The organism is Quisquiliibacterium transsilvanicum (assembly GCF_014202215.1).
In the GTDB taxonomy this organism is placed as follows: Bacteria; Pseudomonadota; Gammaproteobacteria; order Burkholderiales; family Burkholderiaceae_E; genus Quisquiliibacterium; species Quisquiliibacterium transsilvanicum.
In genome coordinates this window covers 167,155-392,407 of sequence record NZ_JACHGB010000003.1, presented here as the reverse complement: position 1 = coordinate 392,407, position 225,253 = coordinate 167,155, and the positions used below count along the sequence as shown (strand labels likewise).

Genomic DNA, 225,253 nt, shown 5'->3' with positions numbered 1-225,253 from the left:
CTGCTGACGCTGCTGCAGCTCGGCGTGGTGCCGATCATCAACGAGAACGACACGGTGGTCACCGACGAGATCAAGTTCGGCGACAACGACACGCTCGGCGCGCTGGTCACCAACCTGATCGACGCGGACTGCCTGGTCATCCTCACCGACCAGCAGGGGCTGTTCACCGCCGACCCGCGCCACGATACGCAGGCGAAGCTGCTGTCACAGGTGGCGGCCGGCGATCCCGCGCTCGAGTCGATGGCCGGGGGCGCCGGCAGCTCGATCGGCAAGGGCGGAATGATCACCAAGGTGCTCGCTGCGCGGCGGGCCGCCTCCGGCGGCGCGCACACGGTCGTCGCCTCCGGGCGCGAGCCGGGAGTGCTGGTGCGGCTGGCCGAGGGCGAGGACATCGGCACGCAGTTCGTCGCGCAGACGCCGCGGCTGGCTGCGCGCAAGAAGTGGATGGCCGACCACCTGCAGCTGCGCGGCTCGGTGCGCGTCGACGCCGGCGCGGTGCGGGCGGTGCAGCGCGAGGGCAAGAGCCTGCTGCCGATCGGCGTCATCGACGTCATCGGCGACTTCGAGCGCGGCGAGGTCGTGGCCTGCCTGGATCCCGAGGGCAGGGAGATTGCGCGCGGCCTCATCAACTACTCCAGCTCCGAGGCGCGGCGCATCATGCGCCGGCCGAGCGCGGAGATCGAGGGCATCCTGGGCTTCGTCGAGGAGTCCGAACTCATCCATCGCGACAACCTCGTGCTGAGGTAGGGCGGGTGCAAACCCTCCGGCCGAGGCGTAGTCCGCCTGCCGGATGGTGCGCCCGGGTCGCGCCCCTTAGCCTGCTTTCGCAGGGAGGGGGCGATGGTGACGAAATCGAACGCACATCAGGCCGGCCGCGGCTGGCCCGGGGCAGGCCTTGCGAGGCCGCTGCGGACAGCGCTGTTCGCGCTGGTCCTGGCGCTGCAGTGCAGCGCGGCGAACGCCGTGCTCATGTGCGCCGCGGGGGTGGGCGCGGGCCTGCATGGCGGGGGACTGGTCGCCTCACTGGTGGGTGGCCTGCTCGGTGCAGCTGCCGGGGTGCGCGACGCGCTCGCGGGGCTGGTTGGCGCCGGCAAGCAGGCGGTGGACTGCATGCCCGCAGAGCAGGCGAGCGCCCCTGCGCCGGGCCTTCCCCGGGTGGCCGGCAATCCGGTGGACCTTGTCACCGGCGCGAAGCTGGACCGGGCCGTGGACGTCCACGTGCCGGCCGGCGCGGGCGCGGGCGCGCCTGCGCTGCGGCCGGGGCCGCCGCCCGAGCTCCTCTTTTCGCGCATGTACTCGAGCATGGGCACAGGCTCCGACGCCCTGGGGCCGGGCTGGCGCCACGGTTTCGAGACGCGCCTGCATGCCGGCCAGGACGCCCGGGGACGCGCGCAGCTGCAGGTGCTGCAGGCGGACGGGCGGCTGGTGCGCTTCGGAGCGGGTCGGCGCACGCTCGCGGGCCCGCTTCGGCACGAGGGGCTGCATCGCGACGACGGGGTGCTCGAGCGGCTGCCGCACAGGGCGGGCACTGCGGCGCGGGCGACCGCGGCGACCGGGGCTACGGCCCAGGCGGCCACGTGGATCTGGCGCTGGCGCGACGGACGCAGGCTGGAGTTCGCGGCGGATGGACGGCTGCTTGCGGTGACCGACGGCGGGGCGGCCCGGCTGTCAATGGAATACGAGAAGGGGGGCGGCAGGCTGGTCGCGGTGCAGGACTCGGCGGGAAATGCCTTGCGCTTCGTCTATGGGGATCGGGGCGAGGCGGGCGTCGGGGCCCTCGAGTCGCGTGCCGGAACGCAGGGAGGGCAGCAAGCCGCTCCCGCGCAGCGCCTGGCCGTGCTGCGGCTGCCGAATGGCTCGCAGGTCCGCTACGGCTATGACGCACGGGGGCGCCTGGAGTCGGTGCGCCATCCCGGCGGCGACGAGGTCCGCTACCGCTACGAAGCGCAGGGCGCCGCCCGGCTAGTCGGGGTGACGCTGCCGGATGGGCGCAGCAGCGCGTATCGGTACGACGCGCAGGGCCGGGTGGTCTGGTCGCGGGCCGCTGGGGCGCAGGAGCGGCAGGCGCTGCAGTTCGATTACGTCGGCAGCGGCAGCGGCAGCGGCAGCGACGGCGACGGCGACGGCGACGGCGAAACCCGGGTCTCGCGCGAGGACCGGCTGCTCGGCTCCTATCGGTGGCGAACGCTCGAGGACGGCGAGACCCGGGTGGTGGTGGAGGCGAGGGGCAGCGGTTGCGACGAATGCCCGCCCACCGGCCTTGCCTATCGCTACCGCCAGGGTCAGCTGACGGGGCTCGAGGCCGGCGATCGGAGCTGGCAGCTGCTGCACGATGCGCGCGGACGCCTGGTGGCGGTGCGGGGCGCCGATGCCGGTTCCGGGGGCGCCGTCGTTGAGCTGATGTCGGTGCAGTGGGACGAGGATTCGGCGGTCGATCGTCCGCTGCTGGTGCGCCGGTCGAGCGTCGTGCCGGGCAGGGCTCACGTGCTGAGCCTGAGGTATTCGCCCGCAGGTGCGCTGCGCTCGGTGCTGGAGTCGGGGTTCGCGCCGGTGGTCGATGCCGGGCCGGACGGCGGCGTACGCATCTCGGGGGCCGCTCCCATCCAGCGTGCGCATCCTGCCGATCGCGCAGGCGGCACATCCGTGGCAGCGGAGGCTGGCGGCCCGATGCAGTTGCCGGCGGCGGCACGGCACGAGGGCTTCGGCCGCTGGATGGTACGGGCGCCCAACGGCGCCGAGACGCGCTGGTGGCTGGACGACTTTGGCCGCGCGGTCGCGATGCTCTCGGCGGACACCGGAGTGACGCGCTGGGTGCGCGACGACGCAGGCCGCCTCGTGGAGGAGCACGCGGCCGACGGCACCGTTGCGAACCTGCGGCGGGACGTCCGCGGGCGGCTTCTCGAGCACACAGTGCGGCGCGGCACCGAAGCGCCGGTGGTCGCGCGCTTCCGTCATCGTGACGGGCGGACCGCAGGTGTCAGTCATCCCGGGCAGGACGAATCCTATGCCTACGACGGGCAGGGCCGGCTGGTGCGCCGCACGGTGCGTCTGAAGCTGGTGTCCGGGCGCATCGCCGAGTACCACACCCGATATCGCTATCAGTACCAGGATCGGCGGCCCAGCGCCTGGTCGCTGCCGGACGGAAGCTGGGTGCTGCAGGTCTACGACCGAGAGGGCCGGGCGCGCGCGCTGGAGCGGGTCACGGTCGACGGTGCGCATCGGATGCCGCTGGTGAGGGCGGCCGCGTGGGGGCCTCGCGGCCTGCTCGGCGCCGACTATGGCAACGGTGCGCGCATGCGCATCGACACCGGACCCGGCGGGCGCCCGGCGCGCATCTGCCACGGTAGCGGACGGGCCGGCGCGGCGCAGTGCGACCTGGTCGATCATCGTCTCTTCTTCGATGCCTCCGGCAGCCTGCTCGAGTGGGTGCGCGAAGACGTGCGCGCCTTCCATGTCCACGATTCCGCGGGGCGGCTGCTGCAGGCGCTGGAACGGGGGCAGGAGGCGGAGGTGGCCTGGCGTTATGCCTACGACCGCAATGGCAATCGCCTTCCGGCCGGTGTCTTTGCAGGTGCCGCTCTTGTGGGAGGCGCGTTCAACCGGAGCGTGGTCCGCGATGAGGCTCAGCTTGCCAAGGCAGAGGCAGAGGCAGAGGCCGGAGTCGGACCTGGAGCCGGACCTGGAGCAGGACCTGGAGCAGGACCTGGAGCCGGAGCAGCGGGGGCTGGCGCCGCCCCTTCGGGTGCCCCTTCCGCCAGCGGCGCGGCGCCGAGGTGGGATCGCGCCGGGCGGCTCATCGACGATGGCCTGCGCCGCTATCGCTGGACGCCGATGGGGCTGCTGGCCGAGGTCTCCGGGCCTGCCGGGGCCCTGGCGGAGTATCGCTACGATCATCGCGGCCAGCGCATCGCGGCCCGCTCGGGCGGTCGCTGGCGCCACTTTCTGTTCGACGAGCGCAGGCGGCCTCTTGCGGAACTCGACGAGGAGGGGCGGCTGCTGCGGCAGTACCTGCACTTCGCGGATCGGCCCCTCGCCGTGATCGAACACGCGGAGGGCGCCGAGCGGACGGTCTTCCTGCACCTGGACCACCGCGGCGCGCCGGTGCTGGCCAGCGACGCCTCCGCGGCGCCCGTGTGGCGCGCGCGCCATGCGCCATTCGGTCGCCTCGTCGGGCTGCAGGCGCAGGCCGGCTTCACGCTCGCACTGCGGCTCCCCGGCCAGCACGAGGACGAAATCACCGGCCTGCACTACAACGACCACCGCTGGTACGACCCCGACACCGGGCGTTACCTCAGCCCCGACCCCCTCGGACTTCGCGGCGGCCCGAATCCCTATGCGTATGCGGGCAACGATCCGCTCACGCGCGTCGACCCCAGCGGGCTGCTGCTCTTCGCCTTCGACGGCACCGGCAACAGCGATCCTCCCCCCGGGCAGGACGACTGGTCCAACGTCTACAAGCTGTCCAGGTCCTACGCCGACGGCCGCGTCTGGTACATGGCGGGCGTGGGCCGGCAGGATCCAGGCAGCGGCATCCTCGGCGGCAGGAGCGACCTCGCCGATGCTCAGAGCGCGCGGGCCCGGGTCGACTACATGCTGGCCGAACTCACCCGGGAGGCGTCGCTCCCCGCGTCCGCGTCGCGCTGGCTGAACGTGGATGTCATCGGCTTTTCGAGGGGCGCGTCGATGGCGCGCGACTTCGCCAACGAGGTGGCGGACCGGGCCACGTCGGGGATTTGGGCGCGGCTCGGCACCTGCGTGCGGCTGCGCTTCCTGGGGCTGTGGGATACGGTGGCGCAGTTCGGATCGGGAGGCACGCAGGACCTTTCCTGGCGGCTGTCGGTGCCCGCGGGCGTCGAATACGCGGCCCATGCGGTCGCGCTCAACGAGCACCGCACGCTGTTCCCCGTGGAGTCGATCGAGGGCGCGCCTGCCGGCGGCACACGCATCGAGCGCGGTTTCATCGGAGCGCACAGCGACATCGGGGGCAGCTACGCCGAAGGCGACCTCTCCGACGTCGCGCTTGGCTGGATGCATGCGCAGGCCCGCAACGCAGGCGTGCGCATGACGGCGCTGACCAGCGAGTTCGCGCGGGTCACCTCGCCGCTGCTACACGACTCGAACACCGACGGTTGGGGAGATCGCGAGTTCCGCCTGCGCAATGCGATGGGGCTCATCACCAGGAGCCTGGTCCAGCGGGTGGCGCCAGTTGCGGGAATGCAGTGGCGGGACACCGGTGGCTTCATTCAGAGATACGAGGAGCCGCGCTGGGATGCCTACGGCGCGCCGACGCTGGTCGGGACGGTGGGCATGGAAGACTACGCGCGCTGGCTTCGCGACAACTACGGTCTCCGGGTGGGCTGGGCGCCATGAGGCGGCAGCCAGCATCGGCGCCCACGTCCACGTTGGCACGAGCTCCAGCAGCTAACATGCGGGGACCATGCCAGATCATTCCCCGGAAGGCCGCCCAAGCGCGGTCGCCTCGCGCAGCGCGCTCTCGGTGCTGCGTTCGCTGCTTCCCTTCCTGGCGCCATACAAGGGCCGGCTCGCGGTGGCGGCGCTTGCGCTGGTGGTGGCGGCGGGGGCGGCGCTGGCGGTTCCGGTGGCGTTCCGGCAACTGATCGACCTCGGTTTCTCGGATGCCGGCAGCGCCCAGGTCAACCGCTGGTTCATCGGCCTGTTCGCGGTGGCGGTGGTCCTGGCGCTGGGCACCGCGGTGCGCTTCTACTTCGTCTCGTGGCTCGGCGAGCGGGTCACTGCCGACCTGCGCGCAGCCATCTACCGCCATGTGCTGCGGCAGGATCCCGGCTTCTTCGAGACGCTGAAGTCGGGCGAGGTGCTGTCGCGGCTCACCACCGACACCACGCTGATCCAGACCCTGGTGGGCACCAGCATCTCGATGGGCCTGCGCAACGCGCTGCTCTTTGTCGGCAGCCTGGTGATGATGCTGGTGACCAGTCCGAGACTGGCCGGGCTCATCGTCGGCCTCATCGCCCTGGTGGTGCTGCCGATCCTGGTGATGGGCAGACGCGTTCGACGGCTATCCCGCGACAGCCAGGACCGCGTCGCCGACACCAGCGCGCTCGCCGGGGAGCGGCTGAACGCGATCCAGACGGTGCAGGCCTTCGCGCGCGAAGCCTTCGAGTCGCAGCGCTTCTCCGACGCCACCGAGCGTGCCTTCCGAGCGGCGGTCCGTCGCACCCGCGCGCGCTCGATGCTGACCGCGCTGGCGATCACCCTGGTGTTCGGCGCGATCGTGTTCGTGCTCTGGCTGGGCGCGCATGCGGTGATCGAAGGGCGGATGACCGCCGGCCTGCTCACGCAGTTCATCCTCTACGCGGCCCTGGTCGCGGGCGCAACTGGCGCGCTCTCCGAGGTGCTCGGAGACGTGCAGCGGGCCGCCGGCGCGACCGAACGGCTGCTCGAGCTGCTCGACGCGCAGCCGGGCATCCGCAGGCAGCCGATGACGGAGGCCCAGGCAAGCAGCGATCCGGGTGCGCGCAGCGCTCCGGGCGCGCGCAGCGACTCGGAAGCGGGCGCATCGGCCCTGTCGCCCCCCAGCCGGACGTGCGACGTCGACCTGCAGGCCGGGTCCATCGGATCCGGCGCCCGTCTGCTGCAGCCTGCCGCAGGCGCCCGTCTCGACGTCGAGCACCTCAGCTTCAGTTATCCGACCAGGCCTGGCGAGCGCGCCCTGGACGACGTGAGCCTGCATGTGCGCGCCGGCGAGAGCGTGGCCATCGTGGGGCCCTCGGGCTCCGGCAAGACGACGCTATTCCAGCTGCTGCTGCGCTTCCACGATCCGCAGCAGGGCCGCATCCTGCTCGACGGACGCGACATCCGCGGCTTCGAGCCCACCGAGCTGCGCCTGGGTATCGGCATCGTCGCGCAGGACAACGTGGTCTTCTCGGCCGACGCGATGGAGAACATCCGCTACGGCCGGCTCGAGGCGAGCGACGAGGAGGTGATCGAGGCGGCGCGGGCCGCGCATGCGCACGAGTTCATCGAGCGCCTGCCGCAGGGCTACCGGACCGACCTGGGCGAGCGCGGGGTGCGCCTGTCCGGCGGCCAGCGCCAGCGCGTCGCGATCGCGCGGGCGCTGCTGAAGAACCCTCCGCTGCTGCTGCTGGACGAGGCGACCAGCGCGCTCGACGCGGAGAGCGAACGGCTGGTGCAGGACGCTCTGGAGCAGGCGATGCAGGGCAGGACGACGCTGGTGATCGCGCACCGGCTGGCCACGGTGGTGCGCGCGGACCGCATCGTCGTGCTGGAGGCGGGTCGTATCGTCGAGTCCGGCACGCATGCGCAGCTCAGCGCGCGTGGCGGGCTCTACGCGCGGCTGGCGCGGATGCAGTTCACGAACTTCGACGGAGAGAGGGGGAGCGCATGAAGCTGGTGAGGTATGGCAGGCCCGGCAAGGAGAAGCCTGGCATGGTGGACGCGGACGGTGTGCTGCGCGACCTGTCCGGCGTGGTGGCGGACATCGGCCCGGAGCAGCTCTCGCCCAGGGGGCTGGCGCGGCTCGCGAAGCTCAAGGCGGACCGGCTCCCCGCGGTGCGGGGGCGCCCGCGGATGGGAGTCCCCTTCAGTGGCGCGACCAAGTTCGTCGCCATCGGGCTCAACTACTCGGACCACGCGGCGGAGACCGGCAATCCGGTGCCCAAGGAGCCGGTGGTCTTCCACAAGACGCTGTCGTCGATGCAGGGCGCAACCGACGAGATCATGCTGCCCAAGGGCTCGGTCAAGACCGACTGGGAGGTGGAGCTGGGCATCGTGATCGGCACGCGCGCGCGCCACGTGACGCGCAAGGCGGCGCTGGACCACGTCGCCGGCTACGTCGTCGTGAACGACGTCTCCGAGCGCGAGTGGCAGATGGAGCACGGCCCAACCTGGGACAAGGGCAAGGGCTTCGACACCTTCGGCCCGGTCGGTCCGTGGCTGGTGACGCGCGACGAGGTGCCCAACCCGCAGCGGCTCTCGATGTGGCTCGACGTCAACGGCGAGCCGCGCCAGCGAGGCAGCACCAGGACGATGGTGTTCGACTGCGCGACGCTGATCGCCTGCGTGAGCCGGCTGATGACGCTGAACCCGGGCGACATCATCACCACGGGCACGCCGCCCGGCGTGGGAACCGGAATGAAGCCGCCGCAGTTCCTGAAACCCGGCGACGTGGTGTCGCTGGGCATCGAAGGGCTGGGAGAGCAGCGCAGCCCGGTGGTGAAGTTCAGGCTCTGAGGCGCCGCCCGTCAGCGCCGCCCGGGCTCGTTCGCAGAGCCCGCCGGCGCCGAACGGGCAAGCCCGTCAGCTCAGCTCAGCGCCCGCGGCGCGGTGCGTTGGTGCCACGGAAGCCCAGCCCCGCGCTGCGCGGCGCCGACGCCGGGCCGGTTCCTGCGCCGCCGCCGGAGCGTGCGGGGGCGGGGGCCGCTGCCTGGTGGCCTTGCGCGCCCTGCGCCGCACGCGGTGCCTGGCCATGCGGTGCACGCTGTCCCTGGCCGTGACCGGCACGGGGACCCTGCGAGACGCCTGCCTGGCCCGGGCCGGCGTGGCCCTGCGGTCCGGCCTGGCCGGTGCGCGAGCCCTGGCCGGGGCGACCGCCCTGGGAGGGGCGCTGGCCACCGCGTCCGCCGCGTCCGCCCGCGGGCATCGGCGGGCGGTTGGATTCGCCCAGGCCGTCGTCGTACTGCTGGCCGCGCGCGCCTCGGCCCATCGGAATGGGCACCGGCTTGACGCTCAGGTCCGGCTCGAAGCCGGGGACCTCGATGCGCGGCAGCTGGCGCTTGAGCATCCGCTCGATGTCCATCAGGAATTTGTGCTCGTCGACGCAGACCAGCGACAGTGCCTCGCCGCTCAGGCCGGCACGGCCGGTGCGGCCGATCCGGTGCACGTAGTCTTCGGCGACGTTGGGCAGCTCGAAGTTCACCACGTGCGGCAGCTCGTTGATGTCGATGCCGCGCGCCGCGATGTCGGTGGCCACCAGCACCTGCAGCGAGGCGTCCTTGAACTCGGCCAGCGCCCGCGTGCGCGCGCCCTGGCTCTTGTTGCCGTGGATGGCCAGCGCGCTGATGCCGTCCTTGTTCAGCAGCTCGGCCAGGCGGTTGGCGCCATGCTTGGTGCGGGTGAACACCAGCACCTGGAACCAGTTGTTGTCCTGGATGAGCTTGGAGAGCAGCTGGCGCTTGCGGTTCTTGTCGACCAGCACGACCTTCTGGTCCACCAGCTCGGCCGGCGCGTTGCGGCGCGCCACTTCGATCATCGCGGGGCGGTTGAGCAGGTCGTCGGCGAGCGTCTTGATCTCGTCCGAGAAGGTGGCCGAGAACAGCAGGTTCTGGCGCTTCCTGGGCAGCAGCGCGAGGATCTTGCGGATGTCCCGGATGAAGCCCATGTCGAGCATCCGGTCGGCCTCGTCGAGCACGAGGATCTCGACCCCTGACAGGTCGACGGTGCGCTGGCCGATGTGGTCGAGCAGGCGGCCGGGCGTGGCGACGAGAATGTCGACGCCGGCCTGCAGATGCCGGATCTGCGGATTGATGTTCACGCCCCCGAACACCGTCATCGACGTGAGCTTCAGGTGGCGCGAGTACTGGGTCACGCTCTCCTCGATCTGCGCGGCGAGCTCCCGGGTGGGGGCGAGCATCAGCGCGCGGATCGTGCGGCGGGCGCCGATCGGCGTCTTGAGCGGCGGATTGGTGCTCAGCAGTTGGAGGATGGGGAGCGTGAAGCCGGCGGTCTTGCCGGTGCCGGTCTGGGCGCCGGCAAGCAGGTCGCCACCCGAGAGCACGACCGGGATGGCCTGGGTCTGGATGGGCGTGGGTTGCGTATAGCCGAGCTCGGTGACGGCGCGGACAATGGGCTCGGACAGGCCGAGCGATGCGAACGACATAGGACCCCTGACGGGAAGTACCGCGTCGACCTGTCGCGCTGCGGCTTGTTGCCGTGGCGACACCAGTCGGGAAGACGAAGAGGGATGAACGAAAGGTCTGATAGACAGCGGCGCGCAGACTGGTGATCAATGCCGCTGCGGCGCAGTATAACTGCTGCCGGCGGATCGCGCCGGGCATCGGATGCCTCGCGGGGCGACCTCCGCGGCGATTCCGCGGCGGCGGGGCGATTTCAGTGACCCCCGCCGCCGCTGTCCGCTCCGCTCAGCGCCCCTTGAACACCGGCTTGCGCTTCTCCAGGAAGGCCTTGCGCCCCTCCTGGAAGTCCTCGGTGCCGAACAGCACCGCCTGGGCGTCGGTCTCGGCGGCCATCAGGTCCTCGAGCGGCATCGGCCCGCGGGCGAGCACCGACTTCACCATGCCGTTGGACAGCGGCGCGGCCTGGGCCACTTCCTGCGCCAGCGCCAGTGCGGTCTCCAGCGCGCGGCCGGGCGCGCACAGTTCCTCGGCCATGCCCTGGGCCTGGGCGGTGGCGGCGTCCATCACGCGACCGCTCATGATCCACAGCTTGGCACGCCCCATTCCCATGCGGTTGGGAATCGACCACATGCCGGCCAGGTCGGGAAACAGGCCGATGCGGTTGAATGTGCAGGAGAACTTGGCCTCGGTCGATGCGACCACGATGTCGCAGGCGGCCGCCAGGCACATGCCGGCGCCGGCCGCGTGACCCTCGACGGCGGCGATCACCGGCTTCTCGCCGCGGATCAGCAGCCGCATGATGCGGTGCACGAACTGCATGCGCGTGCGTCCCTTGGCCGGCGTCACTCCCTCGAAGCTGGTGATGTCCCCGCCCGAGCAGAAGTGCGCCCCGGCGCCGGTGAGCACCAGCACGCGGCACTCCGGGTCCTCGAGCGCCGCCTCGAGCTCGGTCAGCAGCCGTGCGCGCAGCGCGAGCGCGAGCGCGTTGCGGCGCTCGGGATAGGACAGCGTCAGGACGGTGACCGGGCCGTGCCGGTCAACTTTGACGTCGCAGGCGCTGCGCGCGTCGGGGGTGGCGCTCATGGTGTGTTCCTCCGGTGGTCGTGTTGCTTTGAGGAGGGCGAATGCCGGGGCCCGGCGCGGAAGGGGCGGGTCAGGCTCAGGCCTTGGCGGGCGCGCCGGAAGCGCCCAGGGGGCCGGTCGCGTTGGCGGAGCCGCCGCCGGCATCCGTGCCGGCGCCGGCATCGCCCTCGCGGCGCGGCCTGCGCACGCGGCTGCGCAGGTAGCGCGGCGCCTCGGGCTGCTCCTTGAACAGATGGCGGGAGAGCTCGTCGAGCGCCATCCGGTAGACCTCGCGCTTGAACTCGATCACCGAGTCGAGCGGAATCCAGTAGTCGTTCCAGCGCCAGGCATCGAATTCCGGGTGCTCGGTGGCGCGCAGCTGCACGTCGCAGTCGCGCCCGACCATCCGCAGCAGGAACCAGATCTGCTTCTGGCCGCGGTAGTGGCCGCGCCAGTCGCGGCGCACCCAGTTGGTGGGCACGTCATAGCGCAGCCAGTCGCGCGTGCGCGCGATGATCCGGACGTGCTCAGGCAGCAGCCCGACCTCCTCGTGCAACTCGCGGTACATCGCCTGCTCCGGCGACTCACCGCGATTGATCCCGCCTTGCGGAAATTGCCAGGAATGTTCCCTGATCCGCTTGCCCCAGAAGACCTCGTTCCTGCTGTTGACCAGGATGATGCCGACGTTGGGGCGGTAGCCGTCCCGGTCCAGCATGGCGACACCCCCTGATACTTTAGAATTCGCTCGATTATATCGGCGCAATCCGTGCGCCCGGCCATTCCCGAGAAGACCCCCATGAAAGCATCGCGTTTCCTCGTTTCCACGCTGAAGGAGGCGCCCTCCGACGCCGAAATCACCAGCCATCGGCTGATGACCCGCGCGGGGATGATCAAGCGGCTGGCCGGGGGGATCTACAACTACATGCCGATGGGGCTGCGGGTGATCCGGCGCATCGAGAACATCATCCGCGAGGAGATGAACCGCGCCGGCGCGATCGAGCTGCTGATGCCGGTGGTGCAGCCGGCCGAGCTGTGGGTGGAATCGGGCCGTTGGGAGCAGTACGGGCCGGAGCTGCTGCGCATCAAGGACCGCCATGGCCGCGACTTCATCCTGCAGCCGACCTCGGAGGAAGTGATCACCGACATCGCCCGTCAGGAGATCCGCAGCTACCGGCAGATGCCGAAGAATTTCTATCACATCCAGACCAAGTTCCGCGACGAGCGCCGGCCGCGCTTCGGCGTGATGCGCGGGCGCGAGTTCACGATGAAGGACGCCTACTCCTTCGACCGCGACCGCGAGTCAGCGCTGCGCAGCTATCAGGCGATGTTCGACGCCTATTGCCGCGTGTTCGACCGCATGGGCCTGGTCTACCGGCCGGTGGCCGCCGACACCGGCGCCATCGGCGGTTCGGCCAGCCACGAATTCCAGGTCATCGCCGACACCGGCGAGGACGCCATCGCCTGGTGCCCCGACTCCGGCTATGCCGCCAACGTGGAACTGGCCGAGGCGCTGCCGCTGATCGAGTCGCGCGCCGCCGCCGCCCAGCCGCTGGAGAAAGTGGCCACGCCGGGCAAGGAGCGCTGCGAGGACGTGGCCGAACTGCTGGGCCTGCCGCTGGATCGCACCGTGAAGTCCATCGTGCTGGCGGTGGACCGCCACGAGCCGGTGAAGGATGGCAAGGAGGACCTGGGAGGCAAGCCCCGCATCGTCGCCACCGAGATCTGGCTGCTGCTGGTGCGCGGCGACCACGATCTCAACGAAGTGAAGGCCGGCAAGGTCGAGGGCCTGGCCGGTTTTCGCTTCGCCACCGCGGCCGAGATCGCCGAACACTTCGGCTGCGAGCCCGGCTACCTGGGGCCGATCGGCACCGCGAAGCCGGTGCGCCTGGTGGCGGACCGGACCGTGGCCAACATGAGCGATTTCGTCTGCGGCGCCAACGATGTCGGATTTCATTACACCGGCGCGAACTGGGATCGGGACCTCCTGCCCGCGCTGGCCGAGCGAGGCGAGCAGCTGCTGGTGGCCGACATCCGCAACGTGGTCGAGGGCGATCCGTCGCCGGACGGCAAGGGCCGGCTGGTCATCCAGCGCGGCATCGAGGTGGGCCACGTCTTCTACCTGGGCACCAAGTACTCCAGCGCCCTGAACGCCGCCTTCATCGACGACGACGGCAAGAGCAAGCTCATGGAGATGGGCTGCTACGGCATCGGTGTCACCCGCCTGCTGGGCGCCGCCATCGAGCAGAACCACGACGAGCGCGGCATCGTCTGGCCGCGCGGAATCGCCCCCTTCGAGGTGGTGATCTGCCCGCTGGGGTATGCCAAGTCGGCCGCGGTACGCGAGGCTGCCGATGCGCTCTACGCCGAACTGCTCGAGGCCGGGGTCGACGTGCTGCTGGACGACCGGGACGAGCGGCCGGGGGTGATGTTTGCCGACTGGGAGCTGATCGGGGTGCCGGTGCGGGTCACGGTCGGCGAGCGGGGGCTGAAGGAAGGGCAGGTGGAGGTGCTGCGGCGCAGGGGGATGGAGATGGAGGCGGTGGCGGTTGGCGAGGCCGGTGCCGCGGTGCGGGGGGTGTTGGCGGGGTGCTGAGTGCCCGCTGAATAGTCGCGCCCGCTCCCGCGGAGTGTTGCAGGGGCGCCGAGTGGAACTATGTCACATCGGCGCTTCTTACGTTCGCAGCGGGATGATGACGGGGCGCCTGTCGATCACTCGTCAAGTAATTGATTCATTTAAGGAAATCGTTTCTTCTTCGGCCTGGCACGGATAGTGCTTAATCGATTCCGTCGCGTCGCAGCGCGCAAGGCTTGTCGCCGGGGTGCTGCGGCGTCTTGTTTGAACGGGAGAAGAAGAATGGTTTCCAGGAAGACGGGCAGGTCGGGGTTGGCGGCGCTGGCGGTCGGCGCGGCGGTGCTCAGTGGCGGTGTGCAGGCTGCGCCGGTTTGTGATGGCACCGCAGCGTCCGACGTTTCGCTGACGATTGCGCCGAATACCTATTACGCGACGCAGTGCGGCCTTGTCGGCTCCAAGCCGAACGGCCCGGCGGCCGAAGCCACCCAACTGCAGTCCCTGCTGGGCACCGGCGCGCTCACGCTGCTGGACAAGTCCGACGATGCCGGGTCGCCGCACCCGGGCATCGGGGGCATCAGCTTCGAGGTTACTGCGAACGCAGCGAACAACACGTGGCAAGTCTCCTGGACCGACGTGTCCGGGTTGCCGAACCTGCCGGTCATCATCGACTTCGTCGTCGGCATCGCGGCGGGTGCGGCTGACTATGCGGGCTACCTGCTCGACGACGTGCTGTTGCCGATCAACCCGACGAGCGGCACGGGGACCTTCGAGGTGGCGTTCCGCAACAACGGCGGCCAGATCCCGAACCTGTCTCATCTGAGTCTGTTTTCAGCTGGTTACCGGATTCCCGACAACGGCGGAGGCGGCGGTGGCAGCGTTCCGGAGCCGGCGCCTATTGCGCTGATGGGCTTGGCGTTTGCCGGGATGGTCTTGCTTCGTCGTCGTAGCAGGGCTAAGACGGTCGCCTGAGTCTGGTGAATGCGTCCGCGGCAGGGCGGGGCAGCAGGAGAAGCGGCAGCCCTCGAACTGCCGTTCTTTTTTGCAGTGGCCGTTACCGCGGGTTGGCGGTGGAACTGATGCCTGCCTCAACCATGCCTGACCTGAAGTCGTCGCGGAGTGTCGGTGCGTTTTACGCTCCGTGCTGGCTTCGGGGTCACCGGTGCATCTCAAGTCTCGGCGCGTCAAAGTCTTCCGGATCGGGGGTGCTTCCATCAATGGGGCTGATGGCGGACGTTGCGTCTGGGCGCTCGTGGTCTGCCGGTGGGCTTCCCGACCCTGGTCGAAGTTGTCTGCGAGCAGTTTAGGCGGACGCCGTTGTCGATTATTCTTACATACTGCCCAGGGGTACAGGGAAGAGTGTCGTTGGGCCGTTCTCAAGTGCCTGATTGAAAGCGGTTTTTTCTCGCGCCAATCGGTTGGCACGAAGTGTGCTTCTCAGTTGTTCATCAAGCCGCGGCGCCTCAGTTCGCGCAACGGCTGGAGGGCTTTGACGTCTTGTCATGAATCGGGAGCACGCTATGTATAAGCTCAACGCAGGAAAAATCGGTTTGGCAGCGCTCGCCGTTGGCGCGGCTCTCTCGAGCGGCGCGGTGCATGCGGCTCCGGTGTGTGACGGCACGTCGGCTTCCGACGTCTCGCTGACGGTTGCCCCGACGACCTATTACGCGACGCAGTGTGGTCTCGTCGGCTCCAAACCCAACAACCCGACCAACGAGGGGATTGCGCTGCAGTCGCTCCTCTCGACTGGTCCGCTGACGTACTTGGACAAATCCGATGACGCCACAACGCCGACCGGGATTGCTGGGATCACGTTCCAGGTTTCGGCCAACGTGAATGGGACCTGGTCGGTGACTTGGACGGACGTATCGGGCTTGCCGAACCTCCCGATCATCATCGATTTCGTCGTCGGCATCGCAGCGGGCGCCGAGGACTATGCAGGGTATCTTCTGGATGACGTGCTGCTGCCGATCACTCCGACAAGTGGTACTGGCACCTTTGAGGTCGCCTTCCTCAACAATGGCGGTCAGGTGCCCGGCCTGTCTCACCTGAGCCTCTTCTCCGCTGGTTACCGGACGCCCAATGGTGGTGGCGGTGGTGGCAGTGTCCCCGAACCAGCTCCCATCGCACTGATGGGCTTGGCCTTCGCGGGCATGGCCCTGCTGCGTCGCCGTAACAAGGCTGCGAAGTCCGCCTGAAGCTTCGGCCCCGCGTAGCGCCTGCATCTCCGCGGGCGCGAAAGAAAAAACGGCTGCTTAGGCAGCCGTTTTTTCATCGTGCGGCAATTACCGCGGAGCATGGGCGCCCCGTTACTTGGTTACCGTCACCGAGGTCGCAGCAGTATTCCCCGCCTTGTCACTCGCCGTCAGCGTGATCGTGTGCGTCCCGGTGCGCTCCCTCCGCGTGTTCCACTTGTAGTTCAGCGACCCCGTGGTGGTGCTCGACACCACGGTGCCGTCGATCGCAAGTTGCATCCAGGCCACCCCGCCGGCGTCGTTGGCGCTTGCCGAGATCGTCACGTTGCCATTCACCTTGAGGCCGCTCGACGGACTCAGGATGGCCACGGTCGGCGGGGTGGCGTCCGGCGCGGCCAGGGTGGCCACCGCGTTCGACACCTTCAGTGACACCGGCGACGACAGCCCGCTGTTGCCGCGATCGTCGTAGGCCACGGCCGACAGCGTCACCGAACCGTCCGCGACCTTCGTCGTGTCCCAGCCGAAGCTGTAGGGGGCCGTATCGTCCGACCCGATCGACTTGCCGTTGACGAGGAGTTCCACCCGGGCGACGCCGGCGTTGTCACGGGCGTCGACATTCACCGTGACGGTGCCGGTAGCGCTTCCACTGGTGGGCGAGGTGATCGCGGCGGTGGGCGGGGTGGTGTCGGTGCTAACGGTGCCCGCCGCGGCGAGCGCAGCAGCGGCGTCCACGCGGCCGTAGCCGTAGATCGAGTCCTTGCCAGCAGTTCCCAAGTCCACTGCACCCGCGTATAGCGCGGATTCTATCTGCGCCGGCGTGAAGTCGGGGCGCATGGCCTTGATCATCGCGGCGGTGCCTGCGACCACTGGGCTGGCGAGGGAGGTTCCGGACCAAGCCCTGTAGCTGCCGCCGACGTGCGTCGTATAGATGCTGTCGCCGGGAGCGGCCAGGTCGACGAAGGTCCCGTAGCTCGACCAGGAAGTTCTCGAGTCGCCCGAGTTGGTCGCCGAGACCACGATCATCGAGTCGTTCGCGGCGATGCCCTCGTCCTTGCCGTTGTTGCCCGCGCAGACCACGACCACGCCGCCTTTGCTGCGTAGGTAGTTGGCGGCGCTCTGCACGGTGGAACTGGCAGCCACTCCCACGTAGCTGATGTTGGCGATGCGGGCGCCGTTGTCCGCGGCCCAGGTGAGGCCCTGGGCCACGGTGCTCCAGTAGGCATAGGCGTTGGCGTCCGCGATCCGCACCGGCATCAGCTTCGCACCCCAGGCGACCGACGCCACGCCCGTTGCGTTGTTCCCGGCTGCGGCGGCCGCGCCGGCGACAGCGGTGCCGTGGCCGTTGGGGTCGGAGGTGTCGCTGTTGTTACCGTAGAAATTCCAGCCCGGCACCAGTTGGCCGGCGAGGTCCGGGTGCGAGGGGTCGATGCCGGTGTCCAGGATCGCGACGATCGTTCCCCCGCCTACCGAAGCACCCCAGGCGGTAAGTGCATTGATCTTGGGCAGGTGCCACTGGCTGGAGAGCATCGGATCGTTGGTCGTCGATCCCGGGGGCGCGAGCCGGTCGAGTTCGGCGAACTCGATGTGCGGATGGCGCGCAAGACGCTCGGCCAGCTTCTCCTCGGACTGGCCGGGAGGGACGTTGACCATGTGGGCGCGCATGCCGCGGAGCCGGCCCAGCGAGCGCCCGCCGTGGGAGGCGAGAGTGGCTTCGAACTGAGCGTCCGAGACGCCGGCCTTGGCTGCGACCAGGATGCGTCCCGGCGCGAAGGCGGGCGGCGCCACGGTCTGGGCCGTGCTCGTCGCGCTTGCTGCAGCGCCGCGCGCTCCGCGGCCGTTTTCCTGGGCTGCCGCGGGTTGCGCCAGCGCAGACGCCGCGATGATGGCAGCCACTACAGCGGGAATCGGGGAGCGCCGGGGCAGGCGACGCGTCACGCGTGTGCCGCGGCTCTCGGAGGAGGCTGTGTGCTGGATAGTCGTGCGGACCTTGGAGTCGCGGTTCATTCTGATCTGCTCCTGCGTGACCCGGTGAGATGGGCCGTCCTCGAAGCAGAACCACCAGGGGCTTCGATGGGCGCGCACCGACCCATCGATCAGCCGTGGGGCGCGAAGTTTACTCGCCCCGAACGTCCGGCGGTCCCGCTGTCGTAGGACTGCCGTCCCTTAGACCGGTGACTTTGCGTCCCCGGCTTTCGCCGGGTTTGCCCTTTTCGGACCTCCAGGAGCGGTGCCGCCCGCGTTGCCCGTGTGAACGATGTCACGGGGCGGAAACGGACGTGAACCGCGCCATTCGATCCACGGGTCGCAGTATGCAAACCGTGCCGCAGGCCTGTCGATGGCCGTACGTCGACGGCTCGACGCCGACGAACGGTGTTGGTGGACAGGCTGCCCGCGTCGTCCCGATGGCTGCCCGACGACAGGCCGTCCGGGTCGGAAGGACGGTCGAAGTTCCGTCATCGGGCGCCGATAGAATCGAGCGACCCCATCTCTCGTGGCGCCTGCCGTCTTTCATCGCATGCCTGCCTTCGCCGTTCGTGCCAGCCGTCGCATCCTTGCCGCCCTGTCGGGGGCCGCGCTGTGCATGGCGCTCGGGGCGCCGGCTCAGGCGGGGCCGCAGCAGTACGAGCCCATGTCGGCCTCGGTGCGCTCCGCGCTGGCCGCCGCCGTGGCCGACGATCGCTCCGCGCCGGAGCCCCGCTTCGTATCCGTGCAGGAGAAGGTCGACTGGCTGGCGGCCCTGTCCGAGCGGCTGCCGCGTAAGTGGAAGCCGGATCCCCAGCAGCGGGTCGAATTCCTGAAGTCGGTGCGCTACGAGGCCCAGCGGGCGGGGCTGGACCCCCACCTGGTGTTGGGGCTGATCGAGGTCGAGAGCTACTTCCGGCGCTACGCGGTGTCTCACGTGGGCGCGCGCGGCTACATGCAGGTGATGCCCTTCTGGACCCGGGTGATCGGCAACGGCGATTCCTCGGCCCTCTTCGACATGCGCACCAACCTGCGCTACGGCTGCGCCATCCTGCGCCACTACATCGACATCGAGCGCGGCGACCTGTTCCGCGCGCTCGGCCGCTACAACGGCAGCCTGGGCCGGGCGGAGTACCCCAACCTGGTGCTGCGGGCCTGGAAGAAGTGGGAGCATGCCGCTGCGGCGCCGCCGCCGGCGCGTCCCGCGGTGCAGGCGGCAGCGGGCGCGGTTCCCGGGGGCTGAAGGCCGCGCAGCAGCGTGCCTGCGCCGGCCGGCCGGCCGCCGGCGGCCCCGCTGCGCAGCCCCGCTCAGCTCCGCTTGTCCGGCACGATCGCCATCGTGATGCGCGACGCGCAGACCATCCGCCCCTCACCGTCGCGGATGTCGATCTGCCAGACGTGGGTGGTGCGGCCTACGTGCACCGGCCGGCATTCGCCGTACACCCAGCCTTCGCGCATCGCGCGGATGTGGTTGGCGTTGATGTCCAGGCCCACGCCGGTGAAACCGGGCTCCAGGCACATCCAGGCCGACATGCTGCCCAGAGTCTCGGCCAGCGCCACCGATGCGCCGCCGTGCAGGATGCCGGCCGGCTGCTTCGTGCGTTCGTCCACCGGCATGCGTCCGCGCAGGAAGTCCGGCCCGATCTCGGTGATCTCGATGCCCAGGCGCTCGCAGGCGGTGTTCTGGTGCATGCGGTTGAGGTCCTCCACTGCGAGGCTCCTGCGGAAGAGGCGGGGGGTGTCGGTGGCAGTGTTCATTCGGGTGGCGGTTCGGTCCAGGGATGACGCCGATCTTAGCCGAGCCCCGGGCCAGGGGGCCGGCGCGGCGGCGGCGAAAAGGGCCGGCGGCTGCGCGATCGTCCCGTCGCCGGCCGGACGGCCGGCCCGGTCCGATGGCGCGGTTCCTGCGCCTTGCCGTTTCGGGTATCGTCGTCCGCTTGGGGCGCGCTCGCGTCGAAGAGCGGCCTGACACAACGAGAGGGACTGGAGAAACGATGAGCGAGACCCCTGAAGGCCTGAACGATTCGCGTCGCAATTTCGGCAAGGCCGTCGCCGGCGTCGCCGCTGGCACCGCGCTGTCGCCGGCGATCGTCCGAGCGCAGACAAGCAAGGTGAAGGTGGGCGTGCTGCTGCCCAAGTCGGGCTACCTGGCGCAGCTCGGCCAATCCTGCCAGCGGGGCGCGGACGTCGCCCCCGAGGTGCTGCGCGAGATGTACGGGGTCGACATCGAGCTGATGAACGCGGACTTCGAGTCCAACGTGGACCAGGCGCGCGCGCGGGCCGAGAAGCTCATCAACGACGGCGCCCAGGTGCTGGTCGGTCCCTTCGAGAGCGGCGCCGCCGCGGCGATCGCCCAGGTGGCGGAGCAGCGCAAGGTTCCTTTCGTGGTCAACATCGCGGCCGCGCCGCAGATCACTGAGCAGGGTTACAAGTACACCTTCCGCAATTTCCCGACGTCCGTCGAACTGATCCGAAACGGGCTCGGGCTGTTCCGCGACATCTTCCAGGCCACGCAGACCGCGCCGCGCACCTGCATCCTGATGCACGCGAACGATACGTTCGGCCTGGCCAACAGGCGTGCCATCGACGCCATCTTCCCGACGCTGAACTACCTGCCCTTCAAGATCGTCGACTCCATCAGCTATGACCCGGCGGCGCGCGACCTCTCCGTCGAGGTGGCCAAGGCGAAGGCCAGCGGCGCCGAGATCGTGATGATGGTGTGTCGGCTCAATGACGCCATCCTGCTGGTACGCGAGATGGTCAAGCAGCGCTGGTCGCCACAGGGGCTCATGAGCCCGGGATCGCCCGGCATGTACGAGGAGCCCTTCTACAAGGCCCTGGGCAAGTACTCCGAGTACGCCATCTCCAACGTGCCCTGGTACAACCCGAAGGCGAAGCTCACGGGCATCGTGGAGAAGGCCTTCGACAAGCGCTTCCCGAAGGACAAGATGATGTTCCACGCGCTGAACGTGGGCTTCACCTTCGAGGCGATGATGGTCGTGGCCGATGCGGTCAAGCGCAGCAGGAGCACTGACGGAACGGCGCTGGCCGAGGCCATCCGGCAGACCAACATCAGCGAGCGCATGATGCTCGGCGGGCCCATCCGCTTCAACGCCAAGGGCCAGAACACCGAGATCGCCTCGGCGGCGGTGCAGAACCGGAACCTGCGGCCCACCGTCGTGCTGCCGAAGGACACGGCCGAGCTCGCTCCGGTGTTTCCGGTGCCGGACTGGAGCAGGCGCGGATAAGGTGCGTGCAGTCGCCGCGCCGCGAATATGCGGTTTTCATTGTCGGGATTTCTGACGATCCAGTTCGAAGCAATTTGGTTTCCTTCGTGAAATCAATCACCTGGCGTCATGGCAAGGATATTGCATGATGCCTGTAAAGAAGGGGAACGCCATGCAACGGACACAAATGAAAACCATGCCTTTCGCAATGGTCGCTGCGGCGGCCGCTGTGGCGGGGTTCATGCTCGTCGACGCCAGCCACGCGGACGTCCGGGAGCGGCGTACCCGTACCACGGCGCCCGCCCAGCAGGTCGCGCCCGCAGCACCGGCACCGGCACCGGCGCCGACACCCGCCGCGGGGCCCGCGGGGTCGATCTGCTACGTCACCGAGGTGCTGCCTGCAGCACCGGTTTCCGTCCCGGTCATCTCTGCCCCGCCGCCTCCCGTGCCTGCCGGCACCGACGGCCGCCAGCGCCGCAGCCGCACCGTGCAGGCTGTCGCCGAGGTCGCGCCGGCCCCGGCGCCCCAGCCGATCGTCATCACCAGGGCAGTGCCCTGCCCGGAGGCGCCGTCCGCCGAGGCGCCCGGCAGTGGGTCGTACACGCCCGGCCTGCTGAGTCCCCCGCTGCTCGCGGGCGAGCCTACCCCGGGCATCGATCCTTTGCTCCCCGGCGAGTCCACAGGGATCACGCAGGTGCCTGAGCCCTCCGTTCTCGCGCTCTTCGGCGTGGGGGCCCTGGGACTTGCCATCGCCCGTCGCCGCCGGCGGGGTTGAAGCCGCGGCGTTCGCAGCGGCTTCAACCGCTGCGAACGGTGTCGCAGTCACTGCGCTGTTCCGCCCGCTCGGGCTTGCTCCGAGTGTGCAGCCGCGCGTAGTGTGCGGATGGTTTTAGCGGTCTACTCTCCGGTTTCATGCTTCACAGTCCCGGCCCGCAGGGATGCCCGCGTTGGTGAGCCCGCAGATTTGCAGTATCTTCGCCCGCTTGCCCTTCGCCACGCGCATTGAACCTGGATGCCCCTCGAAACCATTCTCAACGTCGTCACCGGCGGCCTGCTGACCGGCCTGGTGTACGGACTGATGGCGCTGGGCCTGTCCGTCATCTATGGCGTGGTGCGCATCGTCAACTTCGCGCACGGCGAGATGATGGCGCTTGCCATGTACGTCGCGGTCGTTGCGTTCGCGGCCTTCGGGGCCGATCCCCTGTGGATGCTGGCGCCGGTGGCGCTGGTCTTCTTCGCTTTCGGCTACCTGCTGCAGCGCGGGCTCGTCAACCGCTTCATCGACCGTCCCGAGCATTCGCAGTTCATGCTGCTGCTGGCGGTGGCGCTGATCATGGTCAACGGGCTGCTGATCGCCTTCGGGCCGGACGCGCGCAACGTGCAGGTTGACTACGCGCTCGATTCCTACGAGATCGGGCCGCTGCTGGTGGACAAGGTGCGGGTGATCTGCGCGGTGGTGGCACTGCTGTGCTGCGCGGGCCTGTTCGCCATCTTCCGTTTCACCGGCTTCGGCAAGGCGATCCGCGCCTGCGCGGACAACCTGCTCGGCGCGCAGGTGGTGGGGCTCAACGTCAAGCATCTCTACGGGCTCACCTTCGGCCTGGGCGCCGCCTGCGTCGGCATCGCGGGCTGCCTGCTCTCGCTGCTGGTCGACGTCACGCCGGCCTCCGGGCCTGCCTTCACGCTGCTGGCCTTCGTCATCGTGATCATCGGCGGGCTCGGCTCGATGGTGGGCGCGCTGGCCGGCGGCGTGCTGATCGGGGTCTCGGAGTCGATCGCGGGGCTGCTGATCGCGCCCTCGATGAAGAGCATGGTTTCCTTCGCGCTGCTCATCCTGGTCCTCGCCTTCAGGCCGCAGGGCCTGTTCTCTCGCCGATGAAGGATCTCGTCGCCGTCTTCACCCAGTCGCCGCTGCGTTCGCGGCTGGCGCTGTTCGCGCTGCTGGCGGTGCTGCTGGCCGCGCCGCAGTTCATCACCGATCGCTACCTGCTGTCTGCGCTGATCCTGGTGATGTACTTCGCCTTCGTGGGGCAGGCCTGGAACGTGATGATGGGTTTCGCGGGGCAGCTGTCGCTGGGGCACTCGCTGTACGTGGGGCTCGGCGCCTACACGGCGGCGGCGCTGTTCCAGCACTTCGCGGTCTCGCCCTGGCTGGGTATGCTGGCGGCGGTGGCGATCTGCGTGCTGGCGGCCACCGCGATCGGCTGGCTGGCGTTCCGCTTCGGCATCTCGGGCACCTACTTCGCGCTGCTGACGATCGCCTTCGCGGAGTTCACGCGCATCGGCTTCGATCACATCGACTGGATCGGCGGCTCGGGCGGCTTCTTCCTGAAAGTGCAGCAGGCCGGCCAGGCCGACCTCTGGAACATGCGCGGCGGGCCGGTGATGTTCTACTACCTTGCGCTGGGCCTGGCGGCGGGGGCCTTCGTGCTGTCGGCCGGGCTGCTGCGCAGCCGGCTCGGCTACTACTTCCGGGCGATCCGCGACAACGAGGAGGCGGCGTGCGCCGCCGGCGTCGACGCCTTCCGCGTGAAGATGATCGCCATCCAGATCTCCGCGGGCCTCACCGCGCTGGCCGGGGTGTTCTTCGCCTTCTACTACAACAACCTCTTCCCCGGCGAGATCTTCAACATGGGCCGGTCGATCGAGATCATCCTCGCGCCGATCATCGGCGGCGTCGGCACCCTGTTCGGGCCGGTGCTGGGGGCGGCGCTGCTGACGCTGCTCTCCGAGGGGCTGAACGAGATGCTCGCGGTCTTCGGCTGGGAGATCCCGGGCATCAAGCAGGTGCTCTACGGCGTGGCGCTGGGCCTGTCGATCATGTTCATGCCGCACGGGATGTGGCCGGGCATCGCGCGGCGCCTCGGCTTCACGAGGGGGCGCTGAGGATGGGGCCGCATTCCGCAGGCGCCGGCACTGCGCAGTCCGTGGCAGGCAGCGGCCACCCGCAGTTCGAGGCAGCCAGCGGTGGTCCGTACGCAGCTGCAGGCCGTGAGCATCCCCTGCTCTCGGTCCAGTCGGCGTCGAAGAGTTTCCGCGGCCTGCGGGCGGTGGCCGAGGCGTCGCTGGAGGTCCGCGAGGGCGAGATCGTGGCGCTGATCGGGCCCAACGGCGCCGGCAAGACCACGCTCTTCAACCTGATCGCCGGCGCGCTGGTGCCCGACACCGGCTCGATCCGCTTCATGGGCCGGGACATCGCCGGCCTGCGTCCCGACCAGGTCTGCGCGGCGGGCGTCGGGCGCACCTTCCAGATCGTGCGGCCGTTCGCCGACATGACGGTCATCGAGAACGCGATGGTGGGCGGCTTCCTGGGCACGCGCGACACCGGGGTGGCGCATGACCGAGCCGAGCTCGCGCTGAGCTCGCTCAACATGTGGGACCTGCGCGACCGCCCGGCCTCCAGCCTCACGCTGCCCGACCGCAAGCGGCTCGAGGTGGCGCGCGCGCTGGCCACGCAGCCGAAGCTGCTGCTGCTCGACGAGGTGATGGCCGGGCTGCGCCCCACCGAGACCGACGAGATGGTGGCGGCGTTCCGGCGCCTCAACGCCGAGTCCGGCATCACCATCCTGCTGATCGAGCACGTGATGCGGGCGGTGATGGCGCTGGCGCAGCGGGTCTACGTGCTGCACCACGGCGAGATTATTTCCAACGGCACGCCGGCCGAGGTCACGCGCGACCCCAAGGTGCTGCACAGCTACCTGGGCGCCGAGGAGGTCTGATCGATGCTCGAGGTGCGCGACCTGTCGGTCTTCTACGGCGACGCCCAGGCGCTGGACCGGGTTTCGCTGAGCGTTGGCGAGAACGAGATCGTGGTGATCGTCGGCGCCAACGGAGCGGGCAAGACCTCGCTGATCCGCGCGATCGGCGGGGTGCTGCGCCCGCGCGGCGGCTCGATCCGCTTCGCGGATCGGGAGATTGCGGGGCTCGACAGCCATGTGGTCTGCAATCTTGGCATCGGCCAGGTCGCCGAGGGCCGGCAGATCTTCCCTTCGATGAGCGTGCTGGAGAACCTCGAGGTCGGCGCGATGCTGCCGCGCGCGAAGGCGCATGCGAAGGCGCAGCTCGAGAAGGTGTTCGAGATGTTCCCGCGCCTGCGCGAGCGCACCGGCCAGCTGGCGGGCACGCTGTCCGGGGGCGAGCAGCAGATGCTGGCGATCGGGCGCTGCCTGATGGGCCAGCCGCGGCTGATCATGTTCGACGAGCCCTCGCTGGGGCTTGCGCCCTCGGTGGTGCAGGAGGTGTTCGCGGCGATCCGTTCGCTGCATGCGGAGGGCATGACCGTGCTGCTGGTCGAGCAGAACGTCGCCGCCTCGCTGAAGCTGGCCAACCGTGCCTACGTGCTGGAGAACGGCGCGGTGGCCCTGGAAGGGCGCGGCGCGGATCTGCTGGACGACCCGCGGGTGCGCGAGGCCTACCTGGGGCTTTGACGGGCGGCCTGGCCGTTTCCGGCGTGCAAAGCCTGGTCTGCGATGCAGCGCCTTCGGGCGTACCGTGAGGTGCCGCGCCGCGAGGTGTACTCCACAAGGTGCGGCCAGTCAGGTGTGCGCAAGCCGCGTCCCGCAACGTGCGCCCGCGAGGTGCGCCAAGCAATCTGCGTCTGACGAGGTGCATTCCATGAGCCGCTTCTTCCATCGTTTCGAGTCCAGGGACAATCCCAGCGGCGCGCCGGGAATCGGCGAGCTGATCGAATCGCACGCGCGGCGCGAGCTCCTGCAGCGTGCCGGCTCGGCGGTTGGCGCGGCAGCGCTGAGGCGCGCCGCCGGGGCGGGCGCGTTGCTGGGGCTGGGAGGCTGCGCCGCGGGCGGCGGTACGGACCGACGCGGCGGGGGCGATGGCGGCAGCGGGGACGCTAGTGCCGGCAGCGCTGGGTCCGGTGCCGCCGTTCGCAGCGGGCGCCTCGGCTTTTCTTCCGTGCCGGTGTCCACCGAGGACGCGGTGCGTGTCCCGGAGGGCTATTCCGCCCAGCTGCTGATCCGCTGGGGCGACCCCATCGGTCATCCGGAGGGCCAGCCCGCGTTCAGGCACGACGCATCCAATACCGCAGACGAGCAGGCGCTGCAGTCGGGCACGCACCATGACGGCATGGCCTTCTTCCCGCTCCCGCGGGCGGGAATGCAGGGCGTGGCGGTGCGCCCCGCGCCGGGCGCGTCCTCATCGCACGGTCTGCTGGCGACCAACCACGAGTATCCCGACTACGGCACGCTGTTCGGCGACCACATGGCCGGCTGGTCGTTGGAGAAGGTGCGCAAGGCGCAGCACTCGCTGGGGATCTCGGTGGTCGAGGTGCGTGGCAAGGGCGGCGTGTGGAAAGTGGTTTCCCCGTCCGCCCACGCGCGCCGCATCCACGCCGGCACGCCGATGCGAATAGCCGGGCCGGCGGCCGGGCACCCGTCGATGCGCACCGCCGCCAGCCCGGACGGGCGCAGCGCGCGCGGCACCTTCGCCAACTGCGCGAACGGGTGGACGCCCTGGGGCACCTTCCTCTCCTGCGAGGAGAACTTCAACTACTACTTCCGGGGCCGCGCGCAGCCGACCCCCGACGAGGCGCGCTACGGTCTCTCGGCGCGCAACGACATCACGCGCTGGGCCCGGTTCGACCCCCGCTTCGACCTGGAACTCCATCCCAACGCGGCCAACCACTTCGGCTGGGTGGTGGAGATCGACCCCTACGACCCCGGCTCGACGCCGGTCAAGCGCACCGCGCTCGGCCGCAAGAAGCAGGAGGGCGCCGCGCCCGCGATCTGCCGCGATGGGCGCGTGGCCTTCTACATGGGCGATGACCAGGCCTTCGAATATGTCTACAAGTTCGTCACCGCGAAGCCCTGGAATCCGCTCGATCGGGCAGCCAACCGCGACCTGCTCGACGAAGGCACTCTGTACGCCGCGCGCTTCGACGCGGATGGCGGCGGCCGCTGGCTGCCACTGGTGCACGGCAGCGGCGGCCTGGTCGCCGCCAACGGCTTCGCGTCACAGGCGGACGTGGTGGTGCGCGCGCGGCAGGCCGCCGACCTGCTGGGCGCCACGCCGATGGACCGGCCCGAGTGGACCTCGGTCGACCCGGTGAGCGGCGCGGTCTACGTGACGCTCACCGGCAACGCGACCCGCGGCCGGGCCGGGCAGCCCGGCGCTGACGCCGCCAACCCGCGCGCGCCCAACCCGCATGGCCATGTGCTGCGCTGGTTCGAGGAGGACGGCGACCATGCGGCCGGCAGCTTCCGCTGGGAGGTGGTGTCTCTCGGCGGCGCACGGGCGCAGGGCGCGGGCGGCGCAGAGGGCCGTTCGATGGGCGGTGCGGCCGCGCGTCCGCACGCGGCGCTCCCAGGCCGGCCGCTCCCGGCGGCGACACCAGCGGCGACACCAGCGGCGACACCAGCGGCGCGCGCCTGGGGCGACGCCTACGCGAATCCCGACGGCCTCACCGTGGACGCGCGTGGCGTGGTCTGGATCCTCACCGACATGCCGCCCACCGCGGCCGCGGAGGATCGCGCGGCCTTCGGCAACAACCAGCTGCTGGCGATGGACCCGCTCACCGGCGAGACGCGCCGCTTCCTGACCGGGCCGCGCGGCGCCGAGATCACCGGCGTCTGCATGACCCCGGACGGACGCACGATGTTCGTCAACGTCCAGCATCCGGGCGAGGCGGACGGCGCGGGTGTCGATCCGCGCGACCCGCGCCGGGTCTCCAACTGGCCCGATTTCCGCCCCGATGGCCGGCCGCGCTCGGCGACGCTGGCGGTGCGCCGGACCGACGGTGGGCCGATCGGGGCCTGAGCCTCAGGGGTAGAGCCCCCGGTCCACCCGGGCCTGCAGCACCCGCGTGCAGGCGACGACGAAGGCCGCGGTGCGAAGCGGCAGCCGCAGCTGCTCGTGCATCTCCCAGACGTGGCGGAAGGCGCCGGTGAGGATGCGGTCGAGCCGGTCGTTGATCTCGTCCTCGGTCCAGAAGAAGCTTGAGAAGTCCTGCACCCACTCGAAGTAGGAGACGGTGACGCCGCCGGCGTTGGCGATCACGTCAGGGATGACGGTCACGCCGCGTTCGGCGAGGATGCGGTCCGCGTCGGGAGTGGTCGGGCCGTTGGCGGCTTCGAGCACGATGCGCGCATGCACTTGCGTGGCGCGCTGCGCGTGCAGCTGGCCCTCAAGCGCGGCGGGCACCAGGAACTCGCAGGGGGTCGACCAGAACTCGTCGACGCCCAGCGCCTCGCCGCCGGCGAAGCCGGCCACGGTCCCGGTGTGCGCAACATGGGCCGTGAGCGCAGCGACGTCGAGGCCGTCGCCACGGAACACGGTGCCGCCGTGATCCTGAACCGCGACGATCTTCGCGCCGGCGGCGCAGAAGGTCTCGGCGGCGGCCGAGCCGACGTTGCCGAAGCCCTGCAGCGCGACCCGCGCGCCGCGCACCTCGATGCCCAGCAGCCGCGCGGCCTCGCGCCCGACGATGAACACGCCGCGCCCGGTAGCCTTCACTCTGCCCAGCGATCCGCCCAGCGGCACGGGCTTGCCGGTGACCACGCCGGTGGCGGTGGCGCCGACGTTCGCGGAGTAGGTGTCCATCATCCACGCCATGACCTGGGCGTTGGTGTTGACGTCCGGCGCGGGGATGTCGCGACCCGGGCCGATCACGATGCCGATCTCGCTGGTGTAGCGCCGCGTGAGGCGTTCGAGCTCCTTGATCGACAGCGCCTTCGGGTCGACGCGCACGCCGCCCTTGGCGCCGCCGAAGGGCAGGTTCACCGCGGCGTTCTTGATCGTCATCCAGCCGGCCAGCGCCATCACTTCTTCGAGGTTGACGTCCGGGTGGTAGCGCAGGCCGCCCTTGCCCGGACCCCGCGACAGGTTGTGCTGCACCCGGTAGCCCTCGAAGTGGGCAACGCGCCCGTCGTCGAGTTCGATGGGCACGTCGACGATCAGGCAGCGCTTGGGGCGGCGCAGTGTCTCCACCCAGCGTGCCAGCCCGCCGAGATAGGGCTCCACAGCTTCGATCTGGGCGAGGTAGGTGCCCCAGGGGCTGCTGGCGGTGGGCGTGACGTAGGAGAGGGCGGACATCGTCCGGACTCAGGCCGGCAGGACCTTGCCCGGATTCATGATTCCCTGCGGGTCCAGCGCGGCCTTGATGCTGCGCATCAGGCCGATCTCGAGCGGCGACTTGTAGTGCACGTTCTCGTCCGGCTTGAGCTGGCCCAGACCGTGCTCGGCGGAGATCGAGCCGCGGTGGGCTGCGACCGCCTCGTAGGTGATGTGGTTGATCGCGGACTCGTGGGCGAGGAAGGCCTCGGGCGAGACGCCCGGCGCCGGCGACACGTTGTAGTGCAGGTTGCCGTCGCCCAGGTGGCCGAACACCACCAGGCGCACGCCGGGGAAGTCGCGCTCGATCGCGGCGTTGGTCTCGTCGATGAAGCGGCCGATCGAGGAGATCGGCACCGAGATGTCGTGCTTGATGTTGCGGCCTTCGAGCGCCTGCGCCTCGGGGATGCCCTCGCGGATCGCCCAGAAGGCGCGCGACTGGGCGATCGAACCGGCGATGGCGGCGTCGGTGACCTCGCCCGACTCCATCGCTTCGCCCAGCAGCGCCTCGAAGCGCTCGCGCGCATGGGCCTCGCTCTCGAAGTCGGAGGACTCGAGCAGCACGTAGTAGGGCGATGCCTCGGCCAGCGGACGGCGGTTGGCGGGCAGGTGCCGCTCGACCAGGCCCATGCAGTAGTCGCTGATCAGCTCGAAGGCGGTGAGCGAGGCGGCAAGGCGCTGCTGCGCCAGCATCAGCAGGCGCAGCGCCGCATGCGGATCGGGAACCGCGGCCAGCGCGGTCACCTGGGCCGCCGGCAGCGGGTAGAGCTTCATCGTCGCCGCGGTGATGACCCCCAGCGTGCCTTCGGCGCCGATGAACAGGTCCTTCAGGTCGTAGCCGGTGTTGTCTTTGCGCAGTCCGCGCAGCCCGTTCCAGACCTCGCCCGCGGGCGTGACCACCTCCAGACCCAGGCAGAGCTCGCGAGTGTTGCCGTAGCGCAGCACCTGGACGCCGCCGGCGTTGGTGGACAGGTTGCCGCCCACCGTGCAGGAGCCCTCCGCGGCCAGCGACAGCGGGAAGAGCCGCCCGGCGTCGCGCGCCGCCTGCTGCAGGTTGGCGAGGATGACGCCGGCCTCGACGGTGGCGGTGTTGTTGACGGTGTCGATGTCGCGGATGCGGTTCATCCTGGCCAGCGACAGCACCAGCGCGCTGCCGGACGCGTCGGGCGTGGCGCCGCCGACCATGCCGGTGTTGCCGCCCTGCGGGACCAGCGGCACGCGGTGCTCGGCGCACCAGCGCACGATGGCGGCGACGTCCGCAGCGGTGTCGGGCTGGGCCACGGCCAGCGCGCGGCCGGTGTAGCGCTTGCGCCAGTCGGTGAGGAAGGGCGCGGTGTCGACGTCTTCGGTCAGCAGCCGGCCGGAGAAGCGCTGGCGCAGGCCGTCGAGAGGGGCGGGGGGCAGGGGGGCGGTGGGCGCGTTCATGCGCACCAGTTTACCGCCCGCTGCGTTACCAGGCGCGCACGCGCCCCGTGTCCAGGTGGACGAAGTCGGAGCGAGCGTAGTAGCCCACCCCGCCGGCCTCCATCGACATCGCCGCACGACGCACGTCGACGAGATCGCGCCCGGGCAGCCGGATGTCGATCGCCTGGCCGGACATGTGCATGCTGCGCTTGGCGACGCCGCCGCTGGCCGCCGCCAGCTTTGCATTGGTCGCGGGCGAGCGATAGCCGGAGATGACGTGGAAGGGCTGCTTCGCGTCGAGCAGCCGGCCCAGCCGGTGGAGCTGGTCGAGCAGCGCCGGATCCATCGACAGGACCTCGCCGGTGCGATGGTCGCGCAGCAGCCGGTCGATCTCGGACATCGCTTCGGTGATGTACTGGCTGCCCTCGCGGTAGACCAGCGACAGGCGCTCGCCGGTGTGCGTGTTGTAGAACGACAGCTTTGCGGGACCGGCGGAAAATTCGGTGCCGTCGCCCAGCGAGGCGGCGGCGAGGCGGGGCGACAGGATGGAGGCCGTGGCGAGGCCTCCGGCCACGAGCAGGCGGCGGCGGCCGGTCGACGAGGGCTTGCGCAAGTCGGTCATTGGGCGAGGGCTCCTGTGGGGTTGGCGGTGGGCGTCGAAAGCGGTGTCGCTGCCGGAAGCGCTTCGGGGAGCGTGACTTCGCGTGCCACGCCATCGCGCGCCGCGACGATCTCCGCCACGCGCAGCCAGTCGACCCGCGACTCGATCCCGCGCTCGGCGGCCAGTGCGCGCAGCGCGTCGATCGGCTTGCCGGATCGACGGTACGCGTCGAGGTGGACTTCCACGAAGACCCTGCCGTCCGGAAGGCCGGCCAGAAGCGCCGGATGGTACACGATGCGTCCAGCGTCGCCGACCCGGACCCGCTCGAAGAGATCGGCGACGTCGTCCGGGTGCATGCGCACGCAGCCATGCGAGCGCAGCGCGTAGATGCTCGTCGGCGCGTTGGTTCCATGGATGCCGATCGCCGGCATCGACAGGCCGATCCAGTGGCGGCCCAGCGGGTTGTCCGGGCCGGGTTCGACCCGCGTGAGCACCGGCTTGCCCTGCTGGCGCATCTCTTCCTGGATCGATTTCGGCACGAACCAGGGCTTGTCCGTCTGGCGGTTGACCACCGTGAAGGGGCCGAGCGGGGTCTGCCAGTCGGGGCGCCCGGCGGTCACCGGGTAGGCGGTGCGCAGCGCGCCGCCCTCGAAGTGGAAGAGCATCCGCTGCGGCACGTTGATCGTGATGCCATCGCCGTTGGACTGCGGCACGATGTGCCGGGTCTCGAGCATCAGCTGCTGGCCGGGCTTGAGCCCCTGGCGCGGGCCAATGGCGTTGTCGCGCGCGATCAGCGCCGCGCCGGTGCCGTGGCGGGCGGCGATTCCGCCGAGCGAGTCGCCGCGGCGCACCTCGTAGACGAAACGTTCGCCAACCAGGCTTTCGCCCCACGCTGCGCCGCCCGAGGAGCCGTTGGCCGCGGCCGGCGCCGCCGCCAGCACCAGGCATGCCGCCAGCAGCACGCGCGCCGTGCCCAGGGCACGGACGCCCCGCAATGCCGGGGCGACGCAGTGAGCGCCCCGCAACGCGCGCGCGCCACGCACCACCTGCGTGCAGCGCGCGATTGCGCCGGCCCCGCCTGCGGCCCCGCCGGTCAACGCCCGCCGGGCATCATGCCCTTCATCCCGCGCATCATTTTCGCGAGGCCGCCCTTCTGCATCTTCTTCATCATCGACTGCATCTGGTCGAACTGGGCCAGCAGGCGGTTCACGTCCTGCACCTGAACCCCCGCGCCGGTGGCGATCCGGCGCTTGCGGCTCGCCTTGATCTGGTCGGGCTTGGCGCGCTCGGCCCTGGTCATCGAATGGATGATGCCCTGCATCCGCTTGAGCTCCTTCTCGGCCTTGCCCATGTCGGCCTGGCCCGCCGCGGCCTGGAACTGGGCCGGCAGCTTGTCGACCAGCGAGGACAGCCCGCCCATCCGTTTCATCTGCCCGAGCTGCTGGAGGAAGTCGTTCAGGTCGAAGCGGCTGCCCGACTTGAGCTTGTCGGCCAGTGCCTTGGCGGATTTCTCGTCGACCGCCTTCTGGGCTTCCTCGACCAGCGAGACGATGTCGCCCATGCCGAGGATTCGGTTGGCCATCCGCTCCGGGTGGAAGCTCTCGAGCCCGGTGAGCTTCTCGCCCACGCCGACGAACTTGATCGGCTTGCCGGTGATCGCCTTGACCGAGAGCGCCGCGCCGCCGCGCGAGTCGCCGTCGAGCTTGGTGAGCACCACGCCGGTCAGCGGCAGCGTCTCGTTGAAGGCGCGCGCGGTGTTCACCGCGTCCTGGCCCTGCATCGCGTCGACCACGAACAGGGTCTCGATCGGCTTGAGCTGCGCGTGCAGCTGGGCGATCTCCGCCATCATCTGTTCGTCGATGGCCAGCCGGCCGGCGGTGTCGACCAGCAGCACGTCGTGATAGTGGGTCTTGGCCCACTGGAGCGCGTCGCGCGCGATGTCGGCGGGCTTCTGCTGCGGCGTCGACGGGAAGAAGTCGGCGCCCGCCTGCTCGGTGACCGTGCGCAGCTGCTCGATGGCGGCCGGCCGGTAGACGTCGCAGGAGACGGTCAGCACTTTCTTCTTGAGGTTCTCGCGCAGCCACTTGGCGAGCTTGCCGACGGTGGTGGTCTTGCCCGCGCCCTGCAGGCCGGCCATCAGGATGATCGCGGGCGGCTGGGTGGCGAAGCTGAGCTCGGCGGCCTTGCCGCCCATCAGCTCGGCGAGCTCGCGGTTGACGATGCCGACCAGCGCCTGGCCGGGCGTGAGGCTCTGCAGCACGTCCTGGCCGAGCGCCTTCTCGCGGACCTTCGCGACGAAGTCGCGCACCACGGGCAGGGCCACGTCGGCCTCCAGCAGCGCGATGCGGATCTCGCGCAGCATCTCCTGCGTGTTGGCCTCGGTGAGGCGCGCCTCGCCCTTGATGGTCTTGACCACCCGGGCGAGCCGCTGGGAGAGATTGTCGAGCATGGGCTTGGAGTAAACTGGGATCGTGTCGATTCTACTGGTTATCGCCCCGGCACTCGCGGCGCTGCTCTACCTGCTGGCGTGGCGCCGCTCGCTGCGTGCGATGGGCGCTGCGGGCTGGGACGCGGGCGCCGATCCTGCCCCTCCCGGACGTCCCGGCGTACGCGAACTCGGCTCGGCGCTGATGCTCGCCGGCCTCGCTGCGCACGGCTTCGCGCTGCACGCGGGCATGCGGGTCGATGGCGGCTTCCACTTCGGTTTCGCGCTCGCGCTGTCGGCCACTCTCTGGGTCGGGGTGCTGCTGCTCTGGTTCGAGGGCCTGTCGGTGCGCATCGAGGCGCTGCGGGTCGGCGTGCTGCCGGTCGCGGCGGTGGCCGCGCTGCTGCCGCTGGTCTTCCCGGGCATCGTCATGACCGTCGAGCGCAGCCAGCCGCTCTTCCTGCCGCATCTCGTCGTGGGAACGCTGGCCTACGGGGTGCTGCTGCTCGCGGCGGTGCACGCGCTGCTGATGATCGCCGCGTCGCGCGCGCTGCATCGGCTGTCGCGCGAATCCTCGCCGCTGGCGCGCTGGATCGAGCAGTTGCCCGCGCTGATGGTGCTCGAGCGGGTGCTCTTCCGGCTGATCGCGCTGGGCTTCGGGCTGCTCACCCTCACTGCGCTGAGCGGCATCGTCTTCTCCGAAGAGGTGTTCGGCCGCGCGCTGCGGCTGGATCACAAGACCGTCTTCGCGCTGATCGCCTGGGCGCTGTTCGGCGCGCTGCTGGTGGGTCGCCGGCTCTGGGGCTGGCGAGGGCGCACCGCGCTGCGCCTGACGCTGGCCGGCTTCGGCGTGCTGCTGCTCGCCTACGTGGGCAGCCGCTTCGTGCTCGAAGTCATCCTCAGGCGCGTCTGATCCCATGGGCAAGATCCTCTCCTGGGTGGTGATGGCGCTGGTCGGCTACCTGGCCTGGCGCCTGGTCGGCGTGCTCCAGCGCAAGGCCGAGGCTGCGCGCCGCGCCCGGCAGGGCGACGAAGGCGCTGCCGGGGCCGGGCAGGGCGGCCGCAAGGCGATCCGCGACGAGCGCATCGTCCCCTGCGCGCACTGCGGCGTGCACTTCCCCGCCTCCGAGGCGGTCGAAGAGGGCGGCCGCTTCTACTGCAGCCCTGCCCACCGGGATGCCGACCGCGCCGCTGACCGCGCCGCCTGAGGCGCGGGCGGCGCCGCGCGCGTCCTTCTGGACCTCGCTGCGCCTGCTCTCGCTGGCGCGGGTGGTGCTGGCCACCGTGCTGGTGCTGCCTGCGATCGTCGGCGGGCGGGTGCCCTGGGCCGATGTCGTCGTCCATGATCGGCTCTATGCCGCGGTCTCGTTCGCCTGGCTGGCCCTGTCCTTCCTGTTTCTGGCGGTGGCGGGGCGGTGGAAGCGGCACTTCATGCTGCAGCTTGTCGCGCAGGCGCTCACCGACCTGGCCTGCCTGGTGCTGCTGATGCATGCGGCGGGCGGGCCGCGCAGCGGCCTGGGCGTGCTCACGGTGGCCGCGGTGGCCGGTGCTGCGGTGCTGGCTCCGCCGCGTCTGTCGGCCTTCTTCGCTGCTGCTGCCACGCTGATGCTGCTCGCGGAGTCGAGCCTGCGGCAGCTTGCCGCGCCCAGCTTCGAGCCCACTGCCTTCTTTGCCGCCGGGGTGATCGGCGCCGCCTGCTTCGTCACCGCCGCGCTCGTCGGCTGGCTGGCGAGCCGGCTGTCGGCGCAGGAGGCGCTGGCCCAGGAGCGCGGCGCCGACCTGCGCAGCCAGCTCGCAGTGACGCAGCTGGTGGTGGCGCAGCTGGGCCAGGGCGTCGTTGTGTTCGACCGCGCGGGCGGGGTGCGGACCATGAATCCGTCGGCGCGTGCGCTGTTCGCGGCCGGCGGCGGTGCGGGCGCGCTGGCGCGCGTGCGCAGCGCGGCGCATTCGCTGGAGGCAGCTGGCCACGAAGGCCTGGAGCTCGCGCTCGACGAGCCGGGCGTGGCGGAGCGTCACCGGGTGCGGGTGCGCGCGCTGCGGCCCGAGAGCGGCGCGCTCGGCGACACCGTGGTGGTGATCGACGACCTGCGCGAGCTCGAGGAGCGCGCGCAGCAGCTCAAGCTCGCCTCGATGGGCAGGCTGTCCGCGTCGATCGCCCACGAGATCCGCAATCCGCTGGCGGCGATCCGCCATGCCAACGGCCTGCTCGCCGAGCAGCTGGGCGAGCCGCGCCTGCAGCGCCTGGCGCGCATCGTCGAGACCAACACGGTGCGGATCGATCGCGTCGTCGAGGACGTGCTCGCGATCGCGCGCCGCGAGCGTCCTTCGGTCGAGCCCCTGGAGCTGGCGCGCTTCCTGGAGGTGCTGATCCCGGAGATCGTCGTGATGACGGGCACGGATCGGCGCCGGATCGAGGTGGCGCTGTCCGCGAACGCGCCGATCCTCTTCGATCCCGGGCAGCTGCGGCAGGTGCTCGTGAACCTGATCGGCAACGCGCTGCGCTACGCGTCGGACGCGCCCGGTGCGGTGCGGATCCAGTGGCGGCGCGACCCGGCTGATCGCTTAGAATTGCGCGTCTCCGACGACGGTCCGGGCCTGGCTCCCGGCATGATCGAGCACGTGTTCGAACCTTTCTTCACCACCGAGAGCAGGGGCACCGGCCTCGGCCTGTACCTCGCACGCGAGTTCTGCGCCGCCAACGGCGCAGCCTTGCGTTACGAGGTGTCCACGGCGCCGGGCGGGCATCGTACTGCCTTCGTGATCGCCGCCGCGCAGCCGGAGGGCGGATGAGCGATCCGCAGCGCACTGCGGGCGTGCCCCGGGTGCTGGTCGTCGACGATGAAGCCGACCTGCGCGAGCTGCTCGAGCTCACCCTCGTCGGCATGGGGCTGGACGTCGACTGCGCCGGCGACCTGGCGCAGGCGCGCGCGCTGCTCGCGCGCCACGCCTACGCGCTGTGCCTCACCGACATGCGCCTGCCGGACGGCGAGGGCCTCGAGCTCGTCGCGAAGATCACCGAGCTGCATCCGAACACCCCGGTGGCGGTGATCACCGCCTACGGCAGCGCGGAGAACGCAGTGGCGGCCCTCAAGGCGGGCGCCTTCGATTACCTGGCCAAGCCGGTGGCGCTCGACTCGTTGCGCAACCTGGTGCGCGCAGCCGTGCAGACCGCGCCGCTGGCCGCGGAAGCGCCAGCGCAGCAGAGCTCGGCGGCCGATCCTGCGCGAGATCTGCTTGGCGATTCCGCCGTCATGCGCGAGGTGCGCGCCTCCATCCTCAGGCTTGCGCGCAGCATGGCGCCGGTGGCGATCACCGGCGAGTCGGGCTCGGGCAAGGAGCTCGCCGCCCGGCTGCTGCACCGCTCGGGCTTGCGCGCCGGGCAGCCCTTCGTCGCGGTCAACTGCGGCGCGATTCCCGAGGCGCTGATGGAGTCGGAGTTCTTCGGTCATCGCAAGGGTGCCTTCACCGGCGCCGACCAGGAGCGCGAAGGCTTCTTCCAGGCGGCCAGCGGCGGGACGCTGTTCCTCGACGAGGTCGCCGACCTGCCCCTGCCGATGCAGGTGAAGCTGCTGCGCGCGATCCAGGAGAAGCGCGTGCGCAAGGTCGGCGCCACGATCGAGGAGCCGGTGGACGTTCGCATCGTCAGCGCCACCCACCAGGACCTCGCGCAGTGCGTGACTGCCGGCAGGTTCCGGCAGGATCTCTACTACCGGCTCAACGTCATCGAGCTGCGCCTGCCGCCGCTGCGCGAGCGTCAGGACGACATCCCCGCGCTGGCGGAGGCCATCCTCGCGCGCCTCTCGAAGCGCGCCGGGCTTGCGCAGGCGCCGAGGCTCGCGTCGGTGACCGTGCGCTACCTGTGCAGCTATTCCTTCCCCGGCAACGTGCGCGAGCTGGAGAACATCCTCGAGCGCGCGCTGGCCTTCTCCAACGGCGAGGTGATCAACGTCGAGGACCTCGGCCTGCGGCCGGCGGTCAGCGACGCGCAGGCCGACGAGCGCGCGCCGCTGCCCGAGGGCGCGGCCGCCGCGCCCGCCGCGGGCCGTCCGGTGCGCGTGGGCGAGGACGGCATTCCCGACGCGCTGCCCGACTACCTCGACAAGCTCGAGCGCGAGGCGATCCTGCGCGCGCTCGAGAAGACGCGCCACAACCGCACCGCGGCGGCGAAGCTCCTGGGCATCACGTTCAGGGCGCTGCGCTACCGGATGCAGCGTCTCGACATCCACTGACGCGATGGCGCGCGCATGAGCCGCCGCGCGCTCGGCTGGGCCGATTCCGGTGACGGCGGCTGGCTCGCGGGCGCGCGCGCCGCTCGCTCGCCGCACCGGGATGCGCGGCCGGCAGGCGCGGTCGTCGACCTGCTCGTCGTCCACCACATCAGCCTGCCGCCGGGCCGCTTCAGCGGCGATGCGATCGAGCGGCTGTTCACCGGTCGCCTCGATCCGGATGCGCATCCGTACTTCGAACAGCTGCGCGGAATGCGCGTCTCCGCCCACTTCCTGATCCGGCGGCGCGGCGAGCTGCTGCAGTTCGTCGGCTGCGACGAACGCGCCTGGCACGCGGGCGCCTCCGCATTCCTCGGGCGCGAGCGCTGCAACGATTTCTCCATCGGCGTGGAGCTCGAGGGCGACGGACGCACCCGCTTCACCGAGGCGCAGTACCGGCGGCTCGCGGCGCTGACCGCGCTGCTGTGCGCGCGTCATCGCTTGCGATGGGTGGCCGGGCACAGCGACATCGCTCCGGGGCGCAAGGTCGACCCGGGACCGTTCTTCGACTGGCCGCGCTACCTTGGCAGCGTGAGTTCGACCGGCCTGCAGCGCCCGTTCGCGGACTGATGGCGGACTGACCGCGGACTCATCGGCGCGCACCTTTCGCGGCGTCGCACGCTTTGCTGTTGCGAGAACGCCGAAGGCCTGCGCCGAATGTCAAGTCGTGCGGTTTCCGGCGTTGCCCGGGTGATACCACCGTCGTAAGATCGGCGGTGTGAACAAGAGGGAAATCTCGCGTCAAGTCAATGACTCAAACGTCTGCATTGAAGCGAGACCTCGGATGCCTTCCGGGAACGAGCACGTTCCGGTGACTTCCTTCGGGGAGTTGCATTGCCGCGCAGGCCGCGGCATGCGATGCGCGGCCGCATCGCCATCCTCTCCTCCGCTGTGCTTGCGTCGCATCCGGGCTCGCCCGATGCGCCCGACCGGCTGGACGCATGTCGTTGCCGCGTCCCCGTGTCCTTCAAGGGAAGCGCCCGGCCGGATCGGCCGGAGCTTTCCGCGTGCCGGATTCATTAGCGTAGGGATGCGGCGAAATGCCGCGGACGTTCCTGCGCCGATGAATGGCCCGTGCAGCGCCGCTGACGCTCTGCAACGGGTTTCCATGATAGCGATGCCAACCTAAGGAGAGTCCAGATGGCGAGCGCCAAGAAACCCGCGGCCAAGAAGGCGGCGGCGAAGAAGCCTGCAGTGAAGAAGGCCGTCGCGGCGAAGCCCGCGGCGAAGAAGGCCGTGGCAGCCAGGCCGGCGGCTGGGAAGGCGGTCGCGGCGAAGAAGCCGGCGGCCAAGAAGGTCGTCGCTGCGAAGAAGGTTGCGGCGACGAAAGTGACCGCTGCCAAGAAGGGTGCGGCCAGCAGGGTCACGGCTGCGAAGAAAGCGGTGGCCACGAAGGTGAGCGCCGTCAGGAAGGCGGTGGCCAGCAAGGTGACGGCTGCGAAGAAGGCCGTTGCGAAGCAGGCAGCAGTGGCGAAGAAGGCAGTGGCCAAGAAGGCAGTGGCCAAGAAGGTTGCCGTGGCGAACAAGCCGGCCGCGAAGAAGGCCGCTGCGAAGCCCGTGGCGGCGAAGGCCGTAGCCAGGCCCGCCGCGAAGAAGGCTGCGCCGGCGAAGGCCGTGCCGAAGAAGGCGGTGGCGGCGAAGAAGGCCGTTGCGCGCAAGGGGGTGGCGAAGCCGGTGAACCCGGCAACGGCCTGGCCGTTTCCGACCGGTCCCAAGCCCTGAGGATTCCGCGCCCGGCCGCCTGCGGGCGGCCGCGGATGCGCTCCGGCACCCGCCTCGGGCAGCACCGGGGCGGGTTTTTTTTGTGCGACAATCGGCCGCACTTTCCGAACGACGGGCCCTCGCGCCTGCCCGCCGCATGTCCCGTGCACTCTGGTTCCTGATCGAGACCCTGGGCAGCCTGCTCGCCACCGCGTGCCTGCTGCGGGCGGCGGCAATGCGCTTCCAGCTGCCGCCCCGCAACCCCGTCAGCCAGTTCGTCATTGCGATCACCGACTGGCTGGTGCGCCCGCTGCGCAAGGTGCTTGCGCCGTCGCGCGGCAACGACTGGGCGAGCCTGGCCGCCGCAGTGCTGATCGCACTTGCGCTCGGCCTGGTCTGGGCGGTGATGTTCGCGCGCGGCTCCGATCCGAAATTCATCGCGGTCATCCCGCTGGCGGTGTTCTGGCTGGTCAAGTGGGCCATCTACCTCGTGATGGGCCTGGTGCTGCTGCACGCAGTGCTGTCCTGGGTCAATCCGCAGGCGCCGGTGGCGCCCACCATCGAGCAGCTCACGCGGCCCTTCCTTGCGCCGCTGCGGCGCGTCGTGCCGCTGATCGGCGGCGTCGATCTCTCGCCGCTGATCCTGATCGTGATCGCGCAGGTGCTCCTGACGCTCTTCGAGTCCCTGTTCTTCTCGCTTGTCGCAGCGGCCTGAACCGCAGTCGTCGAGCGACGACGGCTGGCTCGAGCCGGTCGCCGGCGGCTGGTCGCTTCTGCTGTGGGTGCAGCCAGGCGCGCGCCGCACCGAGGTGCAGGGCATCGCCGACGGGCGCCTGAAGCTTCGGCTGGCTGCGCCGCCGGTGGATGGCAAGGCCAACGAGGCCCTGCAGCGTTGGCTGGCGGATCGCCTGGGCCTCAGGCTGCGCGAGGTGGAGCTGGTCTCGGGGCAGACGGGCAGGCGCAAGCGAGTGCGTCTGGAGTGCGGGCTGCCGGAGGGAGAAGTCAGGCAGCTGCTGCTCGGCAGCGCCTAGTCCGGCGCAGCCGATTTGCCGGACTTGCCGGTCTCGCCGGTGCAGCAGGGCCGGCCGCCGTCGCCGCGATTGGGTTGGCGGGCGGCCATGCTGCCCGGCAGCGAGCTACCAGGGCCGCGCGCCGTACGCAGCCGCGTGCCGCGCCGCGACCTCGTCCAGCACGATCGGATGGTTCTGCGCGCCCTGGTGTTCGATCTTCAGCGCGCCCATCGTGCTGCCGAGACGGGCCGAAGCCACCCAGTCCCAGCCCAGCGAGCGGCCATGCAGCAGGCCGCCGCGGAAGGCGTCGCCGCAGCCGGTCGGGTCGACCGTAGCCGTCACCTGGCAGGCGGGGATCGCGGTGCGGGTGCCGCCGGTCCAGACCTGTGCGCCGTCGGCGCCAAGGGTGACGATCAGCGCCTCGACGCGCGCGGCGATCTGCTCCTCGCTCCATCCTGTGCGTTCGGACAGCACGCTGCTTTCGTAGTCGTTGACCGCCACCGCGGTCGCGGCGTCGATCAGCGCGCGCAGCTCTTCGCCGTCGAACATCGGCAGGCCCTGTCCGGGGTCGAAGACGAAGGGCACTCCTGCTTCCCGGAACTGGCGCGCATGCGTGAGCATGGCCTCCTTGCCGTTGGGCGCCACGATGCCGAAGGCGGCCGGCAGCGCATCGTGCACCGACACCGTGTGCGCCTGTGACATGGCGCCCGGATGGAAGGCGTTGATCTGGTTGTCGGAGAGGTCGGTGGTGATGAAGGCCTGCGCGGTGTAGTGGTCGTCGAGCGTCTTCACCTGGGCGGTGTCGATGCCCTGCGCGCGCAGGCGCGCCAGGTAGTCGCCGGCGTCGCGCCCCACGGTGGCGAGCACCATCGGGCTGCCGCCGAGGCCTTTCAGGTTGTAGGCGATGTTCGCCGCGCAGCCGCCGAACTCACGATTCATCCGCGGCGCGAGGAAGGACACGTTGAGCATGTGGACCCGGTCGGGAAGGATGTGGTCCTTGAAGTGCCCTTCGAACACCATGATGGTGTCGTAGGCGACCGAGCCGCTGATCAGCACGCGTTGCGTCATCTGGGATCCTTGGGGAGAGAGGCGGTTCAGGGGGCGACGAGCCGGACGCGGTAGCCGGTGGGCGCGGCCTCGCGCACCTCGATCGCCGCGCGCAGCGGCTGCTCGGCGCGCGGGCCCACGCCCACGCGCATTGCCGCGGCAGCGTCCTGCAGATAGTCCGGCGGCCGGAGCACCCTGCGCACCACCACCTCGCCTGCATCGTCGAGCAGCGACAGCTCGAGCGCAGGCCATTGCACGACGTGGCCGGTGCGGTTGCGCAGCAGCGCGCTGACCGCGTAGAGGGTGTCCTCCGCCGCAGGCTGAAGCTCGAAGGATTCGATGGTGAGCGAACCGATCTCCAGCGGCGGCGTCACCCGGAGCCCCAGCGGGGCCAGCGTCGCCGCCAGCACGGGGCCGATCGAGGGCATCCGCGACGCCAGCCAGTCGCGTCCGCCGATCGTCAGTTGCAGCAGCAGCAGCGCGGCAAGCGCCACCGACACCACCGAAGCGAAGGCGGCGCCGCGGCTCGAGAAGCCCCGCGCGCTGCGCTCGTCGGCGAAGAAGTCGACCGCGTCCGCCTCGTCGTCGTCGCGCGGCTGGGCAAGCGCAGCGGCCGGCGCCCTGACGCGCGGCTGCCCAGGCTCACGCTCGACAGGCTCACGCTCGACAGGCTCACGCTCGACAGGCTCAGGCTCGGCAGGCTCAGGCTCGACAGGCTCAGGCTCGACAGGCTCAGGCTCGACAGGCTCAGGCTCGACAGGCTCAGGCTCGACAGGCTCAGGCTCGGCAGGCTCAGGCTCGGCAGGCTCAGGCTCGACAGGCTCAGGCTCGATCCGCTCCGCCGAGGCGGTCTCGCGCCGCAGCGACGGGGGCAGGATGGCCGCGCTCGCCGCCACCGGCTGGCCGGTGAGGTCCTCGACGTAGCGCAGCGAATCGATGCCCGAGAAGACGTGGTGGCAGACGCCGCAGCGCACCAGTCCGCGACGCAGCTTCAGCTGGTCGGGCACCACCTTGAAGCTGGTCTTGCACTGCGGGCAGGTCGTTGCGAGGGCCATCGACCGGGGATCATCGACGCTTCGCGCCGGCCAGACAAGCCCAGCCCTCGCGTTCGGCGTAGACGGTGAGGTCGATCAACGGGTAGGCGGCCGCGACTTCGGCTGCCTGCCGGTCGAGCAGTCCGGCCAGCACCAGGCGGCCGCCGGGCGCCACCAGCGCCGAAAGCATCGGCGCAAGCACCTTCAGGGGGTTCGACAGGATGTTGGCGACGACTACGTCGGCCGGCACGGGAGGGGCTTCGGTGCTGAGACGGACGTCGATCTCTACGCCGTTGACCAGTGCGTTGGCCCGGGTGCTGGAAACCGCCTGAGGGTCGATGTCGACGCCGACAACCGCGCCCGCGCCAAGGCGCGCGGCGGCGATGGCGAGGATGCCCGAGCCGCAGCCGTAGTCGATCACGCGCTCGCCGGGTCGCAGGTGCTCGCCCAGCCACTGCAGGCACATGTGGGTGGTGGGGTGGCTGCCGGTGCCGAAGGCCAGGCCGGGGTCCAGGACGATGGTGATCCGGTCGTCCGCATTGCCATCAGCCTGGCGGGCGAGTTCGTCCATGTGCCAGGACGGCGTGATCAGCAGACGGTCGCCGACCGGGATCGGCGTGAACTGCGCCTGCGAGGCGCCCACCCAGTCGCGGTCGGCGAGCTCATGCACTTCGAACGCTTCCGGGGCGTGCAGTCCGGCTTCCGTCGCGGCGCGGGCGAGCACCGCGGCCGGGTCGTCGTCCTCGGCGATCAGCACGGTCAGTCGGGTGCGGTCCCAGCCGGCCCGGACCGCGGGGATTCCCGGCTCGCCGTAGATCGCCTGCTCGTCGGGGGAGTCGGCGTCGGCGTCCTCGGCCTGCACCGACAGGGCGCCGGCCTCGAGCAGGGCGTCGGACCAGTGGTCGACCTCGTCGGCGCCGGCCAGGAAAATGAGCTCGCGAAGGGACATGGGGCGGACTCCGGCGGCGCTATTCGCCGGCCCCCGTGCCCTTGCGCTGGGCGAGGCGCTGCTCGAGGTAGTGGATCGAGGTGCCTCCGGTGACGAAGTTGGCGTCGGTGAGCAGCTCGCGGTGCAGCGGGATGTTGGTGAAGATGCCGTCGACCGCCATCTCGGACAGCGCGATCCGCATGCGCCGCAGCGCCTGCTCGCGGGTGTCGCCGTAGGCAAGCACCTTGCCGATCATCGAATCGTAGTTCGGCGGCACGAAGTAGTTTGTGTAGGCATGCGAATCGACACGGATGCCAGGCCCGCCGGGAGGGTGCCAGGCGGTGATACGCCCGGGCGACGGCGTGAAGCGGTAAGGGTGCTCGGCGTTGATCCGGCACTCGATCGCGTGGCCCTTGATCTGCACGTCGCGCTGGCGATGCGAGAGCTTTTCGCCGGCGGCGATCAGGATCTGCTGCTGGACGATGTCGATGCCGGTGACGAGCTCGGTGACCGGATGCTCCACCTGGACGCGGGTGTTCATCTCGATGAAGTAGAACTCGCCGTTCTCGTACAGGAATTCGAAGGTGCCGGCGCCGCGGTAGGCGATCTTCCTGCAGGCGTCAGCGCAGCGCGCGCCGATCCGGTCGATCAGCCGGCGGGCGATGCCGGGGGCCGGTGCCTCTTCGATGATCTTCTGGTGGCGCCGCTGCATCGAGCAGTCCCGCTCGCCGAGGTAGATCGCGTTACGGTACTCGTCGGCGAGCACCTGGATCTCGATGTGCCGCGGGTTCTCGAGGAATTTCTCCATGTAGACCGCTGGATTGCCGAAGGCGGCGCCGGCCTCCGAGCGGGTCATGGTCACGGCGTTGAGCAGCGCTGCTTCGGTGTGGACGACGCGCATGCCACGGCCGCCGCCGCCGCCGGCCGCCTTGATGATCACCGGATAGCCGACTGCGCGCGCGATCCGGACGATTTCCTTCGGGTCCTCCGGCAGCGCGCCTTCCGAGCCGGGCACCACCGGCACGCCGGCCTTCCTCATCGCGTCCTTGGCCGAAACCTTGTCGCCCATCAGGCGGATGGAGTCCGGGCGGGGGCCGATGAACACGAAGCCGCTCATCTCGACCCGCTCGGCGAAGTCGGCGTTCTCGGACAGGAAGCCGTAGCCGGGGTGGATGGCTTCGGAGTCGGTGACCTCGGCGGCGCTGATGATCGCCGGAATGTTCAGGTAGCTGTCACGCGAGGGCGCGGGCCCGATGCAGACCGACTCGTCGGCCAGCTTCACGTACTTGGCTTCGGTGTCGGCCTCGGAGTGCACGACCACGGTCTTGATGCCGAGTTCGCGACAGGCGCGTTGGATCCGCAGCGCAATCTCGCCGCGGTTGGCAATGAGGATCTTCTCGAACATCGGTGGCCTGTCCGGTCACTCGATCACGAACAGCGGCTGACCGTATTCCACCGGCTGCCCGTTCTCGACGAGGATTGCCTTGATGACGCCGGCCTTGTCCGCTTCGATCTCGTTGAGCAGCTTCATCGCCTCGATCAGGCAGACCGTGTCGCCGACCTTGACCGTCGCTCCAACCTTGGTGAACGCCTCGGCGCCGGGCTGCGGCGCGCGGTAGAACGTGCCCACCATCGGCGACTTGACGATGTGGCCGGCAGGAAGCGCAGGCGCCGAATCGACGGGTGCCGCGGCTGCGGCCGCGGGCGGAGCCGGCGGCGCGGCCGGCACGGGCGCCGGCGGCGCCATCATCTGCACCGACGCGACGGGCGGGGGGTTCTTGACGATCCGCACCTTGCCTTCGCCTTCGGTGATCTCCAGTTCGGAGATCCCTGACTCGGAAACGAGGTCGATCAGGGTCTTGAGTTTGCGCAAATCCATCGAGATTGCTCCGGTGGCCATGTCGGCCTATCGCTTGAGGGTTTCGATGCCGTGCTGCAGCGCCATGCGGTATCCGCCTGCGCCGAGCCCGGCGATCACGCCCACCGCCAGGTCGGACAGGAACGACCGATGGCGGAAGGGCTCTCGCTTGTGCACGTTCGAGAGGTGCACTTCGATGAAAGGAACGGCAACCGCCGCCAGCGCATCGCGGATCGCGACGCTGGTATGCGTGTATGCCGCAGGATTGATGACGATGAACCCGACCTCCGCTGCCGGAGCGTGCTGGATGTGGTCGACCAGCGCGCCCTCGTGATTGGACTGGAAGGTCTCCACGCGCACGCCATCGGCCTCGCCAAGCGCGATGAGTTCACGATCGATGTCGGCAAGGGTGGCCGCGCCATAGATCGAGGGCTCGCGGCTGCCGAGCAGGTTCAGGTTGGGGCCGTGAATCACCCAGATCAGCATCGATTGGTCCGGTTTCCAGGATGCACGCGCAGGAGCGAAAGCCCCGTCGCCGGAAAGAAGGCGCGATTTTGCGCGCGGTTACCGGATCTTGTCCAGTGTTTCCAGGAGATTCGAAGCATTTTGGGTGCCGGGAATGCGGCAGGGGAGCCGGCGGCGGTGGCTGCGGCCCTCAGCTGCCGGCCCTGGCGATGGTGGCGAGCACGGTGGCTCTCAACTGTTCCAGCTTGATCCGGCCGAGCTTGCGGTCGATCACGCGGCCATCTGCGTCGATCACGACAGTATACGGCAAGGCGCCGCTGACATTGCCAAGCTGGCGCGCGAGCTCGGTGCCGCCCATGCCTGCGACGACGAGCGGGTAGGGATAGTGGTCTTTCTCCGCAAAAGCCTTGATGTTCGATGCCGAATCTATCCCGATGCCGACGACCAGCGCGTTGCGCCCGGAGATTTCACGGTGCAGGCCGGCGAGCTCAGGCATCTCCTCCACGCAGGGCGGACACCAGGTGGCCCAGAAATTGAGCACCACGGTCTTGCCCCGAAGCGAGGCGAGATCGAGGCTGCCGCCGGCCGAATCCGGCAGGGTCTGGCCATAGAGCAGCCGGGTGGCGGCCTCCGAAGCCGGCTGCGGCGCATACCGGCGCCAGGCGAACCATCCGCCCAGCGAGGCGAAGCCGGCGGCGACGCCGCCATAGAGCAGGGCTCGGCGCGCGGGGGTCATCGGGCGGCCTCCAGCCGGGCGACCAGCGCAGCGCGGTCGCCGCGATCCGGCTGTCGGCCGGTGCCTGCGCGCAGCGCGCCGCGCAGATCGTCGGAGCGGTAGATCGAAAGCATCACCGGTTCGCCTTGCCAGTCGAAGCCGACGGCTTCCACTTCACCGTGGCCGCGGAAGTGCGGCACCGAATCGGAGTCGAAGTCGACCTTGTGGTCGAGCAGCCAGAACTGGACTTCCTTGCCGTTGTCATGGAAGAGCTGGAGGTGGATGGGGGCATGTTCGGCGACGATGCCCTTCCAGACACCGCCGGTGACCAGTGGGTGGAAGGCAGCGAGCTGCTCCATCAGCGCCGCGGCAGTGCGGCGCATCCGGTCGACCCGCTGCGCGTGGCCTTCGTCGAAGAGCTCGAGGTGCTCGCGCAGAGCCTCGTCGATCTCGTCGTTGTCCGGCAGCGATCCTTTCGGGGCCCGCCCGCCGCAGAGCTCCCGCGCGGCCCTGAACTTCGCGTTGCCATAGTCCAGGCCGCCGTCGGCGATCAGCCTGGCCGCGGCGGCAGCGATCTCGCGCCGCAGGCCATCGTGTCCGGAATCCATGGGCGGCAGTCTACCGGAGCCCGGCCGGGCCGGCGAAAGGCCTACGGTAGAATCCCGGGCTTCCGCCGCGCGCTCCGGGCGCCCACCCGACAGTCTCGATGCACATCCACGTCCTCGGCATCTGCGGTACCTTCATGGGCGGGGTCGCCGCGCTGGCGCGCGAGGCGGGCCACCGCGTCACCGGCTGCGACGCCAACGTCTATCCGCCGATGAGCGACCAGCTGAGCGCGCTGGGAATCGATCTCATCGAAGGCTACGAGCCCGCGCAGCTTGCGCTGCAGCCTGATCTCTGGGTGGTGGGCAACGTGGTGACCCGCGGCAACCCCCTGATGGAGGCCATCCTGGACGCCGGGCTGCCCTTCACATCGGGGCCGCAGTGGCTCGCGGAGCAGGTGCTGCACGGACGCCGCGTGCTCGCGGTGGCCGGCACCCACGGCAAGACCACCACTGCTTCGATGCTTGCCTGGCTGCTCGAGGACGCCGGGCTGGCGCCGGGATTCCTGATCGGCGGCATGCCGTCCAACTTCGGGGTGTCGGCGCGGCTGGGCGGCAGCGACCTGTTCGTGATCGAGGCGGACGAGTACGACACCGCCTTCTTCGACAAGCGCTCGAAGTTCGTTCACTACCGGCCCCGGGTGGCGGTCCTGAACAACCTCGAGTTCGATCACGCCGACATCTTCCCCGATCTCGCCGCCATCGAGACACAGTTCCACCATCTGGTGCGGATCGTTCCGCGCATCGGCACGCTGGTGGTCAACGGCGCCGACGAGGCGCTCGCCCGCGTGCTGGCGCGCGGAGCCTGGAGCGCCCGGGAGGATTTCGACACGCCCGCCGGCTGGCATGTCGGCGAAGTGGAGGAGTCGGCCGAGGCCAGCGAGTTCGACGTGCTGCGCGGCGAGCTCCGGGTCGGCTGCGCGCGTCTGCCGATGCCCGGCACGCACAGCCGTTCCAATGCGCTGGCGGCGCTGGCGGCGGCGGCCTGCGTGGGGGTCCCGGCCGAGTCCGCAGTGCAGTCGCTGGAGGGCTTCGCGGGCGTCGCGCGCAGGATGCAGGTGCGCGGCGTCGAAGCCGGGGTCACCGTGATTGACGACTTCGCCCATCACCCCACTGCGATCGAAACCACCATCGCCGGCCTGCGGGCGCGGCTCGCGCCCGGCGAGCGCATCCTCGCGGTGCTCGAGCCGCGCTCGAACACGATGAAGCTCGGCACGATGAAATCGCGGCTTGCCGCAAGCCTGGCGGGCGCCGATTTCGTTTATTGCTACTCCGGCGGCATCGGCTGGGACGTCGGGCAAGCGATGGCGCCGCTGGGCGCCCGGGTCATGGTCCGCGACGGGCTCGACGCGCTGGTCGCGGCGATCGCTGGCGAGGCCCGGCCCGGCGACCGGGTGCTGGTCATGAGCAATGGCGGCTTCGGCGGCATCCACCGCCTGCTGCTCGACGCGCTCGCGGCGCGCGCTGTCGCGGCCGGCGGCCGAGCCGAAGGCCCGCAATGCAATCCCGGCTGATCTACCTGCACGGGTTCCGCTCGTCGCCGCAGTCGTTCAAGGCCCGGCTGCTGGCGCGGCGGATGGACGAACTCGGCATGGCCGGACGCTTGGTCTGCCCCCAGCTACCGGCGTCGCCGAAGGCTGCGATCGAACTCATCTGCGGCCAGATCGCCCCGACCGCGGCCGACACCCTGGTGGGCAGCTCGCTGGGCGGCTATTACGCCACCTGGCTGGCCGAGCGCTTCGGTTGCCGGGCCGTGCTGCTGAACCCCGCGATCGACCCCGCCGACGGGCTTGGCGCCCATGTCGGCGTGCAGACCACGTATCACAGCGACGAGCCCTTCGAGTTCCGCGCGGAGTACGTCGACGAACTTCGGCCGCTGCGCATCGGTGCGCTGAGCGAGCCCGGGCGCTGCTTCCTCGTCGCCGCCAAGGGCGACGAACTGCTCGACTGGCGGGACATGGTCGGGCGCTATCCCGGCGCCCGGCGGCTGGTGCTCGAGGGCAGCGATCACGGGCTGTCGGACTTCGCCGACTATATGGACGAGGTGCTCGCGTTCGCGGGCTTCATTCAACCCAGGAAGGACGACTGATGAAACTGGAAGGCAGGGTGGCGATCGTCACCGGAGGCGCGGCCGGAATCGGGCTGAGCACGGTGCGCAGGTTCCTGCGCGAGGGCGCGCGGGTGGCGATCGTCGACATCGGCGCCGAGCGGGTCGAGGCCGCGTGCACGCAGCTTGCGGGCGAGGGCGGTGAAGTGGCCGGCTACGCGGTCGACGTGACCCAGCGGGCGCAGGTCGACGCGATGGTCGAGGCCGTCAAGGCGCGCTGGGGCCGCATCGACGTCCTGCTCAACAACGCCGGCATCACCAAGGACGCGCGGCTGGTGAAGATGACCGAGGCGCAGTTCGACCAGGTGATCGGCGTGAACCTGAAGGGCGTGTTCGAGTGCACGCAGGCCGTCGCCCCGACGATGATCGCGCAGGGCTCGGGGGTGGTCATCAACGCCTCGTCGGTGGTCGGCCTGTACGGCAACTTCGGGCAGACCAACTACGCGGCCTCGAAGGCCGGCGTCATCGGCTTCACCAAGACCTGGGCCCGCGAGCTCGGTCCCAAGGGAGTGCGCGCGGTGGCGGTGTGCCCGGGCTTCATCGAGACGCAGATCCTCGCGACCATCCCCGAGGAAGTGATGAAGAACATGGTGGATCGCGTGCCCCTGGGCCGGCTGGGCAAGCCCGACGAGATCGCCAGCGTCTATGCCTTCCTGGCCTCCGACGACGCCAGCTACATCAACGGCGCCGTCATCGAGGTTTCGGGCGGGATCATGATGTAAGCGCTGGCGCTCCCGGCAGCGCCCGGGCCGCGAGGCGCGAGGCGCGCCCCGTGCCGGGGGCTTGTTCCGGCCCCCCGTCCGCACGTCGGGCGGCAGCGGCGGCAGGCCTGGCCCCGCCCGTATAATCCCTCCGGCCATGACCCATGTCCTATTCGAGGAAGACGGCGGCTTCAAGGCCGGCACCATCCTGTCCGAGGCTCCCGCCAGCCTGCAGGTCGAACACGCCAGCGGCAAGCGCAGCAAGGTGAAGAGCGGGCACGTCGTGCTCCGCTTCGAGACCCCATCGCCAACCGAACTGCTGCCGGCCGCCCAGCGGGTGGCCGACGAGCTCGACATCGACTTCCTCTGGGAGTGTGCGCCGCGCGACGAGTTCGGTTTCACCGACCTGGCCGGCGAGTACTTCGGCGGCCGTCCCGACGCGGTGCAGGCCGCGGGTGTGCTGCTCAGGCTGCAGGGCGCCCCCATCCACTTCCAGCGCAAGGGCAAGGGCCGCTACCGCCCGGCGCCCGAGGAAACGCTGCGTCTTGCGCTTGCCGCGGTGGAGCGGCGTCGCCAGCAGGACCAGATGCTCGAGGACTACGCGCAGGCGATGGTCGAGGGCCGTCTGCCGCCGGCAATCGCCGAGCGCGCCGCGATGCTGCTGGTGAGGCCGGACAAGCAGGCCATCGAGCATCGCGCGCTGGAGCGCGCCTGCGAGCGCACCCGCAAGGCGCCGGAGCGCCTGCTGCTGGAACTCGGCGCCTTCGCCTCCGCGCACGATCTCCACTTCGCGCGCTTCGCCTTCGAGCACTTTCCGCACGGCACCGGCTTTCCGGAACTGCCGGTCGCGCCGATGCCGGAACTGGCGCTCGAGCTGTCGCCGGTCGAGGCCTTTTCGATCGACGATTCCACCACCACCGAGATCGACGACGCGCTTTCGGTGCAGACCCTGCCGGACGGCCGGCTTCGCATCGGCGTCCACATCGCGGCGCCCGCCCTGGCCATTGTCCGGGACGGCGCGCTGGATGCGCTGGCGCGCGAGCGGATGTCCACCGTCTACATGCCCGGCGGCAAGATCACCATGCTTCCCGAGGAAGCGATCCGGCCCTACTCGCTCGACGAGGGGACCGAGCGGCCGGTGCTTTCGCTGTATGCGGACCTCGACGCGGGCGGCACCGCGATTGAGCGCTGCTTCTCCACGGTGGACCGGATCCGCATCGCGGCCAACCTGCGGCATGACGCCTTCGACGACGAGGTCACCGAGGCCGTGCTGGAGGATCCGGCCGCGCCGCTGCGCTTCGGCGAGCAGCTGCGCGTCCTTTGGAAGCTCACGCTTGCGCTGTGCGCGGGACGCGAGAAGGTGCGCGGCAAGCCCGAGCCCCGCGGGCGGGCCGACTTCAGCTTCTACGTCGAGGACGGCCGGGTGCGCATCGTCCAGCGCCGCCGGGATGCGCCGCTGGACCGCATCGTGGCCGAGATGGCCATTCTCGCCAACAGCGAATGGGGCCGCCTGCTGGCCGAGCGCCAGGTGGCCGGCATCTACCGCTCGCAGCAGATGGGGCGGGTGAAGATGGGCACGCACGCGCTGCCGCACCAGGGGCTGGGGGTGGCGCAGTACGCCTGGTCCACCTCGCCGCTGCGCCGCTACATCGATCTCACCAACCAGCGCCAGCTGATCGCCGCGCTGCGCGACGAAAAACCGGCCTTCGCTGCCAACGATTCCGACCTGTTCTCTATCGTGTCGGCGTTCGATGCGCGCTATTCCGCCTACGGCGATTTCCAGTCCAACCTGGAGCGCTACTGGTGCCTGCGCTGGCTCGCGCAGGAAGGCATCACGCGCACCCAGGCGGCAGTCGTGCGCGAGGACCTCGTCCGGCTGGCCGACGCGCCGCTCTACTTCCGGCTCGCCGATCTGCCTTCGCTGCCCCCGGGGCGTCGCATCGTCGTCGACATCCTCGCCACCGACGAGATCGACCTCTCGGTGCAGGCACGTTTCGTCGAGCTCGCGCCGACCGTACCCGAGCCCCCCAGCGGCGGACTCACCGACGACGAGGCCGAGGAGGCCGAGTTCACGGAGGAGGGCTGAGCTCCCGTGAACGGATCCGGCCCGGGTTCTGAACGATGAGTGCGCTGGCCCTGCCGCGGCTGCCGCTGCGCCCCGAGGCGCTGCGCGATCCGCTGTTCGTCGGCATCGCGGTGTCGGTTCTGCTGCACCTGCTGCTCGCGGTGCTGAAGTTCGCGCCGCCCGAGCCGCTGCGGCTGGCGCCGACCGATTCGCGGATCGAGGTGGTGCTGCTCAACGCCCGCACCGAGCGCGCGCCGGTGAAGGCGGAGGTCGCCGCCCAGGTCGACATGGAGGGCGGCGGCGACCGTGACGCCGGGCGGGCGAAGTCTCCGCTGCCTGCCGAGCAGGCGGTGGCCGACGGCACCGGGCTGCGCGAGCAGCGGCGCCGGGTGCAGGAGCTCGAGGAGCAGCAGCGCCGGCTGCTGGCGCTGGCGCGCGGCCCGCAGGCCTTCGTCGAATCCGAACGCCGGCAGGCGGGCGCGCAGCCCAGCCCCAAGGCCGCCGACGCGGACGAGGTGGAGCAGGCGATCACCAGGCTGCAGGCGCAGATCGACCGCCAGATCTCCGACTACAACAAGCGCCCCAAGCGCCTCACCTACGGCATCAACGCGATCGGCGTGTCCTATGCGCGCTACGTCGAGGACTGGGCCGCGAAGATCGAGCGCATCGGCACGTCCCGCTATCCGCCCGCCGCGCGCGGCAGGCTCTACGACACGATGATCATCACGGTGGAGATCGACCGGCACGGCAACGTCGTCGACGTGATCCTCGACCGTCCCTCGAAGCATGAGGTGCTCAACCGCGCAGTGCGCGAGATCGTGCATGCGGGCGCCCCCTACGAGCGCTTCCCGCCGGAGATGGCCCGCGAGGGCGACATCCTGCAGATCGTGCGCAGCTGGACCTTCACCAACGACGCGCTGTCCACCGACTCGGTGAAGACGCCCTGACCGCCGCCGCATGAACCCGAATCCGCCCTCCCGCAGGTGCCCCAGGTGTCCCCGGTGACCGACCGCTACGCAGTGATCGGCAATCCGGTCGCGCACAGCCGTTCGCCGGCGATCCACGCGCGCTTTGCGCGGCAGACGGCGCAGGACATCGCCTACGATCGCCTGCCGGCGCCGCTCGACGGCTTCGTCGCCACCGTCGAGGCCTTCCGCGCGGCCGGCGGCAAGGGCCTGAACGTCACCGTGCCCTTCAAGGTCGAGGCCTTCGACTACTGCACGCATCGCTCCGCGCGCGCCGCGGCTGCCGGTGCGGTGAACACGCTCGCCTTTCGGGACGACGGCGTCCACGGCGACAACACCGACGGCGTGGGGCTGGTGCGCGACATCGGGCAGCGGCTGGGCTTTCGGTTCGAGGGCGCGCGCGTGCTGATGCTGGGCGCGGGCGGCGCGGCGCGCGGCGTGCTGCTGCCGCTGCTGGACGCCGGGGTGGCGCGGCTCACCATCGCCAACCGGACGGCGTCGCGCGCGCACGAGCTCGCCGCGCTGGCCGGGGATGCCCGCGCGGCAGGCTGCGGCTTCGACGCGCTGGGCAGCGCCGCGAGCGGCGAGGGCTTCGACCTGGTGGTCAACGCCACCTCCGCCGGCCTGGACGACGCCGCGCCCGCGGTGGACGAGGCGGTCTACGACGGCGTGCGGCTCGCCTACGACATGGTCTACGGCGCCCGCCCCACGGCGTTCATGCGCCAGGCGGGCGCGCGCGGCTGCCCGGCCGTGTCCGACGGACTGGGGATGCTGGTCGAGCAGGCCGCCGAATCCTTCTTCATCTGGCGCGGCGTGCGGCCGCTGACCGCGCCGGTCTACCGGGATCTGCGCGCAGAACTCGCCGCCCGCTCCTGACCGCATCGACCTTGGCACGCGCACCCAGGCGGAACTCCCGGCGGGCCTCGAAGGCGCCGCTGCTGGTGCGCATCCTCGGTGGGCTCGGCGCGTTGCCGGGCCGCGTCCTGCGACTGGCCGCCTGGCTGCTTGCCGGGCTGGTGGCGATCGTCGTGGCGGTGCAGCTCTGGTACCTGGCGCAGGTCGTGTGGCTCAAGTGGTTCGACCCGGGGACCACCAGCTTCATGAGCGAGCAGCTCGACCGCCTGCGCGAGCAGGACCCCGAAGCGCAGCTGCGCCATCGCTGGGTGCCCTACGAGGAGATCTCCCCGAGCCTGAAGCGCGCGGTGATCGCCGCCGAGGATGCCAATTTCACCGAGCACGACGGCATCGACTGGGACGCGATCGAGCGCGCCTACGAATCCAACCTGAAGAAGGGCAAGGTGGTGCGCGGCGGCTCGACGATCACGATGCAGCTGGCCAAGAACCTGTTCCTGTCCGGCCAGCGCAGCTACCTGCGCAAGGGCCAGGAGCTGGTGATCGCCTACATGCTCGAGACCGTGCTGACCAAGCGCAGGATCCTCGAGATCTACCTGAACGTCGCCGAGTGGGGCATCGGCGTGTTCGGCTGCGAGGCGGGCGCGATGCATCACATGCGCACCTCCTGCGCCAGGCTCACCCCGGCGCAGGCGGCGCGGATGGCAGCGATGCTGCCGCGGCCCCGCTTCTACGACCGCAACCGCGGCTCGGCGGCGCTGGCGCGCCGGGCCGGGATCGTGCAGCGCTGGATGTGGGACGCGGTGCCGCCGCGCTGAGGCCCGGGCCCGCCCGGTGCCCGGTGCGCCCCGGTCCCGCGCCAGGCCAGGCTCCCGGCGTCCTCTGGCTCCGGGCTCAGTCCTCGCCGACCAGCAGGATCTTGCCGTCCCGGCCGCCCTGGGCCGAATGCGCCAGCGCCTCGGCGATCCGCTCGAAGCGGTAGGTGGCGGCGATCGGCGCGGAGATCGTGCCGCTGCGCATCAGCTCGGCGAGTTCGTCGTACATCGTGCGGATGCGCTGCGCCCCGGCGCCCCGGAACCAGCTCGACAGCCAGAAGCCTTCCAGGCGTACCCCGCGGAACACCAGTTCGTGCGGGCGGATCGAGCAGTCCTCGCCGCTGAGCAGGCCATAGTTGATGACCACGCCGCCGTCGTGCAGGCAGCGCGCCAGCCGCGCGGTGGCGCGTCCGCCGATCGCGTCGAGCGCGCCGCGGATCCGCGGCTGGCCGCCGGGCGCGGGCGGCTCGCCCGCGGCGGTCTCGAAGGCGCCCACCGCCTCGGCGACCGCCGCCTGCAGCGCGTCGTCGCGGCCGCGCTCATGGTCGTCCACCACCGCCAGCGTGGCGCCACTGGCCTTCGCCGCGGCAAGCGCCTCTGCGCGCCGGACCACCGCGATCGTGCGCACGCCGCGGCGCGCAGCCAGCCGGTGCACGAAGCCCGCGACCGCCGAATTGCCTGCGTTCTGGATCACCCAGTCGCCGGCGGCCAGCGCCGGGATCGCATCGAGCATCGCCCAGGCCGAGCCCGGGTTCGCGCGCAGCATCGCCGCCTGCAGAGGATCGGTGTCCGGCGGCAGTCTGGTGACGCCCGCGGCCTTGCAGACGATGCGCTCGCACCAGGTTCCAAACACGCCGGGCAGCACCAGGTCGCCCACCGCCAGTCCCTGCACGTCCGGCCCCACCGCCTCGATGCGGCCGGCGCCTTCGTGGCCGGGCGTGTAGGGCAAGGGCGGGCGCACGCCGTAGCGCCCTTCGATCTGCAGCAGGTCCGCCGGGTTGATCGGCGCGGCCAGGATGCGGACGCTGACCTCGCCCGCGCCGGGCGCGGCGGGGTCAGCGGCATCCACGCAGCGGGCCTGCTTCTCGGGCGAGCCGAGCGCTTCGATGACGATCTTCTTCATTGCGGTGTCCTCCTGCCTGCGGGGCCCGGTGCCCGCGCTTCATGGCGGCGATCATGCCAGAGGCCTGGGCGGCCGGACTGAGGCTGGCCCCTGCCGCCGGCGGGGCATTCCGTTTCGCGCCGCGCGCGCCGCGCAGCGGTGGGCCGGACGGATCCGGATGGTTATGCTGTTCCGTCGCGATCCGGACCGGCAGCCGCCGCTGCCCGGGCCGGCAAGCCACGAACGCACCGCAGAGGAGAGCACCGATGACCCAGGCCCCACAGGAGCAGAGCTTCGCGGACGGCCGCGCCACGCTGCAGCGTCGCGCGGACGGCATCGCCGTGCTGCGGCTGTCGAACCCGCCCCAGGGCTTCATGGACGATGCCAGCGAGGCGGGGATCGAGGCGGCGATGGATGCGATCGACGCCGACGAGCGCCTGCGCGTGGTGGTCATCACCGGCGCGCAGCCAGGCGTCTTCGTCAGGCACTTCGACGTCGGCGTTCTCGAGCAGCGCGCGCGGGCGCTCGCTGCGCGCGGCCTGCGCTTCGACCCCGCGCGGCCGGTGCCGGAGGCGCCGATCCACCGGATCACGCGCCGCATCGAGGCCAGCGGCCGCATCTTCGTGGCGGCGATCAACGGCTTCGCGATGGGCGGCGGCTTCGAGCTCGCGCTGGCCTGCGACCTGCGCATCGCCGAAGAGGGCGACTACCGGATCGGCCTGCCGGAGACCAACATCGGCCTGCTGCCCGGCGGCGGCGGCACCCAGCGGCTGACCCGCCTGGTCGGCCCGGGGCGGGCGCTCGAGTGGATCCTGCTGGGCAAGACCTTCGCGCCGCGCGAGGCCGCCGCGCTCGGCCTGGTCAATGCCTGCCATGCCGGGCCGGTGCTCGAGCAGGCGCTGGAGATCGCTGCCGCACTGGTGCGACGCCATCCGTTGGCGCTCACGCACGTCAAGCGCCTGGTGCGCGGCGCTGCCGCAGCCGTCGGCGAGGCCGGCCTCGCCGAGGAGCGCACGCTGTTCTGCGATCTCTTCACCACGGCCCAGAGCATCGAGCTGATGACCGAGTTCAACGGCTCGGGCCGGTCGATCGTCGAAGCTCCCTGAGGCCCCCTGCAGCCCCTGTCGCACGCGCGTCACGCCCGCAGGGCGATGATGGGCCGCGCGTGCCAGCGCTCTATCGCATCGTGCCTCGCGCGCCTACAATGCGCGCTTCCCGGACCACGCCGACAGACGTGAACACCGTTTCCGACAGCCCCAGACACTTCGCGCGCAGCGCCAGCGGCTGATCCCCGCCCGGCCATGCGCGCCTCGAGACCATGGCCGAGCACGACCAAGAATCCCAGGACAGCGGGTCCGATGCCGCCCTGTCGACCGCGCAGCCGCGCGACGCCGAGGAGGCTTCGCGCGCCCTGCACGAGGTCCAGGAGATGCTGCGCCGCCACCGGCTGGCGGTCGAGGTGGCGCACCGGCAGCACTACGGCGAGGGCGAGGGCCGTCATGTGCTGGTCGAGCACCTGGTCGAGCGCCAGGGGCTGAACGAGCTGCGGGCGCGGCTCGACCGTCTCCACCCCGCCGACGTCGCCTACATCCTCGAAGGCCTGCCGCTCGAGGACCGCCTGGTCGCCTGGGACCTGGTCAAGGCCGAGCGCGACGGCGAGATCCTGCTGGAGGTTTCCGACGCGGTCCGCGAGACGCTGATCGACTCGATGGACCGGCACGAGCTGGTCGACGCGATCGAGTCGATGGAGGCCGACGAAATCGCCGACCTCGCGCCCGACCTGCCGCGCGACGTCGTCGAAGAGGTGCGGCGTCAGCTCAACCAGCAGGAGCGCGAGCAGCTGCGCGCCGCGATGTCCTACCCCGAGGACTCGGTCGGCGGCCGCATGTACTTCGACTTCGTCAAGGTGCGCGAGGACGTCACCCTCGAGGCCGTGCTGCGCTACCTGCGCCAGCTCGAGGAACTGCCGGAGCACACCGACCAGGTCTTCGTCGTCGATAGCCACGACCAGCTGTGCGGCGCGCTGCCGATCGACCGGCTGCTGGTCAACGAGCCCGAGGTGATGGTGGCCGACGCCATGCTGCGCGACGTGCTCACCCTGCAGGCGATGGACGACGTCGACGATGCCGCGCAGGCCTTCGAGCGCTACGACCTCGTCTCGGCCCCGGTGATCGATCCGCATGGGCGGCTGGTCGGCCGCCTCACCGTCGCCGAAGTGGTCGACGTGATCCGCGAGCAGGGCGACTACGGCCGGCTGTCGCAGGCCGGCCTGCGCGAGGAGGAAGACATCTTCGCCAGCGTCTGGGACTCGGCGAAGAACCGCTGGCTGTGGCTGGCGCTGAACCTGTGCACCGCCTTCTTCGCTTCGCGCGTGATCGGCGCCTTCGAGGGGACGATCGAGCGGGTGGCCGCGCTGGCCGCGCTGATGCCCATCGTCGCGGGCATCGCCGGCAACTCGGGCAACCAGACGATGACGCTGGTGGTGCGTTCGCTCGCCTTCGGACAGGTCACCATGGCCAACGCCTGGCGGCTGATGCTCAAGGAGTTCGCGGTCGCAGGCCTGAACGGCGTGGTCTGGGGCGGGGTGGCCGGGCTGGTCGCCTGGGCGCTCTACCGCGACACCGTCGAGGGCCCGCTGCTCGGGCTGACGATGTCGCTGGCGATGATGCTCAACCTGCTGCTGGGCGCACTGATCGCGATGGCGGTGCCGCTGGGGCTGCATCGGATGGGCCGCGATCCGGCGATCGGCTCGTCGGTGCTGCTCACCTTCAGCACCGACAGCATGGGCTTCTTCATCTTCCTGGGGCTGGCGACGCTGTTCTTCACCTAGCCACGGCCGCGCGTCGAGCGGCCGGGCGCCGGAGGCGGCGCCCGGAGAGTCCGTCAGGCGTCGCCAGAGGCGTTCGCGCGCGAGGATTTGTAGCGCAGGTCCACGCCCTCGACGATGTGGACGACGTATTCAGCGATGTTCTTGGCATGGTCGCCGATGCGCTCGATCGACTGCACCATGAAGATCATGGTCAGCGCCGGCGCCACAGGCACGAGGTGGTCGCTCAGCCGCTGCGTCAGCCCGGCAGTGAGCTCGTCGCGCAGCAGGTCGACCTCCTTGTCGCTGGCGACCACCGCCTTGGCGGCCTCGCTGTCCTGGCGAACGAAGGAGTCGATCGCGCGGCGCAGCATCTCGATCACCATCTCCGACATCAGGCGCACCCGGTCATGGGGGACCTGCGCCGTGGTGTCCAGGATGTTGCGGACCTTCTTCGCGATCTTCTTGGCCTCGTCGCCGATGCGCTCCAGGTCATTGATCATGTGGATCACCGCGATCACCTCGCGCAGGTCGATCGCGATCGGCTGGCGCCTGGCGATGATCTGGTTGCAGCGCAGGTCGGTCTCGAGGTGAAGCTGGTTCACCGACGCCTCGTCGGTGAGCACCCTGGTCACCAGCTCGAGGTCGCGCTCGAGCGCCGCGCTGACCGCGCGCTCGATCTGCCGCTCCACCAGGCCGCCCATCACGGTGACCGCGCTGCGCAGCCGCTCGATGTCGGTGTCGAAGGGCCTGTAGGTGTGTTCGTTTGACATCGCGTTCGTCTCCTCGCGCAGGCCGGGGTCAGCCGAAGCGCCCGGTGATGTAGTCCTCGGTCGCCTGCTTCTTCGGCTTGATGAAGATCTGCTCGGTCTCGCCGAACTCCACCAGCTCGCCCAGGTACATGTAGGCGGTGTAGTCGGAGATGCGCGCCGCCTGCTGCATGTTGTGGGTGACGATCGCGATCGTGTAGTCGGACTTCAGCTCGTTGAGCAGCTCCTCGACCTTGGCCGTGGAGATCGGGTCCAGCGCGCTGGTGGGCTCGTCGAGCAGCAGCACCTCGGGCTTGACCGCCACCATCCGGGCGATGCACAGGCGCTGCTGCTGGCCGCCTGACAGGCTCAGGCCGCTCTGGTTGAGCTTCTCCTTGACCTCGTCCCAGAGGGCCGCCTTGCGCAGCGCCCATTCGACGCGGTTGGCCATCTCGCTCGAGGACATCTTTTCGTAGAGGCGCACGCCGAAGGCGATGTTCTCGTAGATCGTCATCGGGAAGGGCGTGGGCTTCTGGAAGACCATGCCGACCTTGGCGCGCAGCAGGTTCACGTCCTGCTCCGGCGCCAGGATGTTGCGGCCGTTGAACATGATCTGCCCCTCGGCGTGCTGGCCGGGGTAGAGGTCGAACATCCGGTTGAAGGTGCGCAGCAGCGTGGACTTGCCGCAACCGGACGGGCCGATGAAGGCGGTCACCTGGTTGCGGGCGATGTCCAGCGAGACGCTCTTCAGGCCCTTGAACTTGCCGTAATAGAAGGAAAGATCGCGGACCTGCATCGCGCTGGCGACGGAGGCGGGAAGAAGGGTGGTGTCGGTCATGGCGGCTCGTGGATCCCGGTCGTCAGGCCTGGACTTTTTCGCGGAACAGGACGCGGGCGGCGATGTTGATCGCCAGGACGATCAGCGCGATCAGCGCGGCGCCGCCCCAGGCGAGGTCCTGCCAGTTTTCGTAGGGGCTCATCGCGAAGTTGTAGATGACGACCGGCAGGTTGGCCATCGGCTTGGACATGTCGGCGTTGAAGAACTGGTTGTTCAGCGCGGTGAACAGCAGCGGCGCGGTCTCGCCGATGATGCGCGCCACCGCGAGCAGCACGCCGGTGATCACGCCGCCGCGGACCGCGCGCAGCGTCACCGACAGGCTCACCTTCCAGCGCGGCGCGCCCAGCGCGAAGGCAGCCTCGCGCAGGCTGCCGGGCACCAGGTTCAGCATGTTTTCCGTGGTGCGCACGATCACCGGCACCGCGATCAGGCCGAGCGCGATCGATCCGGCCCATCCCGAGAAGTGCTTCACCGTGGCGACCGCCACCGCGTAGACGAACAGGCCGATCACGATCGACGGCGCCGACAGCATGATGTCGGTGACGAAGCGGGTGATCGCGCCGAAGCGCGAGCGCTTGCCGAATTCGGCGAGGTAGATGCCGGCGAGGATGCCGATCGGCGTGGCGATGATCGTGGTGATGCCGACCATCATCAGGCTGCCGACGATGGCGTTGGCCAGCCCGCCGCCTTCGGTGCCCGGTGCGGGGGTGGATTTCAGGAAGAAGTCCGCGCTGAACGCGCCCAGGCCCTTGTAGAACAGGGTCCAGAGGATCCAGGTCAGCGCCGCCAGGCCCAGCACCATCGACAGGCCGGACAGGCCCATGCCCATGGCGTTCACGACCTTGCGGCGGCTGTAGATGCCCTTGTCCATTGGGGTCGTCCTCAGTTGCCGGCGCGCATCGCGCTGCGCTCGGTGAGCCACTTGGCAAGTCCGAGCACCACGAAGGTGATGAGGAAGAGCAGCAGCCCGAGCGCGAACAGCGACGGGATGTGCAGCGCCGGGTCGGCCTCCGCGAATTCGTTGGCCAGCGTGGACGCGATCGAGTTGCCGGGCGCGAACAGGCTGCTGGCCATCCGGTTGGCGTTGCCGATCACGAAGGTGACCGCCATCGTCTCGCCGAGCGCCCGGCCCAGGCCGAGCATGATGCCGCCGATGACGCCGATGCGCGTGTACGGAAGCACGATGTTGCGCACCACCTCCCAGGTGGTGCAGCCAATGCCGTAGGCGGACTCCTTGAGCACCGGAGGCACCGTCTCGAAGACGTCGCGCATCACCGAGGCGACGAACGGGATGACCATCAGCGAGAGCACCAGGCCGGCGGTGAACACGCCGATGCCCAGCGGCGGTCCGGCGAACAGCGGCAGCCCGGTGGCGATGAACAGCGGCTGCACGTACTCCTGGAACAGCGGAGCAAGCACGAACAGGCCCCAGAAGCCGTAGATGATCGAAGGCACGCCAGCGAGCAGCTCGATGGCCGTGCCCAGAGGGCGGCGCAGCTTCAGCGGGCAGGTCTCGGTGAGGAATACCGCGATGCCGAAGCTGATCGGCACCGCGATCAGCAGGGCGATGGCGGAGGTGACCAGGGTGCCGTAGATGGCGATGACCGCGCCGTAGACGTCGTCGGCGGGGCTCCACTTGGTGCCGATCACGAAGGTGGGGCCGTATTCGCGCAGCGCGGGCCAGGCCTCGATGACCAGGGACACCATGATCCCCATCAGCACCACGAGCACCAGCGCAGCGAAGCTGAAGGTGATCCCCAGGAAGATGCGGTCCTGCCTGGCGAAGGTGCGGATCCGTGCGGCGATGGCGTCCTGGTTCATGGAACTCTTCGCATGTTCGATTTCGCGCGCAGGTGCCAGCGCGTTGGTGGATGCGTCCGCCAGATGGTTCATCGGGGATCGTTCCCTGGAATTTTATTGGAAACGAAGCGGCGGAGCCGTTTGCTGGCTCCGCCGCGAGACGGGTTCCGGCGGGCGCCGGACCGCTCAATTGCCCAGAACAGGCTTGCCGGAAGCGTCCTTGATCCCCGCCCAGGTGGCTTCGACCTGCTTGACCAGGCTGGCGGGCAGCGGCACGTAGTCGAGATCGAGCGCAAGCTTCTGGCCGCTGTTCAATGCCCAGCGGAAGAACTTCAGCGCCTCGGCGGACTGCGCCGGCTTGTCGGCAACCTTGTGCATCAGGATGTAGGTCGCGGACGTGATCGGCCAGGCCTTCTCGTTCGCCTGGTTGTTCAGGCTGATCCCGAAGCCCGGGGCCTTGGACCAGTCGGCGCCGTCGGCAGCCGCGGCGAAGGCGGTGTCGTCGGGCTGCACGGTCTTGCCGGCCTTGTTGATCATCGCCACGTGCGTCATCTTGTTCTGCTTGGCGTACGCGTATTCCACGTAGCCCACCGAACCGGCGATCTTGGTCACGTTGGCGGCGACGCCCGCGTTGCCCTTGCCGCCCACGCCGCTCGCCCAGTTCACGGTCTTGCCTGCGCCAACAGCCTTCTTGAACTCGGGATCCACCTCATCGAGGTAGTAGGTGAAGCCCGCGGTCGTGCCCGAGGAGTCGGAACGGTAGACCAGGGTGATCGGATCCGACGGCAGCTTGACGCCGGCGTTCAGGGCGGCGATCGCCGGGTCGTTCCACTTGGTGATGGCGCCGCGGAAGATCGCGGCCAGCACCTTGCCGTCGAGCTTCATCTGACCTGGGGCGATGCCGGGCAGGTTCACCACCGGCACGATGCCGCCGATGACCGCCGGGAACTGCAGCAGGTTGTTCTTGGCGAGGTCCTCGCCCTTGGTGGGGTCGTCGCTGGCGCCGAAATCGACCGTCTTCGACAGGATCTGCTTGACGCCGCCGCCCGAGCCGATGGCCTGGTAGTTCAGGCTGTTGTTCGTTGCCGCCTTGTAGGCTTCGGCCCATTTGGCGTAGACCGGGGCGGGGAAGGTGGCGCCGGCGCCGGTGATGTCGGCCGCCTGGGCGGAGAGGACGGCCGACAGCGAGAGGACGCTGCCAGCGAGAAGTCGGGTGATCGTGCTCATGCGTTCTTTCCCTTTCGAGGAGTTGAGCGCGCAGGCTAAGCGTCGCGTGTGACGGCTTTATGACAGAGGGAAGAGGGAAGAGGGAAGAGGGAAGAGGGAAGAGGGAAGAGGGAAGAGGGAAGAGGGAAGGGAGAGCGCGGGTGTCATCGTCTTGTCATCGTGTGACGACGACGCACTTGCCGGGGCGGCGAAGGAGTGTCGGCAGCGTCCGGCCCCGCGCTGCGGCGCGGGGCCGGGCGGGCCATCAGGCCGCGAAACGAGCCAGGTAGTAGTCGGCGTCGCCGAAGCTCTGGCCGATCATGGTCAGGCGCTTGAAGGCGTGGCTCACCTTCATCTCCAGGGTCATGCCCATGCCGCCGTGCAGCTGGATCGCCTCCTGGCCCACCAGGCGGGCGTTGTCGGCGATCTTCACGCGGGCCGCGGCAACGGTGCGCCGGCGCTCCGCTGCGTCGCCGGTGTCCAGCCTGGCGCAGGCCAGGAAGGTGATCGAGCGGGCCTGCTCGGTGGCCACGTTCATGTCCACCAGCCGGTGCTGCAGCGCCTGGAAGGAGCCCAGCGTGACGCCGAACTGCTTGCGGGTCTTCAGGTAGTCCAGCGTGGTCTCGCAGGCGAACTTCATCGCGCCCACGGCCTCGGCGCAGAGCATCGCCGAGGCGAAGTCAAGCGCCTCGTCCAGGGGCTCGAAGCCGCCGCCCTCGGCGCCCACCAGCGCGTCGGCACCGACCTTCACGCCCTTGAGCGTGACGTCAGCGGCGCGCATGCTGTCCTGGGTCCGATAGGATTTCATGCTCACGCCGGCAGCCTTGGCGTCGACCACGAAGAGGCTCAGGCCGGCGGTGTCGCCCGGCTTGCCGGAAGTGCGCGCGGAGACCACCAGCTTGTCCGCCATCGGGGCGCCCAGCACCACCACCTTTTCGCCGTCGAGCACCCAGCCGGCGCCATCGCGCTTGGCGGAGGTAGCCACGGCCAGCTCGAAGCTGGAGCCGCGCTCCTGGTGAGCCAGCGCGAGGCGGATCTTTCCCTCGACGGCGCCGGCCAGCACCGCCTGCTTCTGCGCCTCGCTGCCGGCGCGGTCAAGCACGCGGCCCGCCAGGCAGGTGCTCGCCAGGAAGGGCTCCACCACCAGCGCCTCGCCGAGCGCCTCCATCACGCCGACCATCTCCGCGGCCGGGCTGCCGAAACCGCCGGCCTCCTCGGACAGCGGCAGGCCCAGCAGGCCCAGCTCGGCGAAGGTGTTCCACAGCGCCGGGCTGTAGCCCTCGGCGGACGCCACGATCTTCTTGCGCGACTCGAAGTCGTACTGGCTGTCGAGCAGGCGCTTGAGGCTGTCGGTGAGCTGCTGCTGTTCGTCGTTCAGTTGGAAGTTCATCGTTCTTGTCTCCCGGCTCACAGGCCCAGAACGGCCTTGGAGTAGATGTTGCGCTGGATCTCGTTGGAGCCGGCGTAGATCGAGGTCTTGCGGTAGTTGAAGTAGCGCGCCGCCAGCGAGGCGGTGAAGGCGTCGAAGCCGTCGTAGTCGACCGGTTTGAAGGCCTGCGCCATCGGGCCAGCCGCCTGCATCGTCAGCTCGGTGAGCGCCTGCTGGATCTCGGTGCCCTTGATCTTGAGCATCGCCACTTCGGGGCCGATGTTGCCGGTGCGCATCATCTCGTCGAGGAAGCGCAGGTTGGTCACCTCCAGCGCCATCAGCTCGATCTCGACGCGGGCCAGGCGGTCGGCGAAGCGGGTGTCCTCGGCGAGCGGACGGCCATTGCGCATGGCCTTGGCGGCCATCGCCTTGAGCTTGGCCAGCTCGCGCTTGGAGCCGCCGATGCGACCGGTGTTCAGGCGCTCATGGCCCAGCAGGTACTTGGCGACGGTCCAGCCCTTGTTCTCTTCGTAGACCAGGTTCTCGGCGGGAACCTTGACGTTCTCGAAGAACACCTCGTTGACCTCGTGGCCCTCGTCGAGGAGGATCAGCGGGCGCACCGTGATGCCGGGGGCGTTCATGTCGATCAGCAGGAAGCTGATGCCTTCCTGCTTCTTCGCATTGGGGTCGGTGCGGACCAGGCAGAAGATCCAGTCGCCGAAGTGGCCGAGCGTGGTCCAGATCTTCTGGCCGTTGACGATGTAGTGATCGCCCTGGCGCTCGGCGCGGGTCTTGAGCGATGCCAGGTCCGAGCCGGAGCCGGGCTCGGAGTAGCCCTGGCACCAGAACACCTCGCCGTTGTAGATGCCGGGCAGGTGACGCTTCTTCTGCTCGTCCGAGCCGAAGCGGATCAGCACCGGGCCGCACATCGTCATGCCGAATGCGACGATGGGCGGGGCGCCCGCGGCTGCGCACTCTTCCTCGAAGATGTAGCGCTGAACGGCGTTCCAGCCGGTGCCGCCGTGCTCCACCGGCCAGGCGGGCGCGACCCAGCCCTTCCTGGCCAGGATGCCGTGCCAGCGCAGCAGGTCTTCCTTGCCCAGCTCTTCGTAGTTGAGCACCTTCTCGCGAAGGTCGGCGGGGATGTTCGCGTCGAGCCAACCGCGTACTTCGTCGCGGAAGGCGAGATCTTCTGCAGAGTAATTCAGGTCCATTTCGGTGGTCTCTCTGTCTCGCTTCGGTGAGGCCATGAGCATATATCATCCGATTGAGCTGCCAGAATCGGGAGAGTCGCCATGCCCAACGGCCCCAGCGCCGTCCTTAGCCCCCGCGCACGGTGACCTGGACCGGGCTCGCCGAGTGGTTCCCGCTGCACGGGCTGCTGTCGGCGATCGGGCTGCTGGTCTACACGGTGGGCTCGCACGCCCTGCACCAGCGCAGGCACCCGTCCGCAGCGGTGGGCTGGGTGCTGGCGCTGCTGCTGGTCCCGGAGGCGGGGCTGCCGCTCTACCTGCTGTTCGGCACCCGCAAGCTGCCCAAGGCCCAGGTGCGCCATCCCGCGCGCCGGGCGGAGGCGGACGGCGCGATCGCGCCGCGCTGGGCGCAGCAGCTCACCGCCTCGATGGGGCTGGCGCCGCCTGCCGGATATCGAGCGCTTCGCGTGCACCGGGACGGGGCCGAGGCGGCGCAGGCGCTGTTCGAGGTGATCGGGGCGGCGCGCGAGCGCCTGGATGTCTGCACCTTCATCCTGGGTCGTGACCGCTTCGCCTCAGAGCTGGTCGATCGGCTGGGTCAGCGCGCCCGGGAGGGCGTGCAGGTGCGGCTGATCGTCGACGGGGTGGGGGCGCTGATGGGCGGGCGGCGCGACTTCTCGGAGGTGCAGGCGCAGGGGGTGCAGGTGGTCCGCTTCGTGCCGCCGTTCCGCTCGCCGCTTAAGTGGCCGCTGCGCGGGCGGACCAACCTGCGCAATCACCGCAAGCTGGTGGTTGCCGACGGGCGCTGGCTCTGGAGCGGCGGGCGCAACCTTGCCGGCGAGTACTTCATGGGGGAGTCCGGCCGGCCCGCCTGGGTCGACCTCAGCTTCGACCTGCAGGGCGACGTCGCCGCGGAGGCGGCAGCGGTCTTCGACGCCGACTGGCGCTTCGCGCTCGATCCGCGCCAGGCCGCGATGGGGCCCGCGGGCGCCGGTCCCGACGGCTGGCCTGCGGCGGCGACCGTGCCGCCCGCGGCGCAGCTGCTGCCCAGCGGCCCGGACTACGCGGACGACACGGTGCACACGCTGCTGGTCACGTCCTTCCACCGCGCGCGCGATCGCATCGTCGCGGTCACCCCCTACCTGGTGCCGGACGAGAGCCTGCTGTCGGCGCTGGTGATGGCCGCGCGCCGCGGCGTCACGGTCGACCTCGTCATGCCGGCGCGTTCCAACCACCGGCTCGCCGACATCGCCCGCAACCGCCCGATGCGCGACCTGGCCCGCGCCGGCGCGCGGCTGTGGCTGTCGCCGCAGATGATCCACGCCAAGGCCGTGGTGATCGACGAGCACATGGCGCTGGCGGGGTCGGTGAACCTCGACAGCCGAAGCCTGTTCCTGAATTACGAGCTGATGACCGTCTTCTACGCGCCGGAAGACATCGTGCGCTTCTCGGGCTGGATCGACGCGCTGGCCGCCGGCGCCGCGCGCTACGAGGCGCGGCCCGCCGGGCTGGCCCGCCACGTGGGCGAGGGCCTGGTGCTCTGGCTGGCGTTCCAGCTTTAGCGGGACGCGCGCTTCCGCGTGTCGTTCCGTGTGTCGTTTCCCGCGTCGCTCCGGGCGTTGCTCCGGGCGGGCGTGCTCCGGCCGCAGCCGTCAGCCGTCAGCCGTCAGCCGGCGGCCCGCAGTGCAGCCGCGTCGCGCGGCTCCTGGCGAGCGTCCGACACGATGGCCCCGTCGCGAAAGCTCAGCACCCGCCCAGCGAAGGCTGCGATGTCGGCCTCGTGCGTGACGAGCACGACGGTGATGCCGTCGCGGTTGAGCGACTGCAGCAGCGCCATCACCTCCACGCTGGTGCGGGAGTCCAGCGCGCCGGTGGGCTCGTCGGCGAGCACCAGCACCGGGTCGTTGACCAGCGCGCGGGCGATCGCCACCCGCTGCTGCTGACCGCCGGAGAGCTGGCGCGGATGGTGGTCGACGCGGTCGCCAAGCCCCACCTGGTCCAGCCGGCGCCGCGCGCGCTCCAGTCGCTCCCTGCGGGCAAGGCCGCCGTAGAGCAGCGGCAGTTCCACGTTCTCCAGCGCCGAGGTGCGCGCCAGCAGGTTGAACTGCTGGAAGACGAAACCGATGCGGCGGTTGCGGATCGCGGCGAGACGGTCCTCGTCCAGCCCCTCCACCGCTTCTCCGGCCAGCTCGTAGCGGCCGGAGTCCGGCCGGTCGAGGCAGCCGACCAGGTTCATGAAGGTGGACTTGCCCGAGCCGCTGGGCCCCATCACCGCGACGAACTCGCCCGCGGCGATGTCGACCGAGACCTCGCGCAGCGCATGGACGACGGTGTCGCCCATGGCGTAATGCTTGCTGAGGGAGCGCGTGCGGATGATGTGGGTCATTCGGGATCCGTCGTCCGGATTGCGCCGGACGACGGGCGCTCCCTCGGAATGACATAGCTGCCCACGACATGGGCGACCGGCTCGTCCATGCCCTCGGAGAACAGCGAGACCTCGCCCACGGCGAGCGTGCGGCCCACCCTCAGCAGCCGGCACTCGGCCACCAGCGCCCGGTCCGCCGGCGGGCGCCGCAGGAAATTGATGTTCATGTTCGAGGTGACCGCGTGCGGCGTGATCCCCAGCGTTGCGTGGATGGCCACGTAGAGCGCGGTGTCGGCCAGCGCCATCAGGGTCGGGCCCGACACCGTGTCGCCGGGGCGCAGGTCGTCCTGGGTGACCGGGCGGCGGATGGTGGCGCGCTTGCTGCCGGCCTCGACGATCGTGAAGCTGCTCGCGGGGAAGGCGTGCGACATGAAGGCGGAGATTTCTTCTTTCGTCGACATGGGTCTCTTACGTGCGATCGGTCGTCGGGGGTACGAATCGCGGCTCGACGCGCTTGCGGATCTCGTCGCGGGTCGGCAGGGTCTTGAGGTCGAATGCCGCCTGCAAACCCATCCAGGACTCCGCATCGCCCCCGAAGTATCGGGCGAGACGTTCGGCAGTGTCGGCCGTGATCGACCGCCGCTCCTTGGCGATCTCGTGGATGCGCGTTGCGGGCACTCCCAGGGCAAGCGCCAGCGCATTGACGCTCATCTCGAGCGGCACGAGAAAATCCTCACGCAGGATCTCACCCGGGTGCACCGGGCGCATGCGATTGATCGGTCGGTTCATCTTGAGCTCCTCAGCGGTAATCGACGATCTCGACCTCATCCGGCCCCGCCTCGGTCCAGACGAAGCACAGCCGGAACTGATCGTTGACGCGGATGCTGTACCGGCCTTTCCTGTCGCCACGCAGGGCTTCGAGCTGGTTGCCGGGAGGCGACCGCAAGAACTCCAAGGTTTTCGCGGAATCCAGCTGGGTCAGCTTGCGCACTGCAACGTCCTTGAACGCACGGAAGCGACGCGGGGAGCCGCCTTCGAACAGAGCCTGCGTCTGCTTGCATTTGAAGGAAAGGATCACGGCAATGATATTACGTGTGCCGTAATACGTAAAACGGGATATTCCTGCAAGAGCGCAGCGGAAAGGCCCGGATCGTGGACGTCTCGAGTGCGCTTCCGGCCGAATGCCGCCACCATCCCGAAACATCGACGGTGTGCGAACGACGGTCAAGTCGGCCATGAGGAGGGGGCGCGAGGCGGCCCGCGCGTCAAGCCTGCCCCGCAATGACGGCCGGCTGTGTCCGGGGTGTTTAGAGCGCTCGCCGGATCGGCGTCGGAAGGCGTTTTGCCACTTTTGTGGTAATTTCGCCTCCGTCAGGAAATCACGCTCATTCGGAGACCGTCGTGGCCGCCTCGACCTCCATCCGCATCGATCAGACGCTCTACGAGCAGGCGCGCAGCGAAGCGCAGGCAGAGCACCGCACCATCGCCGGGCAGATCGAGTACTGGGCCAAGGTCGGGCGCGCTGCGCTGGACAACCCCGACCTGCCGGTGAGCTTCATCGCCGAGTCCCTGGCCTCGATGGCCGAGCCGCGCGAAGATGCAACGCCCTTCGTGCCCCGTTCGCGGCTCCCGTGAGCTGGGCACTGAAACAGACGCGCCGCTTTGCGCGCGCCTACAAGAAGCTCGACGACAACGTCGCCAGGGACGTCGATGCAGCCACCGGAGTCGTGGCGGCCGATCCGACGGTCGGTGAGCGCAAGAAGGGCGACCTGGCGGATCTGTTCGTCTACAAGTTCCGCAGCCGCCATCAGCTCTACCTGCTCGGGTACACCGTCGACAACGACGTGAGGCTCGTCTACCTGGAAGCGATCGGTCCGCACGAGAACTTCTATCGCGATCTCAAGCGGGGGTAGCGCTCGCTGCTCTCACCGAGGATCCGGTGTCCCCTGGGCCCTTCGCCGCTACGTCAACGCGACCCGCTGGGAGGCGCAATGTGCAACCGATACGTAAGCCCCGGGCAGGCCGACATCGAGCGGTTCTTCGAGATCGGCCGGCGCAACCCGCCGATGCCCTGGCCGCGCGAGATCTTCCCGCGCGCGCCGGGCCCGTTCGTCCGCGCCGACCGCGACGGCCACCGCGAACTCGTCGTGGGCCGCTGGGGTCTGATCCCGCACTTCGCCAGGTCGCCGGACGTCCGCTACTCGACGAACAATGCCCGCGGCGAGGAGCTCGCCCAGAAACCGACGTACCGCACGGCCTGGGCGCGCGGCCAGCGCTGCATCATCCCGGCCGTCAGCTTCGACGAGCCGAACTGGGAGACCGGCCGCAACGTCTGGTGGCGCTTCCGGCGCGCCGACGGCGAGCCCTGGGGCTTGGCCGGGCTCTGGAATGCCTGGATCGACCGGGCGACCGGCGAGATCCACGAGAGCTACACGATGCTCACGATCAACGCGGACGGCCACCCGCTGATGGGCCGCATGCACAAGCCCGACCCCGCACTGACCCCTGACCAGCAGGACAAACGCAGCGTGATCCCGATCGAGCGGGCGGACATGGAGCAGTGGCTGATGGGGTCTTCCGAGGATGCGCGGGCACTGATGCGGGCGCCGGAGGTGGAGTTGTTCGACGCCGGGCCGGTCGCGCCAGCAGCGCGCTCAGGCTAGCCGCCCAGGCTCATCCGCTGCGCCCGGCCGCTGCCATTCTCTGCGAATGGCCAGCTTCCAGCCCCACACCGATCCGCGTCCCTGCCGCTACTGCCACTGGCTGTTGGCGCTGGAGGAGCATGCCGGCACGGCCCTGTGCGGTCGCGGCGGCCGCGTCACCCGCCATTGGCCGCCGGCGGGCGGCTGCACCTTCTGGGAACGGGAGCCGGGCAGCGACGATGATCTGCAAGCCCCGCGCGCTTGCGAATCAGCGCACTACGTCCCCGCCACGAAACTCCCCGATTTCCCCCCGTGCTTCTCCAGCACCCGCACCTCCTCGATCACCATGCCGCGGTCGGCAGCCTTCAGCATGTCGTAGACGGTCAGGAGGCCGACCTGCACCGCAGTAAGCGCCTCCATCTCCACGCCGGTGCGGCCCTCGCATTCCACGCGCGCGGTGCAGGTCACCGTGGACGCGGCGGCGTCCGTGTCGAACTCCACCGCGACGCGGGTCAGCGGGATGGGGTGGCACAGCGGGATCAGGTCGGCGGTGCGCTTGGCGCCCTGGATCGCGGCGATGCGGGCGATGCCCAGCACGTCGCCCTTGCGCGCGGAGCCCGAGCGGATCAGCTCGAGCGTCGCCGGCTTCATGCGGATGCGGCCGCTGGCTACGGCCACGCGGCGGGTGACGGCCTTGTCGCCGACATCCACCATGTGGGCCTGGCCGGCGGCGTCGAAATGGGTGAGGGGAGTGCTCATCGCAGGGGGCTCGCGGACGGGCGGCTATCATAGCAACCGACGGTGACCGGTCCGGCGCGTCCGTGCCTGCCGGTGTCAGGGAGCGCGGCTGCGCTCCACTCAGAGGGACATGCAGATCTTCATCGAACCGAAGCGGCCGGCGCGCCGGCGGCAACGCGCGCTGTGCGTTGCGCTGGCCCTGCTGCTGGGGCTGGCGCCGCCCGCGGCGCTGGCGCAGGCGGACAACCTGCCACGGCTGGGCGACGCGGGCGCCGAAGACCTCTCGCCGGCGGCCGAGCGTCGCCTGGGCGAGCGCATCATGCGCGATCTGCGCCGCGACGCGGCGGTGTCCGGCGACGTCGAGATCGGCGACTACCTGAACCGCCTGGCGGCGACGCTGACGGCGTCGGCGCAGGGGCATTCCTTCGAGCTCTTCCTGGTCAGCGATCCGTCGCTGAACGCGTTCGCGCTGCCCGGCGGCTACATCGGCGTGCACACCGGCCTGATCGTGGCCGCCGAGACCGAATCCGAGCTCGCCTCGGTGGTCGCCCACGAGATCGGCCACGTCACGCAGCGGCACATCGCGCGCATGCTCTCCGGGCAGCGGCAGACCACGCTGGGCACGCTGGCGGCGGTGGTGCTGGCGGCGCTGGCGGCGCGCTCCAATCCGCAGGCGGCGGCCGGCATCGTGACGATGGCGGCGGGCGCGCAGAAGCAGCAGATGCTCGCGTTCTCGCGCGACGCCGAGCGCGAGGCTGACCGGGTCGGGCTGGACACGCTGCGCGGCGCGGGCTTCGACCCCAACGGAATGGTTTCGTTCTTCGGCAGGCTGCAGCAGGCCACGCGCACCTACGAGAGCTCGGCGCCGGCCTACATGCGCAGCCACCCGATGACCGTCGAGCGGATCGCCGACATGCAGACGCGGGTCCACGAGGGCCGCTACCGGCAGCATCCGGACTCGCTGGAGTTCCGCCTGGCGCGCGCGCGGCTGCGCGCGCAGGGCGACGGCAGCGTGGACGCGCTGCGCACCGAGCGCGCCCGCTTCGAGCGGCAGCTGCGCGACCGCACCACGCATGACGAGACAGCTGCCTGGTTCGGCGTGGCAGTCGGGGCGCTGGCGCAGCGCGACTACCCCGCGGCCGAGCGTGCCATCCAGGAGACCCGTCGCCGCCTTCCCGAGGGGCATCCCTTCGTGGAGCGGCTGGCGGCGCAGGCCCGGCTGCAGGCGGGCGACGCCGCGGGTGCGCTGGCGATGGCGAAGGCTGCCGCCGCGCGCTTCCCCGCGGCGCGGGCGCTGGTGCACCTGCAGGCCGAGGCGATGATCGCGGTGCGCGACCATCGCGGCGCGGTGGCCTTCCTCGAAGAGCGGCTCGCGGTGACCCGCGCCGACGCGGCGCTCTGGCGGCTGATGGCCCGCGCGCGCAGCGGCCTGGGCGAGACGGCGCTGGCGCACCGCGCCTCGGCGGAAGCCTATGCGCTGGATGGGGCCTGGCTGGCGGCCGTCCAGCAGCTGGAGCTCGCGCGCAGGGCCGGCGGACTGGACTTCTACGCGGCCTCGCAGCTGGACGCGCGCATCAAGGTGCTGCAGGCGGAGTTCACGCGGGAGCAGGAGGACGCGAAGGCCGGCCTTCGCTGAGGGTGCTCATGCAGGCCTCGGTCGGCGATCGAAGCGCGGCGCCCGTCCATCGTCCCAGGCCTGCACCGGCAGCCTGCGGCCGAGGATGTTCAGGCTCAGGCCGGGGCTTCCCTCGACCGCGCCCTCGACTTCCGCCAGTTCCAGCGCCGCGAGATCCAGGTCATGGATCGCCCCGGGACCCAGGTCGGTGTCCAGGATCAGCTCGCCTTCCGGAGAGCTCCAGGCGGCATCCACCCGGCCCACGGAATCGCCTGTGTGCGCCACCAGCCGAGCCTCGCCGCCCGCGCCCAGCACCCGGAGGACCAGCGGCGCGACGTCCAGGTCGACGAACACCCGCTGCGGGCCGTTCTGCCAGAACCAGCGGCCTTGCTCGTCGCTGGTGTAGTTGCGGCAGATGAAGTCGACGATCTGCGGGCTGGTGATCTCGCTGCCCAGCCCGTGCAGGGCCTCGTCGAAGCCGGGCTGGCCGCGGTCCACCAGCATCCAGTGGCCGCGGCGGTCGAGCCGCAGCCAGCCGTGCACCGCTGGCACGTCGGGCCAGCGGGTCATGGCCTGCAGGACGAGATCATCCATGGGCGTGCGCTCCTGTGGGCGTTTCGGGGTCGGCGCGCGCCGTTCCGCCGGGTTGGTCGCGGCCCGCCGGCCCGGTCGCCGTGGGCAGGTGCGCAGCGAGGAAGCCGAGGACCCGTTGCGGCAACCAGTCGAAGCGGCCGGGAAAGCCGCCGCCGAGGAAGCCGACGTGTCCCCCTTCGCCGGGGTAGTCGAGCTGCACGAAGCGCGAGACCTCGGTGGCGGCGGCCAGCGCCCCGGCGGGAAGGAAGGGGTCGTTCAGCGCGTTGATGACGAGGGTGGGCACGCGCACCCCGCCGAGGAACTGGCGGCACGAGCTGCGCGCCCAGTAGTCGTGACAGCTTGCGAAGCCGTGCATCGGCGCGGTGACCGCGTCGTCGAAGCCGAAGAAGTCGCGCGAGGCGAGCATGCGCTCGCGGTCGAAGAGCCCGGGATGCTGGGCCAGCTTGGCCAGGCTCTTGCGCTTGAGCGTGCGCAGGAAGTTGTCCATGTAGACGCGGTTGAAGCCGCGTGACAGCGCTTGCGCGCCCGCGGCGAGGTCCTGCGGCGGCGAGATGCCGACCGCCGCCGAAACGAAGCTGGCGGCGTCCCCTCGCTCGCCCAGCCACTTGAGCAGCGCGTTGGCGCCCAGCGACACGCCGGCGGCAAGCAGCGGCGCTGCGGGCGGGCGGGTCGCAGCGAAGCGCCGCAGGATCCAGTCGATCTCGTCGGAGTCGCCGGAGTGGTAGGCGCGCGGCGCGCGGTTCAGCTCGCCGCTGCAGCCGCGGAAGTGCGGCACCGCGCCGTGCCAGCCGCGCTGGACTGCCGCTGCCATCAGCACCCTGGCGTAGTGGCTGCCCGAGCCGCCTTCCAGTCCGTGAAAGAGCACCAGCAGCGGCGCGTCCTCGCGCGGCTGCTCGGGCTTCGCGAAATCGACGTCGATGAAGTCGCCGTCCGGCGTGGTCCAGCGCTCGCGGCGCATCGCCACGCGCGGTGCGGGCGCCGCGACGGCGGGCCAGATGGTCTGGGCGTGGGGTCCGCGCAGCCAGGCGGGCGGGCGGTATCGGTCGTGGCCGGACACGGTGCGACTCGCGGGACTGCGCCGTCAGTGCAGCACGGCAGGGGGGTCCATGGGCGCCGGAGCGGCGCCTTCGGATACCGCGGCCGCATGGTGCAGCAGGACGCGCCAGCCGGCAGGGGTCTTGGCGTACACGTTGGTGGCGACGCACTCGACGATCCGCGTGCCGCCCGGGCCAGACACCAGCACCTTCTCGACCAGGTTGTGCACGGCCAGCGTGGCGCCCAGCTGGCTGCGGACGTCGCTCGGCCGGACGTCGACACCGCCGTGCGCGAACATCGCAGTGAAGCCGTCGCGGATGGCGGCGATGCCGACCAGGCGCGCGCCGTTGGGATGCACGCAGACCGCGTCCTCGTCGTCCAGCCACAAGGCCATCATCGCGGCGAGGTCGCCGCGCTGCATGGCGTCGTAGAAGGCCTCCTCGGCGGCTTCGACCGAGGCGGTGGCGATTGAGGTCGGGCGTTGCATGACGGGGTTCCTCGGGAAGCGGAGTTTATGCGATCAGCCGTCGCCGTGCGCCTTGCGGATGGCGGCGCGGTCGGGGGCGCCGCCCGCGGCGCGCGGCAGGGCTTCGACGAAAATCACCCGCTTGGGCTTCTTGAAGCGCGCGATGCGCGTCCCGACGAACTCGATCACCAGCCGCTCGTCGGGAGGCGCGGCGCCGGGCCGGCAGGCGCACACCGCGCGCACTGCCTCGCCCCATTCGGCGTCGGCCACGCCGAACACCACGGCCTCGGCGATCGCCGGGTGCTCGAGCAGCACGCGCTCCACCTCGGCGGGGTAGACGTTCTCGCCGCCCGGCTTGATCAGCTCCTTGGCGGGCGTGCGGCCCTCGAACCAGAGGTAACCGTCCTGGTCGAAACGGCCCAGGTCTCCGGTGTGATGCCAGCCGTTGCGGAAGGCCTCGCGGGTGTCGGCCTCGAGATTCCAGTAGCCGAGGAAGACGGTGGGACCCCGCACCACGATCTCGCCGCTGTGCCCGGCGGGCAGTGGGCGGTCCAGCTCATCGACCACCGCCACCTCGGTGAGCAGCGCCGGCCGGCCGGCCGCGCCCGGGCGATCGCGGAAGCGCGCCAGCGTCGCCATTCCGGAGACCTCGGACTGGCCGTAGCCGGACCAGAAGTCCGCCTGCGGGCAGGCGGCATGGAAGCGGGCGATGGTGTCCGGCGTGTCCAGGCCGCTGATCGCGCGCAGGCTGGAGAGATCGGCGCCTTCGTCGGCGGCCGCGTCGAGGATGGCGCCGAGCATCGGCGCGAACTCGGAGAAGACGGTGACCTTGTGCTCCGCGATCTGGCGCGCCGCGGCCTTCGGGTCGAAGCGCGCCGAGACCAGCGTCCTGCCGCCGGCCTGCAGCATCGCCAGGAACTGCCCCAGCCCGGAGACGTGGAACAGCGGCAGCATGCCGAGCCCGACGTCGTCCGGTCCCAGCCGCCAGCGGTTGATCAGCTGCATCCCGGCGGCCAGCAGGCCCGCATGCGAGAGCAGGGCGCCGCGCGGCAGCCCGCCCACGGCCGCGGTGTGGATGATCACGAAGCCGTCGCCGGCCTCGGCGTGGGGCGCGTCGCAGTCGTCGCCCGCGTCCAGCAGCGTCTCGTAGGGCTCGAAGCCCTCTTCGGCGCGGCCGTAGCCATGCAGGGCGGCCAGTCCGGGGCAGCGTTCGCGCAGCGTGGCGAGCGCGGGCTGGTACTCGGGATCGGCCAGCAGCAGCCTGGGCGTGGTGTCGGTCACCGCGTGCGCCATCTCCTCCGCGCTCAGGCGCCAGTTCACCGGGACCACGATCGCGCCCAGCCGCGCGGCGGCAGCGTACAGATCCAGGTACTCGGGGCGGTTCTGCGCCACCACCGCCACCCGGTCGCCGCGCGCCACCCCTGCGCGCGCCAGGCCGGCGGCCAGCCGGCGCGCGCGCGCGGCGTACTGCGCGTGGCTGTGCGCCGTGCCGTCGAACACGAAGGCAGTGCCGGCGCCGGACCAGCGCGCATTGCGCTCGATGACGCTCCAGAGGGTGAAGTCGCGGATGCCCATGGTCTGTCTTCCTGTCGTGTGGTTCCGTGCGGTCCGATCGCCGCGGCCCGGCTTGCGAGCCGGAGAGGATAGCCCCAAGGCATCAGCGCGGCTCGACTGCCTCGCTGCGCGCGCCGCCGCTCATCCACCCGCCCAGCGCCTGCACCAGCGCATAGGCCCCGTAGACGACCGAGCCGGTGACCGCCACCGCGGCAGGGGTGCCGAGCGCGCCCAGCGTGATTGCCGCGGCCGCCTCGCGGGTGCCCCAGCCGCCGAAGCTCACCGGCAGCGTCGCCATCAGGAAGATGGGCACCGCCGCGACTGCCACCGCCCAGGCGGGAAGGTCGGCGCCGAGCGCGCGCAGCGCGCACAGCAGCGCGCCCGCGGAGAGCAGCTGCACCGCGGCGGAGAGGAGCGCCTGCAGCGCGTAGGGGCCGGACAAGCCGCGCCGGGCGAGCGCCGCGCGCAGCCGCCCGAGGCGACCCGCGCCATCGCGCACTGGCGCGCGCAGCGCCAGGCTCAGCGCCAGCCAGGGCAGGACGAGCATCGAGATTGCCGCCAGCAGGGCGGCGGGCGCCGGGCCGATCGGCATCGCCGCCGGCCAGGCGCCGGCGATCGCCGCCGCTGCGGGCGTGCCGGCCTCCCTGAGGCCCTGCGCGAGCGCCAGTGCGCCGAGCACGATCAGCATCCACAGGCCGCTGATCCGGTCGAGCAGTACCGAGAGTCCCGCTTCGAGGCCGGGATGGCCTAGCGCGCGCAGGCGCCAGGCGCGCAGCACGTCGCCGCCCACCACTGCGCCGGGCAGCAGCGCGTTGACCGCCACTCCCTGGAAATAGACCCTCACCGCCCATCCCGCGGGGGCCCGCATTCCCAGCCAGTCGCACAGCGCGCGCCAGCGCAGCGCCGAGACCAGGTTCGCCGCGATGGCGCAGGCCAGCCCCGCCAGCAGCCAGCGGGGGTCGGCGCCGGACAGCGCGTCCCAGACCCGGCGCGGTCCGGCCAGCGCGATCGCCGCGGCCAGCAGCAGTGCAGCGGCCGGGAGCCGCAGCAAGCGCAGCGCCCGCTTCATCACAGCGCCTGCTTCATCACGGCGCCCCTTTTCATCGGCGCGGCCGCTTCATCGGCGCGGCCGCTTCATCGGCGCGGCCGCTTCATCGGCGCGCGCGATTCATCGACGAGTCCCGTTCATCGTCTCGTCACCCTCAACGCGCAGGCGGCAGGGACCGCGGCGGCGCCGCCGGGCGCACGTGGTACTGCGGTCGCAGCCCGCCCGCGTGGTACAGGCGGATCAGCAGCTCGCCGGTCAGCCCCGCGACGATCAGCTGCATCCCTGCGAGAACGAGGATCACCCCGGCCAGCAGCATCGGCCGCTGGCCGATGTCCTCGCCGGCCAGCTTGAGCACCAGCAGCCAGCCGAGCATGCCGAGCCCAGGCGTCAGCATCCACAGGCCCAGCCCGCCGAAGGCGTGCAGCGGCCGCTGCCGAAAGCGCAGGAAGAAGACGATCAGGATCAGGTCGAGGATGACCCGGAAGGTGCGGTCGATGCCGTACTTGGACTTGCCGCGGGTGCGCGCATGGTGGCGCACCGGGACCTCGACGATGCGTGCACCGGCTTCCTTGGCCAGCGAGGGGATGAAGCGGTGCAGTTCGCCGTAGAGGCTGATGCGCTCGATGATGTGCCGACGGTAGGCCTTGAGCGCGCAGCCGTAGTCGTGCAGGTGGACGCCGGTGAGGCGGGAGATCAGCCGGTTGGCGATCGCCGACGGCAGCCGACGAGACAGCGCCTTGTCCTGGCGCTGCTCGCGCCAGCCCGAGATCATGTCCACGTCCGGATCGGACTCGAGACGGTCCACCAGCGCGGGGATGTCGGCGGGGTCGTTCTGAAGGTCGCCGTCCAGGGTCACGATGTAGCGGCCGCGGGCGCGCTCGAAGCCCGCCTGCAGCGCGGTGGACTGCCCGTAGTTGCGGGCCAGCACCACCGGCGCCAGCCACGGGCGCGTGCCGGCCAGGTCCAGCAGCAGCCGGTCGGTGCCGTCGGTGGAGCCGTCGTCGACACAGACCAGCTCGAAGGAGTGGTGCGTGGCGGACATCGCCTCCCGGACGCGTTCGACCAGGTCGGCCAGGTTCTCCACCTCGTCATAAAGCGGGATGACGATGGAGACGTCGGGGTCGGGGTCGGCGTCGTCGGCGTGCGGAATCATGGGGACAGGGGCTCTCGCGTTCAGTCAGAATACGCGCCGCGCTTCCGCGGCGCGCTCGGGGTCCGCGGCGATCATACAGAACGGGACTGCGGGCCGGCCGGAGCGGCGCCCGCTTCGAGGAATCGGATGGCCGAGGGTCGAGCATGGAGCCTCTCCTGGGGGCTGGCGTCGTGGAGCGGGCTGGCGGTTCTCTACCTGCTGTTCAACGTGGCCACGCAGCTGGCGGCCTCGCCGACCGCCAATTTCGACCAGGCGGAGATGCTGGTCCTGGCTCAGGAGCTGCGCCTGGGCTATACCGCGCAGCCGCCGCTATACGTCTGGCTGAACTGGCTGCCGGACGCGCTCGCCGGGCCCAGCCTGGCGCTGAACCTGGCGCTCAAGTGCCTGCTGATGGGGGCCAGCGTAGCGTTGAGCCTGGCCGCGCTGCGCGACGCCGGCGCAGCCCGCCGGCAGGCCCCGCTGGTGCTGGCAGGCTTCGCGCTGATCCCGGTGGTGATCTGGGAAGCGCAGCGGGTGCTCACCCACTCCGCGCTGGCAGTGGCTCTGGTGCTGGCGACGCTCTGGCTGGCGCAGCGGCTGCGCGCATCGCCGACCCGGTTGGGCTACCTGGCCTGGGGCCTGCTTGGCGGCGCGGCGCTGATCGCGAAGTACAACACGGCGATCGCGCTTGCCGCCCTGGTGGGCGCGCTGCTGCTGGCGCCCGGCTGGCGCGTCGTGCTGCTGACACCCCGGCTGGCCTGGGCGGCGCTGGGCGCGGCGCTGGCGGTGCTGCCGCACCTCGCCTGGCTCGCGGGCAACCGGTCGGCGGTCGGCTCCACGATGCGCAAGCTGGAGCGATCGGCCGATCCCTTCGGCTCCGTCGCCGGGCTCGCCGAGCTGTCCGGGGCGCTGGCAGCCTGCGTCGGCCTGATGGCGATCGTGTGGATCTCGGTGCGCGCGCTGCGGTGGCTGCGCCGCGCCGCGCCTGGCCCCGCCGCGCGCGGCCGCGCCGATCTCGAGCGCGGCGATGCTCGCATCCTGGGCGCCGGGGGCGCCGCGCACGCAGTGGCGCCCGCCGTCCCCGCCCCGCGCGCCGCGGCGCTGCTGCGCCTGGTTTCCCTCCAGCTCGTGCTCGGCGTGGCGCTCACCGCGGTCTTCGTCGTGGTTTCCGGCAGCCGCCATTTCGAGGAGCGCTGGTTGCTACCGGTTCTCGCGCCGCTGCCGCTGTGGCTGGCGCTGGTCGTGCGCCGCGCCGATCTGCGCATTGGAATGCTGGCGGTGGGTGCCGCGATGGCGCTGGCCGCCGCGCTGATGCTGCCGGGCCGCGTGTTCTTCGCCGAGCAGCTTGCGCGCGGCCGGCCGGCCGTGGTGAGCCTGCCCTACGTCGCGCTGGCGGCGGACATGCGCGCAGCGCACGGGGAACCGGTGGCGATCCTCGCCGACACCCAGACCCTGGGCGGGAATCTCCGGCTCGTCTTCCCCCGCGCGCGCATCCTGGTGCCGGGCGTCACCCGGCATGAAGCGCCGGCCGAGGGGGCGCTGTGGGCGGTCTTCGAGGACAGCGACTGCGAGGGTCGGCCGCTGACGGAGCGAGTGGGCGATCAGGGCCTGCTGCCCTTGCCGGGCGTGCCCTGCACGGTGCACGAGGCGACGCTGCTGCACCACCGGGCGCGCACGCATCGCTTGCACCTGCAGGTGTTGAGGGCGCGCTGAGCGTGCGGCCACGCCAAGCGCGGTCACGCCGAGCGCGACTGGCGGCGACAATACCGGGGCCGCAGGCCGGGACTCCGTTCTAGCTAGCGCCCGATGAAGCGCGGCTTGCGCTTCTCCTCGAAGGCGGCCAGGCCCTCGCGCATGTCGTGGCTGTGCGAATGCACCTCGCTGGCCAGCAATTCCAGGCGCAGCGCGGTCTCCGACGGCTGTTCGAGGCCGTCGTCGACCAGCGCCTTCATCCTGCGCAGCACGAGCGTGCTCTTCGCCGCCAGCTTCGCCACCAGGCGCTCGGTGGCGGCAGCCAGGTCGGCATCATCGACGACCTCGTTGACGAGGCCGGCTTCGACCAGCTGTTCGGCCGGCACGAACTCCGCGGTGAACAGCAGGTACTTGGCGCGCGTCGGGCCGATCTTGCGCGGCAGCCGCACCGAGCTTCCGCCGCCGGGCAGCAGGCCGTAGTTCGCGTGGGCGTCGCCAATTCTGGCCGAGCGGGCGGCGATCACGAGGTCGCAGCACAGTACAAGCTCCAGGCCGCCGGCGAGCGCGAGTCCGTTGATCGCCGCGATGACCGGCTTCGGGAACTTCTCGATGCGTCCCATGATGGCCAGTACGGTCTGCAGGAAGGCCGCGGTGGCAGCTTCGTCGCCGCCGACACTTTCCCGGACGTACTTGAGGTCGGCGCCCGCGCAGAAGGCGCGCCCGGAACCCGTCAGCACCACGGCGCGCACCGAATCGTCGGTCAGCGCCCGGTCGAGCGCTGAATCGATGCCGCGCACGATCTCCGGAGTGATCGAGTTCATCGCCGCGGGGCGATTCAGGGTGATCCACATCGCGCCTGCCCGCGCCTGCGTCAGGACAACCGGTTCGCTCATGTCTGCTCTCCTCTGGTTCGGCCTGAATTCCAGGCCATCAGGTTGAATTGACCAACGAGTAACTTATCTGTTTCAATGGTAGAACACACTTCGGAATATGGTATTCCCGGCCTGGCGCCTTGCGTGCGCTGAGTGGCGGAAACGACCCGCAGGCGGCGGCGTACGCACCCCGCTTGAGGGCGCGCCGCCGGGCCGCGAGCCGGGACGCATCGAGGAGCAGGAATGGAAAACGTCTATGTGGTCGGCGTCGGGATGACGCCGTTCGGCCGGCTGGTCGACCTCAGCATCAAGCAGATGACCCGTCACGCGGTCGAGGCGGCGTTGGCGGATGCCGGCATCGGCGCCGGCGAGCTGCAGGCGGCCTACTTCGGCAACGCGTCGCAGGGCCACATGGAAGGCCAGCAGATGATCCGCGGGCAGGTTGCGCTGCGCGCGATGGGCATCCAGTCGATCCCGGTGGCCAACGTCGAGAACGCCTGCGCCAGCGGCAGCACGGCGCTGCATCTCGCGGTGAGCTTCCTGCGCGCGGGTGAGGGCGACGTCGCGCTCGCGGTCGGCGCCGAGAAGATGTTCTCGCGCGACCGCGATCTGATGTTCTCGGTGTTCGACAGCGCCTGGGACGTCTCCGACGCCCAGGCGATCCGCGACCGGCTGCTGAAGCTCGGCGAGGGCGTCGAGGTTCCGCCCGGCACCACTTCGTCGAAGCCGTACAGCGTGTTCATGGACGTGTATGCGGCGTTCGCGCGACATCACATGCGCCGCTGGGGCACCACGCAGCGCCAGCTCGCCGCGGTCGCCGCGAAGAACCATCGCCACTCGCAGCACAACCCGCTGTCCCAGTATCGCGACGTCTACACGATCGACGAGGTGCTGGCGGCGCCGCCGATCACCTGGCCGCTGACGCTGCCGATGTGCTCGCCGATCTCCGACGGCGCGGCCGCCGCCGTGGTGTGCACCGAGTCCGGGCTGCGCCGGCTCGGCGTCGACCGCAGCCGCGCGGTACGCATTCTCGCGTGCGTGCTGCAGACCGGCAGCGACCGCGATCCCGACGACGCGGCCAACCACTGCACCGCGGTGGCGGCGCGGCGCGCGTACGAGCGAGCAGGCGTGGGGCCCTCGGACGTGTCGGTGGCGGAGGTGCACGACGCGACCGCGATGGGCGAGATCATCCAGGTCGAGAACCTGGGCTTCTGCGCGTTCGGCGACGGCGGCCGGATGGCCGAGCGGGGCGACACCGCGATCGGCGGGCGCATCCCGGTGAATCCGTCCGGCGGACTGGAGTCGAAGGGGCATCCGGTCGGCGCGACCGGGATCGGCCAGGTCCACGAGCTCGTCACACAGTTGCGGGGCGAAGCCGGCCCGCGCCAGGTCGATGGCGCGCGCATCGCGCTGGCGGAGAACGGTGGCGGGCTGCAGGGAATCGAGGAAGCTGTCGCCTGCGTGACCATCCTGGGGCGCTGACCCGTTCGGGGGCGAAGGCGCGGGGTGTCCGCGCGGGGCCGCCCGGCTCGCTGGAGGAGAGAAGACATGAAACTGGAAGGGAAGGTCGCGATCGTCACCGGCGCGGCGTCCGGGCTGGGCTTCGCGAGCGCCTGCGGGCTCGCGGCGGCGGGTGCGTCCATCGTGGCGCTCGACCTCGACGAAGCGCGCATGGCGCGGCTGCGCGAGCAGATCGAGCCGTCCCGCCTGCTGCTGTGCGCGGGCAGCGTCGCCGAGGAGGCCCATGTGGCCGCGGCGGTGGACGCGGCGGTCGCGCGCTTCGGCGCGCTGCACATCGCGGTCAACTGCGCCGGCGTGGCGGATGCGGCCAAGACGGTGTCCAAGGGCGAGCCGTTTCCACTCGCCACCTGGAACAAGGTCATCGCGATCAACCTCACCGGCACCTTCAACGTGATCCGCCTCGCAGCCGCGAAGATGCTCGGCAACGACCCCGGCGACGATGGGGAGCGGGGCGTGATCGTCAACACCGCGTCGGGGGCTGCATGGCAGGGCCAGGTCGGGCAGGCCGCCTACAGCGCGAGCAAGGCCGGCGTGATCGGGCTGACGTTGCCCGTTGCGCGCGACCTGGCGCCGCACGGCGTGCGCGTCGTCAGCATCGCCCCGGGGCTCTTCGATACCGCCATGGTGGCGGGCATGCCCGAACAGGTGTCGAAATCGATCATCGAGCGCATGGTGCTGTTCCCCGCGCGCATGGGTCGCGCCGAGGAGTTCGCCGCGCTGGTGCGCACCATCGTCGAGAACGCCTATTTCAACGCCACCACCATCAGCCTCGACGCCGGCGCGCGGATGAGCGCGCGCTGAGCGCGGCTTCGCCCGCAACCTGGCAGCGCGCGCGCCGCGCCGCTCGCGGCCAGCGCAGGGCGGCCGACAGGCGAACTACCGAATCGATCCGACGCAGGAGACAGGATGGCCCCGAGCCCGCAGCAATCGACGGCGACGACAGACACCGCCGACACCTTCCTCTCCGAGGAGGAGCGCATGGTCCGCGACGCGGCCCGCCGCGTCGCCCGGGAAGTCGTTGCGAAGACCGCGGCCGAGCGGGACCGCCGGCAGCAGTGGCCGCGCGACGAGCTGAAGGCGCTCGCGGATATCGGTTTCATGGGAATGCTGGCGCCCGAGGCCTGGGGCGGCGGCGGGCTGAGCTTCCTGCAGTACTGCCTGGCGATCGAGGAGATCTCGGCTGCGGACTGCGGGGTCGGCACCATCGTCCACGTCCACAACACCACGCTCAAGATGCTGTGCGACTTCGGCACCGACGCTCAGAAGCGTCGCTACCTGCCCGACGCGGTGCGCGGCGCCCGGATCGGCGCCAGCCTGCTGACCGAGCCGCAGGCCGGCTCCGACACCGCGGCATTCCGCACCTCTGCCCGCAGGGAGGGCGACGCGTGGGTGCTCGAGGGCACCAAGCAGTTCATCTCGAATGGCAGCGAGGCAGGCGTGGCCGTGGTCATCGCGGTCACCGATCCCACCGCCGGCAAGCACGGGTTCACGTTCTTCCTGCTCGACCCCGCCGACCCCGGCTACCGCGTGCTGCGGGTCGAGGACAAGCTCGGCCAGCAGACTGCGCACACCGCGCAGATCCAGCTCGACCGGATGCGGCTGGACGACGACGCGGTGCTCGGCGAGGTGGGCGGCGGCTACCGGCTCGTGATGTCGGCGCTGTCCGACGGGCGCATCGCGATCGCGGCCCAGGCCGTGGGCGTGGCGCGGGCCGCCCTCGACGCAGCAGTGCGCTACGCCAACGAGCGCGAAGCCTATGGGGCGCCGATCATCCGGCTGCAGGCGGTGGCGTTCAAGCTTGCCGAGATGGCGACCAGGGTCGAGGCGGCGAGCCTGCTCTACCGGAACGCGGCGCGGCTGGTGATGGCGGGCCGCCCGTGCGCGAAGGAGGCGGCGATGGCCAAGCTGTTCGCCTCCGAGATCGCTGAGCGCGTATGCTCCGACGCCCTGCAGGTGCACGGCGGCTACGGCTACCTGCGCGATTTCCCCGTCGAGCGCTACTGCCGGGACGTGCGAGTCTGCAAGATCTACGAGGGCACCAGTGACATCCAGAAGCTCATCATCTCCCGCAACCTCTGACGCGCCGGCCACGGCGCCCCGGCGCGGTCGGCGCCCGGCCGCGTGGCAGAACGTGGTCGTCAGCCGCGACGAGCAGTTCCAGCTCAAGCGCAACGCGCTGCTGCGCGAGGCCGCAGGGGCGTTCGCTGCGCGCGGCTACCACGGCACCTCGCTGGACGACGTCGCCGCCGCCCTGGGGGTGACCAAGGCCGCGCTCTATCACTACGTGCGCGGCAAGCAGGAGATCCTGTTCGAATGCCACATGCGCTCGATGGACCTCGGCGACGAGGCGCTCGCCTATGCGCGCACGCACGGCCGTAACGGCCTCGATCGCGTGACGATGCTCGCGCGTCGCTACATCGAGCTGATCACCGGCGAGCTGGGCCGGATGGCGGTGCTCTCCGAGTACGACGCGCTCGACGACCGGAGCAAGGAGATCATCGGCAACCGGCGCGACCGCTGGGACCGCGCGATGCGCGAGATGATTTCCGAGGGGGTGGCGGACGGCAGCATCCGCGCCGTCGATCCCAAGCTCGCGGTCTTCTACTTCATGGGCGCCGTCAACTGGATGACGCGCTGGTACCGGCCCGACGGCGACGCGACCGGCGCCGACGTCGCAGCGACGTTCTCCGACCTGTTCGGCGCGGGAATCCGGTCCAGGAGCTGATCCGCTGCGCCGCATCTGCCCGGCCGCCGCGACCGCTGAGGGGAATCCCTCCCCGCTTGCCGCTTGACGGGTTCTACCGGCGGGTTACTATTCCCACCGAGTAATCAAATTCATCTCGCACGCAGTCGGGGGCTCGTGGAAGCGCGGCGTCCCCCGGCGCGGATCGCCGGGGGAGACAGACTCGTGGACCGACGTTCTCAGTACGTCCCGGAGGCGCGCAGGTGACGGCCGGACGCGTCGTTGATTCCATCGATGCCGCGGCGTCCCCCGCAGCGCCTTCCCGGCCGGTGATCCTGGCGGCGCGCGGCATCCGCATGGCGTTCGGCGGGGTGGTCGCGCTCGACGACGTCACCGTCGAGGTCCGCGACGACGAACTGCTGGCGGTCATCGGCCCCAACGGCGCAGGCAAGACCTCGCTGCTGAACTGCCTGAGCGGGTTCTACCGTCCGCAGCGCGGCGGCATCGAGTTCCTCGGCAAGGACGTCAGCGGGCGTGCCACGCACGAGCTCGCGCGGGCGGGCGTTGCGCGCACCTTCCAGGGCACGCACATCTTCTCCGGCATGACCGTCATCGAGAACATCCTGGTGGGGCGTCATCTGCACATGCGCTCGTCGGTGCCCTCCGCGTTCCTCTACTTCCCCTGGACGCGCCGCGAGGAGACGAGGCACCGCGAGGTCGTCGAGGAGATCATCGAGTTCCTCGAGATCGAGACGATCCGCCATCAGCCGGTGGGCAGCCTTGGCTACGGGCTGCGCAAGCGCGTCGACCTCGGGCGAGCGCTCGCCCAGGAGCCGCGCGTGCTGCTGATGGACGAGCCGATGGCCGGCATGAACAACGAGGAGAAGGAAGACCTTGCCCGCTTCATCCTCGACGTGCGCGAGGCGCGCCGGCTGCCGGTCGTGCTGGTCGAGCATGACATGGGGGTCGTGATGGACCTCGCCGATCGCGTCGTCGTCCTCGACTTCGGCCGGCGCATCGCCGAGGGCACGCCTGCCCAGGTGCAGCGCGACCCGGCCGTGCTGCAGGCCTACCTCGGCGGAGGCGAACGCTGATGCTGGCGATGAAGACGCTGCCGCAGCACCTGCTCGCCCGCGGCGAGGCCGAGCCTGCGCGCGTGGCCCAGCGGCACAAGCATCGCGGCATCTGGCGCGAGTACACCTTTGGCGACGTGCTCGCCAACGTGCGGGACTTCGCCCTCGGCCTGTACGAGCTGGGGCTGCGGCCGGGCGAGACGGTCGCAGTGATCGGCGAGAACGAGCCGGAGCACTTCTGGACCGAATACGCAGCGCAGGCGGTGGGCGCAAAGGTGGTTTCGCTCTATCCGGACCTGACCGCAGACGAGGCCCACTACCTGGTCGACGACAGCGAGGCGGTGTACCTGGTCGCGCAGGACCAGGAACAGGTCGACAAGGCGCTCGCGGTCATGGAGCGGGCGCCGGCATTGCGGGCGATCGTCTACTGGGACGACACCGGCATGTGGTCTTACCGGCAGCCGGCGCTGCGCAAGTTCATCGAAGTGCAGGCGCTGGGGCGCGCGCGCCATGAGCGCGAGCCGGCGCTGTTCGGCGCGCTGGTGGCAGCCGGCGCGCCCGACGACATCGCGGTGCTGTCCTACACGTCCGGCACCACCGGCAAGCCCAAGGGCGTGATCCTCACGCATCGCTACCTGATCGACAACGCGCAGCGGCTCGCAGCCGGCAGCCGGGCGCGGCCTGGGCTCGAGTACCTGTCGTACATCGCGCCCGCCTGGGCCACCGAGCAGCTGTTCGGCCTGAGCATGGGGCTGCTGGTGCCCTTCGTGGTGAACTTCCCCGAGGGGCCGGAGCAGGTGCTGGACAACATCCGCGAGCTGGCGGTCGGCGCGATGGTGTTCGCGCCGCGTCAATGGGAAAGCCTGGCCGCGACGATCCAGGCCCGCATGCTCGACGCGGGCCGGTGGCGCCGGCGGATCTTCGACTGGGGGGTCGAGGTCGGCCGCCAGGTGCACGTGGCCCGGCTCGACGGAAAGCCGGTGCCGGCAGCGGCGCAAATGATGCTGCCGCTGGCCGAGGCGCTGGTGCTGCGGCCGCTTCGCGACCAGCTGGGGCTCACCCGCATCGAGGTGGCCGTGTGCGGCGGCTCCACGATGGCGCCCGACGTGTTCCGGCTGTTCCACGCGATCGGCGTGCCGCTGCGCAATGTCTACGGGTCCACCGAGATCGGCATCCTGACGATGCACCAGGGTGAGCGCTACGACCTCGAGACCGTCGGGCACTGGCTGGTCGCGCACCCGGAAGCCGGCCTTGCGCTCGAGTGGAAGGTGTCCGACAGCGACGAGCTGCTGGTGCGAGGCGGTTCGTTCTTCGGCGGCTACTGGCGGCGCGAGGACAAGACCGCCGAGCGGATCAGCGACGGCTGGTACCTGACCGGCGACGCGGTCTCGGTGACGGAATCGGGCGAGCTGGTGTTCCTCGAGCGCGTGGACGACCTTCGCCGGCTGCGCAGCGGCGAGCGTTTCCCGCCGCAGTTCATCGAGACGCGGCTGCGCTTCAGCCCGTTCATCAAGGACATCATGATCCTCGGCGACGAGCGGCGCGACTACATCGCCGCGCTGATCAACATCGACTTCAGCGTGGTGTCGCGCTGGGCAGAGGATCGCAACATCGGCTTCTCCACCTTCGCCGATCTGTCGCAGAAGGAGGACGTTGCGCAGCTGATTCGCGCCGAGATCGAGCGGGTCAACCAGTTCCTGCCGGAGCATTCCCGCGTGCGGCGCTTCGCGAACTTCCCCAAGGAGCTCGACCCGGACGAGGGCGAGCTCACGCGCACGCGCAAGCTGCGCCGGGAGTTCCTGGAGGAGCGTTACGCGGCCCTGGTCGACGGCCTCTACGACGGCCGCAGCGAAGTGCACCTCGAGATCCCGGTCACCTACCAGGACGGCCGCAAGGGAACGCTCGCCGCCACGGTCCGCCTGCACGACGCAGGCGGCGCCGGACAACCCCCGCAGCGAGGCTGAGCATGCTGATCGACTTCGTCAACTACGTGATCAATGGCGCGCTGATCGGCCTGCTGTACGCGCTGATCGCGATGGGCTTCGCGGTGATCTACCGCGCCTCGAAGGTGTTCAACTTCGCGCAGGGCGAGCTGGTGGTGTTCGGCGGTTTCGTGGTCTGGTGGCTGGTGGTCAACCTCGGGCTGCCGCTGTACGTGGGGCTGCCGCTCGCGTTCGTGATCGCCGCGGCCTTCGGACTGCTGATCGAGCGGATGTTCTTCTCGCGGCTGGTCGGCGAGTCGGTGTTCGCGATGGTGATGGTCACGATCGGCCTGCTGATCCTGATTCGCGGCGTGGTCCTGCTGCTCTTCGGGCCTCAGGTGCGGCCCTTCCCCATCGTGTTCGACCTCGCGCCGATCATCTTCGGCGAGATCTTCATCCCGCGTTCTCTGCTCTACGGCGGCATCATCACCGTCGCGGCCGGGCTCGGACTGTCCTGGTTTTTCGACCGCACCCGCCTCGGCCTCAAGATGACCGCGGTCGCCGAGGATCACCAGGTCGCGCTCTCGCTGGGCATCTCGGTGCGTGCGTCGATCGCGTTCGCGTGGATCCTCGGCTCGGTGCTGTCGACGCTCGGCGCGGTGATCTACCTGAGCGGGAAGTCGCTGAACTTCCTGGCGTCCGACATCGGGTTGACCGCCCTGCCGGTTGCGCTGCTCGCGGGCCTCGAGTCGGTGTCCGGGCTGCTGATCGCCGGCATCATCGTCGGCATCGTGCAGGGGCTCGCGGTTGCGTACCTAGATCCGTGGGTGGGCGGAGCGGTCGGATCGATCCTGCCCTTCGTGATCATGCTCGGCATCCTGTTCGTCCGGCCGACCGGCATGTTCGGCTGGAAGACGATCGAGAGGGTTTGACGATGGATCCGGCCGGCGTATTCGCAACCAGCTACCCGCGCGACCAGGCGCTGATCCGCACGCGCAAGCAGGCGGTCGCGCTGCTCGTCTTCCTGGCGCTGCTGCTGCTGCTGCCGCAGCTGCTGGGGCCGCGGCTGGTCGCGATGGGCAGCATGATGCTGATCTCGGCGATCGTCGTCGTCGGGCTGCAGATCAACACCGGGTACGCGGGGCAGGTGAACCTCGGCCAGGCCGCGTTCATGGGGGTCGGCGCCTACGTCGCCGCGGTGTGTGCAACGAAAGCCGGCCTGCCGTTCTGGCTGTCGATCCCGTTGGGCGGGGTGGCGGCCGCGCTCTTCGGTTTCATCTTCGGTTTGTCGGCAGTGCGGATCAAGGGCTTCTACCTTGCGCTGACCACGATCGCCGCGCAGTTCCTCTTCCACTTCCTGGTGCTGAACCTGCCGATGAGCTGGCTCGGCGGCTCCAATGGCCTGAGCATCGAGCCGGCGACCTTCTTCGGCATCCGGCTGGCCAGCGACAGCGCCGTCTACTACCTGTGCCTGGCGTTCGCCATGATCATGGTCTTCGGCGCCTACGGCATCGCGCGCAGCCGCCATGGCCGTGCGTTCATCGCGGTGCGCGACGACGACGTCGCGTCCGGGATGATGGGAATCGACGTGGTGCGCACCAAGGCGACCGCGTTCCTGGTCGGTGCGTTCTACGCGGGCATCGGCGGCGGGCTGTGGGCGTACTACGTGCGCTTCGTCGCGGTCGACCAGTTCACGCTGCTGCACTCGATCTGGTTCATCGCGATGATCATCGTCGGCGGCATGGGCTCCATCACCGGTGCGCTGATCGGCGTGTTCGTGATCAAGGTCGTGCAGGAGAGCCTGACCTCGCTGGGGCCGACCATCGTCGAGCAGCTGCCGTTTCTCGGCGGCGACGTCGTCTTTTCGGTGATGAACGTGTTCCTCGGCGGCGTGATCGCGGCCTTCCTGATCTTCGAGCCGCGCGGGCTGATGCACCGCTGGGGCATCCTGAAGAGGTCCTACCGCCTCTGGCCGTTCCCGTACTGACGGGGACCGGGGCGTGGCAGTCGCCGGCATTCGGCCGGATTCCATCACAAGAGGAGACAGAATGATGATCATCTCGAGAAGGAACGCGCTGGGTGTGATGGCTGCCGGCGTGCTCGCTGCGGCCGGTGCCGGCTACCACGCACCGGCGCTTGCCCAGAACACCTACAACGTCGCCGGCATGGCGGACTTCACCGGCCCCTACGCGGACATCATGAAGTCGCTGGTTGCCGGTCGCTGGGCGGTGCTCAACTGGTGGAACGAGGAGGTCGGCAAGGGCCTTGGCATCAAGGTGAACATGAAGGACTACGACACCCGCTACGACACCGCGCAGACATCGAGCCTGTGGCCTGGAATCAAGTCGGAGCTGAAGCCGATCGCCGCGCTGGGCCTGGGCGGCCCGGACTCCGCAGCGCTGCAGCAGCGACTGCCCGATGACAAGATCCCGCTGATGATGGCCACCGCCGGCTACGGTTACGCGTGGCGGGCCGAGCCCTGGGTGTTCAACCCCCGTGCCACCTATGCGCACGAGGCCGGCGCGTTCTACCTCTGGTATCGCCAGCAGAAGGGCATCACCGGCCCGCTGAAGATCGGCATCATCTCGTCCGAGGCGGCGCCCGCGTACGTCGACATCCACAAGGGCCTCGAGAAGTTCGCCGCCGAGAACAAGGACAAGATCGAGGTCGTCGAGACGGTGTACACGGAGGTGCAGCCGAGCGACCTCACCACGCAGGTCAACCGCCTGCTGCGCAAGGGCGCGCAGGTGATCAACATCCAGACGAACACCGCCGCAGTGGTCGCCACCAAGCGCGCGCTGCAGTCGCTCGGGCGCAAGGACGTTCCAATCCTCATGAGTTCGCACAACGGGCTGCCAGCCTCCGGCAAGGCCGTCGGCGGCCTTGCCCAGCTGGAGGGGGACTTCGAGGTCTACGGGATGGCAATCCCCAGCGCCGATGCGAGCGAGACCCGCAAGTTCTACGACATGCTGGTCGCGAAGTACAAGCTCACCGGCGGCTGGGACGTGATGACCATGATGGGAATGAACCAGATGCTCTTCACGGTGCGCGCGATCGAAGCCGCGGCGAAGAAGGTCGGCGCGGACAAGGTCACCGGCGAGGCGGTGCGCAATGCGCTGTTCGACAACACGATCACCAGCGCGCAGACCTTCGGCGTGCTGCCGGACCTGAAATTCACCAGGGAGGCGCCGTTTCCGCTCGGCGGCATGGCGGTGAACATCGGCACCGTCAAGGACGGCAAGTACACGGTCGCTGCGCAGAACGTTCCGGTGCCGACCGTCAACAAGTGGTGATCCGGCGGGCGGTCCGCGTGCGGCGGCCGGCGGCCGCTGCCGCGGCGCCGGGCCGCGCGCATCCGTGGAGCGCAACGTGCTGGTACTGAACAACGTCGAGGCGATCTACAGCGACGTCATCCTTGCGGTGAAGGGCATCTCGTTGCAGGTGCCCGACGGCAAGTGCGTGACGCTGCTCGGCGGAAACGGGGCCGGCAAGAGCACTACGCTGAAGTCGGTGTCGAACCTGATCCGGACCGAGGACGGCAAGGTCACGTCGGGCTCGATCGAGTTCTGCGGCGAACGCATCGACGGCCGTGACCCCGCCGAAATCGTCCGCATCGGGCTGGTCCACATCATGGAAGGGCGGCGGGTTCTGCGCCACCTGACGGTGGAGCAGAACCTGATCGTGGGCGGGCACATGGAGCGCTCCGGCGCCGAGGTGCGCAGGCGCATCGACGAGGTCTACTCGAGGATCCCCAGGCTCTCGGCGCTCAAGGGCCGGACCGCCGGCTACCTGTCGGGAGGCGAGCAGCAGATGCTGGTGGTGGGCCGCGCGCTGATGTCGAAGCCGAAGCTCATCATGATCGACGAGCCTTCGCTGGGCCTGGCGCCGCTGATCGTGGACGAGGTGTTCGCGCTGCTGGCGTCGCTGAAGGCGGCCGGCATGACCTTGCTGATCGTCGAGCAGAACACGCGCGTCGCGCTGGACGTGGCCGACTACGGCTACGTGATGGAAAACGGCCGCATCGTGCTCGAGGGGGCGGCGTCCGACCTCAAGGCCAACGAGGACGTCCGCGAGTTCTATCTCGGCCTGAACCTCGAGGGCGAGCGCAAGAGCTACCGCGAGGTCAAGCACTACCGGCGCCGGAAGCGCTGGCTGGGGTGAGGCGCGCGCCGGGCCGTCGCAGGCCGCCTGGCGCGCCGGCGCTCAGATGCCCGTATCCGAGATGATGTTGCCGAAGCGCTCCCAGCCCTTGCCGTTCCAGCGCTGCAGCTGCATCTGACGCAGGGGGTGATGGTTGGTGGGGCTGGTGTTGATCCGGATGCCGGGCAGCAGCATCGGGCTCTCCAGCTCCTTCAGGTTGTTGGCCTGCGCCATGATGCTCTTGCGGGAGAAGTCGCCGTTGCACTGCTCGAGCAGCTTGTGCAGCACGACCGCCACCATGTAGCCGTACGAGTTGTAGCCATCGACCGGATTGCCCTCCGGGAACCACTTCGCCATGAACGCCTTGTAGCCCTTCATGCCGGGGTCGTCGTTCCAGGCCGGGTCGCTCGGATCCTTCGTGTAGACCGACGTGACCACGCCGATCGCGCGCTCGGGGCCGGCCGGATTGATCGTCGCGGTGATCGAGGACACGCCGCTCGCCACGAAGTGCAGCGCCTTCCAGTCCAGCTCGCTGACCCGGCGGATCGACATCGCGCCGAATTTTCCGGTGACGCCCGAGATCAGCACTTCGGCCCCCGAACTCTTCAACTCGATCAGCTGCGAGTCGATGGTGGGGTCGGTGACCTCGTAGGACAGCGCCTTCACCGTCGAGTCGTACTTCGCGCCGAGCGCCTCCTTCGCACCGGTGATGAAGTCGCGGCCGAAATCGTCGTTCTGGTACAGGATGGCGATCTTCGAGTTCGGCTTCTGCGCGAGCGCGTGCTTGATGAAGATCTGCACTTCGATGCGCGAGCTCGGGGCGAAGGGCATCGTCCACGGGTACTGCTTGTAGTCGCCCCACTTGTCGCCGTTGACCGACAGGAACAGGTGCGGGACGCCGACCTGGTTGACGTACTTGACGATCGCCGAGTTCGGGCCGGTGCCCAGCTGCGAGAACAGGAAGGCGACCTCGTCCTGCTCGACCAGGCGGCGGGTCTGCTCCAGCGTCTTCGGCGGCGCGAAGCCATCGTCGTAGACGATGTAGTTGATCTTGCGACCGGCGATCCCGCCCTGTTCGTTGAGCATCCTGAAGTAGGCCACCTGGGCCTTGTTGATCGTGCCCAGTGCCGAGACCGGCCCGCTGAACGAGGTGGTCGACCCGATGCGCAACTCGGTGGCGGCGACGCCCGGGGTGGCCTGGGCGCGGGCGGTGAGCGGGACGGCGGCGGACGCGGCGGCAGCGAGCGCGCCGGTCACGAAGGTACGGCGGTTGAGCGAAGCCATGCTTGTCTCCTGGTGGATCGGGCCCGGACCTCCGCGCAGCCGAGGGCTGAGCGGCAGGCGTCTGGAAACCCAGTCTCCTCCGCGGGAACGGGGCCTGCAAGAGCCCGCAGTTCCTCAGGGGGCTCCACCCCGACATGACCTCACCCGGCCTGGACGCCGGCCCCACCTTTGCCCGCCGGCTAGCGGAACACCACCGTCCGGTGCCCGTTGATCAGCACCCGCCGCTCGACGTGCCATTTCACCGCGCGCGCCAGCACGACGCTCTCGACGTCATGGCCGATCGCGGCCAGCGTGTCCGGCGTCATCGCGTGGTCCACGCGCTCCACGTCCTGCTCGATGATCGGGCCCTCGTCCAGGTCGGGGGTCACGTAGTGCGCGGTGGCGCCGATCAGCTTCACGCCCCGGTGGTGCGCCTGGGCGTAGGGCTTGGCGCCCTTGAAGCTGGGCAGAAAACTGTGGTGGATGTTGATCGCCCGGCCTTTGAGCGCCTCGCACAGCCCGGGCGACAGGATCTGCATGTAGCGGGCCAGTACCACCAGGTCGATGCGCTCGCGCTCGATCAGTTCCAGCACCTTGGCCTCCTGGTCCGCCTTGGTCGCGGGCGTCACAGGCAGGTAGAAGTAGGGGATCCGGTAGCCGTGGGCCAGCGGCTGGAACTCGGTGTGATTCGACACGATGGCCGGGATCTCGATGTCCAGCTGCCCGGAAGACCGGCGAAAGAGCAGGTCGTTCAGGCAGTGGCCGAACTTCGACACCATCAGCATCACCCGCGGTCGCACGCGCAGGTCGCTGATGTGCGCATCCATCCGGAATCGCTCGGCGATTTGCGCGAACTCCTGCTGCAGGCGGGCCAGGTCGAAGGATTCGGGCGCGGAGAAGTGCACCCTCAGGAAGAACAGGCCGGTGCTGGCGTCGCCAAACTGCGCCGAATCGATGATGTTGCAGCCGCGTTCGAAGAGAAAGCCGGTGACGTGGTAGACGATGCCGGTGGTGTCGGGGCAGGACAGGGTGAGGATGTACTCGGGGGCTGCGGCGGTCATCTGGGCGGGCGAGTGGCGGTTTCGTGTCGCATCGCCTGCTTGAGCGATTCGAACACGGTTGCGGGGGAGATCCGGTTCAGGCAGTCGAGGTGGCCCAGCGGGCACTCCCGCTCGAAGCACGGGCTGCATTCTAAATGCAGCCACTCGACGCGCGCCTTGGGCGAACGCGGCGGGGTGTGCCGCGGGTCGCTGGAGCCGAACACCGCGACCTGGGGGCGACCGTAGGCGGCTGCCACGTGCATCAGTCCGGAATCGTTGGAGACCACGCCGATGGCGCCGGAAATCAGCGCCAGGGCCTCGGACAGGCCCGTCTCGCCGCACAGGTTGAGCAGCGGCTGGCCCGAGAGCGCGGCGATCTCGGTGGCCAGCGGCCGCTCCTTGGCGGAGCCCAGCAGCAGGATTGCGGCCTCCGGCCATTCCTCGGCGGCCAGCGCGGCCAGTGCGGCGTAGTGCCGGGCGGGCCAGCGCTTTGCCGGGCCGTACTCGGCGCCGGGGCAGAGCACGATCAGGGGGTCGTCGTCGGACAGTCCCAGCCGCTCGCGCGCCGCCTGCTCGGCGGCAGAATCGCGCTGAAGCACCGGGTCCGGAGCCGGCGGCAGCCTGCTGCCGGGCTCGAAGGCCAGCCTGGAGTAGAAGTCGACCATCGGCGGCCGGTGCTCGCCGCGGTCTTCGTGCATCCGGTTGATCAGCCAGTAGCGGGCTTCGCCGCGATGGCCGATCCGCTGCGGGATGCCGGCCAGGAAGGGCGCCAGCGCCGACTTCATCGAATTGGGCAGCACGTAGCAGCGGTCGTAGCCGCGGGTCCGCAGCCGCTTAGCCAGGCGCCAGCGCTCGGACAACTGGGCCTTTCCGTGGGCGTTGGCGACCTCGATCAGCTCGGCGACGCCGGCCATCGCGCCGAACACCGGCGCCACGTGCGGCGGCGCAAGGACGTCGATCCGGCCGCCGGGATCGGCGCCGTGGATGCACGCCACCAGCGGCTGCGCCATCACGGCGTCGCCGATCCAGTTGGGGGCCACGATCAGGGTGCGCAAGGGAAATCCGCTTCGAAGCCGGCGGGCGTGCCTGTGTCGCAGACGATTGTCGCGCAGATCACGGTCCGCGTGGGTACGAAGCGTCCTCCGTGCGTCGACGGCAGGCGCCGCCGACGCTGGGGCTCAGTGATGCCCCTTGACCACCGCACCCGGCTTCAGGCGGTAGACCGTGCCGCAGTAGGGGCAGCTGCCTTCGCCCTCGTGGGTGACGTCGATGTACACCCGGGGATGCCCGCTCCAGATCGGCATCTTCGGGTTGGGGCAGAACGCGGGCAGTTCGTCGCCGTCGAGTTCGACGGCGTCGATCGCCTTGCTGGTGTTATCGGTCATGTTCCGGACTCCACGCGGGCTCAGACCGGCGCCAGCCAGTGCCGGTAGCGATCCGCCTTGCCTGCGACCACGTCGAAGAACATCGATTGCAGCTTCTCGGTGACCGGGCCGCGGCGGCCCTCGCCGATCTGGCGGTCGTCGAGTTCGCGGATCGGGGTGACCTCGGCGGCGGTGCCGGTGAAGAAGGCCTCGTCGGCGCAATACATCTCGTCGCGGGTGATGCGCTTCTCGATCACCTCGATGCCCATGTCACGGGCCATCGTGATGACGGAGTCGCGGGTGATGCCGTCCAGGCAGGAGGCGAGGTCAGGCGTGTAGAGCTTGCCGTTCCTGACGATGAAGACGTTCTCGCCCGAGCCCTCGGACACGTAGCCGTCGGTGTCGAGCAGCAGCGCCTCGTCGTAGCCGTGGGCGGTGACCTCCTGGTTGGCCAGGATCGAGTTGATGTAGTAGCCGCTCGCCTTGGCGCGCACCAGCGACACGTTGACGTGGTGCCGGCTGAACGACGAGGTCTTGACCCGGATGCCCTTGGCGATGCCGTCCTCGCCGAGATAGGCGCCCCATGGCCAGACAGCCACTGCGACGTGGATGGTGTTGCCCTTGGCTGACACGCCCATCTTCTCGGAGCCGATCCAGATGATCGGGCGGATGTAGCAGGACTCGAGCCCGTTCTGGCGGACCGTGTCCTTCTGCGCCTGCATCAGCACGTCGTACGTGAAGGGCACGTTGATCTGGAAGATCTTGGCCGAGTTGAGCAGCCGGCGGGTGTGCTCCTCGAGCCGGAAGATCGCGGTGCCGGCGGTGGTCTGGTAGGCACGCACCCCCTCGAAGACGGCCATGCCGTAGTGCAGCGAGTGGGTCAGGACGTGCAGCTTGGCTTCGCGCCAATCGACCATCTTGCCGTCGAACCAGATCAGTCCGTCGCGGTCGGCCATCGACATGAGGAGGCTCCTTGTGGAATCGTGGCCGGGGCCCTGTGGCCCCGGAAGCGCCGGGCGTTCGGCCCGGAACCCGCGATTTTATCCAATCCGCGGCGCCTGCTGGGCGCAGCGCGCGTCGCAGATGCCCGCAGATGCCCGCAGGCGGACCGATCCGCCGCTGCTAGACTGCCGCGCAAGGCCGACCTGCGGCCTGCGGCGGCCGGTCCCTGGATCCGGTGTCCACGGGAAACCCATGCTCGCTTCGCTGCGTCCGCAACTCGCACTGCTGATCGGCCTGCAGGCGCTGCTGCTCACCAACAACGTCACGCTGATCGCGGTCAACGGCCTGGCCGGGCTGGCCATTTCGAGCAATCCCCTGCTGGCCACGCTCCCGGTCACCGGTTACGTGCTTGGCGGCGCCGTCTGGGCGATGCCTGCAGCCGCCTTCATGAACCGCTTCGGCCGGCGCGCCGGCTACACGGTGGGCTCCCTGGTGGCGATCGCCGGGGCGCTGCTGGGCTGGTATGCGCTGACGGTGAAGAGCCTGCCGCTGCTTTGCCTGGCCACCTTCGTGTGCGGTCTGTACAACGCCTTCGGGGCGAGCCTGAGATTCGCCGCGGCTGATGCGGCCGACACCTGGCGCCCGGGCTTTCGCGCGAAGGCGATCTCGCTGGTGCTGGCCGGCGGCATTGCCGGCGGGGTGCTGGGGCCCGAGATCTCGAAGTGGTCGCGCGAGTGGCTGCCCACGGCCTTCGCGGGCACCTACCTGACCCTGGTGGGCTTCGCGCTGCTCTCGCTGATGCTGGCGCAGTTCCTGAGGCTGCCGCGGATCGAGGTGGCCGTCGGCAGTGGACCCGCCCGCCCGCTGCGCGAAATCGTCCGCCAGCCCGCCTGTGCGGTGGCGATCCTGTCCGCGGCGCTGGGCTACGGAGTGATGAACCTGCTGATGGTGGCGACGCCGCTGGCGATGGAGGTGTGCCGCCTGCCCTACGCTTCAGCGGCCTTCGTGATCGAGTGGCACGTGATCGGCATGTTCGCGCCCGGCTTCTTCACCGGCAGCCTGATCGCGCGTTTCGGCGCGCTGCCGGTGATCGCTGCCGGCTGCCTGCTGATGCTGGGCTGCGTGGCGATCGCGCTCTCGGGCGTCGAACTGATGCAGTTCCTGGCCGCGCTGTTCCTGCTGGGCGTGGGCTGGAACTTCATGTACACCGGCGGTACCACGCTGCTCACCATGAGCTACCGTCCCGCGGAGAAGGCACGGGTGCAGGGCTTCGTGGACCTGTGCGTGTTCTCGGTGATGGTGAGTTCTTCGGCCTCGTCGGGCGCGCTGCTGTTCGTCAATGGCTGGACCATGCTCAACCTCCTGTCGCTGCCGGTGGTGCTGGTCGTGCTCGCGGCGGTGCTCTGGCTGGGGGCTCGGCAGGGCTGGTCGCTGGGCCGCGCGGGAGCTGTCGCGCGGGCCTGAATCCCGCATCGCCGCCGCCCCGCCGCCGCCCCGCCGCCGCCCCGTCGCGCCGAAGGCCAGGCCGCCGCCTTCGGCCTGCAGTGGCCGGCGGTGCTGCGGCCCTCAGCGCGCCTCCAGCACCGCGCTCCAGAGCGCGCGGACGTCCTGCCGCATTGCGCCCACCGTCTCGGGCGGCACGCGGGCGAAGGATGCGTCGTTCAGGCGCACCGTGTGCTGCAGTTCGCGGAACTGCCGGTAGGCGTGCGCCACCCGCTCCGCGAGCCCGGCGTCGATCAGCCCGGCCGCGCCGGCGCGGCGCAGCAGCGCAATGTTCCCGGCGTTGTCCAGCAGCTCCGGGTGCCGGTGCGAATGCGCCAGCACCAGGTACTGGACGACGAACTCGATGTCGACCATTCCGCCGGCGTCGTGCTTGAGGTCGAACAGGGCGGTGCGATTCGGGTGCCCCTCGTGCATCTTTCGGCGCATCGCCACCACCTCATCGCGCAGCGCGGCCGGCTCCCTCGGCCGCGCCAGGATTGCGCGCCGCTCGGCCTCGAAGGCCGCGCCGATCTCCGTATCCCCGGCGGCGAAGCGGGCGCGGCTCAGCGCCTGGTGCTCCCAGACCCAGGCCGACTCGCGCTGGTAGGTCTGGAAGGCCCCGAGGCTGGACACCAGCAGGCCGGCATTGCCGTTCGGGCGCAGGCGCAGGTCGATCTCGAAGAGCTGGCCGGCTGCGGTGCGGGCCGACAGCCAGGTGGCCAAGCGCTGCGACAGCATCGAGTAGGCCTCGGGCGCGCGCTCGTCCTCGTCCTGGTGGATGAACACCAGGTCGAGGTCGGAGGCGTAGCCCAGCTCCTTGCCGCCGAGCCGGCCGTAGGCGATCGCCGCGAAGCGCGGCCGCTCCCGGTGGCGCTGGCGCACCAGCGGCCAGCACTCGTCGATCGCGACCTGCAGGACCCGGTCGGCGAGCTCGCTGAGGTGGTCGGAGACCCGCTCCACGCTGTGCAGCCCCTCGAGGTCCTGCACCAGCAGCCGGAACACCTGCGCGTGATGGGCCTCGCGCGCGACGTCCATCCGCCGCTCGACGTCCGGCTGGCCATTGAGCGTGGCGGCGGCCAGCGCCTCGCGCACCCCCTTCTCCCAGGCGGCATAGTCGGTGACCTCGAGCAGTTGGCCGTCGAGCAGCTCGTCGAGCAGGATCGGATGCCGGGTCAGGTAGTCGGCCGCCCATTTGGCACGGCCCAGCAGCTTGAGCACCCGAGACTGCGCCTGGGGGTACTGGGCGAGCAGCGCGATGTAGGCCGGGCGCCCGAGGACCGCCTCGATTAGGTCGATCAGGCGCAGCAGCGCGCGCTCCTCGCAGCCCTGCGTGCCGGCGCGGGCCAGCAGCGTCTCGATCGCGGCGCGGGTCTCCTCGCGCGCGCCTCGATAGCGTGGCGCCTCGCGCAGCGCCTCGATGCGCCGCCCGACGTTCTCCGAGACTGCTGCCGCAGCGGCGGCAGCAGTCTCGTCCATCGGCTCGGCCTCCGGGGCACGCAGCAGGTCGTCGAACACGCGCTGCACTTCGGCGCGGGCCCGGTCGAGCGCCGGCTCGAAGGCCTCCGGGGACAGGCCCAGCATCTGCGCGACCAGCGCGCGCTCCTGCGGATCGGCGGGCAGGCGGTGCGTCTGAGCGTCCTCGCGGAACTGGATCGCATGCTCGGTGCGCCGCAGCAGCACGTAGGCCTCTGCCAGGGCACGGGCATCCGCCTCCGCGAGAATGCCGCGTTCGGACAGCGAAGCCAGGGTGGCCAGGGTGCGGCGGTCCCGCAGGCCGGGGTCGCGTCCGCCACGCACCACCTGGAACAGCTGGGCGGTGAACTCGATCTCCCGGATGCCGCCGCGGCCCAGCTTGACGTCGATGCTGCCCGAGTTGCGCACGCTGCGGCGCCGGACCTCGGCGCGGATCAGCTCGTGGAGCTCGCGCAGCGCGTCGAAGGCGCGGAAATCGAGGTAGCGACGGTAGACGAAGGGGGTGACGATCGATTCCAGCATGCGCTCGTCGCGCGCGCGCGCGCCGTCGCCCGCCATCCCTGAGTCGGCGATCACCCGGCCCTTGAGCCAGGCGAAGCGCTCCCACTCGCGGCCCTGCGAATAGAAGTAGTCCTCCAGCATCGGCAGCGAGGCGACCAGCGGTCCCGAATCGCCGTTGGGCCGCAGGCGGGTGTCCACCCGGAACACGAAGCCGTCCTGCGTGGGGTCGGCAAGCAGCTGGATGGTCCGGCGCGCAAGCCGGTGCATGAACTCGGCGCTCGGCAGCCGGCGCCGGGTTCCGCCGTCGGCATCGGGCAGGCCTTCGGTTTCGCCCGCCTCCCGGAAGATGAAGACGAGGTCCAGGTCGGAGGACACGTTGAGCTCGTCGGCGCCGCCCTTGCCCATCGCCACCGCAAGCAGGTCCTGCGGCTGGCCGGAGCCGTCGAGCGGGCGGCCGAACTGCGCCGAAAGCTCGGCCGCGGCCTGCCGCATCGCTTCGCGCGTGACCGCCGTCGCGAAGGCGGTCATCGCGGTGCACACCTCTTCGAGCGGCGCCAGGCCACGGATGTCGCGCTCGGCCAGCGCCATCATCAGGCACTGGCGCACCCGGCGCAGCCCCCGCGCCACTGCGGGGCCGCCGGCCGACGGGTCGCCGACGCGGGCTGCCTCCTCGCGGGCCGGGCGCAGCGCATCGGTCACCGCGGACTCGATCCGGGCGGAGTCGATCGGCGCCGAGATCAGCGCATCGACCAGGCCGATGCCGTCCGGGGAGTCGGCGCCGCGCGCCTGGAGCGCCGCCAGGGAACGTCGGAAATAGCCGGAGAAGGCTTCTGCGCGGTAGGTCATCGTGGCCTGTTCGCGCGCGGCGTCGCCGCGCGGCCTGGGGTCGGTGTGCAGAGGGGCCGCGGGCGAGGGCGCCCAGGGCTAAACGGGTATCCTAACGGACGGCAGGCCACTTCCGGGCCGCTCGCCGCGGCGCGCGTTGCGGCGCGGTCCCTCCCGATCCCGGCGTTCGTGTCTTCATCGTTTCGCGCCCCTTCCCGTGTTCCGCCGCTGCGGCGGATGCTCCTGTACACGCTGCTGCTGGCGCTGTTCGTCGCCGGCATGGCCTATCTCGGCCTGCGGCACTACCTCTGGCCGCGGCTGGACGGCTGGCGGCCGGCGATCGAAGCCCGCTTGAGCGCTGCCGCTGGGCGGCCGGTGTCGATCGGGCGCATCGACACCGGCTTCGACGGGCTGCTGCCCCGCCTGACGATTGAGCGCCTGCGGATCGAGCACGACGACGGCAGCGCCGCCCTCGAAGCCGGCCGCGTCACCGCGTTGATCTCGCCCCGCTCGCTGTTCGCTCGCGCGCCTCGGCTCGCGCTGCTCGAACTCGATTCGGCTTCGGTCCGCATCGAACGGATCGCTCCCGGACGGTTTCGCGTCGCAGGGATCGACCTCTCGCCGGACGACGCCGGCGACGGCGGTGCGTTCGGGCTGCTCGCCGGGCAGCGCAGGATATCGGTGCGAGGCGCAGCGATCGACTGGCGCGACCAGGTGCTCGGGACGCGCGAGCGCGTGGAGGGCGTCGATGCATCGATCGGCAGCGTGGGCCGTCGACATCGGGTGAGCCTGGCGGCGGCGGCGCGTCCCGGCGCATGGGAGGGGCTCAGCTTCGCTGCCGAGATCTACCGCGCTCCGGGCAGGGCGATCGCCGACTGGCGGCGCTGGCATGGCGAGTCCTATCTCGAGCTGTCGTCGGCGGACGCGGCTGCGGCGGCACGCCTGCTGCCGGCGGGTGCGCTCGCGATGGTCCGCGGTCGCGGGGATCTCAAGGCATGGATGGAGTTCGACGCGGGCCGGGCGATCCGGCTCGACCTGAAGACTTCGCTCGAGGACCTGGAATGGCTGCTGCCGGAGGGCAGGCTGCGGCTGGCGGCACTGGAGGCGGAGCTGGTCGCGCGCGCAGCGGGCGATGACCATGAGCTGGCCATCCAGCAACTGCGCCTCGTCGACCCGGCGGGCCTCGCCTTCGCGTCGATGGGGGAGCAGCGCCTGCGGCTGGACCGCGCCGGCACGCCGGTGGCCGGGCGTCTCGCGGTGACGCCCTTCGAGGCGGCGGATGCGCTGGCCTTTGCGCGCGGCCTGCCGCTCGACCCCGTCGTGCTGGCGCGTCTGAGGGCGCTCACGGCGTCTGGCCGAGTGGCGTCCGCCAGTGGCGAATGGGACCGTGCCGCAGGACTGAAGTTCTCCTCTGCGGTCGATTTCGAAGGGCTGTCGCTGCGCTACACGCCGGGTGCGGGCTCGCCGGACGAGGCGCTGCCCTGGTTCGCCAACCTGTCCGGGCAGGCGCGCATCACGCAGTCGGGCGGCGAGTTGCGCCTTCGCGCGGCCGACGCCACGCTCGGCTTTCCGGGGATCTTCGAGGATCCCGAGATTGCGCTGGCCGCGGTCTCGGGGCAGGCCTCATGGACGGTGGGCGCCGCGCCGGCTGAAGGCGAAGCGCGCTCGGAAGCACCCGTTGCTGGCGGTGCACCCGGTGCTCCCGTTGCTCCCGGCGCCGCCAGCGCTCCCGCTGCTCCCGCTGCTCCCGGCGCTGCTGCCGGCGCTGCTGCCGGCGCTGCCGCCGCGCTGCCGCCGATCGAGGTGAGGGTCGACGCGCTGCGCTTCGAGAACCGGGATGCCGCCGGCGTGGTCGGCGGGCGCTGGCGCAACGGCGGCAAGGGCGCCGGCGTGGTCGACATCGAGGGCCGGCTCGACCGCGCGCGCGCCGACCGGGCGGTGCGCTACCTGCCACGGGAGATCCCCGCCGAGGTTCGCGACTGGGTGGGCGCCGCAGTGGTCGGCGGCCGTTCCGACGACGTGCGCTTCCGCCTGAAGGGCGATCTCGAGCGCTTTCCGTTCGAGCGTCCCGCAGACGGCGAGTTCTCGGTCGAGGCCCGGCTGGCGGGCGCCACGCTGCGCTATGCGCCGGGCTGGCCGGCGATCGAGGATTTCGAGGGGCGGTTGCTGTTCGAGCGCAACGGAATGAGGGTGGACATGCGCTCGGGCCGTGTGTTCGGCGTCGCTCTGACCGAGACCCGGGCAGTGATCCAGGACTTCGGGACGCCGCTGCTGGTGGTCGAGGGCGCGGGCGAGGGTCCTGCCACGGAGATGATCCGTTTCGTCAACGAGAGCCCGCTGGCCACGCGGATCGACGACTTCACGCGGGACGTGGGCGCCACCGGCCGCGCGCGCCTGAAGCTGCGGCTGGACCTGCCGCTGGAGGACCTCGACGGCACCCGGGTCGCGGGCAGCGTGCAGTTCCTTGGCAACGAGCTGGCCCTCGACGACACGCTGCCGGTGTTCTCCGGCGTGACCGGGGCGCTCGAATTCACCGAGCGTGGCCTGGCGCTGCGCGACCTGTCGGCGACCTTCCTGGGCGGGCCGCTGCGGGTGTCGGGCGAGACTCCGGAGCCGGGGCGCTTCGCGATCCGCGGAGAAGGGCGGATCGGCGCCGCGGGGATGCGCCTGGTCGCGGACACCCCGCTGACCCGCGCGCTGTCGGGCGAGACCGGCTACCGCGTTGTCGTCGACGTGGCGCGGCGTGCCGCCACGGTGTCGATGGAGTCCGACCTGATGGGGATCGCTTCGTCGCTGCCTGCGCCGCTGGGGAAGGCTGCCGGGGAGCCGATGCGGCTGCGCGTCGAAACGCGGCCGCAGCCGCCCGTCGACCCGCAGGCGCGGCCGTCGGCCGACACGATCCATGCCGAACTCGGCGAGAGCCTTCGGTTGGTGCTCGAGCGCGAGCGGGATCCGGCGACCGAGCGGCTGCTGGTGCGGCGCGGCGCGCTGGCGCTGGGCGCGGAGCCGGCGCTGCCCGCCTCCGGCCTGGCCGTCCACCTGCGGGCGCCGGAGGTCGACCTGGACGCATGGAGTCCTGTGTTCGCCGCAGCCGGGCTCGGCAGCTCCGGCGAGGCGCCGCGCCAGGGCTTCGCGCAGGGCTTCGCGCTGCTGCCGGGAGCCGTGTCGGTGGTTGCCGGCCGGGTCAGGGTCGCCGGACGAACGTTCAACGACGTCACCCTCGGCGCTTCGCGCTCCGGCGACTTCTGGCGCGCGAACATCGGCGCCCGCGAGGCGCAGGGCTACTTCAGCTGGCGCGCGGCCGCGGCCGGTCAGCGCATGGGCATGCTGACGGCCCGCCTCACGCGGCTCGAGATCGTGCGTTCCAGGGCCAGCGAGGTCGAGTCGCTGCTCGACGCCTCGCCGGCCGAACTGCCCGCCCTGGACATCGTCGCCGACGAGTTCGTGCTGTTCGACCGCCGGCTCGGCTCGCTGTCGCTGCGCGCCACCAACAGCCCGGGCGCCGCGCGCCCCGCCTGGAAGCTCGAGCGGCTCAGAATCGAACATCCCTCAGCGGTTCTCAGCGCCACCGGCGGCTGGGCGCCGGTCGGGTTCGGAAAGGGACGCGCAACCCGCCTCGACTTCGAACTCGACCTCAAGGATTCGGGTCGTCTGCTGGCGCTGTTCGGCATCGAGGACGCGGTCCGCGGCGGGGCCGGGCGCATCGCCGGCGACCTGCACTGGAGCGGTTCGCCGCTCGCACTCGACTATGCGACACTCGGCGGCACGATGGCGCTGGCGATCGGCAAGGGTCAGTTCCTCAAGACAGATCCGGGCATCGCCAAGCTGATCGGCGTGCTCAACCTCCAGTCGCTGCCGCGCCGGCTGGCGCTCGACTTCCGAGACGTCTTCGCCGAGGGCTTCGCCTTCGACGAAATCGGCGGCGGCGTCGGGATCTCGGCCGGCGTCGCCCGCACCGAGGATCTGGTCATGCGCGGGGTGCAGGCGCGCGTGAACATCCACGGCAGCGCCGACCTCGAGGAGGAAACGCAGGCGCTGGAGGTCGAGGTGAGGCCCGAACTCAACGCGGGGCTTGCGTCGCTGGCCTACGGCGCGATGGTCAACCCGGTGATCGGCCTCGGGTCTTTCGTGGCGCAGATGGCGCTGCGCGGGCCGATCCAGCAGATCTTCAGCTACGAGTACGAGATCACCGGCCCCTGGGCCGACCCCAAGGTCGTCGAGAAGCGCCGGCGGGTGGAGCCCGCGCCGCTTCCGGCCACGGGCCCGTGATCCCGCACTCCCCAGGAAACAGGAAGCCCAAGCGATGACGACACCCGAAGCACCCGCCGCGGCGGTCCTCCAGTCCCTGCCGGTGGCGGCGATCCAGATGGTGTCGTCCACCGATCCGGAGGCGAACCTCGAGCACGCGGGCCGGCTGATCGCCCAGGCCGCCGCGGGCGGCGCGAGCATGGTCGTGCTGCCCGAGTACTTCTGCCTGCTCGGGCGCAAGGACACCGACAAGGTGGCGCTGCGCGAGCCGGACGGCGACGGACCGCTGCAGTCCTTCCTGTCCGCCCAGGCGGCCGAGCATGGCATCTGGCTGGTGGGCGGCACGGTGCCGCTGGCCTGCGCGCGGCCATCGCGGGTCCGCAACGCCTGCCTGGTCTACGGCCCGGACGGCCGGCGGCGGGCGCGCTACGACAAGATCCACCTGTTCGGCCTGTCGCGCGGCGACGAGCGCTTCGACGAATCCGCGACGATCGAGGCCGGCCGCACGCCGGTGGTCTTCGACGCCGGGCCCTGGCGCGTCGGCCTGTCCGTCTGCTACGACCTGCGCTTCCCGGAGCTCTACCGGCGCCTGCTGCCGGTGGACCTGATCGTGGTGCCGTCCGCGTTCACCTACACCACCGGCAGCGCCCACTGGGAGATCCTGCTGCGCGCGCGGGCGATCGAGAACCAGTGCTACGTGCTCGCGCCCGCGCAGGGCGGGCTGCACGAGAACGGCCGGCGCACCTGGGGGCACTCGATGCTGGTCGACCCCTGGGGCGAGGTGCTCGCGGTGCAGGCCGAGGGCGAGGGCGTGGTGGCCGGGCTGCTCGATCGCCGGCGCATCGACGAGGCCAGGCGCAGCCTGCCGGCGCTGCGGCACCGGCTGCTCTGACCGGCGCTGCCTTTGCGTCTGGGGCATCATTGGACGGATACGGCCGGTCCGCGCGACCCGCGGGCCGGCAATCAACATCGAGCGGAGCGCACATGAACATCGTCGACAACGGAATCGATCGCCTGGCAGTCGCCCGGCGCCTGCTGCTGGAGCCTGCCGGGCTGCACGAGGGCGACCTTTCGCGCGCGCTGGCCGAGGTCTTCGAGCATCGGGTCGACTATGCCGACCTCTACTTCCAGTACACGCGCAGCGAGGGCTGGAGCCTCGAGGAAGGCATCGTCAAGTCGGGCAGTTTCTCGATCGACCAGGGCGTCGGCGTGCGGGCCGTGGCGGGCGAGAAGACCGCGTTCGCCTATTCGGACGAGATCAACGCCGGTGCGCTGATGTCGGCGGCGCGTGCCACCCGCACCATCGCGCGCGCCGGGGCGGGGCGCACCCGGGTGGCAGGCACGATGACTCCGGGCGCGGGCCGTTCGCTGTACCCGGCGGACGACCCGATCGCCCGGATGGACGCCGAAGCGAAGGTTGCGCTGCTCGAGAAGGTCGAGCGCATGGCGCGCGGCCGCGACCCGCGCATCGCGCAGGTGATGGCCGGGCTGGCGGCCGAGTGGGACGTGGTGCTGGTGGCGCGTTCCGATGGCGTGCTGGCCGCGGACGTGCGCCCGCTGGTGCGCCTGTCGGTGAGCGTGATCGCCGAGGCCGACGGCCGCCGCGAGCAGGGCAATGGCGGCGGCGGCGGACGCTTCGACCTGAGCTACTTCGACGACGAGATCATCGAGCGCTACGTGCGCGATGCGGTCGATGCGGCGCTGGTCAACCTCGAGTCGCGGCCCGTGCCGGCCGGGACGATGACCGTGGTGCTCGGCCCCGGCTGGCCGGGCGTGCTGCTGCACGAGGCGATCGGCCACGGGCTGGAGGGCGACTTCAACCGCAAGGGCTCGTCGGCCTTCGCCGGCCGGCTGGGCCAGCGAGTGGCGGCGAAGGGCGTCACGGTGGTCGACGACGGCACGATCCCGGATCGCCGCGGCTCGCTCAACGTCGACGACGAGGGCAATGCCACCCAGCGCAACGTGCTGATCGAGGACGGCATCCTGAAGGGCTATCTGCAGGACTCGCTGAACGCCAGGCTCATGAAGGTGCCGGTCACCGGCAACGGCCGCCGCGAGTCCTTCGCCCACCTGCCGATGCCGCGGATGACCAACACCTTCATGCTCGGCGGCGACCGCGATCCGCGCGAAATCGTCGCGTCCCTGGACCGTGGGTTGTACGCGGTGAACTTCGGCGGTGGCCAGGTCGACATCACCAACGGCAAGTTCGTGTTCTCCGCGTCCGAGGCCTACTGGGTGGAGAAGGGGCGGATCCAGTATCCGGTCAAGGGCGCTACGATCATCGGCAACGGTCCCGACGCCCTCACACGGGTCACGATGATCGGCAACGACATGCGGCTGGATTCCGGCGTTGGTGTCTGCGGAAAGGACGGTCAAAGCGTTCCGGTGGGCGTGGGGCAGCCCACGCTGCGCATCGAAGGCCTCACGGTGGGCGGCACCGCCTGACCGGGTGAACCCGTGCCGTCGCCGGTGACGCGGCGCCGGGCCGGGCGCAAACGAGGAGGGCAGGGATGATTCGGCACTGGAAGAAGCTGCTCGCCTGGACGGTCGGGGCCGTGGCGCTGTTCGCCGCGCTCGGTTTCCTGGCGGTGCCGCCGCTGGCCCGCAGCCAGCTCGAAAAGCTGCTGGCCGAGCAGCTCCAGCGCCCGGTGCGCGTCGAGCGGGTGGAGTTCAATCCCTTCACGCTGAAGGCAGCCATCGAAGGCGTGTCGGTCGGCGGGCGCGCGCCGACGGACCCGCAGTTCGCCGCGCTGCGGCGGATCGATGCCGACCTGGCCTGGCGCTCGGTGATCGAGCGGGCTCCGGTGGTCGAGCGGCTGACGATCAGCGGCCCGCAGCTGCGGCTCGCGCGCGAGACCGAGGGGCACTACGACATCGACGACCTGATCGAGAAGTGGTCCGCCGAGCCGGACGAGCCCCCGGATCCGCAGCCGCCGCGCTTCGCGCTGGCCAACATCGTGATCGAGGACGGGCGCATCGAGTTCGAGGACAAGGTCCTGCCGCGCACGCACGAGGTCACCGGCTTCGCGCTCCAGATTCCCTTCGTTTCCAGCCTCGAGATCCACCAGCAGATCGACGTCGTGCCGAAACTGGTCGCGACGATCAACGGCGCAGCGCTCGACCTCACCGGCCGCAGCCGGCCGTTCTCCGCCACTCACGAGTCCGCGCTCGACCTGGAGATCGCGCCGGTCGACCTCGCGCAGTACGTGGGCTACCTGCCGGCGGGGCTGCCGGTGAAGCCCGTGGCCGGCGTGCTCTCCGGCGAGCTGAAGGTGGAGTTCGTCCAGCCCCAGGCGCAGGGCCCGGCGGTCGCGGTGACCGGCGTGCTGAAGCTCGCCGGCCTGCGCGTGCAGGACCCGGCCGGCGCGCCGCTGCTGTCGGTCGATGCGCTCGATGCGCAGGGGCTGAAGCTGGAGCCGCTGGCGGGCGCGTACGCCATCGAGCGGCTGTCCATCGACGGCCCCACGGCGACCGTGCACCGGCTGCGCGACCAGGCGCGCTTCTTCGACCGGGTGCTCGCGGCGCTCGAGAAGCGGGCCAACGCACCGAAGGGCGCAACGGTCGCAACGGTCGCAGCGAAGGACGAAGCCGCCGCATCGAAGGACGCGGCCGCGCCCGGGAGCGAAGCCGCGCCATCGAAGGACGCAGCAGCGCCCGGGAGCGAAGCCGCCGCATCGAAGGACGCAGCCGCGACAGCGAAGGCGCCGCGCTGGTCGATCGCCGAGCTCAGCCTGTCCGGCGGCAGGCTCGATTTTCTCGACGAGCGCTTCGACCCGCGCCCGCTGGCGCTCAAGGCGGCCGGGCTGAGCGCCCGCGTCACCGGGCTCGGCAGCGACGCATCGGCGGCCGTCCCCTACACGCTGGCCTTCGATCTCGACACCGGCGAGCGCATCGAGACCGAGGGCAGCCTGACGCTGGAGCCGCTGGTGGTGGAGGGCAAGGCCGCTGCCTCGTCGCTGTCGCTGAAGAACTGGTGGTGGATCGCCGAGCCGCAGCTGCAGGCCAACCTGCTCGACGGCCGGCTGTCGGCGCAGTCCGGCTACCGCTTCGCCGCGGCCGGCCCGCGGGCGGGCCTGACGCTTGGCGGGCTCGCGGCGCAGCTGGAGTCCCTGAAGCTGGCGCAGCGCTGGGACCGGCGCGAGTTCCTGCGCATCGATTCGCTGAAGCTCGCCGATACCTCGCTCGATCTCGGCGCCCGCCGGGTGGAGATCGGCAGTGTCGTAGGCGACGCCGGCCGGCTGGCCCTGAGCAGGGATCGCAAGGGGGTGATGAACCTCGAGCGTCTGCTCGGCCCGGCCGACGAGGCCCCGCCGCGCAAGGCTGCGGCAACGCCGGCGCCGACGCCGGCATCGCAGGAACCGGGCTGGACGGTCGGTCTGGGCAAGCTGTCGATGCAGCGCTGGAACGCCTCGCTCACCGACGCGCTGGCCGGCCGGGACGGCGACCTGCAGCTGTCGCAGCTGAGCCTGGCAGCACAGGGCTTCGACACCGCACGCAAGGAGCGCGGCAAGGTCTCGCTGAAGACTCGGGTGGGCAAGGCCGGCTCGCTGGCCGTCTCGGGCGACCTCGGACTGAGTCCGCTGGGCGGGCGCCTGCGGGTCGATGCAGACCGGATCGGCGTGCTTCCCGCCCAGCCCTGGTTCACCGAGTTCGTCAACGTGGTGGTGTCCTCCGGGGCGCTGAGCGCGAAGGGCAACCTGGGCTTCGACGTGCCCGCGAAGGGGCCGGTGCGCGCGACATGGCGCGGCGACGCGACGCTCAGCGATTTCGCTGCGGTGACCAAGGAAGCGAACGAGGACCTGCTGCGCTGGAAGTCGCTGCGCGCCGCAACGGTGGATTTCGTGCTCGAGCCGCTGAAGGTGGACGTCGGCGAGCTGGCGCTGTCGGGCTTCTATTCGAGGATCGTGTTGTCGCCCGAGGGGCGGCTGAACCTGCAGAACGTGCTGGTGAGCAGCGCGGATGCGGCCAGGGACGACGCGCAGGCAGTCCGGGAAGCCAAGGGCAAGGCCGGGCCGGCCGGCGGTGCGGCGGCGCAGGCCGGGGACGGGACGGTCAAGGCCTGGGACGAACCGGTTCAGGCAGGGGACCGGAATGCGAAGCCCGCGCCCATCGCGGTGCCTTCCCCGCCGCCTTCCGCGCCGCTGCCAGTGCGCCTTGGGAAGATCACGCTCGAGGACGGCAGTGTCTACTTCTCCGACAATTTCATCAGGCCCAACTACTCGGCCAGCCTCACCGAACTCGCCGGCTCGGTGAGCACCATCACGCCGGACACCGCGGGCGACGTGCAACTGCGCGGCAAGGTCGAGAAGACCGGGTCGCTGGAGATCGACGGCAGCCTCAATCCGCTGGCGCCCACCCTCTTCCTCGACCTGAAGGCGCGCGCCCGGGACATCGACCTGCCGCCGACCACGCCGTATTCCGTCAAGTACCTGGGCTATGGCATCGAGAAGGGCAAGCTTTCTGCAACGGTCCACTACAAGCTCGAAGACCGCCGCCTGCAGGCCGAGAACAACGTGGTGCTGGACCAGCTCACCTTCGGCGAGAAGGTGGACAGCCCGACGGCCACCAAGCTGCCGGTGCTGTTCGCGGTGGCGCTGCTGAAGGACCGCAACGGCGTGATCGACGTCGACATGCCGGTCGGCGGCTCGCTCGATGACCCCCAGTTCAGCATCGGCGGCCTGGTGGTGCGGATGATCTTCAACCTGATCGGCAAGGTCATCACCGCGCCCTTCTCGATGCTCGCCAAGCTCGGCGGCGGGTCGGCCGATCTTTCCCAGCTCGCCTTCGCTCCCGGCAGCGCCAGGCTGGACCCGGGCACCGTCGAGCGGCTGCAGACTCTGGCCAAGGCACTCGGCGATCGGCCTGCCTTGCGGGTCGACCTCGCCGGGCGCGCCGATCCGCAGGGCGATCGCGAGGCGCTGATGAGACAGGCGCTGCAGCGGCTGGTCAAGGCCGAGAAGGCGCGCGAGCTCGTGCGTGGCGGGGACCCCGCGCCCGCGCTCGACGAGATCGTGCTGTCGGCCGAGGAATACCCGCGCTTCCTGATGCAGGCCTACCGCCTCGGCGACTTCGAGAAGCCGCGCAACGCGATCGGTCTGGTCAAGGACCAGCCGGTCGACGAGATGGAGCGGCGGCTGCTCGAGCAGGTCAGGCTCGACGAGGGAGCGCTGCGGGCGCTGGCCGGCCAGCGCGCGCAGGCAGCACGCGCCTGGCTGGTGGCCAACGGCGTCGGCGCGGATCGGCTGTTCGTGGTCGCACCGAGGCTGGACCGCAAGGGCCTCGACGAAAAGGCGAGTGGCGCCGCGGTGGACCTGTCGCTCAAGTGAGCGCGAAGCCGTCCTGTTGCAGCGCAACGCCAATTTGCGGTGCTTTGCGCGCTGGCGTAAACTGCATCGCACCATGAGTCGCGGCCTCCCGTTTCCCCGTTTTTATTTTTGGCTTTCCTGCCAGCGGTGGGACGAGTCGGGAGCGCGCGCGTAGCAAGCACAGCAGGATCCGAATCCGAACAAACCGCCGGCCTGACCCCCGGCGGTTTTTCGTTGGCGGGTCCCGAAGGCAAGACACTGGAGAATCCGATGCGACTGACCACCGACGACGTCCGAATCCGCGAGATCAAGGAGCTTGCTCCGCCCTCGCACCTGCTGCGCGAGCTTCCCGTCAGCGAGAAGGCCTCGGAGATCACCTTCGAGTCGCGGCAGGCGACCCACCGCATCCTGCACGGGATGGACGACCGGCTGCTGGTGGTGATCGGCCCCTGCTCGATCCACGACACCAAGGCCGCGATGGAGTATGCGGGCCGGCTCGCCGAGCAGCGCGAGCGGCTCAAGGACGACCTCGAGATCGTGATGCGCGTCTACTTCGAGAAGCCGCGGACCACCGTCGGCTGGAAGGGGCTCATCAACGACCCCGATCTCGACAACAGCTTCCAGATCAACAAGGGCCTGCGCACCGCGCGCCAGCTGCTGCTGGCGATCAACGAGCTGGGGCTGCCCGCGGGCACCGAGTTCCTGGACATGATTACCCCGCAGTACATCGCCGACCTCATCTCCTGGGGCGCCATCGGTGCGCGGACCACCGAGTCGCAGGTCCATCGCGAACTCGCCTCGGGGCTGTCCTGCCCGGTCGGCTTCAAGAACGGCACCGACGGCAACCTGCGGATCGCATTCGACGCGATCAAGGCCGCGTCGCAGCCGCATCATTTCCTGTCGGTGACCAAGGGCGGGCATTCCGCGATCGTGTCCACCAACGGGAACGAGGATTGCCACGTGATCCTGCGCGGCGGCAAGGCGCCCAACTACGATGCCGAATCGGTCGAGGCGGCCTGCAAGGCGGCGGCGGAGGCGGCGCTGGCCTGCCGCCTGATGGTCGACGCCAGCCACGGCAACAGCCAGAAGAAGCCCGAGAACCAGGTGCCGGTGCTCGCCGAGGTCGGCCGCCAGGTGGCGGCGGGCGACATGCGTCTGTTCGGCGTGATGGTCGAGAGCCATCTCGTCGCGGGCCGCCAGGACCTGGTCGCCGGCCGCGAGCTGGTCTACGGGCAGAGCGTCACCGACGGCTGCATCGGCTGGGAAGAGAGCATCGCGGTGCTCGACGGCCTGGCGCAGGCAGTTCGCCAGCGGCGCATCGCAGCCCAGGAATGAGCCGGCGCGGCCTTCCATCCCTCCGGGCGGCCGCCTGTCGGGAAAGGGCGACGTCCTTCGGCGCGCGGGCGGCGCTGGTCGCAGGCCGTGCTATACACGGGCGGTGATGGAGGAATACCCGATGGAGTCCCAACAGGTGGCCACCCAGTCGCCCGACACTAGCGCACCGCGCGCAACGTCCGAGTCCGCTGTCCGCGCGCAGGCGGCGAAGCAGACGCCGCATGAGCGTCTGCTCAGCATGGGCATGCGCCCCGTGGGCCGAGCGAGCGAGTTCTCCGACGAGATCCACGCGCTGATGGCGCGCACTCCGCTCTTCTCGGGGCTGGACATCGACGAGACCCGCAAGCTCGGCGCCTTCATGTACGTCTACGAGGCGCCCGCCGGAATCACGTTGATCACCGAGGGCGAAACCGGTGACTTCATGATGCTGCTGATGACCGGGATGATCGACGTCCTGCGGCGCAATCGCTACAACTACCCGTCGCGGATCGCAGTCGCGCATGCCGGCCACGCGCTGGGCGAGATGTCGATGTTCGATGGCGAGCCGCGCTTCGCTTCCTGCGTCACGCTCGAGTATTCGCGCATCGCGGTGCTCACCCGCGACGCGCTGATGCTGGTCCTCACTGATGAGCCCAAGCTCGGCAACAAGATCCTGCTGAAGCTCGTGCAACTGCTTTCGGACCGGCTGCGGCAGACCAGCGCCAAGCTGGTCTCCTACCTCGAGGCAGCGCGCGAGGCCTAAGGGTTGCCCCCGGGTTGACGCGGTTTCCCCTCGGAACGTACTCTGTCGTCGATGGAGAGGGTTCCACCGCGCTGGCGCGGCAGGTTCCCCGGGTGAGAGGAGACAATCCGTGCAGTACCGCAACGCCGCGCGCCTTCGGGTCCGCGGCGTTGATCATTCAGGGCCGCCGGCGCTGCCGCGCGTCGGCGCCGCGATCGCCGGTTCCCGTCTTCGATCCCTATTCCGCCTTCGGCGCCTTGTTCCGGCCCTGCTGCCAGAGCACGTCGGCACCACCCGCCGAGCGGTTGAGCACGCGCGCCAGTACGAACAGCAGGTCGGAGAGGCGGTTGACGTACTGACGGCACGCCGGGCGAACCGGTTCATTCGCACCGAGGGCGACGATCGCGCGCTCAGCGCGCCGGGCCACGGTGCGCGCCACGTGCGCGATGGCTGCAGGCCGCGAACCGCCGGGCAGGATGAACTCCTGCAGGCGCGGCAGGGCGGCGTTGAAGTGCGCGAGCAGATCGTCGAGCCGCGTGACCTGGCTGTCGTCGACGTTCTCGTAGCCCGGGATGCACAGCTCGCCGCCGAGGTCGAAGAGGTCGTGCTGGATGTCCAGCAGGGCCTCGCGGATTTCGTCGGGCAGCGCTTCGGCGAGCAGCACGCCGATCTGCGAGTTGAGCTCGTCGACGTCGCCCAGCGCAGCGATGCGCAGGCTGTCCTTCGAGGTCCGGGTGCCGTCGCCGAGGCCGGTGGTGCCATCGTCGCCGGTGCGGGTGGCGATCTGGGAGAGTCTGTTGCCCATGTCGTGCGTCCTTTGGTTGCGGGCAGTTTACGTGAGCGGGCGGCGTCGCGTCAGGCTGGCGCGGCGCGTCAGGCGCTCCTCGTTGCTGTGGGGCGGTCGGAAGGGCGAGGGCGCGTCGTCTTAGGGGATGTCGGCGTCGTTCGCGCCCGGCGACTCAGCGATCCGGCGATCCGGCGATCCGGCGATCCGGCGATCCGGCGACTTAGTGATCCGGCGATCGCAGGCCGGTCTTCCTCCGCAGTCCACCGCCGTTTCCGGCGAAGGTGCGATGGGCGGCGTCCTGGCGCTTGCTCGTGCGCAGCCGAGCACCGCAGGGCACCCCCGCGCAGCAGGGGCAAGCACCAGCACGCGCCAGGACGCCGCTCATCGCGCCTTCGCCCGCTCGATGTCGGGTCTCGACGCGTCCGGACTAAACCATCTCGACCGACCCCGCGTGACTTGAAGCCCGCTGCCCACGGGCATAGCATGGGCCTGTCCTGCGCACTCGATGCCGGCGCTGCGGTTGGCGAGCGCTGCGCGGGAAGGAAAGGGGGATGCCATGGCGACACCACTTCCCAGGCATGAGGATCCGCGCGGCGATCCGGTCGCTTGCTCGCGGTCTTCGGCAATCGAGCCCTGCGAGCGGGGGCTCTGGCGGCTGGTTTCCTTCGTCGGCGATCCGCTGGCGGATTTCGATGCCGCATTGGCGCTCGATCCCGACTGCGCGATGGCGCACCTGGCGCGTGCCGACGCCCACCTGCTGCTCGCCGAACGCGCCAGCCTTCCCGCGGTACGCGAATCCCTCGCCTCGGCGGCCGCACTGCTGCCCCGGGCAGGGCCGCGAGAGCATCGCCACCATGCGGCAGCCAGCCTCGCGGCTGCCGGGCGCTGGAGCGACGCGCGCCTGGCGTGGGAGGCATTGCTGGTCGAGCATCCGCGCGACCTGCTCGCGCTTTTCTGCGCCCACATGACCGACTTCTATTGCGGTGACGCCTCCAATCTGTGCCTGAGAGTGGCGCGCGTGATGCCGCACTGGGACGCATCGGTGAGCGGATGGTCCTACGTGCTGGGCATGCATGCCTTCGGGCTCGAGGAGTGCCACCGCTACGAAGAGGCAGAGTCCGCGGGCCGCGCGGCGCTGGCGCTTCAGCCACGCGACCCCTGGGCGGTCCATGCGGTGGCGCACGTGATGGAGATGGAGGGCCGGCACGAGGAGGGCGTGGACTGGCTGCGCGCACGCGAGCCGGACTGGGCGCCGAACAACGGCCTCGCGTATCACAACTGGTGGCATCTGGCGCTGTTCCACCTCGAGGACCTCGACACCGACGCTGCGCTGGCGATCTACGACAAACATCTCCCGGTCCTGCTCGGCGAACTGGTGCTGCAACGGGTCGACCAGACGGCGCTGCTCTGGCGGCTCAAGCTGATGGGCTGCGAGGTCGGCGACCGCTGGGAGGCGGTGGCCGACGGCTGGGAGGCCGGGCTGGAGCAGGAGGCTGGCTTCTATGCCTTCAACGATGCCCACGCGGCGCTGGCCTTCATCGCCACCGGGCGCGACGCGCCGCTGGCGCGCTTGCGCGAGGCGATGGCGGCGCAGGGCAGGCGTACCGGGCGCAGCGCAGGCGACCTGCCCGCGATGCAGCGCGAGGTCGGGCTGCCGCTGGTCGACGCCCTAGTCGACCAGCGCGACGGCAGGCATCGCAAGGCCGCCTGGGAGCTGTTCCTGCTGCGCGACCGCGCGCCGCGCTTCGGCGGCAGCCATGCACAGCGCGACCTGATCTCGCAAACGCTGCTGGCCTGCGCGGTGGGCAGCGGCGACGCGGGGCTGGCCACGCACATGGCGCAGGAGCGGCTGGCATCGAAGCCGGGCACGCCGCTGACGGGGTACTGGATGGGGGCGGCGCGCAGCGCGGGGGTGCACTAGCTTTCGCGTCGCGTCGCGTCGCGTCGCGTCAGGCGTCCCCTCTGCGCAGGATGGCTGTGGCGGTCGGCCCTGCGGGCCGACTTCCCTGCGCTGCTCGCCTTGGGCTGGCGCGGCGGAACTCCCTGCGCGCCCTTCGGGCGCTACGGTCGGACAGCCGCCGCGAGTCAGAGGAACGAGGCGCGCTGCGCGCGCCCAGCCCAATGCTGCGCTGCTCGGCGCCGCAGACATCCTGCGCAGAGGGGACGCCTGCCGCTCCTCGTTGCAGCGGGGCGGTCGGGATGACGGAGGTCGTGTCGTGTTGACGGGTGTCGCCGCAGGGGCGCCCTTCGTGACGGTGGCTCAGTGAGCCGGCGATCCGGCGATCCGGCGATCGCCGGCGTGTTTTCCTCCGCAGTCCACCGCCGTGTCGGCGAAGGTGCGATGGGCGGCGAATGGGCGCGCGCGTGTGCGCAGCCGAGAAGCGCAGGGTTTCCGGCCTGCGCGCGCAGCGCGCCTCGTTCATCAAGCTCGCGGCGCCTGTTTGAACGGAGCGCGCAACGCGCGCGCAGTGAGTTCGCCGCGCAGGCCGGAAGCCCGAGCATCGCAGGGTACCCCTGCGAAGCAGGGGCCAGCACCCGCACGCGCCCATTCGCCGCCCATCGCGCCTTCGCCCGCTCCAGCCGGCGAACGGACAGCAACACGGACAGCAGGCGCCGGGCGCATCCCGCCCCTCCGGTTTGCCCCCCGGCGCGACTTGCGGCATCCTTTCCGGCCTTTCGTCCCCGCTCCAGATCCGCGCCCGACCCCGGACGCTCCCGACCGAGTCCAGATGCTCCCCCCGATCGAACACCGCATTGCCGCAGAGCTTTCCGCTCGTCCCGAACAGGTCGAGGCCGCCGTCCGCCTCATCGACGAGGGCGCCACCGTGCCCTTCATCGCGCGCTACCGGAAGGAAGCCACCGGCGGGCTGGACGACACTCAGCTGCGCCTTCTGGACGAGCGGCTGGGCTATCTGCGCGAGCTCGAGCAGCGCCGCGCGGCGGTGCTCGAGTCGATCGAGTCGCAGGGCAAGCTCACTGACGAGCTGCGCGCGGCGATCGGCGAGGCCGACACCAAGCAGCGCCTCGAGGACCTCTACGCGCCCTACAAGCCCAAGCGGCGCACCAAGGCGATGATCGCCCGCGAAGCGGGCCTCGAGCCGCTCGCCGACGCGCTGCTGGCCGACCCGACCCTGGTGCCCGAAGAGGAGGCGGCGAAGTACCTGAAGCCCGCATTCACCGGACCCGACGGCGACAATCCCGGGGTGGCGGACGCCAAGGCTGCGCTGGAGGGCGCGCGCCACATCCTGATCGAGCGCTTCGCCGAGGATGCGGAGCTGGTCGGAAGGCTGCGCGAGCACCTGCTGGAGCATGCGCAGATCGTGTCCACGCTGGACGAGTCGGCGGCGACCCCCGACGCGGCCGGGCGCGTGCCCCAGGGGCCGGCGAGCGAGCGCGGCGCCAAGTTCGCTGACTACTTCGACCATCGCGAGCCGATCGCAGCCATTCCCTCGCACCGGGCGCTGGCGCTGCTGCGCGGACGCCGGGAGCAGGTGCTGCGCGTGGCGCTGAAGCTGCCCGAGGAGCTCACCGATCCGCCGGGGCGGCCGGAGGCCTGCGAGGCGATGATCGCGGCGCGCTTCGGCATCGTCGATCGCGGCCGTCCGGCGGACGCCTGGCTCGCGCACACGGTGCGCTGGACCTGGTCGGTGAAGCTGGGCTGGCAGCTCGAGAGCGAGCTGGTCGCGCAGATGCGCGAGCGCGCCGAGGAGGAGGCGATCCGCGTCTTCGCGAGCAACCTGCATGACCTGCTGCTGGCGGCGCCCGCCGGGCCGCGCCCGACGCTCGGGCTGGACCCCGGACTGCGCACCGGCGTCAAGGTGGCGGTGATCGACGCCACCGGCAAGCTGGTGGCCACCTCGACGCTGTACCCGCACGTGCCGCGCAACGACTGGGACGGCAGCATCGCGGCGCTGGCGAAGCTGGCCAGGGCGCACAGCGTGGAGCTGGTGGCGATCGGCAACGGCACCGCCTCGCGCGAGACCGACAAGCTGGTGGCCGAGCTGATCCAGCGGCATCCGGAGCTTGGCCTGACCAAGGCCGTGGTCAGCGAGGCAGGCGCCTCCGTTTATTCGGCCTCGGAGGCGGCTGCGCGCGAGTTCCCCGAGCTCGACGTCAGCCTTCGCGGCGCGGTGTCGATCGCGCGGCGGCTGCAGGATCCGCTGGCCGAGCTGGTGAAGATCGACCCCAAGTCGATCGGCGTTGGCCAGTACCAGCACGACGTCTCGCAGACCCGCCTGGCGCGCGCGCTGGACGCGGTCGTCGAGGACTGCGTGAACGCGGTGGGGGTGGACGTCAACACCGCCAGCGCGGCGCTGCTGTCGCGCATCTCCGGGCTCACGCGCGCGCTGGCCGAGAACATCGTCCGCCATCGCGACCAGCATGGGCGCTTCCCCAACCGCAAGGCGCTGCTCGAGGTGGCCAGGCTCGGCGAGAAGGCCTTCGAGCAGGCCGCCGGCTTCCTGCGCATCGACGGCGGCGATCAGCCGCTGGACGCATCGGCGGTGCACCCCGAGGCCTATCCGGTGGTCGAGCGCATCCTCGCCGACCTGAAGCTGGAGCTGCGCGAGGCGCTCGGCGGAGGCGAGGCACTGCGCCAGGCGCGCCCGGAGCGCTACGTCGACGAGCGCTTCGGCCTGCCGACGGTGCGCGACATCCTGCGTGAGCTCGAGAAGCCGGGGCGCGATCCGCGGCCGGAGTTCCGCACCGCGCAGTTCCGCGACGGCGTCGAAGACCTGAAGGATCTCGAACCGGGCATGGTGCTCGAGGGGCAGATCACCAACGTGACCGCCTTCGGAGCGTTCGTCGATGTCGGCGTTCACCAGGACGGGCTGGTCCACATCTCGGCGATGAGCCGCAAATTCATCAAGGATGCGCGCGAGGTGGTCAAGGCGGGCGACCTGGTTCGCGTGAAGGTGCTGGAGGTGGACCTCAAGCGCAGGCGCGTGGCGCTGACGATGCGGCTGGAGGACGAGCCCGGTGCGGCGCGCGCCGGCCGCCCCGCTGAGGATGGCCGCCAGGGCCAGGCGCGCGGTGGGGATGGGCGTCATGCCCAAGGGCGTGGCGGGGACGGCGGCCAGGGTCAAAGGCGTGGCGGGGACGGGCGCCAGGGCCAAGGGCGTGAAGGGGACGGGCGGGCTCGTCAGGGTGCCGGCGAACGGTCCGGTGCACCCGCCCGCGGGTCGGGCCGCCAGGCGCCGCAGGGCGGGGCGCTGGCAGACGCGCTGGCCAAGGCGCTGGCGCGCGACTGAAGCTCGGCACACGCGCATGAACCGGAAGCGCACGCATCTCAGGGCGCGCGGCCTCGCCGCGCTGCTCGCGCTGCTGCTTTCGGTCCAGGCGATCGCCTGGGTCTCGCACGCCGTCGAGCATGGCGGCTGGCTCGTCGGCACATCCGGCACATCCGGCACATCCGGCACATCCGGCACATCCGGCACATCCGGCACATCCGGCACATCCGGCGAAGCGCGGCAGGCCGCGTCCGCCGGGAGCCGCGGCGACGCGCACCTCCACGGCGGGCCCTTCGCGCGCTGTGGCGCATGTGACGCGCTGGCCCAGCTGCACGGCGCGGCGCTGCCCGCCCGGATCGGGCTGGCGCCGGTGCGCGCGGCCCTGTCGGAGCTCCCCGAACCCGGTGCCATCGAGGCGCACAGGATTCTTGCCCGGGCGACCGCCCGGGGGCCGCCGCTCGGCTGACGGAACGCAGTCCCTGAGCCCCGCCGCCGCGGGCGCGATCCAGCGCCCGCGGCGACGTGCTTCCGTCCAGAAATCCCGCGGCCCGCCGGGCCGCCAGGTGAGATCCATATGTCAATTCCTTCCCGACGGACGCGCCGGCTGGCGCTCGCCGTCATGGCTGCACCGATTGTCCTTTCTGCAACCGCCGTCCTGGCGGCGCCTCCCGTTCCGGTGCAGGGCGGCGCGCCGGCGCCCGCTTCGGCCTCCATTGCGACCACCCCGTCGGCCACCGCGCCCGCACCCGCCGCCCTGCGCGAGGTCGTCGTCACCGCCAACCCGCTGGGCAGCGGGCTGTTCGAGATGGTCCAGCCTGCCGACGTGCTTGCCGGTCCGGCGCTGGACGCCCGGCGTGCATCCAGTCTCGGCGAGACCCTGGCCGGCGAGCTCGGCGTCTCGTCGACCGGCTTCGGACCCAACGCCAGCCGCCCGGTGATCCGGGGGCTCGACGGCGACCGGATCCGGCTGATGCGCAACGGCGCGGTGGCGCTCGACGCCTCGTCCGTCTCCTTCGACCATGCCACGGCGATCGAACCTCTGGTCGCCGAGCGGATCGAAATCGTGCGCGGGCCCGCGGCGCTGCTCTATGGCGGCAGCGCGATCGGTGGCGTGGTCAACGCGATCGACAACCGGATCCCGGTCGAACCCATTGAGGGCGTGGGCGGGCGCGCCGAGCTGCGCTACGGCGGCGCAGAGCGCGAGCGCGCGGGCGTCGCGGTGATCGAGGGCGGTGATGGCCGCGTCGCCTGGCACGCGGATGCCTGGCGGCGAGAGACCGACGACCTGCGCATCCCGGGCTTCGTCCGCTCGGCGCGCCAGCGCGAGATCGACGCAGCGGTCGCTCCGGGAGCGGAGCAACCCCGCGGCCGTGTTCCGAACACCTCGAGCAGCAGCAGGGGAGCTGCGCTGGGCCTGTCGCGGACCTGGGCCGACGGCCATGCGGGCATCTCCGTCGGCAGCCTGCGCTCCGAATACGGCACGCCCGCCGAGGAGGACGTCGGGATCCGCCTGCGCCAGGACACCATCGACCTGTCGGCCGAGGCGCGCGGTCTCGCCGGCTTCGTCAGGACCCTGAAGCTGCGCGCGAACCACACCGACTATCGCCACGACGAGTTCGAGCGCGAGGACGGCGCGGTGGGCGCCACCTTTCGCAACCGCGGCCAGGAATTCCGGGTCGAGGCGCTGCACGCGGACCTGGGGCCCTTCAAGGGTGCGTTCGGCGTGCAGCACGGCCGCTCGAAGTTCTCCGCGCTGGGCGACGAGGCCTACCTGCCCAGGACCACGAGCGACAGCACCGCGGTCTTCGTCTACGAGGAGCTCGCGCGCGAGCGCTGGAAGCTGAGCCTGGGCGCCCGTGCCGAGCGCGCGCAGGTGAAGTCGGCCGGCGACGCGCCTGATGCGGCCGGCCCGCGCTTCGGCGACGCGGCCTCGCGCAGCTTCACCGCGCGCAGCCTCTCCGCCGGCGGCCTGTACGCCTTCACCCCGTCGCTGTCGCTGGCGGCCAACGCCTCGTACACCGAGCGGGCGCCGACCCACTACGAGCTCTTCTCGAACGGCCCTCACGCCGCCACCGGCACCTGGGAGATCGGCGACCCGTCGGCGGCCAGGGAGCGTTCGGCCTCTCTGGACCTGGGCCTGCGCCACCGCTCGGGGCCCAACCTGGTGAGCCTCGGAATCTGGCAGACGCACTTCCGGAACTACTTGCAGCTCGAGGGCACCGGCCGGCTGCGCGGCGAGGACGGCTCGATCGAGGATCCGGCGACGCCGGGCTTCACCGGCACCGGCGCGGATGCGGCGCTGCCCGAGTACGTGTACCGGCAGGTGCCTGCCACCTTCCGCGGCGTGGAGCTGCTGGTGCGCCGCAGGCTGGTCGAGGCCGCCGGAATCCTGGACCTGGAGCTGAAGGCGGACCGCATCTCCGCGCACGACCGCGACACCGGCGAGCCGCTGCCGAGGATCGCGCCGATACGCTGGGGCGCGGCGCTGGTCTACCGCGAGGGGCCGCTGCTGCTGCGCGCGGACCTCACGCGAGTATCCTCGCAGCGCCGGGTCTCGGGCGAAGAACTGCCCACCGACGGCTACACCCTGCTGGGCGCCTATGCCAACTGGCGGATCGGCGAGGGCCGCGTCGTGTGGGACCTTTTCGCGCGGGCGAGCAACCTGCTGAACGAGGAGGCGCGCAACCACACCAGCCTGCTCAAGGACATCGCGCCGATGGGCGGACGCCGGCTGATGGTGGGGATGCGGGTGACCTACTGAGCCGAGGAATCACCGATGACGGCGGACCTCTTCGATTCCCTTCCGCTGGCCGGCGGCCGCGAGCCCCTCGGCGCAGCGTCCTTCGTGCTGCGCGGGTTCGCGCTGCCGCGGGTGCCCGGTCTGCTGGCCGCGCTCGAGGAAATCACGCGCCGCGCGCCCTTCAGGCACATGGCCACGCCCGGCGGCTTCACGATGTCGGTGGCGCTGACCAACTGCGGCGCGCTTGGCTGGACCTCGGACCGGCGGGGCTATCGCTACACCCCGGAAGATCCCGACACCGGCCAGCCCTGGCCGTCGATGCCCGCGGTCTTCCTCGAGCTTGCCCGCGAGGCCGCCGCGCAGGCCGGTTTCGCGGGCTTCGTCCCGGACGCCTGCCTGGTGAACCGCTATCTGCCCGGCACGCGCCTGAGCCTGCACCAGGACCGCAATGAGCGCGATTTTTCCGCGCCCATCGTGTCGGTTTCGCTAGGCCTGCCGGCGGTGTTCCTGTTCGGCGGCGACGCCCGCACCGACCGCGCGGCGCGGGTGCCGCTGTTCCACGGCGACGTGGCGGTCTGGGGCGGAATCGACCGCCTGCGCTTTCACGGGGTGCTGCCGCTCAAGCCCGGCGAGCATCCGCTGCTGGGCGCGCGGCGGATCAACCTGACCTTCCGCAAGGCGGGATAGCGCGCTCGCCTTCCCGGCGCTCGGCCCCTCGACGCGGCAGCGCCTTCAGCGCATCTCGAACAGTTCCTGGTGGAAGTCGTCCGGCGATAGCCCCGCGGCGACGAAGTCCCGGCGCAGCGCTTCGCCGAATCCCGCCGGTCCGCAGAACCAGACGCTGGCCTCGCGCCACTGTGGCACCGCCGCACGGATGCGTTCGGCGTCGAGCCGGCCGTCGCGCTTGTCGACCAGCAGGTGCAGACGGACGTCCGCCGCGCGCGCGTCAGCGCTCAGCTTGTCGATGGCGGCTTGCGAAAAGTCGGCGGTCGGGTGGAAGAGATCGATCGCCTGCGAGCCGGGCGTGCGCGCGATCTGCTTCATCCGCGCCACGAAGGGAGTGATGCCGATGCCGGCGCCGATCCAGATCTGGCGGGGCTTTTCGTCGCGGAAGTCGAAGCGGCCGTAGGGGCCTTCGATGAGCACCGGCATGCCCGCCGTGAGGCGCTCATGGAGCCGTGCGGTGTGGTCGCCGAGCGCCTTGGTGATGAAGACGATCCGGGGGTCGGCCGGATCCCAGGCGGACGCGATCGTATAGGGGTGCGCCCCCTCGGCCTTGCGGCTGGTGACGAAGGCGAACTGACCGGCCGCGTGGCCGGCCCAGCCGCTGTCGACCCGGATGGCGGTCTCCAGCACCCTGAGCTCCGGATACCAGTTCAGCGACTCGATTCTTCCCGAGGCCCGGCGCCCGGCGCCGATGCGGCGCGTGAGTGCGACCACTGCCGCCGCCGTGCCGCAGGCAAGTGCGGCAGCCACCAGCCAGCCCACCGGCTGGCTCCAGTAGTCGAATTGGGTCAGCACCACCGTGTGGAAGGCGAGCACCAGGTAGGGCACTGAAATCCAGCGGTGCAGCCAGGCGAACACATGGTAGGGAATGCGCCGGACCAGCGCCACGACGATCAGCGCCGCAACCGCGTAGAAGGCCCATTCGCCCATCGTCTCGGCCAGCCCGCGCTGGCCGCGCAGCCATTGCTCGATCGCGCCGAGCTCCACGGTGCCGGCGCCCTTGCGTTCCGGACGGACCAGCCAGCCCCAGCCGACCATCCATTTGGTGCCCTGCGCCCACCACCAGTGGAGCACTGCAAGCACCAGCGCGGCGATGCCCAGCCACTTGTGCAGCCGGTACATCTTGTCGAGGCCGTCCAGCGGGGGTTCCAGGCGCCGGGGGCGCACCGCCAGGACCATCGCGACGCTCATCGCGACGATCGCCAGGACGCCGGTGAGCTGGACGAAGGGGGTCCGGAAGGAGAACCACCCGACCGGCGGCATCGGCAGCGAATCGGCTGCGAACCAGAGCGCAGTGGGCAGCAGCAGGATGGCCCAGAGGGCGATTCGGATCTTCTTCATCGGCGGCGCAGGCAGGGCGCAGCGCGACGCGCCGCGAGACGGGGGAGAATACGCCTTCAAGCGACCACCGGGCCCCGTCCGGTGCCCGGCGTGCGCGCCACCGGATTCAGGAAAAGCTCACATGCGACTGCTCCACACAATGCTGCGGGTCGGCGACCTCGACCGCTCTCTGGCCTTCTACACCGAGGTGCTCGGAATGCGCCTGCTGCGGCGGCACGATTACCCGGACGGCAAGTTCACGCTGGCCTTCGTCGGCTACCAGGACGAGAAGGACGGCGCGGCGCTCGAGCTCACCTACAACTGGGGCGTCGACCGCTACGAGCTCGGCACCGCCTATGGGCACATCGCGCTCGAGGTTCCCGATGCGGGGAAGGCCTGCGACGAGATCCGCGCGCGCGGCGGCAAGGTGGTCCGCGAGGCCGGCCCGATGAAGCATGGCACCACGGTCATCGCCTTCGTTGAAGATCCTGACGGCTACAAGATCGAATTAATCCAAACAGGATCAAGGGGTTAACCGAATGGCCGCCAATTTGGCCGCCAGTGTTGGTTGAATACGACTACCCGAAGGCTTCAACCTGCGCTATCGGCTCCAGCCATAACCAGGGCCGCCCTGGCAGGTTCCCGCGCTGGAATTGATCCCGCCCCAGCGCGCCGCGTGGCTTTCGCGGTCATGAAGGCGGGTTATCGCTGCATGCGCTCGATCAAGGTCTGCTTCTGGGCGCTGCCGCGGCTGGAGCCCAGCCAGTAGGCCACGGCCGTGCCAAAGGCGCCGATGAGCTGGCCGGCGATCAGGTACACCACCTCGCGGTTCTCGGGCGGCGTGGGCAGCGCGAACAGGCCAGCCACCAGCAGCGCGACCATCGCGGCCAGCGTCAGGGTCAGCACCCAGGGCATCCAGTGGTCGCGGTGCGTGGCGCGCGCGTGCTGGCGGTCCTGCAGGTAGGCCGCGTCCATCGCCAGCTCGTGGTCCATCACCGCGCGCCGAAACTCCAGCGCCAGCTTGGCGTCGAACTGCAGCGCCTCCACCGCCTCGGGGCCGGGCTTGCCAGTCACGGCCTGCGCGATGTCCACCACCTGGCGGGCGGCCTGCTCAGCCTTGTCGCTGCCGGACACCCAGCGGATGATCTGGGGGGCGAATTGGGCCAAGCCCATGGCCAGCGAAATCGGGTCCATGCTGTCTCCTTTCATGCCACGCGGTGCAGCAGCCAGCCGTGCACAAACGCCTCTTGGCTGGGCCGGCCCTCGGCCAGCTCGATGTAGCGCACGCCCTGCTGGGCGTTGAGCGCGCGCAGCAGCACGACATGGCCGTCCTTGCCGCGGGCGCCCAGGTAGGCGCGCAGCGCGGCGAGGGTCATGCGCCCGATTGCGCCGTCCACCACGATGTCGAGGTAGTGCTTCCCTTCCTGGTTCAGCACGTTCAGGGCGCGCTGCAGGAACCGGGCGGCCACGCCGGTGCCCATGTTCACGCCGGTGTCCAGCAGCTCCTCGGCCACGGCCGCGCTCAGGTCGTTGACCTGGTGGAACCGCGGGGCCTCCCAGTAGCGCTCCAGGTAGATGGCCTTGGCCTCCGAGCGCGGTAAGTCCTGCATGCGGCCGTGGTAGCCGTAGGCCCGGGCCACCTGCTCGGTGATGCCCCAGGTGGTGGGGCCGCCGCGATCGGCCGGGTGGTCCACGTAGCCGCCCTCGCGCGCGATCAGGGCCTCGATGTACTGGTCAACCTTCATGGGCGTCCTTTCAGATGCGCCCATTCTTCAGTTGCCCGGCACAGCGGCCGGACATTTGTCACTCGTCCTCGCGGACGCGCTCGATCTTCTCGCGCGCCTTCTCGCGGGTCTGCTCCATCATGCGGTCCGACACCGCGCCACGCTGGTACAGGCGGGCCATGCTGCGCACCTCGGCCGCGATGGAGTTGATGACGGCCGCCTCCTGCGCGCGCTTGCGCTGCGCCTCCAGCTCCAGGTCCACCGGCCGCGCCTTGATGCCCAGGGTCTGCATGGCCGCGAACTTGGGCTGCACCGGCTGGCCGGACCGGTCCACGCCGGTGAACTCACCAAAACCCGGCACGGTGATCACCGTGTCCATCGCGTTGGCCGCGGCGTCGGCAATGCGCTGCGAGTGGTAGCCTCCGGGGGCCACCGCCGGCAGCATGAACCCGGCCATCCATTTGGCGCGCTTCTCGGCCGCCTCCAGGCCGGTGTCGTTCTTGTCCGTCACCTCGCGGCCCATGAACATTTCCTTGTTGGCGATCATGGCGCTGAAGGCCGACAGTACCGGGTGGTTCGGCATCAGCGGCGCCGGCAGGGGCAGGCCGCCGGCCTGGTTCACCATGTCGAACATGTCGCCGCCCGGCACCACACGCGAAGCGTCCAAGAACACCGGGTTGCCGGTCACGCTGTCGGTGCCCAGGCGGATGGTCTTGGGGTTGGCCAGCAGGCCCATGCCCTGGCTGCGCTCCGGCAGCGCCTCGCGCTCTTCCTTCTCCAGCTCGCGGCCCTTGGCGATCTTCTCCAGCCAGTTGTCGTCCTCGTCGCCCGCGGCCAGCGCATAGGCCACCAGGTTGATGCCGTGCAGCGCAGCGGCCGGGGCCATGAAGCGCCACGGGTACACCATGGCCGTGTGCAGCAGCGCCGGCGCCGCCTTGTAGGTCCAGCTGAAGAACGGGATGGCGTAGTCCCGCACCTTGCGCGCCCCGCTCGGCAGGTCGTCGTAGGTGAAGATGTAGCGCAGCGCGTAGTCCGTCGCGTCCTCAGGGCTCATGCCCTGCTGGCGCGCATCGCGGTAGATCAGGTACTTGAAGAACGAGTCCTCGAACTCGTAGGCATCGCGCAGCGGCCGGCGCAGCCAGAACGTCAGCGCGTTCATCACCTGCTTGCCCGCCTTGCGCGCCCGGCCCTCGTCCAGCTCCATCAGCTTCTGCAGCTCGGGCGGCATGGCCTGGACCATTTCCTCCTTCGTGAAGCTGCCCGTGAACAGCCCCACCTTGCGGGCCTCGTCCACCATGGCGGCATCGGTGGCCAGGTCGCGCACCGCGGCCACGTACTTGTGGCCATCCCAGTACGACACGCCGGCGAAGTGCGCCATGCTCACGTTGGCCATCACGTTGTTGAAGTGAGCCACTGGGTTCAGCGCAGTCTTGCCCTCCTTCCACAGGCCCAGGGCCTCGCGGTACAGCTGCAGCGTGTCGTTGGCCGCTTCCTCGAACTGGGTCAGGTGGCTCATCACGTCGCGGCGCACCCACAGGCCCGCCAGGTTGCCGTAGCGCTTAACGCCGCCGGTGTCGGGGATCTCGGTGGTCGGCACCTGCACCCAGCCATCGGAACCCGAACGGCGCACCCACTCAGGGTTGTTGGCGATGTTGTTGAACAGCCGGCCCAGGGCGATGTCGCGCTGCATGGCGGTGTAGCCCTGCACGAAGCGGTAGAGCGCGTCCCGGTTCTCGCCCATCTGCGCCCGCTCGCTGGGCGTCCAGTCGCGCCACACCGTCACCTGGTCGCGCGCCACCTGCGGCGCGTTCGGGTCCTTCAGCTCCAGCTTGCCCTGCACCAGCTTCCAGTGCGGGTCGCGCACCTCGTAGCCCATGGCCAGCCACTGGTCCACCGCGTCCACGCTCACGTCCTGGAACAGGCCCCGGCCCTTGAGCGAGCCCCCGCCGATGCCCTGCATGGTCGGCGTGCCGGTCTTGAACAGGCGCTTGATGAGCGGATCGTCCTGCAGCTCGGTCTCACGGTTGTAGATGCGCGGCAGGTAGCGGCCGCGCCACCGGTCGGCGCTGTCGGCGCTCAACATGCCCAGTGCCACCAGCTCGTCGGTCTGCTGGTCCATGGTGCGGGTGATCGCGTCGGCCACGCGCACCGCGTGCTCGGGTGGCACCACGCCAGGCGCGATCATCTTTTCCACGATGTCCGACACCATGGCCCGGTCGGCCTCGGGCATGGCGCTCATTTCCTTGGCCACGTCCACGGCCGCGCGCTTGGCTTCCTCGATGGTCGCCTTCATCTGGCGCAGCTGGCGGCGCAGCTCGGGCGATGCCATGCGCATGCCGAACCGCTCCTGCAGCGGCCGGGTCACGGCGTCCAGCTTGTGCAGCGCCACCTCCCCCAGGCGGAACTTGAAGCGGCCCAGGGCGTCCCGGTTGGCGTTGGGCTGCTGGCTGCCGTATTCCGGGCCATCCTCGGCCACGCGCCGCGTGGTGGCCTGCTGCGCATCCTCGCGCAGGTAGGCGAATTCCGGGCTGGTGTCGGGGCTCACGCGGGTGCGGCGGCTCTCCGGGAACGGCTGGCCACCACCGATCTTGCCCTCGCTGCGCAAGCTCCTGACTCGGCCATCGTCGTGCACAAAGATGCCGTCCACCACCAAGCCGTTCATGCGGGAAAGCGCCAGCACATTGCGGCCGACTGCAAAAACCTGCGAGCCCCGCACCTTCAGCGAAGCCTTCAGCACGTGCTTCTTCAGGGCTTCGGGGTTACCCACCGCAAGGTTCGACGGAATGGTGCTGATGGTCTTCACGTTGTACTGGTTGTCGGTGTGGATCAGCGTCACAGCGTCCCAGTCCACCTGCAGGCGCTTGGCCATGGCCATCACATCGTCCGGGCCGCTGATCTTCACGTCCTCCCATTCCTGCGCGCGATAAGGGGCCGGCTGGCCAAAGTCCTTCTTCAGGGTTTCGCTGCGGCCCTTGCCGTCGATGGTCGAATACTCGTTCGTGTCGATCACCACGTGCGACTTGAACTGCAGCGCGGGCATCAGCATCGCAAACTGCTGGGTGATGGATCGGTCCGCCATGCTCGGGGCCGCGATTCCACTGGGGTGGTTGTGCAGCATGTAGAACCCGGTGGCGCCACGGTTGCGGGCGGTAGCTGACAGGTCGCGCAGGTAGCCTTCCAGGTCGTTGCCCATGATGGCCTGAGCGGATGCAGGCAGTCGGCTGGTCAGGCCCACCTGTGAAACCACCTTGCCCGCGTCGTTCACGAACACGACACGGAAGGTCTCGAATCGGGGGTCGCGGTACACCTGGGCCAGGATGGCCAGGTCCTCGGCGCTCTCTACTTTTTGTCCGACGAGGCTGACTCGCTGGCGGGCAGCGTAATCACGCGACAGGGCAAGGCCAAGTACGGTTTCGGTGGATCGTAGGTCGTCCACGGCGGCAACGGCCTCCCGCTGGGCAGCTTCTCCACGCGGGCCTGCCTGGCTTCGGTCAGGTCCGTTATCAAGGAAGAGTTGGAGCTGTCGGTCATCGGTGTAGGGGCGCCGGGGTGCCTCTGCATTGTAGGAGGCATCGGGCTCGTACAGCATCACGCCCCGGTCGGTTTCCTTGGTCTCGATGGTGCCGAACAGGTTGTCGAAGGCCTCTGCAATGGGCGCCACTTCCTCGGGCAGCAGGTACGGGTAGCGCTCGCGGCTGCGCGGGAATTCGTCCACCGGCCGCACGTTGGCCAGGTAGTCGTTCTGGTAGCCCTTCTCCATCATCTTGGTGATGACGTAGTTCTCGAACGCGCGGGCGCCGCGCTCGATGATGCGGGACCAGTAGCCGTCCGGCGCCTTGTCCAGCGATGCCGCGCGCTGGACCATGGGCGACTGATCCAGCGCCTCCACCAGCTCGGCAAACGCGCGCTCCACCTCGGGGCGCACACCGTTGGGGTGGCGCGGGTCCACCTGCCAGTTGTCGGGGTCGTAATACGCCGACTTCGGGTTCTGCTCGTGGTAGCGCTGCAGCTTCGCCTTGGTGATCGGCGTGCTGCGCTGGGTCTTGTGGATGTACAGCGGCTCGGGCCGGTAGGTGATGTAGTTGTTGGTGCGATAGGCCTGCTGCGCATTGACGCCGCGCTGCATCGGCACCTCGCCGCCACGCTGGCGGGCAAAGTAGTTGTCCAGCGCGTGGAACCATTCGTGCGCCAGCGACCCGGCGCCCTTGGTCTTGGTCAGGTTGATGACCAGATTGCCGGGCTCGAAATGCGCCGCCGCCTTGCCGCTGCCGCGCGCGCCGAACGCCAGACCCATCGAGCCATTGAGCGAAATGGCCTTGGGCGGGATGCCAACGATCTCGGCCAGGTCCAGCAAAGCGTCGTAGGCCTGGTTGAGCATGCCCTGGCGCTCCTTGGCATTGGCGCCCTGCCCCACCCAGTTGCCGAACTCCACGCCACGGAAGCCGAAGGTCTCGCTGAACTGCTCAGGCGTCACATCCTGCCCGCCACGTCGATCGGCGCCGGTGCGCGGCCGGTTGACCTCGCCGCGCACGTCCGTCTTCTTGACGTTGTCGCTCTCCTTCACTGCCTCCCATGCGGCCACCAGGTCGTCGTAGCTGTCCTTGATGTAGGCGCGGGCCTGCTTGGCATCCGCGAAGGTCTGGAGCTTGCGGTATTCCTTGTCGCCCTTCTTGTTGATGAACACCTCGCCGGTCTTCGTGTTCTGGCGAATCTCGAACTGCATCTTCTTCGCCTCGGCCTCGCCGGCCAGCAGCTCGTCCACGCGGTCGATCGCCGTCACAATGTTTGAAGCGGGGATGTTGTGGGTCTTGCCGTCGATCTGCACCCGCGTGAGCGGTGTGGGCACGCGCTTGCCGTCGTCCTCCATGCGGTAGGCGTCTGGGAAGGCCTCCACCTCCCCGATGCGACTCCACTGCGTCCGGTCAATCGCACCCAGCAGCTCTACCTTGTCGGCAAAGGCGTTCAGCGATGGGTTCTGGCGCAGCCGGGCCATGAAGTCCGGCGGGGTGATGTCGCCATCCACGATCATCCGGGCCAGCTCGCGCACGGTCTTGACCTTCTCCACCCAGCGTTTGACCTTGTAGGCCACGCGTGGCTTGGCCGGCACTTCAGCGCGGGCGGCAAACGCGACCGCCGCGGCGAACTTGTCCTCGATGCCGTCCACCTCGGCCGCCGGCCAAATCTGGCTGAAGGGCTTGGTGGCAATGTCCTCGTCGGTCAGGTCTGCGGACAGGGACGGCGCGCGGTCCTTGCGCGCACCGCCCAGCTTCTCGCCGAAGTCCTCGATGGGCTTTGCCGGTGCGCTCGGGCGCGCATCCGCGGGCGGGGCTGAGCGACTTTCGTTTGCCGGGATTTCAGGCCCGGAATCTTTCGCGTCCCCGGGCTCTGCTGGCGCGCTGAAGATGTCGCCCTGGCCGGTCAGGTTGGCCATCGGGTCCTGGCCCAGCTCGAACGTGTCGGCCGCGGCCTCGCTGCGCCGGGCAATCTCGGCGCGCTGTTGGCGCTCGCGCTCGTCCTGCTCTGCTTTGGCCTCGGCGGCCTTGCGCTCGGCCTCGGCCTGCTCCAGTCGCTCCAGTCGCTGGGTGACTTCCTCGGGGGTGGGCGCGGTCAGCAGGGGCTCGGGTGCGGCCTCTTGCTGCACAGTCTCTTGCTGCTCGCCCTGCAGGTAGGCCAGCAATGCCTTGCTCACCCGGTTGGATGTAAAGGCGCCCTGCGCGGGCTTGATGTCCAGGCGCTGCAGGATTTGGTACTCGAAAGCCTCGGCGGGGGTTTTGCCCACCACGGCGGTGCGGTTCTGCACCGCCTGCTCGGCCTGCTCCATCGTCTTGTTCAGGATGTCCAGCAGGCGGCTGGCTGACTGCTCGCTGGCCAGCATGCGCTCCATGCGCTCAATGGCTGCGATTTCCTGATTCAGCGCCTCAATGTTCTTCTGGCGCCGGCTTTCGTTGATGGCCGAAACCGATTTGGAATCCTGCCGGGATGGTCCGTCACCGCGCAGCTCTACCTGCGTCCGGTTCTGTTTGTAAGTGCGGCTGGCCCAGTCGTCGCGGGCTGCTTCCGCTTCGCGCTTGGCATCGGCCAGCACTGCGCTCAGAGCGGCCGGATCGCGCCTCGGTGTGAATGCAGGGGTCTGGTTGGCTGTCTGTTCTTGCTCGCCGCCGAACAGTGCGGTCATCCAGTCCTGGCCGTCGTTCAGCCCTTCGGCTTCGGCGGGTCGGCCTGCTTCAGCTTCTGCAGGTGCTGCTGGTCCTGCGGGCTCAGGGGCTTGCCGTCCAGCATCTTGCCCAGCAGGCTGCCGCCCTGCGGGGTCTTCCAGAGTTTCTTGGCTTGCTCGTTCATCTTGCGGGCCCAGTTGGTTGATGATGTCGGCGCGGCCTGCGCGGGGCACTTCCCCGAACATGTCTTCGCCCGGCTTGTTGGCCTCAGTGTAAGCAAAGTCGGCCGCGCGGCTCAGGGCCTCCACCACCGGCTTGACGCTGCGCGGGTTGCGCGCAAACAGCTCCAGCACCGCGCCCACATCTGGGTCGGCGGCCATGTCCAGCTGGCGCGCCGCCAGCGACAGGGCCTTGCCCTCGCGCCGCGCGTTCACCGCAATCTCGGCGGCCTGCGTCACCACGCCGCGGATGTCCAGCGCGCCAGCACCTTCCAGGCGTGCCATCTTCGGCGCGACCTGCGCCAGGGCGGACAGCACGTTGCGCGCTTCGGGGTCTTGGGCCTGCGCGTACAGGCGCACCAGCTGGTCGTTGCCGTAGGCCTTGGCGAACACGGCCGCATTGATGCGGTCCACCGCCTGCTTGGTCGGCTGGCCGTTGGTGTCGATCAGTCCGCCCTGCTCGGCCTGCGGCATCGCGCGCACGAACTGGCGCACCGCCTCGGGCGTGATGCTGCCGTCCTCGGCAAATTGCAGGGCGTCCAGGTTGACCCGCTGGGCGTCGTTGTTGGCCTGCTCCACCGCCGACAGGTTCAGGTTGCCGACGGTGTTGGACACGTCGCCAATGTCGGCCGTCACCTGGTCGGCGGGCATCACGCGCACCAGCACCGGCGCGCGCATGCCGCGGATCACGCCCGGGCTCACGCCGTGCAGCGTGTCGTTCGCCAGCTCCTGCAGGTAGCCGGGCGTCGTGCCCTTGCGGTAGGCCAGCTGCAGGCCGGCGATGCGGCCATTGCCGGCAATTGCGCGGATGCGCTGCACCGCCTGGTTGCCGTAGTCGGCGTTGGGCGTGCCATCGGCTTGGTTGGAAGGCAACACGTCGGCCGCCTCCACCACCGCGTACTGCACCGGGATGCGCCGGCCGTCGCTGGCCACGGCCACATCCTGGCGGCCCAGCTGCTCGGGCGCCACCTGGCCACCGGCCACCACCGGGGCGCCGTTGGCGAAGTCGCGCGAAAAACCCAGGCGGCCGTAGTCGGGTTGGGCCGCAATGCTCTGCATCTGCGCGATGCTCGATGGCGTGGCCCGGTTGCGGTTCTGCAGGATGGGCTGCTTGGTACCCTCATCCGTGAGGGCACCATCCACCTGTTCAATTTCCGGCGATTTCTGTACAGGTCCCGGCGGCGTGTTCAATTCCGGCGTGTTTTTCGACACGTCGGGCGCGGGCTCGGTGCGGACCTGGCGCACAAACCGGCCATCGGCCTGCGGCGTCCACGTGGCCACCGTCACGCTGCCGTCCTTGTTTTCGGTGCGCACCTCCTTCGGCGTCAGGTCGGGCACCAGGTCATCGAACGTCAGCCTAGCGGCTTCCACGTCAGGGGCGGCAGGTTCTGCGGGTACTCCAGCGGGCGCGGCTGCATCGACTGCTGCTGGCGCTGGCGCTTGAGTTGCCGGGGCTTCGGCTTGGGCTCGTGGGGCGGGCGGTAGGTTCGGGACATTCTGGGTCTGCTCGATGGCCTGAAGGATGCGGCTCACCACCTCGGCCTCGGGCGCCGGCTGCGGCGCCGGGGCGGGCTGGGGGGCGGGCGCGGGTGCCGGCGGCGCGGTGCGGCCAAACACCCGGGCCACTGCGTCCTGATAATCGGCAGGCTGCGGGGTGGGCGGCTCAGCCTGCCGGGCCAGTCGGCCAGCCACCGCATTGGCGCCACCCATGACGCCGGTTTGCGTGATCGTGGCCAGCAGGGTCTGGTACATGGCCCCCGGGCGCTCGGCAATGTAGTCGCCCCAGGTTTTGTCTGGGTTCGCCACGGCGGTGTCGATGGCGTCCTGCACCAGCGTGGCCAGCTGCTCGCCGGGCACCTCGCGCGCCAGCATGCCGGTCAGGAACTGGCCGGCACCGGCACGGCCGAACTGCCGCACCAGAAAGCCCATGGGCAGCTTCTCGGTGACGTACTCGGTCGCGGCCGATCCCGCGGCGCCAGCCAGGGCGGCCAGCGGGTCGGCGCCACGCTGGCGGAACTTGCCGTATTCCTCGGGCACCATCGGCGCCACCATGCCGCCCAGCGCGATGTTGGGGTTGCGTGTGGCCACGGCCGCCGCGATCGCGGGCAGCTGGCGCACTGTGCTGGACAGGCCCCCATAGATGCCCCGGGCGGTCTCGCTCTCGAACTCGGGCGTGTTCACCGCGCGCATCAGCTCGGCCTGCGCGGCCTCGCGCTTGGCCTTGTCCAGCAGGTACTCGGACCCGCTGATGTCGCCGGCCATCTGGTTGATGCCGGCGCGCGCCGCCTTGCCGCCGGCCACCAGGTCCGACAGCAGTCCGCCGGCCACACTGCCCACGCTGGGCTTGGGGCCGACGATCGGGCCGATGCTGCCGTACTGCGCCTCACGCGCCTGCTGCGTGGCCACCTGGTCATCAATGGACCGGCGCACAGCGCTGGCGCGCGCGAAGTCGAACGGCGCGGGCTCGGGCGGCAGGCGATCGAACACAGAGCCCGTCGGCTCGGGCGGATTCACGGTGTCCGCGAGCTGGCGGACCTTGGCCCCCACGTTGAGCGGGGTGACGATGTTGCCGAACAGGGCGCGAACGCCGCCTGCCACCCGCTCGGTGAGGCTGGGCCCCTGGGGAATCAGGTCATCGAATTCGATGCTGCTGTTGTTGCTGGGAATCAGGTCATCGAATTCGACGCTCATTTACAACCCCGATGGATCAACTCCGTTCTGTCGCAGCCGCTCGATCACTTTGTCGCGCGGTGCCCCTTTGGCGATCGCGTCCCGGGCCTTCGCCAGGGCGGCGCTCGTCGCTTGCGGGTCGATTTTTGGTCCGCCCGCAGCGGGCGCCGGACTTTTGTTGCCGCCAGGGCGGCCCGCGGCCTCCCACTGCGCGAAGGCTGTGGCGGTCGGGCGCCGGTTGTTGGCCGACACCCAGCCGTAGAAATTCGACAGCGCGGCCTGGTCCGTCTGGGTCTCCAGCTCGCCGGTGATCGGGTTGCGCACGGGGCGGCCCTTCTCGTCCAGCGCCGGGATCTGCAGCGTGCGCAGGATCGTGGACGACAGCGCGCCCTCCGAGCCCTCGGCGCCGGTACCGGGCAGCGCGCCGGTGGTGCGCAGTCGCTCGGCCTTTTGGCGCTCGATGTCGGCCTCGGCGCTGTACTTGCCGGCCGAAGCGTTGGACGCATTCGCCGCGCCACGGTCGCGCGCCACCTTCGCGCCGGACTCGGCGGCAAACAGCTTGCGCAGCACCTCATCGAACACCACGCCTTCGCCCGTGGCCTGGTCCATGGCGCCACCGGTGTCGCCCACCGCCTTGAACGGCATGTAGCTCTCGCCCGGCTTGGCCAGCGTGTTCAGGCGGTTCATCAGGTCCAGGTCGCCCACGTTGGCCAGCGCCTGGTCGCGGATGCCCTGCGTCTGGATTGCCGTGCCAGCGTTGGCAAAGCGTTCCATGTTGCCGTCGCCCGTGGCCTGGAACAGCCGGAAGGCCTGCTGCAGGTACTCGGGCAGGCCGGGGTCGATCGGCGCCTGTCGTGCCTGATTGGTCAGGTCCAGGCCCACGGCCTCGGCGCCGTACTTGTTGCCGGCCATGTTGCGGTGGTAGATGTCGGCCTGCTTGCCCTCTGTCTCCAGCTGCGCCTTCTGCCGCACCGCCTCACCCTGCAGCAGCGCACCCAGGCCCCCCGCAATGGAGCGGCCCGCCATCGCCCAGCCCTCGGCCGGATCGCGGATCAGTGTCGTCGTGCTCACTTGAATGCCTTTGCAAAGCTGTTGAAGCCATCACGCGCGGCGCCGCCCAAGTTCCACAGCCCGCCCGTGCCCATGCCGGCCTCTTGGGCCGCGAGCATGGCCGACTGCTGGCCGCCGGCGCCGTACTTGAGGCCGGCGCCCGATGCGCTCAGGCTGCCCGAACCACTGGACAGGCCAGCGCTGCCCACGCCCTGCAGCAGCGAGCCCAGGAACATCTGCCCGGGGTCGGCCTGACCGGCCGCGTTGATGGCGATCTGGTCGGCGCCGTACTGCCCGCGCGAGAAATTCGCCAGCCGGTCCACATCCATGCCAGCGTCCATCAGACGGATGCCCTCGTTCATGCGCAGGCGCGAGGCGCTGGTGGTCTTGCCCAGCAGGCGGGCCAGCTGCTCGGCCGCCTTCATCGTCTCCAGGTCGCTCTTGGCCTTGGCCGCCTGGTAGTCGCCCGACACGTTGCCCTGCGTCGTCTGCTGTTGCGCGCGGATCGCCTGGCTCTCGCTCACCGGGGCAATCAGCTCCTGCGTGATCTGGTCGGCGATCTGCTCCTGCTCGGCTGCGCGCTTGGGGGTCTCGTAGTTCTCGGCCGTGTCCATGGCCTTTTTCTCGGCCTCCATCTGCAGCTTGCGCTGGCGCTCCAGGCTCTGGCGCGTGGCCGCCTCCTGGGCCTTCTGGGCGTTGCGCGCAGCGTCGTACTGGATGGCGGCCCCGCCGATCGTGGCCACCAGGGCGGCTATGCTGAATGGGTCCATGACTTACCTCCTTACCGGCTCACCGTGCCGCCGTAGGTCTTGGACGGGCTCGACACCCCGTACCACTGCTGCTGATTCGGGTTCGCGTTGGCCGCGCTGCGCCCCGCGTTCGCCTGGTTCATCAGGTAGGCCTGCCCCAGGTCGTTGAACAGGCCACCCACCGTGGCACCGGCCCGCGCGCTGCTCGCGTTGGCGTTGTTCACCTTCAGGCTGTTGAGCGCCTGCGATGCCGCCGTGCCCGTGTCGATGCCCGACTGCGCCAGGCTGATCAGGTTCGCCCGGGCCTGCTCGTCGGCGGTGCGCAGGTCGGCGGAAGCCTGGTCGGCGATGCCGCCGGCGCGCATCAGACCCTCGTTGGTGCGCCGGTTGATGTCGGCCACGCTGTCCACCTGCGCCGATCCACCCAGCAGACCGGCACGGGCCAGCCCGAATCGGTTGGTGCGCTCAGCCTCGGTGGCCTGGCGGTCCACCTCCATCTTGTTCAGGTCATAGACCGCGCCGCGCTGATCCGCGTACAGCGCATCGCGCCCGCTGCCGTTGAACGTCGCATTGATCGCGTCCGTGGCCGCCTTGATCTGCGCCTGACGTTCCGCCTCTTGCTGCTGTGCGGCTGCTGCGCCGCCATCACCACCACCACCGCCCATTTCAGGCCCCTTCCATCAAAAACGTGGCCCCGCAATTGCGGAAGCCCAAGCGCTCGTACAGCCCGACGGCCAGATCGCACCCCGAGATCACCCCGGGGCGAATCTGCTTGGCCCCAGCCATGCGCGCCCAGCGCACAAAGGTCTTGACGAGCCGCGCCGCCAGCATCCCGCCGCGGTGATCCGGGTGGATGAACAGGCCCAGCTCGTTGGCCACCAGGTCATTGCCGAACCAGCTCTGCGTCACCTTGCCCAGAATCCCGCCGACCACTTCACCGTTTGTATCCTCGGCCACCAGCACCAGCTGACTTTTGTCCATCAGGTCGCTGACCGTTTCCTTCACGCGGTCGATGTCGTAATCCATCGGCGCAAAGGTCGATTCCTCGTGCATGAGCCGGCCCAGCACACAGATGGCGGGCAGGTCTTCCACGGTGGCCAGGCGCAGCTTCATCACATGGGCCCCAGCACGTCGTAGTAGAGGGTCACAGAATCCAGCCGGAACGGCTTGTCGTCGAAGTTGCGGAACTTCAGCGAGAACTCGGTGCCGCAGCACTCCACCGGCACCATGCCGGCCGGGCGGGTGTTGCCCCGCAGGCTCACCGGGTCGGTGAAGGCGGTCGCGTCGCGCACATCGAAGCCGACCGAGAACTCGCAGCGCCCCTCGATCACCACGTCGGCCCCGTACAGGCGCTTGAGCTGCCCGGGCGTCTTCAGGTCCATGTAGGGCAGCTGCAGGACCACCTCGAACGCCTGCCCCTGGTCGGCATTCACCTCGGGGTCCAGCTTGTAGACCTGATCGCCGGAACGGATGTAGAGCGTCTGCCCCAGCTCGGCGAAGGCATCCACCGTGCCGGGCAGCTCGTAGCGCGACCACGCGGCGATCTTGGCCGTGCGCGAGATCGAGTAAACGAAAATCTCGGCGCCCATCGCGCAGATGTACTGCCCGGTGCCGTAAAAGTAGAACGCCTTGGGCGAGATCCCGCCGGCCAGCGTCAGCGGGCGCACCAGCGAGTCGATCGGCGAGCCCACGTCCACGTCGGCCAGGTTCGAGGTGAGCTGCAGCGTCGTGATCGAGCGAAAGCCGTAATCGCTCAGGAAGTACAGGTCGCCGGCCACCGACGCCACGCTGCGCGGGAAGGACGTGCCCACGTTCTCCACGATGTCCAGCAGGCGCATCGCGGCCGGGTCCGGGTCCGCCTGCCACACTTGGGCGCCGTCCTTCGACAGCACCACCAGATTGCCCTGGTAGAGCCCCAGCGCGTTGGCGGCGCGGTCGCCGCGGCTGTTCAGGCCCGTGGGCAGGAACCCGGCATCGTTGGCCGCCGACCAGTCGCGCGGGTCGCCGGTCTTGCTGTAGCGCACCGTGTCGCCGGCCACGGCGAACAGCTTGGACGCCGCCTTGACCACGCCGGCGCTGTCCGGGCAGTTCGTGTCCGCAATGTGGGTCGTTGGGCTGCCGTCCAGGTAGTGGTGCTCGGTGATGCCACCGTCGTACTGCACCGCCGCATACAGGTAGCCGTTGAACACGTCCACATAGGGCACGTCGATCACCGCGCGCGAGTCCCCCGAGAACGTCACCCGGTTCGCCTGGAACAGGGTGTTGGCGTGCGCGATGGTGCCCTGCGAGTAAAAGGTGTGCAGCTTGCCGAAGGCCGCGAACAGGCCCTTGGTGCCCGGCTCCAGGTTCTGCACCAGCGTCAGCCCTGGGCGCTTCCGGGTGGCCAGGCCGGTCGTCACGTAGGCGTTCTTCATCTCGCGCAGGCGGTTCGCGTCCGAAACGCTCGCGCCCTTGCGCAAGTCGATGCCCAGATCAAAACGGTCGAAGGTGATCTGCGCCACGGTCAGCTCCGCAGGGTGTAGCCGCCGTTGGCCGTGCGCACCACCTGAGATTCACCGGGCCGCGCATCGCCTGCGGCGAAGAACCGCCGGTTCTCCTTCTGCTTGCTCTTGGCCTTCGCCAGCATGTTCTGGAAGCTCGTGGCCGAAGCCTGGGCGTCCGGGTGGCGGTAGTGGGCCTTGGCATTGGCCAGCGCGTACAGGAACACCAGGCGGTCGGGCACGCTGGGCCGGTCGCCGGCCTGCTCGAATCGGCTCTTGCCTGCGATGTACTCGATGACCAGCTCATAGGCCTGGTCCGGCACTGGCCACAGCTCAATCTGCCCGTTCAGCGTGTCGTATTTCTCCGGCTGACCGCGCAGTGACTCGAAGGCCCGGTCGTACTCGGTGACGCCCTGACGCAGCGGATCGCGGATCGTGTCCGAGGCCTTGACCCAAACCGATAGGACATTCCCGGGGTCGATGTCCTCGGCCTCGGCGTCGTTGTGCCAGTCGTACAGGTAGGCGCCGGCTTCAAGGGCGATCGTCGCCTTCTTGCGCAGGACGGGCGGCTCCAGCTCGCCGTACACGTAGTCGTGCGCCTCCTGCAAAAAGCTCTTGATCGTGGCCTCGTTGCCCTGGGCCGCAGAGCCTTGCGTCATGAAGCCCAGCCGCGCCCGCAGCTCGGTCATCAGCTCGCCCAGTGTCCGGTGGCGTTCGCTCAGTCCGTTCATGGCTCAGCCTTTCGGAAACGCGCCGTGGCTCGACAGCCAGGTGGCCAGGGCCACGACGGCCGCACCCGTCAACCAGGCCAGCTTCTTCAGGACGTTCTTGCCGACCTCCGTGTACACCTTGTTCAGCGCGACTTCGGCCGCGCGCTCGGCAATTTCCTCGATCTGCTCGTCGGTCAGATGTGGCGTCTTGCGGCGCTCCTGGCCGCCGTAATGTCTGTCGGTCATTGAGTCCCCTTGGAGGCTTCGGCGCTGAACTCCGCGGGCAACTGCTTGCGTAGTCGCTCGCTCTCGAAGCTGCTTTGACAGTGGTGCCGGTCGGCACCGAGCGTGATGACCAGAAAGGTCATGTCGATCACGGGGCGCAGGACGATGCCCCACAGGCGCCCCTTCTGCTCCACGCGCCAGGCGCGCGACGACAGGGTTTCGTCGGCGTGCCCGAACAGGATCGCGTTGGCCAACTGGTCCAGTGCGATCAGCAGGTGGTACAGGTAGGCGGTCATGGCTTCACGCATACAACCTCCTGCGCGAAGTCACGCGGCGTCACGCCTGCCGGGACCATCGACGGGTCGATGATGTCGCCCGAGCCGTTCTTGTCGCGCAGCGCGTGGATGCAGTAAGCCACCGTGCCGTCTTCCAGGGCCTCCAGCTCGTGCTGGTGCTCGGCCTTGATGTAGAGCATGTGCGGCGCCTTGAAGTCCGTCGTCTTGCCCTCCACGGTCACGCGCAGCGCGCCGGCGGCCAGCAGGGTCAGGTGGTCGAACGGGTGCGCGTGCCCCTCCTCCACCTGCCCCGCCTTGGCGAAGTGCATCATGCGCGAGAACAGATTGGCCACGCAGCCGATCTTGATGTCCGGTCCGTTGTAGGTCATAGCTGGCTCACTGGAATGGCGCCGGAACTGCGGTAGGCGAAGCCCTCCGGGTCCGACATGCGGCGCGTCACGTCGGCGTAGCCCTCCACCACATAGGCGTCCGGGTAGAACCGGCGGATCAGCGCCTCCTGCTTGGGGCCAACGGTCTTGCCCTTCCAACGCGCGGCCACGGTGCAGGGCTTCAGGTCGGGCGCCCAGTGCTGGAAGGCGAACAGCGCGAAGCCGCCCTTCTCGCCCTGGAGCTGAAAACCGGCGCCGTGGGCCTCGCCCTTCTTGAGCACCGGCCGGCCCTCGGCCTTGCGTTGGCGCACAAACCGTCCGCCCTCGATGTGGTCGAAGGTGCCCGAGTAGTACTTGATGACCTCCACGTCCGGGTGTTCGTGGATGGGCACCAGCGGCCCGGGGTAGACCATGTACAGCTCGACCTGGAACTGGCCCTTGCGGAACAGGCACATGGCCGATGCGTCGTCCGACAAGAAAATCTCGTAGTCGCTCGGGATCATCATGGGCATCCCGGCCGACAGGTACCACTCGGCAAAAGCGGTCACGTCCGGCCAGGTGTCCGGCACGGCACCCTGCTCCAGCTTCAGGTGGTGCGACAGCACCGGCGGCTTGCGGTTCGGCCCCACGGTCACGCCTCCACCACGATCGCGTTGACCTCTTCGACGGTGGCCGCGGCGTTCACGCGCTCGACCATGAAGCGCTCCCAGGTGAAGCACTCCTGCACGTGCTGGGTGACAGCGCGGGCAATCGCCTGCACCTGCTCCCCGGTCAGCGTCACAAAGGTGGTGCCGCCGAACTTCCAGTCCACCGACGTGATGAACCCGGCTTGAAAAGCGGCCATGGCCCCGGCGATCTTCGACTGCATCTCGCGGTCGGTGTCCACCGGATTGCCGTTCAGCACGGTGCCGCTCACCTCGCGCTCGTAACGGGCGGCAGCGATCTCGGCGAGCTTCGCGGCCTTGGCTTCGTCAAGCGTTACTGGAACTGATTGAGACCCGTTAACAGATGACCCGAAAGCGCCAAGCTCCGGGATGACGACTTCTGCCTCCTGCTCGCGCCAGTATGCGACTGGCGCATACATCTTTGCGATGACGTCCACCGATTCGCCGGCATATGGCAATCGTGTCCCAATGAGCATGGTCTGGCGCCCCGGGGATGTGTAGGCGATCTCCATCGCCTTCGCATACGCGTCGACGTTGACAACTTCGTAGGTGTACTCGATGTCACTCATGCAATAGCTCCTAGGCGGGTGCCGGTGGCGACCCACGTGATGTTTGAATTTCCCTGCACAGCAGGTCCTCCGGAGCCGCCGAAACGTGTTGGTCCGACGTTGGTGCCGCCGTAGCCTACTGGCGAGTACCCGTTGCCCCCAGAGCCGCCGGCCGCGCCCCAGCTACCGCCAGGGCCGCCAGCACCACCGACTTGGTAGTTGCTGTATCCAGACCGCCCAGTTCCACCAGCTCCGCCCCCGGAAGACGTGCCTGACGCGCCTGTGTTGCCGGCGTACTGCCATGGTGGGTTCAATGAGCTGGCGTTGAACCCACCACCCGGCGCTCCAGCTGAATTTGCCGCTACACCTGAGCGCCCGCCGCCGCCGCCGCTGCCGGAGATGTCGCTGCTGGTGCCGAACCTCCCGTTGCCGCCGCCGCCGCCGCCGCCGCCGCCGCCGATCGTTCCGTTATTGGTGATCGAGATTGGCGAAGAAACCGAAAGTGCAGGCCCCCCTGGCGATCCATTGCTGCCGCCGAAATTGGTGCCGTCGGCGGCCCGGTAGTTCGAGTAGGCGTCCGAGTAATAACCGTAGGCGAGGCCGTTTCCTGCGCCGCCAGCGCCCCCCATCCCGACAATGAAGCCGTTGTTGACTAAGGCCACCCCGCTTGGGAACGAACCGCTGACGGTAAGAGCAGGGGTCCCGGTGCTGTTGCTGCTGATGTAAACACCAGAGTTGATCGTGACCACCAAAGGGGCTAGGCCGTCCCAGCCCGCGGACAACGCTGCATTTCGCAGATTTAGGTTTGTCTGGTTGCTGCTGATGACGTAGTTGAACTGGTTGGCCGCGCCGTAGAAATTGCCAAAGCTGATCGCACCAGTGGCCGGCACGTTGCTGTTGTTGGTCGGCACCAGCCCGCCGCCGCGGTAGTACTCCGACATGCTGTGCGGCGCCGCGCCGCCGAACTCGGCCGCGATGTTTGCCAGGGAAATGGAGCCAGACGATTGCAGCGCCACGTCACACCCCCTTCAGCGCATCGACCTCGGCCTTCAGCTCCTTTATGGCCTCGATGAGCAGTGCCACCAGGCGCTCGTAGCGCACCGTCAGATACCGGTCATCAATCGGCGCCGGCGCCACCACCTCGGGCAGCACCGCCTGCACCGCCTGGGCCGACACGCCGACCTCGCGCTTCACCTCGTAGCCCAGCACCTGCGCGGCCTCGTTCGCCTCGTAGTAAAAGCCGCTGAGGGTGCAGACTTTGGCCAGCGCGTGCTCAATGCCTCCCAGCCGGGTCTTCAGGCGATCGTCCGAGTAGTAGGCGGTGATGTTGTTGGTCGCACGAATCTCGCCCGCCACGCCCGAAGGCGTCGTGCCAATGCCCAGCGACCGCGCCTGCCCGTCCGTGTTGGCATCGAGGCCTGCACCCGCCGGGCCCTGCGGACCCTGCGGGCCAGTGAGACCTTGCGGGCCAGCTGGGCCCGTGGCGCCCGTCGGGCCTTGCGGACCCTGGGGGCCAACCGGGCCTTGTGGACCCTCGGGGCCTTGCGGGCCGGTGGCACCGGCGGCACCCGTAGGGCCTTGCGCACCCGTGTCTCCCTTGCGCGCCAGCATGGACCAGGTGGTGGTGGCCAGCACCGTCGGCTCGACGTTCGTGGAGCCCTGCAGCGCATGCCAGGCCGAACCCGCGTAGAACACCGCGTCGTCCGCAATGTAGGCGGTGGCCGCGCTCCACTCGCCGCGCCAGACCAGGCCCTTGTCGCCCTTCGGCCCCTGAATGCCCTGCGGGCCTTGAACGCCCTGGGGGCCTTGCGGGCCGGTGGCACCCGTAGCGCCTGTCGCGCCCGTCTCGCCCTGGATACCCTGCGGTCCCTGGGGACCAACCGGGCCCTGCGGACCCAGCGGCCCGACTGGCCCTTGGGGCCCTTGGTCGCCCTTCTCCCCCTTGCCGAACGGCACGCCGCCCGACCAAACGCCGGCCGTCGCACCCAGTCGCAGGTAGAGAAAGCCGTTGTCGGTGGACAGGAATGCAAAGCCGTGCGGCTCTGCGTCGTACAGCGCGCGGTCGGCATAGACGCCCACGGCATCCACATCAAATGACATGCCGGCCGGGCCCTGAGTGCCCTGGGGGCCTTGAGGCCCCACCGGGCCTTGCGCACCGGTTGCGCCCTGGATGCCCTGCGTCCCCTGTGGCCCAGACGGGCCCATGGGGCCGGTGTTGCCCGTGTCGCCCTTCACGCCTTGTGGACCTTGCGGGCCTTGGGGGCCTTGGGGTCCCTGAGGGCCTTCAGGTCCGCGCTCTCCGGGCAGGCCTTGAGGACCTTGCGGCCCCTGCTGGCCCTCTGCACCGATGGCGCCCTGCTGACCCTGCAGACCTTGCGGACCTTGCGGACCCGGAATGCCGTTGCGCAGCTCGGGCTTGAGCTGATCGAGGCCCACCACCTCGTTCTTCAGGCCGCCATCGTCCTTCTGCAGCAGCGCCATGTTGGCGCGCACCTGGTTGATGGACAGCGCAGCCGCATCCAGCTCCGCGTTGATCGCGGCGTGATCGGTGTCGTCACCGTCGCGCTGAGTGAAGTCGGTCGCGCGGTTGTAGGCTTGCGGCTGCGCCATCGTCGGGCTTCCTTACTGCGCGGCTGCTTCGGCGGCCTTGCGTGCGGCCTCTTCGGCTTCCTTGGCGGCCTTCTCGGCGGCGGCTTTTTCGGCCTTGGTCGGCTCCTTGGCCTTCACGGCGGCCTTCTCCACCATTTCCTGCAGGCGCTCGCCGCCGTCATCGCCGTAGACCTTCACCACCTTCTGGGCGCCGTACTTGGCGCTCAGGCGCTCGTGCTCGCCGGCCGGGTCCACCTCAATGTGGCCCACCACCTTGTCGCCGTTGACGTTCTCCTTGCCGAACATCTGGCGCAGCATGGTCAGCTCGTAGGGCGGCACCGCCACCGGGGTGATGGTGTTGGCATCGCGGCGCACCGTGACTTCCACCATGGGGACTGTGATCTTGCTCATTGCGGTTACTCCAGGGGATTGAAGAACCCCGGCGCTGGGCCGGGGCTCGGGGCTGGCTATCAGGCGATGGCCAGGACGCTGTGCGCGTTGGCGCGGCTGATGGACAGCGCGCAGCGCAGGTTCACCATGGCGTACATGGCCAGCGTGTCGTGCGGGCGCACCGGGGTCACGATGTCCATGTCGTCGTCGCGGTACTTCATGAACTTGGTGTTGATGAAGTAGCAGCGCTTGTTCCAGGACACCAGCGGGCTCTCCAGGGTCTGCAGCTCTTCAAACTGCGGGTCCCAGATGATTTCCACGCCCTTGAAGTACAGGCCGGTGTTCACACCGCTGCCCACGCCCGCGTCCAGCGTCTTCACGCTGCCGGCGTTCGCGTTCTGGGTGACGGTGATTTCCTTGCGGTAGGCGTCTATGAAGTCGCCGCCGGCCAGGATGAAGTCAGGCGAGCCGCCGTTCTTGATGCACTTGCGCCAGGCCAGCTCCATCTTCTGGGCCAGGGTACCCACCGAGGCCACGGAAATGCCGGTCTCGGCGTGGTTGCGCCAGTAGGTGGCGGTGCCACGGTCCAGGCCGCCCACGGTGCCGGTGGTCGGGGCCACGCTCACCAGGGTGTCCAGGCCGACGATGGCGTCCGTGTCAGCGGTGCCGTCGCGGTGCAGCTCCAGGTCCAGCTTCTGCATGAAGCCTTCCTTGAGCGCTTCCATCTGCTCGTCCAGCAGGTTCAGCAGCTGCACCTTCTCGTTCTGCTCCAGCTTGAACGCGCCGCGCTCGCCCTCGCGCACCTTGATGCCGTTGCCGAACAGGCGGTCGTAATCGAGGTAAAGGCCATCCACGGCGCGGCGCCACGGGAAGGCGGCCTGCTCGGTGGTGTTGCGCTTGTTGAACACCACGGCATCCTCGCCATACGCCCAGCTGAAGTTGCTGCCGTAGGTCTTGCGGATGTTCTCCACGATGTTCTGCTTGGCGCCCAGGAAGGTCTTGCGACCGGCCATGAGCTTCTTGAGCAAGGGGCGCTCCGTGGCAATCTGGTCCACGGGCATGTTGCGCAGGTACTCGTCCAAGGAAACCTTGGCCAACTCCTGCAAATCACCGGCTGAAATGGGCATGTCGCTGCTCCGAATGAAAGGTTGAAAAGCACCTTCCACACCGTCTGCGCAGGCCATCCCGCAGCGTTGACAGGTCAGATTCCCGGCGCGACTCGGGTACGGCTTTGATCTGGCCCGTCTGGCCCTGGTGGACGCGACCCCACCGATGCAGCGACAAATTCGGCGTGTACCGCATCGCGGTACCGGCGGGCCTGCTGCGGGAGGCGATCCCCGCTTACGCTCGTTGCAGGCCAGTCAGCACAGCAATGCGGAACTGGCGAGCCGATTATTGGCGGGCGTCAAGCCCCCGCCGGACTTTTGTTCACAGGCCCATGCTCTCCAGGCGCTGCGCCACCCGGTCGATGGGCGATGCCGCGCTGGCCGCGGGCGTGCCCAGCGTGGCCGGGCGCGAGCGGATGGGCTGCGGCGCGCTGGCCGGGCGCTGCACCTGGATGTTGTCGTACATCATCTGGATCGCCGCCGGCCACTGGTCGGGCTTGAACGTGGAAACGAAGCGCTGCAGGTTGTCTGGGTTCTTGAAGTGATCGGTGATCACCTTCATGCGCGCCGGGTGGTCCACCTCCTGCGCCCGGGTCTGCAGGTAGGCCTCCATCGAGCCGGCTGCCTGCTGCACCTGCTGCTGGAACTGCTGGCGCTCCTGCACCGTCTGCTGCTCCACCTGCTGGCGCTGCTGCACCTCCTGCTGCTGCTTGCGGTACTTGGCCAGCTCCACCGCGCGCTCGCGCGTGATCTCCATGTTCTCGACGGCCGCCTTCAGGTCATCGTGCCCCGTCAGCAGGTCCACCCCGGGCGCCTCGACGCCCAGCTTCTGGTAGAGCATGGCGCGCTGGCCCTCCACCATCTCCAGCGCCAGGCGCAGGCTCTTCTCGTCGCCGCTGTTGACCAGGCGGCCGAACTCCAGCGTCTGGGCAAAGTCCTGCGGCGTCATTCCCGTGGACTGCACCATCTGCCGGAAGTCGGCCAGGTCCTTCTCCATCGCCTTCTTCTCGGCGAACACCTGCTTGATGCGCTCCTTGCCGCGCTCGGACTTCACGCCCTCCAGCAGCTCGGCCTCTTCCTGCTCGGGCGCCTTGGGCTGGTCCTCGGCCTTGGCTGCAGGCGTGTCGGCCGGCTTGGCCTCAGCGCCGGCAGCGGGTTTGTCCGTCGGCTTGGCTGCGTTCGGGTCGTCGGTCAGGTCGTCCAGCATCGCGGCCAGCTTGGACTTGCCGCCTTCTGATGCGGCACCCGCATCGTTTTGATGCGCGTCCTGGTGCGGCTCGTCTGCGGCCGGCGGATCAGTGGGCGTCGGATCGGCCGGCTCGGTGCCGATCGCCTCGATGGCGGCCTCGGTCGCGCCGCCCCCCAGATCGCCGCCCTCGCCGTCGGCGGGCTTCATCAGGCGCGAGAACAGGCGCTGTTTCCAGATTGGCATGGTGGTTCCTTCGTCGTGGTTGGGGATTCGTCACGCCGCGGCCGGCATGGGTGCGGGCATCGCGGCAGGCATGCCGGGCGGCATGGCCGGCGCCTTGGGGATGAACTGCTCGACATCGAGGCGCTCGTCAAAGCGCTTTAGGGTTTCGCGCAGCAGGTTGATGAACGGCTCGGCGTCCTGGCCGGTGGCGCGCGCCTGCAGGATCGAACCCACCAGGCTCTGGATCACCGGCAGCACCTTGCCCCAGTTCTCCTGCTGCTCGGCCTTGTCCGGCGCCCCGGTGGTGCCCGCACGGATCTTCATCTCGATCATGTCGAAGACCTGTTCGCGCGACAGCTCGGGCCAGTCGTAGTGCTTGACGGGCACCTGCATCTGCATGCCCCCGACATCCACCACCTGCGTTTCGGTCGGCCCCATGATCCGCTCGACCTGGGCCGGCGTCAGCTCCATCAGCAGGACCTGGGCGCCGTACTGGGCAATCTCCTGCAGCCAGTCCTCCACCTGGTCGCGGAACTCGCTCACGCGGCCCGACAAGGCCTGCTGCATGATGCTGGCCTCGGTGGCAGTCTTCGGGTTCACCACGGTCGAACGGGCCGCGTCCTGCATGCCCGTCACCTGCTCCCAGTCGTAGCGCACCGCGGCGGTGTCGTACACGGCCGGGTCGATGGGCGGGTGCTGGCGCGGCTGGATCACCTGCTGCAGCGGCTTGCCCTCGGTGTCGATCAGGGTGATCTCGCCCAGCTCACTGTCGGCGTAGCGCTTGATGGACTTCTCGTTGATGTCCGCGCTGGCCACCCAGCCCGGCTTGCACAGCTCCCGGTGCTTGTTGAAGCCGTCGCGCGCCTCGTTGTGCTCGTCCTGCAGCCGCTCGGTCAGGTCCACCAGCGAAGGCCCCACGAACTGGCCGTCCACGATCTGGAAGGGCAGCAGGAAGAACGGGTACCAGCGCTCGCCGGCCTTGGGCGGGCTGTAGGGCTCGCGCAGCCAGTAGTCGCAGCCCTCGGCCATGGTGTAGACCCGCTGGGTGGTCTTGTCCCAGATTTCCAGAATGGCGATCTGCCGGTCCTCGTCCAGGCTTGTGGAGCCCGACGCGATGCGGCCGTCCCGCTTGCCGGTCTGCTGGGTGTCCTGGTAGGCCTTGGCCTTGTCCAGCTTGATCTTGTAGGTCGCCTCGGCCTGCGACTTCTTCATGGGGATGATCTGGCACAGCCAGTCGGCGTCCCGGTAGTCCCAGAACTCGCACACGCTGGGGTCGATCAGCAGGTTCTCGGTCAGCACCCGGTCGATCACCAGGCCCTCGGCCGCCGTGATCTCCACCTGCTCGTTGAGCGCGCCCATGAGCTGGTCCAGCTCGGCCCGCTTGGCCTCCAGGTCGCCGCGCTGGTTCGGGTCCTCGATGTCGGCCAGCAAGCGCTCGATCTCCAGGATGTTGTCCTGCGTGTCGTTGATGCGGCTCTGGATGATCGGGTCGCGCCGGATGTCGCGCTGGTACATGACCTTCACCACGCCAAAGCTCGACGTGAGCGCGCTGCGCACCGTCATCTTGGCGCGGCCCTTCAGGTCGGCTTTGTCCAGGTGGCGGTTGGTGACGGTCTCCAGCGTCTGGCACAGCAGCTTGAGGTTGTCCGCCTTGTAGAGCGGCTGGGCGCTGATCTCCGGGTTGCGGGCGTAGATGTTGGGCAGGATCGCGGTGATCGTGCCGTGGATCAGGTTGGCCCGCAGCTTGTAAAAGTCCTTGGACGCCGGATCGGCGTTCCAGTCGAAGCCGGTCACCGTGCGGCGGTTGTGGCGCACCCGCTTGTGGAACTTCTCCCAGTGGGTCCGGGCGTGCGCGATGCGCTTGTTCCATTTGCGGGCCAGCTCGTCGGCCTGTGGTTCTTCGCGGTAGCCCTCGGCGGGCGCAGTCTGGGTCGGGTCCATGGTCACACTTTCAGCCGGTAGGTGTCGTCGTCGTGTTTGTAGGTCGGTTCCTCGGGGTCGTCGGACTTTTGTTCCGCGTCCGGGTTGCGGCGCCGGCGCATCACGCCGTAGCGGGTGGCGTCCCAGGCGTGGTCTTCGGCGTCGGTGTCCACGTCCTCGGGGTTGTCGTCGCTGGGCGGCAGGGCCGGCACCGTGCGCAGCCAGTGCTTGCAGCTGGAAAACACCTTCAGCCGACTCTCGGCCAGCAGGCGAATCACCTCCTGCGCGCCGTTGACCCGGCTGCCCTTGGCGTTCCAGGCCTCCTGCCACTTCACCCCGCCCTCGCGGAAAATCTGGCCGATGGAGCGGTCCGCGCCGATCTTGCCGAAGATGGCCGGGTCCGCCAGGTTCAGGCGGTAGTCGTAGCCCAGGCGCTCGTCGTGCTCCTCGATCGCCCGGACCTTGCGCGCCACCTTGGCCGCATCCTCCCGGCTGCCCTCGTTCGGCTTCTCGCCGGCGCCGTACAGCTCGCGCCAGATGTAGTGCACCCCATCCGGGTCCACCGCGAACCAGTACACGGCAAAGGGCCGGGCATAGCCCCAGTCCATCGCCTTCCACACCTTCCAGTGCGGCGGAATGGCGAACGGCTCCACCACGTGGCGCTTGGCGTCCCACACGCCTTCAAGGAAGCTGCCCACGTGGATGTCCCAGTCCCCCTCCAGCCAGGCCTTGCGCCGGTTCGGGTCCTTCAGCGCCTGCAGCGTGGCCAGGTATTCCGGGTCATTGGCCAGCAGCACCCGGTTCTCGTAGATCGTGGAGCGGATGGCCACCCGCGGCTTGGCGCCGTCCTCGCGGATCACCTGGCCAGATGGCGCGCCGCCCTGGCCCAGGCGGAACCGCTCCTTCACCGCGCCGTGGCCCTTGCCGAACGGGTTGCAGGTGGCCCGCACCATGCGCGGCATGCCCGGGAATGAGCTGCGGCACGTCGAGTGCATCGCCTCGTAGAACGACAGGTCACGCCAGTTGGTCAGCTCTTCAAAGCCCAGCCACGGGTATTCGTGCCCGTGGTAATTCCAGTAGTCGTCCTCGGTGGCGCCGTAGCGGAAGAACAGCATTTCCCCCGTCGGCCACTCCCAGGTGTAGTCGGACTTGTTGAACTTGGCCTCGGGGAAGAACTGGCTGAACCACCGGCGGCTCTTGGCCACCACGTCGGCCAGTTGCGGGTAGGTCAGGCGGAACAGCACGCCACGCCAGTGCTGCCCCCAGCCCTTGCCGGTGTGCTGCGCGAAGCTCATCAGCAGCGTGTCGGTCTTGCCGCCGCCGCGCGTGCCGTGCATCAGCGCCTCGAAGATCGGGCACGTGAGGAACTGGAACTGCGCACCAGGCAGCGGGGCCCAGCGCACCGTCACGCGCTGCCCCCCTGGTGCTTGGCCATCATCTGCTCCCAGCTCTTCTCATCCAGAACGCCAGGAACGACCAGCACGCCCTTCGGCGCCTCAGGATCTTCCATCTGCGCCTCGTTCACCCGCTTCACCGTGTCGCGGTTGGCGGCCAGCAGGTTCACCGCGATCTGGCTGGAATCGTTGGCCAGCTTGGTCAGCACGCTCACGCCCTTGAGCGCGGCCATCGACTCGGGCCGCAGCGGGTCGGCATCGTCCACCTTCTCCACCTCGCTGTTGGCCAGGGCATGCAGCCGGTGGGCGGTCTTGGCCCCCAGCTCTGCCGCGTTGGCCAAGCTGGTGCTGATCGCCCGCAGCTTCTCGGCCAGGCTCACCGCGGCGTACTGCTGCGGTACCGGCAACTCGGCCAGCGCCGTCTGCGCCTCGGCCAGCTTGTGGGCCGTTTCTGAAACCTTTTTAGAAATTTTGGAAACCCTGACGGAGACGGAAGCCGGGCTGATGCCGAACTCTCGGGCCAGCGCTGACGCACCCTCCCCTGCAGCCAGCCTGCGCTCAATCTCTGCCCACTGCTCCGGGCTCAACTTGCTGGGTCTGGCCATCAGATCACCACCACTTCGGGCGCCTTGGACTTGACCCGATTCTTCAGCTCACCGATGAAGCGCTCGTACTCTCCCCGGCTGATGCTGGTTCGCTGCAGGTGGTGGTACTCGAACACGCTGCGCATGGCCTGCAGCCCCTCGCCAGTGGCGCCCATCTTCTTGGTGCGCTCGTAACGCTTTGCGGCCTCCACCATGTGGGCCTGAAGGGCTGCGCAATCCCTGGCCGCCTCGGGGCCCACGCCATTGGCTGCCATCAGCTCGCACAGGTTGGCCATGTGCACGATGTCCTGCCACTCGCGCACAGTGGCCTTGCCCTTGGCGAATGCTTCAATGGCGGCCAGCTCGCGCAGCTTTAGCTGGTTCAGCTTTTCGTCCGGAGTGATGGCCGCCCCCTCGATGGCGTGCTGGATCGGATTCACCAGCGCCCAGACCTTGCGCCTGCATTGCTTCCTCATGGCGTCACCTCCACCCGCACCATGCCGCCCACCTCGCCCTCGGGGGCCTTGCGGATCGTCAGCGACCAGCGCGAGTCGTCCACACGCAGCACATCGGCCAGGCCATCGAGTCCGGCCTTCATGCGGGCCAGCGCGTTGTCCAGGTCGTACTGGCGCCGCGTGGGCGGCACGAACGTCAGCGTCAGGTGCAGCGTGTCGGCCTTCACCGGGCGGGCGCCCTGGCTTGTGGCCGTCCAGGCGCAGGCCTCGCGGTACTGGCGCTTGAGCTTGGCGAGCTTGGCCCAGTGGGTGCGGGCGTTCGGGCTCAGGCCGGCGGGCGGCCAGGGCAAGGTCAGCATCAGGGTCATCGGTCGATTCTTCTTTCTCCACCCGGCTCGGGCGGACATTTGTCCACGCGCTCCAGCAGGTGCGGCTGCAGGGCCACCGTGTCGCGCGGCCGTGGGCCGACGAACACCACCACCCGCTGAAAGTGGTCGCGCTTGCTCTCGGCGCCGCGGTGCTTCACGACGGTGCCCACGCGGCCGGTGGGGGTGCGCACCCGGGCGCCAATGGGCAGGTCTTCCATGTCCAGCATCCGCCTCACGCCACCAGCCTCCGCACGGTCACGGCCAGCGCGTCCAGCTCGTCCATCTTGCGGATTGCCCAAGCGCGGCGCTGGCCGTGCAGGCCCATCAGCTCGCCCTGGTGGCAGCTCTTGCACAGGGCCACTGACGTGAACCACTGGCCCTGCTTGATCTCGTGGCAGTCGCTGGGGCCTGCCTCGTCGCAGACCGAGCACGGCAGCGCCTTCACCCGCTCGATGTGGCGCTTCTCGGCGGCGGTCGGGGCCTTCTTGTTCTTGCTCTGCACGGTCAGCCCCAGCCCTCGATGATCATTTCCAGCAGCCGGTCCGCCGTGTCGCGGTCCATGCCGGTGAGGATGTGGCGCAGCACGCCGTCGATCGCGGCGCTGTAGAACCCCTCGAACTCGTCCTGGTCCATGGCGTCGTAGGCGATCGAGCGCGGCACCTGGATCAGCTCGCCCGTGGTCGGGTCGATGATCGGGTCGGCGTAGCCGGTCACCAGCTTCACCGCGACCAGCGCCTTCTCGGTCGTGTCGTAGGTCTCGCTGTTCTCGGCCACCAGGTTCAGCAGGGCGAAGAGCTTGCGGTGGTGCTTGCCGTGCCGCGGCCGTGCCCACTCCATGCGCAGCCACGTGCCCGGCTTCATGGTCTCCAGCCGGCGGCGGAACTTGGCCCAGGCCTCCTGGTCGGCCGGCGTGGCGCCGCGCAGGCCCTTGTCGGTCTTCAGCAGCATCGCCTTCATGCCGCGGCCTCCGGGAACATGTCCAGGGTCTGGGGCTGCTGCGGCTTGACGACCTTCCGGCGCAGCACCGGGAACACCAGCCCGCTCTTGCGCTGGGCCAGCGGCATCAGGCCGGCGCGCTGGGCGCACTTCGGGCCCACGGGCATCGTGCCGATCAGGACGGCCGCCTGCTCCATCGGGCGGCCACACAGGGCGCAGTACATCGTCACAGCACGCCTTCCATCACGCCTTGTTCGACCTCGGCGTAGCTGAGCGGCGTTTCTCCAGGCCAAGGCGCACGGACTCCAGCACGCGCGCCCGGCCAGGGTTCCCCGGGAACCGCTCGATAGCAGCCAGCATCCCCGCGGCATGCGGCTTGCTCGGGTAGGCACTCAGCACCAGGCGCGCGCAGCACTCCAGGCACTGAAAACGGTAGGCCCCACAGTGCGGCCGTTCGCTCGATTGGATGCAGGCGGGGCATGTCAAACGGCCTCCGGCACCAGGTGCGAACGCAGCGCCTCGCGGGCAAAGCGCACGGTCGTCGGGCTCAACTTCTCGCCGGCGTCATGCCGCGCCACGATCCGCCGCGCCCACGCCTTGTGGTCGATGCCGGACGGCGCCTGGCGCTTCACCCCCGGTACATGCCCCAGCTTGGCCAGCTCTGCCTTGACCCGCTCAGGGTCCGCCTTGGGCATCGGCAGCATGGGGACATCCGGCGCGGGCGCCAGGCGGCACAGAGCCTTGAACTCGATCACGTTCGGGCATTTGGGCGGCAGGTTCTCCAGCGCCCAGGCAATGCGGTGCAAGCTGTTGGCGAATGTGGCCAGCTCATGCGCCCACGCGGTCTTCACGTCAGCCATGGGCACATCGGCCCACTGGCGCGTCCACCCGGCGCCGTAGGTGGCGGCCAGGCGCTCGAACAGGCGGTCAATGGCTTTGATGGACAGGCTCATGCGATCCTCTGCATGTCAACGTCGATGAAGTCGCCGGCCTCGACAGGCTGGACGGCCTCGGGCCACTTGCGGCCGGTCATTTCCTCCCACCGGGCGCGGCGCGCCAGCTCGTCCTGCTGGGCGTAGCTCATGGGCTGGCGGCTGGCCACCTGGCGCTCTGCCGGCTTCAGCCAGTCGGCCTGCAGGCCTTGCGACCCCCGCATGCACCACACCTGCAGGAAGGCGTCCAGCGGCATGCCGGCCTTGTCGGCCTCGGCCATGGCCTGCTGGATCACGGTCTCGGTGACTGGGGCCTTCTTGGCCTTGCGCAGTGCCAGCCAGTCGGCCCAGGTCTGCTCGGCAACGTCGGCAGGTCGGGCGAGCTGGGGGGGCGCGCTGCGCTTGCGCGGCGGCTCTACCTCTGAACGTAGTGAAGAGGTATCTCTTCTCTTCTCTTCTCTGGACCGCAATTTGTCCGCATCCGATGCGGACAGTTTTCGGGCTTCCCGCTTGCGCTCTGTCTCCATCGCGCGGCGCTTGGCAGACTGGCCGTTGTGCTCGTCAAAGCGTGGCGTGCATAGGTAATCGCCGCCGTCTTCGAGCCACCCGACCGCCACCATCGCTGCGCCGAAGCCAGGAAACCCGATCAGCTCATCCAGCGCATCAAGCGTGTATCCGTCCAGGTGTCCATCGGTTGAGTGGACATCGAACAGACACCAGACCGCATGAAGTCCGCCAATCACGCGCAACCTGTCCGCACGCAATGCGGACGCGATGCGGACAACCTTCGGACTTGTGGCCAAGTCCACGCGCATCTTGATCCAGTCGCCAGCCATTACGCCGCCACCTTCAGGGCGTTGATGACATCGCGCGCCACCGGCGGCACCACAGCGTTGCCGAGCATGTGCATGGCGTCCTTCGCGCGGTGCGGCAGCTGGTAGTCGTCAGGGAAGCCCATCGCGCGCCGACATTCCTGCACGTTGAGCATGCGCATGCGGTCGCCGTCGATCACTGCCCATCGGTCGCGCGTGGTGATGGTGCCGACCGGGCGCTCAAGGCTGCGGCCGCCCCGCTCGTTGCCGTAATAGGCCGTCAGGAACCGCGGACCACACACGCGCCGGCCCTCGGCGATGCGCGCCAGCGTGGCGGCTGATCGCCCCGGTCGTTCAATCGGCGACCACTTGCCGCCCTCGAAGTCGATCAGCGTGCCGGCGCCCACGTGGCTCAGCCTGGGCAGCTTCAGCGCAATCGGATGCCTTGACCGGGTGCCGACAATGAACAGGCGGCGCCTGTGCTGCGCTACACCGTGATCGGCTGCGTCCAGCACCATCGGCGTCATTGCGTAGCCCAGGGCGGTCATGGCGGCGCACCACGCCGGGTACAGCTCCCACTTTGCGAACTCGGGCACGTTCTCGACCAGGAAGAACGCCGGGCGGTGGTGTTCGGCGGCTGACACAACCGCCCACGCGGTCGAGCGCTGTGCGTCGTGGTGCGGGCGCTCCTTGCCACGGGCTCGGCTGTGCCCCTGGCAAGCCGGTGACGCCATCAGCAGGTCGTGCGCGGGGACCTGTGTCCAGTCGGCTTGCTGCAGGTCTTGGCAGATGTGCAGCGTGTCGGGGTGGTTGTTGGCATGAACCTCGACAGCGGCCGGCCAGTGGTTGGCGGCCCAGACGACATTCGCGCCAGCCATGCGCGCGCCGGTACTGAATCCGCCGGCGCCGGCGAAAAGGTCGATCGCGTCCATGATCAGACGCTTTCTGCCACCGGCTTGCTCCCCAGAAAGATGTCGGGGTGAGCAACCTTGACTGCTGCTGGAATGCCGCGGACTGTCCAGTTCTGAATGCGCTGGACGCTGCCTGGTTTGCTGTAGCCCAGCGTTTTGGCCAGCTTGGACGGGCCGCCCAGGCGGCGAATCAGCTTTCGATCTTCTTCAATCTGGGGTGTGTGGGGTGTGCTCATGGGCACGAATTACACACGGTGTTTACAAAGATGTCAACACTCTGTATAACAACAGAATGTTTACTTCAACGAGAATGCGGTCATGCACCCGCAAATGGAACGGCTGTACCACGCGGCCAAAGAACTCAAGAAGATCCAGGGACAGGCCGCACTCGCGCGGGCGCTGAACACTTCCTCGCAGACCGTGCACAACTGGGAAACCAGGGGCGTGTCCAAGCAGGGGCTGTTGCTAGCTCAGCGAACCATCGGCTGCTCTGCATCCTGGCTTGACACCGGGAAAGGACCCATGGCCCTTGCCGACGGGGCGAACGTGGCCCCGGCAGAGCTTGGCACCAGCCGCGTCCCGCTCATCAGCTACGTGCAGGCCGGGATCTGGACCGAGGCCTCAGACCCCTACGTGGTCGGCGACGCCGACGACTGGCTGATGACCGACCTGGATTTGTCCAGCAGCGCCTTCGCGCTGGAGATCAAGGGCGACTCGATGCTGCCCGAGTTCAAGCCGGGCGATCGCGTCATCATCGACCCGACCATCGCCCCCCAGCCCGGCGACTTTGTGGTGGCCAAGAACGGCGAGGAAGAGGCCACCTTCAAAAAGTACCGGCCGCGCGGGGTGAACGATCGCGGCGACATGGTGTTCGAGCTGATCCCGCTGAATGAGGACTACCCTTCGATGCGGTCAGACGTGACGCCCATCAGGATCGTGGGCACCATGGTCGAACACCGGAAATACCGACGCAGGTAACGCGCCGCCACACAAAGAAAGGCCGGACCCGGCCGCAGGAAGGAGAACAATGCCCGTCAATCTCGACAAGCCTCAGCTCTGGAAGGCTGACATCGCCCAGTCCGTGGACATGTACAACGACTGGTTCATGAAGTTCGCACCCAAGGCCTTTCGGGAAACCAGGGTGCAGACGACCAAAGATGTCGAAGCCGCGCTGAAGGCCACCGGCAACCTGACGAACATCAAGCCGGCCCTGCTGCGAGAGCACCCCGAGATTTTGCCGACGCTGCGCATGTCCACCTGCCCGCCGATCGCGGTGGACCGGCTGATAGGGCTGGCCGGCGTGTCCGCCACTCTCGTCAAGAGCATGGAGCAGGACAAAAGATTGCCGGTCCGCATGTCGGCCTGCGAAGCCGACACGCACCTGGTCAAGATTGGCGAGATCATCGAGAAAATGGCCGACCCCGACATCTTCGTCTGGATCGGCCGCCAGCAGCCGGCCAACCAGGCCGAGATCCACCGCGCGGCCACCATCGTCGCCGACCGGCTCTGTGGCGCCGTGGCCAATCCGATCATTCGCAACGCCCAGGAAAAGCGCCAGCTCGCGGCAATCAAGGCCTGGCTTGAAGCCCGGGGCTACACGCAGCAACCGGGTGGCGATGGGGTGAAGTTCGACGCGATGAAGCCCGGCACCTTCAGCTTCCGCATGAACGTCCCGGTGAAGCTCGAAGGTGGCGTGCAGGAGGTCAACATCCCGGTCGATGCGGTCATCAAGCCCAAGAAGGCCAAGGCCGGCGAGCTGCCCATCTTCTTCGAGGCCAAATCGGCCGGCGACTTCACCAACACCAACAAGCGCAGGAAGGAAGAGGCCGTGAAAATGGCCCAACTTCGCAGCAACTACGGGGCGAATGTCCGCTTCAACCTGTTCCTCTGCGGCTACTTCGACAGCGGCTATCTCGGTTACGAGGCCGCCGAGGGCATTGACTGGGTTTGGGAACACCGGATCGACGACTTCACCCACTTCGGGATCTGAAATGACCGCCAACGCCGACAGGCTCGAAGAAGACCGGCTTGCCCTGCAGGCCGAGCTGGACGGCCTGAAGACCCAGCCGGAAAGAAACCGGCTCGGGCAGTTCGCCACCCCCACCCTGCTCGCCCGCGACATCCTGGCCTATGGCCTGTCCCTGCTGCCGAAGCATGAGCCCGTCCGCTTCATGGACCCGGCCATCGGCACCGGCTCGTTCTATTCGGCGCTGCTGGCCTGCGCCAACGGCCACAAGGTCGCCGCCGCCCGGGGGTTCGAGATCGACCCGCACTACGGCGAGCCCGCGCGCAAGCTCTGGGAAGGCACGCCGCTGCAGATCACCATGGGCGACTTTACCCGGCAAGACCCGCCGGCCCAGGACGCGGAAAAGCCCAACCTGCTGATCTGCAACCCCCCGTATGTCCGCCACCACCACCTGGCGGGCGAGGACAAGCTGCGGCTGCAGGCGCTCGGGCAAGAGAGGGCGCACATCCGCCTCAGCGGCCTGGCCGGGCTGTACTGCCACTTCATGGCCCTGTCGCACACCTGGATGGCCCCCAACGGCGTCGCCGGCTGGCTCATCCCCAGCGAGTTCATGGATGTCAACTACGGCCGCAAGCTCAAGCAGTACCTGTTGCGCGAGGTGACGCTGCTGCACATCCACCGCTTCGACCCGAACGATGTCCAGTTCAACGACGCCCTGGTGTCGTCCGCCGTCGTGTGGTTCCGCCAGGGCAAGCCGGCGCCCGACCACCAGGTGATGTTCAGCTACGGCGGCACGCTGCAGGCACCCACCACCGTGAAGCACGTCGGCCTGCAGGACCTGGAGAAAACCGAGAAATGGACCCGCTTCCCCCGGTCAGAGGTTGAGGTCGACCACGAGGGCTACCGCCTGGGCGACCTGTTCGCCATCAAGCGCGGCCTGGCCACCGGCGACAACGGCTTTTTCATCATCGACGAGGCCAAGGCCAAGGAGCTGCAGCTGCCTCCGCAGTTCCTGCAACCCGTTCTGCCCAGCACCCGCCACGTCAAGGCGGAAGAGATCAAGGGCGATGCCCAAGGCGTCCCGCTGCTGGACAAGCGCCTGTTCCTGATCAACTGCAACCTCCCAGAAGAGGTCGTGCAGCGCGACTACCCGGCGCTCTGGTCCTACCTGAAGACCGGCATCGAGCACGTCGCACCGCGCTACCTGTGCCGGTCAAGAAAGGTCTGGTACGGCCAGGAAGACCGCCCCGCCGCGCCGATCGTCTGCACCTACCTGGGCCGCAGCGACCACGCCGGGCGGCCGTTCCGGTTCATCCTCAACGAGTCCAAGGCCACCGCCACCAACGTCTTCCTGATGCTGTACCCGAAGCCCCGGCTGGCCGAGCGCCTGGCGGGCCACCCGGAAATGCTGCGCGCCGTCTGGCGTGCGCTCAACGCGATCAAGGCCGAGTCGCTGCTGGGCAGCGGCCGGGTCTATGGCGGGGGCCTGCACAAGCTGGAACCGAAGGAGCTGGCCAGCGTGCCGGCCGACGACATTGCCGAAATCGCCGGCCTGCGCAAGAAGGACCAGGACGCCCAGCTCGCGCTGCTGGAGGAAGCGCTGGCGACCTGACGGCGCCAGCATGTCCCGTGCGTCAGGATTGCGGCCACAATCGGGGGAAGTAAAAACAACCGGAGGCCGTTACATGCACCTCGCTCTATGGCTCGCCTGCCTTGGGGCTCTGATCGTCCTACTGAACGCCAAGATCAATCTTGACGCCCCCTGGAAAGAGTATGCCGCGCTCCTGGTGCTGGCCGTCTTGGTGGTTGGCCTATTGCTGACGTTCCCAGTGCTTCACTGGGGAGAGTCGTCAGACGAGAACTGCCGATGGGAACACGACAAGGCTGGGCCGCACCTAGTCTGCGAGTAGCCCACCGCCCGCCCATCCAACCCGCTTCGGCGGGTTTTTTTTCGCCTGACGATTTGGTGTTTACCCTGGGCTCAACAAAAACTAAACGTCGCGTTTGACATTTGTGTAAACATGCTGTGTAATCACCCCATCAACAACCAACGGGGTGAGACATGAACCAAGACATCCGCGTCGGCCCGGGCGATGCCGCCACCTGGGGCCCAGTCACCAGCAAGCAGGACCCGCGCTACGTGGGCCTGAGCGCCACCTTGACGTGGCTCATGACCATCGGCCTGGAAGGGGCCCGCGTCACCGTCACCGCCGACGTGTGCGACGACGAGCTGGCCAAGGTCGAATCCGTCATCTACGAAGGCCTGAACATCCTGCCGGCCCTGGACGTGCCCGCGCTGGACGACATCGCCAGCCACTACGAGCGCCACAGCCACGACATCCGGCGCCAGGCCGAGCTGGCAGCACAGGAGGCCGCGCTGTGAATCCCTACCTGCTCGAAGAGCTGTACGAGCGCCTGGGGCGCCCCCGCTGGTTCTGGCCTGCCGTGGCCGTGGTCCTGGCCCTGCTGCTGGGCATCGCCGGCGGCGTGGCCCCGGAGGTCGCATGAGCTGCGCCGGCCACTGCAAGCACGCCAAGTGCCCCACCCCCTACACCTGCGGCCTCTACGAGCTGGACAACCCGCAGCCCATCCAGTTCACCGGGCGCGAGCCCGATGAGCGCCTGCCGGCCGTCGGCTGGTTCTTCGTTGGCCTGGCCGTTGGCTGCGCCCTCAGTTTCGCCATCTTGTCGCTGTACACCCAATGAGCAACACCCCCCACCAAGCCGGCGCCATGCCCGCGCTGTACGCCGCACTGGCCAAGGCCCAAGGCGCATTCCAGGCCATCGTGAAGAACCGCGATGTTGAGATCACGATGAAGTCGGGCGGCCGGTACCGGTTCCGCTACGCCGACCTGGAAGAAATCCTGAGCAAGACCCGCCCCGCCCTGGCGGCCAATGGCCTGGCGCTCATCCAGCGCGTGGAGAGCAACCAAGGCGGCCCGCTGCTGGTGTGCTGCCTGGTGCACGCCGACGGCGGCATGCTGACCAGCGAAGTGGCCATGCCCAGCGCCCGCGACCTAGGCGACCCCAAGAGCTTCGGCGCCGCGATCACCTACCTGCGCCGCTACCTGGTCACCGCCATGCTGGGCGTGGCCGCCGACGACGACCTGGACGAGGACGGCCAGGAAATGGGCGAGCCCGCAGCGCGCACCGCCAGCAAGCCGCCTGTGGCGAAGCCCCAGCGCCGCGCACCTGCCGACGCGCCGGCCGCCCCCGCGCCGACCGCCGCCGCCGGCGACAGCGCGCCCGCCACCCAGGGCGAGATCGCCTACATCAGCAAGAAGATCGAGGCGAAGGGCTGGACCAAGGCCGAGGCCTACCAGGCGGCCGGGCTCGCGTTTGACGAAGCCCTGCAGATGACCAAGGCGGACTTCGTTGCACTGAAGGCGGTGCTGTGATGCTGACCTTCGATGAGCAGACGCATACCTACTACCTCAACGGCCAGAAGGTGCCCGGCGTCACCAGCGTGCTGTCCCCGCTGACCGACTTCAGCCGCGTGCCGCCGCATGTTCTGCAGGCCGCTTCGGACTTCGGCAAGGCAGTGCACCGCGCCTGCGAGCTGCACGACCTTGGCGAGCTAGATCACAACACCCTCGACCCGGCGCTGTGGTCATACCTAGACGCATGGATCGCGTTCAGCGCCGACCATTCGGTTGAGTGGGAGCAGATCGAGCAGCCCGCCTACAACGCAACGATGCGCTACGCCGGCACACCCGACCGCTTCGGCAAGGTCAACGGCCGCCCCACCGTGGTGGACATCAAGAGCACCGCCCAGCTGTACCCGGCCGTGGGCCCGCAGCTGGCCGCCTACGCCAATGCACTCCAGCAGCCGTATGCCGATCGCCTGGCCGTGCAGCTCAAGGGCGACGGCACCTACGTGGCCAAGCCCTACACCGACCCGGCCGACTGGCCGCTGTTCTGTTCCCTGCTGACGCTGCGCAACTGGTGCGCGCGGCACTCCATCACCCCCAAGTTCTAAGGAGCCCCATGAAAACCACCGACACCGTGACCTACGACGCCAGCGCCGCGATCGTGCTGGCCAACAAGGCCCAGGCCGCCCTGGCCGGCGCCAGCGACTTCGTGATCGACAGCCCGACCATGTTCGAGCTGGCCAGCGACGACCTCAAGCAGGTGAAGGCCCTCCAGAAAGAGGTCGAAGAGAAGCGCACCAGCATCACCGGCCCGCTCAACCAGGCGGTGAAGGCGGTGAACGATCTGTTCCGCCCCCCCAAGGACTACCTGGACCGGGCCGAGGTCACCCTGAAGCGCGCCATAGTGGGCTGGACCACCGAGCAGGAACGCATCGCGGCCGAGGCCCGCCGCAAGGCTGAAGCCGAAGCCCGCGCCGAGCGCGAGCGCCTGGCCGCCATCGAGCGCGAGCAGGCCGAGGCCGCGCGCCGTGCCCAGGAAGAGGCCCAGGCCGCTGCAGCCGCTGGCGATCAGGAAGCCGCCGCCGCTGCCATGGCCGCCGCGCAAGCCGCCGAGGAACAGGCCGCCGTGGCCGCCATGACCGCCCAGGTGGTGACCGTGGCGCCTGCCGTCGAAGCCCCGGCCAAAGTCACCGGCATCACCGGCCGCGTCACCTACAGCGCCGAGGTCACCAACCTGGAGCTGCTGGTCAAGGCCGTGGCGCAGGGCCTGGCCCCCATCGAGTGCCTGCAGGCCGACACCAAGTTCTTGGGCGCCCAGGCCCGCGCCTTCAAGAAGGCCGGCGAGCTGTTCCCCGGCGTCATGGCCGTGGCCGAGCGCAGCATCGCGGCCCGCGCCGCCTGAGAGCACGACCATGGCATCCGTCAACAAAGTGATCCTGGTCGGCAACTGCGGCCGCGACCCCGAGATCCGTTACCTGCCCAGCGGCCAGGCCGTGGCCAACGTCAGCATCGCCACCACCAGCCGGCGCAAGAACCGCAACACCGGCGAGGTGACCGAGGAAACCCAGTGGCACCGCGTCACGTTCTACGAGCGCCTGGCCGAGATCGCGGGCGATTACGTGAAGAAGGGCAAGCCGATCTACGTCGAAGGCCGGCTGAAGTACGGCAAGTACACCGACCAGTCGGGCGTGGAAAAGAACACCGTGGACATCGTGGCCACCGAGCTGCAGCTGCTGGGCGGCCGTGACGACCAAGGCGGCGGCCACGCGCCGGCGCAGCAGCAGGGCGGCTACCGCAACAGCGGCCCGCGCACCGCGCCAGCAGCCCGCCCGGATCGCCCCCCAGTGCAGGGCGGCGGGTCCACTGGCTTCGATGACATGGACGACGACTCCCGTTTTGATCCCCCTCACCAACCGAAAGGAAACCATGACCGCGACACCCGACACCACGGCAGCAGCCACTGACGTGGGCGAATTCATCACCGACCTGGACGGCGGCGTGTTCGACCGCAAGCTGTCCATCGCATTGTCCCAAGTGGCCGCCGCCACCGTGGACAACGACAAGGCCGGCGAAGTGACCGTGAAGCTGGTGTTCCAGCGCATCCCCGGCACCAGCCAGGTGCGCTGCGAGCACACCCTGAAGTACGTCAAGCCGACCATGGACGGCAAGGCCGGCGAAGAAGAAAAGCGATCCACCGTGCTGCACGTCGGCCGGTTCGGCGCGCTGTCTCTGGCCCAGCCTTCCCTCATGAACAAGCAGGGCGAAATCGTCTAAGCACCACCCGCAACACCAAGCAGAAAGCAACACCATGTTCGACAAAGAAGCTATCGAAGCCCTGCAGCACGGCGGCGGCATTTACGAAGCTGGCAACGCAGTGCGAGCCGCATTTGCGGAAACCTCCGTCGTCGCGCTGCCGGAGCACTTCACCGAGCGCGATTTGGAAAAGTACCTCCCCAGCCGTCGCCGCGCCCGTGGCGTGATGACCACCAGCGCGCTGAAGGACTTTGCCGCCTACGCCACGGCCCACGCCGAGGCCGGCGCCAGCGTCTTCGTGGACGCCGGCGAAATGTCCGCCACCGCCGTGCTGAACCTGGGCACCCCCGAGAAGCCGGGCCACACCGACAACCGCGCCAAGCTTCAGGCGCAACAGACGGCCGCATACCGAGCCCTGCTGCAGCACGCCTGTGGCCGCGGGCTGACCCAGACCGTCGCCGCCGAGTTCCTGGAGGACTGGCCCGACCTGATCGAGTGCTTCAACGAGCAGGGCCTGATCAAGCCGCCCAAGGCAATCGCCGCCATCCGCAAGCTGACCATTGAGGCCATGCGCAAGCTGGAATCCAGCGAGCAGTCGCTGAGCGCCAGCAAGAGCGCATTCGAGTCGGTGCAGGCCACCAGTGCAGACCCGATCCCGACCACCATCTACTTCAAGTGCGTGCCCTACAAGGACCTGGCCGAACGCCTGTTCGTGCTGCGCCTGGGCGTGCAGACCGGTAGCGACAAGACCTCGATCGTGCTGCGCATCGTGAAGGCCGAGCTGCACGCCGAGGAAATGGCCAATGAGCTGGCCGACCTGGTGCGCGATTCCCTCAACGGCACGATGCCCGTTCTGCTGGGCGCCTACGCCAAGACGAACTGATCGACTGCATGAGCCTGGCGATCTTCATTGCCGGCCTGATGATCGGCGCCTTCCTGGGCGTCGTCATCATGGCTCTGATGTTCATGGCCCGCGAGGCCGACAAGCCCTGAAGCATGACCGACACCATCGACTCCACCCAATGCGCCGAGCTGCTGCGCTGCACGCCCGAGCAAGTCGAAGAGCTGGCGCGCGCCGGCGAGATCCCGGGCCTGAAGCTGGGCCGCTCGTGGCTGTTCGTTCGTTTGGACCTGCTGGCCTACCTGGCCGAGAAAGCCCGCCAGGAAGCAGAGCAGCGCCGAGCGAAGCGCCAGCCCGGCATCACCCCCATCGCGCACCAGGTCAAGCCGCGGCGCCGCGTGCCCCCTCGCCTGCCGGTGTAGCCCACATGCGCGCCGCCAAGTCCACGCCACGGAAGGACGCATACCGCTGCGCCATCGTGGAGTTGGCCGCCCAACCCATGACGCGGTTCACCTCTTCCAGGCGGAACATCCAGTTGCCCGTGGCGTCCCGCATTTCCAGCCACCGGCACGTGGCCTCGTGCCGCAGGTCGTGCTCCCGCAGGCCCTTGATGCCGGCGTACTCGAACGCCAGCTTGAAGCGGAACGACAGGCGCTGGCTGACTTTCTTCATGGTGATGCCAGGCTCTTCCTCCATGAAAGGGAACAGCCACGCGCTGGGCAGCATGGTCCGCGTGGACAGGTACTTCACCAGCGCCGCGTGCACCTCGGGCCGCATCGGCACATCCCGATAGGCCACCTTCCCCCGCCATTGCTTGCTGGACTGCACCCGGATCACCTTGGCGTCCAGGTCCACCTGGCCGCGCCGCAGGGTGTAGGCCTCTTTCAGTCGCATGCCGGTGTTCACGATCACCAGGAACATCGTCAGCAGGGCATTGCCCCCCAGCAGCTGCAGGCCCCGGGGCTTGCCCGGCATCTGCCCGCCCGACAGCACGAACACGATCTTGTCCTCTTCGCCCGGCAGCAGGCGCCGGTCGCGCGACACGTCCGCCTTGGGCGCCTTCCCCGCCGCCTCCACCAGCGTCTTGTCGCGCTCGTTGTAGCCGCTGTACCCCTTGGGCAGCAGCCGGGTCGGGTTCTGCATCACCACCTCGGGGTGGTGGCGCATCCACTCGTCAATGCACCGGCCCAGCGCTTGGATGCGGTGCCGGATCGAGCCCGGCGACAGGTTCTTTTCCACCTTCAGGCGCTGCAGGTAGGTGGTCAGCCAGGCGTAGGTGGCGTCCTGCAGCTTCACGGCGCCCACCTCCATCACCAGCGAGCCCAGGGCCGACTGCTGCGTGGGGGCCGCGTGCCCACTGTTCGCCCAGGCCCGCACCACCTGCGCCAGCGTGGCGTCGGTCTGCGCCTTGGGCTTGAGCAATTCGGCCGGCGGGTCAATGCCGGCCAGCTTCATCAGGCGCCACTGTTCGGCGTAGGCGTTGGCCTCGGCCTCGGTGTCGAAGGTGAAATACTTGCGCCCCCCGGGCAGGGATGGGTGCCGCAGCCCAATCTCCCATTTGCCGGACGGCTTCTGTCGTGCCAATGCCATGCTTGCCTCGTTCTCAATCAGACGGATATTCGATCCATCCGACGGTGGATCAGCCGCCATTTTGTGGCGGCTTGAGGCGATTATCAAGGCATTTTCACCGGACACGAAACCGGGAAAGCACTCTAAGCCGTTGATTTATTTAATTTCCGGGGAATTGCCCGTTCTTCTATTGACGGTTACAAGGTGGAGCTCATCGAGCGCAAGGCGGCCTGAGCGCGCCGCTCCGGTCCAAGGGCGCCGACCGCCGGCCCGCTGTCCGGGCAACGCAGCGCGCGTTGCATCCGAATTCCAGCGCAAGCATCGGAGTGCGCAGCCGGCCGATCGATTCCAGACTCCGTCCTGTCGAAGTTTTTCGCAGCGAGGGATCCGATGAACGCACCTGAACGCAGCGCACCCGCCTCGTCCGCGTCGTCCGCGTCGTCCGCGTCGTCCGCCTCGTCCGCGTCGTCCGCGTCGTCCGGCCGGCCAGCTCGGGCTCGCGAGCCGTCCGGTGCAGTGGACGCCGCTGGCGATCCTCGCTGGGCCGCGGTACTCGCGCGCGACCCGGCGGCGCAGGGCGGCGTTTTCGTCTACGCGGTCAGGACCACCGGGGTCTATTGCCGGCCCGGCAGCGCCTCCCGCCTGCCGCGGCCCGAGAATGTCGAATTCTTCGAAAGCCCCGAGGCTGCCGAAGCGGCGGGCTATCGCCCCAGCCGCCGAGGCAGCGCCGATCGGAACGCCGTCGCGGCACGGCATGCCGAACTTGTGGCCCGGGCCTGCCGGCGGATCGAGGCCGCCGAGGCGCCGCCGGCGCTGGCCGGGCTTGCGGCCGAAGCGGGCATGAGCCCGCACCATTTCCACCGGGTGTTCCGCGCGCTCGCCGGGCTGACTCCGCATGAGTATGCGGCGGCGACCCGCGCGCAGCGGGTGCGCGAGCGGCTGTCCGGCGCTGCGGCATCGATCACCGATGCCATCTACGACGCCGGTTTCGGCTCGAACGGCCGCTTCTACGAGGCCAGCGACCGGATGCTGGGGATGCGTCCCAGCGACTACCGCGCCGGCGGCGCCAACGCAGTGATCCGCTTCGCGGTGGGCGAGTGCTCGCTGGGCGCCATCCTGGTCGCCCGCAGCGAGCGCGGCGTCTGCGCGATCCTGCTGGGCGACGACCCCCAGGCGCTGCTCGAGGATCTCCAGGACCGCTTCCCGCGCGCCGAACTGGTCGGCGCCGACGCGGCCTTCGAGCGCGAGGTCGCCGCCGTGGTCGGCTTCGTCGAAGCGCCTCGGCTCGGATTCGGGCTCCCGCTGGACGTCCGCGGCACCGCCTTCCAGCAGCGCGTCTGGCAGGCGCTGCAGCAGATCCCGCCGGGGCAGACCGAGACCTATGCCGGGCTGGCGCGGCGCCTGGGGCGGCCGGCCGCCGTGCGTGCAGTGGCGCAGGCCTGCGCCGCCAACCCCCTGGCGGTGGCGATCCCCTGTCATCGCGTGGTGCGCAGCGATGGCGGTCTCGCCGGCTACCGGTGGGGCATCGAGCGCAAGCGGGAACTGCTCGAGCGCGAGCGGCGCGACGCCGTGCAGACGGCGGCGCAGGCCGCCGCTCAGCGCTTGTAGCGTTTCGGGACGAAGGGCAGCGGTGTGAGGTGCACCGTCGGGCGCCGGTCGCGCACCACTGCATGGAAGGCGCCATCGGCCGAGGCGCGCAGCGCCCCGGCGTCCATCCAGGCCAGCATCACCGGCCGGCCGAGCGTCGGCGAGACCGTGCCGCTGCTGACCTCGCCGACCTCGCGCCCATGCTCGTCGACGATCTGTGTGCGCGCGCGCACCGGCACCGGCTCGTAGGACACCAGCCCGACCAGCCTGCGCCGCACGCCCTCGGCGAACTGGCGCAGCACCCGGTCGGCGCCGGGGAAGCCGCCCGCCTTCGGCGCGCCTGCGCGTCGCGTGCGTGCGATCGCGAAGGGCAGGCCGGCCTCGACCGGAGTGCTCGACGCGGTGATGTCGGCGCCGTGCAGCGGCAGCCCGGCCTCCAGCCGCAGCGTGTCGCGAGCGCCAAGGCCGGCCGGCGCAACGTCGGGGTCCGCCAGCAGGCGGCGGGCCACCGCTTCGGCAGCCGGAGCTGGCACCGAGATCTCGAAGCCGTCCTCGCCGGTGTAGCCGGAGCGCGTGACGAAGCAGTGAGCGCCGGCAAGTTCGAGCTCGGCGCTCTCCATGAACAGCAGCGGCGCCGCGCGTGGATCCAGCCGTGCGAGCACCGCCTCGGCGGCCGGCCCCTGCAGCGCCAGCAGCGCCGCGTCGATCCACTCGAAGACGAGCCCCGGGCAGCGCGCGGCGAGCAGCGCCAGGTCCCGTTCCCTGTTCCCGGCGTTCGCCACGATGCGAACCTCGCGGTCCAGGTGCACCAGCATCAGGTCGTCCTCGATGCCGCCGTCCTCGTTGAGCAGACAGGTGTAGCGCTGCAGCCCCGCGGGCCAGTCGTCGAAGTCCACCGGCAGCGCCGCTTCCAGCTCCCGGTGCAGGGTCGACGGCCGTCCGTCGCGGAGCTGCGCGCGCAGCTGGCCCATGTGGGAGACGTCGAACAGGCCCGCGCGCTCGCGGGTGTGCAGATGCTCGGTCCTGAGTCCGGTCGCGTACTGGATCGGCATGTCGAAGCCGGCGAACCCGCCCATCCTGGCACCAAGCTCCCGGTGCAGGGCGTCGAGGGGAACGCGCCTGAGGTCCTGGTTCATGCGCCGCCCTCCTCGTAGTCGGCGACCGGCGGGCAGGTGCACACCAGGCTGCGGTCGCCGGCGGCGTTGTCCACGCGTGCAACGCTGGGCCAGAACTTCGCTTCCCGCACCCAGGGCAGCGGGAAGGCCGCCTCCTCGCGCGAATAGCCGTGCGGCCAGTCGGCAGCGATCGATGCCGCGGTGTGCGGGGCGTTGCGCAGGGGGTTGTCGATGCGGTCCAGCGTGCCGCAACGCACCCGTTCGATTTCGCCGTGGATCGCGATCATCGCGTCGCAGAAGCGGTCGAGCTCGGCCTTCGATTCCGATTCGGTGGGCTCGATCATCAGCGTGTCCGGCACCGGGAAGGAGAGGGTCGGCGCGTGGAAGCCATAGTCCATCAGGCGCTTGGCGACGTCCTCGGCGCTGATTCCGCACTCGGGTTTCAGGCGCCTCAGGTCGAGGATGCATTCGTGCGCCACCAGGCCTCCCTGTCCCGCGTAGAGGACCGGGAAGTGGTCGCGCAGCCGCCGCGCGACGTAGTTCGCGTTCAGGATGGCGAACTCGCTGGCCTTGCGGATGCCGTCGGCGCCCATCATGCGGATGTACATCCAGGCGATCGTGCAGATGAGCGCGCTGCCGAAGGGCGCCGCGGACACCGCGCCCGGCGCCTGCGCCCCGGAGCGCCCGGCGGCAATCGCGGCGCCGGCGGCGAAGGGGTCGGAGGGCAGGTGGGGCGCGAGGTGGGCCGCGACCGCGATCGGGCCCATGCCGGGGCCGCCGCCGCCGTGCGGGATGCAGAAGGTCTTGTGCAGGTTCAGATGGCAGACGTCGGCGCCGATCGCCCCGGGCCGGGCCAGGCCGGCCAGCGCGTTGAGGTTGGCGCCGTCCATGTAGACCTGTCCGCCGGCTTCGTGCACCGCCGCGCAGGCCTCGTGGATGCCGGGCTCGAAGACGCCGTGGGTCGACGGATAGGTGACCATCAGCGCGGCCAGCCGGTCGCGGTGCTGATCGATCTTCGCGCCGAGGTCGCCGGCGTCGATGTTGCCGGCCGCATCGCAGGCGACCACCTCGATGCGCAGGCCCATCATCTGCGCCGAGGCCGGGTTGGTGCCGTGCGCCGACGACGGGATCAGGCAGACGTCGCGATGGCCCTGCCCACGCGCGTGCTGCCAGCTGCGGATGGCGAGCAGGCCGGCGTACTCGCCCTGCGCGCCGGAATTGGGCTGGAATGAGACCGCCGCGAAGCCGGTGATCTCGGCGAGCCAGCCGCCGAGCTGGCGCAGCATCTCGCCGTAGCCCTGCGCCTGCCCCGCCGGGGCCAGCGGATGGAGATCGGCGAACTCCGGCCAGCCCACCGGCGCCATCTCGGCGGCGGCGTTGAGCTTCATCGTGCACGAGCCCAGCGGGATCATCGAGTGCACCAGCGAAAGGTCCCGGTTCTCCAGGCGCTTGAGGTAGCGCACGAAGGCGGTCTCGCTGCGGTGCATCGAGAAGACCGGATGCGCGAGCACCGGCGACCGCCGTCGCAGCGCGGCCGGCACCGACTCCGGCTCGGCGACGGTGACGTCGACCGCGCGCTCGAGCGCCCTTGCATCGCTGCGGACGCCGGTGATCGCGTAGGCGAGGTCGTCGACGTCGACGATGCCCACGGTCTCGTCCAGGCTCATGCCCAGGCGCCCGCCGTCCAGCCTGCGCAGGTTGATGCGCAGTGCCTGCGCGCGTGCCAGCGCCGCCTGCTCGGCCGTGCCGCCGGGGCCGTAGTCGAAGACCAGGGTGTCGAAGTACTGCCGGTGCGCAAGCGTCGGCGCGCGCGTTCCGGCCTGCGCCACCAGCCGCACCAGCAGCCGGGCCATCGCGTTCACCCGCAGCGCGATCCGCAGCAGGCCCTCGGGGCCGTGATAGGCGGCGTAGAAAGCGGCCATGTTCGCGAGCAGCGCCTGCGCGGTGCAGATGTTGCTCGTGGCCTTCTCGCGCCGGATGTGCTGCTCGCGGGTCTGCAGCGCCATCCGCAGCGCGGTGTTCCCGGCGGAATCCTTGGAGACCCCGACGATGCGCCCGGGCAGCATGCGCACCAGCTCGGCGCGCGCCGACATGAAGGCCGCATGCGGGCCGCCGTAGCCCATCGGGATGCCGAAGCGCTGCGCGGAGCCGATCGCCAGGTCGGCGCCCATCTCGCCGGGCGTCCTGAGCAGCACCAGTGCCAGCGGGTCGGTGCCCACGCAGGCCAGTGCGCCGGCGGCGTGCAGCGCGGCGATGGTGGCCGAGAAGTCGTGCAGCCGGCCTTCGGTGTCCGGGGTCTGGAGGTGCGCGCCGAACACGCCGGCCGGGTCCAGGTCGCGCTGCGCGTCGCCGACGACCAGCTCCAGCCCCATCCAGTGCGCGCGGGTGGCCATCACTGCGAGCACCTGCGGATGCGTTCCGGCATCGGCGAAGTAGCGCTGCGACGCGCTCTTCGACGCCCGGCGGCAGACGGCCATCGCCTCGGCTGCGGCGGTCGCCTCGTCGAGCAACGAGGCGTTGGCCACCGGCAGGCCGGTGAGCTCCACCACCATCTGCTGGAAGTTCAGCATCGCCTCGAGCCTGCCCTGCGCCACCTCCGCCTGGTAGGGCGTGTAGGCGGTGTACCAGCCGGGGTTCTCGAACACGTTGCGGCGGATGGGCTCCGGCGTGAGGGTGCCGTGATGGCCGGTGCCGAGGTAGGAGCGCCAGACCTCGTTGCGGCGGGCCAGCGCGCGCAGCTCGGCCAATGCCGAAGCCTCGGTCGCGGGCGGCGGCAGCGCGAGCGGCCCGTCGAGCAGGATTGCCGACGGCACCGTTGCGCGGATCAGCTCCGCGCGCGAGCCGAAGCCGAGCAGCGCGAGCATCGCCGCCTCCTGGGCGCGGCCCGGGCCGAGATGGCGGGCGTGGAACTCGTCGCTGCCGAGCAGGGCGCGGATGCCGCCGGCGAGGGAGGGATCCGGGCTCATGGCGTGGGCCTCAGCTGGCGCCGGGGCCGTCGGCGTAGTCGGCCGCCGACAGCAGCGCGTCGCGCTGCGCGGGGTCGTCGAGGGTCATGCGGAACAGCCATCCATCCGCGTAGGGTGCCTCGTTGACCAGCTGCGGCGCATCGGTCAGCGCGGCGTTGACCGCCAGGATCTCGCCGCCGGCTGGCGCGTACACGTCGGAGGCGGCCTTGGTGGACTCCACCACCACGCAGGGTTCGCCGGCGACCACTCGGCGCCCCGGCTCGGGCAGCTCGACGTAGACCAGCTCACCCAGCGCCTCCTGGGCGTGGGCGGTGATGCCGACGGTGACGGTGCCGTCGCCGTTGTCTCGCAGCCATTCGTGGCTGGCCGTGTAGCGGAGGTCTGCGGGGTGTTCCAAGGACGGCTCCTCCCGTGGCTTCATTGAGCTAGGGTGCCACGGACGGCAGGGGAGATGTCAACTCGGCGCGGGCCGCCTTGTCGAGCTCGACCAGGATGCCGCAGTGCCCGGCGTCGTGCACCGCGCGGCAGCGCTCGCGCAGCGCCTTCAGCTGGCGCTCGAGCTGGCGCAGCTCGCGCACCCGCCGGGCGACGCGCTCGATCTGCTCGTCGAGCAGCGTGTTCACGTCGCCGCAGTCCTCCTCGGGGGCGTCGCGAAAGCGCAGCAGCAGGCGGATCTCGTCGAGCGACATGTCCAGGCCGCGGCAATGCCGGATGAAGGACAGGCGTTCGGCGTGGGCCTGCCCGTAGACGCGGTAGTTGCCGTCGGTGCGGGCAGCGGGCGGCAGCAGCCCTTCGCGTTCGTAGAAGCGGATGGTTTCGGCGCGGGTGGCGGTGGCGCCGGCGAGTTCGCCGATCTTCATGGTGGGGAGGTCGCACCGGAGGGCGCGGCGATGGCGGTCGAGGAACTTCGATCGTAATCCGTCCGTCATCGAACAGGACGCTTGACCCTGAACCCGCTACAGGGTTTCCAATGGCGGTGGACAGGAGATCGAGATGGGCAAGGTCGAGGCGGACAGGGTCGAGACGGACCGGTTGAACCAGGCAGGCGCGGTGCCGGCGATGCGGCTGTTCAGCATTCCGTTGATGGACTGCGCGGCGGAGGAGAGCGAGATCCGCGCCGCGCTCGACTCGGTGCCGGGCGTGCGTGCGCTCAGCTTCCGGCTTGCGGCGCGCACGCTGGGCATCGACGCGCCCGAGGAGGTCATCCCGCAGGCGCTGGAGGCAATCCGGCGCGCGGGCTTCGAGGCGCGGCCGGCGGCTGCCGCGGGCCCCGGCGGGCGCGCCGACGGCCGAGCGGGGGCGGACGCGGACGCGTGCGGGCACGGCTGCCACGGCCATGCACACGGCTCCGCGCACGATTCCGCGCACGATTCCGCGCACGATCCCGCGCACGATCCCGCGCACGATTCCGCGCATGGCCGCGGCGCGCCGGCCTTTCCGCGCCGGCCGTTGTTCGCGTTGCTGCTGGCGCTGTCCGCCGAACTGCTGGCCTTCCTTGCGCCAGCGATCCTGCCCTTCCAGCTCGCAGGAATGTCGATCGCGGCAGTCGCGATCTGGCTCGCGGGCTTCGGCACCTATCGCAAGGGCATCGTTGCACTGTCGCGCGGCCGGCTGAACATCAATGCGCTGATGACGGTGGCGGTCAGCGGCGCCTTCATGATCGGCGAATGGCCCGAGGCGGCGATGGTGATGTCGCTGTATGCGATCGCGGAACTGATCGAGGCCCGCGCGGTCGACCGGGCGAGGAACGCGATCGGCCGGCTGCTGGACCTCGCACCCGAGACCGCGGAGGTGCGGCGCGAGGACGGCAGCTGGCAGAGGGCTGGCGTTGCGACGGTTGCGCTGGGCGCGGTGGTGCGGGTGCGGCCCGGGGAGCGCGTGCCGCTCGACGGCACGGTCACCGCCGGCGAGAGCGCGGTCGACCAGGCGCCGGTGACCGGGGAGAGCATCCCGGTCGACAAGGCGACCGGCGATCAGGTGTTCGCCGGCACCATCAACCAGACCGGGAGCTTCGAGTTCCGGGTGGACGCGGTCGCCGACGGCACCGTGCTCGCCAGGATCGTCCACGCGGTCGAGCAGGCGCAGGGGTCGCGCGCGCCCACCCAGCAGTTCGTCGATCGCTTCGCGTCCGTCTACACCCCGGCGGTCTTCGGGCTCGCGCTGGCGGTCGCGGTGCTCGGACCCTGGCTGGGCGGCTGGGGCGTCGCCGAGTCGCTGTACCGGGCGCTGGTGTTGCTGGTGATCGCCTGCCCCTGTGCGCTGGTGATCGCGACGCCGGTGACGGTGGTGAGCGGCCTTGCCGCGGCCGCCCGGCACGGCATCCTGGTCAAGGGCGGCGCCCACCTCGAGAGCGCGGGCGCGCTGCGCACGATCGCTTTCGACAAGACCGGGACGATCACCGAGGGCCGGCCCGCGCTCGTGGCCACCGATATCCTCCCCAGCGCGCAGGACGAGGCGCGGGTGCGGCGCTGGGCGGCGAGCCTGGCCGGCCATTCCGACCACCCTGTGTCAGCCGCGATCGCCCGGGGGCTCGGCGAGGGCGCAATCCCCGAGGCGTTCAGGGCGCTGCCGGGGCGCGGAGTGGAGGGCAGGGTCGACGGCGAGGCGCTGGTGCTCGGCAATCATCGGCTGGTGGAGGAGCGCGGCCTGTGCTCGCCCGCGCTGGAGACGCGCCTGGCCGCTCACGAAGCGCAGGGGCGAACCGTGACCCTGCTGGCCACGCCGCACGAGGTGCTGGCGCTGTTCGCGGTGGCCGACGCCATCCGGCCAGGCGCCCGTGAGGCGCTGGCCGAACTCCATGCGCTGGGCGTGCGCACCGCGATGCTCAGCGGCGACAACGCGGCCACCGTGGCCGAGATCGCCCGCCAGGCCGGCATCGACGATGCGCGCGGCAGCCTGCTTCCCGAGGACAAGCTGGCCGCCATCGAGGATCTGCAGCGCAGCCACGGCCCGGTGGCGATGGTGGGCGACGGGATCAACGACGCGCCCGCGCTGGCCCGCGCGGATCTCGGCATCGCGATGGGCGCTGCCGGCACCGACATTGCGATGGAGGCGGCGGACGTGGTCATCATGAACGACGACCTGCGCCGGGTGCCGGACGCGATCCGGCTTTCGCGCAGCACCCGGGCGGTGCTGCGCCAGAACATCGGGATCGCGCTGGCGATCAAGGCGGTGTTCCTCGGGCTGGCCGCGGCGGGGACGGCAACCATGTGGATGGCCGTGTTCGCCGACATGGGCGCGAGCCTGCTGGTGGTCTTCAACGGACTGCGCCTGCTGAAGGCCAACGGAATGCGGCACGCCGGGCGCGCGGTCTCGCCGGACTAGAATCGGGCGATGCGAACCGACCGACCCCTGCTGGCCATCACGCTCGACCTCGACGACACGCTCTGGCCGGTGAAGCCCGCGCTGATCCACGCGGAGCGGACGCTGTCCGCCTGGCTCGCCGAGCGCGCGCCCGCGACCGCCGCCTGGTTGACCCCCGACAACCGCCGGCTGGTGCGCGAAGCGCTGCTGGCCGGGCACCCGGAGCGGGCGCACGACGTGAGCTTCATGCGCCGCGAGTCGCTGCGCCGCGCGCTGGCGGCCGCAGGCGACGACCAGGCGCTGGCCGGACCGGCTTTCGAGGTGTTCCTCGAAGCCCGGCAATGCGTCACTCTCTACGAGGACGTCGAACCGGTGCTCGCGGCCTGGGCGCGGCGCTATCGGCTGGTGGCGGTGAGCAACGGCAATGCCGACGTCGGGCGGATCGGGCTCGGCAGCTACTTCGCGGCCAGCGTCAGCGCCCACGAGCTCGGCTTCGGCAAGCCCGACCCCCGCATCTACCTCGAGGCCTGCCGCCGTGCCGGGGCGCAGCCCGCCGAGGTGCTGCACGTCGGCGACGACCTGCATCTGGACGTCCACGCTGCGCGCGACGCGGGCCTGCGGGCCGCATGGGTGCGCCGGCCGGACCTGCCTCGGCCGGCCGCACAGACCGCGCGAGGGCAAGAGGCGCCGGGGCAAGAGGCGCCGGACGCGTTCGACAGCCTGGAGGCGCTGGACGCCTTCCTCCATCCTGGCAGCGCATCCCCCCGCTGACGGCCCGGCGTGCGCCCGGCATGCCACCCGGTTCATACTTGTCAATGCCACACGCAGATGGAGGGCCGCATGGATCGCATCTGGCTGAAGCAGTACCCGCAGGGCATCCCCGCCGACATCGACATCGATGACTACGCGTCGCTGAAGCATGTGCTGGAGGACAGCTGTCGCCGCTTCGCCGACCTGCCTGCCTACGGCAACATGGGCGTGTCGCTCAGCTACCGCAATCTCGACCGGGCCACCCGGGCGTTCGGCGCCTACCTGCAGAAGGTGCTGAAGCTGGAGCGGGGCGAGCGCGTGGCGATCATGATGCCCAACCTGCTGCAGTACCCGGTGGCGCTGTTCGGCACGCTGCGGGCAGGCTTCACCGTGGTCAACGTGAATCCGCAGTACACGGCGCGCGAGCTCGAACACCAGCTCAACGATTCCGGGGCCTCGGTCATCGTCGTGCTCGAGAATTTCGCCGGCACCCTGCAGGAGGTGCTGCCGCGCACGAAGGTGCGCACCGTGATCACCACCCAGGTGGGCGACCTGTTCCCGGCGTTCAAGCGCGGGCTGGTCAACTTCGTGGTCAAGCACGTGAAGAAGATGGTGCCGCCCTGGAGCATTCCCGGCAGCACGCCCTTCCTCGCCGCGATGCGCGCCGGACGGGCCCTGTCGCTCGACTACGTGCCGCTCGGCCACGAGGACGTGGCGTTCCTGCAGTACACCGGCGGCACCACCGGGGTGGCCAAGGGGGCGGTGCTGACCCACGGCAACATGGTGGCCAACGTGCTGCAGGTGGCAGCCTGGATGGCCCGCGACCTGAAGGACGGCGAGGAGACGGTGGTGATTCCGCTGCCGCTGTATCACGTCTACGCGCTGACCACGAACCTCGTGTTCATGAAGCTGGGCGCGCACTGCCTGCTGATCACCAACCCGCGCGACATGCCGGCCTTCCTGGAGACGCTGAGGAAGAATCCGTTCACCGCCATCATCGGCGTCAACACGCTGTACGGCGCGCTGATCGACGCGCCTGGCTTCGCGCAGGTCGACGTCAGCAGACTGAAGCTGATCTCGGCCGGCGGCATGGCGGTGCAGCGGGTGGTCGCGCACAAGTGGAAGCAGGCCACCGGCCTGGCGATCATCGAAGGCTACGGGCTCACCGAGACCTCGCCGGTGGCGCTGGCCAACCCGCTCGGCATCGAGGAATGGACGGGCACGATCGGCCTGCCCTTGCCTTCCACCGAAGCGAAGATCATGGACGAGCAGGGCAACGACCTGCCGCAAGGGCAGGTCGAGGAGATCTGCATCCGCGGCCCGCAGGTGATGCGCGGCTACTGGAACCGGCCCGACGAGACGGCGAAGGTGTTGGCCGCGGACGGCTGGCTGCGCACCGGCGACATGGGCTTCATGGACGAGCGCGGCTGGTTCCGGATCACCGACCGCAAGAAGGACATGATCGTGGTGTCGGGCTTCAAGGTGTTCCCGAACGAGGTCGAGGACGTGGTGGCGATGCACCCGGGCGTGCTCGAGGTGGCGTCGATCGGCGCCCACGACGACCGCTCCGGCGAGGTGGTGAAGATCGTCGTCGTCAGGAAGGACCCGTCGCTCACCGAGCAGGACCTGATCGATCACTGCAAGCTGCACCTCACCGGCTACAAGGTGCCCAAGCTGGTGGAGTTCCGCACCGAGCCGCTGCCCAAGACCAACGTCGGCAAGATCCTGCGCCGCGAACTGCGCGCTCCGGCTCCGGTTTCCTCCTGAGCGCCGGGCGCGCGCCGCGCCGCCGCTTTCGCGCCGGCCAGCGTGCTCAGTTCGGCATCCTCAGGCTGGCGTGAACACGTTTCCCTTCGCCGTCGCGCTCACCGTGCCGGGCCGGCCGAGCTGGTCCTGCGACACCATCCGCGCGAGCAGCCCGGGTTCGGCCGGCACGGTTGCGACGAAGCGTGCGCCGTCCGGCAGGCGCCCGAACACGAAGCCGCCGGACGGGGTCTCGCCGGTGTAGGTGATCGTGTAGGTCTCGATCACCGCCGGGCCCTGCGGCGCGGTCTCCACGCGCACGCTGGGGCCGGCGTCGATTTCCGCCTGCAGGCGGTCCGGGTCTTCGCGCTCCCAGCGGCCCTGGTTGGGCAGGGTGGAGTAGATGCCGGCCGAGTGCTTGGTCAGGTAGCTGCCGTTGGCGGTGACCATGCCGTAGCTGCCGGGCCGGGCGCGCACCGTGTCCATCATCTGTGCGATCGAGTGCGTCACGTAGTTGTTTCCCGGCCCGCCGAAGTAGGGCAGGCCGCCGGTCACGGTCAGGCCGCGAGGATCGTCCTCGGCCAGCCCGGTCTCCCGGCAGGCCACCTCGACCGCCGAGGGGAAGCAGCTGTAGATGTCGAAGGCGGCGACGTCGGCCAGGCCGATGCCGGCCATCGACAGCGCCAGCTTCGAGCAGCCGCGGATCGCCGGCGAGCGGTGCAGTTCGGCGCGCTCGGTCACCGTCCAGATGTCGGCCGCGTCGGCGCAGCCGTGCAGGTAGACGCGCCGGTCCTGCGGGATGCCGAGCTCGTCGGCCAGCGCCGAGGAGGTCATGATCAGCGCGGACGACTGGTCGACGAAGGCATTCGAATTCATCAGCCGGGGGTAGGGCCAGGCGATGTAGCGGTTCTTCGCATCGATGCGGGCCAGCGTCTGCGCGTCGTAGCCCTCGCGCCGGGTGGCCAGCGGGTTGTCGCGCGCCACTGCGGCGAAGCGCGCGAACAGCCGCGCCATCGACCGCAGATGCTCCTCCGGCGTGGCGCCGCGGTCGCCGCGGACGGCGTTCTCCAGCAGCGGGTACATCCAGATCGCGGCGCGCAGGTTGTGGCGTGCTTCCTCTTCGCTCCAGCCGAGCCGGGTGTCGCCCTTCGACATGGGTTCGCCGCCGGGGTCGTCGCGCCAGTCCAGGGTCAGCCCCTGGCGCTGGGCGAGCTGCGCGGAGCGCAGCAGTTCGCCGCCTGCAATCAGCGCAGCGTCGAGCTCGCCGCGCGCGATCCGCTCGGCGTTCTCGTTGACCAGGTACTGGGGCATGTTGCCGCCGACCTCGGTGTAGACGAACTCCCGGGCAGCGGCGGCGCCGAGCAGCCGGGCCACGGTCTTGGGCGGGTTCGACGAACGGCCATGCGGCTGGACGAAGCGCGGGCTGGAATCGCTGAAGTAGCGCATCACCGACACCGATTCCAGCCGGGATGCGAGCGCCTGGGCGCCGGCGGAGGGCCTGGCGTCGGCCAGCGCGAGCCGCGCGGCTTCGGCGACGAAGGCCGACGGCGAGCGCGCGGAGGACGGAGCGCTCTGCGTGTCGGTGATCTGGCCGCAGCCGACGAGGACGGGAGTTCTGGGGTCGATGGCTTTGCTGGGCATGGGCGGGAGAGGGCTCGCGTCGGATGGCTTGCTGGACGGGCCTGCGGCGCGCGGCGGCGCCGGCGGCCCGGAAAGGATTCTGCGGCGCGCAGCGAAAGGCGTCGCGCCCTGGTCAGGATTGTCCCGTCGGCGGCCGCGCCTCGGCGACCCGGGGCGTTCCGGAATCGCTGCGCGCGATCAGCGCGATGCCGGCCACGGCGAAGGCCAGCGCCAGCGCCTGCGCACCGCCGAAGGCCTCGCCCAGCCAGGCCGTGCCCACCAGGCTCGCCGCCAGCGGCATCGCGATCGTGAACACGCCGGCCTGACTGGCCGGCACCTGCCGCAGCCCCGACAGCCAGAGCCAGGTGGAAGCCACGCTGGCGGCCAGCGCGTAGAAGGCCAGCAGCGCCCAGGTCGGGGCGGCCACCGCGCCGAAGTCGAAGCGCAGCGCCTGCGCGAGGCCGAAGGGCGTCATCAGCGACAGGCCGACCAGGTTGATCGCAGCGGAAATGCGCATCGGCGTCATGCGGCCGGCCAGCCGCCGGCCGAGCACCACGTAGACCGCCTCGCAGCAGACGCAGGCGAAGACCAGCAGTGCGCCGGCAACGGAGCCGGCGCCCGAGGACGGAGCCGCTGTGGCGCCCGCGGCGGCACCCGCGGCGGCGCTGCCGCCGTCCGGCCCTGCGGCGGCGAGCACCGCGACCCCGGCCACTGCGAGGCCCACCGCGGCGCGCTGCGGGCCGTCCAGGCGCTCGCGCAGCACCGCTGCGCCCAGCAGCGCCACCAGTGCGGGCAGTGTCGCCAGGATGACGCCGGCGGTCGCGGCCGAGCTCATGGCCACGCCCTGCAGCATGAAGATCGAGAACAGGAAGTTGCCGAACAGCGACATCGGCAGCAGCGTGCGCCAGTGCGCGAAGCGGGGCCGGCGCGGCGCGCAGCCAGGGCAGGGTGCACGGCAGCAGCGCCAGCGCGGCAATCCCGAAGCGCAGCCAGGCCAGCAGGAACACCGGGAACGCGGCGGTCAGCGGCCGGGACAGCGCCACGTAGACCCCCACCAGCGACATTCCGGCGAACAGCAGCAGGTAGCCCTTCAGGCGTGATCCGTCCATCGTGGCGTGCGGGCCCTCGGTGCGAGCATCGAGCGGAGAGCATATCGCCGGGTTAACCTTCGGCGCTGGAGACCGCCAAGATGACGACCGCCCACGCCGAATTCCGCCATGCCAGCCCGAGCGCTGCTCCCCCGGCGCAACGCCAGGCCGAGGTGGTCGCCCGCCTGCGCGCGGAGCTGCCCGCGCACTGCGTGATGCATCGCGAGGAGGAGGTGCGGCCCTACGAGTGCGACGGGCTGTCGGCCTTCCGGCAGCTGCCGATGGTCGTGGCGCTGCCCGAATCCGAGGCCCAGGTCCGCGCGGTGCTGCGGGCCTGCCGCGAGCTCGACGTGCCCGTCGTGGCGCGCGGCGCCGGCACCAGCCTGTCGGGCGGCGCGATGCCGCACGCCTGCGGCGTGGTGCTCGGGCTGGCGAAGCTCAACCGCATCCTCGCGGTGGATCCTGGCGCGCGCGTGGCCCGCGTCGAGCCCGGGGTGCGCAACCTCGCGATCTCCGAGGCCGCCGCGCCCTACGGCCTGTACTACGCGCCGGATCCGTCCTCGCAGATCGCCTGCACCATCGGCGGCAACGTGGCCGAGAACTCCGGCGGCGTGCATTGCCTGAAGTACGGCCTCACCGTCCACAACGTGCTGCGGGTGCGCGGCCTGACCATCGACGGCGAGGAGGTGGAGCTGGGCGCCGAGGCGCCGGACGCACCGGGGCTGGACCTTCTGTCTGCGGTCATCGGCTCCGAGGGGATGCTGCTGGTGGTCACCGAAGTATCGGTGAAGCTGGTGCCCACGCCGCCGCTGGCGCGCGTGGTGATGGCCTCCTTCGACGACGTGGTGAAGGCCGGCGACGCAGTGGCGGGCATCATCGCCGCGGGAATCATTCCGGCGGGGCTGGAGATGATGGACCGCAAGACCACCCGCGCCGTGGAGCCCTTCGTGCGCGCCGGCTACGACCTCGACGCGCAGGCCATCCTGCTTGCGGAGTCCGACGGCGCTCCGGAGGAGGTCGAGGAGGAGATCGCGCGGATGGAGCAGGTGCTGCGCGATGCCGGCGCGACCGCGATCCGGGTCTCGGCCTCGGAGGAGGAGCGGCTGCGCTTCTGGTCGGGGCGCAAGAACGCCTTCCCCGCCGCGGGGCGCATCTCGCCCGACTACTACTGCATGGACGGCACCATTCCGCGCCGCAACCTCGGGCGCATGCTGGCGGCGATCGCGCAGATGGAGGAGCGCCACGGGCTGGGCTGCATGAACGTCTTCCATGCCGGCGACGGCAACCTGCACCCGCTGATCCTGTTCGACGCGAACGATCCCGGGCAATGGGCGAGGGCCGAGCGCTTCGGCGCGGAGATCCTCGAGCTGTGCGTCGAGTACGGCGGCACGATCACCGGCGAGCACGGGGTGGGCGTGGAGAAGATCGACTCGATGTGCGTGCAGTTCTCGCCCGAGGAGCGCGAAACCTTCTTCGCGGTCAAGCGCGCCTTCGATCCGCACGGGCTGCTCAACCCGGGCAAGGCCATCCCCACGCTGGCGCGCTGCGCGGAGTACGGCAGGATGCACGTGCACGCCGGCCGCCTGCGCTTTCCCGAGCTGCCGCGCTTCTGAGCGGCACGCGCCACACGGAGCGGCTGGAGCGCCATGCAGGAACTCAACGAGATCAGGGAGCGCATCGTCGCGGCGGCGGCTGCGCGCCGTCCGCTGCGGCTGCGCGGCGGCGGCACCAAGGACTTCCTCGGGCAGTCCCTCGAAGGCGAGGTGCTCGACACGCGGCGCTGGCGCGGCATCACCAGCTACGAGCCGACCGAGCTCGTGATCACCGCCCGGGCGGGCACCCCGCTGGAAGAGGTGGAGGCAGCGCTCGCAGAGAAGGGGCAGATGCTGGCCTTCGAGCCGCCGGCCTTCGGTCCGGGCTCGACGATCGGCGGCGTGGTCGCTGCCGGACTGTCCGGGCCGCGCCGGGCCTCGGCGGGTGCGGCCCGCGACTTCGTCCTCGGCGCTGCCCTGCTCGACGGCGCCGGAACCCTCAAGAACTTCGGCGGGCAGGTGATGAAGAACGTCGCCGGATACGACGTCTCGCGGCTGCTGTGCGGCTCGATGGGCATCCTCGGGCTGATCGCCGAGGTGTCGCTGAAGGTGCTGCCGAGGCCTGCCGCCGAGGCGACGCTGTCGATGACGATCGGCCAGGAGGACGCGCTGCGGCTGCTCAATGCCTTGGCGGGGCGCCCGCTGCCGATCTCCGCGAGCGCCTGGCAGAGCGGGGGGCTGCGGCTGCGTCTGTCCGGCGCGCGCGCCGCGGTCGATGCGGCCCTGCTCCGGCTGCGTCACGATCACGGCGCAGTCGAGCTGGATCCCGGCGTCGCTGCCGGCTACTGGCGCAGCCTGCGCGACCACGCCGCGGAGTTCTTCGATGGCGACCAACCGCTGTGGCGACTGTCGTTGCCGTCCATCGCGCCGGCGCTGGCCTTTGCGGGGCCGCAGCTGATCGAGTGGGGCGGCGGGCAGCGCTGGCTGCGCGGCGGGCATGATCCGGCGCTGCTGCGCCAGGCGGCGCGCAACCTGGGCGGCCACGCCACCCTGTTCCGCGGCGGCGACCGCTCGGCGGGGGTGTTCCAGCCGCTCGCCCCCGCGGTCGCCGGGCTGCACGCCCGCCTCAAGCGCGAGTTCGATCCCGCCGGCATCTTCAATCCCGGCCGCATGTACCCGGACCTCTGAACGATGGAAACCCACCTGGCCGACTGGCTCAAAGGCACGCCCGACGGGATCGAGGCCGAATCGATCCTGCGCAGCTGCGTGCACTGCGGCTTCTGCACCGCGACCTGCCCCACCTACCAGCTGCTCGGCGACGAGCTCGACGGCCCGCGCGGGCGCATCTACCTGATCAAGCGGGTGGTCGAGGGGGTTGAACCCACCGCCGCCACCCAGGTTCACCTGGACCGCTGCCTGACCTGCCGCAACTGCGAGACCACCTGCCCGTCGGGGGTGCGTTACGGGCACCTCGTCGACATCGGCCGCCGGCTGGTCGACGCGAAGGTCCGTAGGCCGCTGAAGGAGCGCCTGCTGCGCGCTGCGCTGCGCGAGGGGCTCACGCGCCGCGGTCTGTTCGGGCCCGCGATGCGTGCCGGGCAGGCGGTGCGCCGCCTGCTGCCCGCGGGGCTGCGCGACAAGGTGCCCGCGCGCCGCGCCCCGGGGCCCGTGCCCGGCCGCAGCCATCCGCGCAGGGTGCTGGTGCCGGCGGGCTGCGTGCAACCTTCGATGATGCCCTCGATCGACGCCGCCACGGTCCGCGTGCTGGATGCGATCGGAGTCCAGGCCGTGGCGGGGGCCGACTCGGGCTGCTGCGGGGCGATCCGCCAGCACCTGGACGATGGGGCCGGGGCGCTCGCGGATGCGCGGCGCAACATCGACGCCTGGTGGCGGCATGTCGATTCGCCGGACGGCCCGGTGGTGGAGGCGATCCTGTCGAATGCCTCGGGCTGCGGCGTGATGCTCAAGGACTATGCGCACCTGCTGCGCGACGACCCCGCCTATGCGGAGAAGGCGCGCAGGGTGAGCGCGCTGGTGCATGACCTGGCGGAATGGCTGCCGGCCGAGATCGAGGCGGCCATCGCGCGCGGCGACGTGTCGTTGCGGCGCGCGCCGGCCGCGCGGGTGGCCTTCCATCCGCCCTGCACGCTGCAGCATGGCCAGCAGGTGCGCGGCAGGGTGGAGCGACTGCTCGCCGGCCTTGGGGTCGAGCTGCAGCCGGTGGCGGAGTCCCATCTGTGCTGTGGTTCGGCGGGCACCTACTCGGTGCTGCAGCCGCAGCTCTCGCAGCAGTTGCGCGCGCGCAAGCTGGTGGCGCTGGAGGCGGGGCGGCCCCAGATGCTGCTGTCGGCCAACGTCGGCTGCATCGCCCATTTGCAGGCGGGCACCGGCACGCCGGTGCGACACTGGGTGGAGTGGCTGGACGAGGCGATTTCGCCGGGATGAGCGGCGCCGGTCAGCCGCGCGCCGGCGCGTAGTCGACCAGCTCCGAGGCGATCCAGTCCTCGCGCAGCAGGATGTTGCGCTCCAGCGAGTAGCGGCGATAGGTGCCGGTCCACTCCCTGCGCACCCATCGGTTCACGGCGGGCGCGTACCAGATCGTCTCGTGGCGCTCGGAACGGACGCGCCAGAGGTCCGAGTGGCGGAAGGCGATCCGGCGCTGGATGCGCAGCGTCTCGAAGCGGCCGGCCGGCACCGTCGTCTCCTCCCAGCGCAGCGCGTCGGCCCAGGCATGCCACTCGAAGGATTCGTCGAGGCCGGGCACCCGGTAGCGGCCCGAGTAGCGCACCGTGGCGCCCGCCTGCAGGTCTGCAGGCAGCAGCGGCTGCGGCGTCTCGAAGCGCTGGAGCATGTCGTAGGCGGGTTCCTGGAGCACGTTCCAGGGGCCGTCGTGGATCTCCTCGACGCCTTCGGGGGGCGCGCCCCAGCCGGAGACCGCGACCCGCAGCTGCGGCGCCACCGAGAGCACCCGCATCGTGGTCTCGCCCAGACCAAGGCCGTTGTAGCGGTTGACCTGGCGGTAGCGCCACGCATCCCCCGCCCGCACCTGCGGCGCGGAGGCCGGCGGGCGAACGATCGCGGCCGGGGCAGCGCAGCCGGCGAGTCCGGCGACGGACAGCCCGCCGATCGCGGCCAGGACCTGCCGGCGCGCAAGGCGCACGGGCGCCGGTTCGGGGCGCCGCGCGCCGGAAGGATGACTGGAGTTCATTGCGATCCTCCGCACGGTGGAAAGCGGCTCAGGGACTCAGGGCCCGCGGCGCTAGCCGTTCATGGGCGTTCATTGCCGCTCAGGGCGCCGGGCGGCCGTCGAGCAGCCGCAGCAGCCCCTTGATCATCCGGTACAGGTACCAGAGCCCCGGCACGATGAACAGGAAGGACAGCAGTCCGAAGGACACCACCGAGAGCACCAGGCTGGGGATGAAGGACACCACCAGCCAGAACAGGGTCCACCAGAACGTGGAGATCATCCAGTTCATGTGGCTCTCGTAGATCGTGCCGCGCGCGTCGTCGCGCTTGACGTAGTTGACGATCAGCGCAACCACGGAGAGCAGCCCCATCGACAGCAGCAGGCCGGCGATGTGCAGCACGTAGTCGAACAGCGCGACCCGGCGCAGCGTCTCCTGGGATTCGCGGCTGCCGGGCATCTGCACCAGGTCGTCTGGCATCGGGGTCTCCAATGGAGGAAGGCCGCCCGGGCAGGCGGCCGTTCCCGATTATCTGCGGGCGATTCTCCGCAGGACAAGCCCGGGCCGCAGGCCGCGGCCCGCCGCGGCCCTACTCGATCGCCTTGACCATGTCCTCGACGACCTTCTTCGCGTCGCCGAACACCATCATCGTGCGTTCCATGTAGAACAGCTCGTTGTCCAGGCCCGCGTAGCCCGAGGCCATCGAACGCTTGTTCACGATGACCTGGCGGGCCTTGTAGGCCTCGAGGATGGGCATGCCTGCGATCGGCGACTTCGGGTCCTTGGCTGCCGGGTTGACCACGTCGTTGGCGCCCAGCACCAGCACCACGTCGGTGTCGCCGAACTCGGAGTTGATGTCCTCCATCTCGAAGACCTGGTCGTAGGGCACCTCGGCCTCGGCCAGCAGCACGTTCATGTGCCCGGGCATCCGGCCGGCCACCGGGTGGATCGCGTACTTCACCTGCACACCCTTGGCGATCAGCTTCTCGGTGAGTTCCTTGAGCGGATGCTGCGCGCGGGCCACCGCCAGACCGTAGCCGGGAACGATGATCACGGTGTCGGCGTTGCCCAGCAGGAAGGCCGCGTCGTCGGCGGAGCCGGTCTTCACCGGGCGCTGCTCGCCGCCGCCGGTGGCGGCCGCCACCGCCTCGCCGCCGAAGCCGCCGAGGATGACGTTGAAGAACGAGCGATTCATCGCCTTGCACATGATGTACGAGAGGATGGCGCCCGAAGAGCCGACCAGCGAGCCGGCGATGATCAGCATGCTGTTGTTCAGCGAGAAGCCGATGCCCGCGGCGGCCCAGCCGGAGTAGCTGTTCAGCATCGACACCACCACCGGCATGTCGGCGCCGCCGATCGGGATGATGATCAGCACGCCCAGCACGAAGGCCAGCGCGAGCATGCCCCAGAACGCCGGCCAGCCCTCGGCCTGCGTGGAGGAGGCGACGAACACCAGGCCCAGCGCCACCATCAGGAGGGCGAGCACCAGGTTCAGCATGTGCTGGCCCTTGAACACCACCGGCGCGCCCTGGAACAGCCGGAACTTGTACTTGCCGGACAGCTTGCCGAAGGCGATCACCGATCCGGAGAAGGTGATCGCGCCGACGAAGGCGCCAATGAACAGCTCCACCTTGTTGCCCAGCGGGATCGGCTGGCCCTTCTCGACGATGTTGAAGGCCCAGGGCTCGGCGACGCAGGCGATCGCGATGAACACCGCGGCCAGGCCGATCATGCTGTGCATGAAGGCGACCAGCTCGGGCATCTTGGTCATCTCGACGCGCTTGGCCATCAGCGTGCCGGCGGTGCCGCCGACCAGCAGGCCCAGCAGCACCCAGGCCATGCCGACCGTGGCGATCTCGGGGCGCAGCTTGTAGATCAGCGCCACCGTGGTGAGCACGGCGATGGCCATTCCCGCCATGCCGAAGCCGTTGCCGATCCGCGAGGTGGACGGGTGCGACAGGCCCTTGAGGGCCTGGATGAAGAAGATCGATGCGACCAGGTACAGCAGTACGACGAGGTTCATGCTCATGGCGTCGGGCTCCGGGTCACTTCTTCGCGGAGCCGGCCTTCGGCTCCTTTTTCTTGAACATCTCGAGCATCCGTCGCGTGACCAGGAAGCCGCCGAAGACGTTGACCGCCGCCAGCGCCACTGCTAGCACGCCCATCGTCTTGCCCAGTCCGGTCTCGGTCAGCGCGGCAGCGAGCATCGCGCCGACGATGATGATCGCGGAGACCGCGTTGGTGACCGCCATCAGCGGCGTGTGCAGGGCCGGGGTGACGTTCCAGACCACGTGGTAGCCGACGTAGATCGCCAGCACGAAGATGATCAGGTTGATCACCGTGGGGTTGATGAGTTCCATGTGTTCTTCTCCAGTGCCGGTCAGCCGTTGCGGCGGACGAGTTCGCCGCCAGCGCACAACAGGCAGGCCGCGACGATGTCGTCTTCCCGGTTCACGGCGAGCGCGCCGTCCTTGTCGACGACCAGCTTGAGGAAGTCGAGCACGTTGCGCGCGTAGAGCGCGGAGGCGTCCGCCGGCACGGTGGCCGGCAGGTTGGGCTGGCCGATGATGCTCACGCCGTATTTCACGACTGTGGCACCGGCCTCGCTGAGCGCGCAGTTGCCGCCCTGCTCGACGGCCATGTCGAGGATCACCGAGCCGGGTTTCATCGACTTCACCATTTCCTCGGTGACCAGCACCGGCGCCTTGCGGCCGGGGATCAGCGCGGTGGTGATGACGATGTCTGCCTGCTTCATGCGCTCGGCCACCGCGGCGGCCTGGCGCTGCATCCACGCGGCCGGCATCGGCCGCGCGTAGCCGCCGACGCCCTGGGCGATCTCGCGTTCCTCTTCGGTCTCGAAGGGCACGTCGACGAACTTGGCGCCCAGCGACTCGATCTGCTCCTTCACTGCGGGGCGCACGTCGGAGGCCTCGATCACCGCACCCAGCCGCTTGGCCGTGGCGATCGCCTGCAGGCCCGCCACACCGGCGCCGAGGATCAGCACGCGGGCAGCTTTCACCGTGCCGGCGGCGGTCATCATCATCGGCATCATGCGGCCGTAGGTGGTGGCCGCGAGCAGCACTGCCTTGTAGCCGGCGATGTTGGCCTGCGACGACAGCACGTCCATGCTCTGGGCGCGCGTGGTGCGCGGCGCGGCCTCGAGCGCGAAGGCGGTCAGGCCGGCGGCGTTCATGGCAGCGATGCCCGCGTCGTTGAAGGGTTCGAGCATGCCGATCAGCGCCGCGCCGCGGCGCATCGCCGCGAGCTCATCGTCCTGCGGCAGCCGCACCTTGAGCACGAGCTCCGCGCCCAGTGCGGCGGCGCGGTCGACGATCTCGGCGCCGGCGGCGCGGAAGGCGTCGTCGGTCTGCGCGGCGCGCAGCCCTGCGCCTGCCTCCACGACCACTCGGTGGCCGGATGCGGCCAGTTTCTTGACCGTCTCGGCGGTTGCCGCGACGCGCGCTTCACCCGCTCGGGTTTCGGCCGGAATGCCGATCAGCATGGGATATCCCCTGGAAATCTGTAAAAGCTGCAAAACCCACGTTTATATCACGCCAACCGGCTTCAGCCGCTCATTCCAGTGAGCTTGGGTATCATGGACACATGGACGTGACCAATCTAAGCGAGGCATCGACGCCCCGTGTCCGCGGCGCGACGGCCAGTGTGGAGCGCTCACTGCTCGAGGCAGCGGGGCTGCGCCCGGGCGAACTGCCCGGTCAGGGTACGCGCGTGGTGGTGGGACTGTCGGGCGGGGTCGATTCCGCGGTCACCGCCTGGCTGCTCAAGGCACAGGGCTACGAGGTCGTCGGCCTGTTCATGAAGAACTGGGAGGACGACGACGACGGCGAGTACTGCTCCACCCGGCAGGACTGGCTGGACGCGGCCAGCGTGGCCGACGTCATCGGCATCGACATCGAGGCGGTGAATTTTGCCGCCGAGTACCGCGATCGGGTGTTCGCCGAGTTCCTGCGCGAGTATTCAGCCGGACGCACGCCCAACCCGGACGTTCTGTGCAACGCCGAGATCAAGTTCAAGGCCTTTCTCGACCATGCGGTGCGCATGGGCGCCGCGAGGATCGCGACCGGGCACTACGCGCGGGTGCGCACCGTGGGCGAAGGCGCTGCGGTCCGGCACGAGCTGCTGCGCGGCGTGGATCCCGGCAAGGACCAGAGCTACTTTCTGCACCGCCTGTCGCAGGCGCAGCTGGCGCGGGCGATGTTCCCGCTCGGCGGCCTGCACAAGCGGCAGGTGCGCGAGATTGCCGACCGGCTGGGACTGCCCAACGCGAAGAAGAAGGACTCGACCGGCATCTGCTTCATCGGTGAACGGCCCTTCCGGGAGTTCCTCAACCGCTACCTGCCCACGCGCCCCGGGCCCATCCTCACCGAAGACGGAAAGAAGGTGGGCGAGCACGTCGGCCTGGCCTTCTACACGCTGGGTCAGCGCAAGGGGATCGGCATCGGCGGCACGAAGCAGGGCAGCGGCGATCCCTGGTACGTCGCCCGCAAGGACCTGGAGTCCGACACCCTGCATGTCGTGCAGGGGCATGACCACCCGTGGCTGATGAGCACCCGCATCGAGTCCGACCATGCGCACTGGATCGCCGGCGAGCCGCCGGCCGACGACGGCGCGCTCACTGCGCGCACCCGCTACCGCCAGGCCGACAGCGCCTGCCGGCTGGCGCAGGTGGAGGGGGAGCGCTTCGTGCTGGAATTCCCGCAGCCGCAGTGGGCGGCCACGCCCGGACAGTCCGCGGTGCTCTATCGCGGCGAGGTGTGCCTCGGGGGCGGGCTGATCGCTGCGGCCCGCTGAGCCGGCTCCTGCTCCGGCCCGGCCTCAGGCGGGCGGACGGGTGTCGAGGAAGGGCTGCCGCTCGAAGAGCTTGTCCGCGTGGCGCGCCAGGCTCAGGTGCTGGCTGCGCCAGCCGAACTGGGGGAAGCGGAAGTCGAGGTAGCCCAGGGCGCAGCCCATCGCGACGTCGGCCAGCGAGTACTTCGCGTCGCAGGCCCAGGGGTTGTCGCCGAGACCGGTCGCCATCGCTTCGAGAGCCGCTTCGATCTTGCCCATCTGCCGCGCCATCCACTTCGGACTGCGCTGGCCTTCCTCGCGCTGGGTCTGCTCCAGCCGCATCAGCAGGGCGGCGTCCAGCAGGCCGTCGGCGAGCGCCTCCCAGCACTTCACCTCGATGCGCTCGCGCCCGGAGGGCGGAATCAGCCGGTGCACCGGGGTGAGGTTGTCGAGGTACTCGACGATGACGCGGGAGTCGAACACGGCACCGCCGTCTTCCATGATCAGGCAGGGGACCTTGCCGAGGGGGTTCGACTCGCGGATCCGGCTCTGCGGGGACCAGACGTCCTCGAGTTCGTACCTGTAGTCGATCCTCTTCTCGGCCATCACGATGCGCACCTTGCGCACGTAGGGGCTGGTGTCCGAGCCGATCAGCTTCATGGTGTTCCGGGGGAGGGGGCGTTGCGGCCCGGGCGACGGGGCGGGTCTGCCAGTATAAGCAATGGCCACGCGGCGGGGAACCGCCCGGCACTGGGCGCGAAGCCTGTCGGACCGGTGGCGGGCAGGGCCGGTGATGCTAGCATCCGCGCATGGAACGAAACGCCCCCAACCCCGCCCCCAACCACGCTCTCAACGCCCTCTCGCCGCTCGACGGACGCTATGCCGCCCAGGTGGCATCCCTGAGGGGGCTGATGTCCGAGGCCGCCTTCATGCGGCACCGGGTCGCCGTCGAGGTGGCCTGGCTGATCGCCCTGTCCGACGCCGGGCTGCCCGAGCTTCCGCCGTTTTCCGTCGACGCGCGCGTGCGGCTGCGCGACCTCGTCGACGGTTTCGGCGATGACCAGGCAGCGCGCATCAAGGACATCGAGCGCGTCACCAATCACGACGTCAAGGCCGTCGAGTACTTCCTGAAGGAGTCGGTGAAGGACTCCCCGGAACTGCTGCGCGCTGCCGAGTTCATCCACTTCGCCTGCACCTCTGAGGACATCAACAACACCTCGCATGCGCTGATGCTGAAGGCGGCCCGCGACGAGGTCATGCTGCCGGCGCTGGACGCCGTGATCGGCCGGCTGCGCACGCTCGCGCACGAGCTTGCGGACGTGCCCATGCTCTCGCGCACCCACGGCCAGCCGGCCTCGCCTACGACGGTGGGCAAGGAGCTCGCCAACTTCGTCGCACGCCTTGCGCGCGCGCGCGAGCGCTGGGTCCGGGTCGAAGTGCTCGCGAAGATGAACGGCGCCGTGGGCAACTTCAACGCGCACCTGAGCGCCTACCCGGAGATCGACTGGCAGGGGTTCTCGCGCGGCGTGGTGGAGGGCCTGGGGCTGGTGTTCAACCCGTACACGATCCAGATCGAGCCCCACGACTACATGGCCGAGTACTTCGACGCGCTGGCGCGGATCGACACGGTGCTGCTCGACCTGGACCGCGACGTCTGGGGCTACATCTCGCTGGGCTTCTTCAGGCAGAGGCTCAAGGCCGGCGAGATCGGCTCCTCGACCATGCCGCACAAGGTCAACCCGATCGACTTCGAGAACTCCGAGGGCAACCTGGGGCTGGCCAACGCGCTGCTGCGCCACCTGGCCGAGAAGCTGCCGGTGTCGCGCTGGCAGCGCGATCTCACCGACTCCACGGTGCTGCGCAACATGGGCGTGGCGCTGGGCTACGCGCTGCTCGGCTTCAACTCCTGCCTGCGCGGGCTGGACAAGCTCGAGGTCGACCGTGAGCGCCTGGCGGCGGACCTGGACGCCAACTGGGAGGTGCTGGCCGAGCCCATCCAGACCGTGATGCGCCGCTACGGCGTGGAGAACCCCTACGAGCAGCTCAAGGAGCTCACTCGCGGCAAGCGGATCACCGCCACGGAGCTGGCGGCCTTCGTCGATCGACTGGCGATCCCCGAGGAGGCAAAGGCGCGGCTGCGCGAACTGACCCCCGGGACATACACCGGTCTGGCCGAGACCTTGGCGAAGGGCATCTGAATCGAAGGGCCGTGTTCCTGCGAACACGGCTTGCGTTCCAACCCCCAGGAGGCAGTCGGATGAAGAAGAAGATCCTGTTGATCTGCGCCGCGGCAGCCACGGCCGCAGCGGTTTCAGTCCCCGCGCAGGCGCAGTTCGCGAAAGCCGAGGATGCGGTCAAGTACCGGCAGTCGGCGTACACGCTGATGGCCAACCACATGGGCCGGCTTGCGGCGATGGCCAAGGGTGAGCGCCCCTTCGATGCGGGCGCCGCGCAGGCCTCGGCCCGGCTGATCGAGAGTCTCGGCCACCTGCCGTGGGAGGCCTTCCCGCAGGGATCGACTTCGAAGGGGCTGAAAGCGGAGCCCTGGGCTGACGCCGCCGATTTCAAGGAGCGCGCGGATCGCTTCAAGGGCGAGGCTGCGAAGCTGCCCGAGGCGGCTGCCAGCCTGGAGTCGCTGCGCAAGCAGGTCGGCGCCACCGGCGCCTCCTGCAAGAACTGTCACGACAAGTACCGCAACATCTGACGCGGTCGGCGGGCCGGTCAGCCGTCGTTCGACGGCTGACCGGCTGGTCAGAGGGCGGCGGCGGAGAATTCCACCAGGGACCAGACGGCCGCCGCGCTGGCAGCCAGCAGGGAGAGCGCCTTCAGACGCACCCGGGCGTCGTCTCGAGCTGGTTCCGCGGTGTGGTCGGCCCGGTGGCCGCGCGGCTTCCCGGAGGCGCGCACATCGCCGGAGTCGCGCGCGGCAGCCGCGCCCGGCGGCGGGCGTACCGCAGCGTCGCCCGTGATCATGGCCGCGACCAGCCTGCGGCGTTTCACGAAGGTGTAGAAGGCGATCGCCGCCAGGTGCAGCAGCACCAGCCCGATCACGACGAAGCGGTTGAGCTTGTGGAGCCGGGTGAGGGTGTCGCTGGTGGCGTTCGTCACCAGGTTTTTCAGCGGCCCGTCCCACATGATCGCGTCGTTCGCGAACAGGCCGGTGCCCGCCTGGATCGCCAGCGCCAGCAGCAGCGCGTAGACCGAGAGGGCGGCAAGCGGACTGTGGCCGGGGCGGTCGACTCCTTCGCCGCGCAGGTGGCGCAGCGCCGCGGCCGGGCTCGGCGGGAAGCTCGCGAAGCGGGAGTAGCGCGGCCCGACGAACCCCCAGGCGACGCGGAACAGCAGCAGGGCAAGCATGGCGTAGCCGAAGCGGAAGTGCCAGCCCACCGCGTTGCCGCCCAGGTTCACCGAGACCAGCGAACCCGCCAGGCAGATCGCCAGCGCCCAGTGGAACAGGCGCGTGGGGAGGTCCCAGACGCGGATCTTCTCCTGCATGTCAGGGCGCTTCGGGCTGCCCGTCGTCCTTCTTCGGCGTCTTGAGCAGATCCTCGCGCTTGACGCCGAGCCACATCGCGATGGCGGCCGCCACGAACACCGACGAGTAGATGCCGAACAGGATGCCGATGGTCAGCGCCAGCGCGAAGTAGTGCAGCGCCGCGCCGCCGAACAGCAGCATCGACCCCACCATCAGCTGCGTGGATCCGTGCGTGATGATGGTGCGGGAGATGGTGCTGGTGATGGCGTGGTCGAGCACCTGGGGCGTGGTCATGTTCTTGGCCTGGCGTTCGCGGAATTTCTCGCGCACCCGGTCGAAGATCACCACCGATTCGTTGACCGAGTAGCCGAGCACCGCCAGCACCGCCGCCAGCACCGACAGCGAGAACTCCCACTGGAAGAACGCGAAGAAGCCCAGGATGATGATCACGTCGTGCATGTTGGCGACGATCGCGGCGACCGCGTACTTCCACTCGAAGCGGATCGCCAGGTAGATCATGATGCCGAGAATCACGAAGAGCAGCGCCATCGCGCCGTCGGTGGCGAGCTCCGACCCCACCTGGGGGCCGACGAACTCCACCCGCCGCAGCTGCACCGAGGAGTCGGCTGCAGTGAGGGCAGCCATCACCTGCTCGCTCTGCTGCGCCGAGGTTTCGGTGCCGCGGATGGCCAGCCGGATCAGCACGTCGCGCGAGGTGCCGAAGTTCTGCACCTGGGCGTCGGCGTAGCCGAGCCCTTCGATGGTGCCGCGGACCTTCGGCAGGTCGGCCGCCTGCGCGTAGCTCACCTCCATCACCGTGCCGCCGGTGAACTCCACCGACAGGTGCAGCCCGCGAGTGGCGAGGAAGAAGACGGCGAGCACGAAGGTGATGATCGAGATCGCGTTGAAGACCAGCGCATGCCGCATGAACGGGATGTCGCGCCTGATCCGGAAGAATTCCATGTGCTTGTGCCTCGGGTGTCCTGGGGGCTGTCGGGATGCGGTGGCGAAAGCCTCAGCGCGAAGAGGGCTTCCAGACCTGGCCGATGGCGAGCTTGGCGATCTTCTTGCGCCGGCCGTACCAGAGGTTGACCATGCCGCGCGAGACGACGACCGAAGAGAAGATCGAGGTCATGATGCCCAGGCAGTGGACCACCGCGAAGCCGCGCACCGCGCCCGAGCCGAACACCAGCAGGGCGACGCCCGCGATCAGCGTGGTGATGTTGGAGTCGAGGATGGTGGCCCAGGCGCGCTCATAGCCCTCGGAGATGGCGACCTGCGGCGAGACCCCGCGGCGCAGCTCCTCGCGGATGCGCTCGTTGATGAGCACGTTGGCGTCGATGGCCATGCCTAGCGTGAGCGCGATGGCGGCGATGCCCGGCAGCGTGAGCGTGGCCTGCAGCATGGAGAGCAGCGCGACCAGCAGCAGCACGTTGACGCCCAGCGCCACCGTGGAGAAGACGCCGAACAGCATGTAGTACGCGATCATGAACACCGCGATCGCGATGAAGCCATAGAGCGTGCTGTTGAAACCCTTGGCGATGTTCTCGGCGCCCAGGCTGGGGCCGATGGTGCGCTCCTCGATGATCTCCATCGGGGCGGCCAGCGCGCCGGCGCGCAGCAGCAGCGCGAGGTCGTTGGCGCCCTGGGGGCTGTCCATCCCGGTGATCTGGAAGCGCGAGCCGAGCTCGGCCTGGATGGTGGCCACCGTCAGCACCTCGCCGCGGCCGCGCTCGAAGAGCACCACGGCCATGGGCTTCTTGAGGTTCTCGCGGGAGACGTCGCGCAGCACCCGGCCGGCCGCGTCGTTGAGCTGGATGCCCACCGCGGCGCGCTGGTTCTCGTCGAAGGTGGCCTGGGCCCCGGTGAGCTGCTCGCCGGAGAAGATCACCTGCTTGCGCAGCACCACGGGCGCGCCGCGGCCGACCTTGAACAGCTCGCTGCCGAACGGCACCGGACCGGTTTCCATCAGCGCCGCCTGCGCCTCGGCGCTCAGGTCGACCAGGCGGGCCTCCAGGGTGGCGGTGCGCCCGAGGATGTCCTTGGCCTTGGCGGTGTCCTGCACGCCAGGCAGCTGCACCACGACGCGGTCGGCGCCCTGGCGCTGGATGACGGGCTCGGCCACGCCGAGCTCGTTGACGCGATTGTGCAGCGTGGTGATGTTCTGCTGCAGCGCGGTGTCGATCACTTCGCGCTCGGTCTGCGGCGAAAAAGCGGCAACCAGCAGGAAGTCGTTGCCGTCGGCGCGGTCGGCGAGCGCCAGCGACGGCAGGCCGTCCACGATGACGTTGCGGGCGCGCGAGCGGGTCTCGTCATCGCGGAAACGGATCTCGATGCCGCTTCCCGAGCGCGTGATGCCGGCGTGCCGGATGCCCTTGTCGCGCAGCAGTGAGCGGATGTCGCTGGTGCTGCTGTCCAGTCGCTTGGTCAGCGCCTGCTTCGTGTCGAGCTGGAGCAGGAAATGCACACCGCCGCGCAGGTCGAGGCCGAGGTACATCGGCAGCGCGTTCAGCTTCGTGAGCCACTGCGGCGAACTCGACAGCAGGTTCAGTGCGACCACGTAGACCGGCTCGTTGGGGTCCGGATTGAGCTCGCGGGCGATCAGGTCCTTGGCCTTGAGCTGGGTGTCGGTGTCGCGCAGCCTCACCTTGACCGAGTTGCCGTCGAAGAAGGTGCCGGTGGGCTCGATTCCCGCCGACCTGAGCGCCGTCTCGACGCGCACGAGCATCCCGGTGTCCACCTTGACGGTGGCTTTCGCGCTGGAGACCTGGACGGCAGGTGACTCGCCGAAGAAATTTGGCAGCGTGTAGATCATGCCGATCACCAGCGTGACGGCGATGATCGCGTACTTCCAGATCGGGTAACGGTTCATCGGGGGGTGCGGGCTCGGCGTGATCGTTGAAGGGGGCGGCGGCACCGCCCGGCCGGCGGCATGGCGGGGACCCCGCCGCGCCGCTTCAGGGGCGCGTCAGGGGCGCGTCAGAGTGCCTTGATGGTGCCGTTGGGCAGCAGCGTCTGGATCGCGCCCTTCTGGAAGTTCATCTCGACCGGGCTGTCGCCGGCGCGGGCAACCTCGACCGTGACGTAGCTCTCGCCAACCTTGGTGATCTTGCCGACCATGCCGCCGGAGGTGACGACCTCGTCGCCCTTCTTGATCGCCTCGAGCATGGTCTTGTGTTCCTTGGCCCGCTTCATTTGCGGACGGATCATCAGGAAGTACAGCACCACGAACATCAGGATGATCGGCAGGAAGCCAAACAACTGGTCGGTGCCGCTCCCGCCCGCGGCCTGCGCGTGGGCGTTCGAGATGACCTGGGCGTAAGCCGTTGAAATCAGCACGTTTTCTCCTTTGGTAACCGGGGATTATAGCGGTGGGGGCTGCGTCATCCGTCGACGCCGCGGGCGCGGTCCTGCGCGAAGCGCAGCCTGAAGGCCTCGAAGCCGCCGGCGGCGATGGATTCGCGCATCTCGCGCATCAGCGTCGCGTAGTAGTGCAGGTTGTGGATCGTGGCCAGCCGTGCGCCGAGGATGTCGTCGATCCGCTGGAGGTGATGCACGTAGGCGCGCGAGAAATTCTCGCAGGCGTAGCAGGCGCAGCCCGGCTGGATCGGTCGTTCGTCGTGCCGGTGTCGGGCATTGCGCAGGCGCAGGTCGCCGAAGCGGGTGAACAGCCAGCCGTTGCGCGCGTTGCGGGTCGGCATCACGCAATCGAACATGTCGATGCCGGCGGCCACTCCTGCCACCAGGTCCTCGGGCGTGCCCACACCCATCAGGTAGCGGGGGCGTTCCGCGGGCAGCCGTGGCGCGCAGTGCGCCAGGATCCGCAGCATCTCTTCCTTGGGTTCGCCGACCGACAGTCCGCCGATCGCGTAGCCGTGGAAGCCGACCTCGACCAGGCCGGCGATCGACTCGTCGCGCAGGTGCTCGAACATCCCGCCCTGGACGATCCCGAACAGGGCGTTGCGGTTCTCGAGGCGGTCGAACTCCTCGCGCGAGCGCTTCGCCCAGCGCAGCGACAGCCGCATCGAATCGGCCGCCTGCTTCTCGGTGGCTGGCACGCCGTCGATCTCATAGGGCGTGCACTCGTCGAAGATCATCGCAATGTCCGAGTCGAGCGCATGCTGGATGCGCATCGACTCCTCGGGGCTGAGCATCAGCTTGTCGCCGTTGACCGGCGACGAGAACTTCACCCCCTGTTCGCTGATCTTGCGCATCGCCCCGAGGCTGAACACCTGGAAGCCGCCGGAGTCGGTGAGGATGGGGCGATGCCAGCCGTTGAAGCGGTGCAGGCCGCCGAAGCGCCGGATCACCTCCATTCCGGGGCGCAGCCAGAGGTGGAAGGTGTTGCCCAGGATGATCTCGGCGCCGATCTCCTCGAGCTCGCGGGGGGACATGGCCTTGACCGCACCGTAGGTGCCCACCGGCATGAACACCGGGGTCTCGACCGTGCCGTGGTTCAGCGTCATGCGGCCGCGGCGGGCCGCGCCATCGGTGGCGAGAAGTTCGTAGGTCAGCATCGGTCGGTTCTGTCGCGGCAGCGGCGCGAGCCTTTCCTCGAGGCGCGAGGTCGGATTGCCGGGGTCATCATTCGGCCAGCGCGTCCGCGCAGCGCTCGAGCAGCATCGCATCGCCGTAGCTGAAGAAACGGTAGCGCTGGGCGATCGCGTGCGCGTAGGCGTGCCGGATGCGCTGCACGCCGGCGAAGGCGCTGACGAGCATCAGCAGGGTGGACCTGGGGAGGTGGAAGTTGGTCAGCAGGCGGTCGACCACCTTGAAGCGGTAGCCCGGCGTGATGAACAGGTTGGTTTCGCCGGTCGTGGCGCGCAGGTGGACGTCGCCGGCAGCCGCTGCTTCCAGCGTGCGCAGCGAGGTGGTGCCCACTGCCACCACCCGGCCGCCGCGGGCGCGGGTGGCACGCACGGCCAGCGCGGTCTCCTCGGGGAGCACGTAGCGCTCGCTGTGCATCCGGTGCTCGCGCAGATCCTCCACGCGCACCGGCTGGAAGGTGCCCGCGCCGACGTGCAGCGTGACGAAAGCGGTTTCCACGCCGGCCGTGCGCAACTGCGCGAGCAGCGCGTCGTCGAAGTGCAGCCCGGCAGTGGGCGCCGCGACCGCGCCCGGCTCGCGGGCAAAGACCGTCTGGTAGCGCTCGTCGTCGTCGGCGCCGGCTGCATGCCCGATGTAGGGCGGCAGAGGCAGGCGGCCCTCGCGCTCCATCGCCTCGAGCACCGGCTCGTCGAACTCGAGCAGGAAGAACTCGTCGTGCCGGCCGGTCACGGTGGCGCGGGCGCTGCCGAAGCGCAGCACGACGCCCGGGCGGGCGGTCTTGCTGGCGCGCAGCTGCGCTACCGCGCTGCGCTCGCCGGTGATCCGCTCGACCAGCGCCTCGACGGCCCCGCCGGTGCCCTCCTTCTCGCCGAGCAGGCGCGCCCGCAGCACCCGGGTGTCGTTCATCACCAGCAGGTCGCCAGGCGCCAGCAGTCCGGCAAGCTCGCGGAAGGCGAGGTCCGCGAGGCTATCGGCGCGCACGTGCAGCAGCCGGGAGCCCGTGCGGGCTGCCATCGGGTGCTGCGCGATGAGCTCGGCCGGAAGCTGGAAGTCGAAGTCGGAGAGTCGCATTCGGGCGCCATCTTATGCGAGGCGGCAGGGGTCGCGGAAGCGTGTTATGTTGTGGTGCAACAAAACGACTCGCGGCGATCGCTTCGAACCAAGTGCTCCCCTCTCAAATTGAGGCTTTGCACTAGTTTGCTGTATTGCACCATTTTCGGTCTGGCCGCATATAGCTGATGGATGCAGGGGATTGGCCGGCAGGCCGGAGCCCCGTCGCATCGCCCATGGAGCGCATGATGCAACCGATTCTCGATACCAAGCCGAATTCTTCCCTGGCGCTGCCCAGGCGCATCCTCGATTGGGTGGCGCTGTTCGAGCGCTTGGTTCCTGGCGATCGCGACTCGCTCGTGGCGCACTTCACCTCCCTGGGCCAGGACGACCGTCGGCTGCGCTTCGGCATCGTCGTCGACGACGCCTTCCTCGCCCGCTACGTCGATGGCATGGATTTCGGCCGCGACGTGGTGTTCGGCGCGCGCACCGGGCCCGGGCAATGGGTGGGCATCGGCCACCTGGTGCTCGACGGCAACGCGCCCGAACTGGGGCTTTCGGTGCTGCCGGCCGCCCGCGGCCGCGGCCTTGGCGCGGCGATCTTCCGCTATGCGGTGGTGCGCGCCGCCCGCGCGGGCAAGGACCGGCTCTACATGCACTGCCTGACCTCCAACCGCGCGATCATGTCGATCGCGCGCGCGGCCGGGATGGCCATCCGCTCCGATTCGGGCGAGGCGGATGCCCACCTGGTGGTGCCGCCATACCCGGAGTTCGCGCGCATGCTGATCGGCGAGCCCGACCCGGCAAGCCCGGCGAGGCGGACTGACGCGACCGCCTGACGTCACGCCCCTGGCAGGACGACCCCGGCAGGGCGCGCCAGGACCTGTCGGCGAGGCGATCCGAGGCTGCACGCGCCGGCGGAAAGCGGAATCCCCGGCGACTGCCGGCGGGCGATGCCTGGCGTAACCTCCCTCGCACCACAAGGAGGAGACCCGCCATGGCCTATGAAGCGATCCTGTACGACGTGCGCGACCGCATCGCCACGATCACCCTGAACCGTCCCGACCGCCTCAACGCCTGGACCCGGCAGATGGCCGGCGAACTGCGCGACGCGATGCACAAGGCTTCCGCAGACGACGGCGTGCGCGCCATCCTGCTCACCGGCGCCGGCCGCGGCTTCTGCGCGGGCGCCGACATGAACCTGCTGTCGGGGCTGTCGGCCAGCAAGGGCGCGAGCCACGCCGACGAGGTACCTGCACCGCGCGGCGTGCCCGCGGGCGGCAGCCAGCGCCCGGACTTCCAGCTGCCCAACACCTACTTCCCGGCCATCCCCAAGCCCATCCTGGGCGCGATCAACGGTCCCTGCGCCGGCCTGGGCTTCGTGGTGTCGCTGTTCTGCGACTTCCGCTTCGCCGCCGAGAGCGCGGTGTTCACCACCGCCTTCGCCCAGCGCGGCCTGATCGCCGAGCACGGCATCAGCTGGACGCTGCCGCGACTGGTCGGACTGCCCAACGCCGCCGACCTGCTGTACTCGGCCCGCAAGGTGCGCGCCGACGAGGCGCTGCGGCTGGGCATCGTGCAGCGCGTGGTGCCCGACGCGCGGCTGATCGACGCCGCGCGCGACTACCTGAAAGCCATGGCGGACACCGTCTCACCGCGCTCGCTGGCCGTGATGAAGCGCCAGATCTGGGACGGCATGTTCCAGAGCCTGGCCGAGGCCAACGTGACCGCCGACCACGAGATGGCCCTGAGCCTGGCCAGCGACGACTTCAAGGAGGGCGTGGCGCACTTCCTGGAGAAGCGGGCGCCGCAGTTCACGGGGCGCTGAGCGTCGGTTTGCCGGCGGGGGGCGATTGGTCGATAATCCGCCCTCCCTCCCGTGCCCGAGTGGTGGAATTGGTAGACGCAGGGGACTCAAAATCCCCCGCCGCAAGGCTTGTCGGTTCGAGTCCGACCTCGGGCACCATCTGCATCGCCGAAGAACACCGAGAAGCCCCGCATAAGGGCTTTTCTGTCATTGGCCCGGCGCGGACGCACTTTCGTCGGCGGAAGCCACCCCAGCCCGCGTCGGCTCAGGCCCCGAGCCGCACCCACCGATAGCCTGCCAGCAGCACGACCGCAGTCATGGCGGCCGTGCCGAGCAGGGCGGGCTGGAGGTTCTCGATCGCGCAGAGGCGTCCGGCGGCGGCGAGCGCCTGAGTGACGCCGAAGGTGCCGAGGAAGTTGTGGAAGATGGCCGTGCCCAGAACGTCGCGGGACACGAAGAAGAACGCACCGGTCACCAGCCCGATCACCGACAGCAGCGCGACCATCGGCCAGGTGTCGAACGGCGCGCTGTGCGCGAAGTGGTAAAGGCCGAACAGCACCGCGGCAACGATCGCAGCAGCCGGCGTCGCCAGACGCGCGAGCCGTCTCCTCAGCAGGCCCTCGACCGCGCCGCCGACCAGCGCCCAGCAGACCATCACCTCAGCCGCCGAAACGACGAATACCTGCGCGAACGCATTGGTCACCACGGCCGGATCTGTCGATGGGGCGCCCTGGCCGAAGTACGAAGCGATCCCAAGTGCGAACCCCGCGACGGCCGCGACGAGGGTTCGCGCGGGCGGCCCGAACCCGCTACGCGCCGCCACCTGCATGCCGTCGCGCCGAACGGATCGCCGCAGCAGCCAGAGCGTGCCGACGATACCGAGCAGAAGGTTGACGCCGAGCGCGTAGACGAGCCGGTCGCCGGGTGCAGCAGGGTCTCGATGCGCCCCTCGAAGAACCAGGTGGCAGCGGTCCAGACGAGGTACATGACGAGCGCAGCACCGGCGGCGATGCGGTGGGACGATTCGCTCATCCGGGGAGTCTAGGAGGCACGGTCGTGACCGACAAGGGTAGGGCGCAGGGTGACCGTGTCGACATCGAATGCCGCCTTCGGGATTCTCTTCAGCTCCTCGACATCTCGCTCCCGGAAGTCCGCGAAGTTGAACTCGAAGAAAGGCTTCGAATCCATCTTGTTGGGCTGCTGGAGGTCCGTGAAAAGCTTGTAGTGGATCCCGTTCGTAAGAACGCTGAAGCGAGCCTCGGTGACATGGAAGTAGCGGAAGAGCTGCGCCACGTGGGTGGCGAGTACGCGGAGCTGGTCGACGAAATCCATTCCGGCCTCCTTTGATCCGGCAAGCCCAAATATCTGGCGCGCCCTGCCGTAGTTGTCGCTGCGCCAGGACCGGCAAATGCGGGGTAACCGTGTCGGATCTCCGCTCCCGGGCTTTGGGGAGCCTTCCGCCATGGCGGGGCCCTCTACCCGCTCCAAGTCATCATCGCTGCCCCGCTCCCGCTCCCAGAACGTGCAGCCACCCGCCGGCGGCCAGTGCCTGGTGACGCGCCCACCAGCGCCTGGGCACGCCGCCAATGAAATCGCAGTGTGTCCAGTCGGCAACTCCGGCGTTGACGCCCCTGGGGGGCGGGAGGACACTCCGTCCCGTTCGATGGGCCTCGCTACATGCAGCCAAGGAGGAGCGTTGACGCAAGATCGGCGCGTGGCTGCGCTTGGGGTCATCGATAGGTGCGCCTGAACTCGGACAAGTAGAACAAGGTCGAGACGGGCGATCCGGTGGCTACGACGCCACTTGGTTGAAGGCCGAAGCGTGTGTCATCGACTGCATCGATGGCGGTGCTCGGCATGGGAAGGTATGGCCGGCTTCAGTCTGCGTGCTCGCCTTCAGTTGTTGCTCGTGCTGGTGCTCGTCGTGTTGTCGAGCCTGATGGCATGGCACCTGGTGCTCGACGGCAGGGGGCGCGAAGCGCGCGTCAAGGCTGAACTGCTGGCCACGGCCCGCCTGCTGGCCGCGCAGCAGCGCGAGATCGCGGCGCATGCCGATGCGACGCTGCTTGGACTGGCGCAGAGCGCGCAGCTCTTCGAACGTGCCGTCAGCGATTGCGAGTCAGCCATGACCAGGCTTGCGCGGTCCGACGCGCGGTACGTCAACGCCGGCTTCGTGAGGCCCGACGGCCGGCCGTTCTGCAGCGCCACCGGTTCGGCGACGTCGATCGACTTCTCCGATCGGAAGTGGTTCCAGGCCGCGCTCGCCTCCCAAGACATGGTCGTCAGCGATGTGCTGCTTGGCCGAATCTTGGACGTCCAGCTGATCTCGTTCGCGCGGGCGCTGCGCAATTCCGACGGCGAGGCGACGGGCATCGTCTTCCTGGCGCTCGACCTGTCCTGGCTGAGCTCCGGACTGGCCTCAGGCGCGCCCCTGGGCGACACGCGCATCGTGATGCTGGATTCCAACGGGGTGGTCGTCGGCCGGTTCCCCGACGCCGAAGGATTCGTCGGCGGGGCGGCCAGCACCGACATGATCGCTGCCGTCGGATCCGAAGCCGAGGGACTCTGGGAGATGAGCGGCGTCGACGGGCGGCTGCGCATCCATGCATTCACGCCACTGATCGAGACGGTTTCTGGGCGCATGACGCTCTGGGTGAACACCCCGGTCGAGAGCCTCCAGGGCAAGCTGCTTGACGAGCTACGCCTGGGCCTGCTGCTGGCGGTCTCGGTGCTCATGCTCGTCGTCGCCGCCGCGCACTGGGGAAGCGATCGGTTCCTGCTGCGTCCGTTGGCCCGGCTCAGCGATTCGGCGCAGCGATTCGGCGGCGGGGATCGCGCGGCGCGCAGCGGTCTACCGCACGGCAAGGACGAGATCGGTGTACTGGCTCGGGCGCTGGACGAGGCCGCAGACAGCGCCTCTGCGGCCGAGGTGCGTCTTGCCCGGATCAATCGCTCGCTGAAGATGCTCGGCGCTTGCAAACGAGAGGTCGCCAAGGCGGTGGACGAGGAACGGCTGCTCGAGGCCGTCTGCCGGATCGTCGTCGAGATTGGCGGCTACCGGATGGCCTGGGTGGGGTATGCAGAGCAGGATTTCGAGCGGTCGGTACGCCCGCGCGCCTGGGCGGGCGCCGACGAGGGTTACCTCGAGCAGGCTCTAGTCCGATGGGACAGCTCCGAGCGCGCCGAGGGCCCGATCGGCAGGGCGATCCGCATCGGGACCTATCAGGTCACCGACGACGTGAAGACCGATCCGAAGTTCGCGCCCTGGCGCGATCTGGCGATCCAGCGCGGCTACGGATCGGTCCTGGCGCATCCGTTGTGGGTGTCGGGAAAGGTGATCGGCATGCTCGGCGTGTACGCGGACCGGGCGGGTGCCTTCCAGGGCGAAGAGGTCGACCTGCTCGTGGAACTCGCCGGCGACCTTTCCACCGGCATCGCCGCCATCCGCGTCCGCGCCGAGCGCGACAGCATCGCGCATCGCTACGCGCACCATGCCGAGGTACTGCAGGAGAGCCTCGAGCAGTCGATCCAGGCGATCGCGGCCACGCTCGAGGCCCGTGATCCCTACACCGCCGGGCACCAGCGCCGGGTTGCCGACCTGGCCGTGGCGATCGCCCGGGACCTGGGCCTCGACGAGGATCGGATCCACGGGCTGCGTCTCGCTGGAATCCTTCACGACCTGGGAAAGATCCAGGTGCCGTCCGAGATCCTGACGATGCCCCGCCGGCTCACCGAGGCGGAGTACGCGCTGGTGAAGCAGCATCCCCAGGCTGGCTACGAGATTCTCAAGGGCATCGACTTTCCGTGGCCGATCGCGGAGATCGTGCTGCAGCACCACGAGAAGTTCGACGGCTCGGGTTACCCACGCGGGCTCAGGGGCGACGACATTCTTCCCGAGGCGCGCATCATGCTGGTGGCCGACGTGATCGAGGCAATGGCGTCGCACCGGCCCTATCGGCCTGCGCTGGGCGTCGATGCAGCGCTGGCGGAGATAGAGCGAGGACGCGGAACGGCGTACGAGACGCGCGTCGTGGATTCCTGTCTGAAGCTCTTCCGGGAGGGGCGGTTCACGCTGGACAGCGCTGGCTGAGGCTCCCGGAGCCGCGCGACGAGATTTTAGCCGAGGGGAGATGAAGCGTTTCCACCCCTTGGCGCCGCGGCGACCGGCCCCGCCTCGAACATCTCCACCGCCGGCACCCGCATCAGCGCCCGCGCATCCTCGGTTGATCCCGCCAGCCACGTTTCGACGTTAGCTCGCTCGATCGGAATCACGCTGCGCTTGTCCTGAGCGTCCGGGGGGAGCGCAGGATCTAGCTTGTGCATGCGGCCCATCAGCGGGTGCCCGTCCGCGTTGATGGTCAGCATCGTGTAGCTCTCGTGAATTTCGCCTGTCGCGCGGTCGATCCACGCGTTCCACAGCCCGGCCAGGCCCCAGGGCTCGCCATCAGCGCGCCGGAATCGCCACCAGACGTTGCGGCCGGTCTCCCAGTTCGGCTCGTCGAAGCTGACGGCCGGGATGATGCAGCGCTGCCCGCGCGCCCAGGCGGTGCGGTAGGTGGGCTTCTCGGCGAGCTCCTCGCTGCGGGCGTTGTTCGTCGAGTAGCGGATGTCCGGCGACTTGGCGAAGTGCGGGATGAGGCCCCAGCGTCCGACGGCGAGCTCGCGCCGGCCTTCACGGTCCAGGCGGACGAAGGGGCCCGGCGCCCGAGGGTAGAGCTCGGCTGGCCAGGGCATGACCGGGTTGCGCCGGCCGATCTCGAAGAAACGCTCGATGTCGGCCTGGCCGGGACTGACGTAGCGGTTGCACATCACTCCTCCCAGCGAGTCGCGTGCACGAAGCGGCGAAGGTACTCCAGTCGGTCCAGCAGCGCGTGGCGTCCTCTCGCCGACGCAACTTGTGCTCCTGCTGACGCAGTGGCTCGCGCAGCCTGAGAATTCCGGAATCCTCGGATGCGCTCTTGTGCATGATCGCGCGAGTTACGAGCATGGGTGCAGAGCCGCGGTCCGCGGGTCTGCGCAGTGCCCTCAGGTCGTCGTCCGCAAAGTGGAGGTGTCCATGAATCGTCGCGCGTTGCTGGGCCAATCGGCTCTGCTGGCTGTTTCCACCCTGTTCCCTAGCCTTGCTATTTCGCAAAAGCGCTACGGGCCTGGTGCTTCGGACACGGAGATTCGCATCGGTCAGACCATGGCCTACAGTGGGCCAGCCTCCGCGTACGGGACGCTCGGGCGCTCGGCAGCGGCGTACTTCGCCATGGTCAATGCGGCCGGGGGGGTGAACGGACGCCGGATCAACATGCTCAGCCTGGACGACGGTTTCAGTCCTCCGAAAACGGTCGAGCAGACCCGTCGCCTGGTCGAGCAGGAAGAGGTGCTCTTCATGTTCAACTCGCTCGGCACGGCCACCAACACCGCGGTCCAGAAGTACCTGAACACGAAGAAGGTGCCGCAACTGTTCCTGGGCGCGGGTGGCGCGAAATTCACCGATCCCGCCAACTTCCCGTGGACGATGGGTTTCCAGCCGAATTTCTTCCTCGAGGCGAAGATCTTCGCGACCTACCTGCGCTCAGTCAATCCGAAGGCACGCATCGGTGTGCTCTACCAGAATGACGATCTCGGGAAGGACTACCTCAGCGGCCTCAAGCAGGGGCTTGGTGATCACGGACGCACCATGATCGTCGGCGAGCAGTCATACGAGCTGTCGGATCCGACGATCGACTCGCAACTGCTGGCGCTGAAGTCCTCGGGTGCCGATGTCTTCTTCAGCGCCACCACTCCGAAGTTCGCGGCGCAGGCGTTGCGGCGCATTCCTCAGATGGACTGGAAGCCCCTGCATCTCCTTACCGTTGGCGTCCTCTCCGTGTCGGCGGTGCTGGCACAGGCAGGGCTGGAGAATGCGATTGGCGCTATCGGCGCGACCTACTACAAGGACCCGAACGATCCTCAATGGGCGAACGATCCAGGCCTTCAGCAGTGGAGGGAGTGGATGCGAAGCTACTACCCTGCGGGCGATCCGGGCGACTCGCTGAACGTCCTCGGTTACACCTTCGCCGAGACCGCCACGCAGATGCTCAGGCAGTGCGGCGACGACCTCACCCGTGACAACGTGATGAGGCAGGCGCTGAACCTCGATTTCCAGCCGGCGATGCTCTTGCCGGGCGTGCGCGTCAAGACCGGCCCGACCGACTATGCGCCGGTGTCTTCGATGAGATTGCAGCGCTTCGACGGCAAGAGCTGGCAGCTCTTCGGTGATCTGCTCACTGTATAGACCACTGCCTGCTGCAACGCTTCGATCCGTTCGTGGATCGGTTCAGTTCATCGCTCCGCACAGCCCCGAGCAGAACGGCATGGTCGAGCGGGTGATCCGCACGCTCAAAGAGCAATGCAGGCATCGGCATCGCTTCGAGACCCTGCCGCACGCCAGCCGTGTGATCGGCGACTGGATCGGCTTCTACAACCACCGGCGACCCCACCAGTCGCAGGGCATGAAGACACCCGCCGAGGCTTGCGCTTTAGCGGCCTCACCTGAGCAGGTTCCGCTGGGTCAATACACTTCAGGGCACGATGTACGCATAGCCTCTCTGCTGGTAGGCGACCAGGGAGATCCAGCCGTTGCCGACCAGCTTGACCTCCGGCATCACGTCGTCGTTACGGATCTTGCGGGCCGGCAGCGGCACCGAGCATTGCTCCATCGACTCGTAGCCGTTGGTCGAGCGCATTTCCCTGATCTTCGCGGCCACCTTCATTGCGCCCTCGCGGTCGGCCGGTCTGATCTTCTCGAGGTCGGTCTGCGTGAAATAGGACGCGTCGCCGCGGAATGCGAGCACGATCCTCGGGGTGACGCCCTCCGCGATCAGCTGCTTGCGCGTGAGGTCGATGACCGCCAGCTTGAGCAGCAGCGCTTCCGGGTTGGCGTCCGTGATGTCGAACGCGATCTTCATCTCCTTGACGCCGGCGAGCGCAGCCTTGTTGTCGGGCGCGGACGCCTGCCCGGCGGCCGGCAGCGCCACGGCGCACATCGCGGTGCCGAATGCGAGCGTCGAGACGGCCGTGACGAATTTCTGTGGAAGGGTCTTCATGGAAACCTCCTGATGGTGGACCCGTCGCCCGCAGAGCCATTGGGCGGCCCCCGGGTGTGGCGGAGATCCGCTGCCACGCGGGCGGCTCGAACGAGTCTGCGCCGCTCGCGTCCGGGGTCAAGGAACACCGCACAAGAGCTGCGCGGAGCTCGGCCAGCTTGGACACGGCGTTCAACGCGAGCTTGGCGTGCGTCAGCAGGCGCATGCTTGCGCGCAACGCCGTATCATGATCAGGCATGCCCGATTCCTCCACCGGATACCTTTGAATGGCCTCACGCCGCAGTCGCAATGCCAGCTCGCTCGCCGTCAAGTCCGCCGAGCTCGCGTTCGCCGCCCCGCAGGTGGTGGCCCATCGCATGATGCGCATGGCAGCGGCTGGCCCGGTTCTCTCGGAGCGCGACCTCAGGGAGTTCCAGCGCATGGGGACTGAGAAGCTCTCGGCATTCGCCGAATCCTGGAATGCGATGGCGCTGCAGGCCGCCAGAGCCAACCAGGATCTGGCGGCCGGTTTCCTGCGCTCGCTCTTGTCGCCGCTGGCATGGGCCAGCCCGTTGGCGCACACGGCGGCGCAGTTGCAAAGCGCCGCGCTGGGCGTCCTGCACGAAGGCATCGACCCTGTGCATCGCGAGGCGACTGCGAACGCCAGGCGCCTGGCGCTCACGAAGCTGCGCTAGCCGGACCGCGTTTGCATCCGGCCCGCACGCTCGGTCGAGGCTGCGGTCTGGAACCGAGGCCGCCCGAGGCGGGCGGCGCTGAACTGCCCTTCGACGAGGGCCCCGCGCTCAGCCTCGAGCATGATCGTCTCGAGCACCCCCGGCACCTCGAACACCGCCCGGTTTCCGACCCGCGAGACGTTCGCGCGAAACTCGTCGATGCGCGCCGCCATTTCCTGGACCGCGCGGCCGATCGTGCGGTAGCTGTCGTGGACGATGCCCACGCCGTGCTCGCGCACCCACTGCGCGTTGAAGCGCTCCTGGGGCATGGTCCAGGCGTTGGCCACGATCACCACCGGCAGGCCGCGCTGCACTGCCTCGCTGATGCTGCCCGGACCTGGCTTGCCCACGAAGAAGTCGGCCAGATCCATGTAGTGGGGGATCGCTGAAGTGAAGCCCAGCACCAGTCGCGGGGCCCTTGCCGGCATCGCCTGCAGCTTCGCGGCGAGCGCCCGGTTGTGGCCGCAGACCAGGATCAGCTGGGTGTCCGGCAGTTGCCGGGCGACCTTGAGCATCGCCTTCGAACCGTGGCCGCCGAACAGCACCAGGCCGGTGGGCCGATCGGGGTCGAGCCCCAGCATGCGGCGCTCGGCCCGGCGGTCGGCGGGTGCGGGTGCGTAGAACTCCGGCCGCAGAATCATCCCGGAGGTGGCATGCACCCGGGCCGGCGGATGGCCCATCCGCAGGGCCTGCTCGACGGCGCGCGCCGAGCCGCAGATGAAGTGCTGGTCCTGGCCGCGCTCGATCCAGAAGTTCGGCGGGTGGTCCGCCAGGTCGGTGAGCGCCGTCACGAAAGGCACGCCGGGCAGCGTCGAGGCAAGGCTCTCGCATAGCGCGCGGTTGAAGTTGGGCACCAGCGAAACGACCAGATCCGGCTCGGTCTCGAGCCAGTGCTGTTTCAGGCGCCGCGTGATCGGCGCGTGCCCGAGCCGGATCGCGGCCTGCAGCAGCTTCAGTTCCTGCGCCATTCCGGCGGTCCAGCCGCGGGCCAGGCGCCTGTTGTAGAAGTCCTCGGGGCGCATGCCGGTGAGCCGGCCGAAGGCGTTGTCCGGGTCGAGCACCTCGAACAGGTCGACCAGGCGCACGCGCCACGGCTGACCCTGCTGCCGGATCGCCGCCTTGAGCGCGGTCGCACTCGCGCGGTGGCCGCCGCCGGCGTTCACGTAGATCAGGTCGATGGTCTTCATCGCACTCGCTCGCCGAAAGGGCCAGTGTGCGGCGGCGTGATGAAGGGGACGTTACGGGATGCGTCTCTGGACGCCTTTCTTCTTCGGGGCGACCGGGGCGGCAGGATCACCCCCCGTCCCGCCGCTGCGCCTCCTGCTCCTGCAGCATCCGCCACATCACCTTGCCGGAGCCGGACTTTGGCAGCGCGTCGACGAACTCCACTTCGCGCGGCACCTTGTAGGCGGCCATGTGCTCGCGGGCCCAGGTGATGATGTCTTCCTCGCGCGTGCCGGCGCGGGCCTCGCTGCGCAGCACCACCACCGCCTTCACCGACTCGCCGCGGTAGGCGTCGCGGGTGCCGATGATGCAGGCCTCCAGCACCGCGGGGTGCCTGAAGAGCATGGTCTCCACCTCGGCGGGCCAGACCTTGAAGCCGCTGGCGTTGATCATCCGCTTGAGGCGGTCGGTGATGAAGAAGTAGCCGTCCTCGTCCATGTGCCCGAGGTCGCCGGTGCGGAAGAAGCGCTTGCCGTCGAGATCGAAGAACACCGCCTCGGTGTCCGCGGGGCGGCGCCAGTAACCCTTGAACAGCTGGGGGCCGTGGATGACGATTTCGCCGGTCTGGCCGGGGCCGAGCTCGTTCAGCGTGTCGGGGTCGACGATGCGCGCGTCGGTGCCGATGAAGGGCACGCCCAGGCACTGGCGCTTCGGGGCGCTCGGCGGGTTGCCGTGCGAGGGCGCGGCAGTCTCGGTGAGGCCGTAGCCTTCCGCGTAACGCAGCCCGAACTGCTGCTCCAGGCGCTCGGCCACCGCCTGCGGCATCGCCGCGCCGCCGCCGCCGATGTAGACCAGGCTGGAGAGGTCGAACTCGTCGAGCCGGGGGCTGCCGAGCAGATCGATGATCATCGTCGGGATGTTGGTCCAGGTGTTCACCCGGTGATGCGAGATCAGGCGGCCGGCCAGGTCGCGGTCCCAGCGCGGCATCAGCACGTTGGTGGCGCCGGTCCAGATCGGACCGTGCACCGCGTACTGCATGCCGGTGATGTGGAACATTGGCACCGCGCCCAGGCTCACGTCGGCGGCGCTGCCGTTGGTCCAGACCGTGCCGGCGATGGTGTTGTGGCCGATGCTGCGATGGGTGTGCATGCAGCCCTTGGAGCGTCCGGTGGTGCCCGAGGTGTAGCAGATGGCGACCAGGTCTTCGGCGCTGCTCAGGTGCGGCGCGGGCGCAAGCGCCTCGGCCAGCGCGTCCTGCCAGGCGTGGGCGCCGTCGGGCAGCGGCGGCGCCGCGTACAGCCACTCCAGCCAGGCCTGCGGCGGGCGGTGCACCGGGTCGATGTCGCGCGGCAGGCAGTCCGAGTAGCGAGTGACCAGCATCGTGCGCAGGCGCTCCTCGGGCGGCAGCTGTGCGTTGCCCAGGGCCAGCTGTCCGGCGACGTCGGTGGCGCAGATCGCCACCCTGGCCTCTGGGTCGGCGATGTAGTGGCCGAGCTCGTCGGCGCGGCTCATCGGATTCACCGGAACGACGATGGCGTCGGCGCGCATGATCGCGTAGAAGGCGATCACGAACTGCGGCGAGTTCTGCATCATCAGCAGGACGCGATCGCCGCGCGCGACGCCTGCCCGCTTTCGGAGCCAGCCGGCGAGCGCTTCGGCCTGCTCGCGCAGCCGCGCGTAGCTCACCTGCTCGCCGAGGAAGTCCAGCGCGGGCTTGTCCGGGTAACGGCGCGCCGAGACCTCCAGGTTGTGCCAGAGCGAGGTCGCGGGCAGCGGGATGGCGCGCGGCACGTGGCGCGGCCAGGAGCGCCAGTGCGGCCGGTCGGCGGGCGCGGGGGCGACGGCGATCGAGGACGGGGCGGCGGACTGGAGGCTCATCGGGCGGGTCCTGCGTTCGATGGGAGCTCGGGCGGAAGGGCGCCCGGACCGCGCGCCCGGACGGCGCGCTCAGGCGGCCCGGGGCGCGCAGATGCTCAGGCGACGGTGACCAGCACCTTGCCGACGTTGCGCATGCTCTCGGTGGCCTCATGGGCCTCGTCGCAGCGTTCCATCGGGTAGCGCCTCTGCACCTGGTGGACGAAGCGGCCGCCAGCGAGCGCTTCGGTGATGAAGGCCGCGGCCTCGTCGTGGGCGGCGCGCGGCATCGCGTAGACCAGCACGAAGCGCACCGTGAGGTCGCGCGCCAGCATCGGCCAGAAGGGGATCTGCGGATCGGGCACCGAATCGGACGCATACGTGGCGATGGTCGCGCCCGGGCGCAGCAGCTCCATGTTCACTGCGAGGTTGGCGCCGAAGGCGACGTCCACCACGCGGTCCACGCCCCAGTCGGTGCCGGTGATTTCGCGCACGCGCCGCACCAGGTCGTCCTCGCGGTAGTTCAGCACATGGTGGGCGCCGGCCTCGAGGGCGCGCTGGGCCTGCTCCTCGCGGCTGACGGTGGCAATCACCGTGGCGCCGGCGATCTTCGCGATCTGCACCGCGTAGAAGCCCACCGCGCCGGCCCCGCCGTGCACCAGCACGGTCTGGCCGGCCACGGGACCGTCGGCCATCACGCAGCGGTGGGCGGTCATCGCGGGGATGCCCATGCAGGCGCCCGCCTCGAAGTCGGCCCTGTCCGGCAGGGGCACCGCCTTGTGAGCGGGCACGGTGGTGAATTCGGCGCAGGTGCCGAAGGGGCGCCCCAGCGTGGCCTCGTACACCCAGACGCGCTGGCCGACGCGCGACGGGTCCACTCCTTCGCCGACGGCGTCGATCACGCCGGCGCCGTCCTGGTGCGGGATCACGGCCGGGAAAGGCATGGTGACGTTGCCGCGGTGGCCGCCGCGCTGCTTGGTGTCGGAGGGGTTCACTGCGGAGACGTACACCCGCACGCGCACCTCGCCCGCGGCGGGCCGGGGCACAGGCCGCTCGCCCAGCTGGAGGACCTCGCGCGCCGGTCCCTTGCGCTCGTAGAACACTGCCTTCATTGCGTCTCCCTGCAAGCGTTGTTCTTGTCGATCGATTGTAGACTCCGCCGATGCTCGAACCCGCCTTCGTCCTATGGGGCGCGCCCGTCACCTGGCTCGAAATCGCGGCCTTTGTCCTGGCCCTTGGCTGCGTCGTCCTCAACGTGCTGGAGATCCACTGGGGGTGGGGGCTGGCCATCCTCAGCAGCCTGCTCTATGGCTGGCTCTTCCTGGACAGCCGGCTCTACGGCGAGTCGGGGCTGCAGGTGTTCTTCGTCGCGGTCGCGGTCTGGGGCTGGTGGCAGTGGCTGTATGGGCGGCGGCGCGGCGGGGAGACGTCGGCAGCCGCGCAGACGTCCACGCAGACGTCCACGCAGACGTCCACGCAGACGTCCACGCAGACGTCCACGCAGACGTCCACGCAGACGTCCACGCAGACGGGCGGCGGTGCCGCCCTGGCCGGCGCGCCGCCATCCGGCGAGGCGGGCCTGCGCATCGCGCGGCTCGACGCCCGCGGGCGCTGGCTCGCACTGACCGCCTGGGCGCTCGGCTGGCCGCTGCTCGCGCTGCTGCTGGGCCGCTTCACCAATACCGACGTGCCCTGGCTGGACGCCTTCCCCACCGTGGGCAGCGTGATCGGCCAGGTGCTCCTGGGGCGCAAGCTGCTGGAGAACTGGCCGGTGTGGGTGCTGGTCAACCTGGCTTCGGTGGGTCTGTTCGCGTTCAAGGGGTTGTGGCTGACCGCCATCCTGTACGCGGTGTTCGTGGCGCTCGCGGTGCTGGGCTGGCTGCGCTGGCATCGGCTGGCCCTGGCCGGAGAGCGCGCGTGACGGCGCAGGAGTCGCGCTGGCGAGGCTTCGCTGCGCCGGCAGATGCCGCGCCGCGCCGCGGCGCGCCGCGCACCATCGCGCTGATCGGCGCCGAGTGCACCGGCAAGACCACCCTGGCGCAGGCGCTGTCGGCCGAGCTGCCGGGCCTCTGGCTGCCCGAGGCGCTGCGGGAGTTCTGCGACCGGGAGGGCCGCACGCCGCGCCCGGACGAACAGGCGGCGCTGATGCGCGAGCAGATCGAGCGCGAGGCAGCCGCCCTCGAGCGCGCCGGGCGCGAGGGCGTGCCGTGGGTGATCTGCGATTCCACTCCGCTGGTCACTGCGCTCTACAGCGTGATGCTGTTCGGCGACCACTCTCTGCTGGGCACGGGCATCGAGCACCAGCGCAGGCATGCGCTGACTCTGCTCGCGGACACCGACCTGCCGTGGGCGCCCGACGGCATCCAGCGCGACGGCCCGGCGGCGCGCACCGGGTTCCAGCGTCTGCTGAAGGCGACGCTGCGCGAGCACGGCATCGCGCACACCGTGGTGGCCGGCGACGAGATCGCCCGACTCGATGCGGCGCTCCGGGCAGTGCGCGCTGGCCTATAATCTCGGCTCACGCTAGGGGTCCCGCAGAAATCTGCGGCGTTCACGAGAGCGCCGCAGTCCGGCATGCCGGACGGGTGAGAAAGACCCTTGGAACCTGATCGAGTTAAGACTTGCGCAGGGAAGCGTCGAAGACAGGGTCGGTCCGCATTCGTCGCGTCCGATGACCAGCCCAAGTTCCGGCCTGGCCCCCCCGTCCCACGCCGACCTGCCATCGCTTCTAAGGAAGAGACGATGGCCCGTATGCCGTTTGCCCCTGCCGCCGCCGCCCTGCGCGGCGACCTCCTCGCGTCCGCGGTCTGTGCGGCGCTGCTCTCGATGGCTGTCCCGGCCGCCGCGCAGTCGACGCCGGGCGCCGCGCAACCGACGCCGGCCTCCGCGCAGGGGACGCCGGCCGCCGCGCTGCCCGAGGTGCGCGTCGAGGCGCATTCCTCCGAGCCGGCCACCGAGCGCGCCTCGGTCGGCGGCATCGGCGATGCGCCGCTTTCGGAGACCCCGCAGTCCATTTCGATCATCCGTGCCGAAACCCTGCGCGATCTCGGCGCGGGCAGCCTGTCCGCCGCGATGCGCTCCGAGACCTCGGCCGGCGACTTCTACAACACGGTGGGCTACATCGAGGGCCTGCAGCTGCGCGGCTTCCAGCTCGACAACGCGCTGAATTTCCGCCGCGACGGCCTGCAGGTGTCCAACCACGCGCCGGTGCCGCTGGAGAACAAGGCTTCGATCGAGGTGCTCAAGGGGGTGTCCGGGCTGCAGGGCGGCGTCAGCACGCCCGGCGGCATGGTCAACTACGTGCTCAAGAGGCCAACCGCCGAGCCGCTGCGCGAAGTCTTCCTGGGCGTGTCCGAACGCGGCACCGCGCTGGTCCATGGCGACTTCGGCGGCCGGCTCGGCGAGGACAAGCGCTTCGGCTACCGGATCAACTTCTCCGGCGAGGAGCGCCGGCCGCACGCGCGCAATGCGCCGGGCGACCGCCGCTTCGTCAGCGGCTTCTTCGACCTGCGCCTGCCGAACAACGCGCTGCTCGAGGCCGAGTTCGAGCACCACAAGGTGCGCCAGCGCAGCGTGCCGGCGTTCGGGCTGCTGGACCTCGATGGCGACGGCGTGGCCGAAACCCTGCCGCCGCCGGTGGACCCGCGCATCAACCTGAACGCCCAGCCCTGGTCGCAGCCCTTCGAGAGCCGCGCCACCACGGGCTCGATCCGCTTCCAGCAGGCGCTGTCGGCGAACTGGCAGTACGGCGTGCGCCTCGGGGCGCAGCGCATCCGCACCGACGACCGCCTGGCGTTCCCGGACGGCTGCAGCAGCGGCCCCGAGTACCTGTATCCGGGCTTCTGCGGCAACTACGACTTCGACGTCTACGATTTTCGCAGCGAGAACGAGCGCCGCACCACCCGCACCGCGGACGCCTTCGTGCGCGGCGCCTTCTCGACCGGCGCGGTGCGCCACGACCTCAGCTTCGGCTTCACGCGCACCCGCTATGAGGAGCGCTTCGAGCCGATGCAGGCCTACAACTGGGTGGGCATCGGCAACGTGTTCTCCCCGGTGGTGCTGCCCGAGGACGGCGGCAAGACCGACCTGAACACGCTGCGCGATGCGAACACTCGCGAGTTCTATGTCTACGACGCGATGCGCTTCGGGCAGGGCTGGTCGCTGTGGCTGGGTGTGCGCCATTCGCGGCTGGAGCGCTCCAGCGAGCGCACCGACGGCAGCCGGGCGGTCAGCTACGGACAGAGCTTCACCACGCCCTGGGCCGCGCTCGGCTGGCAGCCCTGGCAGGGCGGTTTCGCCTACGTGTCGGCCGGCAGCGGCGTGGAGAGCGAGGTGGTGCCCAACCGGCCGACGCTCTACGCCAACTACGGCGAGACCCTGCCGGCGCTGCGCAGCAAGCAGGTGGAGCTGGGCTTCAAGCAGGCGGTGCGGGGTGCGGGGCTGTTCAGCGCCACGCTGTTCCAGGTGGAGAAGCCCTATGCGGACGACGTCGAACAGGCTGGCGGCCTGCTCGAGCGGGTGGCCGGCGGGCGCGAACTGCGCCATCGCGGGCTGGAACTGGGCTGGTCGGGTCGGCCGACGCCCGCGCTCTTCCTGCAGGCGCAGGCCACGCTGATCGATTCGGATCTCACGCGCAGTCTGGACGAAGGCCTGCTCGGCAAGGGTGCCCCCAACGTCGCGCCGATCACCGCGAGCCTGTTCGCCGGCTGGCAGGTGCCGGGCGTGCAGGGGATGACCTGGACCAACCGGGTGTTCTGGTCGTCCAGCAAGCCGGTGACCCGGGACAACTCGATCGAGCTGCCGTCGTTCTGGCAGTACGACACCGCGCTGGCCTGGCGCCAGCGCACCGGCGACGGCAGCGCGCTGACCTGGCGGGTCGGCGTGGACAATGTCTTCGATCGCCGGTACTGGCGCGAGGCGCCCACCCAGTACTGGGGCGGCACCTACCTGCTGCCGGCGCAGCCGCGCACCTTCCGGGCCTCGGTGCAGGTCGCGTTCTGATCGCCCGGCAGCGGCGCGCCCGCGCTCGGCGCGCTGCTCCGGGGCGGTTCCGCGGCGGCGCATTGCCGGGCGTGTTGGCGGCCCGCCGCCGCGCCGAATTGCGCTAACCTCGTCGGTTTCCAGAACGCACCGCGCGAGGCGAGCATGGACCTGTCCGAGCTGAAGGCTTTCACCGACCGCAAGTGGGACGAGGAGATCGTCCCGCGGCTGGTCGATTACGTGCGGGTGCCGGCGAAGTCGCCTGCCTTCGACGCCAACTGGCGCGCCCACGGGCACCTGGACGCGGTGGTGCGCTCGGCGCGCGACTGGGGCGCGGCGCAGGGCATCGCCGGGCTGAAGCTGAAGATCGTCGAAATCGCCGGGCGCACGCCCTGCCTGTTCTTCGACGTGCCGGCCACCGGCGGCCTGGGCAACGAACGCTCGGTGCTGTTCTACGGCCACCTGGACAAGCAGCCGGAGATGACCGGCTGGCGCGAGGGGATGGGCCCGTGGACGCCGGTGATCGAGAACGGCCGGCTCTACGGCCGCGGCGCCGCCGACGACGGATATGCGGTCTATGCGGCGCTGACCGTGATCGCTGCGCTGGACGCCCGGCAGGCGCCGCGCCCGCGCTGCGTGGGGCTGATCGAAACCTGCGAGGAGAGCGGCAGCCCCGACCTGCCCGCCTACCTGGAGCGGCTCGCGCCGCGGCTGGGCGACGTGCGGCTGGTGGCGGGGCTGGACTCCGGCTGCGGCAACTACGACCAGCTCTGGGTGACCACTTCGCTGCGCGGGCTGGTCGGCGGCGAACTGGTCGTCGAGGTGCTCTCCGAGGGCGTGCACTCGGGCGCCGCGAGCGGAATCGTGCCCTCGTCCTTCCGCATCGCGCGCCAGCTGCTCAACCGGATCGACGACCCGAAGACTGGCGAGGTGCTGCTGCCCGAGCTGCACGCGGCGATCCCCGCCGAGCGCCTGGTGCAGGCGCGCGCCGCCGGCGGCATCCTGGGCGACCAGGTCTGGAAGCAGTTTCCCTGGGTGGGCTGCTCGCACGAGCCGGGCGCGCACGCGGGCGCCGCGCACTCGATGCCCACCACCACCGACCCGGTCGAGGGCATCCTGAACCGCACCTGGCGCCCGGCGCTGTCGGTCACCGGCGCGGCGGGCCTGCCGGGGGTCGATTCCGCCGGCAACGTGCTGCGCCCGAAGACTTCGCTGAAGCTCAGCATGCGCATCCCGCCAACGGTGGACGGCCAGCGCGCCACGCAGGCGATGAAGCGGGTGCTGGAGGCCGATCCGCCCTATGGCGCGCGGGTGCGCTTCGAGGCGGAAGGAGGCGCCACCGGCTGGAACGCGCCCGAGACGGCGCCCTGGCTGCGGCGCGCGCTGGACGCCGCATCGCTCGGCGCGTTCGGCCGGGAGGCCGGCTGGATCGGCGAGGGCGGCACCATCCCCTTCATGAACATGCTGGGCGAGCGCTTCCCCGCCGCGCAGTTCCTGATCACTGGCGTGCTGGGCCCGCAGTCCAACGCGCACGGCCCCAACGAATTCCTGCACATCGACTACGCGAAGCGGCTCACGGCAGCGGTGGCCGCGGTGGTCGCAGCGGTGCGCTGATCCCGAGAGAATCCATGACCGAAAGCCCCCTCGAGGCCCTGCTCGACAACGTCAACGTGGTGTCGATGACGGACATGCCGTCGCCGGCGCAGCTGCACGAGGCGCTGCCGCTGACCGACGCGGCGGCACGCACCGTGCTGGCGGGACGCAGCGCCATCCGCGAGGTCCTCGGCCGGCGCGACCCGCGGCTGGTGGTGGTCGTCGGACCCTGCTCGATCCATGACCCCGACGCGGCGCTCGACTATGCGCGCCGCCTGCGCGCGCTGGCCGACCGGGTGTCCGGAACGATGCTGCTGGTGATGCGCGTGTACTTCGAGAAACCGCGCACATCGGTGGGCTGGAAGGGCTTCGTCAACGATCCACGGATGGACGATTCCTTTCGCATCGACGAGGGCGTGGCGCGGGCCCGCGCGCTGCTGCTGCAGCTGGCCGAGCTGGGCCTGCCCACCGCCACCGAGGCGCTCGACCCGATCGGGCCGCAGTACCTGGCCGACCTCATTTCCTGGTATGCGATCGGCGCGCGCACCACCGAGAGCCAGACGCACCGCGAGATGGCCAGCGGCCTGTCGGCGCCGGTGGGCTTCAAGAACGGCACCGACGGCGGGCTGGAGGTTGCGATCAACGCGATCCGCTCGGCGCGCTCTGCGCACGGTTTCCTCGGCATGAACGCCGAGGGCCGCACCAGCGTGATCCGCACTCGCGGCAATCCATGGGGGCACCTGGTGCTGCGCGGCGGCGGCGGCCGGCCGAATTACGATACGGTCAGCGTGCGGATGGCCGAGCAGGCGCTCGCGAAAGCCGGCATCGCGCCGAACATCGTGGTGGACTGCTCGCATGCCAACGCGATGAAGGACCACGCGGTGCAGCCGCTGGTGTTCGCCGACTGCGTGCACCAGGTGCGCGAGGGCAACCGCTCGATCGTCGGCCTGATGCTGGAGTCCAATCTCGAGGCGGGCAGCCAGCCGATTCCCGACGACCGCGCGCAGCTGCGCTACGGGGTGTCGGTGACCGATCCCTGCATCGACTGGGCAACGACCGAAACCCTGCTGCTGCGCGCTCACGAGCAGCTCGGCCCGGCGCTGCCCCGGCGCAGTCCGGTCGCGGCCTGAGGCGCTTCACCCGGCGCGCAGGGTTCCCGCGAGCGCCCCGGCGGCAAGCATCCAGAGTGGGTTGAGCCGGGTCTTCCAGGCCAGCACTGCGGTGGCCACGGTGACCAGCGCCAGCACGGGGTCGCCCAGCGTCGATCCCGCGAGGATCCAGCCGGTGGCCAGCAGCAGGCCGAGGGTGATCGGCGCCATGCCGGCGCGGAAGGCCTGCACGCCCCGGTGCGCCCGGTAACGCTCGGTCCAGCGGAATGCCGCCAGCACCAGCAGGCTGGACGGCAGCAGGATGCCGAGCGTGGCGGCCAGCGCGCCCGCAGCGCCCGCGGCGTGCCAGCCGATCAGCGTGACGAACAGGATGTTGGGGCCGGGCGCGGCCTGCGCCAGCGAGATCGATGCGGTGAAGTCGGCGTCGTCCAGCCAGCCCCGCTCGGCCACGACCAGCCGGTGCATCTCTGGCGCGACCGTGATTGCGCCGCCGATCGACAGCAGAGAGAGCATCAGGAAGCGGCCGAACAGCTCCGCCAGCCCCGCCAGGCCGATGCCGGCGCTGGCGTCGGCGAGCGCGGCTGCGGTTGCGGAACCGGCGAGTTCCGCGCTCACGTTCCCGCTCCCGGCCGGGGCGGCTTCGGCAGCGGCGCACGAGCAAGGCGTCGCCAGGCCAGCGCCACCGAAGCGCTGCCGAGCGCGCCCATCACGCCCAGCAGCGGCCAGCGCAGGATGCCCGCGCCGAGGAAGGCCGCAGCCGCGAAGGCCCAGCCCGCCTGCCCGGCGTGCAGCCCCGGCAGCAGCCTGAGGGCCATGCCGATCAGCAGCCCCGCGCTGACCGCGCCCATGCCGCGCAGCGCCGCGACCACTGCCGGCAGTTCGGCGAAGCGCGCGTGCAGCAGCGCGAGCGCGAGCACGATCGCCAGCGGCGCAGCCATCATCCCGCCCAGCGCCGCCACCGCGCCGCGCCAGCCGAAGAAGCGGTCGCCCACCATCAGCGCCACGTTGCAGACGTTGGGTCCGGGCAGCACCTGTGCAAGCGCGAGCACGTCGACGAATTCGCGCTGGGTCAGCCAGCGCTCCTCGTCGACCAGGGTGCGCTGCGCCCAGGGCAGCACGCCGCCGAAGCCGCGCAGGGCCAGGCGGCTGAAGGCGAAGAAGACGTGCGCCGGCGAGCGCGGACGACGCTCGGCAGACGGCTCGGAGGAGAGCGCGGTATCCATGCTTCCGGAATCCTACCCCGCGCCGTTGCGTGCCCGCCGCTGGTCGGTCCAGGCGCACGGGCTGCGCCCCGGAGTGCGCTAGCATTGAAGATTCGGGCGCCGGCGCGATCCCGGCCGCCTCGAGGCCGTGGACGCGGCCGGCGCCGTGCGCAATGCACAGGAGCCGACGGATGAACCAGCACACCCTCAAGTCCTTCGACGCCGACATCGGCGGCATGCGGGGCAATGTCACTGCCATGGGTTCGCTGGTGCTTGGCCAGTTCTCCCGCTCGCTCGACGCGGTCGACCTGGGCGACCTGCGGCTGGCGGAGCAGGTGCTCGCCGACGAACTCCTGGTCAACCGTTACCACCTGCAGGCGGACCGCCTGTGCAGCCAGATTCTGGCCACCCGGCAGCCGATGGCAGCCGACCTGCGCGAGGTGATCGGCGCGATCCACGTGGTCGACGACCTGGAGCGCATCGGCGACGAAGCCAAGCGCATCGCGCGGCGGGCGGAGGCGCTGGCGCCGCGCGGCGGGCGGGACGCGCTGCCGCTGGCCCGCCTGCGCGCGCTGGGCGAGATCGTCCTGGCGATGCTCGCCGACGCGCTGGACGCCTACGCGCGGCGCGATGCGCGCGTGGCCGCGTCGCTGCGGGCGCGCCATGCGCAGGTCGACTCCGCGCGAGATTCCTTCGAGAAGGAGCTCCGGGGGCTGGCGGGCGCCGACCCCGCGTCGACCGACGGCGCAATGGACCTTGCCTTCGTGCTGCAGCTGCTCGGGCGGGTGAGCGAGCAGTCGCTGGACATCGCTGAGTGCGTGGTCAACGTGGTCGAGGGCGTCGACGAGCGCCACAGCGGCACGCCCGTCACGGGCGCCTGATCTCGGCAGGGCGGTTCGCGTCCGGGCGGTCCCCAAGGGCGCTCCCCAAGGGCGCCCCCGGCCGGCGCGGCTCAGTCCGAGGCCGCTCGCGGCGAGCCTGGCGGATGAACGTCCACGGCCAGTGCGGCGTCCGCCTCGGCGGGCGCCTCGGGCAGCAGCCGCGAAGCCGGCAGCCGCAGCGAAAACGCGCTGCCCTGGCCCAGCCGGCTGTCCACATGCAGGCTGCCGCCATGGCGCTGCATCACGTGCTTGGTGATCGCCAGTCCCAGGCCGGTGCCGCCGCTGTCGCGCGAGCGGCCGCGATCCACCCGGTAGAAGCGTTCCGCCAGTCGCGGCAGGTGCTCCGTGCCGATGCCGATGCCGGTGTCGCGCACCGTCAGCCAGCCTTCGCCGTCGCGGATGCGCCAGTCGACGTCGATCCGCCCGCCTTCGGGCGTGTAGCGCACCGCATTGGTCAGCAGGTTGCGCACCGCGGATTCCAGCTCGCCGCGCACGCCCCAGACCGGCGCGGGGGCGTCCATCCGGACGCTGATCCGGTGGCGGCCCTGGGAAAGCGCGCGCGCCTCGTCGGCCAGTGCGTTCACCATCACGTGCAGGTCGATCCGGGACTCCTCCGGCGCGGCCGTCGAGTGCTCCAGCGTCGACAGCGTGAGCAGGTCCTCGACCAGCCGCTGCATGGTCTGGCTCTGCCTGAGGATGGTGCCCAGATACTCGCGCCGCGTGTCGTCGTCCAGGTCCAGGCTCAGCAGGGTTTCGGCGAAGCCGCCGATGACCGTGACCGGCGTGCGGATTTCGTGCGACACGTTGGCGACGAAGTCGCGGCGCATCGCATCGAGCTTGGCGTGTTCGGTGATGTCGCGGGTGGTCAGCAGCCTGCCTTCGCCGTCGGTCCGGTACAGGCGCAGCTCGAATAGTCGCCCGGGGCGCGATTCGAGCCGCAGCAGCGGCGGGGCGCGGTAGTCGCTGCCCTCGAGGTAGGCGATGAACTCGGGCTGGCGGATGAAGTGATGGATCGGGCGGCCGCTGCCGAAGATGCCGTGCAGTTCAGCGGCAGCGTTGTTGCACCACTCGACGTGGGCGAAGCGGTCCAGGACCACCAGGCCGTCGGGCAGGCGGTCGACCGCCGAGTGGATCTGGGCCAGTTCGGTGGTGAGCTCGTTGCGATTGGCTGTCTCGCTGCGGCTGAACCGGCCCAGGCGCTCGAAGACCACGCCCCATGCGCCTGCCGCCCCGGGCAGGTCGCGGTTGCGGGGCAGGGCGGCCCAGTGGTTCAGGCGGTCCAGGTAGAAGGCCTTGGCCAGGCCGAAGAAGGCCATCGTCGCGGCCAGCCACCAGGCGGCGGCCGTGGCGGAGAAGAGCGCAGCGAGGACCGCGCCGATCGCCAGCGCGATTGCGACTGGCGCGAGGCTACGGTACCAGATCACGAAGGCAGGAAGCGGTAGCCGCCTCCGCGGACCGTCTCGACCAGGCGGTCGTGGGCCGTGGGTTGCAGCGCCAGGCGCAGGCGGCGGATGTGAACGTCTACAGTTCGCTCTTCGATGAACACGTGGTCGCCCCAGACGTTGTCCAGCAGGCGCGACCGCGACAGCACGCGATCGGGCTGCTTCATCATGAAGTGTAGCAGCCGGAATTCGGTGGGACTGAGCTCGACCGGGGTGCCGTTGCCGGTCACGCGGAAGGTCTTGGGGTCCAGCTTGAGCCCGGCGATCTCCACCGGCTCCTCGGTCGATGCAGGCGCGGCGCGGCGCAGCAGCGCCTTGACCCGGGCGAGCAGTTCGCGCGGCGAGAAGGGCTTGGTCACGTAGTCGTCGGCGCCGGCCTCGAAGCCGTGGACCTTGTCCGACTCCTGGGCTCGCGCGGTAAGCATGATGACCGGCAGTTCGCGCGTGCGCGGATCGGCGCGCAGCTTGCGCGCGAGCTCGATCCCGGGGGAGTCGGGGAGCATCCAGTCCAGCAGCACGAGATCTGGCAGGCTCTGGTCGATCTGCCTGCGCGCCTCGGCGGCATCGCCGGCGAGCACTGGTTGGTAGCCCGCATGGCGCAGGTTGACCGCGATCAGCTCGCGGATGGCGGGTTCGTCTTCGACGACAAGGATTTTTGCGTTCACGGCCGCAAGATTATGACCGGGGAGTGACCGTTTGATGACATCGGCGGCTGACGGGGCTGGCCCGCCGGCGGGCGCGGCGCGGCCCCGCCGTCGCTCAGGGCGAGATCCACCGGTAGTGGCCGCCGGGGCGGTCCGTGATCGACTCGACCAGCATCAGCTGCGAGGGTCCGAAATCGAAGGGCCGCAGCGTGTCGCCGCCGTCCGGACCCTGGTGCGCGGAGCGCAGCAGGGTGACATGCGGCCTGAGGGGTTTTCGGTCATAGTCGGCGCCCAGCGCGTCCAGCCCGGACCGCAGGCCGGCAGACAGCGCCGCCAGCCATGCGGGAATTTCCAGCGGGCCGGCCCACAGCAGCCGCGGACCGAAGCTGCCCAGGCGCTCCAGCCGCAGCGGACCCGCAGCGGGCTGGGTGCGCAGCAGGGCCAGCAGAGCGGGCTCGAGAGCGCGCGGCGTCTGGCCCAGGAAGGCCAGGGTGAGGTGGATCCGGGCAGCGGCTACCGGGCGGCCGCCGTGCCGCGCTGCCAGCGACAGCGCCAGCCGGTGCAGGCGCGCGCGCACTGCCGGCGCCGGGCGCAGGCCGACGAAGTAGCGTGCCTGCGGGGACGCCTGCTCAGGCGGGCGCGGCGCCGGTGCGACCATAGACGTCCGAGAACCGCACGATGTCGTCCTCGCCGAGGTAGTCGCCGCATTGCACCTCGATCATCACGAGGTCGAGCACGCCAGGGTTCTCGAGCCGATGTTTCGTGCCGATCGGGATGTAGGTCGATTCGTTGGCGGAGACCAGGTAGCTTCGTTCGTCGCTGGTGACTCGCGCAGTGCCGGAGACCACGATCCAGTGCTCGCTGCGGTGATGGTGCATCTGCAGTGACAGCGATTCGCCGGGGCGCACCTCGATGCGCTTGATCTTGAAGCGCGGGCCTTCCTGCAGCACGGTGTAGGCGCCCCAGGGGCGCGCAACGGTGCGGTGCAGGCGGGCGGACTCGTGGTTCCGCGCCTTGAGGCGTTCGACCACTTCCCGTACCTGCTGGCTCGCATCCCGGCTCGCCACCAGCAGCGCGTCGGACGTGTCGATGATCAGCAGGTTCTCGACGCCCACGGTGGCAACCAGCCGATCCTCGCTCTGCACGTGGGTGTTTCGCACGTCCACGAACATGGTGTCGCCGATGCTGGTGTTGCCGTCTTCGTCGGGCTGCAGCTGCTCCGCGACTGCGCGCCATGAGCCGATGTCGCTCCAGCCGAAGCGCGAGGGCAGCACGACCACGTTCTCCGATTTCTCCATCACTGCGTAGTCGATCGAGATGCTCGGGCATCGCGCGAAGGCTTCAGCGTCGATCGAGGCCCGCTCGTCGGTGGCGGTCTCGCGGCTCCTGGCCCACGCATCGCGGGCCGTGACGAGCACCTCCGGG

General features: G+C 69.8%; 206 protein-coding genes, 1 tRNA gene, 1 pseudogene and 2 riboswitches (2 of these 210 running past the window's edge). Of the genes and pseudogenes, 98 read left to right on the top strand and 110 right to left on the bottom strand.

Annotation, left to right across the window (positions count from 1 at the left end; translation table 11 throughout):
• The 4 genes from proB to HNQ70_RS08330 all read left to right on the top strand — a co-directional run.
• On the top strand, positions 1-747 hold the 3' portion of the coding sequence (proB, locus tag HNQ70_RS08345) for a glutamate 5-kinase (protein ID WP_183966243.1). 420 nt of this gene lie to the left of the window's left edge; only the last 747 of its 1,167 coding nucleotides appear in the window; its start codon lies off the left edge, out of view; the stop codon is at positions 745-747.
• 93 nt (positions 748-840) lie between these two features.
• Positions 841-5,370 (top strand): RHS repeat-associated core domain-containing protein, encoded by a 4,530-nt coding sequence (locus HNQ70_RS08340; RefSeq protein ID WP_183966241.1) that lies wholly within the window; start codon positions 841-843, stop codon positions 5,368-5,370.
• A gap of 67 nt (positions 5,371-5,437) precedes the next feature.
• Positions 5,438-7,387 (top strand): ABC transporter transmembrane domain-containing protein, encoded by a 1,950-nt coding sequence (locus tag HNQ70_RS08335; RefSeq protein WP_183966239.1) that lies wholly within the window; start codon positions 5,438-5,440, stop codon positions 7,385-7,387.
• The gene (locus tag HNQ70_RS08330; RefSeq protein WP_183966230.1) at positions 7,384-8,232 is read left to right on the top strand and encodes a fumarylacetoacetate hydrolase family protein; all 849 of its coding nucleotides are present in this window, start codon (positions 7,384-7,386) and stop codon (positions 8,230-8,232) included. Before HNQ70_RS08335 ends, HNQ70_RS08330 begins: the two co-directional genes overlap by 4 nt.
• A gap of 76 nt (positions 8,233-8,308) precedes the next feature.
• On the opposite strand, the gene HNQ70_RS08325 is transcribed toward HNQ70_RS08330, so the two are convergent.
• The 3 genes from HNQ70_RS08325 to HNQ70_RS08315 form a co-directional block, all read right to left on the bottom strand.
• The gene (locus tag HNQ70_RS08325) at positions 8,309-9,877 is read right to left on the bottom strand and encodes a DEAD/DEAH box helicase (protein WP_183966227.1); all 1,569 of its coding nucleotides are present in this window, start codon (positions 9,875-9,877) and stop codon (positions 8,309-8,311) included.
• A 262-nt stretch (positions 9,878-10,139) separates the two neighbouring features.
• On the bottom strand, positions 10,140-10,937 hold the full coding sequence (locus HNQ70_RS08320) for an enoyl-CoA hydratase/isomerase family protein (protein ID WP_183966225.1): 798 nt from the start codon (positions 10,935-10,937) through the stop codon (positions 10,140-10,142).
• A 76-nt stretch (positions 10,938-11,013) separates the two neighbouring features.
• On the bottom strand, positions 11,014-11,631 hold the full coding sequence (locus HNQ70_RS08315) for an RNA pyrophosphohydrolase (RefSeq protein WP_183966223.1): 618 nt from the start codon (positions 11,629-11,631) through the stop codon (positions 11,014-11,016).
• 81 nt (positions 11,632-11,712) lie between these two features.
• On the opposite strand from HNQ70_RS08315, the gene HNQ70_RS08310 reads away from it, so the two are divergent.
• The 3 genes from HNQ70_RS08310 (at position 11,713) to HNQ70_RS08300 (ending at position 15,683) form a co-directional block, all read left to right on the top strand.
• Entirely contained in the window at positions 11,713-13,509 is a 1,797-nt protein-coding gene (locus HNQ70_RS08310) for a proline--tRNA ligase (protein WP_183966221.1), read from the top strand.
• A 261-nt stretch (positions 13,510-13,770) separates the two neighbouring features.
• On the top strand, positions 13,771-14,457 hold the full coding sequence (locus HNQ70_RS08305; RefSeq protein WP_183966219.1) for a PEP-CTERM sorting domain-containing protein: 687 nt from the start codon (positions 13,771-13,773) through the stop codon (positions 14,455-14,457).
• Positions 14,458-15,005: 548 nt separating this feature from the next.
• On the top strand, positions 15,006-15,683 hold the full coding sequence (locus HNQ70_RS08300; protein ID WP_246434842.1) for a PEP-CTERM sorting domain-containing protein: 678 nt from the start codon (positions 15,006-15,008) through the stop codon (positions 15,681-15,683).
• 111 nt (positions 15,684-15,794) lie between these two features.
• Here HNQ70_RS08300 and HNQ70_RS08295 read toward each other — a convergent pair whose 3' ends face one another.
• A complete protein-coding gene (locus HNQ70_RS08295; protein ID WP_343060693.1) occupies positions 15,795-17,573 on the bottom strand; it encodes a S8 family serine peptidase in 1,779 nt (592 codons plus the stop codon).
• Between the two features lie 236 nt (positions 17,574-17,809).
• Positions 17,810-17,896, bottom strand: a riboswitch (cyclic di-GMP riboswitch).
• 299 nt (positions 17,897-18,195) lie between these two features.
• Between HNQ70_RS08295 and HNQ70_RS08290 the strand changes: the two genes are divergently transcribed.
• A complete protein-coding gene (locus HNQ70_RS08290; RefSeq protein WP_183966213.1) occupies positions 18,196-18,885 on the top strand; it encodes a lytic transglycosylase domain-containing protein in 690 nt (229 codons plus the stop codon).
• Between the two features lie 65 nt (positions 18,886-18,950).
• Here the strand turns inward: HNQ70_RS08290 and HNQ70_RS08285 are convergent, their stop codons facing one another.
• Entirely contained in the window at positions 18,951-19,400 is a 450-nt protein-coding gene (locus HNQ70_RS08285) for a hotdog fold thioesterase (RefSeq protein ID WP_183966211.1), read from the bottom strand.
• 236 nt (positions 19,401-19,636) lie between these two features.
• Between HNQ70_RS08285 and HNQ70_RS08280 the strand changes: the two genes are divergently transcribed.
• The 7 genes from HNQ70_RS08280 to HNQ70_RS08250 all read left to right on the top strand — a co-directional run bounded on the left by HNQ70_RS08280 (position 19,637) and on the right by HNQ70_RS08250 (position 27,640).
• Entirely contained in the window at positions 19,637-20,890 is a 1,254-nt protein-coding gene (locus tag HNQ70_RS08280; RefSeq protein WP_183966209.1) for an ABC transporter substrate-binding protein, read from the top strand.
• A 166-nt stretch (positions 20,891-21,056) separates the two neighbouring features.
• The gene (locus HNQ70_RS08275; protein WP_183966207.1) at positions 21,057-21,644 is read left to right on the top strand and encodes a PEP-CTERM sorting domain-containing protein; all 588 of its coding nucleotides are present in this window, start codon (positions 21,057-21,059) and stop codon (positions 21,642-21,644) included.
• 237 nt (positions 21,645-21,881) lie between these two features.
• The gene (locus HNQ70_RS08270; protein ID WP_183966205.1) at positions 21,882-22,748 is read left to right on the top strand and encodes a branched-chain amino acid ABC transporter permease; all 867 of its coding nucleotides are present in this window, start codon (positions 21,882-21,884) and stop codon (positions 22,746-22,748) included.
• Complete coding sequence (locus tag HNQ70_RS08265; protein ID WP_183966203.1) at positions 22,745-23,755, top strand: branched-chain amino acid ABC transporter permease; 1,011 nt, start codon at positions 22,745-22,747, stop codon at positions 23,753-23,755. Before HNQ70_RS08270 ends, HNQ70_RS08265 begins: the two co-directional genes overlap by 4 nt.
• A 2-nt stretch (positions 23,756-23,757) precedes the next feature.
• Complete coding sequence (locus HNQ70_RS08260) at positions 23,758-24,588, top strand: ABC transporter ATP-binding protein (RefSeq protein ID WP_183966201.1); 831 nt, start codon at positions 23,758-23,760, stop codon at positions 24,586-24,588.
• 3 nt (positions 24,589-24,591) lie between these two features.
• Positions 24,592-25,296 carry an ABC transporter ATP-binding protein gene (locus tag HNQ70_RS08255; RefSeq protein ID WP_183966199.1) on the top strand — a complete coding sequence of 235 codons (705 nt, stop codon included), beginning with the start codon at positions 24,592-24,594 and terminating at the stop codon, positions 25,294-25,296.
• A gap of 187 nt (positions 25,297-25,483) precedes the next feature.
• On the top strand, positions 25,484-27,640 hold the full coding sequence (locus HNQ70_RS08250) for a PhoX family protein (RefSeq protein WP_183966197.1): 2,157 nt from the start codon (positions 25,484-25,486) through the stop codon (positions 27,638-27,640).
• A 3-nt stretch (positions 27,641-27,643) separates the two neighbouring features.
• On the opposite strand, the gene HNQ70_RS08245 is transcribed toward HNQ70_RS08250, so the two are convergent.
• The 5 genes from HNQ70_RS08245 to ffh form a co-directional block, all read right to left on the bottom strand.
• Entirely contained in the window at positions 27,644-28,915 is a 1,272-nt protein-coding gene (locus HNQ70_RS08245) for a Glu/Leu/Phe/Val family dehydrogenase (RefSeq protein ID WP_183966195.1), read from the bottom strand.
• 9 nt (positions 28,916-28,924) lie between these two features.
• Positions 28,925-30,358 (bottom strand): FAD-binding oxidoreductase, encoded by a 1,434-nt coding sequence (locus HNQ70_RS08240; protein WP_183966193.1) that lies wholly within the window; start codon positions 30,356-30,358, stop codon positions 28,925-28,927.
• A 25-nt stretch (positions 30,359-30,383) separates the two neighbouring features.
• Positions 30,384-30,959: a peptidoglycan L,D-endopeptidase MepK gene (gene mepK / locus HNQ70_RS08235; RefSeq protein ID WP_183966191.1), complete on the bottom strand. Its 576-nt coding sequence runs from the start codon at positions 30,957-30,959 to the stop codon at positions 30,384-30,386.
• Positions 30,956-31,900, bottom strand: coding sequence for a L,D-transpeptidase family protein (locus tag HNQ70_RS08230; RefSeq protein WP_221302717.1), 945 nt, complete (start codon positions 31,898-31,900; stop codon positions 30,956-30,958). Before HNQ70_RS08230 ends, mepK begins: the two co-directional genes overlap by 4 nt.
• A 131-nt stretch (positions 31,901-32,031) precedes the next feature.
• Positions 32,032-33,387: a signal recognition particle protein gene (gene ffh / locus HNQ70_RS08225; RefSeq protein ID WP_183966189.1), complete on the bottom strand. Its 1,356-nt coding sequence runs from the start codon at positions 33,385-33,387 to the stop codon at positions 32,032-32,034.
• A 22-nt stretch (positions 33,388-33,409) separates the two neighbouring features.
• Here ffh and HNQ70_RS08220 point away from each other — a divergent pair, with 22 nt between their 5' ends.
• From HNQ70_RS08220 to HNQ70_RS08185, 8 genes are all read left to right on the top strand, one after another.
• Positions 33,410-34,276: a cytochrome C assembly family protein gene (locus HNQ70_RS08220; RefSeq protein WP_343060690.1), complete on the top strand. Its 867-nt coding sequence runs from the start codon at positions 33,410-33,412 to the stop codon at positions 34,274-34,276.
• A 4-nt stretch (positions 34,277-34,280) separates the two neighbouring features.
• Positions 34,281-34,571, top strand: a complete 291-nt coding sequence (locus tag HNQ70_RS08215; RefSeq protein ID WP_246434841.1) for a PP0621 family protein — start codon at positions 34,281-34,283, stop codon at positions 34,569-34,571.
• Positions 34,540-36,153 carry a sensor histidine kinase gene (locus tag HNQ70_RS08210; RefSeq protein WP_183966187.1) on the top strand — a complete coding sequence of 538 codons (1,614 nt, stop codon included), beginning with the start codon at positions 34,540-34,542 and terminating at the stop codon, positions 36,151-36,153. The genes HNQ70_RS08215 and HNQ70_RS08210 overlap by 32 nt, the downstream gene beginning before the upstream one ends.
• Entirely contained in the window at positions 36,150-37,592 is a 1,443-nt protein-coding gene (locus tag HNQ70_RS08205) for a sigma-54-dependent transcriptional regulator (RefSeq protein WP_183966185.1), read from the top strand. Before HNQ70_RS08210 ends, HNQ70_RS08205 begins: the two co-directional genes overlap by 4 nt.
• Positions 37,593-37,607: 15 nt before the next feature.
• Positions 37,608-38,198, top strand: a complete 591-nt coding sequence (gene ampD, locus HNQ70_RS08200) for a 1,6-anhydro-N-acetylmuramyl-L-alanine amidase AmpD (RefSeq protein ID WP_183966182.1) — start codon at positions 37,608-37,610, stop codon at positions 38,196-38,198.
• A gap of 570 nt (positions 38,199-38,768) precedes the next feature.
• Entirely contained in the window at positions 38,769-39,350 is a 582-nt protein-coding gene (locus HNQ70_RS20630) for a histone H1-like repetitive region-containing protein (protein WP_183966181.1), read from the top strand.
• 136 nt (positions 39,351-39,486) lie between these two features.
• Positions 39,487-40,044, top strand: coding sequence for a YggT family protein (locus tag HNQ70_RS08190; protein WP_183966179.1), 558 nt, complete (start codon positions 39,487-39,489; stop codon positions 40,042-40,044).
• Positions 40,028-40,360, top strand: coding sequence for a DUF167 domain-containing protein (locus tag HNQ70_RS08185; RefSeq protein ID WP_183966177.1), 333 nt, complete (start codon positions 40,028-40,030; stop codon positions 40,358-40,360). Before HNQ70_RS08190 ends, HNQ70_RS08185 begins: the two co-directional genes overlap by 17 nt.
• 105 nt (positions 40,361-40,465) lie before the next feature.
• On the opposite strand, the gene HNQ70_RS08180 is transcribed toward HNQ70_RS08185, so the two are convergent.
• The 8 genes from HNQ70_RS08180 to HNQ70_RS08145 form a co-directional block, all read right to left on the bottom strand.
• Entirely contained in the window at positions 40,466-41,407 is a 942-nt protein-coding gene (locus tag HNQ70_RS08180; RefSeq protein ID WP_183966175.1) for a carbohydrate kinase family protein, read from the bottom strand.
• Positions 41,408-41,433: 26 nt separating this feature from the next.
• On the bottom strand, positions 41,434-42,441 hold the full coding sequence (locus tag HNQ70_RS08175) for a DUF3426 domain-containing protein (RefSeq protein ID WP_183966173.1): 1,008 nt from the start codon (positions 42,439-42,441) through the stop codon (positions 41,434-41,436).
• Between the two features lie 10 nt (positions 42,442-42,451).
• On the bottom strand, positions 42,452-43,369 hold the full coding sequence (gene prmA, locus HNQ70_RS08170; RefSeq protein WP_183966171.1) for a 50S ribosomal protein L11 methyltransferase: 918 nt from the start codon (positions 43,367-43,369) through the stop codon (positions 42,452-42,454).
• A gap of 19 nt (positions 43,370-43,388) precedes the next feature.
• Entirely contained in the window at positions 43,389-44,753 is a 1,365-nt protein-coding gene (accC, locus tag HNQ70_RS08165) for an acetyl-CoA carboxylase biotin carboxylase subunit (protein ID WP_183966169.1), read from the bottom strand.
• A 15-nt stretch (positions 44,754-44,768) separates the two neighbouring features.
• Positions 44,769-45,227 (bottom strand): acetyl-CoA carboxylase biotin carboxyl carrier protein, encoded by a 459-nt coding sequence (accB, locus tag HNQ70_RS08160; RefSeq protein WP_183966167.1) that lies wholly within the window; start codon positions 45,225-45,227, stop codon positions 44,769-44,771.
• A 27-nt stretch (positions 45,228-45,254) separates the two neighbouring features.
• Complete coding sequence (gene aroQ, locus HNQ70_RS08155; RefSeq protein WP_183966165.1) at positions 45,255-45,692, bottom strand: type II 3-dehydroquinate dehydratase; 438 nt, start codon at positions 45,690-45,692, stop codon at positions 45,255-45,257.
• Positions 45,693-45,861: 169 nt separating this feature from the next.
• Positions 45,862-46,407 (bottom strand): TlpA family protein disulfide reductase, encoded by a 546-nt coding sequence (locus HNQ70_RS08150; RefSeq protein WP_183966163.1) that lies wholly within the window; start codon positions 46,405-46,407, stop codon positions 45,862-45,864.
• Positions 46,404-46,994 (bottom strand): hypothetical protein, encoded by a 591-nt coding sequence (locus HNQ70_RS08145; RefSeq protein ID WP_183966161.1) that lies wholly within the window; start codon positions 46,992-46,994, stop codon positions 46,404-46,406. Before HNQ70_RS08145 ends, HNQ70_RS08150 begins: the two co-directional genes overlap by 4 nt.
• Before the next feature lie 98 nt (positions 46,995-47,092).
• On the opposite strand from HNQ70_RS08145, the gene mpl reads away from it, so the two are divergent.
• The 7 genes from mpl (at position 47,093) to mtgA (ending at position 54,496) form a co-directional block, all read left to right on the top strand.
• Entirely contained in the window at positions 47,093-48,502 is a 1,410-nt protein-coding gene (mpl, locus tag HNQ70_RS08140; RefSeq protein WP_183966159.1) for a UDP-N-acetylmuramate:L-alanyl-gamma-D-glutamyl-meso-diaminopimelate ligase, read from the top strand.
• Positions 48,487-49,077: a YqiA/YcfP family alpha/beta fold hydrolase gene (locus HNQ70_RS08135; RefSeq protein WP_183966157.1), complete on the top strand. Its 591-nt coding sequence runs from the start codon at positions 48,487-48,489 to the stop codon at positions 49,075-49,077. The genes mpl and HNQ70_RS08135 overlap by 16 nt, the downstream gene beginning before the upstream one ends.
• Positions 49,077-49,817 (top strand): 3-oxoacyl-ACP reductase FabG, encoded by a 741-nt coding sequence (fabG, locus tag HNQ70_RS08130; RefSeq protein WP_183966155.1) that lies wholly within the window; start codon positions 49,077-49,079, stop codon positions 49,815-49,817. The genes HNQ70_RS08135 and fabG overlap by 1 nt, the downstream gene beginning before the upstream one ends.
• A 136-nt stretch (positions 49,818-49,953) precedes the next feature.
• Positions 49,954-51,882: a ribonuclease catalytic domain-containing protein gene (locus HNQ70_RS08125; RefSeq protein ID WP_183966153.1), complete on the top strand. Its 1,929-nt coding sequence runs from the start codon at positions 49,954-49,956 to the stop codon at positions 51,880-51,882.
• A gap of 35 nt (positions 51,883-51,917) precedes the next feature.
• Entirely contained in the window at positions 51,918-52,808 is an 891-nt protein-coding gene (locus tag HNQ70_RS08120; protein WP_183966151.1) for an energy transducer TonB family protein, read from the top strand.
• 54 nt (positions 52,809-52,862) lie between these two features.
• Positions 52,863-53,702, top strand: a complete 840-nt coding sequence (gene aroE / locus HNQ70_RS08115; protein WP_183966149.1) for a shikimate dehydrogenase — start codon at positions 52,863-52,865, stop codon at positions 53,700-53,702.
• A gap of 65 nt (positions 53,703-53,767) precedes the next feature.
• Positions 53,768-54,496: a monofunctional biosynthetic peptidoglycan transglycosylase gene (gene mtgA, locus HNQ70_RS08110; protein WP_343060689.1), complete on the top strand. Its 729-nt coding sequence runs from the start codon at positions 53,768-53,770 to the stop codon at positions 54,494-54,496.
• 76 nt (positions 54,497-54,572) lie between these two features.
• Here the strand turns inward: mtgA and HNQ70_RS08105 are convergent, their stop codons facing one another.
• Positions 54,573-55,616, bottom strand: coding sequence for a zinc-dependent alcohol dehydrogenase family protein (locus HNQ70_RS08105; protein ID WP_183966147.1), 1,044 nt, complete (start codon positions 55,614-55,616; stop codon positions 54,573-54,575).
• Positions 55,617-55,861: 245 nt separating this feature from the next.
• Here HNQ70_RS08105 and HNQ70_RS08100 point away from each other — a divergent pair, with 245 nt between their 5' ends.
• Positions 55,862-56,701, top strand: coding sequence for an enoyl-CoA hydratase/isomerase family protein (locus HNQ70_RS08100; protein WP_183966145.1), 840 nt, complete (start codon positions 55,862-55,864; stop codon positions 56,699-56,701).
• Positions 56,702-56,913: 212 nt separating this feature from the next.
• Positions 56,914-58,425, top strand: a complete 1,512-nt coding sequence (gene mgtE, locus HNQ70_RS08095; protein ID WP_183966143.1) for a magnesium transporter — start codon at positions 56,914-56,916, stop codon at positions 58,423-58,425.
• Between the two features lie 53 nt (positions 58,426-58,478).
• Here the strand turns inward: mgtE and phoU (HNQ70_RS08090) are convergent, their stop codons facing one another.
• From phoU (HNQ70_RS08090) to HNQ70_RS08060, 7 genes are all read right to left on the bottom strand, one after another.
• The gene (phoU, locus tag HNQ70_RS08090; protein WP_183966141.1) at positions 58,479-59,174 is read right to left on the bottom strand and encodes a phosphate signaling complex protein PhoU; all 696 of its coding nucleotides are present in this window, start codon (positions 59,172-59,174) and stop codon (positions 58,479-58,481) included.
• A 28-nt stretch (positions 59,175-59,202) separates the two neighbouring features.
• Positions 59,203-59,988 carry a phosphate ABC transporter ATP-binding protein PstB gene (pstB, locus tag HNQ70_RS08085; RefSeq protein WP_183966139.1) on the bottom strand — a complete coding sequence of 262 codons (786 nt, stop codon included), beginning with the start codon at positions 59,986-59,988 and terminating at the stop codon, positions 59,203-59,205.
• Between the two features lie 22 nt (positions 59,989-60,010).
• A complete protein-coding gene (gene pstA / locus HNQ70_RS08080; RefSeq protein ID WP_183966137.1) occupies positions 60,011-60,859 on the bottom strand; it encodes a phosphate ABC transporter permease PstA in 849 nt (282 codons plus the stop codon).
• Between the two features lie 11 nt (positions 60,860-60,870).
• Positions 60,871-61,881 (bottom strand): phosphate ABC transporter permease subunit PstC, encoded by a 1,011-nt coding sequence (pstC, locus tag HNQ70_RS08075; RefSeq protein ID WP_183966135.1) that lies wholly within the window; start codon positions 61,879-61,881, stop codon positions 60,871-60,873.
• Between the two features lie 93 nt (positions 61,882-61,974).
• Positions 61,975-63,015, bottom strand: coding sequence for a phosphate ABC transporter substrate-binding protein PstS (gene pstS, locus HNQ70_RS08070; protein WP_183966133.1), 1,041 nt, complete (start codon positions 63,013-63,015; stop codon positions 61,975-61,977).
• 244 nt (positions 63,016-63,259) lie between these two features.
• Positions 63,260-64,384, bottom strand: a complete 1,125-nt coding sequence (locus HNQ70_RS08065) for an acyl-CoA dehydrogenase family protein (RefSeq protein ID WP_183966131.1) — start codon at positions 64,382-64,384, stop codon at positions 63,260-63,262.
• 17 nt (positions 64,385-64,401) lie between these two features.
• Positions 64,402-65,577: an acyl-CoA dehydrogenase family protein gene (locus tag HNQ70_RS08060; protein WP_183966129.1), complete on the bottom strand. Its 1,176-nt coding sequence runs from the start codon at positions 65,575-65,577 to the stop codon at positions 64,402-64,404.
• A gap of 122 nt (positions 65,578-65,699) precedes the next feature.
• Between HNQ70_RS08060 and HNQ70_RS08055 the strand changes: the two genes are divergently transcribed.
• The gene (locus tag HNQ70_RS08055) at positions 65,700-67,118 is read left to right on the top strand and encodes a phospholipase D-like domain-containing protein (protein ID WP_343060688.1); all 1,419 of its coding nucleotides are present in this window, start codon (positions 65,700-65,702) and stop codon (positions 67,116-67,118) included.
• Positions 67,119-67,222: 104 nt separating this feature from the next.
• On the opposite strand, the gene HNQ70_RS08050 is transcribed toward HNQ70_RS08055, so the two are convergent.
• The 4 genes from HNQ70_RS08050 to HNQ70_RS20170 are packed head-to-tail and all read right to left on the bottom strand — an operon-like array spanning position 67,223 to position 68,999.
• Entirely contained in the window at positions 67,223-67,942 is a 720-nt protein-coding gene (locus tag HNQ70_RS08050) for an ABC transporter ATP-binding protein (protein ID WP_183966127.1), read from the bottom strand.
• On the bottom strand, positions 67,939-68,382 hold the full coding sequence (locus tag HNQ70_RS08045; RefSeq protein WP_183966125.1) for a PaaI family thioesterase: 444 nt from the start codon (positions 68,380-68,382) through the stop codon (positions 67,939-67,941). Before HNQ70_RS08045 ends, HNQ70_RS08050 begins: the two co-directional genes overlap by 4 nt.
• Before the next feature lie 7 nt (positions 68,383-68,389).
• Positions 68,390-68,710, bottom strand: coding sequence for a HigA family addiction module antitoxin (locus tag HNQ70_RS08040; RefSeq protein ID WP_183966122.1), 321 nt, complete (start codon positions 68,708-68,710; stop codon positions 68,390-68,392).
• A 10-nt stretch (positions 68,711-68,720) separates the two neighbouring features.
• Positions 68,721-68,999, bottom strand: coding sequence for a type II toxin-antitoxin system RelE/ParE family toxin (locus HNQ70_RS20170; RefSeq protein WP_183966120.1), 279 nt, complete (start codon positions 68,997-68,999; stop codon positions 68,721-68,723).
• Between the two features lie 323 nt (positions 69,000-69,322).
• Here HNQ70_RS20170 and HNQ70_RS08030 point away from each other — a divergent pair, with 323 nt between their 5' ends.
• The 3 genes from HNQ70_RS08030 to HNQ70_RS08020 all read left to right on the top strand — a co-directional run bounded on the left by HNQ70_RS08030 (position 69,323) and on the right by HNQ70_RS08020 (position 70,584).
• Positions 69,323-69,556, top strand: a complete 234-nt coding sequence (locus tag HNQ70_RS08030; RefSeq protein ID WP_183966118.1) for a TA system antitoxin ParD family protein — start codon at positions 69,323-69,325, stop codon at positions 69,554-69,556.
• Positions 69,553-69,834 (top strand): type II toxin-antitoxin system RelE/ParE family toxin, encoded by a 282-nt coding sequence (locus tag HNQ70_RS08025; RefSeq protein WP_183966116.1) that lies wholly within the window; start codon positions 69,553-69,555, stop codon positions 69,832-69,834. The genes HNQ70_RS08030 and HNQ70_RS08025 overlap by 4 nt, the downstream gene beginning before the upstream one ends.
• A gap of 78 nt (positions 69,835-69,912) precedes the next feature.
• Positions 69,913-70,584, top strand: coding sequence for an SOS response-associated peptidase (locus tag HNQ70_RS08020; RefSeq protein WP_183966114.1), 672 nt, complete (start codon positions 69,913-69,915; stop codon positions 70,582-70,584).
• Positions 70,585-70,839: 255 nt separating this feature from the next.
• On the opposite strand, the gene moaC is transcribed toward HNQ70_RS08020, so the two are convergent.
• Complete coding sequence (moaC, locus tag HNQ70_RS08015) at positions 70,840-71,322, bottom strand: cyclic pyranopterin monophosphate synthase MoaC (RefSeq protein ID WP_183966112.1); 483 nt, start codon at positions 71,320-71,322, stop codon at positions 70,840-70,842.
• Positions 71,323-71,431: 109 nt separating this feature from the next.
• Here moaC and HNQ70_RS08010 point away from each other — a divergent pair, with 109 nt between their 5' ends.
• On the top strand, positions 71,432-72,937 hold the full coding sequence (locus HNQ70_RS08010; RefSeq protein WP_183966110.1) for a M48 family metalloprotease: 1,506 nt from the start codon (positions 71,432-71,434) through the stop codon (positions 72,935-72,937).
• 6 nt (positions 72,938-72,943) lie between these two features.
• Here the strand turns inward: HNQ70_RS08010 and HNQ70_RS08005 are convergent, their stop codons facing one another.
• The 6 genes from HNQ70_RS08005 to HNQ70_RS07980 all read right to left on the bottom strand — a co-directional run bounded on the left by HNQ70_RS08005 (position 72,944) and on the right by HNQ70_RS07980 (position 78,766).
• Positions 72,944-73,510, bottom strand: coding sequence for a DUF2946 family protein (locus tag HNQ70_RS08005; protein WP_183966108.1), 567 nt, complete (start codon positions 73,508-73,510; stop codon positions 72,944-72,946).
• A complete protein-coding gene (locus tag HNQ70_RS08000; protein WP_343060686.1) occupies positions 73,503-74,567 on the bottom strand; it encodes a YheT family hydrolase in 1,065 nt (354 codons plus the stop codon). Before HNQ70_RS08000 ends, HNQ70_RS08005 begins: the two co-directional genes overlap by 8 nt.
• A gap of 24 nt (positions 74,568-74,591) precedes the next feature.
• Positions 74,592-75,032: a YybH family protein gene (locus HNQ70_RS07995; protein ID WP_183966106.1), complete on the bottom strand. Its 441-nt coding sequence runs from the start codon at positions 75,030-75,032 to the stop codon at positions 74,592-74,594.
• 33 nt (positions 75,033-75,065) lie between these two features.
• Positions 75,066-76,586, bottom strand: a complete 1,521-nt coding sequence (locus HNQ70_RS07990; RefSeq protein WP_183966104.1) for an AMP-binding protein — start codon at positions 76,584-76,586, stop codon at positions 75,066-75,068.
• Positions 76,587-76,668: 82 nt separating this feature from the next.
• Positions 76,669-77,634: a lysylphosphatidylglycerol synthase transmembrane domain-containing protein gene (locus tag HNQ70_RS07985; protein ID WP_183966102.1), complete on the bottom strand. Its 966-nt coding sequence runs from the start codon at positions 77,632-77,634 to the stop codon at positions 76,669-76,671.
• A 133-nt stretch (positions 77,635-77,767) separates the two neighbouring features.
• Positions 77,768-78,766 carry a glycosyltransferase family 2 protein gene (locus tag HNQ70_RS07980; protein ID WP_183966100.1) on the bottom strand — a complete coding sequence of 333 codons (999 nt, stop codon included), beginning with the start codon at positions 78,764-78,766 and terminating at the stop codon, positions 77,768-77,770.
• A gap of 126 nt (positions 78,767-78,892) precedes the next feature.
• On the opposite strand from HNQ70_RS07980, the gene HNQ70_RS07975 reads away from it, so the two are divergent.
• Positions 78,893-80,458: a glycosyltransferase family 39 protein gene (locus tag HNQ70_RS07975; protein ID WP_183966098.1), complete on the top strand. Its 1,566-nt coding sequence runs from the start codon at positions 78,893-78,895 to the stop codon at positions 80,456-80,458.
• Positions 80,459-80,541: 83 nt separating this feature from the next.
• Here the strand turns inward: HNQ70_RS07975 and HNQ70_RS07970 are convergent, their stop codons facing one another.
• Positions 80,542-81,330 carry an enoyl-CoA hydratase/isomerase family protein gene (locus HNQ70_RS07970; RefSeq protein ID WP_183966096.1) on the bottom strand — a complete coding sequence of 263 codons (789 nt, stop codon included), beginning with the start codon at positions 81,328-81,330 and terminating at the stop codon, positions 80,542-80,544.
• A 222-nt stretch (positions 81,331-81,552) separates the two neighbouring features.
• On the opposite strand from HNQ70_RS07970, the gene HNQ70_RS07965 reads away from it, so the two are divergent.
• From HNQ70_RS07965 to HNQ70_RS07920, 10 genes are all read left to right on the top strand, one after another.
• Complete coding sequence (locus tag HNQ70_RS07965; protein WP_183966094.1) at positions 81,553-82,791, top strand: thiolase family protein; 1,239 nt, start codon at positions 81,553-81,555, stop codon at positions 82,789-82,791.
• A 66-nt stretch (positions 82,792-82,857) separates the two neighbouring features.
• Complete coding sequence (locus HNQ70_RS07960) at positions 82,858-83,631, top strand: SDR family NAD(P)-dependent oxidoreductase (RefSeq protein ID WP_183966092.1); 774 nt, start codon at positions 82,858-82,860, stop codon at positions 83,629-83,631.
• Positions 83,632-83,736: 105 nt separating this feature from the next.
• The gene (locus HNQ70_RS07955; protein WP_183966090.1) at positions 83,737-84,909 is read left to right on the top strand and encodes an acyl-CoA dehydrogenase family protein; all 1,173 of its coding nucleotides are present in this window, start codon (positions 83,737-83,739) and stop codon (positions 84,907-84,909) included.
• Positions 84,910-84,961: 52 nt separating this feature from the next.
• A complete protein-coding gene (locus tag HNQ70_RS07950) occupies positions 84,962-85,555 on the top strand; it encodes a TetR/AcrR family transcriptional regulator (protein ID WP_183966088.1) in 594 nt (197 codons plus the stop codon).
• Between the two features lie 314 nt (positions 85,556-85,869).
• A complete protein-coding gene (locus HNQ70_RS07945; RefSeq protein ID WP_183966726.1) occupies positions 85,870-86,607 on the top strand; it encodes an ABC transporter ATP-binding protein in 738 nt (245 codons plus the stop codon).
• Complete coding sequence (locus HNQ70_RS07940) at positions 86,607-88,550, top strand: AMP-dependent synthetase/ligase (protein ID WP_183966086.1); 1,944 nt, start codon at positions 86,607-86,609, stop codon at positions 88,548-88,550. The genes HNQ70_RS07945 and HNQ70_RS07940 overlap by 1 nt, the downstream gene beginning before the upstream one ends.
• Positions 88,551-88,552: 2 nt before the next feature.
• A complete protein-coding gene (locus tag HNQ70_RS07935) occupies positions 88,553-89,440 on the top strand; it encodes a branched-chain amino acid ABC transporter permease (protein WP_246434839.1) in 888 nt (295 codons plus the stop codon).
• A 2-nt stretch (positions 89,441-89,442) separates the two neighbouring features.
• The gene (locus tag HNQ70_RS07930) at positions 89,443-90,495 is read left to right on the top strand and encodes a branched-chain amino acid ABC transporter permease (protein WP_183966721.1); all 1,053 of its coding nucleotides are present in this window, start codon (positions 89,443-89,445) and stop codon (positions 90,493-90,495) included.
• Positions 90,496-90,556: 61 nt separating this feature from the next.
• Positions 90,557-91,801 carry an ABC transporter substrate-binding protein gene (locus HNQ70_RS07925; RefSeq protein ID WP_183966084.1) on the top strand — a complete coding sequence of 415 codons (1,245 nt, stop codon included), beginning with the start codon at positions 90,557-90,559 and terminating at the stop codon, positions 91,799-91,801.
• A 76-nt stretch (positions 91,802-91,877) separates the two neighbouring features.
• Positions 91,878-92,669, top strand: coding sequence for an ATP-binding cassette domain-containing protein (locus HNQ70_RS07920; protein ID WP_183966082.1), 792 nt, complete (start codon positions 91,878-91,880; stop codon positions 92,667-92,669).
• A 42-nt stretch (positions 92,670-92,711) separates the two neighbouring features.
• On the opposite strand, the gene HNQ70_RS07915 is transcribed toward HNQ70_RS07920, so the two are convergent.
• The 5 genes from HNQ70_RS07915 to HNQ70_RS07895 all read right to left on the bottom strand — a co-directional run bounded on the left by HNQ70_RS07915 (position 92,712) and on the right by HNQ70_RS07895 (position 97,277).
• Entirely contained in the window at positions 92,712-93,932 is a 1,221-nt protein-coding gene (locus HNQ70_RS07915) for an ABC transporter substrate-binding protein (RefSeq protein WP_183966080.1), read from the bottom strand.
• Between the two features lie 179 nt (positions 93,933-94,111).
• On the bottom strand, positions 94,112-94,972 hold the full coding sequence (gene purU / locus HNQ70_RS07910; RefSeq protein WP_183966077.1) for a formyltetrahydrofolate deformylase: 861 nt from the start codon (positions 94,970-94,972) through the stop codon (positions 94,112-94,114).
• Positions 94,969-95,961, bottom strand: a complete 993-nt coding sequence (gene waaF, locus HNQ70_RS07905; RefSeq protein ID WP_183966719.1) for a lipopolysaccharide heptosyltransferase II — start codon at positions 95,959-95,961, stop codon at positions 94,969-94,971. The genes purU and waaF overlap by 4 nt, the downstream gene beginning before the upstream one ends.
• Before the next feature lie 168 nt (positions 95,962-96,129).
• The gene (locus tag HNQ70_RS07900) at positions 96,130-96,336 is read right to left on the bottom strand and encodes a zinc-finger domain-containing protein (RefSeq protein ID WP_183966075.1); all 207 of its coding nucleotides are present in this window, start codon (positions 96,334-96,336) and stop codon (positions 96,130-96,132) included.
• A gap of 20 nt (positions 96,337-96,356) precedes the next feature.
• A complete protein-coding gene (locus HNQ70_RS07895) occupies positions 96,357-97,277 on the bottom strand; it encodes a branched-chain amino acid transaminase (protein WP_183966073.1) in 921 nt (306 codons plus the stop codon).
• Between the two features lie 232 nt (positions 97,278-97,509).
• Here HNQ70_RS07895 and HNQ70_RS07890 point away from each other — a divergent pair, with 232 nt between their 5' ends.
• Positions 97,510-98,721 carry an MFS transporter gene (locus HNQ70_RS07890; RefSeq protein WP_183966072.1) on the top strand — a complete coding sequence of 404 codons (1,212 nt, stop codon included), beginning with the start codon at positions 97,510-97,512 and terminating at the stop codon, positions 98,719-98,721.
• A 102-nt stretch (positions 98,722-98,823) separates the two neighbouring features.
• Here the strand turns inward: HNQ70_RS07890 and glnE are convergent, their stop codons facing one another.
• Entirely contained in the window at positions 98,824-101,559 is a 2,736-nt protein-coding gene (gene glnE / locus HNQ70_RS07885) for a bifunctional [glutamate--ammonia ligase]-adenylyl-L-tyrosine phosphorylase/[glutamate--ammonia-ligase] adenylyltransferase (RefSeq protein WP_183966070.1), read from the bottom strand.
• A 45-nt stretch (positions 101,560-101,604) separates the two neighbouring features.
• On the opposite strand from glnE, the gene HNQ70_RS07880 reads away from it, so the two are divergent.
• From HNQ70_RS07880 to HNQ70_RS07855, 6 genes are all read left to right on the top strand, one after another.
• The gene (locus tag HNQ70_RS07880; protein WP_484573260.1) at positions 101,605-105,807 is read left to right on the top strand and encodes a YhdP family protein; all 4,203 of its coding nucleotides are present in this window, start codon (positions 101,605-101,607) and stop codon (positions 105,805-105,807) included.
• A 34-nt stretch (positions 105,808-105,841) separates the two neighbouring features.
• Entirely contained in the window at positions 105,842-106,678 is an 837-nt protein-coding gene (locus HNQ70_RS07875) for a carbon-nitrogen hydrolase family protein (protein ID WP_183966065.1), read from the top strand.
• Positions 106,679-106,770: 92 nt separating this feature from the next.
• Positions 106,771-108,231 carry a metalloprotease TldD gene (gene tldD / locus HNQ70_RS07870; RefSeq protein ID WP_183966063.1) on the top strand — a complete coding sequence of 487 codons (1,461 nt, stop codon included), beginning with the start codon at positions 106,771-106,773 and terminating at the stop codon, positions 108,229-108,231.
• A gap of 65 nt (positions 108,232-108,296) precedes the next feature.
• Complete coding sequence (locus HNQ70_RS07865; protein ID WP_183966061.1) at positions 108,297-112,112, top strand: DUF748 domain-containing protein; 3,816 nt, start codon at positions 108,297-108,299, stop codon at positions 112,110-112,112.
• A gap of 249 nt (positions 112,113-112,361) precedes the next feature.
• Positions 112,362-113,426: a 3-deoxy-7-phosphoheptulonate synthase AroG gene (gene aroG, locus HNQ70_RS07860; RefSeq protein ID WP_183966059.1), complete on the top strand. Its 1,065-nt coding sequence runs from the start codon at positions 112,362-112,364 to the stop codon at positions 113,424-113,426.
• A gap of 121 nt (positions 113,427-113,547) precedes the next feature.
• A complete protein-coding gene (locus tag HNQ70_RS07855) occupies positions 113,548-114,168 on the top strand; it encodes a cyclic nucleotide-binding domain-containing protein (protein ID WP_183966057.1) in 621 nt (206 codons plus the stop codon).
• A gap of 217 nt (positions 114,169-114,385) precedes the next feature.
• On the opposite strand, the gene HNQ70_RS07850 is transcribed toward HNQ70_RS07855, so the two are convergent.
• Complete coding sequence (locus HNQ70_RS07850; RefSeq protein ID WP_183966055.1) at positions 114,386-114,952, bottom strand: cob(I)yrinic acid a,c-diamide adenosyltransferase; 567 nt, start codon at positions 114,950-114,952, stop codon at positions 114,386-114,388.
• A gap of 538 nt (positions 114,953-115,490) precedes the next feature.
• Here HNQ70_RS07850 and HNQ70_RS07845 point away from each other — a divergent pair.
• The 5 genes from HNQ70_RS07845 (at position 115,491) to alkB (ending at position 123,589) form a co-directional block, all read left to right on the top strand.
• Positions 115,491-116,855, top strand: a complete 1,365-nt coding sequence (locus tag HNQ70_RS07845; protein ID WP_183966053.1) for a tetratricopeptide repeat protein — start codon at positions 115,491-115,493, stop codon at positions 116,853-116,855.
• Positions 116,856-117,663: 808 nt separating this feature from the next.
• Entirely contained in the window at positions 117,664-120,183 is a 2,520-nt protein-coding gene (locus HNQ70_RS07840; RefSeq protein WP_183966051.1) for a Tex family protein, read from the top strand.
• Positions 120,184-120,199: 16 nt separating this feature from the next.
• A complete protein-coding gene (locus HNQ70_RS07835; protein WP_183966049.1) occupies positions 120,200-120,628 on the top strand; it encodes a DUF2946 family protein in 429 nt (142 codons plus the stop codon).
• Positions 120,629-120,781: 153 nt separating this feature from the next.
• Positions 120,782-122,923 (top strand): TonB-dependent receptor, encoded by a 2,142-nt coding sequence (locus tag HNQ70_RS07830; RefSeq protein WP_246434838.1) that lies wholly within the window; start codon positions 120,782-120,784, stop codon positions 122,921-122,923.
• A gap of 15 nt (positions 122,924-122,938) precedes the next feature.
• Positions 122,939-123,589: a DNA oxidative demethylase AlkB gene (gene alkB, locus HNQ70_RS07825; RefSeq protein WP_183966045.1), complete on the top strand. Its 651-nt coding sequence runs from the start codon at positions 122,939-122,941 to the stop codon at positions 123,587-123,589.
• A 45-nt stretch (positions 123,590-123,634) separates the two neighbouring features.
• On the opposite strand, the gene HNQ70_RS07820 is transcribed toward alkB, so the two are convergent.
• A complete protein-coding gene (locus HNQ70_RS07820; RefSeq protein ID WP_183966043.1) occupies positions 123,635-124,969 on the bottom strand; it encodes a ferredoxin reductase family protein in 1,335 nt (444 codons plus the stop codon).
• A gap of 121 nt (positions 124,970-125,090) precedes the next feature.
• Between HNQ70_RS07820 and gloA the strand changes: the two genes are divergently transcribed.
• Positions 125,091-125,483, top strand: coding sequence for a lactoylglutathione lyase (gene gloA / locus HNQ70_RS07815; RefSeq protein ID WP_183966034.1), 393 nt, complete (start codon positions 125,091-125,093; stop codon positions 125,481-125,483).
• 167 nt (positions 125,484-125,650) lie between these two features.
• Here the strand turns inward: gloA and HNQ70_RS07810 are convergent, their stop codons facing one another.
• The 32 genes from HNQ70_RS07810 to HNQ70_RS07645 form a co-directional block, all read right to left on the bottom strand.
• Complete coding sequence (locus HNQ70_RS07810) at positions 125,651-126,142, bottom strand: hypothetical protein (protein ID WP_183966032.1); 492 nt, start codon at positions 126,140-126,142, stop codon at positions 125,651-125,653.
• 11 nt (positions 126,143-126,153) lie between these two features.
• Positions 126,154-126,693, bottom strand: a complete 540-nt coding sequence (locus HNQ70_RS07805; RefSeq protein WP_183966030.1) for a glycoside hydrolase family 108 protein — start codon at positions 126,691-126,693, stop codon at positions 126,154-126,156.
• Positions 126,694-126,751: 58 nt separating this feature from the next.
• Positions 126,752-134,917, bottom strand: coding sequence for an LPD5 domain-containing protein (locus HNQ70_RS07800; protein ID WP_183966028.1), 8,166 nt, complete (start codon positions 134,915-134,917; stop codon positions 126,752-126,754).
• A gap of 819 nt (positions 134,918-135,736) precedes the next feature.
• A complete protein-coding gene (locus HNQ70_RS07795; protein WP_183966026.1) occupies positions 135,737-136,786 on the bottom strand; it encodes a hypothetical protein in 1,050 nt (349 codons plus the stop codon).
• On the bottom strand, positions 136,783-137,535 hold the full coding sequence (locus HNQ70_RS07790) for a hypothetical protein (protein ID WP_183966024.1): 753 nt from the start codon (positions 137,533-137,535) through the stop codon (positions 136,783-136,785). Before HNQ70_RS07790 ends, HNQ70_RS07795 begins: the two co-directional genes overlap by 4 nt.
• A gap of 11 nt (positions 137,536-137,546) precedes the next feature.
• Positions 137,547-138,179 carry a hypothetical protein gene (locus HNQ70_RS07785; RefSeq protein ID WP_183966022.1) on the bottom strand — a complete coding sequence of 211 codons (633 nt, stop codon included), beginning with the start codon at positions 138,177-138,179 and terminating at the stop codon, positions 137,547-137,549.
• A 1-nt stretch (position 138,180) separates the two neighbouring features.
• Complete coding sequence (locus HNQ70_RS07780) at positions 138,181-138,627, bottom strand: GNAT family N-acetyltransferase (RefSeq protein ID WP_183966020.1); 447 nt, start codon at positions 138,625-138,627, stop codon at positions 138,181-138,183.
• Positions 138,627-140,015, bottom strand: a complete 1,389-nt coding sequence (locus tag HNQ70_RS07775) for a hypothetical protein (protein ID WP_183966018.1) — start codon at positions 140,013-140,015, stop codon at positions 138,627-138,629. Before HNQ70_RS07775 ends, HNQ70_RS07780 begins: the two co-directional genes overlap by 1 nt.
• 2 nt (positions 140,016-140,017) lie before the next feature.
• A complete protein-coding gene (locus tag HNQ70_RS07770; RefSeq protein ID WP_183966016.1) occupies positions 140,018-140,725 on the bottom strand; it encodes a phage adaptor protein in 708 nt (235 codons plus the stop codon).
• A 3-nt stretch (positions 140,726-140,728) separates the two neighbouring features.
• Positions 140,729-140,950, bottom strand: a complete 222-nt coding sequence (locus HNQ70_RS07765) for a hypothetical protein (protein WP_183966015.1) — start codon at positions 140,948-140,950, stop codon at positions 140,729-140,731.
• The gene (locus HNQ70_RS07760) at positions 140,947-141,237 is read right to left on the bottom strand and encodes a hypothetical protein (RefSeq protein ID WP_221302716.1); all 291 of its coding nucleotides are present in this window, start codon (positions 141,235-141,237) and stop codon (positions 140,947-140,949) included. The genes HNQ70_RS07765 and HNQ70_RS07760 overlap by 4 nt, the downstream gene beginning before the upstream one ends.
• On the bottom strand, positions 141,222-141,593 hold the full coding sequence (locus tag HNQ70_RS07755; RefSeq protein WP_183966013.1) for a cupin domain-containing protein: 372 nt from the start codon (positions 141,591-141,593) through the stop codon (positions 141,222-141,224). Before HNQ70_RS07755 ends, HNQ70_RS07760 begins: the two co-directional genes overlap by 16 nt.
• Positions 141,590-142,222, bottom strand: coding sequence for a hypothetical protein (locus HNQ70_RS07750; protein ID WP_183966011.1), 633 nt, complete (start codon positions 142,220-142,222; stop codon positions 141,590-141,592). Before HNQ70_RS07750 ends, HNQ70_RS07755 begins: the two co-directional genes overlap by 4 nt.
• Before the next feature lie 2 nt (positions 142,223-142,224).
• The gene (locus HNQ70_RS07745; RefSeq protein WP_183966009.1) at positions 142,225-142,827 is read right to left on the bottom strand and encodes a DUF4376 domain-containing protein; all 603 of its coding nucleotides are present in this window, start codon (positions 142,825-142,827) and stop codon (positions 142,225-142,227) included.
• Positions 142,824-143,822: a hypothetical protein gene (locus tag HNQ70_RS07740; protein WP_183966007.1), complete on the bottom strand. Its 999-nt coding sequence runs from the start codon at positions 143,820-143,822 to the stop codon at positions 142,824-142,826. Before HNQ70_RS07740 ends, HNQ70_RS07745 begins: the two co-directional genes overlap by 4 nt.
• Before the next feature lies 1 nt (position 143,823).
• On the bottom strand, positions 143,824-145,416 hold the full coding sequence (locus HNQ70_RS20395; protein ID WP_221302715.1) for a tail fiber domain-containing protein: 1,593 nt from the start codon (positions 145,414-145,416) through the stop codon (positions 143,824-143,826).
• Between the two features lie 12 nt (positions 145,417-145,428).
• Positions 145,429-145,806, bottom strand: a complete 378-nt coding sequence (locus tag HNQ70_RS07720) for a hypothetical protein (protein WP_183966005.1) — start codon at positions 145,804-145,806, stop codon at positions 145,429-145,431.
• A gap of 59 nt (positions 145,807-145,865) precedes the next feature.
• Complete coding sequence (locus tag HNQ70_RS07715; protein WP_183966003.1) at positions 145,866-146,912, bottom strand: phage major capsid protein; 1,047 nt, start codon at positions 146,910-146,912, stop codon at positions 145,866-145,868.
• Between the two features lie 301 nt (positions 146,913-147,213).
• A complete protein-coding gene (locus HNQ70_RS07710; RefSeq protein ID WP_183966001.1) occupies positions 147,214-148,323 on the bottom strand; it encodes a hypothetical protein in 1,110 nt (369 codons plus the stop codon).
• A gap of 30 nt (positions 148,324-148,353) precedes the next feature.
• Positions 148,354-150,243, bottom strand: coding sequence for a hypothetical protein (locus HNQ70_RS07705; protein ID WP_183965999.1), 1,890 nt, complete (start codon positions 150,241-150,243; stop codon positions 148,354-148,356).
• 2 nt (positions 150,244-150,245) lie between these two features.
• Positions 150,246-151,631: a terminase gene (locus HNQ70_RS07700; RefSeq protein ID WP_343060682.1), complete on the bottom strand. Its 1,386-nt coding sequence runs from the start codon at positions 151,629-151,631 to the stop codon at positions 150,246-150,248.
• Positions 151,628-152,221: a helix-turn-helix domain-containing protein gene (locus HNQ70_RS07695; protein WP_183965997.1), complete on the bottom strand. Its 594-nt coding sequence runs from the start codon at positions 152,219-152,221 to the stop codon at positions 151,628-151,630. The genes HNQ70_RS07700 and HNQ70_RS07695 overlap by 4 nt, the downstream gene beginning before the upstream one ends.
• Positions 152,221-152,676 carry a hypothetical protein gene (locus HNQ70_RS07690; protein WP_183965995.1) on the bottom strand — a complete coding sequence of 152 codons (456 nt, stop codon included), beginning with the start codon at positions 152,674-152,676 and terminating at the stop codon, positions 152,221-152,223. Before HNQ70_RS07690 ends, HNQ70_RS07695 begins: the two co-directional genes overlap by 1 nt.
• On the bottom strand, positions 152,673-153,023 hold the full coding sequence (locus HNQ70_RS07685) for a RusA family crossover junction endodeoxyribonuclease (protein WP_183965993.1): 351 nt from the start codon (positions 153,021-153,023) through the stop codon (positions 152,673-152,675). The genes HNQ70_RS07690 and HNQ70_RS07685 overlap by 4 nt, the downstream gene beginning before the upstream one ends.
• Positions 153,020-153,241 (bottom strand): hypothetical protein, encoded by a 222-nt coding sequence (locus tag HNQ70_RS07680; protein WP_221302714.1) that lies wholly within the window; start codon positions 153,239-153,241, stop codon positions 153,020-153,022. Before HNQ70_RS07680 ends, HNQ70_RS07685 begins: the two co-directional genes overlap by 4 nt.
• 14 nt (positions 153,242-153,255) lie before the next feature.
• The gene (locus tag HNQ70_RS07675; protein WP_183965989.1) at positions 153,256-153,525 is read right to left on the bottom strand and encodes a hypothetical protein; all 270 of its coding nucleotides are present in this window, start codon (positions 153,523-153,525) and stop codon (positions 153,256-153,258) included.
• A gap of 2 nt (positions 153,526-153,527) precedes the next feature.
• The gene (locus HNQ70_RS07670; RefSeq protein ID WP_246434837.1) at positions 153,528-153,980 is read right to left on the bottom strand and encodes a DUF1367 family protein; all 453 of its coding nucleotides are present in this window, start codon (positions 153,978-153,980) and stop codon (positions 153,528-153,530) included.
• Positions 153,977-154,183 carry a hypothetical protein gene (locus HNQ70_RS07665; protein WP_183965987.1) on the bottom strand — a complete coding sequence of 69 codons (207 nt, stop codon included), beginning with the start codon at positions 154,181-154,183 and terminating at the stop codon, positions 153,977-153,979. Before HNQ70_RS07665 ends, HNQ70_RS07670 begins: the two co-directional genes overlap by 4 nt.
• Positions 154,184-154,441: 258 nt before the next feature.
• Positions 154,442-154,912 carry a hypothetical protein gene (locus HNQ70_RS07660; protein WP_183965985.1) on the bottom strand — a complete coding sequence of 157 codons (471 nt, stop codon included), beginning with the start codon at positions 154,910-154,912 and terminating at the stop codon, positions 154,442-154,444.
• Positions 154,909-155,727: a hypothetical protein gene (locus HNQ70_RS19930; protein WP_221302713.1), complete on the bottom strand. Its 819-nt coding sequence runs from the start codon at positions 155,725-155,727 to the stop codon at positions 154,909-154,911. Before HNQ70_RS19930 ends, HNQ70_RS07660 begins: the two co-directional genes overlap by 4 nt.
• Positions 155,727-156,635 carry a DNA cytosine methyltransferase gene (locus HNQ70_RS07650; protein WP_183965983.1) on the bottom strand — a complete coding sequence of 303 codons (909 nt, stop codon included), beginning with the start codon at positions 156,633-156,635 and terminating at the stop codon, positions 155,727-155,729. The genes HNQ70_RS19930 and HNQ70_RS07650 overlap by 1 nt, the downstream gene beginning before the upstream one ends.
• 2 nt (positions 156,636-156,637) lie before the next feature.
• Positions 156,638-156,850, bottom strand: a complete 213-nt coding sequence (locus HNQ70_RS07645) for a hypothetical protein (RefSeq protein WP_183965981.1) — start codon at positions 156,848-156,850, stop codon at positions 156,638-156,640.
• A 94-nt stretch (positions 156,851-156,944) separates the two neighbouring features.
• On the opposite strand from HNQ70_RS07645, the gene HNQ70_RS07640 reads away from it, so the two are divergent.
• The 14 genes from HNQ70_RS07640 (at position 156,945) to HNQ70_RS07580 (ending at position 165,466) form a co-directional block, all read left to right on the top strand.
• Positions 156,945-157,592, top strand: coding sequence for a LexA family protein (locus HNQ70_RS07640; RefSeq protein WP_183965979.1), 648 nt, complete (start codon positions 156,945-156,947; stop codon positions 157,590-157,592).
• Between the two features lie 49 nt (positions 157,593-157,641).
• Positions 157,642-158,604: a XamI family restriction endonuclease gene (locus tag HNQ70_RS07635; protein WP_183965977.1), complete on the top strand. Its 963-nt coding sequence runs from the start codon at positions 157,642-157,644 to the stop codon at positions 158,602-158,604.
• A 1-nt stretch (position 158,605) separates the two neighbouring features.
• Positions 158,606-160,192, top strand: coding sequence for an SAM-dependent DNA methyltransferase (locus HNQ70_RS07630; protein ID WP_183965975.1), 1,587 nt, complete (start codon positions 158,606-158,608; stop codon positions 160,190-160,192).
• Positions 160,193-160,642: 450 nt separating this feature from the next.
• Entirely contained in the window at positions 160,643-160,963 is a 321-nt protein-coding gene (locus HNQ70_RS07625) for a hypothetical protein (protein WP_183965973.1), read from the top strand.
• Positions 160,960-161,088, top strand: coding sequence for a hypothetical protein (locus tag HNQ70_RS20390; protein ID WP_281381535.1), 129 nt, complete (start codon positions 160,960-160,962; stop codon positions 161,086-161,088). The genes HNQ70_RS07625 and HNQ70_RS20390 overlap by 4 nt, the downstream gene beginning before the upstream one ends.
• Positions 161,085-161,285 carry a hypothetical protein gene (locus HNQ70_RS07620; protein WP_183965971.1) on the top strand — a complete coding sequence of 67 codons (201 nt, stop codon included), beginning with the start codon at positions 161,085-161,087 and terminating at the stop codon, positions 161,283-161,285. Before HNQ70_RS20390 ends, HNQ70_RS07620 begins: the two co-directional genes overlap by 4 nt.
• Entirely contained in the window at positions 161,282-161,977 is a 696-nt protein-coding gene (locus tag HNQ70_RS07615; protein ID WP_183965969.1) for an ERF family protein, read from the top strand. Before HNQ70_RS07620 ends, HNQ70_RS07615 begins: the two co-directional genes overlap by 4 nt.
• On the top strand, positions 161,977-162,558 hold the full coding sequence (locus HNQ70_RS07610; RefSeq protein ID WP_183965967.1) for a PD-(D/E)XK nuclease family protein: 582 nt from the start codon (positions 161,977-161,979) through the stop codon (positions 162,556-162,558). The genes HNQ70_RS07615 and HNQ70_RS07610 overlap by 1 nt, the downstream gene beginning before the upstream one ends.
• 8 nt (positions 162,559-162,566) lie before the next feature.
• A complete protein-coding gene (locus tag HNQ70_RS07605) occupies positions 162,567-163,352 on the top strand; it encodes a hypothetical protein (RefSeq protein ID WP_183965965.1) in 786 nt (261 codons plus the stop codon).
• 10 nt (positions 163,353-163,362) lie between these two features.
• On the top strand, positions 163,363-163,914 hold the full coding sequence (gene ssb, locus HNQ70_RS07600; protein ID WP_183965963.1) for a single-stranded DNA-binding protein: 552 nt from the start codon (positions 163,363-163,365) through the stop codon (positions 163,912-163,914).
• Positions 163,877-164,224, top strand: coding sequence for a hypothetical protein (locus HNQ70_RS07595; RefSeq protein ID WP_183965961.1), 348 nt, complete (start codon positions 163,877-163,879; stop codon positions 164,222-164,224). The genes ssb and HNQ70_RS07595 overlap by 38 nt, the downstream gene beginning before the upstream one ends.
• A 34-nt stretch (positions 164,225-164,258) precedes the next feature.
• Positions 164,259-165,086, top strand: a complete 828-nt coding sequence (locus HNQ70_RS07590; protein ID WP_183965959.1) for a DUF2303 family protein — start codon at positions 164,259-164,261, stop codon at positions 165,084-165,086.
• An 8-nt stretch (positions 165,087-165,094) separates the two neighbouring features.
• Positions 165,095-165,196: a DUF3789 domain-containing protein gene (locus tag HNQ70_RS07585; RefSeq protein WP_183965957.1), complete on the top strand. Its 102-nt coding sequence runs from the start codon at positions 165,095-165,097 to the stop codon at positions 165,194-165,196.
• Between the two features lie 3 nt (positions 165,197-165,199).
• Positions 165,200-165,466, top strand: coding sequence for a helix-turn-helix domain-containing protein (locus tag HNQ70_RS07580; protein WP_183965955.1), 267 nt, complete (start codon positions 165,200-165,202; stop codon positions 165,464-165,466).
• Here HNQ70_RS07580 and HNQ70_RS07575 read toward each other — a convergent pair.
• On the bottom strand, positions 165,426-166,634 hold the full coding sequence (locus tag HNQ70_RS07575; RefSeq protein WP_183965953.1) for a tyrosine-type recombinase/integrase: 1,209 nt from the start codon (positions 166,632-166,634) through the stop codon (positions 165,426-165,428). The genes HNQ70_RS07580 and HNQ70_RS07575 overlap by 41 nt on opposite strands.
• A gap of 369 nt (positions 166,635-167,003) precedes the next feature.
• On the opposite strand from HNQ70_RS07575, the gene ada reads away from it, so the two are divergent.
• Complete coding sequence (ada, locus tag HNQ70_RS07570; protein ID WP_183965951.1) at positions 167,004-168,221, top strand: bifunctional DNA-binding transcriptional regulator/O6-methylguanine-DNA methyltransferase Ada; 1,218 nt, start codon at positions 167,004-167,006, stop codon at positions 168,219-168,221.
• Here the strand turns inward: ada and gcvT are convergent.
• From gcvT to cadR, 4 genes are read right to left on the bottom strand one after another with little or no spacing between them, the layout of a single operon-like run.
• On the bottom strand, positions 168,209-169,336 hold the full coding sequence (gcvT, locus tag HNQ70_RS07565; protein ID WP_183965949.1) for a glycine cleavage system aminomethyltransferase GcvT: 1,128 nt from the start codon (positions 169,334-169,336) through the stop codon (positions 168,209-168,211). The genes ada and gcvT overlap by 13 nt on opposite strands.
• Complete coding sequence (gene gcvP, locus HNQ70_RS07560; protein WP_183965947.1) at positions 169,333-172,281, bottom strand: aminomethyl-transferring glycine dehydrogenase; 2,949 nt, start codon at positions 172,279-172,281, stop codon at positions 169,333-169,335. The genes gcvT and gcvP overlap by 4 nt, the downstream gene beginning before the upstream one ends.
• A gap of 10 nt (positions 172,282-172,291) precedes the next feature.
• Entirely contained in the window at positions 172,292-172,678 is a 387-nt protein-coding gene (gcvH, locus tag HNQ70_RS07555; protein ID WP_246434836.1) for a glycine cleavage system protein GcvH, read from the bottom strand.
• Between the two features lie 28 nt (positions 172,679-172,706).
• The gene (gene cadR, locus HNQ70_RS07550; RefSeq protein ID WP_183965943.1) at positions 172,707-173,141 is read right to left on the bottom strand and encodes a Cd(II)/Pb(II)-responsive transcriptional regulator; all 435 of its coding nucleotides are present in this window, start codon (positions 173,139-173,141) and stop codon (positions 172,707-172,709) included.
• Between the two features lie 199 nt (positions 173,142-173,340).
• Between cadR and HNQ70_RS07545 the strand changes: the two genes are divergently transcribed.
• The 3 genes from HNQ70_RS07545 (at position 173,341) to HNQ70_RS07535 (ending at position 178,101) form a co-directional block, all read left to right on the top strand.
• Positions 173,341-175,605 carry a heavy metal translocating P-type ATPase gene (locus HNQ70_RS07545; protein ID WP_246434867.1) on the top strand — a complete coding sequence of 755 codons (2,265 nt, stop codon included), beginning with the start codon at positions 173,341-173,343 and terminating at the stop codon, positions 175,603-175,605.
• A 9-nt stretch (positions 175,606-175,614) separates the two neighbouring features.
• Complete coding sequence (locus HNQ70_RS07540; protein WP_183965941.1) at positions 175,615-176,355, top strand: HAD family hydrolase; 741 nt, start codon at positions 175,615-175,617, stop codon at positions 176,353-176,355.
• Between the two features lie 69 nt (positions 176,356-176,424).
• Positions 176,425-178,101 carry an AMP-binding protein gene (locus tag HNQ70_RS07535; RefSeq protein WP_183965939.1) on the top strand — a complete coding sequence of 559 codons (1,677 nt, stop codon included), beginning with the start codon at positions 176,425-176,427 and terminating at the stop codon, positions 178,099-178,101.
• A 60-nt stretch (positions 178,102-178,161) separates the two neighbouring features.
• On the opposite strand, the gene HNQ70_RS07530 is transcribed toward HNQ70_RS07535, so the two are convergent.
• Both HNQ70_RS07530 and HNQ70_RS07525 read right to left on the bottom strand, forming a co-directional pair.
• Entirely contained in the window at positions 178,162-179,718 is a 1,557-nt protein-coding gene (locus HNQ70_RS07530) for an acetyl-CoA acetyltransferase (RefSeq protein WP_183965937.1), read from the bottom strand.
• A 112-nt stretch (positions 179,719-179,830) separates the two neighbouring features.
• Positions 179,831-180,586: a DMT family transporter gene (locus HNQ70_RS07525; RefSeq protein ID WP_343060679.1), complete on the bottom strand. Its 756-nt coding sequence runs from the start codon at positions 180,584-180,586 to the stop codon at positions 179,831-179,833.
• A gap of 300 nt (positions 180,587-180,886) precedes the next feature.
• On the opposite strand from HNQ70_RS07525, the gene HNQ70_RS07520 reads away from it, so the two are divergent.
• From HNQ70_RS07520 to glcF, 3 genes are read left to right on the top strand one after another with little or no spacing between them, the layout of a single operon-like run.
• The gene (locus tag HNQ70_RS07520; protein ID WP_183965935.1) at positions 180,887-182,398 is read left to right on the top strand and encodes an FAD-linked oxidase C-terminal domain-containing protein; all 1,512 of its coding nucleotides are present in this window, start codon (positions 180,887-180,889) and stop codon (positions 182,396-182,398) included.
• A 33-nt stretch (positions 182,399-182,431) separates the two neighbouring features.
• Complete coding sequence (glcE, locus tag HNQ70_RS07515) at positions 182,432-183,505, top strand: glycolate oxidase subunit GlcE (RefSeq protein WP_183965933.1); 1,074 nt, start codon at positions 182,432-182,434, stop codon at positions 183,503-183,505.
• A 3-nt stretch (positions 183,506-183,508) separates the two neighbouring features.
• Positions 183,509-184,762, top strand: a complete 1,254-nt coding sequence (gene glcF / locus HNQ70_RS07510) for a glycolate oxidase subunit GlcF (RefSeq protein ID WP_183965931.1) — start codon at positions 183,509-183,511, stop codon at positions 184,760-184,762.
• 10 nt (positions 184,763-184,772) lie between these two features.
• On the opposite strand, the gene HNQ70_RS07505 is transcribed toward glcF, so the two are convergent.
• From HNQ70_RS07505 to HNQ70_RS07485, 5 genes are all read right to left on the bottom strand, one after another.
• Entirely contained in the window at positions 184,773-185,525 is a 753-nt protein-coding gene (locus HNQ70_RS07505) for a hypothetical protein (RefSeq protein ID WP_183965929.1), read from the bottom strand.
• A 79-nt stretch (positions 185,526-185,604) separates the two neighbouring features.
• Complete coding sequence (locus HNQ70_RS07500) at positions 185,605-185,982, bottom strand: DUF4870 family protein (protein WP_221302711.1); 378 nt, start codon at positions 185,980-185,982, stop codon at positions 185,605-185,607.
• Between the two features lie 109 nt (positions 185,983-186,091).
• Positions 186,092-187,531, bottom strand: a complete 1,440-nt coding sequence (locus HNQ70_RS07495) for an NAD(P)(+) transhydrogenase (Re/Si-specific) subunit beta (protein ID WP_183965927.1) — start codon at positions 187,529-187,531, stop codon at positions 186,092-186,094.
• Between the two features lie 16 nt (positions 187,532-187,547).
• On the bottom strand, positions 187,548-187,862 hold the full coding sequence (locus tag HNQ70_RS07490; RefSeq protein WP_183965926.1) for an NAD(P) transhydrogenase subunit alpha part 2: 315 nt from the start codon (positions 187,860-187,862) through the stop codon (positions 187,548-187,550).
• A 20-nt stretch (positions 187,863-187,882) separates the two neighbouring features.
• Entirely contained in the window at positions 187,883-189,004 is a 1,122-nt protein-coding gene (locus HNQ70_RS07485; protein ID WP_183965924.1) for a Re/Si-specific NAD(P)(+) transhydrogenase subunit alpha, read from the bottom strand.
• A gap of 206 nt (positions 189,005-189,210) precedes the next feature.
• Here HNQ70_RS07485 and mnmA point away from each other — a divergent pair, with 206 nt between their 5' ends.
• On the top strand, positions 189,211-190,314 hold the full coding sequence (gene mnmA, locus HNQ70_RS07480) for a tRNA 2-thiouridine(34) synthase MnmA (RefSeq protein ID WP_281381595.1): 1,104 nt from the start codon (positions 189,211-189,213) through the stop codon (positions 190,312-190,314).
• 24 nt (positions 190,315-190,338) lie between these two features.
• Here the strand turns inward: mnmA and HNQ70_RS07475 are convergent, their stop codons facing one another.
• Positions 190,339-190,950 (bottom strand): glutathione S-transferase N-terminal domain-containing protein, encoded by a 612-nt coding sequence (locus HNQ70_RS07475; protein WP_183965920.1) that lies wholly within the window; start codon positions 190,948-190,950, stop codon positions 190,339-190,341.
• 149 nt (positions 190,951-191,099) lie between these two features.
• Between HNQ70_RS07475 and purB the strand changes: the two genes are divergently transcribed.
• Both purB and HNQ70_RS07465 read left to right on the top strand, forming a co-directional pair.
• Positions 191,100-192,488: an adenylosuccinate lyase gene (gene purB / locus HNQ70_RS07470; protein WP_183965918.1), complete on the top strand. Its 1,389-nt coding sequence runs from the start codon at positions 191,100-191,102 to the stop codon at positions 192,486-192,488.
• A gap of 59 nt (positions 192,489-192,547) precedes the next feature.
• Positions 192,548-192,994, top strand: a complete 447-nt coding sequence (locus tag HNQ70_RS07465) for a c-type cytochrome (protein WP_183965916.1) — start codon at positions 192,548-192,550, stop codon at positions 192,992-192,994.
• 47 nt (positions 192,995-193,041) lie between these two features.
• Here the strand turns inward: HNQ70_RS07465 and HNQ70_RS07460 are convergent, their stop codons facing one another.
• The 6 genes from HNQ70_RS07460 to queA form a co-directional block, all read right to left on the bottom strand.
• The gene (locus tag HNQ70_RS07460; protein WP_183965914.1) at positions 193,042-193,785 is read right to left on the bottom strand and encodes a cytochrome b/b6 domain-containing protein; all 744 of its coding nucleotides are present in this window, start codon (positions 193,783-193,785) and stop codon (positions 193,042-193,044) included.
• Position 193,786: 1 nt separating this feature from the next.
• Positions 193,787-194,728, bottom strand: coding sequence for a protein translocase subunit SecF (gene secF, locus HNQ70_RS07455; protein ID WP_183965912.1), 942 nt, complete (start codon positions 194,726-194,728; stop codon positions 193,787-193,789).
• A 52-nt stretch (positions 194,729-194,780) separates the two neighbouring features.
• The gene (gene secD, locus HNQ70_RS07450; RefSeq protein WP_183965910.1) at positions 194,781-196,637 is read right to left on the bottom strand and encodes a protein translocase subunit SecD; all 1,857 of its coding nucleotides are present in this window, start codon (positions 196,635-196,637) and stop codon (positions 194,781-194,783) included.
• Between the two features lie 107 nt (positions 196,638-196,744).
• Positions 196,745-197,104, bottom strand: a complete 360-nt coding sequence (yajC, locus tag HNQ70_RS07445; protein WP_425504346.1) for a preprotein translocase subunit YajC — start codon at positions 197,102-197,104, stop codon at positions 196,745-196,747.
• 44 nt (positions 197,105-197,148) lie between these two features.
• Positions 197,149-198,282 carry a tRNA guanosine(34) transglycosylase Tgt gene (gene tgt, locus HNQ70_RS07440; protein WP_183965908.1) on the bottom strand — a complete coding sequence of 378 codons (1,134 nt, stop codon included), beginning with the start codon at positions 198,280-198,282 and terminating at the stop codon, positions 197,149-197,151.
• Between the two features lie 67 nt (positions 198,283-198,349).
• Positions 198,350-199,384 (bottom strand): tRNA preQ1(34) S-adenosylmethionine ribosyltransferase-isomerase QueA, encoded by a 1,035-nt coding sequence (gene queA, locus HNQ70_RS07435; RefSeq protein WP_183965906.1) that lies wholly within the window; start codon positions 199,382-199,384, stop codon positions 198,350-198,352.
• A 227-nt stretch (positions 199,385-199,611) separates the two neighbouring features.
• Here queA and HNQ70_RS07430 point away from each other — a divergent pair, with 227 nt between their 5' ends.
• From HNQ70_RS07430 to HNQ70_RS07420, 3 genes are all read left to right on the top strand, one after another.
• Positions 199,612-200,202 carry a GNAT family N-acetyltransferase gene (locus HNQ70_RS07430; protein WP_183965904.1) on the top strand — a complete coding sequence of 197 codons (591 nt, stop codon included), beginning with the start codon at positions 199,612-199,614 and terminating at the stop codon, positions 200,200-200,202.
• Between the two features lie 158 nt (positions 200,203-200,360).
• Positions 200,361-201,191, top strand: coding sequence for an enoyl-CoA hydratase (locus HNQ70_RS07425; RefSeq protein ID WP_183965902.1), 831 nt, complete (start codon positions 200,361-200,363; stop codon positions 201,189-201,191).
• A gap of 53 nt (positions 201,192-201,244) precedes the next feature.
• Positions 201,245-201,329, top strand: a tRNA-Leu gene (locus HNQ70_RS07420).
• 106 nt (positions 201,330-201,435) lie between these two features.
• On the opposite strand, the gene HNQ70_RS07415 is transcribed toward HNQ70_RS07420, so the two are convergent.
• Together HNQ70_RS07415 and HNQ70_RS07410 are read right to left on the bottom strand one after the other, a co-directional pair.
• Complete coding sequence (locus tag HNQ70_RS07415) at positions 201,436-201,999, bottom strand: CPBP family glutamic-type intramembrane protease (protein ID WP_183965900.1); 564 nt, start codon at positions 201,997-201,999, stop codon at positions 201,436-201,438.
• Positions 202,000-202,211: 212 nt separating this feature from the next.
• Entirely contained in the window at positions 202,212-202,502 is a 291-nt protein-coding gene (locus HNQ70_RS07410; RefSeq protein ID WP_246434835.1) for a hypothetical protein, read from the bottom strand.
• 535 nt (positions 202,503-203,037) lie between these two features.
• Between HNQ70_RS07410 and HNQ70_RS07405 the strand changes: the two genes are divergently transcribed.
• Positions 203,038-205,260, top strand: a complete 2,223-nt coding sequence (locus tag HNQ70_RS07405; RefSeq protein ID WP_183965898.1) for an HD domain-containing phosphohydrolase — start codon at positions 203,038-203,040, stop codon at positions 205,258-205,260.
• A gap of 26 nt (positions 205,261-205,286) precedes the next feature.
• Here the strand turns inward: HNQ70_RS07405 and HNQ70_RS07400 are convergent, their stop codons facing one another.
• Positions 205,287-205,979, bottom strand: a complete 693-nt coding sequence (locus tag HNQ70_RS07400; protein ID WP_183965896.1) for an SOS response-associated peptidase — start codon at positions 205,977-205,979, stop codon at positions 205,287-205,289.
• Between the two features lie 247 nt (positions 205,980-206,226).
• Between HNQ70_RS07400 and HNQ70_RS07395 the strand changes: the two genes are divergently transcribed.
• Both HNQ70_RS07395 and HNQ70_RS20385 read left to right on the top strand, forming a co-directional pair.
• Entirely contained in the window at positions 206,227-207,435 is a 1,209-nt protein-coding gene (locus tag HNQ70_RS07395; RefSeq protein WP_183965894.1) for an ABC transporter substrate-binding protein, read from the top strand.
• Positions 207,416-207,652 (top strand): annotated as a pseudogene (locus tag HNQ70_RS20385) (integrase core domain-containing protein); the annotation flags it as partial. The gene HNQ70_RS07395 and the pseudogene HNQ70_RS20385, both read left to right, overlap by 20 nt.
• Positions 207,653-207,721: 69 nt before the next feature.
• On the opposite strand, the gene HNQ70_RS07385 reads toward HNQ70_RS20385, so the two are convergent.
• Entirely contained in the window at positions 207,722-208,246 is a 525-nt protein-coding gene (locus HNQ70_RS07385) for a DsrE family protein (RefSeq protein WP_183965892.1), read from the bottom strand.
• Positions 208,247-208,512: 266 nt separating this feature from the next.
• Between HNQ70_RS07385 and HNQ70_RS07380 the strand changes: the two genes are divergently transcribed.
• The gene (locus tag HNQ70_RS07380; RefSeq protein WP_183965890.1) at positions 208,513-208,920 is read left to right on the top strand and encodes a polyhydroxyalkanoate granule-associated phasin; all 408 of its coding nucleotides are present in this window, start codon (positions 208,513-208,515) and stop codon (positions 208,918-208,920) included.
• On the opposite strand, the gene HNQ70_RS07375 is transcribed toward HNQ70_RS07380, so the two are convergent.
• The 3 genes from HNQ70_RS07375 to HNQ70_RS07365 all read right to left on the bottom strand — a co-directional run bounded on the left by HNQ70_RS07375 (position 208,917) and on the right by HNQ70_RS07365 (position 213,089).
• The gene (locus HNQ70_RS07375; RefSeq protein WP_183965888.1) at positions 208,917-210,146 is read right to left on the bottom strand and encodes a glycosyltransferase; all 1,230 of its coding nucleotides are present in this window, start codon (positions 210,144-210,146) and stop codon (positions 208,917-208,919) included. The two genes, HNQ70_RS07380 and HNQ70_RS07375, sit on opposite strands and share 4 nt — an antisense overlap.
• A gap of 106 nt (positions 210,147-210,252) precedes the next feature.
• Positions 210,253-212,001: a long-chain fatty acid--CoA ligase gene (locus tag HNQ70_RS07370; protein ID WP_183965886.1), complete on the bottom strand. Its 1,749-nt coding sequence runs from the start codon at positions 211,999-212,001 to the stop codon at positions 210,253-210,255.
• Between the two features lie 95 nt (positions 212,002-212,096).
• A complete protein-coding gene (locus HNQ70_RS07365) occupies positions 212,097-213,089 on the bottom strand; it encodes an NADPH:quinone reductase (RefSeq protein WP_183965884.1) in 993 nt (330 codons plus the stop codon).
• Between the two features lie 50 nt (positions 213,090-213,139).
• Between HNQ70_RS07365 and pnuC the strand changes: the two genes are divergently transcribed.
• The 5 genes from pnuC to HNQ70_RS07340 all read left to right on the top strand — a co-directional run bounded on the left by pnuC (position 213,140) and on the right by HNQ70_RS07340 (position 219,680).
• On the top strand, positions 213,140-213,898 hold the full coding sequence (gene pnuC / locus HNQ70_RS07360) for a nicotinamide riboside transporter PnuC (RefSeq protein WP_183965882.1): 759 nt from the start codon (positions 213,140-213,142) through the stop codon (positions 213,896-213,898).
• Positions 213,895-214,488: an AAA family ATPase gene (locus tag HNQ70_RS07355; protein WP_183965880.1), complete on the top strand. Its 594-nt coding sequence runs from the start codon at positions 213,895-213,897 to the stop codon at positions 214,486-214,488. The genes pnuC and HNQ70_RS07355 overlap by 4 nt, the downstream gene beginning before the upstream one ends.
• A gap of 4 nt (positions 214,489-214,492) precedes the next feature.
• A riboswitch (TPP riboswitch) is annotated at positions 214,493-214,626 on the top strand.
• 93 nt (positions 214,627-214,719) lie between these two features.
• Positions 214,720-216,978, top strand: coding sequence for a TonB-dependent siderophore receptor (locus HNQ70_RS07350; protein WP_183965878.1), 2,259 nt, complete (start codon positions 214,720-214,722; stop codon positions 216,976-216,978).
• 144 nt (positions 216,979-217,122) lie between these two features.
• Positions 217,123-218,571: a M20/M25/M40 family metallo-hydrolase gene (locus tag HNQ70_RS07345; protein WP_183965876.1), complete on the top strand. Its 1,449-nt coding sequence runs from the start codon at positions 217,123-217,125 to the stop codon at positions 218,569-218,571.
• Between the two features lie 14 nt (positions 218,572-218,585).
• Positions 218,586-219,680, top strand: coding sequence for a 3-deoxy-7-phosphoheptulonate synthase (locus tag HNQ70_RS07340; RefSeq protein WP_183965874.1), 1,095 nt, complete (start codon positions 218,586-218,588; stop codon positions 219,678-219,680).
• Positions 219,681-219,686: 6 nt separating this feature from the next.
• On the opposite strand, the gene HNQ70_RS07335 is transcribed toward HNQ70_RS07340, so the two are convergent.
• On the bottom strand, positions 219,687-220,274 hold the full coding sequence (locus HNQ70_RS07335) for a chromate transporter (RefSeq protein WP_343060677.1): 588 nt from the start codon (positions 220,272-220,274) through the stop codon (positions 219,687-219,689).
• Positions 220,271-220,882 (bottom strand): chromate transporter, encoded by a 612-nt coding sequence (locus HNQ70_RS07330; RefSeq protein WP_183965872.1) that lies wholly within the window; start codon positions 220,880-220,882, stop codon positions 220,271-220,273. Before HNQ70_RS07330 ends, HNQ70_RS07335 begins: the two co-directional genes overlap by 4 nt.
• Before the next feature lie 170 nt (positions 220,883-221,052).
• On the opposite strand from HNQ70_RS07330, the gene phoU (HNQ70_RS07325) reads away from it, so the two are divergent.
• Positions 221,053-221,742 carry a phosphate signaling complex protein PhoU gene (phoU, locus tag HNQ70_RS07325; RefSeq protein ID WP_183965870.1) on the top strand — a complete coding sequence of 230 codons (690 nt, stop codon included), beginning with the start codon at positions 221,053-221,055 and terminating at the stop codon, positions 221,740-221,742.
• Between the two features lie 71 nt (positions 221,743-221,813).
• On the opposite strand, the gene phoR is transcribed toward phoU (HNQ70_RS07325), so the two are convergent.
• The 4 genes from phoR to HNQ70_RS07305 all read right to left on the bottom strand — a co-directional run.
• On the bottom strand, positions 221,814-223,166 hold the full coding sequence (gene phoR / locus HNQ70_RS07320; RefSeq protein ID WP_183965868.1) for a phosphate regulon sensor histidine kinase PhoR: 1,353 nt from the start codon (positions 223,164-223,166) through the stop codon (positions 221,814-221,816).
• Positions 223,163-223,849, bottom strand: coding sequence for a phosphate regulon transcriptional regulator PhoB (gene phoB, locus HNQ70_RS07315; protein ID WP_183965866.1), 687 nt, complete (start codon positions 223,847-223,849; stop codon positions 223,163-223,165). The genes phoR and phoB overlap by 4 nt, the downstream gene beginning before the upstream one ends.
• 94 nt (positions 223,850-223,943) lie before the next feature.
• Positions 223,944-224,486: an RNA 2',3'-cyclic phosphodiesterase gene (thpR, locus tag HNQ70_RS07310; protein ID WP_183965864.1), complete on the bottom strand. Its 543-nt coding sequence runs from the start codon at positions 224,484-224,486 to the stop codon at positions 223,944-223,946.
• On the bottom strand, positions 224,458-225,253 hold the 3' portion of the coding sequence (locus HNQ70_RS07305) for a mannose-1-phosphate guanylyltransferase/mannose-6-phosphate isomerase (RefSeq protein ID WP_246434834.1). The gene runs 662 nt beyond the window's last position; only the last 796 of its 1,458 coding nucleotides appear in the window; its start codon lies off the right edge, out of view; the stop codon is at positions 224,458-224,460. Before HNQ70_RS07305 ends, thpR begins: the two co-directional genes overlap by 29 nt.

Coding starts and splice junctions, on each gene's coding strand:
- HNQ70_RS08340 (WP_183966241.1), top strand. CDS start 841: ATGGTGACGAAATCGAACGCACATCAGGCCGGCCGCGGCTGGCCCGGG.
- HNQ70_RS08335 (WP_183966239.1), top strand. CDS start 5,438: ATGCCAGATCATTCCCCGGAAGGCCGCCCAAGCGCGGTCGCCTCGCGC.
- HNQ70_RS08330 (WP_183966230.1), top strand. CDS start 7,384: ATGAAGCTGGTGAGGTATGGCAGGCCCGGCAAGGAGAAGCCTGGCATG.
- HNQ70_RS08325 (WP_183966227.1), bottom strand. CDS start 9,877: ATGTCGTTCGCATCGCTCGGCCTGTCCGAGCCCATTGTCCGCGCCGTC.
- HNQ70_RS08320 (WP_183966225.1), bottom strand. CDS start 10,937: ATGAGCGCCACCCCCGACGCGCGCAGCGCCTGCGACGTCAAAGTTGAC.
- HNQ70_RS08315 (WP_183966223.1), bottom strand. CDS start 11,631: ATGCTGGACCGGGACGGCTACCGCCCCAACGTCGGCATCATCCTGGTC.
- HNQ70_RS08310 (WP_183966221.1), top strand. CDS start 11,713: ATGAAAGCATCGCGTTTCCTCGTTTCCACGCTGAAGGAGGCGCCCTCC.
- HNQ70_RS08305 (WP_183966219.1), top strand. CDS start 13,771: ATGGTTTCCAGGAAGACGGGCAGGTCGGGGTTGGCGGCGCTGGCGGTC.
- HNQ70_RS08300 (WP_246434842.1), top strand. CDS start 15,006: ATGTATAAGCTCAACGCAGGAAAAATCGGTTTGGCAGCGCTCGCCGTT.
- HNQ70_RS08290 (WP_183966213.1), top strand. CDS start 18,196: ATGCCTGCCTTCGCCGTTCGTGCCAGCCGTCGCATCCTTGCCGCCCTG.
- HNQ70_RS08285 (WP_183966211.1), bottom strand. CDS start 19,400: ATGAACACTGCCACCGACACCCCCCGCCTCTTCCGCAGGAGCCTCGCA.
- HNQ70_RS08280 (WP_183966209.1), top strand. CDS start 19,637: ATGAGCGAGACCCCTGAAGGCCTGAACGATTCGCGTCGCAATTTCGGC.
- HNQ70_RS08275 (WP_183966207.1), top strand. CDS start 21,057: ATGAAAACCATGCCTTTCGCAATGGTCGCTGCGGCGGCCGCTGTGGCG.
- HNQ70_RS08270 (WP_183966205.1), top strand. CDS start 21,882: ATGCCCCTCGAAACCATTCTCAACGTCGTCACCGGCGGCCTGCTGACC.
- HNQ70_RS08265 (WP_183966203.1), top strand. CDS start 22,745: ATGAAGGATCTCGTCGCCGTCTTCACCCAGTCGCCGCTGCGTTCGCGG.
- HNQ70_RS08260 (WP_183966201.1), top strand. CDS start 23,758: ATGGGGCCGCATTCCGCAGGCGCCGGCACTGCGCAGTCCGTGGCAGGC.
- HNQ70_RS08255 (WP_183966199.1), top strand. CDS start 24,592: ATGCTCGAGGTGCGCGACCTGTCGGTCTTCTACGGCGACGCCCAGGCG.
- HNQ70_RS08250 (WP_183966197.1), top strand. CDS start 25,484: ATGAGCCGCTTCTTCCATCGTTTCGAGTCCAGGGACAATCCCAGCGGC.
- HNQ70_RS08245 (WP_183966195.1), bottom strand. CDS start 28,915: ATGTCCGCCCTCTCCTACGTCACGCCCACCGCCAGCAGCCCCTGGGGC.
- HNQ70_RS08240 (WP_183966193.1), bottom strand. CDS start 30,358: ATGAACGCGCCCACCGCCCCCCTGCCCCCCGCCCCTCTCGACGGCCTG.
- mepK (WP_183966191.1), bottom strand. CDS start 30,959: ATGACCGACTTGCGCAAGCCCTCGTCGACCGGCCGCCGCCGCCTGCTC.
- ffh (WP_183966189.1), bottom strand. CDS start 33,387: ATGCTCGACAATCTCTCCCAGCGGCTCGCCCGGGTGGTCAAGACCATC.
- HNQ70_RS08215 (WP_246434841.1), top strand. CDS start 34,281: ATGGGCAAGATCCTCTCCTGGGTGGTGATGGCGCTGGTCGGCTACCTG.
- HNQ70_RS08210 (WP_183966187.1), top strand. CDS start 34,540: ATGCCGACCGCGCCGCTGACCGCGCCGCCTGAGGCGCGGGCGGCGCCG.
- HNQ70_RS08205 (WP_183966185.1), top strand. CDS start 36,150: ATGAGCGATCCGCAGCGCACTGCGGGCGTGCCCCGGGTGCTGGTCGTC.
- ampD (WP_183966182.1), top strand. CDS start 37,608: ATGAGCCGCCGCGCGCTCGGCTGGGCCGATTCCGGTGACGGCGGCTGG.
- HNQ70_RS20630 (WP_183966181.1), top strand. CDS start 38,769: ATGGCGAGCGCCAAGAAACCCGCGGCCAAGAAGGCGGCGGCGAAGAAG.
- HNQ70_RS08190 (WP_183966179.1), top strand. CDS start 39,487: ATGTCCCGTGCACTCTGGTTCCTGATCGAGACCCTGGGCAGCCTGCTC.
- HNQ70_RS08180 (WP_183966175.1), bottom strand. CDS start 41,407: ATGACGCAACGCGTGCTGATCAGCGGCTCGGTCGCCTACGACACCATC.
- HNQ70_RS08175 (WP_183966173.1), bottom strand. CDS start 42,441: ATGGCCCTCGCAACGACCTGCCCGCAGTGCAAGACCAGCTTCAAGGTG.
- prmA (WP_183966171.1), bottom strand. CDS start 43,369: ATGTCCCTTCGCGAGCTCATTTTCCTGGCCGGCGCCGACGAGGTCGAC.
- accC (WP_183966169.1), bottom strand. CDS start 44,753: ATGTTCGAGAAGATCCTCATTGCCAACCGCGGCGAGATTGCGCTGCGG.
- accB (WP_183966167.1), bottom strand. CDS start 45,227: ATGGATTTGCGCAAACTCAAGACCCTGATCGACCTCGTTTCCGAGTCA.
- aroQ (WP_183966165.1), bottom strand. CDS start 45,692: ATGCTGATCTGGGTGATTCACGGCCCCAACCTGAACCTGCTCGGCAGC.
- HNQ70_RS08150 (WP_183966163.1), bottom strand. CDS start 46,407: ATGACCCCCGCGCGCCGAGCCCTGCTCTATGGCGGCGTCGCCGCCGGC.
- HNQ70_RS08145 (WP_183966161.1), bottom strand. CDS start 46,994: ATGGATTCCGGACACGATGGCCTGCGGCGCGAGATCGCTGCCGCCGCG.
- mpl (WP_183966159.1), top strand. CDS start 47,093: ATGCACATCCACGTCCTCGGCATCTGCGGTACCTTCATGGGCGGGGTC.
- HNQ70_RS08135 (WP_183966157.1), top strand. CDS start 48,487: ATGCAATCCCGGCTGATCTACCTGCACGGGTTCCGCTCGTCGCCGCAG.
- fabG (WP_183966155.1), top strand. CDS start 49,077: ATGAAACTGGAAGGCAGGGTGGCGATCGTCACCGGAGGCGCGGCCGGA.
- HNQ70_RS08125 (WP_183966153.1), top strand. CDS start 49,954: ATGACCCATGTCCTATTCGAGGAAGACGGCGGCTTCAAGGCCGGCACC.
- HNQ70_RS08120 (WP_183966151.1), top strand. CDS start 51,918: ATGAGTGCGCTGGCCCTGCCGCGGCTGCCGCTGCGCCCCGAGGCGCTG.
- HNQ70_RS08105 (WP_183966147.1), bottom strand. CDS start 55,616: ATGAAGAAGATCGTCATCGAAGCGCTCGGCTCGCCCGAGAAGCAGGCC.
- HNQ70_RS08100 (WP_183966145.1), top strand. CDS start 55,862: ATGACCCAGGCCCCACAGGAGCAGAGCTTCGCGGACGGCCGCGCCACG.
- mgtE (WP_183966143.1), top strand. CDS start 56,914: ATGGCCGAGCACGACCAAGAATCCCAGGACAGCGGGTCCGATGCCGCC.
- phoU (WP_183966141.1), bottom strand. CDS start 59,174: ATGTCAAACGAACACACCTACAGGCCCTTCGACACCGACATCGAGCGG.
- pstB (WP_183966139.1), bottom strand. CDS start 59,988: ATGACCGACACCACCCTTCTTCCCGCCTCCGTCGCCAGCGCGATGCAG.
- pstA (WP_183966137.1), bottom strand. CDS start 60,859: ATGGACAAGGGCATCTACAGCCGCCGCAAGGTCGTGAACGCCATGGGC.
- pstC (WP_183966135.1), bottom strand. CDS start 61,881: ATGAACCATCTGGCGGACGCATCCACCAACGCGCTGGCACCTGCGCGC.
- pstS (WP_183966133.1), bottom strand. CDS start 63,015: ATGAGCACGATCACCCGACTTCTCGCTGGCAGCGTCCTCTCGCTGTCG.
- HNQ70_RS08065 (WP_183966131.1), bottom strand. CDS start 64,384: ATGAACTTCCAACTGAACGACGAACAGCAGCAGCTCACCGACAGCCTC.
- HNQ70_RS08060 (WP_183966129.1), bottom strand. CDS start 65,577: ATGGACCTGAATTACTCTGCAGAAGATCTCGCCTTCCGCGACGAAGTA.
- HNQ70_RS08050 (WP_183966127.1), bottom strand. CDS start 67,942: ATGACCCACATCATCCGCACGCGCTCCCTCAGCAAGCATTACGCCATG.
- HNQ70_RS08045 (WP_183966125.1), bottom strand. CDS start 68,382: ATGTCGACGAAAGAAGAAATCTCCGCCTTCATGTCGCACGCCTTCCCC.
- HNQ70_RS08040 (WP_183966122.1), bottom strand. CDS start 68,710: ATGAACCGACCGATCAATCGCATGCGCCCGGTGCACCCGGGTGAGATC.
- HNQ70_RS08020 (WP_183966114.1), top strand. CDS start 69,913: ATGTGCAACCGATACGTAAGCCCCGGGCAGGCCGACATCGAGCGGTTC.
- moaC (WP_183966112.1), bottom strand. CDS start 71,322: ATGAGCACTCCCCTCACCCATTTCGACGCCGCCGGCCAGGCCCACATG.
- HNQ70_RS08010 (WP_183966110.1), top strand. CDS start 71,432: ATGCAGATCTTCATCGAACCGAAGCGGCCGGCGCGCCGGCGGCAACGC.
- HNQ70_RS08005 (WP_183966108.1), bottom strand. CDS start 73,510: ATGGATGATCTCGTCCTGCAGGCCATGACCCGCTGGCCCGACGTGCCA.
- HNQ70_RS07995 (WP_183966106.1), bottom strand. CDS start 75,032: ATGCAACGCCCGACCTCAATCGCCACCGCCTCGGTCGAAGCCGCCGAG.
- HNQ70_RS07990 (WP_183966104.1), bottom strand. CDS start 76,586: ATGGGCATCCGCGACTTCACCCTCTGGAGCGTCATCGAGCGCAATGCG.
- HNQ70_RS07985 (WP_183966102.1), bottom strand. CDS start 77,634: ATGAAGCGGGCGCTGCGCTTGCTGCGGCTCCCGGCCGCTGCACTGCTG.
- HNQ70_RS07980 (WP_183966100.1), bottom strand. CDS start 78,766: ATGATTCCGCACGCCGACGACGCCGACCCCGACCCCGACGTCTCCATC.
- HNQ70_RS07975 (WP_183966098.1), top strand. CDS start 78,893: ATGGCCGAGGGTCGAGCATGGAGCCTCTCCTGGGGGCTGGCGTCGTGG.
- HNQ70_RS07970 (WP_183966096.1), bottom strand. CDS start 81,330: ATGAGCGAACCGGTTGTCCTGACGCAGGCGCGGGCAGGCGCGATGTGG.
- HNQ70_RS07965 (WP_183966094.1), top strand. CDS start 81,553: ATGGAAAACGTCTATGTGGTCGGCGTCGGGATGACGCCGTTCGGCCGG.
- HNQ70_RS07960 (WP_183966092.1), top strand. CDS start 82,858: ATGAAACTGGAAGGGAAGGTCGCGATCGTCACCGGCGCGGCGTCCGGG.
- HNQ70_RS07955 (WP_183966090.1), top strand. CDS start 83,737: ATGGCCCCGAGCCCGCAGCAATCGACGGCGACGACAGACACCGCCGAC.
- HNQ70_RS07945 (WP_183966726.1), top strand. CDS start 85,870: ATGGCGTTCGGCGGGGTGGTCGCGCTCGACGACGTCACCGTCGAGGTC.
- HNQ70_RS07940 (WP_183966086.1), top strand. CDS start 86,607: ATGCTGGCGATGAAGACGCTGCCGCAGCACCTGCTCGCCCGCGGCGAG.
- HNQ70_RS07935 (WP_246434839.1), top strand. CDS start 88,553: ATGCTGATCGACTTCGTCAACTACGTGATCAATGGCGCGCTGATCGGC.
- HNQ70_RS07930 (WP_183966721.1), top strand. CDS start 89,443: ATGGATCCGGCCGGCGTATTCGCAACCAGCTACCCGCGCGACCAGGCG.
- HNQ70_RS07925 (WP_183966084.1), top strand. CDS start 90,557: ATGATGATCATCTCGAGAAGGAACGCGCTGGGTGTGATGGCTGCCGGC.
- HNQ70_RS07915 (WP_183966080.1), bottom strand. CDS start 93,932: ATGGCTTCGCTCAACCGCCGTACCTTCGTGACCGGCGCGCTCGCTGCC.
- purU (WP_183966077.1), bottom strand. CDS start 94,972: ATGACCGCCGCAGCCCCCGAGTACATCCTCACCCTGTCCTGCCCCGAC.
- waaF (WP_183966719.1), bottom strand. CDS start 95,961: ATGGCGCAGCCGCTGGTGGCGTGCATCCACGGCGCCGATCCCGGCGGC.
- HNQ70_RS07900 (WP_183966075.1), bottom strand. CDS start 96,336: ATGACCGATAACACCAGCAAGGCGATCGACGCCGTCGAACTCGACGGC.
- HNQ70_RS07895 (WP_183966073.1), bottom strand. CDS start 97,277: ATGTCGATGGCCGACCGCGACGGACTGATCTGGTTCGACGGCAAGATG.
- HNQ70_RS07890 (WP_183966072.1), top strand. CDS start 97,510: ATGCTCGCTTCGCTGCGTCCGCAACTCGCACTGCTGATCGGCCTGCAG.
- glnE (WP_183966070.1), bottom strand. CDS start 101,559: ATGACCTACCGCGCAGAAGCCTTCTCCGGCTATTTCCGACGTTCCCTG.
- HNQ70_RS07875 (WP_183966065.1), top strand. CDS start 105,842: ATGACGACACCCGAAGCACCCGCCGCGGCGGTCCTCCAGTCCCTGCCG.
- tldD (WP_183966063.1), top strand. CDS start 106,771: ATGAACATCGTCGACAACGGAATCGATCGCCTGGCAGTCGCCCGGCGC.
- HNQ70_RS07865 (WP_183966061.1), top strand. CDS start 108,297: ATGATTCGGCACTGGAAGAAGCTGCTCGCCTGGACGGTCGGGGCCGTG.
- aroG (WP_183966059.1), top strand. CDS start 112,362: ATGCGACTGACCACCGACGACGTCCGAATCCGCGAGATCAAGGAGCTT.
- HNQ70_RS07855 (WP_183966057.1), top strand. CDS start 113,548: ATGGAGTCCCAACAGGTGGCCACCCAGTCGCCCGACACTAGCGCACCG.
- HNQ70_RS07850 (WP_183966055.1), bottom strand. CDS start 114,952: ATGGGCAACAGACTCTCCCAGATCGCCACCCGCACCGGCGACGATGGC.
- HNQ70_RS07845 (WP_183966053.1), top strand. CDS start 115,491: ATGGCGACACCACTTCCCAGGCATGAGGATCCGCGCGGCGATCCGGTC.
- HNQ70_RS07840 (WP_183966051.1), top strand. CDS start 117,664: ATGCTCCCCCCGATCGAACACCGCATTGCCGCAGAGCTTTCCGCTCGT.
- HNQ70_RS07835 (WP_183966049.1), top strand. CDS start 120,200: ATGAACCGGAAGCGCACGCATCTCAGGGCGCGCGGCCTCGCCGCGCTG.
- HNQ70_RS07830 (WP_246434838.1), top strand. CDS start 120,782: ATGGCTGCACCGATTGTCCTTTCTGCAACCGCCGTCCTGGCGGCGCCT.
- alkB (WP_183966045.1), top strand. CDS start 122,939: ATGACGGCGGACCTCTTCGATTCCCTTCCGCTGGCCGGCGGCCGCGAG.
- HNQ70_RS07820 (WP_183966043.1), bottom strand. CDS start 124,969: ATGAAGAAGATCCGAATCGCCCTCTGGGCCATCCTGCTGCTGCCCACT.
- gloA (WP_183966034.1), top strand. CDS start 125,091: ATGCGACTGCTCCACACAATGCTGCGGGTCGGCGACCTCGACCGCTCT.
- HNQ70_RS07810 (WP_183966032.1), bottom strand. CDS start 126,142: ATGGACCCGATTTCGCTGGCCATGGGCTTGGCCCAATTCGCCCCCCAG.
- HNQ70_RS07805 (WP_183966030.1), bottom strand. CDS start 126,693: ATGAAGGTTGACCAGTACATCGAGGCCCTGATCGCGCGCGAGGGCGGC.
- HNQ70_RS07800 (WP_183966028.1), bottom strand. CDS start 134,917: ATGCTGGCGCGCGAGGTGCCCGGCGAGCAGCTGGCCACGCTGGTGCAG.
- HNQ70_RS07790 (WP_183966024.1), bottom strand. CDS start 137,535: ATGGACCCATTCAGCATAGCCGCCCTGGTGGCCACGATCGGCGGGGCC.
- HNQ70_RS07785 (WP_183966022.1), bottom strand. CDS start 138,179: ATGGGCGGTGGTGGTGGTGATGGCGGCGCAGCAGCCGCACAGCAGCAA.
- HNQ70_RS07780 (WP_183966020.1), bottom strand. CDS start 138,627: ATGAAGCTGCGCCTGGCCACCGTGGAAGACCTGCCCGCCATCTGTGTG.
- HNQ70_RS07770 (WP_183966016.1), bottom strand. CDS start 140,725: ATGAACGGACTGAGCGAACGCCACCGGACACTGGGCGAGCTGATGACC.
- HNQ70_RS07765 (WP_183966015.1), bottom strand. CDS start 140,950: ATGACCGACAGACATTACGGCGGCCAGGAGCGCCGCAAGACGCCACAT.
- HNQ70_RS07760 (WP_221302716.1), bottom strand. CDS start 141,237: ATGCGTGAAGCCATGACCGCCTACCTGTACCACCTGCTGATCGCACTG.
- HNQ70_RS07755 (WP_183966013.1), bottom strand. CDS start 141,593: ATGACCTACAACGGACCGGACATCAAGATCGGCTGCGTGGCCAATCTG.
- HNQ70_RS07745 (WP_183966009.1), bottom strand. CDS start 142,827: ATGAGTGACATCGAGTACACCTACGAAGTTGTCAACGTCGACGCGTAT.
- HNQ70_RS20395 (WP_221302715.1), bottom strand. CDS start 145,416: ATGGCGCAGCCGCAAGCCTACAACCGCGCGACCGACTTCACTCAGCGC.
- HNQ70_RS07720 (WP_183966005.1), bottom strand. CDS start 145,806: ATGAGCAAGATCACAGTCCCCATGGTGGAAGTCACGGTGCGCCGCGAT.
- HNQ70_RS07715 (WP_183966003.1), bottom strand. CDS start 146,912: ATGCCCATTTCAGCCGGTGATTTGCAGGAGTTGGCCAAGGTTTCCTTG.
- HNQ70_RS07710 (WP_183966001.1), bottom strand. CDS start 148,323: ATGCCAATCTGGAAACAGCGCCTGTTCTCGCGCCTGATGAAGCCCGCC.
- HNQ70_RS07705 (WP_183965999.1), bottom strand. CDS start 150,243: ATGGACCCGACCCAGACTGCGCCCGCCGAGGGCTACCGCGAAGAACCA.
- HNQ70_RS07695 (WP_183965997.1), bottom strand. CDS start 152,221: ATGGCCAGACCCAGCAAGTTGAGCCCGGAGCAGTGGGCAGAGATTGAG.
- HNQ70_RS07690 (WP_183965995.1), bottom strand. CDS start 152,676: ATGAGGAAGCAATGCAGGCGCAAGGTCTGGGCGCTGGTGAATCCGATC.
- HNQ70_RS07685 (WP_183965993.1), bottom strand. CDS start 153,023: ATGACCCTGATGCTGACCTTGCCCTGGCCGCCCGCCGGCCTGAGCCCG.
- HNQ70_RS07680 (WP_221302714.1), bottom strand. CDS start 153,241: ATGGAAGACCTGCCCATTGGCGCCCGGGTGCGCACCCCCACCGGCCGC.
- HNQ70_RS07670 (WP_246434837.1), bottom strand. CDS start 153,980: ATGAAGGCGATGCTGCTGAAGACCGACAAGGGCCTGCGCGGCGCCACG.
- HNQ70_RS07665 (WP_183965987.1), bottom strand. CDS start 154,183: ATGTACTGCGCCCTGTGTGGCCGCCCGATGGAGCAGGCGGCCGTCCTG.
- HNQ70_RS07660 (WP_183965985.1), bottom strand. CDS start 154,912: ATGAGCCTGTCCATCAAAGCCATTGACCGCCTGTTCGAGCGCCTGGCC.
- HNQ70_RS19930 (WP_221302713.1), bottom strand. CDS start 155,727: ATGGCTGGCGACTGGATCAAGATGCGCGTGGACTTGGCCACAAGTCCG.
- HNQ70_RS07650 (WP_183965983.1), bottom strand. CDS start 156,635: ATGGACGCGATCGACCTTTTCGCCGGCGCCGGCGGATTCAGTACCGGC.
- HNQ70_RS07645 (WP_183965981.1), bottom strand. CDS start 156,850: ATGAGCACACCCCACACACCCCAGATTGAAGAAGATCGAAAGCTGATT.
- HNQ70_RS07640 (WP_183965979.1), top strand. CDS start 156,945: ATGGAACGGCTGTACCACGCGGCCAAAGAACTCAAGAAGATCCAGGGA.
- HNQ70_RS07635 (WP_183965977.1), top strand. CDS start 157,642: ATGCCCGTCAATCTCGACAAGCCTCAGCTCTGGAAGGCTGACATCGCC.
- HNQ70_RS07630 (WP_183965975.1), top strand. CDS start 158,606: ATGACCGCCAACGCCGACAGGCTCGAAGAAGACCGGCTTGCCCTGCAG.
- HNQ70_RS07625 (WP_183965973.1), top strand. CDS start 160,643: ATGAACCAAGACATCCGCGTCGGCCCGGGCGATGCCGCCACCTGGGGC.
- HNQ70_RS07620 (WP_183965971.1), top strand. CDS start 161,085: ATGAGCTGCGCCGGCCACTGCAAGCACGCCAAGTGCCCCACCCCCTAC.
- HNQ70_RS07615 (WP_183965969.1), top strand. CDS start 161,282: ATGAGCAACACCCCCCACCAAGCCGGCGCCATGCCCGCGCTGTACGCC.
- HNQ70_RS07610 (WP_183965967.1), top strand. CDS start 161,977: ATGCTGACCTTCGATGAGCAGACGCATACCTACTACCTCAACGGCCAG.
- HNQ70_RS07605 (WP_183965965.1), top strand. CDS start 162,567: ATGAAAACCACCGACACCGTGACCTACGACGCCAGCGCCGCGATCGTG.
- ssb (WP_183965963.1), top strand. CDS start 163,363: ATGGCATCCGTCAACAAAGTGATCCTGGTCGGCAACTGCGGCCGCGAC.
- HNQ70_RS07595 (WP_183965961.1), top strand. CDS start 163,877: ATGACCGCGACACCCGACACCACGGCAGCAGCCACTGACGTGGGCGAA.
- HNQ70_RS07590 (WP_183965959.1), top strand. CDS start 164,259: ATGTTCGACAAAGAAGCTATCGAAGCCCTGCAGCACGGCGGCGGCATT.
- HNQ70_RS07585 (WP_183965957.1), top strand. CDS start 165,095: ATGAGCCTGGCGATCTTCATTGCCGGCCTGATGATCGGCGCCTTCCTG.
- HNQ70_RS07580 (WP_183965955.1), top strand. CDS start 165,200: ATGACCGACACCATCGACTCCACCCAATGCGCCGAGCTGCTGCGCTGC.
- HNQ70_RS07575 (WP_183965953.1), bottom strand. CDS start 166,634: ATGGCATTGGCACGACAGAAGCCGTCCGGCAAATGGGAGATTGGGCTG.
- ada (WP_183965951.1), top strand. CDS start 167,004: ATGAACGCACCTGAACGCAGCGCACCCGCCTCGTCCGCGTCGTCCGCG.
- gcvT (WP_183965949.1), bottom strand. CDS start 169,336: ATGAACCAGGACCTCAGGCGCGTTCCCCTCGACGCCCTGCACCGGGAG.
- gcvP (WP_183965947.1), bottom strand. CDS start 172,281: ATGAGCCCGGATCCCTCCCTCGCCGGCGGCATCCGCGCCCTGCTCGGC.
- cadR (WP_183965943.1), bottom strand. CDS start 173,141: ATGAAGATCGGCGAACTCGCCGGCGCCACCGCCACCCGCGCCGAAACC.
- HNQ70_RS07545 (WP_246434867.1), top strand. CDS start 173,341: ATGCGGCTGTTCAGCATTCCGTTGATGGACTGCGCGGCGGAGGAGAGC.
- HNQ70_RS07540 (WP_183965941.1), top strand. CDS start 175,615: ATGCGAACCGACCGACCCCTGCTGGCCATCACGCTCGACCTCGACGAC.
- HNQ70_RS07535 (WP_183965939.1), top strand. CDS start 176,425: ATGGATCGCATCTGGCTGAAGCAGTACCCGCAGGGCATCCCCGCCGAC.
- HNQ70_RS07530 (WP_183965937.1), bottom strand. CDS start 179,718: ATGCCCAGCAAAGCCATCGACCCCAGAACTCCCGTCCTCGTCGGCTGC.
- HNQ70_RS07525 (WP_343060679.1), bottom strand. CDS start 180,586: ATGTCGCTGTTCGGCAACTTCCTGTTCTCGATCTTCATGCTGCAGGGC.
- HNQ70_RS07520 (WP_183965935.1), top strand. CDS start 180,887: ATGACGACCGCCCACGCCGAATTCCGCCATGCCAGCCCGAGCGCTGCT.
- glcE (WP_183965933.1), top strand. CDS start 182,432: ATGCAGGAACTCAACGAGATCAGGGAGCGCATCGTCGCGGCGGCGGCT.
- glcF (WP_183965931.1), top strand. CDS start 183,509: ATGGAAACCCACCTGGCCGACTGGCTCAAAGGCACGCCCGACGGGATC.
- HNQ70_RS07505 (WP_183965929.1), bottom strand. CDS start 185,525: ATGAACTCCAGTCATCCTTCCGGCGCGCGGCGCCCCGAACCGGCGCCC.
- HNQ70_RS07500 (WP_221302711.1), bottom strand. CDS start 185,982: ATGCCAGACGACCTGGTGCAGATGCCCGGCAGCCGCGAATCCCAGGAG.
- HNQ70_RS07495 (WP_183965927.1), bottom strand. CDS start 187,531: ATGAGCATGAACCTCGTCGTACTGCTGTACCTGGTCGCATCGATCTTC.
- HNQ70_RS07490 (WP_183965926.1), bottom strand. CDS start 187,862: ATGGAACTCATCAACCCCACGGTGATCAACCTGATCATCTTCGTGCTG.
- HNQ70_RS07485 (WP_183965924.1), bottom strand. CDS start 189,004: ATGCTGATCGGCATTCCGGCCGAAACCCGAGCGGGTGAAGCGCGCGTC.
- HNQ70_RS07475 (WP_183965920.1), bottom strand. CDS start 190,950: ATGAAGCTGATCGGCTCGGACACCAGCCCCTACGTGCGCAAGGTGCGC.
- purB (WP_183965918.1), top strand. CDS start 191,100: ATGGAACGAAACGCCCCCAACCCCGCCCCCAACCACGCTCTCAACGCC.
- HNQ70_RS07465 (WP_183965916.1), top strand. CDS start 192,548: ATGAAGAAGAAGATCCTGTTGATCTGCGCCGCGGCAGCCACGGCCGCA.
- HNQ70_RS07460 (WP_183965914.1), bottom strand. CDS start 193,785: ATGCAGGAGAAGATCCGCGTCTGGGACCTCCCCACGCGCCTGTTCCAC.
- secF (WP_183965912.1), bottom strand. CDS start 194,728: ATGGAATTCTTCCGGATCAGGCGCGACATCCCGTTCATGCGGCATGCG.
- secD (WP_183965910.1), bottom strand. CDS start 196,637: ATGAACCGTTACCCGATCTGGAAGTACGCGATCATCGCCGTCACGCTG.
- tgt (WP_183965908.1), bottom strand. CDS start 198,282: ATGCTGACCTACGAACTTCTCGCCACCGATGGCGCGGCCCGCCGCGGC.
- queA (WP_183965906.1), bottom strand. CDS start 199,384: ATGCGACTCTCCGACTTCGACTTCCAGCTTCCGGCCGAGCTCATCGCG.
- HNQ70_RS07430 (WP_183965904.1), top strand. CDS start 199,612: ATGCAACCGATTCTCGATACCAAGCCGAATTCTTCCCTGGCGCTGCCC.
- HNQ70_RS07425 (WP_183965902.1), top strand. CDS start 200,361: ATGGCCTATGAAGCGATCCTGTACGACGTGCGCGACCGCATCGCCACG.
- HNQ70_RS07415 (WP_183965900.1), bottom strand. CDS start 201,999: ATGCAGGTGGCGGCGCGTAGCGGGTTCGGGCCGCCCGCGCGAACCCTC.
- HNQ70_RS07410 (WP_246434835.1), bottom strand. CDS start 202,502: ATGGATTTCGTCGACCAGCTCCGCGTACTCGCCACCCACGTGGCGCAG.
- HNQ70_RS07405 (WP_183965898.1), top strand. CDS start 203,038: ATGGCCGGCTTCAGTCTGCGTGCTCGCCTTCAGTTGTTGCTCGTGCTG.
- HNQ70_RS07400 (WP_183965896.1), bottom strand. CDS start 205,979: ATGTGCAACCGCTACGTCAGTCCCGGCCAGGCCGACATCGAGCGTTTC.
- HNQ70_RS07395 (WP_183965894.1), top strand. CDS start 206,227: ATGAATCGTCGCGCGTTGCTGGGCCAATCGGCTCTGCTGGCTGTTTCC.
- HNQ70_RS07385 (WP_183965892.1), bottom strand. CDS start 208,246: ATGAAGACCCTTCCACAGAAATTCGTCACGGCCGTCTCGACGCTCGCA.
- HNQ70_RS07380 (WP_183965890.1), top strand. CDS start 208,513: ATGGCCTCACGCCGCAGTCGCAATGCCAGCTCGCTCGCCGTCAAGTCC.
- HNQ70_RS07375 (WP_183965888.1), bottom strand. CDS start 210,146: ATGAAGACCATCGACCTGATCTACGTGAACGCCGGCGGCGGCCACCGC.
- HNQ70_RS07370 (WP_183965886.1), bottom strand. CDS start 212,001: ATGAGCCTCCAGTCCGCCGCCCCGTCCTCGATCGCCGTCGCCCCCGCG.
- HNQ70_RS07365 (WP_183965884.1), bottom strand. CDS start 213,089: ATGAAGGCAGTGTTCTACGAGCGCAAGGGACCGGCGCGCGAGGTCCTC.
- pnuC (WP_183965882.1), top strand. CDS start 213,140: ATGCTCGAACCCGCCTTCGTCCTATGGGGCGCGCCCGTCACCTGGCTC.
- HNQ70_RS07350 (WP_183965878.1), top strand. CDS start 214,720: ATGGCCCGTATGCCGTTTGCCCCTGCCGCCGCCGCCCTGCGCGGCGAC.
- HNQ70_RS07345 (WP_183965876.1), top strand. CDS start 217,123: ATGGACCTGTCCGAGCTGAAGGCTTTCACCGACCGCAAGTGGGACGAG.
- HNQ70_RS07340 (WP_183965874.1), top strand. CDS start 218,586: ATGACCGAAAGCCCCCTCGAGGCCCTGCTCGACAACGTCAACGTGGTG.
- HNQ70_RS07330 (WP_183965872.1), bottom strand. CDS start 220,882: ATGGATACCGCGCTCTCCTCCGAGCCGTCTGCCGAGCGTCGTCCGCGC.
- phoU (WP_183965870.1), top strand. CDS start 221,053: ATGAACCAGCACACCCTCAAGTCCTTCGACGCCGACATCGGCGGCATG.
- thpR (WP_183965864.1), bottom strand. CDS start 224,486: ATGGTCGCACCGGCGCCGCGCCCGCCTGAGCAGGCGTCCCCGCAGGCA.